Below are 226,861 nucleotides of genomic sequence, written 5' to 3'. Positions count from 1 at the left end.
CCTCGACCACGGCGACCTTCTTGGCCTGCACTGCTCGGAGCAGATTGTCGGGATTCCAGTGGTCGACGGTGCCGTACTCATCATTGAGGGTCTCGGACAGCCGTGCCAGCCAGTCAGAGGGGTCGAAAACGAGACTCTCACCCTCGCCGCCCAGCTTTTTCAGGGGTACGCCGGTCAGCACCTCCGCGGAGGAGAGACCGAAGAGCTCATGCCGCTCCTTCGTACGGTTGTTTCCACGAACGGCCATCCATCCCCAGTGTTCGACGGGATGCAGCGGCCGCCCGTGCTCATCCGCCAGCGGCGGCTCTTCGAGCTGGAACTGCTGGGCGATGAAGAGGCCGGGTTCCTGCTGACCGTTGAGTACGAGGTCCTGTTTCAGTACATACGGGCGGTGACCGACCCGTTTCTCCAGAGCCTCCGCCGCCTGGTGCACATTGGCGATCAGCTCCGCCCTGCTGGGCACATCACTGCGCAAGGCGGCGTACGCCTCTTCCTGCCCGTCGGCGTTCGCCGTCGTCCAGGGGTACACCCGGGCGAGCGCCCTCCGCTGGCCCGTCAGCCCCGACGGATCGGCAGGCGAATGCCAGGCCGAACTGATCCGCTCGTTGTTCTCCCAGACAACGCCCCCGGCCCCGTGCATCCGCACCGCGACAACCGTCGCCTCGCCAGCGTCCGTGGTGATGCGCCGCAGAGCACTCTCCAACAGGCGGCGGCGCCCCACAGGGTCCGGCAACCCCAGCAGACCGACCAGGTCCACGAGAAACGGTGCAATATTGGCGAGCGCCTCCCGAGGAACGTTGACTCCCGGCGTGTCCACCGCGGCCTGAATCCATTCCTCCTGCTGCTCCCTGGAAGCAGGAAGCGGAAAGGGACGCTCATTCTCGACCATCGGATCCCCCTTCTACGGAAAGGCTTTCATCCAGAGACTGACAGGAAAGCATCCAGGGGAGGACCGAACGGCACATTGAGTGCCACTTCCGATCGAAATCGACCGGAAGTGCACATCGCTATTTTACAAAGTTATCGATGACGGTCACGATCAGGGGCAGGAAAGGAAGCATCATGGTCAGGCGTCCCCGCCGCCTCTGCCGCCGCTCCATCTCCTCGACGCACCCGCGTATCCCCTCGGCACTGCGCTTCACCTCGACCACCTGCCGATTCAGCTCGACCAACTGCCGATTCAGCTCGGCCACCTGCTTACTCAAGGCGTCCGTTTGGCCAGGCGCGAACGAATCATCGTTCCCGGGTGCGGGCATGAAATTTCCTTAGATGTGCTCTCCGGCGCCGGGCACTCCGCCCGACACCAACCGAGTCTCCCCGGCAGCCAGCACACCGTCCATCACCCGCCCCGAATTGATTGCCTCTTTACGCAACTTCCCGGTTACGTCAGAGCTTGACCCGTTCGCATCACCAGAAATGAAAAGTGGTGGCCAACGCTTCGGATTGCCAAGCACCAAAGGCTCGATACGGCATTCCCTTTCCGAACGTGTGAGCCCCGAACGGAAAGAGAAAAGTAGCCACAGAAAAGAGTTGCGACAGCGGAGAAGAAGTGCTAGCCGCAGCGCGTCTGTTCGGTCAGCGCCCTCGGCAGGTCCCCGGTGTGCAGCACCCCCAGGCGCTGGGTCGCGCGGGTCAGGGCCACGTACAGGTCGCTGGTGCCGTAGCGGCCCGGTTCCACCACCAGGACCGAGTCGAATTCCAGTCCCTTGGCCTGGCGTGGGTCGAGGAGGACGACGGTCCGGGTCAGGTCGGGTTCGGCGCCGGCCGTGACGCCGTCCAGGCGGGTGGCGAGGGCGCGGTGCAGGTCGCGGGGGGCGATCACGGCCAGCCGGCCCTCCGCCGGGGTGAGTTCGGCGACGGCCTTCTCGACGGCGCCGGGGAGGTCGTCCGTGGCGCGCACCCAGGGCCGTACGCCCGTCGACCGGACCGAGCTCGGGGGTTCGAACCCCGGGTGCTCGGCGCGGACCACGGCCGCCGCGAGGTCCATGATCTCGGACGGGGTGCGGTAGTTGACGCCGAGGCGGGTGTGGTCCCAGCGGTCCTCCACATAGGGTTCGAGGATCTTCGACCAGGAGCCGACGCCCGCCGCCTCCGCGGTCTGGGCCGGGTCACCGACCAGGGTCATCGAGCGGGTCGGGCTGCGCCGCATCAGCAGCCGCCAGGCCATCGGCGACAGCTCCTGCGCCTCGTCGACGATGATGTGCCCGAACGCCCAGGTGCGGTCGGCCGCCGCCCGCTCGGCCGCGCTGCGGAAGTCCTCCTCCTCCTGGCGCTCGGCGAACCGCTCGGCGTCGATGATGTCGTGCGCGGAGAGCACCTCGGAGGCGTCGGGGTCGCCGTCCTCCTTGTCGTCGAACTCGTAGGTGCGGGAGGCGTAGGAGACGTCGAGGACGCCCTGGGCGTAGGCGATCTGGGTCTCGCGTTCGCGCTCGGCGCGGGCCCGGGCGATCCGCTCGTCGACGCCGAGCAGCTCGGCCGCCTCGTCCAGGAGGGGCACGTCCGAGACCGTCCAGGTCCGCGTCACCGGGCGGCGGACCGCGGCCGCGTCCTCGGCGCTCAGGTAGCCCTCGGGACCGGCGAGGAAGTCGGCGACCAGGCGCTGCGGGGTCAGCCGCGGCCACAGCTGGTCGATGGCGGACCACACCTCGGGGTTCTCGGCGAGTTCGTCGCGGATCTGGGTGACGTCGGAGGGGTCCAGCAGGCTGCTGCCGTCGAACGGGTCGGTGCCCACGCGTTCGGCGTACAGGTCGGTGAGGGTGTTGAGGATGTGGCCCTCGAAGTGCTCGCGGGCCACGTTGTGCGGGAGCCGGGCGGCGCGGGTGCGCTCGCGGGCCATGTTCACCAGGCCGTCGTCGAGCATCAGCACCTCACGGTCGTGCTCGACGGTGAGGACCGGGTCGGGCAGCGCCTGCCGGTCGCGTACGACGGCGGCGAGCACGTCGGCCATGTCCGCGCGGCCCTTCACGGCGGCGGCCTCGGGGGTGTCGGGCGCCGTCGCCCTGACGCCGGGGAACAGCTCGCCGACCGTCGCCAGCAGCACCCCCGTCTCGCCCAGCGAGGGCAGCACCTCGCCGATGTAGCCGAGGAAGGCGGGGTTGGGGCCGACGATCAGGACCGCCCGCTTGGCGAGCAGCTCCCGGTACTCGTAGAGAAGGAAGGCGGCGCGGTGCAGCGCGACCGCGGTCTTGCCCGTCCCCGGGCCGCCCTCGACCACCAGGACGCCCCGGTACGGCGCCCGGATGATCTCGTCCTGCTCGGCCTGGATGGTCTGCACGATGTCGGTCATCCGGCCGGTGCGGGCCGAGTTGAGCGCGGCGAGCAGCACCGCGTCGCCGGACGGGTCCTCGTGGCCGGTGCGTTCCCGGTCGCCGAGGTCGAGGATCTCGTCGTGCAGGGCGGAGACCCGGCGGCCGTCGGTGGCGATGTGCCGGCGGCGGCGCAGGCCCATTGGGGTGTGGCCGGTGGCGAGGTAGAAGGGGCGGGCGACCTCGGCCCGCCAGTCGACGAGGACGGGGGTGCGCTCGGCGTCGTCCAGGCGCAGCCCGATCCGGCCGATGTGGTGCTTCGCGCCGGACGTCAGGTCGATCCGGCCGAAGCACAGCGAACCGTCCACCGCGTTCAGCGCGGCGAGCAGCCCGGAGCGCTCGGCGACCAGGATGTCCCGCTCCAGGCGGGCCTGCATCGGCTTGTCGCCGAGGGCGAGGGCGTCCGCGACCGAGTCCTCCGTGTCGCCGCGCAGGGCGTCCACCCGTGCGTACAGTCCATCGATGAATTCCTGCTCGTCGCGCAATTCATCGTCTGGAAATTCGGTGTTTGACAATTCCGCTCCCGGCCGGATATACTGTGCCCACTGAACTTCTCCGTGACTCGACCCGAATTATTCTCGGCCTGAAGTCACGAACTGTTGAATATACGCAGAGAAATCCCCCGAGCGCAATTGCTCGGGGGATTCTTCGTATAACCGGCCGGTTCAGCCCAGCACGTCGGACAGCTCCTCGAGCAGCCGCCGCTTGGGCCGGGCGCCCACCATCGACCGCACCGGCTCACCGCCCTGGAACACCATGAACGTCGGCATCGACAGCACCTTGTAGGCGTTCGTCGTCTCCGGATTGGTGTCCACGTCCAGCTGCACCACCTTCAGCCGCTCGCCCTCCTCGGCCGCGAGGGCCGTGAGCACCGGCCCCATCTGCCGGCACGGCGGGCACCAGTCGGCGGTGAACTCCACCAGCACCGGCAGCTCCGCCCCGATCACCTCCGCCGCGAAGTCCGCGTCCGTCACCTCGGCCACACCCGCCGCCTTGATCATTGCCTGGGTCCTCCCAGTTCACAGGTCGGCTCCGGACCCCCCGGAACCAACGCCTCGGCGGCCAGCTCGTCCCGCGCCCGCACGGCCCGCGCCAGCTGGGCCCCGACCGTCGCCCGCACGGCCTGCAACTCGCCGATGAGCGAGTCCAGCTCCGCCAGCTTGCGCCGGTAGACCGCGAGCGACGCCGGGCAGGTGTCGCCCTCCGGGTGCCCGGCCCGCAGGCACTCCACGAACGGCCGGGTCTCCTCCAGCTCGAACCCGAAGTCCTGCAGCGTCCGGATCTGCGTGAGCAGCCTCAGATCGCTCTCGTCGTACGTCCGGTGGCCGTTCTGGGCCCGCCGCGCGGGCAGCAGCCCGCGCGCCTCGTAGTACCGCAGGGCGCGCGTGGTGGTTCCGGCCCGTGCGGCCAGCTCGCCGATTCGCATGCCTACGACCGTAAGACCTGACGCCGACGTCAAGACAAGGTCGGCTGGACCCCCGCCGATTCCTCGACCTCCAGCAGCGAGGCGCTCTGCCGCTCCTCGTCGAAGGCCCTGCGCCCGCCGCGCAGCCCGAACAGCCGCTTGGCCAGGGCGATGTAGAGCACCGCGAGGATGTTCAGCACCAGCGTCGCGATCTTCAGATAGCTGACCTTCTCGGTGAGCTCGTAGATCTCCAGCGGCAGGAAAGCAGCGGTGGCGACCACCGTCAGGTACTCCGCCCACCGCTTGGCGTACCAGAGCCCGACCGCCTCGACGAGTTCGATCAGCGCGTACGCCAGCAGCAGTACGGCCACCAGCAGCAGCGTGGAGTGCTTGTAGCCGAAGGCCTTCTGGATGGAGCCGACGACCGGTGAGTGGTCGAGGTCGTAGTGGAAGTGCCTGAAGACCGGCCGGAAGGTGTCCAGGTACTCGTTGAACAGCCGCCGTACCGCGTCCTGGCTGTTGCTGAACTTCCACACCGCGACCGCCACCAGCACGATGAACACCCCGCGCACGGCCCGCTCGATCGCCAGGAAGCGCAGGATGAACAGGTCCCGCAGCACCTTCCCGCGCGGCACCAGCGGGGCGTCGGCCGCCGGACCCGAGCCGTGCGGCTCGCCGAGCACGAAGTCGCCGCACCGCAGACACCGCCAGGCCTCCCCGACCGCGGTCTGGGTGTGCAGCCGCACCCGCAGCCGGGGATCGTCCGGGGCATAGGTCACATGCCCCTTGCGCGCGCAGTGCCGCCGGTCCCAGTCGATCGTCATCCCCCGTGCCTCCACATACCGACGTGCCGTTCCCGTTGGACAGGAACGGCACGTTAGTGGATACGGCCGAGCGGCGGGGCCGAGGGGTCGGCGCATCTGTGGAGACGGGGCGGACCGGGCGGCTGGGTCACGGGGGGAGTTCCCAGCCGCCCGGAGTACGGTGACCGGACGGCCGGCCCGGGTTCAGGCCGGGCCGGACGTCCGGCGGCTTTTTGGCTGCTGCGGAGCAGCGCCCCGTCAGGGGCGCGGGGCTGTGCCGATATGCGGCTCCGCCGGGTGGCGCGCCCAGCCCCCACCGGCCTGCGGCCGACCGCGACGGCGCACTACGCCTTCGCCAGTTCCTCGCGCTGCTCGGGAAGGTCGGGCGTAACCACCGGCTCCCCGTCATCGAGCAGCGTCTTCTCGTCGAACGGCAGCTCACCGGCGAGCACCTGCCGCACCCGCGCCTTGTCGATCTCCTTGGTCCAGGTGCCGATCAGGACGGTGGCGACCGCGTTGCCGGCGAAGTTGGTCAGCGCGCGGGCCTCGCTCATGAACCGGTCGATGCCGACGATCAGACCGACGCCGTCCACCAGCGCGGGCTTGTGCGACTGGAGGCCGCCGGCCAGCGTGGCGAGGCCGGCGCCGCTGACGCCCGCCGCGCCCTTCGAGGCCAGCAGCAGGAAGAGCAGCAGCGGGATCTGCTCACCGACCGACATCGGCGTACCGAGGGCGTCGGCGATGTACAGCGACGCCATGGTCATGTAGATCATGGTGCCGTCGAGGTTGAACGAGTACCCGGTCGGCACGGTGATGCCGACGACGGGCTTGCTGACACCCAGGTGCTCCATCTTCGCGATGAGCCGTGGCAGCGCGGACTCGGAGGAGGAGGTGGACAGGATCAGCAGGAACTCACGGGCGAGGTACTTGAACAGCGTGAAGATGTTGAGCCCGGAGACGATCCGCAGGACCGCGCCGAGCACCACGAAGACGAACAGCGCGCAGGTGATGTAGAAGCCGAGCATCAGGACGGCGAGGCTCTTGAGCGCGTCGAGCCCGGCGGACCCGACCACGGCGGCGATCGCACCGAACGCACCGATCGGCGCGGCCCACATGACCATGCCCAGGATGCGGAAGACGAGCCGCTGGATGTGCTCGACACCCCGCAGCACCGGCTGCCCGGCCGACCCCATGGCCTGCAGCGCGAACCCGGCGAGCAGCGCGATGAGCAGCGTCTGCAGCACCTGGCCCTCGGTGAAGGCGGAGACGAAGGTGGTCGGGATGATCGACAGCACGAAGTCGACGGGGCCGAGCGCCTCGGAGTCGACCTGGGCGTGTCCGGTGGCCTTGAGGGCGTTGGTGATGTGCAGCCCGTCACCGGGGTGCAGGATGTTGCCGACCACCAGACCGATGGTCAGCGCGACCAGGGACATCACCAGGAAGTAGCCGAGCGCGATACCGCCGACGGCGCCGACCTTGGCGGCCTTCCGTACGGATCCGATCCCGAGCACGATCGTGCAGAAGATGATCGGCGAGATCATCATCTTGATGAGATTGACGAAACCGGTACCGAGGGGCTTGAGCTCCACCCCGGCGTCGGGCCAGATGAGCCCCACGGCGATACCGAGGGCGACCGCAACGATCACCGCGATGTACAGGTAGTGGGTGCGGTCTTTCTTCACGGCGGGTGTTGCCGTAGGCGTCGTCGTCACGGCTCGCCTCCTTGACGTCTTCGTCGGTATGACCGGCGTGCGGCTCACGTCCGGGGGATGTGGGGGATGCCGTGACTATCTCCCGTTCTGTGAGGGCGGTCACCCTTCCGTTCATTTAGTTCGCGCCTGACCCAGGAGGCACACTGCTGACATGCGCTTCCCGCACGTCCCCCGCCCCCGCAGCCTGGCCGGCCAGCTCTTCGCGATGCAGGCCGTGCTGATAGCGGTGCTGGTCGCCGGGTACGCGCTCTTCACGTACGTCAGCGACCGCCACCAGGCGGAGGAGGCGGCGACCCAGCGGGCCACGACGGTGGCACGGTCGGTGGCGGACGCGCCGTCGGTCCCCGCGGCGATCCACACGACGAACCCCTCGGGGCTGCTGCAGCCCTATGCCCTCCAGGTCATGCGGGACACCAAGGTCGACTTCATCACGATCATGACCCCGGACGGCATCCGCTGGACCCATCCCGAGCAGAAGGAGATCGGCAGGCACTACCTGGGCCACATCGAGGCGGCCCAGCAGGGCCACACCTACAGCGAGACCTACAAGGGCACCCTCGGTGCGTCGGTGCGCACCGTGACGCCCGTGTGGGACGACGGCCGGGTGATCGGCCTGGTGAGCGCCGGCATCAAGGTGGAGGCGATCAGCCAGCGGGTCCAGGAGCAGGTGACGGCGCTGCTGGGGGTGGCGGCGGGCGCCCTGCTGCTGGGCGCGCTGGGCACGTACGTCATCAACGCGCGCCTGCGCCGCCACACCCACGGCATGAACGCCGCCGAGCTGAGCCACATGCACGACTACCACCAGGCGGCGCTGCACGCGGTGCGCGAGGGGCTGCTGATGCTGGACGGTCAGTACCGGGTGGCGCTGATCAACGACGGGGGCCGGGAGCTGCTGGGGGTGGGTCCGGAGGGGGAGGTCGTGGGCCGCTCGGTGGCGGACCTCGGGTTGCCCGCCCCACTGACCGGCGCGCTGCTGGCCTCCGAGCCCCGGGTGGACGAGGTGCACCTGACGGCGGACCGGGTGCTGGTGGTCAACACCTCCCCGGTGTCGGGCGGCGAGCGCCGCGGCACCGTGCTCACGCTCCGGGACGTCACCGAACTCCAGTCCCTGATGGGCGAGTTGGACTCCGAGCGGGGCTTCACGCAGGCGCTGCGCTCGCAGGCCCACGAGGCGGCGAACCGCCTGCACACGGTGGTGTCGCTGATCGAACTCGACCGGGCGTCGGAGGCGGTCGACTTCGCGACGGCGGAGCTGGAGCTGGCGCAGGCGCTGACCGACCAGGTGGTGGCGGCGGTCAGCGAACCCGTCCTCGCCGCCCTGCTGCTGGGCAAGACCGCCCAGGCGAACGAGCGGGGGGTGGAGCTGGTGGTCTCGGACGAGAGCCGGCTGGATGACGGTTTGCTACCGGAGAGCCTGTCGGCGCGCGATCTGGTCACCATCCTCGGCAACCTGATCGACAACGCGGTGGACGCGGCCCAGGGGACGGTACGGGCACGCGTGACGGTGACCGCGTACGCGGAGGACGCCGAGTTGGTGATACGGGTGACGGACACGGGTGCGGGGGTCGACCCCGCCCACGCCGAGCTGGTCTTCGAGCGCGGCTTCTCGACGAAGCCGGCCGGACCGGGCGGCCGGGGCCTGGGGCTGGCCCTGGTCCGCCAGGCGGTCGTCCGGCTGGACGGCACCCTGGCGGTGACGGAGGCGCCGGAGGGCGGCGCGGTGTTCGAGGTACGGCTGCCGTTGCGGGCGTCGGTGGCGGGGGGCGAGGTGCGATGACCGGGGAGCCGATCAGAGTCCTGGTCGTCGAGGACGACCCGGTGGCCGCGGACGCGCATGTCCTGTACGTGGGCCGGGTGCCGGGGTTCGCGGCGGTGGGCAAGGCGCACACCGGGGCGGAGGCGCGGCGGATCCTCGACCGGGTGCCGGTGGATCTGCTGCTGCTCGATCTGCACCTGCCGGACGTGCACGGTTTGCAGTTCGCGCGCTCGCTGCGGGCGGCCGGGCATCAGGCGGACGTCATAGCGGTGACGTCGGCGCGGGACCTGGCGGTGGTGCGGGAAGGGGTCTCGCTGGGTGTCGTCCAGTACGTCCTGAAGCCGTTCACCTTCGCGACGCTCCGCGACCGGCTGACCCGCTACGCGGAGTTCCGGGCGGCGGCGGGCGAGGCGAGCGGGCAGGACGAGGTGGACCGGGCCCTGGCCGCTCTGCGGGCGCCGTCGCCTGCGGCGCTTCCGAAAGGCCTGAGCGCGCCGACGCTGGAGCGCGTGACGCTCGCGTTGCGGGAGTCCCAGGAGGGGCTGACCGCGACGGCGCTGGCGGAGAGCGTGGGGATCTCACGGATCACGGCTCGGCGCTACCTGGAGCACCTGGTGGAGGCGGGACGGGCCGGGCGGAGTCCGTTGTACGGGCAGGTGGGGCGGCCGGAGTTGGTTTATCGGTGGGGGCGACGGTGAGCCTGTCGGCTCTGGCGCTGGCTTGGGTGGCTTCGGTGGGGGCGCCGGCTCGGGAGAAGGCGTCGGCGGCTTGACGCTCCCGCCCGGTGAACCCACCGGGCCGCGGCGGCAGGGAGGCCAACGCCTCCGGCGCCGCCGCGGCCTGCTGGATCACGACCTGGACCCCGACCACCTCACGCAGAAAGACCCCGCCACGGAAGTCGGAGTGATCGCCGTTGTACCAGGCGGCCGCACTCCCCGGCGCGTACCGCTCCATGGCAGCCGCGACGGCTCCGGCAACCCGCGGATCGCCGCCGAGCAGCTCCGCAACCCGGTCACCCCAGTCCCGTAACGCCTCCGGCCGCCGCCCCGGACCGTCCGCTGCCTCGGCCAGCGCCCGCCCGGCGTCCCCACCCGCGCCCTCTTCCAGGGCAGCCGGCAAAGCCGCAAAGCCGCTCTCATGCGCCGTCCCGTCCCCCGACGCCCCCTGCCGCGTGACCGTCAACGGTACGGCGGTACGGCGTCAGGCCGGGGTCCGTGCCGGGCTCGCCGGCCTCATGTACAGCAGGACCTGCGCTCCGAGCCCCACCACCGCGAGCGCCTCCAGCGCCGACAGGCCGACCAGCAGCACGCCGCCGTCCCCGCCCGCCCAGAACACCACCAGCGCGGCCAGCGGCACCGCGCAGAACGCCGTCAGATCGATCACGGCCTGGATGGTCTTACGGGTCCGCCGCCGGGCGTCGGTCCGGTGGTAGGCCTCCCAGCCGAAGGTGGGGAATTCCCCCTCAGCCGACGCCAGTCGGGCGAGCCGCGGCCCCAACTCGTCCCGCACGTAGTACCCGATCGCCGAGATCTTCTCGTCGTTGACCAGGTACGTCCACCCGAGGACGACACACACCGGAGGCAACGCCAGCAGCATCGACGCCTGCTTGGCCTGCGCGGCAGCCGCGATGACGGCGGCGACAACGCCAAGCGTGACGTACAGCAGATTGTCCCGGAACCCGATCCGTGCCTTCTGCTCGTCCTTGACCGTCTGGTACTCGGCGAGCAGCAGCTGCCCGACGGTGACGCCTTGCTCCGGCATACGGCTCTCCCCACCCCAAAGGCCGACTCGCGCCGGACGACCATATCGCCTCCGACCTGCCCGTTCTCTCTCTCGCTCGTTTTTTCCTACCACTGGTGTTACGTTTTGTGAGTGAGCAGTCATGCCGTCTCCCCCACGCCGGAGCGGGCCGGCAAACGGTCCGTGTCCCTCCCCCAGTCGTTGATAAAGGAAATCGAGGCCAGGACGGGCAGGACGGGTTTCTCAGCCGTCGTGTCCGAGGCCCTGGAACAGTGGCTGGCCATGGCCAAGCTGCGTGAGGTCATCGAGGCCGACGAGCAGGAGTTCGGCCCGGTCGGTGCCGACGCCCTGCGGCGTGCGGAGGACGAGTGGTAAGCAAGCGTCTCAAGGCCCAGGGCAAGGCTGGAGGAACGCTGGTCCTGGACGCGCAGGGGCTCTCCCTCCACGTTGACGGCGACGAGCAGATGCGCGCCCGGATCAAGGCGGCAGAGCTGAACGGCCGTCGAGTCGCCTTGTCCGCCCTCACTCCACTCGAAGTCCGGCGCGCAGGACAGGCAGGCCGTCGCCTGGCGTTCCTGCTGTCCCGCTTCGACGTCAAACCCGTCGACGAGGCCGTCCTGCGCGCCGCGGCCCTCCTCCTGGACACGACGGGCCTGGACACTCACGAATGTCTGGTCGACGCGGTGGTGGTCGCCACCGCGGCCCTCTGCGTGCCACCGGTACGGCTGGTGACGTCGGACGGCTCTCACATACCCAAGCTGTGCGCCGCCGCCCATGAGCTGCCGCAGCAGCCCTCGGTCGGCCTGATCACCGTCTGATCCTCCGCCTGAGCCGACGGGACCGCTTGACAGAGGAGTTGGCCCTATCTTGGACGGATGCCCGCGAACCAGCCCATCGCTGTCATCCTCACGGCGCTCCCCGTGGAATACGACGCCGTCCGCGCCCCTCTGACGGGCGGCATCAAGGAACTCGTCCATCACGACGGGACCCGCATGGAGGTGGGCTCGCTCGAAGGCACGTCCTGAGATCTGGCTGCGCCCGCAGGCCCTGTTCTTCGTCGGCGTCGCGGGCGGGCTCAAGGACGACATCGAGATCGGTGACGTCGTGGTCGGCACGAAGGTGTACGCAGTCCACGGCGGCAAGCAGACACCGGACGGCTTCCAGGCGCGTCCCGAGGTGTGGCACGGCTCGCACCGACTGCTGCAGGCGGCGCGCTCCGCGCTGCGGGACATGCCCGAGGTGCGAGGGCATCGCAAGCCGACCGCCGTCGGCGACGTCGTTCTGGCCGACGACAAGTCAGGCTTCGCCGCCCACATCCGCCACCACTGCAACGACGCCTGCGCGATCGAGATGGAGGGTTCGGGCGCCGCCCACGCGGCCCACCTGAACGGCCAGTTGGACGCCCTCGTGATCCGCGGCATCAGCGACCTCGCCAACGCCGACAAGCACACGGCCGACGCCGTCACCGGCAAGCGGACCGGACACCAACGGCAAGGGCACGGCCCACCGCCCGGCCACTCACTCGCCCCGCTCTCCCTCCAACACCCCGGGCCGGAACGGCTCCACCCCGACCACCCGTCGCACCTTCACCGGCTCGATCAGCAGCATCACCCGCCGCTCCCCCGGCAGCAGCCACGGGTACCGGTCCTCGCCGATGTACTTCCGGGTCAGCCGGTCCATGGAACGCTCCGCCTCCTCCCCCTCGACGAACCGCACCACCCGCCCCCGGATCTCCACCCGGTCGTAGGGGTTTTCCGGGTCGTGGTGCGAGAGCGAGACGGCGGGATTGCGTCGCAGGTTCTCCTCCTTCACGCGGCCGATCGCCGTGTTGACCACGACGTGGTCGCCGTCGAGATCCACCCACATGGGAGACACCTGCGGCGCGCCGTCGGACCCGACGGTCGCGAGATGCCAGAAGTTCGGCGCCAGCAGCCGTTCACGAACCTGCTCGTCCAACTGGCCTGTGCGGTCCACGGAATACATGGGGGCATCCTCACCTCTCCCCTGCCCCAGCAAACCCCCGCACGCTCATTGACCTGACTAGACCACTCCACTTACCTTCACAGCGCAAGAGAGCGAACCCCCAGGCCACAGCGCAGTGCGTCCCGAGGAGGTCGTGCCCGTGCGCCCCACCGCCGTCAGCATCGTTGCCCTCGCCCTCGTCACCACAGCCACCGCCGCTTCCCTCACCTCGTGCGGCAGCGGATCCGGAAGCAGTCCCGACACCGTGAAGGTGTCCTTCAAGCAGTCCATGGACAACTCCGTCAAGGTGACGGACACGTATCTCGCGGACATCAAGAAGCAGTTCGAGAAGGAGTACCCGGGGAAGAAGGTCGAGCTCGTCCCCATCAAGGCCTCGGACGCGGACTACTACACCAAGCTGCAGCAGATGCTGCGGTCCCCGCGAACCGCTCCCGACCTCGTCTACGAGGACACCTTCCTCATCAACTCCGACATCACCAGCGGGTACCTGAAACCCCTCGACTCCTATCTCGCCAAGTGGCGGGACTGGGGGCAGTTCATCGACACCGCGAAGTCGGCGGCGAGAGGGGAGGACGGGAAGACGTACGGCGTGCCGGACGGGACCGACACCCGCGGGCTCTGGTTCGACAAGCGGGTGTTCGAGAAGGCCGGGCTGCCCACCGACTGGCAGCCCAGGAGCTGGGACGACGTGCTCGCCGCCGCCCGGACGATAAAGAAGAAGGTCCCCGGCGTCACGCCTCTCAACGTCTACACCGGCAAGGCCGCCGGCGAGACCGCCAGCATGCAGGGGTTCGAGATGCTGCTGTACGGCACCAACGACGGGACCACCGACCCCCTGTACGACAGGACCAGCAAGAAGTGGATCGCCGGAAGCCAGGGGTTCAAGGACGCGCTGTCGTTCGTCCGGACCGTGTACCAGCAGAAGCTGGGGCCGGACGTCTCCGACGCGCTCGACCCCAACTACCGGAACACCGTCTGGGGAGAACTCATGCCCCAGGGCAAGCTGGGCATCAACCTCGACGGGTCCTGGCTTCCCCAGAACTGGGGCAAGGGGAGCGGGCACGAGTGGTCCGACTGGTCCACGCGACTCGGCCTCGCCTACATGCCGACCCAGCACGGTCAGGCCCCCGGCAAGGTGAGCATGTCCGGCGGCTGGACCTGGGCCATCCCCGCCAAGGCCGGCAACCCCGACCTCGCCTTCGACTTCATCAAGACCATGCAGACCAAGGCGAACGCGGAGAAGTGGTACATCGCCAACTCGGGGATCGCGGTGCGGAAGGACGTCGCGAGCGACCCGTCGTACACGTCCGCGCAGCCCGGCACCAGGTTCTTCACCGATCTCGTCGCCAGTACGCACTACCGGCCCGCCTACACGGCGTACCCGAAGGTCTCCACCGCCATCCAGGAGGCCATGGAGAGCGTGACCACCGGTGACGCGTCGGTCGACAAGGCGGCGAGCACCTACGACTCGACACTCAAGGACGTCACCGACAACCAAGTGGTCACACAGTGATCACCCGTCGCATCGCCCGCACTCTCCCGCTCACCCCCGCCCTGGTCCTGCTCCTTCTCTTCCTCGGCGGGCCCATCGTCTACTGCGCGTGGATCGCCTTCACCGACCTCCAGCTCACCGGCCAGGCGCACTCCTCCTTCGTCGGTTTCGCCAACTTCCGCAGGGCGTTCCGTGACGACGCCTTCCTGAACGCCGTCTGGCTGACCCTCGTCTTCACCGTGGTCTCCGCGCTCGTCGGGCAGAACACTCTGGGGCTGGCGCTCGCCGCGCTGATGCGGCGGGCGTCCAAGCCGGTGCGGACGCTCACCGGCGGGATCGTGATCACGGCATGGGTGCTGCCGGAGGTCGTCGCCGGGTTTCTGCTCTACGCCTTCTTCCGGCGGGAGGGCACGCTCAACGCCATCCTCGGCTTCCTCCGTCTCCCGTCCCAGAACTGGCTGTTCACCCTCCCCATCCTGGCCGTGTCGTTCGCCAACGTGTGGCGGGGCACCGCCTTCTCGATGCTCGTGTACTCCGCCGCGCTCGACGAGATACCGACCGAGATCGAGGAGTCGGCGGAGGTCGACGGGGCCGGCGGCTGGCGCCGGATGTGGCACATCACGCTGCCGATGATCAGGCGGTCCATCGGGACGAACCTGATGCTCAACACCCTCCAGACGCTCTCCGTCTTCGGGCTCATCTGGGTGATGACCCGCGGCGGGCCGGGCGACCGGAGCCAGACCCTGCCCCTCTTCATGTACGAACAGGCCTTCCAGAACAGCATGATCGGGTACGGGACGGCGGTCGCCCTGCTCCTTCTCCTGGTCGGCTCGCTCTTCTCCGTCGTCTACATGCGACTGCTGCGCACGGAGGTGTGAGCCGAAAGATGCCTCGCAATCGCCGCCGCTCGCGCCGTCTCGCCGCCGACCTCGGCCTTCTCGTGGCGGCCGCCGCCTTCGTGCTGCCGCTCGCCTGGGTGGTGCTCTCCGCCGTCGATCCGCACGCCGGTCTGCGGGTACGGATCCCGGACGGGTTCACCTTCGGGAACTTCGACGCGATCCTCACCCCCGACATCACCTTCACCCCGCTCCTCAACAGCCTGATCCTGTGCGGTGGCGCCACCGTGCTCACCGTCGTCTGCGCCGCCCTCGCCGCCTACCCGCTCTCCCGCTACCGCTCCCGGCTCAACCGGCCGTTCCTGCTCGCCATCCTCTTCGCGACGAGCCTGCCCATCACCGCGATCATGGTGCCGGTGTACGCGCTGTTCGTACGGATCAACCTCATCGACACCATGCAGGGCACGATCCTGTTCTTCGCCGCCTCCCAACTGCCCTTCGCCATCTGGCTGATGAAGAACTTCATGGACGGCGTGCCGAAGGAGCTTGAGGAGGCCGCGTGGACGGACGGCGCCAACTCCGCCCAGTCGCTGGTGCGGATCGTGCTGCCGCTGATGGGACCCGGTCTCGCCGTCGTCACCGTCTTCGCCTTCGTGATGATGTGGGGCAACTTCTTCGTCCCGTTCATGCTGCTGCTCTCGCCGGACCAGATGCCCGCCTCCGTCAGCATCAACGACTTCTTCGGCAACCGTGGCGCCGTCGCCTACGGCCAGCTCGCCGCCTTCTCCGTCATCTACTCGACGCCGGTGATCCTGCTGTACGTCCTGGTGGCGCGCCGGCTGGGCGGTGGGTTCGCACTGGGCGGCGCCGTCAAGGGATGAACAGGTCGCTCGTACGGTCGAATCCGTGCGTTCCCACAATCCGTGTTCCTGGCCGAACGGACCGTAGTCAGCACTCTCGGACACCTCTACCTTGTCGGCTGTGCGCCGACCCCCAGCTCTGCCGAACCAGCCAGGTCCCCCCTTCAACGCCCCCGCCGCCCGCAGACTCCGTGCCGCTCTCGGCATGGGGCCCGAGCACGTGGCTCACGACCTGCGGGCCTCGTACGGGCTGCCGTACGTCCTGCCGGATCTCGTGCGTGCCTGGGAACAGGGGGCCGTGGCCCCCACCAGCCCCGAACTCACGGCTCTCGCGGGCGTGTTGTGGTGCACCCCGGGCGACCTGATCGGCCGGCCGCGCACCCTGCGCGAGCACCGGATCTCCCGCGGGCTGGCCCCGGAGGACGTGGCGCTGACCATCGGCGTCGACCTCCTCGCCTACCTCGCGATGGAGGAGGACGAGGAGTGGCAGGGCACGGAGCGGCAGTCCGCGGTCCTGGCCGACCTGCTGCGGCTCTCCCTGCCGGACTTCATCACCGTCATGGGGAGGGAGGAAAAACTGGCGGAGCTGCTGCGCAGCGCGGTCACGACCCGGTGGCAGGCTTACGTCCGCCCGGTGAGCAAGGTGGTCCCACTGGACAAGCGGGAGGTCGAGAACGCGCTGCGCGAACTGCACGAGGACTATCAGGGCCAGATGACGGCAACGCTGTCATGGGGCAACTCCCCCAGTTCAGAGCAGGCGCAGCAGACGGGCGACCACTTCTTGGCCCGGATAGTCGACCACTTCTGGAACAAGGCCGAGGCCGAGCGCCCCTGAGGGGCGCGCGGCTGTGTTCGACATGCGGCTCCGCCGCGTGGGCGCGACCAGCCCCCACCGACCCGCGGCTCACCCGCAACCGAACCGCCCCTAAAAGACAGACTCCGCCTCGTCCATCCGGTCCTTCGGCACCCTCTTCAACTCGGTCACCGCCTCCGCGAGCGGCACCATCTCGATGTCCGTCCCCCGCAGCGCCGTCATCTTCCCGAAGTCGCCGCGGTGGGCCGCCTCCACCGCATGCCACCCGAACCGCGTCGCGAGGACGCGGTCGTAGGCCGTCGGCGTGCCGCCCCGCTGGACGTGCCCGAGGATGACCGGCTTGGCCTCCTTGCCGAGCCGCCGCTCCAGCTCGTACGCCAGTGCCGTGCCGATGCCCTGGAAGCGCTCGTGGCCGTACTGGTCGATCTCGCCCTTGTCGTAGTCCATCGTGCCCTCGGCGGGATGGGCGCCCTCCGCCACGCACACCACGGCGAACTTCTTGCCGCGGGCGAACCGCTCCTCGACCATCTTGACCAGGTCGGCGGGGTCGAAGGGCCGCTCGGGAAGGCAGATGCCATGAGCGCCGGCGGCCATCCCGGACTCCAGGGCGATCCAGCCGGCGTGCCGGCCCATGACCTCGACGACCATCACCCGCTGGTGGGACTCGGCGGTGGTCTTGAGGCGGTCCATCGCCTCCGTGGCGACACCGACCGCCGTGTCGAAACCGAAGGTGCGGTCCGTGGACGAGATGTCGTTGTCGATGGTCTTCGGGACGCCGACGACCGGCAGGCCCGCGTCGGACAGCATGCGGGCCGCGGTCAGCGTGCCCTCGCCGCCGATCGGGATCAGCGCGTCGATGCCGAACTCCTCGGCCATGTCGGTGGCCCGCTCGCACGCCTCGCGCAGCCGGTCCCGCTCCAGTCGCGACGAGCCGAGGATCGTGCCGCCGCGGGCCAGGATGCCGCCGACGGCGTCCAGGTCGAGGGGGACGTAGTGGCCGTCGAGCAGGCCCCGGAAGCCGTCCTCGAACCCGATGACCTCGTCGTCGTACTGTGCGACAGCCCGATGTACCACCGATCGGATGACGGCGTTCAGGCCGGGGCAGTCGCCGCCTGCGGTGAGAACTCCGATGCGCATGGTGGTGTGTCTCCTGCTCGCTGTCGTTACCGGTGAGCCGATCCGATTGTTTCATGCCGCACCGGGCACCTGCGATTCCGCGGTGGGCGCCATATCCAGGCCCAGGGGTATTGTCAAGAGGGTTCCGCTCACCCCGGTGGGCGATTTTTGTATCCGGCTTTTTTGTGACACGGCGAGGACGGAACGGAGTGCACACGTGACGCGCAGCGTGTACGTGACCGGGATCGACCGCGGCGACGGCCGCCAGGTCGTCGAACTGGGCGTGATGGAGCTGCTGACCCGGCAGGTCGACCGGGTCGGGGTCTTCCGGCCCCTCGTCCATGACGATCCCGACCGTCTGTTCGAGCTGCTGCGGGCGCGGTACCGCCTCTCGCAGGACCCCGCGACCGTCTACGGCATGGACTACCACGAGGCCTCCGCCCTCCAGGCCGAGCGCGGCGCAGACGAACTGGTCTCCACCCTCGTCGACCGCTTCCACCTGGTCGCCCGCGACTACGACGTGGTCCTCGTCCTCGGCACCGACTTCGCCGACACCCAGTTCCCGGACGAGCTGTCCCTCAACGCCCGGCTCGCCAACGAGTTCGGCGCCTCCGTGATCCCGGTGGTCGGCGGCCGCGACCAGAGTGCGGAGTCGGTGCTCTCGGAGACGTGGAACGCCTTCCGGGCGTACGACGGTCTCGGCTGTGACGTGCTGGCGATGGTCGCCAACCGGGTCGCCCGCGAGGACCGGGACGAGCTGGCCGAGCGGATGGACGGGCGGCTGCCGGTGCCGGTGTACGTGCTGCCGGACGAGCCCGCGCTGTCCGCGCCGACGGTCGCCCAGATCACCCACGCGCTCGGTGCGAAGGTGCTGCTCGGCGACGACTCGGGGCTCGCCCGGGACGCGCTGGACTTCGTGTTCGGCGGTGCGATGCTGCCGAACTTCCTGCCCGCCCTGACCCCAGGCTGCCTGGTGGTGACCCCGGGGGACCGCGCCGACCTGGTCGTCGGCTCGCTGGCCGCGCACAGCGCCGGCACCCCGCCGATAGCCGGTGTGCTGCTCACCCTGAACGAGCGGCCCAGCGACGAGATCCTCACCCTCGCCGCCCGGCTCGCCCCGGGCACGCCGGTCGTCTCGGTGCCCGGCAACAGCTTCCCGACCGCCGCCCAACTGTTCTCCCTGGAGGGCAGGCTGAACGCGGCCACCCCGCGCAAGGCGGAGACCGCGCTGGGCCTGTTCGAGCGGTACGTCGACACCGCCGGCCTCAACAAGCGGGTCTCGGCGCCGAGCACCGGCCGGCTCACCCCGATGATGTTCGAGCACAAGCTCCTGGAGCAGGCCCGTTCCGACAGGCGGAGGGTCGTCCTGCCGGAGGGGACCGAGGCGCGGGTGCTGCATGCGGCGGAGGTGCTGCTGCGCCGGGGGGTGTGTGACATCACCCTGCTCGGCCCCGTCGACCAGATCCGCAAGAAGGCCGCCGACCTCGGCATCGACCTCGGTGACGCCCAGCTGATCGACCCGGCCACCAGCGAACTGCGCGACAGCTTCGCCGAGCAGTACGCGCTGCTGCGCGCCCACAAGGGCGTGACGGTGGAGCTGGCGTACGACGTGGTCTCCGACGTCAACTACTTCGGCACCCTGATGGTGCAGGAGGGGCTCGCGGACGGCATGGTCTCCGGGTCCGTGCACTCCACGGCGGCGACCATCCGCCCGGCCTTCGAGATCATCAAGACCACGCCCGGGTCGTCGATCGTCTCGTCCGTCTTCTTCATGTGCCTCGCCGACAAGGTGCTGGTCTACGGCGACTGCGCGGTCAACCCGGACCCGAACGCCGAGCAGCTCGCCGACATCGCGGTGCAGTCGGCGGTCACCGCCGCCCGGTTCGGTGTGGAGCCGCGGATCGCGATGCTGTCGTACTCCACGGGCACGTCGGGCTCCGGGGCGGACGTGGACAAGGTGCGGGAGGCGACCGAGCTGGCCCGCTCCCGGCGCCCCGACCTGAAGATCGAGGGGCCGATCCAGTACGACGCGGCCGTGGAGCCGTCCGTGGCAGCCACCAAGCTGCCGGGCTCCGAGGTCGCCGGGCAGGCCAGCGTGCTGATCTTCCCGGACCTGAACACCGGCAACAACACCTACAAGGCCGTGCAGCGGTCGGCCGGCGCGATCGCGGTCGGGCCGGTGCTCCAGGGGCTGCGCAAGCCCGTCAACGACCTGTCCCGGGGCGCCCTCGTCCAGGACATCGTCAACACCGTCGCCATCACGGCGATCCAGGCCCAGCAGAACCCGGTCCAGCACCCGGCCGAGTCCCCGGCCGCGTCCCCGAGCGAGAAGGCAATCGCACAGTGAGCCCCAGTCCGACCCGTGTCCTCGTCCTCAACTCCGGCTCCTCGTCGGTGAAGTACCAGCTGCTGGACATGCGGGACAGCAGCCGGCTGGCGGTGGGGCTCGTCGAGCGCATCGGCGAGCAGACCTCCCGGCTCAGGCACACCTGCGTGACCAGCGGTGACACCCGCGAGCAGGACGGGCCGACCGCCGACCACGAGGCCGCCCTGAAGGCCGTGGCCCAGGAACTGGCGAAGGACGGGCTGGGGCTGGACTCGCCGCAGCTGGCCGCGATCGGGCACCGGGTGGTGCACGGCGGGATGTTCTTCACCGAGCCGACGGTGATCGACGACGCGGTGCTCGCCGAGATCGAGCGGCTGATCCCGGTGGCGCCGCTGCACAACCCGGCCAACCTGACGGGCATCCGCACGGCCCGGGCGCTGCGCCCGGACCTGCCGCAGGTCGCCGTCTTCGACACGGCGTTCCACACGACGATGCCGGAGTCGGCGGCGCGTTACGCGATCGACCCGAAGATCGCCGACCGGTACCGGATCCGCCGCTACGGCTTCCACGGCACCTCGCACGCGTACGTGTCCCGGGCGACCGCCCGTCTGCTGGGAAAGGCACCTGAAGACGTGAACGTCATCGTGCTGCATCTCGGCAACGGCGCCTCCGCGTCGGCCGTCGAGGGCGGCCGGTGTGTGGACACCTCGATGGGGCTGACGCCTTTGGAGGGGCTGGTGATGGGAACCCGTTCCGGCGATCTGGACCCGGCCGTCATTTTCCATTTGGTGCGAGTTGGCGGAATGTCCATGGACGAGATCGACACTCTTCTCAACAAGAGGAGTGGTTTGTTCGGTCTGTGCGGTGACAACGACATGCGGGAGATCCGGCGCCGGATCGACGAGGGCGACGAAGAGGCACGGCTGGCCTTCGGCATCTACGTTCACCGCCTGAAGAAGTACATCGGCGCGTACTGCGCGGTCCTCGGCCGGGTCGACGCGGTGGCCTTCACGGCGGGTGTCGGCGAGAACGCGGCCCTGGTGCGAGAGGCGGCCGTGGCGGGCCTGGAGGGGCTGGGCCTCGCCCTCGATCCGGAGCTGAACGCCGTACGGGCGGACGAGCCGCGGCTGATATCGCCGGCCGGCGCACGCGTCGCCGTCGCGGTGGTGCCGACGGACGAGGAACTGGAGATCGCCACCCAGACGTACGCGCTCGTCGGCACCGGATCGGCCCCCGTCGGAATTAACAGCTGAGCACATTAGCGCCCATTTGTATCTTCCACCAGACGGAATATTCCGTAGCGAAACAAACCGATAGGATCGCCCCATGCGCCGTTCGAAAATCGTCTGTACTCTCGGCCCCGCGGTCGACACCCACGAGATGCTCGTCGCCATGATCGAGGCGGGTATGAACGTGGCCCGGTTCAACTTCAGCCACGGCTCGCACGCCGAGCACCAGGGGCGGTACGACCGTGTCCGGGCCGCCGCCAAGGAGACCGGCCGTGCCATCGGCGTCCTCGCCGACCTGCAGGGCCCGAAGATCCGTCTGGAGACCTTCGCCGAGGGACCGGTGGAGCTGGAGCGCGGTGACGAGTTCGTCATCACGACCGAGGACGTCCCGGGCGACAAGACCATCTGCGGCACCACCTACAAGGGCCTGCCGGGCGACGTCTCGCGCGGCGACCAGATCCTCATCAACGACGGCAACGTCGAGCTGAAGGTCGTGGACGTCGAGGGCCCGCGGGTGCGGACGATCGTCATCGAGGGCGGTGTCGTCTCCGACCACAAGGGCATCAACCTGCCCGGCACGGCCGTCAACGTGCCCGCGCTGAGCGAGAAGGACATCGAGGACCTCCGGTTCGCGCTGCGGATGGGCTGCGACCTGGTCGCGCTGTCCTTCGTCCGGGACGCCAAGGACGTCAACGACGTCCACCGGATCATGGACGAGGAGGGCCGCCGGGTCCCCGTCATCGCCAAGGTGGAGAAGCCGCAGGCGGTGCAGAACATGGAGGACGTCGTGATGGCGTTCGACGGTGTGATGGTGGCCCGTGGCGACCTCGCCGTCGAGTACCCGCTGGAGCGGGTCCCCATGGTGCAGAAGCGCCTGATCGAGCTGTGCCGGCGCAACGCCAAGCCGGTGATCGTGGCGACCCAGATGATGGAGTCGATGATCACCAACTCCCGTCCGACCCGCGCCGAGGCCTCCGACGTGGCCAACGCGATCCTGGACGGCGCCGACGCGGTCATGCTGTCCGCCGAGTCCAGCGTGGGCGCGTACCCGGTGGAGACCGTCAAGACCATGTCGAAGATCGTCTCGGCGGCCGAGCACGAGCTGCTCAGCAAGGGCCTGCAGCCCCTCGTCCCGGGCAAGAAGCCGCGCACGCAGGGCGGTTCGGTGGCCCGTGCGGCCTGCGAGATCGCCGACTTCCTCGGCGGCCGGGGCCTGGTGGCCTTCACCCAGTCCGGTGACACGGCCCGTCGTCTCTCCCGCTACCGCGCCCAGCAGCCGATCATCGCCTTCACCACCGACGAGAACACCCGCAACCAGCTCACCCTCAGCTGGGGCGTGGAGTCGCACGTGGTGCCGTTCGTGAACACCACGGACGAGATGGTCGACATGGTCGACCAGGAGATCGCGAAGATCAGCCGCTTCAACCCGGGCGACACCGTCATCATCACGGCCGGCTCGCCCCCCGGCGTCTCCGGCACCACCAACATGCTCCGCGTCCACCACATCGGCGACACCGGCAAGTGACGCCCCCGTAGCGGACCTTGCACGGCACCGAGGGCGCCTCCTGTGACGGGGGGCGCCCTCGGTCATGTCACTGCGGCCGGCTCACGCCTCGGCGACCGCCTCTGCGATGCCCTGCGCCAGGGCGTCGAAGTTCTCCCGGTAGAAGGTCAGCTCACGGTGGAACGCCTCCTCCGAGAACATGCCCCGCTCCAGCAGCACGACGGCGTGCATGGCGAGCGCCTGGAAACGGGTGAGCCGCGCGGCAGCGTGCAGGATCCGCGAGCGCCTCGGCCTGGGCCGGGGTGACGCGCGCGACGAACACGTCGCCCTCGCGGGTGAGTGAAGGTGACGATGTCCGCACCGAACTCGGGGGCCCAGAAGTCCCGGCCGTTCGAGGAGTTCACCGAGCGGTACGGCTGGTTGCTGTCGTCCAGTTTCGTCTGGCGGTCCCGGAACGCCTTCAGGGCGGCGATTCCCGCGTCCTGGTCACGGACGGCGGCCTGGTCCCACTCGCCGCCCACCGCGTCCGGTGTCACGAACGCGCGCAGGTCGGCGTCCGTTCCGGTGAGCTTCGTCGCCGCGGCCGCCTTGAGGGACGCGGCGACCGCGACCACCAAGGCGGCCGACGAAGCGATCAGCCTCGGCTCCCCCTACCAGGAGTCGGACTCCTCCGCCGCGTTCGCGGTACTGGTCGGCCAGCCTCCGCGGTCTCCCGTTGCCGCTTCGCCTCGGCGGCACCGGTCCTGGCGTCCTGCTCCGCCTTCTCGGCCGTCGCGCGGGCGTTCTTCGCGGTGGTTCGCCATGGGATTCGGTTCGGGTGACCGGCTCCGGGCAGAGCTGTGCCCCGCCGAGTCGGTACTCGGCGGGGCACAGTTTCCTCGCGGCTCCCGAACGGGTCTGCGGTGGCGCTCAGCCGGTTCCGTCGGTGGTGTAGACGTGCATCCCGGGCACATGCAGGGTGCCGCCGAACTGGGCGGCCTGGACGACCTTCACGTTGGTGAAGTAGATCAGCGGGATGTTCAGCGGCGGCGGGTTGTTCACGTCGAACGTGATCGGGATCAGGCCGAAGAGGTTGCCGGAGATGGACTCCGTGTACATCGTCGTGGCACCGTCACGGATCGTGGACGTGGAACCGGACGCGGCCTGCACGTGGTAGGTCTTGCCGATGGTCGTGTCCTTGACCGTCTGGTGCAGGTCACCGATGTCGGTGCCGCCCGAGATGACGTACTTCAGCACCTTCTTCTTCACGCCGCTGGCCGTCTTCACCTCGACGATGCCCTGGTAGTCGGCGCTCTTCAGCGTCAGCGAGCTGGCGCTGAGGTACCAGGGGTCGTCCGCCACCGCCACCTTGTTGTCGACGCCGCTCTCGTCGTCGGTGGCGGCCTTGCAGTCGTCGGCCGACGTGCCGGAGCTCGCGGACGGGCTCGGCGAGGCGCTGGAGGTGGCGTCCTCGGCCGCCTTGGTGGCGTCGTCCGCCGCCTTGGTGGCCGTGTCGGTGGTGTCCTGCACGGTGTCCGTGACCTTCTTGACGGTCTTGGACACGGCGTCCGAGCCGGTGTCGTCGCTCGACGAGGAGGACGAGTCCGACTTCCCCGAGGAGGACGAGGACGAGTCCGCCGAGGCGGAAGCCGACGGCGACGGGCTCGCGGTGGAGTCCGACGAGGACGAACTCGTCGTGCTGCCGCCGCTGAGGATGCTGCCGATCGCGTTTCCGATGGAGTCCAGCAGACCGCCGCCGCTGCTGCTGCTCGCGGAGGCGGACGGCGACGGGGTCGCCGTACTGCCGGAGTCCGACGAGCCCGAGGACCCCGAATCGCCCGACGAGGAGGACGACTTGGACGCGGACGGCGTGGGCGTGGCCGCGTCGTCGGAACCTGAATCCGACGAGGAGGACTTGCCGGACGACGTCGAGTCCTTCGCGTCGGCCGAGGCCGTGGCGGACGGCGAGGCCGAGTCCGAGGCGTCGTCACTCGCACTCGCCGAAGCGGAGGGCGAGGCCGAGTCCAGGGCGGCGACACAGTCCTTGTAGTCCTCGGCGAGGCTCTTCGAGGACGCCGACGACGTGCCGGCGGTGTCGGCGATCGCCAGGGAAGACGTGAATCCGAAGCCCACGAGTACGGCCGTCGGCATCGCCACGGAGGCTATCGCCTTGCCCGCCGGCATGTGGAACCTGGTGAACAGCGGCTTCTTGGGTGCCGCGTGGCGGGGCCCGGTTCTCGCACGGGACTCGTCCACATCAGTCCCGTGGGTCACCTCGTCAGCCGGCACTGTGCCTCCCGTTCGCCCCGTTCGCAGGGCTCGTTCCTGACAGGTCATTCGCCTCGCCCACGGCGTCCGGACCCGCGAAGTGGGCGACCGCGTCCGGGGTGTCGTCCTCGGCCGGGGGGAGGTCGCCCTCCGGCTGCGGCTTCGGGGGCGCACCCGGCGACCAGGACACGGCCATCGCTCCGCCGATCAGAGCGAGCAGGAAGCCCATGACGAAGCCACCGAAGTTGGACACGGGGAGAGACACCAGCGCCAGCAGGATCGCGGCGATGCCCGCGAACGTGCGGATGTGCTTCTGGTACCAGACGCTGATGCCCAGGACGACGAGCAGCACGCCGATGATCAGGGACCCGGCACCCGCGGTGGTCGCCATCGCCACCGTGAGGTTGCCGATCTGGAGATGCGCGTACGGGAAGTACATGATCGGGAAACCGGCGAGCAGCATGTACAGGCCGGCCCAGAACGGCCGGGTGCCCCGCCAGGAGCGGAACTGCAGCCTCCGGCGGGTGAACGAGCCGGGTGCGGCAGAGGTCTCGGCGCTCATGGAAAACAGCTCCCTGGTGCGGCGTTGCTGTGGTGGTGTTTCTGTGGTCGGGCGGTGGTGTTGCGTTGTACCGCGTGTGAAGACCGCGTGCCGAAGATGGACGGGCGGGGGTGCCGTCGGCTCCCCCGCCCGTCACGGAGTGCTCAGTAGCACTCCGCTCCCGACGTCGAGATCGACATGTGCAGGCCGCTGAGCTTGAAGGTGCCGGCAGTGGTGGCCCACGCCGTCTGCTTCACGCCGGACAGCGAGGCGTGGTCCGCCTCCTGGGCGAACCCGTACGGGTTCGTCTGCTGCTTGGCGACCTCGTCCGACTTGATGCCGGGACCCTTGGTCGAGTCCTTGGCCGCGACACCGATGTTGATGTTGGTGAACGTCGCATCGGCGCTGAGGTCGTCAAGGTCGATGTACAGCTTGCTGGCCTCGACCGGCTTGCTGCTGTCGGCGCCCGCGTGCAGGATCAGGCTGACGTTCCCGAAGATCGGGACGTTCGGCGTGACCACGGACTGGCACAGGTTGGTGATCTTCGCCGTGTTGAACGCGGAGACCGCCACCGGGTGGATGGTGCTCTTACCCGCGAGGGTGTACCCCGAGTCGACAGCACCGTACTGAACGAAGCCGTCGCCTTCGAGCTGGTCGGCCGAGACCTTGAACTGCTGGCCGGACACGCTGAACGACGCGGCGAGAGCGCCCTGCGCGAGGGCGACACCTATGCACGCCGTGGCGGCCACGCTGGGCACCATGACCACAGCGAACCGCTTCCATCTGGTCCCGCCACGCACCTGGGACTCCATATTTCCTCCTTCTCGGACGTACATCTCCTGGCCTGGTATCGCCACCGACGGCGGCTCAGCCGGGCAGGGATGGGAGAAGTGCTACGTCCTCGGAAGGGGAGCGCCCGTACTCGGAGGCACGAACGCACCTCGATCACCGGCGATCACCCCCGAGCGACAACCACTGGTCGCGCCTGACACGCATCACGCACAACCTTGCTGGACAGGCTTCGCCACAGGGCGAAGACCCCCCTGCCCAAGAGCCGGCGTCACTGCCGCCGACTCTGCTCGGTGGGGACCCAGATGAACCCGCGGCCCGACCGGCTGTCGGGGTACGGGAATGGACCGAGCGTCGCCGATCGTGGTGCATTCTCGCCGCCCGCACAAGGGGCTTCGTTACTGGGTAGTAACGGGCGGATAACCGAAGGACGACCCGCCGGTCTCGGAAAGCGACTCTGGGTGGCATCCGGGGGCAGAGCAAAGCAGTTGATCCCTGGACAGAATCAGACAGACGAACGGCCCTGGTTTACTCCAAGTAACAGCGGCCGCCATTACCAAGATTTGGTAAAGAGCGGCCGCCGTGACCTCGCGTGGGCAAATCTTTCACTCGGGCATCACATGACGTGACGTTTAGCGACTGGTCAGGCCCGTGTTCAGATCGCGTCTAGAACAGCGCGCGCGCCAGCGCCCTGCGCGCTCCCACCACCCGGGGATCGTCGGTGCCCACGACCTCGAAGAGCTCAAGAAGCCGCCGCCGTACGGCATCCCGGCCGTCGCCGGCCGTCCGCTGCACGGTCTCGATCAGCCGCCCGAAGGCGTCCTCGACATGCCCGCCCACCAGATCCAGGTCGGCGGCCGCGATCTGCGCCTCGGCGTCGGCCGGCTTCTCGGCCGCGTCCTTGCGCACCGCCTGCGGGTCCATCCCCTGCACCCGCTGGAGCAACTCGGCCTGCGCCAGCCCCAGCTTGGCCTCACTGTTGGCCGGATCGTCGCTCAGCACGTTCTTGTACGCCTGGACCGCACCGCCGAAGTCGCCCGCGTCCAGCGCCTGCACGGCGGCTTCGAGAAGCGCGTCATAGGGGCCCGCCGGCACCGTCGCCGGCCCGGCCTGGGCGCCGGGCTCGGCGTCGGGGTCGACGACGAGTCCGGTCAGCCCGAACCGCTGCTCGGCCACCTGCACCAGCTGATCCAGCGTCTCGCGGATCTGTGCCTCGCCGGCCGCCCCCTGGAAGAGCGGCAGCGCCTGCCCGGCGACGACGGCGAACACCGCGGGGATCCCCTGGACCCCGAACTGCTGCATCAGCATCTGGTTGGCGTCGACGTCGATCTTCGCCAGTAGGAAGCGGCCGTTGTACTCGACGGCGAGACGCTCCAGGACCGGGCTCAGCTGCTTGCAGGGCTGACACCACTCGGCCCAGAAGTCGATGACGACAGGGACTTCGGCGGACCGCTGGAGGACATCGCGCTCGAAGCCGGCTTCGTCGACGTCGATGACCAGATCGGCCGGGGAGAGGGCTCCGGCCCCACCCTGGCGGGCCGCTTCGGCGCGCGCCTGCTCGGCCTTGGCCTTGGCCTCCTGGGCCGCCTTGACCGCGGCGAGGTCGACGACGCCGCTCATGGACATGTTCCGTGGCTGCATGCGTCTATCCTCCCCCGTTCCCGCGCGCAAGTGAAAAGCGTTGTGAAAGCCAGGTCTGCTGTGCGTTTTCTGCGGGCGCCGGGTCCCCACCCCACGCCGTGGTCGTCGCCCGTGCGGTCACCCACGAGCTTTCGCTACGACCCGTAGCGTAATGCCATCGGGGACCCGCGCGACACCACATTCCGGTGATCTCCCTCACGGCAACGCGGGAACCGCCGGTTATGGTCGTGGGATGCAGAGCCGCACCCCCGCCGGACGGACCGGCCGCCCGCGCAGCGCCGCCGCGGACGCCGCGATCCTGGAGGCGACGCGGCAGGCGCTGGTCGAACTGGGCTGGTCCAAGCTCACCCTGGGAGACGTCGCCACCCGGGCGGGGGTGGCGAAGACGACCCTCTACCGCCGCTGGGCGGGCAAGAACGAGCTCGTCGTGGACGCGGTGGCGGAGCTGTTCGACGAACTCGAACTCCCCGACCGCGGCAGCCTGGCGAACGACATCGAGGGCGTGGTGCTGCAGTTCGCGGCGATCCTGGACCGCCCGGAGGCCCGGAGCGGCCTGATGGCGGTGGTCGCGGAGTCGACCCGGGACGACGCGCTGCGGGAACGCATCCGCACCTCCATCGTGGACCGCCAGAAGCGGCTGGTCCTGGAGGGCCGGGCCCGGGCGCAGGGCCGGGGCGAACTCCCTCCGGAGCCGGACCCGCAGGAGGCCGCCCGCACGGTGGACCTGATCTTCGACATGGTGGCGGGTGCGGTGGTCCACCGCACCCTGATGAGCGGCAAGCCGGCCGACGAGGAGTGGGTACAGGACTTCACCCGCGTCCTGCTGCTGGGCCTCGCCACCGCCCCGGCCGGGGCGGCCACTTCTGGACCCGCCGAGCCGGCCGGGACGGCCACTCCTCGGCCGACCGAGTCGGGTGGTGGGTGGGCACAGGTCTCGGGGGTCCAGGGGGCGGAGCCCCCTGGTACGTGACTAGAACCCCGCCGGCTCCGTGTACACCCCCCACTCGTCCCGGAGCACCCCGCAGATCTCGCCCAGGGTCGCCTCGGCGCGTACGGCGTCGAGCATGGGCTCGATCATGTTGGCGCCGGACCGGGCGGCCCCGAGCATGGCGTCCAGGGCGGTACGCACCGCACCCTCGTCCCGGGCGGCTCGCCGGGCGCCGAGCACCCGGACCTGCTCCCGCTCCACCTCGTGCGAGACCCGGAGGATCTCCAGGTCCCCGGTGACGGACCCGGTGTGCACGTTCACACCCACGACCCGCTTGTCGCCCTTCTCCAGCGACTGCTGGTACTGGAAGGCGGACTCGGCGATCTCGCCGGTGAACCAGCCGTCCTCGATGCCGCGCAGGATGCCCGAGGTGACCGGCCCGATCGGGTGGAGCCCGTCCGGATGCGCCCGCAGCCCCCGCTCCTTGATCTGGTCGAAGATCTTCTCGGCGTCGGCCTCGATGCGGTCGGTGAGCTGCTCGACGTACCAGGAACCGCCCAGCGGATCCGCCACGTTGGCGACCCCGGTCTCCTCCATGAGGACCTGCTGCGTGCGCAGCGCGATCTCGGCGGCCTGCTGGCTCGGCAGCGCGAGGGTCTCGTCGAGGGCGTTGGTGTGCAGCGAGTTGGTCCCGCCGAGGACGGCCGCCAGCGCCTCCACCGCCGTCCGCACCACGTTGTTGTACGGCTGCTGGGCGGTCAGGGAGACCCCGGCGGTCTGCGTGTGGAAGCGCAGCCACTGCGCCTTGTCCGACCGGGATCCGTACACGTCCCGCATCCAGCGCGCCCAGATCCGGCGCGCGGCACGGAACTTGGCGATCTCCTCGAAGAAGTCGACGTGCGCGTCGAAGAAGAAGGAGAGGCCGGGGGCGAAGACGTCCACGTCCAGGCCGCGGGAGAGACCCAGTTCGACGTAGCCGAAGCCGTCCGCGAGCGTGTACGCGAGCTCCTGCGCGGCCGTCGCACCCGCCTCGCGGATGTGGTAGCCGGACACGGACAGCGGCTTGTACGCGGGGATGCCGGCCGCGCAGTACTCCATCAGGTCGCCGATCAGCCGCAGATGGGGTTCGGGCTGGAACAGCCACTCCTTCTGGGCGATGTACTCCTTGAAGATGTCGGTCTGGAGCGTGCCGTTGAGGACCGACGGATCGACGCCCTGCCGTTCGGCGGCGACCAGGTACATGCAGAAGACGGGCACGGCGGGCCCGCTGATCGTCATGGACGTCGTGACGTCGCCGAGCGGGATGCCCTTGAACAGGACCTCCATGTCGGCGGCGGAGTCGATGGCGACCCCGCAGTGCCCGACCTCGCCGAGCGACCGCGCGTCGTCCGAGTCCCGCCCCATGAGGGTCGGCATGTCGAAGGCCACGGAGAGACCGCCGCCGCCGTTGGCGAGGATCATCTTGTAGCGCTCGTTGGTCTGCTCGGCGTTGCCGAACCCGGCGAACTGGCGGATCGTCCAGGTCCGTCCCCGGTAGCCGGTCGGATACAGCCCGCGGGTGAAGGGGTACTCCCCCGGCCAGCCGATCCGCTCGAATCCCTCGTAGGTGTCCCCTGGTCGGGGCCCATACACCGGCTCCACGGGGTCCCCGGAGAGCGTGGTGAAGTCGGCGTCCCGCTTGCGGGCAGCGTCGTAACGGGCCTGCCAGCGTCGGCGGCCCTCCTCGATGGCGTCAGCGTCCATACCCTCGAATTTACTAGGACGTCCAAGTAAATGTCGATGGAGAACCGCCGCACGGGTGTCCGTACGGCGGTACGGCCCGGGTCCTACGACCTAGGCCCGGACCTTCGCGGCCACCGGAGAGCCCTCGGTGACCTTGGCGTCCAGCTCGCGGGTGACCTTGCGCTCCACGAAGAACGCGGCGGTCGGGATGGTGCCCGCCAGCAGCACCCACAGCTGCTTGCCGACCGGCCACTTCGCCTTGGAGCCCAGGTCGAAGGCGAAGACCAGGTAGACGACGTAGAGCCAGCCGTGCGCGATGGCGACGACGCGTGTGACGTCGGCCGCACCGTCGATGTCCAGCCCGTACTTGGCGATCATGCTCAGGCACAGCAGCACCAGCAGCACACCGGTGACATAGGCCAGGACGCGGTAGCGGGTCAGCACGCTCTTTTTCATGGGGACGAGCGTAACCACCCGTTCCGGGAGATCTTGCCCCGGGTCACCGCTCGGCGGACGGCGGGTTCACTCCTCGTCGAAGTCGTTCGCGGCGACCCGCAGCGGTCGCAGCAGCGCGAAGATCTCCCCGCACTCCTCGGCGTCGTACACCCCGAGCCCGAAGTCCATCGCCATCAGGTCGCGGGTGGCCGCCTCGACGACCTCGCGGCCCTTCTCGGTGATCGTGGCGAGCGTGCCGCGCCCGTCGTTGGGGTTGGGCCGCTTGTCGACCAGACCGGACTTCACCAGCCGGTCGACGGTGTTCGTCACCGAGGTCGGGTGCACCATCAGCCGTTCGCCGATCTTCGACATCGGCAGCTCGCCGGCCTTGGAGAAGGTGAGCAGCACCAGCGCCTCGTAGCGCGCGAACGTCAGCCCGTACGGCTTGACCACGGCGTCGACCTCGGCCAGCAGGATCTGCTGGGCCCGCATGATCGAGGTGATCGCGGCCATCGACGGGACGCTGCCCCAGCGCTGCTTCCAGAGATCGTCGGCACGGGCGATGGGGTCGAAGGGGAGACTGAGAGGCTTCGGCACGTCACCGACCCTACCGGCCGGTCATATAGCGGTCAGCCGTGTCTCGGCTTTCGGTCACCTCCGCCGCCGGGCCGACGCCGCCAGGCAGCTGCCGGGTGCCGCCGCGTTCCCGGGCCCGGACGCGGGCGGGTCGGTGCCGGGTGCCCAGCCGCAGCAGCGCGGCCGAGGCGAGGAAGGTGCCGACGGTGATCAGCAGGGCGTGCCGGTGGGCGAGGGCGGCAGGAGCAGGCCGCCGAGGCCGCAGCCGGCCACCACCTCCGCCCTCACCCACCGGCTGCGCCTCGCCCCGTCCTCGGTCTGCGCGCACCTGACGGTGGTGCGGGGCTGCTCACCTCCCACCGGTACGGCCACCAGGTGCTGTACGAGCGGACCCCGCTGGGTGTCGCACCGGCGGCAGGTGCTCCGGGCAGCTGAGCCGTGCCACGATGAGGCCCATGCCCGAAGCGCCTGACGCGGCCACCGCCTGGCAGTGGCTGCTCGAACGACGCCCGCACACCCGCAGCTGGACGGTCGACGAACTGGCGGAGATCGCGCACGCGGCCCACGCCGAACCGCTGCTGCGCGCCCTGTACCCCTTCCCGAGCCACGGCGGCCTGCACTTCCTGAACGGCCTGCCCGGAGAGGTGCGGCCGGCCGAACGCCTTCCGCACGTCCTCTACGGCCCGCCGCCCTACAAGGTCTACTCGTCCGACTTCACCGAACTGGGCGAGGTCGCGACGGCCGAGGAGGCCGTCGCCCTCCTGGCCCGGCAGCTGCCGCCCGAGCTGCGGCGGCCTCGGCAGCGGCCCTAACGGCGCCCGGCCCGGCGCAGCCGGTGCCGGACCGCGCGCTGGGCCACCGGACCGAGTTCGTCCAACGCGGCCGCCAGCGCGCCGAGTTGTTCGAGAGCGTCCAGCGCGGCGTGGGCGCCTGCGGTGTCGACGCCCTCGTACAGCTCGATGCCGACGAAGGACGCGGCGACCGCGCGGGCCAGCCCGGCCGGGTCGGCGAACTCACCGAGCGGGGTGGCCGCGAGGACCCTGACGAGCACCTTCTCGATCTCGGCGATCCACAGGTCGAGCCCGGCCGAGGTGGCGGGTCCGAGCGACTCATGGGTCTGGGCGCCGGCCAGCAGCTGACCGAGCAGGGCGACATGGCCGCCCGCGCGGGCCTCCTCGTGGATCTGCCTCCCCAAGGTGAGGAGTTCGGAGAGCGAGCCGACATCGGCGAGGCGGGGGCGGAAGCGGGCGACGGCCTGCTCGGCGCCGTACCGGCAGGCGGCGGCGAGGAGTTCGTCCACCGATCCGAAGTGGTAGAAGACCAGCGCCTGGTTGACCCCGGCCGCCGCCGCCACCGTACGGGCCGACGTCTTGGCGATCCCCTGCTCGGTGAGGGTGCGCAGCGCGCCCTCCAGCAGCTTGTTCTTGGTCTCCAGGGACTTGGCGGTCTCCGGGCTCACGCGCGTGACTCCTCACGGACCGGCCGCAGCCCCGGCCGCACCCCGCAGCCGCGGCTGTCGGTGTACGACGCCTCGAAGGAGCCCTGGTAGCCGAAGAGCGGCCCGAAGTACCGATTCACGACCCGCACCTGGATCCGGAACCGGCCGGCTCGGTCGTCGTAGGACTCGCGCACCTCGGCGGTGGCACCGACGAGTTCGGGGACCCGGACGTCCACCGGCCCCTCCCTGAACCGGTGTTCGCCGGAGCGGATCAGCAGGGAGCCGTCGGCCTCGGCGTGCAGGTGCAGCTCGCTGGCGAGGTGCTGATGGGTGCCGAGGTAGTCGAGGATGCGGTCGCCCCTGGGGCTGAGCACCATCTGGGCGTCGAAGCGGCGGGGGCGGCCGGGCAGGTCGAAGGTGCGCACGAAGGTCACCGTCTCACGGCCGTGGGAGTCCACGTAGGGCACATTCTCGATCTTGAAGGGCACGTTCCGGGCGGCCTTCGGGACCAGGATGTTGCGGGTGGCGCCCAGCGCCAGGAACGGCTTCACGAAGGCCCCGCCGTGCCAGATCCGCTCCATCACGCCGTGGCCGGTGCAGGCCTCGCCGCTCGCCAGGCCGACCGAGAAGCGCCGTCGGAGCTGCGGGTGCAGCCGGTCGAAGTCCGGGCCCATCACCCTGCGGAACATCGAGGTCACGACTGCTTCTCCAGGGTGTGCAGGACCCGGGGGGCGGTGACCCGGGCCGGTGGGGTGCGCAGGCAGCGGCGGGCAGCGGGGGTGGTCGGGAGCGGGGCCGCGACGAGGGCCGCCGAGAGGGCCACGACGAGAAGCAGCGGGACCAGGAAGGTGACGGTGGGCGGGAGCGCGCCCAGCCCCGGCCCCTGACTCAGGCCGGTGGCGCAGCCCGCGATCGTCAGCGTGCGGGCCGCCACCTCGGCGAGCCAGTTCCACCGCGCCCGTTCCGGGGTGATGCCGCGCTCCAGCCACAGCCGCAGCCGGTCGAAGGACCAGGCGGTCGCCCAGCCCATCAGCGGGCGGAGGACCAGCCGGTCGGCGAGCGCGCCGAAGGCGCCCCAGCGGGGCCGGTAGTCGTAGCCGGTGAGGAAGCGGACGCCGTCGGCGACCGGGACGTACCGCCAGTAGCCGCTGCCCTCGGCGAGCAGCGAGAGCGGGTGCGGGGAGGCGAACCGCAGGGCCGAGGTGCGGGTGCCGTCGGGGCGCTCCTTCTCCCCCGCCGAGACGCCGGTCCCGGCGATCGTCAGGAACGGGAGCACGCGCGTGGCGTAGCGGAACCGCTGCGGTTCGCCCGCCACGCGCGGCAGGTGGTCGATCTCGGTGAACCGCAGGTCCCAGCGCTGGTGCCGGGCCGGGTCCTGGGTGCGGTCCCACAGTTCGTCGAGATCGGCGCGGATGTGCGCCTCTATGTAGAGCCCCATCGGTGTCGTACCCCCGTCACCTGGTCTTCCGAGCAGCTTTTGAGCGATCGCTCAAACCCTCTGGAGATGACCGTACCGATTTTTGAGCGATCGCTCAATCTGTCGGCGGAAGAAAACCCCGGCCTCGTCGAGGGGCCGGGGCTCTTTTCGCTGTCGGCTACTGGGCGAGGTGCCGCTCGACCGTCGCCACCTTGCTGGTGAGCCCGTCGGTGACGCCGGGCCGGATGTCCGCCTTGAGGACCAGGGAGACGCGCGGGGCACGCTCCTCGACGGCGGCGACGGCGCGCCTGACGACGTCCATGACCTCGTCCCACTCACCCTCGATCGAGGTGAACATGGCGTCGGTGCGGTTGGGCAGCCCGGACTCGCGGACCACCCGGACGGCGCCGGCGACGTACTCCCCCACGTCCTCACCCACGCCCAGCGGCGTCACGGAGAAGGCGACGATCATGCGTTCACGGTCCCTTCCTGGCGGGCGCGGGACGCGATGACCGCGTCCTCGGCCTCGCGGCGCAGCTTGCGCTCGGCGAAGAAGCCGCCGGTCGGCAGGACGGAGAGGACGAAGTAGAAGGCGGCCGTCCTCGGGGACCACTTGGTGCGGTTCCAGGCGTCGGCCCAGAAGATCACGTAGAGGATGAACAGGACACCGTGGATCGCGCCCATCACGGGTACCGCGTTGAAGTCCGTGGTCCGCTTGAGCACCGAGCAGACGAGGAGGATCAGGAAGGAGACGGCCTCCGGGGCGGAGACCAGGCGGAGGCGGCGGATGGCGGTGGCGGTCTTGATGTCCACGGATCACCTTCGGTGGGAGAGACGTCCACTCTTTGTGAACGCGAGCACAAACGTTCAACCATTGTGGCAAAGGGCTGCACGGGCCCCGCGCGGGGGTCGGAGGCCGGCGACCGCTGCTGCGGGCCGGGCGGGCCGGGGTGCTGCCGTGGCGCAACGCGGGACGGCAGGGGCAGATCTCCGCGGCCGGCTTCGAGCAGCTGCACGCGGCGCTCTCCCCGGGCAAGCAGAACGAGCTCAAGGAGCGGCAGAGCTCCTTGGTGCCGCGCGACGACGAGGAGGACGGCGCGCCGCCGACGAGGTCCACGGTCGACCTGACGGCCGGGACGGCGGTGATACGCCTGCCCGGCGATCGGCGTCCGGTCCCCTAGGGGACGCATCCGGGGCGATGTCCACCTCCGGGACCTGTCGCCGCCGTCAGCCTGCGGCTACCTTCGCAGCGTGGCGATGTTCCGACTCCAGGGCAGCAAGGTCCTCGCCGTCGAGATGACCGGGGACGCCGTGAAGGCGAAGAACGGCTCGATGGTCGCGTACGACGGGCAGATGGCGTTCAAGAAGCTGAGCGGTGGCGGCGAGGGGCTGCGCGGGATGGTGACCCGGCGGCTCACCGGTGAGCAGATGACGGTGATGGAGGTGAAGGGGCACGGGATGTGCTGGTTCGCGGACCGCGCGTCCGAGATCAACCTGGTCGGCCTCCAGGGCGACAAGCTGTACGTCGAGTCGAGCAACCTGCTCGCGACCGACGCCGGCCTGCGCACCGGCACCACGTTCACCGGCCTGCGCGGCGCCTCCCAGGGCAACGGCCTGTTCACCACCACGGTCGAGGGCCACGGCCAGGCGGCGATCATGTCGGACGGCCCGGCGGTGGTGCTCAGAGTCAGCCCGCAGTACCCGCTGACCGTCGACCCGGGTGCCTACATCGCCCACCAGGGCAACCTCCGCCAGTCCTTCCAGTCGGGTGTGACCTTCCGCACGTTCTTCGGGGAGGGCGGCGGGGAGGCCTTCCAGATCCGGTTCGAGGGGGACGGCCTGGTGTACGTACAGCCGAGCGAGCGGAACACGATCGCGGGGGACCTCTGACATGGCCCTGCGCGAGGTGAACTCCAAGATGGTCGAGGCGACCGTCGTTCCCGGGCAGCGGCTGTTCAGCCAGCGCGGGGCGATGCTCGCCTACAAGGGCGAGGTGTCCTTCACCCCCAACATCCAGGGCGGCCAGGGCGGCCTGATGTCCATGCTCGGCCGCCGGGTCGCCGGCGAGGCCACCCCCCTCATGACCGTCGAGGGCAGCGGCACGGTCTTCTTCGGGCACGGCGGCCACCACGTCCAGGTCATCACCCTCACCGGGGACACCCTGTACGTCGAGGCGGACCGGCTGCTCGCCTTCGAGGGCACGCTGCAGCAGGGGACGATGTTCATGGGCTCCCAGGGCGGTGTGATGGGCATGGTGCGCGGCCAGGTCACCGGCCAGGGCCTGTTCACCACCACCCTCAAGGGCCACGGCGCGGTCGCCGTGATGGCCCACGGCGGGGTCTTCGAGATCCCGATCACCCCGCAGCGCCCGGTCCATGTCGACCCTCAGGCCTACGTCGCCCACCACGGCGACGTGCGCAACAAGCTGTCGTCCGCGCTCGGCTGGCGGGACATGGTGGGCCGCGGTTCCGGCGAGGCGTTCCAGCTGGAGCTCAGCGGCAACGGCATGGTGTACGTGCAGGCGTCGGAGGAGAAGCTTTGAGCACATACGGAGCCGCCGGCGCGGCCGGACCGGTCGTGTACGACCCCATGACCCTCCCGGCCGACGACAATGTCAACAAGTACACCTTCTGCGTGGAGCTCAAGAGCGGCCAGTGGTTCCTGCAGAAGGGGAAGATGATCGCCTACTACGGCTCGATCGACTTCAACGGCGTGGGGCACGGCCGGCTGGACCGCCTGGTGCGCACTTCCTTCCATTCGCCTCTGCACGCGAGCGACTGGGTGGTGGCGGAGGGCTCGGGCAAGATGCTCCTCGCCGACCGGGCGTTCGACGTGAACTCCTACGACCTGGACGACGGCAACCTGACCATTCACTCCGGCAACCTGCTCGCTTTTCAGCCAAGTCTCGCGCTGAAGCAATCAATCGTTCCCGGTTTTCTGACCCTTATAGGAACCGGAAAGTTTGTGGCCGCGTCCAACGGTCCGGTGGTGTTCATGGAACCCCCCATCCGGGTGGACCCGCAGGCACTGGTGGGGTGGGCCGACTGCCCGTCCCCGTGCCACCACTACGACCATGGGTACATGACCGGTGTGATGGGCGGTCTACGTGCACTGACGGGCCTCGGCGGGGCCTCCGGGGAGGAGCACCAGTTCGAGTTCGTCGGGGCCGGTACGGTCCTGCTCCAGTCCACCGAGACCCTGATGGCCGAGCAGGCCACGGGAGCGGTTCCGCACGAGCCCGGAGTGCCCACCGGGGGCGCCCCCGGCACAGGCCGTCCACAGCAACCAGGCGCACCGCGCCTTCCCGGACAGCTGGGGGACCTCCAGCGTCGCTTCGGGCTGTGAGCGGTAGTCTGCGGAGTGTGACATCGAACGCGTGCGCACAGTCACACCACCCTCACTAGTTCGCCTTTCAACATTTTAGGTAGACTTCATTCATGGAGACCGAGACGGCCACGCGCTGGCTGACCGATGCGGAGCAGTGCGCCTGGCGCACCCACCTGGAGGTCAACAGGCTGTTGACGTACCAGCTCGAAAAGGATCTGCAGCCGTTCGGCCTGACAATGAACGACTACGAGATCCTGGTGAACCTGTCCGAGTCGGAGGACTACCGGATGCGGATGAGCGACCTCGCCTCCGCCACCCTCCAGTCCAAGAGCCGGCTGTCCCACCAGATCACCCGCATGGAGAACGCGAACCTGGTCCGCCGCGAGAACTGCGAGTCGGACCGCCGCGGACTGTACGCGGTCCTCACCGAGCACGGCATGGAGACAATGAAGAAGGTGGCGCCACATCATGTCGCCTCCGTGCGACGGCACTTCATCGACCTGCTGTCGCCGGAGGCACTCATGGAGCTGGACAAGGGCCTGAAGCCGATCGCCGAGCACCTGCGGGGGCAGCGCGGGCGCCCGTAGCGGCGGCAACGGCCGGGCAGGGCGTCGCGTACGAGCGGTGTCACGACGGGAAGCACCGTGACACCGCTCCTCCGGCTCGGTCCCGGGGTGCCCGAAGCGTGCGGTCAGTACTCTGACGCGGTGACGACCGACACAGCCTTGTCGAGGGCCCTCAGCTGCGCCGGCGAACCCCCTCTGCTCCCCCTGCCGGGGCGAGTCGAGGAGCTTCTGACCGAGCTGGGGAGTCCGCCACGGCTGGCGGCCCACCTGCGAGCCGTCCACGATGTCGCGCACCAGCTGGTCGCCTGGGTGGAGAAGCGCTACCCGGCCGTGCTCTTCGACCGCGCGGCGGTGCTCTTCGGCGCCGCGACACACGACATCGGCAAGACCGTGCACGTCTCCGAGCTCTCCGGGCCCGGAGCGGCGCACGAGGAGGCCGGACAGGCACTTCTGCTCGACCGCGGCGTCCGCCCGGAGCTCGCCCGCTTCGCCGCGACCCACGCGTCGTGGACAGACCCGCGGGTCGGCCCGGAGGACCTCCTGGTGAGCCTCGCCGACAAGATCTGGAAGAACAAGCGCGTTCCGGATCTGGAGGACCTCGTCGTCGCCCGGCTGGCCGAAGCGACCGGCCGGGCGCCATGGGAGGAGTTCCTCGCGCTCGACGAAGTCCTCACCCGCATCGGCGACGGCGCCGAGGACCGCCTGGTGTTCCAGGCGTCCTTCCCGATCCACGGCTGACACGGCCCTGCCCGATCTCCGCACCCCACCCTGACCCGCTCCCACCGCTGTACAGCCGAACGGCCCCCACTCCCGCAGCGGAGACCAGGGCGACGCCTCCCGCCAGCACAAAGCACAGTGCGACCGGCATCGACCCCACCAGCACCCCCGCCACCACAGACCCCAAGGAGCTCCCCGCGTTCACGGCCGCGTTCACCCACGCCCCGGCCCGCGTCCGCTCCTCCCGCGCCGCCGTCTCGTCGGCCAGCAGGTACGCCGTCGTGAGCACGGGCGCCACGAACACCCCCGCTGCCGCCATGGCCCCCGCGAGCCCCCACACCCCCGGCACCAGCCCGGCCGCCGCCAGGACCGTCCCCAGCCCCACCGTCAGCCATGCCAGCCGCTCCACGGCCGGCCGGCGCCAGTCGACCACCCCGTTCAGCAGACCGCCCGCCGCGCTCCCCGCGGAGAGCGCGCCCAGCACCCAGGGGACGGCCTCCTCGCCGTACGACCGCTGCTTCGCGAACGCCATCACCAGCAGGTCCGCCGCGCTCAGCGCGAGCCCCAGGCCGGCGGCCGCGACGACCGGTGCCGCCGGGAAGCGGCCAGGCCTGCGGCCGACCTCCCGCTTCGGCGGCACCGCACCCCGCATCGCCGGCGACACCACGAACGCACACGTGCCCGTCACCATCAGCACCGCGCTCAGCAGCAGCCCCGCCGGCGGCGGGCCGAACCGCAGCACGAGGCCTACCAGCGCCGGACCAGCGACATACAGCAGTTCTTCGGCGACCCCGTCGAGGCTGTAGGCCCGGCGCAGCAGAGCGGGGTCGTCGACCATCCGGCCCCACACCGCCCGCATCGTGGGGCCCAGCGGCGGCGCCAAGCAGCCGCAGACCATGGCGGCCAGGGCGATCACCGTCGGCGGGACGCCAGGCCGCCAGGTCAGGGCCGCCAGCAGGCAGAGCACGACGCTGTACGCGGCGGCCATGGGCGGCAGGGCACGCCGCGGGCCGTAACGGTCGACCAGGGCCGCCCGGACCGGCATCAGCACCACCGCCGAGCCGCCGAACAAGGCCATCACCAGCCCGGACACGGCGTACGAGCCGGTCGCCCGGGTCACGGACAACAGGACCGGCAGTGAGACGGTGCCGTAGGCGAGGCGGGCCGTCAGGGCGGCCACAAAGGTGGGGCGCGCGTGCGGGACACGCAGGACGGCGGCGTAGGAATGCCGCTGGGCAGGTGAAAGGCGCGACGGAGTCAGCGCGGACATGGTGAGTTCCTCGGGCAGAGGCGGAAGAGGGGACACCTGGGCGCGTCACGGCACGGGGTGTTCACGTGCCGGTGACGGCGCCGGGTGCGCTCTTTACGCCAAGAAGAGGAACATGCCCGCCAAGATAGCAGCGGCGGACCGGCGTTCGGGTCGCGCTTTCGCAGGGGCGCGGGTGACCGCGCGGCCGGCCCCCACCGGTCCGCGGCCGGACGGCGACCCGCGCTCCACCCCAGGGCGCAGACCAGGGCCACGCCCCCGCCGGCACAGATTCAGCTCGCGCGCCCCCGGCGTCGGCCGGAGGGGAGTCAGCCTTCCGTCAGGCCCGCGACCAGTTCGTCCGCCGCGCGGTACGGGTCGAGTTCGCCCGCCGTGATGCGTTCCGCGAGGGCGTCGATGTGGCGGTCGCCGTGGAGGTCGCCGATGCGTTCGCGCAGGGCGGTGACCGCGATGGTCTCGACCTCGTGGGCGGCACGGGCGAGGCGGCGCTGGGTCAGGACGCCTCGTTCCTCCATCCAGGCACGGTGCTTTTCCAGGGCCTCCACGACCTCGTCGACGCCTTCGGCGCGGGCGGCGACCGTCTTGACGATGGGTGGGCGCCAGTCGCCGGGGCCGCGGGACTCGCCGAGGCCGAGCATGTGGTTCAGTTCGCGGGCGGTGGCGTCCGCCCCGTCCCGGTCGGCCTTGTTGACGACGTACACGTCGCCGATTTCCAGGATGCCGGCCTTCGCCGCCTGGATGCCGTCCCCCATGCCGGGGGCCAGCAGCACCACGCTGGTGTCGGCCTGGGAGGCGATCTCCACCTCCGACTGGCCCACGCCGACCGTCTCGACGAGGATCACGTCGCAGCCCGCCGCGTCCAGCACCCGGATGGCCTGGGGCGCCGCCCAGGCCAGGCCGCCGAGGTGGCCCCGGGTGGCCATCGAGCGGATGTAGACGCCGGGGTCGGAGGCGTGGTCGGACATCCGGACGCGGTCGCCGAGCAGGGCGCCCCCCGAGAAGGGCGAGGACGGGTCGACGGCCAGGACGCCGACCCGTTTGCCCTGTTTGCGATAGGCGGTCACGAGCGCCGAGGTGGAGGTCGACTTGCCGACTCCCGGGGAACCGGTCAGGCCCACCACATAGGCGTTGCCGGTCAGCGGGGCGAGCGCCGCCATGACCTCCCTGAGCTGCGGGGACGCCCCCTCCACCAGGGAGATCAGGCGGGCCACCGCACGCGGTCGGCCCTCCCTGGCCTGGGCCACCAGTGAGGAGACGTCCTGCATCACAGCTCCGTTCGCTCCGTTCGCTTCCGTTCGCTCAGCGAAACGTACTCAGGCCTTCGGCACCCGCACGATCAGCGCGTCGCCCTGACCGCCGCCACCGCACAGCGCGGCCGCGCCGACCCCGCCGCCCCGGCGCTTGAGCTCAAGGGCCAGGTGCAGCACCAGGCGCGCTCCGGACATGCCGATGGGGTGGCCCAGGGCGATCGCACCACCGTTGACGTTCACCGTTTCGGTGGACACGCCGAGGTCCTTCATTGACTGCACGGCGACGGCGGCGAAGGCCTCGTTGATCTCGATGAGGTCGAGGTCGGAGACGTCCAGGCCCTCCTTCTTCAGGGCGTGCCGGATGGCGTTGGACGGCTGGGACTGCAGGGAGTTGTCCGGTCCCGCCACGTTGCCGTGGGCGCCGATCTCAGCGAGCCACGTGAGGCCCAGTTCCTCGGCCTTGGCCTTGCTCATCACGACCACGGCCGCGGCGCCGTCCGAGATCTGCGAGGAGGAGCCGGCCGTGATCGTGCCGTCGCGGGTGAAGGCCGGGCGCAGCTTGCCCAGCGACTCGGCCGTGGTGTCGCCGCGAATGCCCTCGTCCTTGCTGAAGACGACCGGCTCGCCCTTGCGCTGCGGGATCTCCACCGGGGTGATCTCGGCCTCGAAGATCCCGTTCTTCTGGGCGGCGGCGGCACGCTGGTGGGACAGGGCGGCGACCTCGTCCTGCTCCTCGCGGCGGAGGCCGAGGCGGGTGTTGTGCTTCTCGGTCGACTCGCCCATCGGGATGTTCTCCCAGGCGTCGGTCAGGCCGTCGTGGGCCATCGCGTCGAGCATCTCGACGGCGCCGTACTTGAAGCCCTCACGGGACTTCGGGAGCAGGTGCGGGGCGTTGGTCATCGACTCCTGGCCGCCCGCGACCACGATGTCGAACTCGCCCGCGCGGATCAGCTGGTCCGCCAGGGCGATGGCGTCGAGGCCGGAGAGGCACACCTTGTTGATCGTGAGCGCCGGGACGTTCATCGGGATGCCGGCCTTCACGGCGGCCTGGCGGGCCGGGATCTGCCCGGCGCCGGCCTGGAGCACCTGCCCCATGATCACGTACTGCACCTGGTCGCCCCCGATCCCCGCACGGTCGAGGGCGGCCTTGATCGCGAAGCCGCCGAGGTCGGCTCCGGAGAAGGACTTCAGCGAGCCCAGCAGTCGTCCCATGGGCGTCCGCGCGCCCGCGACGATCACCGAGGTGGTTCCCGTGGTTCCAGAAGTCATGAGCTGCGAATCCCCTTACCGGCTGCACTGCCGAGGAGTGAACGAGTGGGGGGTCTGGGGGATCCCCCCAGATGAGGGTGTACTTCGAATGTATTGCGTGGCACTCCGTGCCGTCATCGGGCCGTCAGTGTGATCGCTGGCACGTTGCGTAACCACCGTCGTGGCGCTGCACTGAATCCATGCTGACGCGAATCGACCACATCGGGATCGCCTGCCACGACCTCGACGCCACCGTCGAGTTCTACCGGGCCACGTACGGCTTCGAGGTGTTCCACACCGAGGTCAACGAGGAACAGGGCGTGCGCGAGGCCATGCTCAAGATCAACGAGACGTCCGACGGCGGCGCCTCCTACCTGCAGCTCCTCGAACCGACCCGGGAGGACTCGGCGGTCGGCAAGTGGCTCGCGAAGAACGGCGAGGGCGTGCACCACATCGCCTTCGGTACGGCGGATGTGGACGGGGACGCGGCCGACATCCGCGCCAAGGGCGTACGCGTTCTGTACGAGGAGCCACGGATCGGCTCCATGGGGTCGCGGATCACCTTCCTGCACCCGAAGGATTGCCACGGCGTACTGACAGAACTGGTCACTTCGGCGGCTGTTGAGTCACCTGAGCACTGACCCTCGTACATATGGGCCGGTAGGGTTGGGGGCGGTCGTCCCTTCGCAGGTTCGCAGGGCCGGGGCGGCCGCATGCCGGGGTCCGGGTTTCGGGGGACGAGCGTCGGGGCAGCAGCCCGTGCTCCGCCGTTGATCTGACACCATTCCCCGGGGGCCCCGTTCGGCGGATGGACGGAGCTCGTTCGGAGAAGGTTGCGACCAGGGGACGGATGGGACCGCGCAGTGCGGGGCTACGAGAGCCAGGAGCGAGAGCCGGCGGCTGACGTCGACCACCTCTCTCGGTTCGAGGCCGAGATGAAACGGCTGAAGACCGAGCGGGAAAAGGCGATCCAGCATGCCGAGGACCTCGGCTACCAGGTCGAGGTGCTGCGCGCCAAGCTGCACGAGGCGCGGCGCACCATCATGTCCCGGCCCGCGTTCGACGGCGGTGACATCGGCTACCACGCCGAGCAGCTGCTGCGTAACGCCCAGGTGCAGGCCGACCAGATCCGCCAGGAGGCGGAGCGGGTGGCCGCGGAGGCCCGGGCGCAGACCCAGCGGATCCTCCAGGAGCACGCCGAACAGGCCGCGCGGCTCCAGGCCGAGCTGCACCAGGAGGCGGTGACCCGCCGCCAGCAGCTGGACCAGGAGCTGGCCGAGCGCCGGCAGACCGTCGAGTCGCACGTCAACGAGAACGTGTCGTGGGCCGAGCAGCTGCGGGCGCGCACCGAGTCGCAGGCCCGGCGGCTGCTCGACGAGTCCCGCGCCGAGGCCGAGCAGGCCATGGCCGCCGCCCGCGCCGAGGCCCAGCGGCTGACCGACGAGGCCCGGCAGCGGCTGACCAGCGACGCCGAGGCGGCCCGTACGGAGGCCGAGCAGATCCTGCTGCGCGCCCGCCGGGACGCCGAGCGGCTGCTGAACGCCGCGTCCACGCAGGCCCAGGAGGCCACCGACCACGCGGAGCAGCTCCGCAACTCCACCGCGACGGAGTCGGACACGGCCCGCCGGCAGGCGGGTGAGCTGAGCCGGGCCGCCGAGGAGCGGATGGCGGAGGCCGAGGAGGCGCTGCGCAAGGCGCAGTCCGAGGCCGAGAAGCTGGTCGCCGAGGCCGAGGCGAACGCCACGAAGGCCCTCTCCAGCGCCGAGGCCACCAACCAGCAGCGCACCCAGACGGCCAAGGAGCAGGTCGCCCGGCTGGTCAGCGAGGCCACCAAGGAGGCGGAGGCCACCAAGGCGGACGCCGAGCAGGCCGTCGCGGACGCCAGGGCCGAGGCCGAGAAGATCATCGCGGAGGCCTCCGAGAAGGCCCGCAGCCTCACCGCCGAGGAGAGCGCCTCCCAGCTGGCGAAGGCCGCCAAGACCGCCGAGGACGTCCTCAACAAGGCGTCCGAGGAGGCCAAGCAGACCACGCGGGCCGCCGCCGAGGAGGCCGAGCGGATCCGCACCGAGGCGGAGACCGAGGCGGACCGGCTGCGCGCCGAGGCGCACGACATCGCCGAGCAGCTCAAGGGCACGGCGAAGGACGACACCAAGGAGTACCGCGCCAAGACGGTCGAGCTGCAGGAGGAGGCCCGCCGGCTGCGCGGCGAGGCCGAGCAGCTGCGGTCCGACGCGGTCGCCGAGGGCGAGTCGATCCGCGCCGAGGCCCGGCGCGAGGCCGTGCAGCAGATCGAGGAGGCGGCCAGGTCCGCCGAGGAGCTGCTCGCCAAGGCCAAGGCCGACGCCGACGAGCTGCGGCAGACCGCGACCACGGACAGCGAGAAGGTCCGCACCGAGGCCATCGAGCGCGCGACCACGCTGCGCCGGCAGGCCGAGGAGACCCTGGAGCGCACCCGGCAGGAGGCCGACCGGCTCCGCGAGGAGGCCCAGGAGCAGTCGGAGGCGCTCAAGGCGGACGCCGAGCGGGCCGCGGCCGAGCTGCGTGAGGAGACCGAGCGGGGCGTCGAGGCCCGGCGCGCGGAGGCCGCCGAGGAGCTGACCCGGCTGCACACCGAGGCCGAGGACCGGCTGGCGAGCGCCGAGCGGTCGCTGACCGAGGCGCGCGAGGAGGCCGGCCGGATCCGCCGGGAGGCCGCCGAGGAGATCGAGCGGCTGCGCGGCGAGGCCGCGGAGCGGATCCGTACGCTCCAGCAGCAGGCCGAGACCGAGGCCGAGCGGCTGCGCGACGAGGCCGCCGCCGACGCGTCGGCGTCTCGCGCGGAGGGCGAGAGCATCGCCGTACGACTGCGGTCCGAGGCCGCGGCCGAGGCGGAGCGGCTCAAGCAGGAGGCCCAGGACTCCGCCGACCGGGTGCGTGCCGAGGCGCAGGCGGCCGCCGAGCGGCTGTCCACGGAGGCGTCCGAGACGCTGGCCGCCGCCCAGGAGGAGGCCGCCCGCCGCCGCCGGGAGGCCGAGGAGCTGCTCGGTTCGGCGCGTGAGGAGGCCGGCCAGGAGCGGGAGCGGGCCCGCGAGCAGAGCGAGGACCTGCTGGCCCAGGCGCGCAACCGGGTCGAGGAGGCGCAGGCCGAGGCGGTACGGCTGGTCGAGGAGGCGGACCGGCGGGCCACCGAGATGGTGTCGGCCGCCGAACTCCACGCCCAGCAGGTACGCGACTCGGTCGCCGGGCTGCACGAGCAGGCGCAGGAGGAGATCACCGGGCTGCGCTCGGCCGCCGAGCACGCCGCCGACCGTACCCGGCGGGAGGCCGAGGAGGAGGCGGACCGGGTCCGCGCCGACGCCTACGCCGAGCGGGAGCGGGCCAGCGAGGACGCGACCCGGATCCGGCGCGAGGCGGCCGAGGCCTCCGAGGCGGCGAAGGCGCTCGCCGAGCGGACCGTCGCCGACGCGATGACCGAGTCGGAGCGGCTGCGGTCCGAGGCGGCCGCGCACGCCCAGCGGGTGCGCACCGATGCCGCCGACACCATCGCCGAGGCGGACCAGGACGCCACGCGCACGCGTGCCGAGGCGCGTGAGGACGCCAACCGGATGCGTTCGGACGCGGCGACCCAGGCCGACACCCTCATCACCGAGGCGCGCAGCGAGGCCGAGCGGCTCCAGAACGAGACGATCGCCGAGGCCGACCGGGTCCGCGCGGACGCCATCGCCAAGGCGGAGAAGCTGATCGCGGACGCCACCGGCGACGCGGAGCGGCTGCGCGCCGAGGCCGCCGAGACGGTCGGCTCCGCCCAGCTGCACGCCGACCGGACCCGTGCCGACGCCGAGCGGCTCAAGGCGGACGCGGAGGCGGAGGCCGAGCGCATGCTGGGCGCGGCCCGCGAGGAGTCCGACCGCACCCTCGACGAGGCCCGCAGGGACGCCAACAAGCGGCGTCAGGACGTGGCCGAACAGGTCGACACGCTGATCAACGAGACCGCGGCCGAGGCCGACAAGCTGCTCACCGAGGCGCAGCAGCAGGCGATGAAGACCACCGCGGACGCCGAGTCGCAGGCCGACACCATGGTGGGCGCCGCCCGCAAGGAGGCCGACCGGCTGGTGTCCGAGGCCACGGTCGAGGGCAACTCGCGCGTGGAGAAGGCCCGTACGGACGCGGACGAGCTGCTGGTCGGCGCCCGCCGGGACGCCACCGCCATAAGGGAGCGGGCGGAGGAGCTGCGCGAGCGCATCACCGCCGAGATCGAGGAGCTGCACGAGCGGGCCCGCCGTGAGGCCGCCGAGACCATGAAGTCCACCGGCGACCGCTGCGACGCGCTGATCAAGGCGGCCGAGGAGCAGCTCGCCAAGGCCCAGGCCAAGGCCAAGGACCTGGTCTCGGAGGCCAACTCCGAGGCGGGCAAGGTCCGGATCGCCGCCGTCAAGAAGGCCGAGGGGCTACTCAAGGAGGCCGAGCAGAAGAAGGCCACGCTGGTCCGGGAGGCCGAGGAGCTCAAGGCCGAGGCGATCCGCGAGGCCCGCCGCACGGTCGAGGAGGGAAAGCGCGAGCTGGAGATCCTGGAGCGCCGGCGGGAGAACATCAACGGCGAGATCTCCCGTGTCCAGGACGTCCTGGAGGCGTTGGAGTCCTTCGAGGCCCCGTCGTCCGCCAAGGACGGCGGAGTCAAGGCGGGCAGCACGGTGGGAGCGCCTCGATCGGGTGGCAAGTCGTCAGAAGGCTAGAGACCGAGGTCCGTTCTGTAGTCTTCTGGGACTTTTGAGTGAACCTTTGGCAGAGGCTTTGGCAAGCGATCTCACAGCCGGCCACCCAAAAGTGGTGTCATTCTCCAGATCAAACACGCATCCGCTCGATGACACACCGCATCGGCCCCTAGGATTCCACCTATCACCTCACCGGTCTCACTCGACAGGAAACCCATGAGCGACACTTCCCCCTACGGCTTCGAGCTTGTGCGGCGTGGGTACGACCGCGCTCAGGTGGACGAACGGATCTCCAAGCTCGTCTCCGACCGTGACAGCGCTCTCGCCCGCATCACCGCTCTGGAAAAGCGCATCGAGGAGCTCCACCTCGAAACTCAGAACGCCCAGGCCGCCGTCAGCGACGCGGAGCCGTCCTACGCCGGTCTCGGCGCGCGTGTCGAGAAGATCCTCCGCCTCGCCGAGGAGGAGGCGAAGGACCTGCGCGAGGAGGCCCGGCGGGCGGCCGAGCAGCACCGCGAGCTCGCCGAGTCGGCGGCCCAGCAGGTGCGCAACGACGCAGAATCGTTCGCTGCGGAGCGCAAGTCCAAGGCCGAGGACGAGGGCGTCCGGATCGTCGAGAAGGCCAAGAGTGACGCCTCGCAGCTGCGCTCGGAGGCCCAGAAGGACGCGCAGTCCAAGCGCGAGGAGGCGGACGCCCTCTTCGAGGAGACCCGTGCGAAGGCCGCGCAGGCCGCCGCCGACTTCGAGACGAACCTCGCCAAGCGCCGCGAGCAGTCCGAGCGTGACCTCGCCTCGCGTCAGCAGAAGGCCGAGAAGCGCCTCGCGGAGATCGAGCACCGCGCGGAGCAGCTGCGCCTGGAGGCCGAGAAGCTGCGCACCGACGCCGAGCGCCGGGCCCGCCAGACGGTCGAGACGGCGCAGCGTCAGGCCGAGGACATCGTCGCGGACGCGAACGCCAAGGCCGACCGGATCCGTTCGGAATCCGAGCGTGAGCTCGCCGCGCTGACCAACCGCCGCGACAGCATCAACGCCCAGCTGACCAACGTCCGCGAGATGCTGGCCACGCTGACCGGCGCCGCGGTGGCCGCCGCCAGCTCCCCGGCGGAGGACGAGCCGATCTCCCGCGGGGTCCCGGCTCAGCAGTCCCGCTGACGCGCCGCGTCAAGACGACTTCCTCGTCGTTCGAGCGAAGGCCCGCAGTCCCTTCGGGGGTGCGGGCCTTCGTCGCAGAGGTGAGGGGTCTCGGGGTGTCTTCCCCGGGGCACCCCCGCCCCCGCGGCCGACGCCTCGCTCGCGGGCCCGGCCCGCGAGCTGGACCTCGCCCTGTACGGCCGTGTCCCGGTGGACTCCCTGAAGCTCGACGGCGACCGGCACGGTCTTCGACCGGCTCCTCGCCTGGGAACCGGAGGAGTAGCCCAGGTGGCAGCCACCGCAGACCGGTCTTAGCGTGGCCGCATGATCGAGCTGGTGGGCCTGACCAAGCGCTACGGCGACAAGACGGCGGTCGACGACCTCACGTTCACCGTCAGACCCGGCATCGTCACCGGGTTCCTCGGACCCAACGGCGCCGGGAAGTCCACCACCATGCGGATGATCCTCGGACTCGACCACCCCACGGCCGGCCGGGTGCGGATCGACGGCAAGCGGTACGAGCAGCTCAAGGACCCGCTGACGTACATCGGGGCGCTGCTCGACGCGAAGGCGGTGCACGGCGGGCGCAGCGCCTTCAACCATCTGCTGTGCCTCGCCCAGAGCAACGGGATTCCGCGGACGCGGGTGGCCGACGTGCTGGACACCGTCGGGCTGACGGCGGTGGCGCGGAAGAAGGCCAAGGGGTTCTCGCTCGGGATGGGGCAGCGGCTCGGGATCGCGGGGGCGCTGCTCGGCGATCCGCGGATCCTGATGTTCGACGAACCGGTGAACGGGCTCGACCCCGAGGGCATCCACTGGATCCGGAACCTGATGAAGACCCTGGCCGCCCAGGGCCGGACCGTGTTCGTCTCCTCCCACCTGATGAGCGAGATGGCGCTGACCGCCGACCACCTCGTCGTCATCGGGCAGGGCCGGCTGCTCGCCGACACCTCCATGGCGGACTTCATCCGCACCAACTCACGGTCGTACGTCCGGGTCCGCTCCCCGCAGCGCGAGCGGCTGCTCGACGTGCTGCACGGGGCCGGGATCACCGTCGTCGAGACGGGCGCCGGAGCCCTGGAGGCCGAAGGCGGAAAGGCCGAGCCGATCGGGGAGCTGGCCGCGCAGAACGGGATCGTGCTGCACGAGCTGAGCATCCAGCAGGCCTCTCTGGAGGAGGCGTTCATGCAGCTGACGGCGGAGTCCGTCGAGTACCACGCGCACGCCGACTCGCCCCCGGTGCCACAGGCCTGGGGCACCGACTGGGACAAGGGGGCATGACATGGCCGTCGTCACTCAGGTCGTACGGTCCGAGTGGACCAAGATCCGGTCCGTCGCCTCGACGGTGTGGACGCTGTCCCTGGCCGTGGTGGTCACCGTGGCCCTCGGGATGCTGCTCTCCGCCCTGGCGAACAGCCAGTTCTCCAACATGCCCGCGCGGGAACGGCTCTCCTTCGACCCGACGAACATCAGCTTCGCCGGGATGACCCTCGGTCAGCTGGCGATGATCGTCTTCGGGGTGCTCGTCGTCTCCAACGAGTACAGCACCGGGATGATCAGGGTCTCGCTGGCCGCCGTGCCGCAGCGGGCCACCTTCCTCTTCAGCAAGATCGCGGTGGCGGCGGCCCTGGTGCTGGGGGTCGGCATGGTCACCAGCTTCGCCGCCTTCTTCCTGGGGCAGGCCATGCTCGGCTCCCACCGGGCCCACCTCGGCGACCCCGGGGTGCTGCGCGCGGTCGTCGGCGGCGGGCTCTACATGACGCTCATCGCCATGTTCTCCATGGGCGTGGCCGCGATGCTGCGCTCACCGATGCTGTCCCTGGGCATCCTCATGCCGTTCTTCTTCCTGATCTCCAACATCCTCGGCAACGTCGACGCGACCAAGAAGATCGGCCGGTTCCTGCCGGACCAGGCGGGCAGCCACATCATGCAGGTGGTGCCGCGAGTCGGCGACGACGCGCCCTACGGGCCGTGGGGCGGGCTCGGGATCATGGGGCTGTGGGTGATCGCCGCGCTCGTCGGCGGGTACGTCCTGCTGAAGCGGCGCGACGCTCAGTGACCGGCGCTGCCGCGCCGATTCTTTGCACGCTCTTGGCCGGAACCGTCAGCGCCCCGATATCCTCCTAACCCTTACGGGGGGCGTCTGCCCCGCTGTCCTGATCCTTTCGATGGGTGCGGAGCATGATCGAGGCTGTAGGCCTGACCAAGCGCTACGGCGACAAGACCGCCGTGTACAACCTTTCCTTCCAGGTACGTCCCGGAGCCGTCACCGGCTTCCTCGGGCCGAACGGCTCGGGCAAGTCGACGACCATGCGGATGATCCTGGGGCTGGACAACCCGACCGCCGGCACGGTGACGATCGGCGGCTACCCGTACCGCAAGCTCCCGAACGCCGCCCGCCAGGTCGGCGCGCTGCTCGACGCCAAGGCCGTGCACGGCGGCCGGTCCGCCCGCAACCACCTGCTCTCCCTGGCCCAGCTCTCCGCCATCCCGGCCCGCCGGGTCGACGAGGTGCTCGGGGTGGTGGGCCTCCAGGACGTGGCCGGAAAGCGCTCCAAGGGCTTCTCCCTCGGTATGGGCCAGCGCCTCGGCATCGCCGCCGCGCTCCTCGGCGACCCCCAAGTGCTGCTCTTCGACGAGCCGGTCAACGGCCTCGACCCGGAGGGCATCCTCTGGGTGCGCAACCTGATGAAGTCCCTGGCCGCCGAGGGCCGTACGGTCTTCGTCTCCTCTCATCTGATGAGCGAGATGGCGCTGACCGCCGACCATCTCATCGTCATCGGCCGGGGCCAGCTGCTCGCCGACATGAGCGTGACGGACTTCATTTCGGCCAACTCCGCGGACTTCGCGCGCGTGCGCACCCCGGACACCGAGCCGCAGCTGCGCGAGAAGCTCAGCTCGGCGCTGACCGAGGCCGGCGGCCATGTCCTGCCGGAGCAGGACGGGGCGCTCAGAGTGACCGGGCTGCCGCTGCCCCGGATCAGCGACCTCGCGCACGAGGCGGACGTACGGCTGTGGGAGCTGTCCCCGCACCAGGCCTCGCTTGAGGAGGCCTACATGCGGATGACGCAGGGCGCCGTCGACTACCGGTCCAGCATCGACCAGAAGACCGGCTTCCAGCAGCCCCTGCCGCCCGGCGCCCAGCCGCCGATGCCGGTGCCCGGGCAGGGCCAGCCGGGCTGGTACGCCCCACCGCCACCCCAGCAGGGCGGCCGGCCGTTCGGAGGGCCGTACGGAGCGCCGGGGGCGCCCGTAGCACCGCCCGTGCCGCAAGGCGCACCGGCGGGCGGGTTCGGCGCGCCACAGGGCCCGTACGGGGCTCCCCAGACCGCTCCGAACCCCTACGTCCAGCCGGCGCCCGCGGCTGCGCCCACGCCGGTGCCCGCGGACGGAGCGGCGCAGCCCGCTCCCGCACCCGCCGCCGCCACTTCCGCCCCCGCCGACCTGACCAAGCCCGAGGACGCCCGATGAGCACCCACCAGCCTCCGCTGCCGCAGGCGGCGCCCGGCGGTTCGTACCCCGGTTACATCTCGCCGATCCCGGTGCTGCGCACCCACCTCGGGCACGCGATCGCGTCCGAGTGGACGAAGATCAGGTCGGTGCGTTCGACGATCTGGACGCTCGGCGTCTTCGTTCTCCTCGTGATCGGCATCGGCCTCCTGGCCGGCGCGGTGGTCAGCAACTCCTCCTCGTCCGACGACCTGACCGGCAGCAACGCGCTGTCGCTCGGCTTCTTCGGGCTGCTGCTCGGCAGCATGTGCATCATCACGCTCGGCGTGCTGACGACCGCCTCGGAGTACGGCACGGGCATGATCCGCACGACCATGGTGGCCTGCCCCTCCCGTGCGCGCGTGCTCGCGGCGAAGGCGATCGTCTTCTTCGCGGTCGCGTTCGTGATCACCCTGGCGGCCAGCGCGTTCGTGGCCATGACCCAGGTGTCGATGCTGAGCGACGTCGCCCGGACGCCGACCGGCGGGGAATGGCTGAAGGGAACCTTCGGCGTCAGCCTCTACATCGCGCTGCTCGGGCTGCTCTCGCTGATCATCGGATCGGTCATCCGGCACTCGGCGGGGGCCATCACCATCATGATCGGCGCGGTGCTCGCCCCGCTGGTGATCGCGCTGTTCATGTTCTCGTCGTCGCTGGAGAAGGTGCGCACGGCCCTGTTCGAGTACTCGATCCCGAACCAGCTGAGCGTCTTCTACTCCAACTCCCTCAGCGATTCCGGTCCTTCGGGCTGGGACCCGCTGTGGATCATCCTGGGCGTGACGGCCGTCGCGTTCGCTGGCGCGTACGCGCTGCTGGAGAAGCGGGACGTGTAGGACAGACAGCGCGCACAGGACGCAAGGCGCTCAGAACTTCGGCATGTTCCGGGACCGCTGCACCCGCGTGGTGCGGCGGTCCTTCGCGTTCCAGCAGGCCTTGTGCCAGTGCCGGCGCTCGTCCACGCCCGAGTGCTCCGGCCAGGCCACCACGTGCGGGACACCGGAGGGGATCACCTGGTCACAGCCGGGGCAGCGGTACGTCTTGCCGACCGCGCTGGCGCCCGCCACGTGCCGTACGCTCCACTCCTCGCCCTGCCAGCTCTCGGTGGACTGCCAGCCGCCGTAGCGGTCCGAACGGTCGGCCTCGGCGCTCCGGCCGGACGAGGCCGCGGAGTTCGGGCCCTTGGGTCGGTTGCGACGCGGGGACACGGGACACCTCTCGGGGCTATACAGGAAGCACGGGCTGTGTCCAGCCTACGACGCGCGCACGGGGGTACGCGTAGGGCGCCAACCCACACAAGTCCCCCTTCAGGGCGACCCATTCTCCAGACAATCCGCAAATCTTTCCGCCAGGCCGTGTCCTCGGCACGTGTCAGACGGTTATGCCCGGTGGGGGAGCTCCGGGTCGGAGCCAGGAAAGCAGGAAGAAACGATGCGCGTAGGTAGTTTTGTGCTGGCCGCCCAGTTCCCGGGCCAGGGGCAGGGGGAAGCCCTGCACCGGGCGGTACGCACGGCGGAGGTGGCCGAGGAGTCCGGTCTGGACGCGGTCTGGCTGGCCGAGCACCACTTCGTGCCGTACGGCACGTGCCCGTCCGCGGTCACCCTGGCCGCTTTACTGCTGGGCCGCACCCGGCGTCTGCGGGTCGGTACGGCGGTGAGCGTACTGCCCACCGTCCACCCGGTCGCCCTCGGCGAGCAGGCGGCACTGCTGCACGTGACGAGCGGCGGCCGCTTCACGCTCGGCGTGGGGCGGGGCGGGCCCTGGGTGGATCTGGAGGTCTTCGGATCCGGCCTGGAGGCGTACGAACAGGGCTTCCCCGAATCACTCGATCTGCTGACGCGCTGGCTGCGCGAACCGGCCGTGTCGGCCTCCGGGCCACGCTTCTCGTTCCGTGAAGTCCCCGTCGTACCGCGCCCGTCGGAGGCGCTGACGGAGGCGCCGGGGCCGGAGGTGGTGGTCGCCTGCACCTCCGCGGCGAGCATCCGGCTGGCCGCGGAGCGGGGGTTGCCGATGCTGCTCGGGATGCACGTCGGCGACGAGGAGAAGGCCGAGATGGTCGCGTTGTGGCGGCAGCACGCGCGGGCGGCCGGGCGGCCGGGCGACGAGATCGCCGGGGCGGCCCATGTCTCCGCCGGCGTCTGCCAGATCGCGGACCGCCGCGCCGACGCCGCGGAGACGCTGACGAAGGCGATGCCGGGCTGGCTGAAGCAGGGCCTGGAGGCCCATGTGACGGTGGACGGCCGGTTCCGGTCGATGCGGGACCCCCTCGCGTACACCGAACTGCTCTGCGGACTCCACCCGGTGGGTACCCCGCGACTGTGCGTCGACCGGCTCGCCGCCACCTCCGAGCGGACCGGCATCTCCCGTTTCGCCCTGCTGACCGAAGGCTCGGGGGATCTGGCGGCCACGGAGGAGAACGTACGACGACTGGGTGCCGAGGTGCTTCCGCACCTCCGGTGACCTCACCGCCGCGGGGAGCTTGCCGCCCCAGTGACTGATGCACCTCCCGCGTGTGGAGCGGCAAGCAAGCGGCTCACTGCGTCAGCAGTACCGGAGCACGGCGTCAGCAGTCCCGGAGTTCCGGGGACTGGTTCAACAGCTGATTGCGCACAGAGGTGAAGCGGGCCAGCGTCTCGTCGACCGAGGCGTCCAGCGGGAACACCGCCACACGGTGGCAGTTCTGGAAGGCCAGCCGCACACCGAAGTGCCGCTGCAGGGCGCCGCGTATGGCGTCACTCGCGAGCGCACGCAGCAGCTGACCGCGTGCCTGCTCGTCCGGCGGGGGCGTCTGGTTGTCGGCGAACTGGCCGCCGTCCACCTTCAGCTGGGCCACCAGGGAGCTGATCATCTCCCATGCGTAGGGCAGGGAGGTCCGGACGCAGTCGACGAAATCCGCTTCGTCGACCTCGCCTCGCTCGGCCTGTTCGAGTAGGGCCGGTGAGACGTCGAGCGACATGGGTACTCCTCTCGCACCCCCGAACAGCAGGGGTTGGCGGACAGGTAAGGGAGTTCGCGATACCGAACACGCTGAGTACACAATCCGCGACCTCCCGTTTACTACGGTAGGCAACCTGCGGTGACCCCACCAGGAGATTGCGTATATGCGACGGTCCCTTTAGGCACACAATCGGCCAGGTCTGAACAGGCGTGTGCAGGGGACCCTTCAGGACCGGTCGTGGAGGCCGGTCGAAGGGGGCCGGAGGCGGGCCGGGACCGGCTGAAGGGAGCTGCGGAGGGCTGGGCGAATCGCGTCGAGGGCGGCGCGTCGAGTAGCGTTGCCGACCATGCGTCTCGTCATCGCCCGGTGCTCCGTCGACTACGCCGGCCGGCTCACCGCCCACCTTCCCTCCGCTCCCCGCCTGATCCTGGTCAAGGCGGACGGCAGTGTCTCGATCCACGCGGACGACCGGGCCTACAAGCCCCTCAACTGGATGTCGCCGCCGTGCACGCTGAAGGAGGGGACCGGTGACGAGGAAGGCGTCTGGACCGTCATCAACAAGGCGGGCGAGAAGCTCATCATCACGATGGAGGAGGTCCTGCACGACTCCTCGCACGAGCTGGGCGTCGACCCGGGCCTGATCAAGGACGGCGTGGAAGCGCACCTGCAGGAGCTGCTGGCCGACCGCATCGAGACGCTCGGCGACGGCTACACGCTCATCCGGCGCGAGTACATGACGGCGATCGGTCCGGTGGACATCCTCTGCCGCGACGCCGAGGGCCGGACCGTGGCCATCGAGATCAAGCGCCGCGGCGAGATCGACGGCGTCGAACAGCTCACCCGCTACCTGGAACTCCTGAACCGCGACCCCCATCTCGCCCCCGTCCGCGGCATCTTCGCGGCCCAGGAGATCAAGCCCCAGGCAAAGGTCCTCGCCACCGATCGCGGCATCGGCTGCACGATCCTCGACTACGACGCCCTGCGCGGCATCGAGGACGACAAGCTCCGGCTGTTCTGACCGGACATGGTCGACGGGGCCGGGCATGCCGATCCTGATCGGGTCCGACAAGCCCGGTCCGGGGCGGACGCGTTCCGGCTCCCTCTGCTCCGCCGCCCACCCCTGATACCGCCGCGACGGCGCTCAGCCCTACGAAGCGAACCGGCGGTGCCGGACCGGCCTTGAGCCGAGTTCGGCACCGCCGGTTCGCGTCCGTCGCGGTGGCGCGCCGCCGCGGCGGTATCGAGGTGCGTGGACCGTGGGGCGGCCCGGGCCTCAGATCACCGTGCCGGTCGACGCTCCACCGCTGCTGCTCTCCGATGCGCTCGACGTCGTGACGCTCGGGGAGTCGGAGGCAGGGCCGCTCGCCGAGTTGGTTGTGGTCGGCGTGTCGGACGGGGACGGTGAGAGCGACGGCGATTCGCTCGCCGACGGCGACGACGACTTCGACGGGCTCGGCGACGCCGACTTCGAAGGTGATGCCGACTTCGAGGGAGATGCGGACGGCGAGTGCGTCGTACCGCCGCCGGACGTCCCCTTCGTCCCCGTAGCCGAAGCCGAAGGCGTCACCGTGTCCGTCGGCGGGGTCGGGTCGTCCGAGGTGCCCAGGGTGCCGTCCGGGCCCGGATCCGTCGGCTTGGCCGACGTCGTGCCGGTGTCGCCCGTGCCCGAACTCTGCTTCGGGTCGGCGCCCAGGCTCCCGCTACCCGTGTCCGCGCTCGCCGACGGGTCGACGCTCACGTTGTTGGACGGGTTGTCGGCGTTGTCGTGGGAGGTCATCCCGAGCCCCACCACCGTGCCGAGGACCGCGGTGAGCAGGGCGCCCGCGCCGACCGCCACCATGTTGCGGCGGGCCATGCGGACGAGGCCGCCCCCGCCGCCCTGGACCGGCGCCGGCTGCCCCGGGACCCTGTGGGTCACCACGGTGTCCGAGACCGGCGAGTGGACCGCCGGGAAGGGCGTCGTGACGCCGCCCGCCGGGGATATGGACTCCTCGTGGCGGGCGTCGGGAATCTCGTCGCCCGCCATCGCGGCGATGACCGGAAGGGCTTCCCCCGAGCGGTCGGCCACCAGGGCCAGGGCCCGGCGGCCGGCCGTCGTGCCCCGCTTGTCGGAGAGCGCCCCGCGCAGCCCGATCGAGGCCTCCAGCTCGGCCCGCGCCCGGTCCAGCTGGTCGCCGCAGAGCGCGAGTATGCCGAGTTCGTGGTGGAAGTAGGCCTGTTCGCCGACCTCACCGGCCAGCCGGGCGGCCTCCGCCCCGGCCCGCAGCGCCCGTTCCCAGGCGGTCCACCGCAGCCCCGCCGCGAACGCGGGCGCGGCCGTACGGGCCAGCCGTACCGGCGTGCTGTCCTCGTCCTCCGCCGGCGGGACCGTCTCGGGGACCACCACCGTCAGCGCGGCGAGGACCGCGTCGGCCTCCGCGCAGACCCGCTCCGGGGTGACCGAGGGGTGCCCGGCCCACCAGCTGTAGTGCTGGGCGGCGGTGAGGGCCCGGGCCGCCGCGTCGTCGGCGTATCCGGCGGCCTCCAGCTGCTGCAGGACGCCCGCGGCGAGCCGGTAGCGGGAGCCGACCGGGGAGACCAGTCCGCAGCCCGCCAGTTCGCCGAGGGCCGCGTCCGCGTGGGTGTCACCGACGAGGGCCGGCAGATGCGCCTGGTGCGGCACCTCGCCGCCGAGGGCGACCGCGAAGCGCAGGGTGGCCCGGGCGGAGGCGCTGAGCCGGGAGGCGAGCAGCGGGGCGGGCGCGGCGGCCTCGCCGAGGGACGGGAGCGGGGACGCCTCGGCGGCCTCGGGGTCGAAGGGCGCGTCGACCGGCACCTCGGACAGGTCCGACAGGTCGGACAGACCGGGCAGACCGGATGCGAAGACGCCGAACTCGTCGACGGCGCCGGTGCTGGCCCGCAACTGGTCGCGCTGGCGCAGCAGTGCGCCGGCCTGGACGAAGCGCAGGGGCAGGCCCTCGGACTCGAACCAGAGGTCGCCGGCCCAGTTGGCCTCCTCCTCGGTGAGCACCCGGCCGACCGCGCGCTCCAGGATGTCGACCCCGCCGGCCCGCTCCAGGCCGCTGAGGAACACCTCCTCGACGGCGGAGTCGGCGGAGGGCGCCGGCACGTCCGGGGTGGCGCCGATCAGGAAGGCGCACTCGGGGGTGGCGTCGATCAGCTCGTCGAGCCCGGCGCCGCCGAACTCGATGTCGTCGAGGACGACGACCGCGCCGATGTCCCGGATCAGTTCGAGGAGTTCGTCGTGGTCCGGGCGGTGCGCGGGCGCCTTGTAGACGGCGTGGAAGAGGTCGCGGAGCAGGTCCTCGGCCGTGCGGTGGAAGCCGTCGAGGCGGACCACGCCGTCGGGGGCGAGGTCGGAGCAGTCGTCGGCGACCAGGTCGAGGAGCGCGCTGCGGCCGGAGCCCGAGGGGCCGGTGAGGCGCACGGAGCGGCCGCGGGCGAGGAGCCGGACGAGCCGCTCACGGTCGTCCTGGCGTTCCAGGAGCGGCAGCTCGGGCCGGGCGGGACCGGGCGGCACCGGCGGCCGGACGGCGCGCTCGTACTCGGCGCGTTCGGCGGCGGTGCGCTTCTCCGGTCCGGCGGGGCGCTCGGTCGGCGGGCAGGGCTCTATCTCGCTGCCGTCGACAGGGTTGACGGTCAGCAGGAAGTCGCCGGTGACCAGTCGCGTGGTGCGGGCCGTCGCCGGCGCGCTCTGGCCGAAGTCGGTGGTGAGGGATTCCCTGGGCGGGCGCTGGCGCGGCGTGCTGCCGTCGCCGTCCTGGCCGTACCCCTCGGGTCCCGGGTTGATCGGGTCCATAGGTTCCTAGCCCCCCAAAAGCGTCGTGTGCCGTGGATACCGGCCCCTCCCGGCCTTTGCACACCGCGCTGTCGCTTCTGGTCCGGGCCCGCGCTCGAAGGGTGGCAAGGGCGGCGGGCGACCGAACCTTAAACCTTGGCACAGTATCTACGACAGTCCGGGGTACCGCGCCGTCCGAGACATCACAGTCTCGTGAGGATTGCGTCTGACGTGCGCTTGCGCGCCGTCCGACCGGGTCACCCCCGTCGCCCGGTTCACACCGGATCGCCGTGTCCCCCTGGTTCGGCGCCTCGCGGCGAACCAGGGATCCCCCAACGGATCGCCTTGTCCCGGTGGTTCGCGGCCGCACAGCCGGTCGCCGGGCCGAGGACCTGCCCGGGCCTCTGGTCACACCCGGGGCAGCGACTCCACCCCGATACCTCCCTCGATCGCCAGGATCCGGTGCAGCCGGGTGGCCACCAGCAGGCGCTGCATCTGCGGCGGTACGCCGCGCAGCACCAGGCGGCGGCCGCAGCGGCCGGCCCGCCGGTGGGCACCCATGATCACCCCGAGTCCGGTGGCGTCCCAGGAGTCCAGCTCGGACAGGTCCAGCACCAGATCGCCGACTCCGTCGTCGACGGCCGAGTGCAGGACCGTACGGGCGTCCGCCGCGCTGCGGACGTCGAGGCGGCCCCCGACGACCAGCTCGGCGTGGTCGCCCCTGATGTACATATGCGCTCCCCGAGAGTGCGTGTCCTACTCCGTGAAAGTGATGTCCGGTAATGCAACGTCTGACTGCGTTCGCCGGTCAGAGGTTGCCATCTGTAAGCGAACCGATACCGAATTCACCCCCGAGGGTGAAAGCCTCGGGGTTTGTGCGTTTTGAGGGGCGGTCAGAAGGTCTATGTACTGATGTTCAGTACGTGTAGAAGCCCTGCCCGCTCTTGCGTCCGATGTCACCGGCGTCAACCATCCGGCGCATCAGCTCCGGCGGGGCGAACTTCTCGTCCTGCGACTCGGTGTAGATGTTGCTGGTGGCGTGCAGCAGGATGTCGACGCCGGTGAGGTCGGCCGTGGCCAGCGGGCCCATGGCGTGACCGAAGCCCAGCTTGCAGGCGAGGTCGATGTCCTCGGCGGTGGCGACGCCCGACTCGTACAGCTTGGTGGCCTCGACGACGAGCGCGGAGATCAGCCGGGTCGTCACGAAGCCGGCCACGTCGCGGTTGACGACGATGCAGGTCTTGCCGGTGGACTCGGCGAACTCCCGTGCGGTGGCGAGGGTTTCGTCGCTGGTCTTGTAGCCGCGGACCAGCTCCACGAGCTGCATCATCGGCACCGGCGAGAAGAAGTGGACGCCGACGACGCGCTCGGGGTGCTCGGTGGCCGCCGCGATCTTGGTGATCGGGATGGCGGAGGTGTTGGAGGCGAGTACGGCGTCCGGGCGCACGATCTTGTCGAGAGCGCGGAAGATCTCGTGCTTGACTTCCAGCTTCTCGAAGACGGCCTCGACCACGATGTCCGCGTCGGCGACCGCGTCCAGGTCGGTGGTCGTGGTGATGCGGGCCAGGGCGGCGTCGGCGTCGTGCGCCTCCAGCCTGCCCTTGCTCACGAACTTGTCGTAGGAGGCCTGGATGCCGCCGACGGCACGGTCCAGCGCCTCGTCGGTGACGTCACGCAGGACCACGTCCCAGCCGGCCTGCGCGGCGACCTGGGCGATGCCGGAACCCATCAAGCCGGCACCGATGACGGCAAGCTTCCGTGCCACTCCGCTCCCCTTACACGCTGTTGAGGTATGCCTCTTGGGCGGGACCCTAGCGCTCGTCGGGGGCCGGGAAACCCGGTAAGTAACGCGTGTCACGGTCTCAGGACGTGAGACAACCGTCACGTCCCGTCAGCCGGCCCCGACGGCACCGTTCATTACGCGCCACCCACGGTGCGTCCACGCGGCACCTCTACGCTGGCCTCATGGTCAATCTGACGCGCATCTACACCAGGACCGGCGACAAGGGCACCACCGCCCTCGGGGACATGAGCCGGGTCGCCAAGACGGATCTGCGGATCTCGGCGTACGCGGACGCCAACGAGGCGAACGCGGTGATCGGGACGGCGATCGCGCTGGGCGGGCTGGAGGAGGAGGTCGTCAAGGTGCTCACCCGGGTGCAGAACGACCTCTTCGACGTCGGCGCGGACCTGTCGACCCCGGTGGTGGAGCACCCGCAGTTCCCGCCGCTGCGGGTCGAGCAGTTCTACATCGACAAGCTGGAGGCGGACTGCGACCGCTTCAACGAGCGGCTGGAGAAACTCCGCTCCTTCATCCTTCCGGGCGGCACCCCGGGCGCGGCCCTGCTCCACCAGGCCTGCACGGTCGTACGGCGCGCCGAACGCTCGACATGGGCCGCGCTGGAGGCCCACGGCGAGGCGATGAACCCGTTGACCGCGACCTACCTCAACAGACTGTCGGACCTCCTCTTCATCCTCGCCCGCACCGCCAACAAGGCCGTCGGCGACGTCCTGTGGGTCCCGGGCGGCGAACGCTGAGGCAGACCGGCCCCCGGCCGGGGGTCCGGGGGTTGCCCCCGGAAAGACACAGCATCCTCGCCCGCACCGCCAACAAGGCCGTCGGCGACGTCCTGTGGGTCCCGGGCGGCGAACGCTGAGGCAGACCGGCCCTGTGGGTGCCGGGCAGGGAGCGGTAAAAGCGGCTTTGGTACGGGAGTTGGGGAGTCGACGGCCGTATACAGAGTGGTCCAGACCTATTGACCGGTGGTCCAGACCTTTCTATTCTCGCGGCACCATGGGCATGAAGGCTCAGTCATGCCCACGTCATCCCCGATGAAGAGGGAGGCGCAGCATGCGCTTCAGACACAGAGCCGCGGCGGGGTTCGCGACCCTGTTGCTCCCCCTGGCCGGTCTGGTCGGCCTCGCGAGCCCGGCCCAGGCCGCGACGACGGCGACCGCGACCTACACCAAGACCCAGGACTGGGGCACCGGCTTCGGCGGCCAGTGGACCGTCAAGAACACCGGTACCACCACCATCAGTTCCTGGACCGTCGAGTGGGACTACCCCTCCGGCACCTCGGTCACCTCCGCGTGGGACGCGGACGTCACCTCCTCCGGCACCCACTGGACCGCCAAGAACAAGTCCTACAACGGCTCCCTCGCCCCCGGCGCCTCCGTCTCCTTCGGCTTCAACGGCGCCGGTTCGGGCTCGCCCAGCAACTGCCTCCTCAACGGGGCGAGTTGTGACGGCGGTACGACCGTCCCCGGGGACTCGGCGCCCTCCGCGCCCGGTACCCCGGCCGCGTCCGGCATCACGGACACCTCGGTCAAGCTCTCCTGGTCCGCCGCCACCGACGACAACGGCGTCAAGAACTACGACGTCCTGCGCGACGGCAAGGTGGTCTCCACGGTGACCACCACCTCGTACACGGACACGGGGCTCACGGCCGGCACCGACTACTCCTACACCGTCCAGGCCCGCGACACCGCGAACCAGACCGGGCCGGTCAGCGGCGCGGTCGCGGTGCACACCACCGGCGGTACGACCACTCCCCCGACCACCGGCTCCAAGGTCAAGCTCGGCTACTTCACCGAGTGGGGCATCTACGGCCGCAACTACCAGGTCAAGAACCTGGTGACCTCCGGCTCCGCGGCGAAGATCACGCACATCAACTACGCCTTCGGCAACGTCACCAACGGCCAGTGCGCGATCGGCGACGCCTACGCGGACTACCAGAAGACGTTCACCGCCGACCAGTCGGTCAGCGGTGTCGCCGACACCTGGGACCAGCCGCTGGCCGGCAACTTCAACCAGCTGCGCGAGCTGAAGGCCAAGTACCCGAACATCAAGATCCTGTGGTCCTTCGGCGGCTGGACCTGGTCCGGCGGTTTCGCGCAGGCGGCGGCCAACCCGACCGCGTTCGCGGACTCCTGCTACAACCTCGTCAAGGACCCGCGCTGGGCCGACGTCTTCGACGGCATCGACATCGACTGGGAGTACCCGAACGCCTGCGGGCTGAGCTGTGACACCAGCGGCTCGGCGGCCTTCAAGAACCTGATGGCCGCGCTGCGTGCCAAGTTCGGCTCCGGCAACCTGGTCACCGCCGCCACCACGGCGGACGGCTCCGCCGGCGGCAAGATCGACGCCACCGACTACGCGGGTGCCTCCCAGTACGTCGACTGGTACAACGTGATGTCGTACGACTTCTTCGGCGCCTGGGCGACCACCGGCCCGACGGCCCCGCACTCCCCGCTCACCTCGTACTCGGGCATCCCGACCGCCGGCTTCGACACGGCCGACGCGATGGCCAAGTTCAAGGCGCAGGGCGTACCGGCGAGCAAGCTGCTGATCGGGATCGGGTTCTACGGGCGCGGCTGGACCGGTGTGACGCAGGACGCGCCGGGCGGAACGGCCACCGGAGCGGCGACCGGAACGTACGAACAGGGCATCGAGGACTACAAGGTCCTCAAGACGTCCTGTCCGGTCACCGGCACCGTCGCGGGCACGGCGTACGCGCACTGCGGCACCAACTGGTGGTCGTACGACACCCCGTCGACGATCGCCGGGAAGATGAGCTGGGCCAAGTCCCAGGGGCTCGGCGGCGCGTTCTTCTGGGAGTTCAGCGGTGACACCAGTGACGGTGAGCTGGTGAGTGCCATCAACTCCGGGCTGAACTGACCCCGTAGCCCCCACCCACCCCCACCGCGTCGCGGGCGGCCTCCGAGCCGCCCGCGACAGCGCGTCTCAGGCGACATTGACCCTCCCCCAGACTTCGTCCGGGGGCACCCCCACCCAACGGGCAAGGAATCAGGCGACATTCACCCTCCCCCAGACTTCGTCCGGGGGCACCCCCACCCAACGGGCAAGGAATCAGGCGACATTCACCCGTTGTCCGGGCGGGGCCGCCTCCAGCCAGGCGAGGAAGCCGGTCAGGGCGTCCTCGCTCATGGCGAGTTCGAGGCGGGTGCCACGGTGGGTGCAGGCGAGGATGACGGCGTCGGAGAGCAGGGCCAGCTCCTCCTCGCCCTCGGGCAGGCGGCGGCCGGCCACCTCGATCCGGTCGCGTTCCAGGACCCGGCGGGGACGGTAGGCGTAGGAGAAGACGCGGTACCACTCGACGCTGTCGCCGTTGTAGCGGGCGACGCCGTAGCTCCAGCCCTTGCCGCTGGTGTCCGACTTCTCGGGGACCTCCCAGCGCAGGGAACAGTCGAAGGTGCCGCCGGAGCGCTGGATCAGTCTGCGGCGCAGACCGAAGAGGAAGAGTCCCACCACCACCAGTGCGACCACGATTCCGGCCACAGTCAGAGCGAGGACCATCGGCACCGACCTCCCCGTCTCCTAGGTAACGGAACGTAAAAACACCCAGATCTACCTCAGCCGCGGCTGGGTCCGGAATGACTCCGGCCCCAGCCGCGGCTGAGTTACGTCAACGCATACGCGCAGTGTGTCAGCGCGCGGTCGCCGCCCGCAGACGGACGTCGGCGCGCCGCTCGGCGCTGGCGTCGCCCTCCGCCTTCGCGCGCTCCAGCTCCCGCTCCTCGCGCTGGACGTCGATCTCGTCCGACAGCTCGGCGGTCTCGGCGAGCAGCGAGAGCTTGTTGTCCGCGAACGAGATGAAACCGCCGTGCACCGCGGCGACGACCGTTCCACCATCACTCGTACGGATGGTCACCGGGCCCGACTCCAGCACACCGAGCAGCGGCTGGTGACCGGGCATGACGCCGATGTCGCCGGACGTGGTGCGCGCGACGACCAGGGTGGCCTCGCCGGACCAGACCTGGCGGTCGGCGGCGACCAGCTCGACGTGCAGCTCAGCAGCCAAGGGTGGCTCCTCGGGTCACCACCCGGCAGGGGCGCCGGGTGTTGGGGTCAATTCTAGTAGGCGTGGGTGAGGGGGCGGGACGCGCCCGCCCCCTCACCCGAAGAACTCAGTGAGTTCGGAAGAACTCACGGTGTTCAGGAGACGCCCAGCTCCTTGGCGTTGGCCTTGAGGTCCTCGATGCCACCGCACAGGAAGAACGCCTGCTCCGGGAAGTGGTCGTACTCGCCGTCGATGATCGCGTTGAACGCGGCGATCGACTCGTCCAGCGGGACGTCCGACCCGTCGACGCCGGTGAACTGCTTGGCGACGTGGGTGTTCTGGGACAGGAAGCGCTCCACGCGACGGGCACGGTGGACGGTGAGCTTGTCCTCCTCGCCCAGCTCGTCGATACCGAGGATCGCGATGATGTCCTGGAGGTCCTTGTACTTCTGGAGGACCGTCTTCACGCGCATGGCGGTGGAGTAGTGGTCCGCCGCGATGTAGCGCGGGTCCAGGATCCGGGACGTGGAGTCCAACGGGTCCACGGCCGGGTAGATGCCCTTCTCCGAGATCGGACGGGAGAGCACCGTCGTCGCGTCGAGGTGGGCGAAGGTGGTGGCCGGGGCCGGGTCGGTCAGGTCGTCCGCGGGGACGTAGATCGCCTGCATCGAGGTGATCGAGTGACCGCGGGTCGAGGTGATGCGCTCCTGGAGGAGACCCATCTCGTCGGCCAGGTTCGGCTGGTAGCCCACCGCGGAGGGCATCCGGCCGAGCAGGGTCGACACCTCGGAACCGGCCTGCGTGAAGCGGAAGATGTTGTCGATGAAGAACAGCACGTCCTGCTTCTGCACATCGCGGAAGTACTCCGCCATGGTCAGACCCGCAAGGGCCACGCGCAGACGGGTGCCCGGGGGCTCGTCCATCTGACCGAAGACCAGGGCGGTCTTGTCGATGACGCCCGAGTCGGCCATCTCCTCGATGAGGTCGTTGCCCTCACGGGTGCGCTCACCGACACCGGCGAACACGGAGACACCGTCGTGGTTGTTGGCGACGCGGTAGATCATCTCCTGGATGAGCACCGTCTTGCCGACGCCGGCACCGCCGAACAGACCGATCTTGCCACCCTTGACGTACGGGGTGAGCAGGTCGATGACCTTGACGCCGGTCTCGAACATCTCGGTCTTCGACTCAAGCTCGTCGAAGTTCGGGGCCTTGCGGTGGATGGACCAGCGCTCGCCCTCGTACTGCTCGTCGACGTTCAGCACCTCACCGAGGGTGTTGAACACCTTGCCCTTGGTGAAGTCGCCCACCGGGACGGTGATGCCGTCGCCGGTGTCGGTGACCGGGGCCTGGCGGACCAGACCGTCGGTGGGCTGCATGGAGATCGTGCGGACCAGGCCGTCACCCAGGTGCTGGGCGACCTCCAGGGTCAGGATCTTCTTCTCGCCGGCGTTGGCCGGGTCGGCCACCTCGACGTGCAGCGCGTTGTAGATCTCCGGCATCGCGTCGACGGGGAACTCCACGTCGACGACCGGGCCGATGACCCGGGCGACGCGGCCCGTGGCCGTCGCGGTCTCAACAGTGGTGGTCATTAGCGGTCACTCCCCGCGGTCGCGTCGGCCAGGGCGCTGGCGCCACCGACGATCTCGCTGATTTCCTGGGTGATTTCGGCCTGGCGGGCCGCGTTGGCAAGCCGGGAGAGCGTGTTGATCAGCTCGCCCGCGTTGTCGGTGGCCGACTTCATCGCACGCCGCGTGGCAGCGTGCTTCGAAGCCGCCGACTGGAGCAGCGCGTTGTAGATGCGGCTCTCCACGTAGCGCGGCAGCAGGGCGTCGAGGACGTCCTCCGCCGAGGGCTCGAAGTCGTACAGCGGGAGGATCTCGTCGCCCTTGGCGGCGCCCTCCTCCGCGACCTCGTCGAGGCTGAGCGGCAGCAGTCGGTCACCGAGCGCCGTCTGCGTCATCATCGACACGAACTCGGTGTAGACGATGTGGAGTTCGTCCACCCCGCCGTCCGCCGTCTCCGTCTCGATGGCCTCGATCAGCGGCGCCGCGACCTTCTTGGCGTCCGCGTACGAGGGCTCGTCGGTGAAGCCCGACCACGACTCCACGACCTTGCGCTCGCGGAAGTTGTAGTGGGCCAGACCGCGGCGGCCGACGATGTACGTGTCGACCTCCTTGCCCTCCGCCTCAAGGCGCGCCGTCAGCTGCTCGGCGGCCTTGATGGCGTTGGAGTTGAAGGCGCCGGCCAGACCGCGGTCGCTCGTGAGGAGCAGCACCGCGGAACGGGTCGGCGTCTCCGCCTCGGTGGTCAGGGGGTGCTTGGTGTTCGACCCGGTACCGACCGCCGTGACCGCGCGGGTGAGCTCGGTCGCGTACGGAGCGGAGGCCCGCACCTTGCGCTGCGCCTTGACGACACGCGAGGCGGCGATCATCTCCATCGCCTTGGTGATCTTCTTGGTCGCGGTGACGGATCGGATGCGACGCTTGTAGACCCGGAGCTGGGCTCCCATGAGTCAGGTCCCTTCCTTACGTCACTTGGCCGCGGCCGGGGCGTCCTCGCCGAGAAGCTTGCCGTCCGAGGTCTCGAACTGCTTCTTGAACTCGGCGATCGCGTCGGCAACAGCGGTGAGGGTGTCGTCCGACATCTTGCCGCCCTCCTTGATGGAGGTCATGAGGCCCTGCTCCTTGCGGTGCAGGTACTCAAGGAGCTCCTTCTCGAAGCGGCGGATGTCGGCGACCGGGACGTCGTCCATCTTGCCGGTGGTACCGGCCCACACGGAGACGACCTGGTCCTCGGTCGGCATCGGCTGGTACTGAGCCTGCTTGAGCAGCTCGACCAGTCGCTGACCACGCTCCAGCTGCGACTTCGACGCGGCGTCCAGGTCGGAACCGAAGGCGGCGAACGCCTCCAGCTCGCGGTACTGGGCGAGGTCCAGACGCAGTCGGCCGGAGACCTGCTTCATCGCCTTGTGCTGCGCGGAACCACCGACTCGGGAGACGGAGATACCGACGTTCAGCGCGGGGCGCTGACCGGCGTTGAAGAGGTCCGACTCCAGGAAGCACTGGCCGTCGGTGATGGAGATGACGTTGGTCGGGATGAACGCCGAGACGTCGTTGGCCTTGGTCTCGACGATCGGCAGACCGGTCATCGAGCCGGCACCCATGTCGTCGGAGAGCTTGGCGCAGCGCTCCAGGAGACGGGAGTGCAGGTAGAAGACGTCACCCGGGTAGGCCTCACGGCCCGGCGGGCGGCGCAGCAGCAGCGACACGGCGCGGTAGGCGTCGGCCTGCTTCGAGAGGTCGTCGAAGATGATGAGGACGTGCTTGCCGTCGTACATCCAGTGCTGGCCGATGGCCGAGCCGGTGTACGGCGCCAGGTACTTGAAGCCGGCCGGGTCGGACGCCGGGGCGGCGACGATGGTCGTGTACTCCAGCGCGCCGGCCTCTTCCAGGGCGCCACGCACGGAGGCGATGGTCGAGCCCTTCTGGCCGATGGCGACGTAGACGCAGCGGACCTGCTTGTTCGGGTCGCCCGAGCGCCAGTTGTCGCGCTGGTTGATGATCGTGTCGACGGCCAGGGCGGTCTTGCCGGTCTGGCGGTCACCGATGATCAGCTGGCGCTGGCCGCGGCCGACCGGGGTCATCGCGTCGACGGCCTTGTAGCCGGTCTCCATCGGCTCGTGCACCGACTTGCGGGCCATGACGCCCGGAGCCTGCAGCTCCAGGGCGCGGCGGCCGGACGTCTCGATCTCGCCGAGGCCGTCGATCGGGTTGCCGAGCGGGTCGACGACGCGGCCGAGGTAGCCCTCGCCCACGGCGACGGAGAGGACCTCACCGGTGCGCTGCACCGGCTGCCCCTCCTCGATGCCGCTGAACTCACCGAGGACGATGGCGCCGATCTCGCGCTCTTCCAGGTTGAGCGCGAGGCCGAGGGTGCCGTCCTCGAACTTCAGCAGTTCGTTGGCCATGGCCGAGGGGAGGCCCTCGACCTTCGCGATGCCGTCGCCGGCAAGGGTGACCGTACCGACCTCCTCGCGCGAGGCCGCGTCCGGCTTGTACGACTGGACGAAGTTCTCCAGCGCGTCCCGGATCTCCTCCGGCCGGATCGTGAGCTCCGCCATCTGGGTTCCCTGCTCTCCTTGTTGGGCCCGAAGTTTCACTTGGGGGGTCTGGGGGCGACCCCCAGGATTCTTCTTGTACGGCCCAACCAGGGCCGTCGTGAGTACGTACTGCTCTTGAGTTGGGTCAGCTCGCCATGCGGCGGGCCGCGTCCTCAAGCCGGTCCGCGATCGAACCGTTGATGACCTCGTCGCCGACCTGCACCCGGATCCCGCCGACGACCTCGGGGTCGACGTCGAGGTTGAGGTGCATCGTGCGGCCGTAGAGCTTCGCGAGGGCGGCGCCCAGGCGCTGCTTCTGCGGCTCGCTCAGCGGCACCGCCGAGGTGACGACGGCGACGACACGGCTGCGACGGTCCGCGGCCAGCTTGGACAGGGCCTCCAGGCCCGCTTCCAGGCTACGTCCCCGCGGCACGGTCACAAGGCGTGTGACCAGACGCTCGGTGACCGGCTTGGCGCGGCCGCCGAGCAGCCGGTGCAGCAGCTCGGTCTTCGCGGCGCCGCCGGCCTTGCGGTCGGTGAGCGCGGCGCGCAGTTCGGTGCTGGAGGAGACGATCCGGCCGAACCGGAACAGCTCGTCCTCGGCGTCGTCCAGCGTGCCGGACTTCTCCGCGGCCGTGAGGTCGGCGGTGTTCGCCAGCTCCTCCACCGCGTCCACCAGGTCGCGGGACTGCGACCAGCGGGAGCGGACCAGGCCGGACACCAGGTCGGCGGTGGTCTCGGAGACCTGGCCGCCGATCAGACGCCGGACCAGCTCGGCCTTGGCCTCGCCGGACTGCGCCGGGTCGGTGAGGACCCGGCGCAGGCCTCCCTCGCGGTCGAGCAGCGCGGTGACGGCCGCCAGCTCGTCGGCGAGCCGCGTCGCGTCCACGGACGTGGAGTCCGTCAGCGCGTCGAGACGCTCACGTGCGGCTGCGAGTGCCTCGCGGCTCGCTCCGTTCATCGCGCCGCCTCGGCCTTCTCCTCGAGCTCGTCGAGGAAGCGGTCGATGACGCGGCTCTGCCGGGCGTGGTCCTCAAGGGACTCGCCGACGAGCTTGCCGGCCAGGTCGGTGGCCAGGTGGCCGACGTCCTGACGCAGCGCCTGCGCGGCGGACTTGCGGTCGGCCTCGATCTGGGCGTGACCGGCGGCGACGATCTCCTCACGCTGCCGCTGGCCTTCGGCGCGCATCTCGGCGATGAGCGTGGCGCCCTGCTCCTGAGCCTCCTGGCGCAGGCGCGCGGCCTCGTGCCGGGCCTCGGCCAGCTGCGCCTTGTACTGCTCAAGGACGCTCTGGGCCTCGGTCTGCGCGGCCTCGGCCTTCTCGATACCGCCCTCGATCGCCTCGCGGCGCTGTTCCAGAACCTTGTTGATGTTCGGAAGGAGCTTCTTGGCGAGGAAGCCGAAGACGATGACGAAGGCGATGAGGCCGATGACGAGCTCTGGACCCGGCGGGATGAGAGGGTTTTCGGGGTTCTCCGCCGCCAGCTGAACCAAGAGGCTCATATCAGTGCCTTTCGTCTAATGGTGCGCGACGGTCGGGTCAGGAGGTCGGGTAGACGAACGGCATGACCAGACCGATCAGGGCGAGCGCCTCACAGAAGGCGAAGCCGAGGATCTGGTTGGCGCGGATCAGGCCGGCCGCCTCGGGCTGGCGGGCGAGCGCCTGCGTGCCGTTACCGAAGATGATGCCGATGCCGACGCCCGGGCCGATCGCGGCGAGGCCGTAGCCGATCGAGCCGAGGTTGCCCTTGATCTGGGTGGCGGCGAGGGTGGCCTGCGCAAGAGCGGACATGCCGGTTCTTCCTTCTCTTTCAAGGACCGGTGGGGGTTGGCCACCGGATGACATGGGTGGTGGGTCAGGTTGGCGCTCAGTGGTGCTCGGCGAGCGCGCCCTGGATGTAGCTGCAGGTCAGCAGTACGAAGACATAGGCCTGGACAGCCTGGATGAAGAGTTCGAAGGCCGTCATCACGAGGACCATGACGAACGAGACACCGGAGTAGGCGATGCCGATGCCGTTCAGCATGTACCAGCTGGCGATCGTGAAGAGCAGCAGCAGGGTGTGACCGGCGAACATGTTCGCGAAGAGTCGCACGGCGTGGGTGAACGGCCGGACGATCAGGTTCGAGAAGAACTCGATCGTCATCGACAGCGGCAGCACCGGGCCGAGCGTCTTGTCGTAGCCGGTGACGTTCTTGAAGAAGCCGACGAAACCCTGGCGCTTGAAGGTCAGCACGACCCACGTGATGTAGACGATGCCGGCCAGGGCCGCGGGGTACGAGATGATCGCGGTGACCGGGAACTGGGCGACCGGGATGATCGACCAGAGGTTCATCATCCAGATGAAGAAGAACAGCGAGACGACGAACGGAACGTACTTCTCGCCTTCCTTCTTGCCGATGGTCTCGTAGACGACACCGCGCCGCACGAAGTCGTAGCCGGTCTCGGCGATCATCTGGAGCTTGCCCGGGACGACCTTCGGACGGGCGAAGGCGGCCCAGAAGAAGCCCACGATGATGATCGACCCGAGCAGCGCCAGCAGCATCGTCTTGTTGAAGTACAGGTTGCTGTCCGCGTCGCCGAAGAGCGGCTTGAACAGGAACGAGTGGAGGCCCGGTGCCGGGAAGCCACACCCGTCGAACAGGTGACAGCTCGTGTCGAAAGCGAGCGTCTGCGTCGGGTCAGCACTCACCGCGGGCTCCTTCATCGTGGCGCATGGGTACGGCAACCTCGTTGTGTCGGCGCGGCGCAGGGCCGCGGTTCGGCACGGGACTGGTGTTACGGATGTGGGGGCGGCTGGGGGGCATCTCGCCTCGCGATTGAGCAGGCGTCAGCTCAGATGCCCGCGCCCGCGATGCCGCAGTTGGCACCGGACGATAGCAGGATCTCTCGTACGCCTTTATCCCGGCCCTACCCCTCACGACGAATGCCCGGTCTTCTCGGCCTTGTCGGCCTTGTCCGGTTCGACGTAGAGGATCTTGGCCTTCATGTGGGCGCGGGTCTGCGCGGCGATCCACGTGAGCGTGGCGACCACGAGCGTGATGGCGAAGGCCCGGGGGTTGAACAGCGTCGTGTTCTTGAAGACGGCCATGAAGATGACCAGCAGCAGCAGCTGGGCCGCGTAGAGCATCAGGCCCATCATCTGGAACAGCTGGGGATACGACTTGGCGGTGCGCTGCAGGACGTAGAGACCGATCCCCATGAAGAGGATCACGATCACCGTCCCGACGAGCGCCCCGATCGCTCCCTTGCCGCCCGCGACCACCCCGCCGACGACGGCGGCGAGCACGCCGACGGCGGCCGTGGGTACGGCGGCCTGGGCCAGGATCCGGGCGTCATTGGACGGCATGGCGGCAACTCCGCTTTCACAGGGGGGCAGGTGTCGTCATGGACGAGCGTAGTCCCGGCCGGAGGGTCGAAGACCTCACGCTGACGGACCGTCGCAGTCGGGTCCTTCGACTCTGTCCGGGGTTCTCGTGAACCGTATCACAAACTATTTGATGAGGTCTTTACCTGGTAGGTGTGCTCGCTGTCACACATGAGAGTGAACCTGCGCGTCTGAGCGAAATCCGAGCCGTTATGTCTGGTATTGGGGGGCTTTGGTACCCCACGACTTGGCAATGCTCTAGTCAGATTCTTACCTTGGCGCGGTCAGCGGGAGGTCTCGGAGGTGCGCCGGTCCAGGAAGCGCGAACGGGCCCCGAGGGCGGTCGCGCCGTTGACCGAGGCCGTGGCCGCACCGTTCACCGTGGCCGCACCGTTCACCGGGGCCGCTCCGTTCGGGGCCGCTCCGTTCACGGAGGCCGCTCCGGCGGCCACCGGAGAGCGGTGTTCGTCGCACGGCTTCTCCGGCTCCTCCAGCTCGACGGAGGCCGCCGTGCGAGGAGTTGCCGCCGCCGGCTCGGCGGCGGCAGCGGTGTGCGCCCGGCGCCGGTAGCGGGGCGGCACGAAGGCCTGCGCCCACATCGGGGCCCGCGGCGTGAACCGCGGCAGCAGGAGCAGCCCCAGGCCGACCGCGCTGAGGAACACCGCACCGAGCACGATCCACATGGACGCCGAGTTCACCGAGTAGGCCAGCGCCCCGAAGCCGATCAGCGCCGACCAGAAGTACATGATCAGCACGGCCCGGCTGTGCGAGTGGCCGATCTCCAGGAGCCGGTGGTGCAGGTGCCCCCGGTCCGCCGCGAACGGCGACTGACCGCGCCAGGTGCGCCGCACGATCGCCAGCACCAGGTCGGCGGCCGGCACCGCGATGATGGTCAGCGGCAGCAGCAGCGGGATGTAGACCGGCACCATCTGGTGGACGGTGTTGCGCTCGGACCCGGCGAACAGGTTCATCACGTCCGGGTCGACCTGACCCGTCACCGAGATCGCACCGGCGGCCAGCACCAGGCCGATCAGCATCGACCCGGAGTCGCCCATGAAGATCCGCGCCGGGTGCATGTTGTGCGGCAGGAAGCCCAGGCACATGCCCATGAGGATCGCCGAGAACAGCGTCGCCGGTGCGGCCGCCTCGATGCCGTACGAGTACCAGATCCGGTAGGCGTACATGAAGAACGCCGCGGCCGCGATGCACACCATGCCGGAGGCCAGACCGTCCAGGCCGTCGACGAAGTTCACCGCGTTGATGGTGATGACCACCAGGGCCACCGTGAGCAGGGTGCCCTGCCACGGGGTCAGCGCCACCGTGCCGACGCCCGGGATGGGCAGCCAGAGGATCGTCAGACCCTGCATGACCATGACGCCCGCGGCGATCATCTGACCGCCCAGCTTGATCAGCGCGTCGATCTCGAACTTGTCGTCGAGCACACCGATCAGCCAGATCAGCGCAGCGCCGGAGAGCAGCGCCCGCGGCTCGTTCGACTTCGCGAAGACCTCGTTGAGGTTGGACATGTGGTCGGCGACCAGCAGCCCCGCGCACAGGCCGAAGAACATCGCGATCCCGCCGAGCCGCGGAGTGGGCTCCCGGTGCACGTCACGCGCCCGGATCTCCGGCATGGCCCCCGCCACGATCGCGAACTTCCGTACCGGCCCTGTCAGCAGATACGTCACCGCGGCCGTGATGCAGAGCGTCAGCAGGTATTCACGCACAGGCTTCCCCACATGTCTCGCTGGCCATCACAGCCCCACACCCTAGCGAGGGACGCATATGTATGGGGACTTCCGGGTAGCGACGATGGTTGCACGTGTGGCTGTGAGCCGGGCGTACAACGGGTGTACGACGCTGCGCCTACCCCGTCTCAGCCGGGATACGGCGGAAATCTACCGGTGAGCTCACGCACCTCCTCACGCGCCCTCCCCGCGTCCGTCGCCCCGCGCACCACGCCCGCCAGCAACGCCGCGATCCTGGTCATCTCCGCCTCCGCCATGCCCTGCGTGGTCACCGCGGCGGTGCCCAGCCGCAGGCCCCGGGCGTCGCCGTGCGGCAGGGCACAGCAGTCCAGCACCATCCCGGCGGCCGCGAGCCGCCCCCGGGCGACCCGGCCCTCGGCCCCGAGCGGCGCGGTGTCGACGGTGATCAGATGCGTGTCGGTGCCCCCGGTCGTGACGACCAGCCCCTCCCTCGCCAGCCGGGCCGCGAGGACCCTCGCGTTGGCGACCACCTGATGGGCGTACGCGGTGAACGCCGGTGTTGCCGCCTCCCCGAACGCGACCGCCTTCGCGGCGATGGCATGCATCTGCGCGCCGCCCTGGGTGAACGGGAACACCGCCCGGTCGAGCCGCTCGGCCAGCTCGGGCGCACCACACAGCAACATCCCGCCACGCGGCCCGCGCAGCACCTTGTGCGTGGTCGCGCACACGACGTCGGCGTACGGCACCGGGTTCGGCGCGGCGCCGCCGGCGACCAGCCCGATGGGATGGGCGGCGTCGGCGATCAGGTAGGCGCCCACCTCGTCGGCGACCTCACGGAAGAAGGCGTAGTCGATGTGCCGGGGATAGGCGATGGACCCGCACACGATCGCCTTGGGCCGACGGCTGCGGGCCAGCGCCCGCACCTGGTCGTGGTCGATGAGCCCGCTCTCGGCGTCCACGCCGTACCCGACGAAGTCGAACCAGCGGCCGGAGAAGTTGGCCGGCGAGCCGTGTGTGAGATGTCCGCCGTAGGGCAGCCCGAGGGCCAGCACGGTGTCGCCGGGCCGCAGGAGTGCCGCGTACGCGGCGAGTACCGCCGACGATCCCGAGTGCGACTGCACATTGGCGTGCGCCGCGCCGAACAGCGCCTTGGCCCGGTCGACGGCGAGCCGCTCGGCGACGTCCACGATCTCGCAGCCGCCGTGGTGCCGGGCGCCCGGATACCCCTCGGCGTACTTGTTGGCGAGCGGCGACCCCAGCGCGGCCAGCACAGCCGGAGAGCTGAAGTTCTCGGCGGCGCTCAGCTGCAGCGACGTCGACTGCCGCGTGAGTTCCCCCAGCAGGATCTCGGCCAGCTCCGGATCCTGCCGGCGCAACAGATCACCCTCGACGAGGGCAGAGGTGACCGGCATGAGGACTCCGGGCGGTCGACGGGGACGTATGTCCAATGTAGGCCCGGTATGGGGCGGACGCACGGTTTGTTCGTACGGGTGGGGGTGGTGGGGGGCTTCGCCGCCGGAGGGGTTGTTGCGGCAGGTCGCGCGGCTGCGGGTGCGTGGGGGTTGCTCGCGCAGTTCCCCGCGCCCCTGACGGGGCGCTTCGCCTCGCGCATCCGCCATCGCCACCACCCTGGACAGGCGTCTCTGCCACCGCAACCGCCGTGGGCAGGCGTTCCGCACGGCGATGGGGGTCCCCCGCGTGAGCGAAGCCGAGCGTGGGGGAGGGTGGGCACGGCCTGCAGGGCCGGGTGCCTATGTGAGCAACGTGGACTTACATCCGCGCGGGAACACCGGTGAGCGCCGTGACCACCGGGTCCAGCGCCTCGTGTATCTCGTCGCCGATCGACTGGAAGAACGGCAGCGGGGCGCCGTACGGGTCGTAGACCTCGTCCGCCTCCGCCGTCGGCGCCAGCAGCCACCCGCGTAGCGCCGCCGCCGCCCGCACCAGCGCACGCGCCCGGACGACCACGCCTTCCGAGGTCGGCGGCAGCGTGGCCGGGTCTATCGCGCGCACCAGCCGGGTGAACTCCTTCAGCGTGAAGGTACGCAGGCCCGCCGAGTGCCCCATGGAGATGACCTGGGCCCGGTGGTCACGGGTGGCCGTCAGAACGAGGTCCGCCCGGATCACGTGCTCGTCGAGCAGTTCGCGGCCCACGAAGCCGGAGGCGTCCGCACCGAAGTCGGCGAGAACGGCCTCCGCGTTGGCTTCCATGGGCGCGCCCTCATGGCCCCAGGTGCCCGCGCTCTCCACGACCAGCCCGCCGCCGAGGAAGGCGCCGAGCCGGTCCGTCACGAGATGGCGGGTCAGCCGCTCGGTGATCGGCGAGCGGCACACGTTGCCGGTGCTGACGTGGAGGATGCGGAAGCTGTCGCGAGGCAGCCCCACGAACGTCGTCGTGATCTCCGCCGCGCTCTCCCCGTTGCCTATGCCACGCCCCGCGTCAGGGGCTGTCAATTCGCCACCTCGAGGTCGGGTACGACCTTCCGCAGCTCCTCCGCCGAGATCGCGCCCGCGCGCAGCAGCAACGGAACTTCGCGGGTGACGTCGACGATCGACGAGGGCACGTTGCCGGGGGTCGGACCGCCGTCGAGGTACACGGAGACGGAGTCGCCGAGCATCTCCTGCGCGGCGTCACAGGTCTCCGGGGACGGGTGGCCGGTGAGGTTGGCGGAGGAGACGGCCATCGGGCCGACCTCGGTGAGCAGCTCGATGGCGACGGGGTGCAGGGGCATCCGGACGGCCACCGTGCCCCTGGTGTCCCCCAGGTCCCACTGCAGGGACGGCTGGTGCTTGGCGACCAGGGTGAGGGCGCCCGGCCAGAACGCGTCGACCAGCTCCCAGGCCAGCTCGGAGAAGTCGGTGACGAGACCGTGGAGCGTGTTCGGGGACCCGATCAGCACAGGGGTGGGCATGTTGCGGCCCCGGCCCTTGGCGTCGAGGAGGTCGGCGACCGCCTCCGAGGTGAACGCGTCGGCGCCGATGCCGTACACGGTGTCGGTCGGCAGCACCACCAGTTCGCCCCGGCGGACGGCGGACGCGGCCTCGCGCAGACCCGTCACGCGGTCGGTCGCGTCGTTGGTGTCGTATCGCCGTGCCATGTCTAGCGGGCCTCCTCGTACACGTAATTCTGGGCTTCGGAAAACACTGCCTGCGGGGTACACGCCGGCTGCGGGGTGCTCACGGCAGCGCCTTGCGGGCGGTCGCGAAGCGGGGGCGGTTGTTGAGGTCCGGGTGGTCGGCCGCGTCGGCCCAGCCCCGCTCCTCGGTGAAGATCCACGGCACCTGGCCGCCCTGGGTGTCGGCGTGCTCGATGACGACGACACCTCCGGGGCGCAGCAGCCGGTGCGCGGTGCGTTCGATGCCCCGGATCAGGTCGAGGCCGTCCTCGCCGGAGAACAGGGCGAGTTCGGGGTCGTAGTCGCGGGCCTCCGGGGCGACGTACTCCCACTCGGTGAGCGGGATGTACGGAGGGTTGGAGATGACCAGGTCGACATGGCCGTCGAGGTCGTGGAAGGCGTCCAGGGCGTCTCCCTGGCGCAGGTCGACCCTGGAGTCCGCCATGTTCTTGCGGGTCCACTGGAGCGCTTCCTCGGACAGCTCCACGGCGTGCACGCGCGAGCGCGGGACCTCCTGGGCGAGGGCGAGCGCGATGGCGCCGGAACCGGTGCACAGGTCGACGATGCGGGGCTCGACCACGTCCATGGCGCGCACGGCGTCTATGGCCCAGCCGACCACCGACTCGGTCTCCGGGCGCGGCACGAACACGCCGGGACCCACCTGGAGTTCGAGGTACCGGAAGTACGCCCGCCCGGTGATGTGCTGGAGCGGCTCACGCTGCTCCCGGCGGGCGATGACCTCCCAGTAGCGGGCGTCGAAGTCGGAGTCCTTGACGGAGTGCAGCGCGCCCCGCTTCACGCCGTGCACGAACGCGGCGAGCTCCTCCGCGTCGTTGCGCGGCGAGGGCACGCCGGCGTCGGCCAGCCGCTGGGTGGCCTGGGCCACCTCGGCGAGCAGCAGGTTCACGCTGGTCCTCCGTGTCGTAACTCGTCCGTTCCGTACGTGCGTACGTGCCTTACGCGGCCGCGAGCTTGGCGGCCGAGTCCGCGTCGACGCAGGCCTGGATCACCGCGTCGAGTTCGCCGTCCAGGACCTGGTCCAGGTTGTACGCCTTGAAGCCCACGCGGTGGTCCGAGAGACGATTCTCCGGGAAGTTGTACGTGCGGATCTTCTCGGAGCGGTCGACGGTGCGGACCTGGCTGCGGCGGGCGTCGGCGGCCTCCTTCTCCGCCTCCTCCTGCGCCGCGGCGAGCAGCCTGGAGCGCAGGATACGCATCGCCTGCTCCTTGTTCTGCAGCTGGCTCTTCTCGTTCTGGCAGGAGGCGACGACTCCGGTCGGGATGTGCGTGATGCGCACGGCGGAGTCGGTGGTGTTGACGGACTGTCCGCCGGGCCCGGAGGACCGGTAGACGTCGATCCGGAGGTCGTTCGGGTTGATCTCGACGTCGACCTCCTCGGCCTCCGGCGTGACGAGAACACCGGCCGCGGAGGTGTGGATACGGCCCTGGGACTCGGTCGCCGGCACGCGCTGCACGCGGTGCACACCGCCCTCGTACTTCAGCCGGGCCCAGACGCCCTGCCCGGGCTCGGTGGCGCCCTGGCCGCCCTTGGTCTTCACGGCGACCTGGACGTCCTTGTAGCCGCCCAGCTCGGACTCGGTGGCGTCGATGATCTCGGTCTTCCAGCCGACGCGCTCGGCGTACCGCAGGTACATGCGCAGCAGGTCACCGGCGAACAGCGCGGACTCGTCGCCGCCGGCGCCGGCCTTGATCTCCAGGATGACGTCCTTGTCGTCGGACGGGTCCCGGGGAACGAGCAGCAGGCGCAGCTTCTCGGTGAGCTCGTCGCGCTGCTTGTCCAGCTCCTTGGCCTCGGCGGCGAAGTCGGGGTCGTCGGCGGCCAGTTCACGCGCGGTCTCGATGTCGTCGCCGGTCTGCTTCCAGGAGCGGTACGTGGCGACGATCGGGGTGAGTTCGGCGTAGCGCTTGTTCAGCTTGCGCGCGTTGGCCTGGTCGGCGTGGACCGACGGATCGGCGAGCCTCTTCTCCAGGTCTGCGTGCTCGACGACGAGTTCCTCGACGGCCTCGAACATTTTTGGCTCCTGATACTGCTACGGCGTGGGGAAGGGAAGGCGGGCGACCAAAAACGCCGGTCCCGGGCACACCCCTCGCGGGGGCGTGGCCGTGGACCGGCGCTAGGGCCTGTCCGGCGGATCAGGTCGGAGGAAAGCCGCCGTACCTCTTCGATGCCGGTGAGCGGGGCCTGGTGCGTGCAGCTGCAAGGCGGAGGAGGCTGAGATAATCAGCCGCTGCCGCGGCGGGCGACGCGGAGCGTCGGCGACCGACGACAACGCCGCAGATGCGCGTGCCAGGCCCCGCGTCTCCGACAGGATCCGCCGGACAGGCCCTAGGGGGCTCGCTACTTCTTGGAGCCGGCGGCAGCCTTGCCGAAGCGGGCCTCGAAGCGGGCCACACGGCCACCGGTGTCGAGGATCTTCTGCTTGCCCGTGTAGAACGGGTGGCACTCGGAGCAGACCTCGGCACGGATGGTGCCGCTGGTGATCGTGCTACGCGTGGTGAACGACGCGCCACAGGTGCAGCTGACCTGCGTCTCGACGTACTCGGGGTGGATCTCGCGCTTCAAGGTGTCTCCTAGATATCGGGAGGGCACCGGGTCGCCTGCGCGGGCTTGCGGGGCGTGAACCGGGGCCGACGTATCAGTCTGCCAGGACTGACCGCATCCCCCAAAACCGGGGGGCTTCGATCTTTATTCCGGGGATGGGCGGAGGGTGCGCCTGAGGGGGGCCACGGTTTCGCCGTGCGCGACCGCGGGTCCGTCGCGGCCGTTCGCGCAGTTCCCCGCGCCCCTTTCAGGGGCGTCAGCCGTAGCGCCCCTTCAGGGGCGTGGGGAACCGCGCGACCAGCCCCCCACCGGGCCGCACCCTCACGACGCCGTCACGACCCCCTTGGCCTGCCCCGTCGCCGTCCCCTTCGTCGCGGACGCCGGGATCGGCCTGTCGTTCTTCAGCGCCGCCCACACCTGCTTCGCCTTCGCCTCGGCCACTATCACCCGGTTGGGATTCGACGGGTCGTACTCGACCGGCATGGTCACCATGCGCATGTTCTTGGAGCTGATGGACTTCAGGCCGTTCGCGAAGTCGACCAGGGAGTTCACCGAGCCGAGGTCGGAGTCGGTGGTGACCGTCTTCGTCGCGGTGTCGGCCAGGTCGTACAGCTTCTTGGGGCTGGTGAAGACGCCCACCTGCTTGATCTGGTTGATGAGGGCCTTGACGAACGCCTGCTGGAGCTGGATGCGGCCCAGGTCGGAGCCGTCGCCGACGCCGTGCCGGGTGCGGACCAGGCCGAGGGCCTGCTTGCCGTTCAGCGTGTGGGTGCCGGCCTTGAGGTCGAGGTGGCTCTCCCGGTCGTCGATCGCCTTCGTCGTGGTGACCTCGACCCCGCCGAGCTCGTCGATGAGCTTCTGGAAGCCGGAGAAGTCGACCTCCAGGTAGTGGTCCATCCGGATGCCGGTCATCGACTCGACGGTCTTGACCGCACAGGCCGCACCGCCCGTGGAGTACGCGGAGTTGAACATCACGCCGCTCGCCGCGGCGTGGGTGGTGCCCTGCGCGTCGGTGCAGGAGGGGCGGTCGATCAGGGTGTCCCGGGGGACGGAGACCACGGCGGCCTTCTTGTGGCCCTGGTACACGTGGACGATCATCGCCGTGTCGGAGCGGGCGCCGCCGTCGTCCGTACCGCCGCCGAGTTTCTTGTTGGCGCCGGAGCGCGAGTCCGAGCCGAGGACCAGGATGTTCTCGGAGCCGTTGTCGACCTTGGTGGGCCGGTCGCTGCCGAGCACCTGGTTGATGTCGACGGTCTTGAGGTTGCCGTTGAGCTTGAAGTACAGGTAGCCGACGCCGGTGCCGCCGAGGACGAGGATGCCGGCGGCCGTCCAGGCCGTGACGAGTAGCGCCCTGCGGCCGGTCCCTCGGGGCCTGCGGTGACTCGTGGCCTTCGTACCGGGCCCGGGTATGTGCGGGCCGGGCGTGCTCTCGGCGGACATGGGCTCCTCTGTTCTCGTACGACTGCTCGCTTACCCCCTGCTTTCAGGGTCAGGCCCGGCGTACCAGGATCATCGGCACGTACCGGACCATCGTCGCTCCGCCTGGTCAGACGGCGAAACTCGGGAAAGGGTTGCACAACGCGGTGTGCCCACCGCGTGAGGCGATGGGCACACAGTGTCACCGGACAAGCAGGGGCGAACCCCGCTCACCAGGTATTTCAGCCGAAGATGTCGTACTGCTGGAAACCGGTACCGAGCGACTTCCTTGTGCCGAAGATCTCAGAGGTCGCCTTGCCGGAGCCCGGGTAGAGGTACAGCGTGCCGCCGGTCGTCCGGGCCAGCAGGTCGGCCTTGCCGTCGCCGGTCAGGTCGCCGACCGCGACGAGGGTGTTGTAGCCGGTCCAGCCGGAGCGGACCTTCACGCGGGCCGAGAAGAGGCCGGTGCCGGACTTCCCGGTGCCCTTGTAGAGGTACAGGTCGCCGCCGCTGCTCTTGCGGGCCAGCAGGTCGGCCTTGCCGTCGCCGTTGAAGTCGCCGACGCCGCGCAGCTGGTTGTACTGGCTCCAGCCGCCACCGATCCGGACGCGGGCCGCGAACGTGCCGTCGCCCTTGCCCGGGTACAGCCACAGCACACCGCTGGAGTCCTCGGAGAGCACGTCCGGCAGGTAGTCGCCGGTGAGGTCACCGGGGATGACGACGGCCTTGCGGGTCTTCCAGTTGGTGAAGATCTTCTTCGTGACCCAGGAGCCGCTGGTCTGGGCGCTGTTGAGCGCGAAGTGGTCCCAGTAGACGTCACCGGTGGAGGCCACCCGGTAGACGAGGTCCTGGAAGCCGTCCCGGTTGAGGTCGGCCTGGAAGACGGCGTTGACGCCGCTCCAGTCGCCCCAGGAGGCGCGGGCGGCGAGCGAGGTGCCCTTGGAGTCCAGTTCGTAGCCGACCTTCGTCGACGACTTGCGGGCGAACAGGTCGGCCTTGCCGTCGTTGAGCTTGTTGAACAGGCTCAGGTTGGTGTCGGTGATCTGCGCGTAGGCGGCACCGACATAGGTGCTGACCTTCGAGAAGACGCTGTAGGCACCCTTGGCGACACAGTCCTCGACGCCCCAGGAGACCACGCCGACGATCCGGCCGCCGACGACGAGCGGGCCGCCGGAGTCGCCGTTGCAGGTGGTCGTCGTGCCGGTGTCGGAACCGGTGGCGGCCTTGCCGGCGCAGACCATGTGGCCCTTGACGTAGTCGCTGCCGTAGCCGCCCGTGCAGGTGGTGTCGGACTGGATGGGCAGCGTGGCCGTCTTCAGGGTTTCGGAGATGTCGTCCGAGGTGGAGCTGGTGCGGCCCCAGCCGTAGACCTTGGCGCTGGTGTTCGCCTTGTAGGAGGTCGTGTCGGTGTTGGTCGTCAGCCGGATCGGCGTGGCCTTGACCGGGGCGGCCAGGGTCAGCACGGCGACGTCGTTGTTGGGAACGCCCCTGGTCGACACGGTGTACGACGGGTGGTTCCACTGGCGCAGCACAGCGGTGGCGGTGCCGCCGTGCAGGTTGGCGGTGCCGTCGCTGTTGGTGGTGGGCAGCGAGGCGGTGCCGGTGACGACCGCGGAGTCGGTGGTGCTCCACTTGAAGCCCTTGACGCAGTGCGCGGCAGTGAGGATCTTCGTCGGTGAGATGACCGAGCCACCACAGAAGAAGCCGGTGTCGGTGCTCGTGTCGTAGTACCAGAGCTGCGCCATCCAGGGCGCCGACGAGATGGTGGTCGTACCGCCCCCGATGATCTTCGGCGAGACGGCCGAACCGCTCGCGGTGGTGGTCGGCTTCTTCGTGGTCGTCGTCCCGCTGTCGGCGGCGATCGCACGGGCGATCCGCTTGTTCAGGACGGCCTGCGACGGCGTGCTGACGGCCGGCTTGGCCGTGGGCGCCGGCTGGGTGGCCGCGTTGGCGGAGCTCGAGATCAGTGCGGCCGTGACCGCGGCGGCGATTCCGGCCGCGGCGACCGGCAGGGCGAAACGTGTACGACGTCTGTGGCGACCGCTCCCGGACGTGGGTGTACCCACCTAAGTCCCCCCTCGGGATCAGGAATTCGACGTTCGGTCAACTGACCGAAGGCGCGATCGTACACCGAGGAGGAAAACGCGAGGAGCCGCTCCCTGCACGTGCAGGGAGCGGCTCCTGGACGCGCCCCCAAAGGGGCGCGGGACTGCATGTGACGTGCGGCTGCCGCCGCGTGGGCGCGACCAGCCACGAACTACCCGCGGCCGGACGACAACGTCAGTCGCCGTTACCCGGGGTCGGCGTCGTCTTCTGAATCTGCATCAGGAACTCGGCGTTCGACTTCGTCTGCTTCATCTTGTCGAGGAGCAGTTCGACCGCCTGCTGCTGGTCGAGGGCGTGCAGCACCCGGCGCAGCTTCCAGACGATGGCGAGCTCGTCGGGGGCGAGCAGGATCTCTTCCTTACGGGTGCCGGACGCGTCGACGTCCACCGCGGGGAAGATGCGCTTGTCGGCGAGCTTCCGGTCGAGCTTGAGCTCGGCGTTGCCGGTGCCCTTGAACTCCTCGAAGATCACCTCGTCCATGCGGGACCCGGTGTCCACCAGGGCGGTGGCGAGGATGGTCAGCGAGCCGCCGTCCTCGATGTTGCGGGCCGCACCGAAGAAGCGCTTCGGCGGGTACAGGGCCGTCGAGTCGACACCACCGGACAGGATGCGGCCGGAGGCCGGCGCCGCGAGGTTGTACGCACGGCCCAGACGCGTGATCGAGTCGAGCAGCACGACGACGTCGTGGCCCAGCTCCACCAGACGCTTGGCACGCTCGATGGCGAGCTCGGCGACCGTGGTGTGGTCCTCGGCCGGGCGGTCGAAGGTCGAGGAGATGACCTCGCCCTTGACCGACCGCTGCATGTCGGTGACCTCTTCCGGACGCTCGTCGACGAGGACGACCATCAGGTGGCACTCGGGGTTGTTGTGCGTGATCGCGTTGGCGATCGCCTGCATGATCATGGTCTTGCCGGTCTTCGGCGGGGCCACGATCAGACCGCGCTGGCCCTTACCGATCGGCGACACGAGGTCGATGATGCGGGTGGTGAGGACGCCGGGGTCCGTCTCCAGGCGGAGGCGGTCCTGCGGGTAGAGCGGGGTCAGCTTGTTGAACTCCGGGCGGCCGCGGCCGTGTTCGGGCGCCATGCCGTTGACGGAGTCCAGGCGGACCAGCGCGTTGAACTTCTCGCGCCGCTCGCCCTCCTTGGGCTGGCGGACCGCGCCGGTGATGTGGTCGCCCTTGCGCAGGCCGTTCTTGCGGACCTGGGCGAGGGAGACGTACACGTCGTTCGGGCCGGGCAGGTAGCCGGAGGTCCGGATGAACGCGTAGTTGTCGAGGATGTCGAGGATGCCCGCGACGGGGATCAGGACGTCGTCGTCGGCGAGCTGCGGCTCGGCGCCGCCGATCTCGTCACGGCCACGGCGGCCACGGCGGTCCCGGTAGCGGCCCCGACGGCCACGGCGGCCGCCCTCGAAGTCGTCGTCGTCCTGCGGACCGGCGTTGCGGTCCGGACGGCCGCCACCCTGCTGCTGCGGCTGCTGCTGACGGTCCTGGCGGTCGGAACGGTCCTGCCGGTCCGAACGGTCCTGCCGACCGCCCTGGCCGCCCTGGCCGCCGCCCTGCTGCTCGTCGCCCTTGTTGCGCCGGTCACGGCCGCGGTCACGGCGGTCGCGGCGGCCACGGCCGTCGTCGCCGGCGTCGGCCCTGGCCTCGCCCTGCTGCTGGGGCTGCGCGGGCGTCTCGGCCTTCGGCTCGCTCTTCGCCTCGGCGGCGATGGTCTCGGCACCGGTGGCGGTGGGGCTGCCGGCGTCTGCGGTGGCACGGCGACGGCGACGCTCGGCGGGGGCGTCGTCCGCGCCGCGCTCGGTGTCGCCCGCGCGGGAGGTGCCGCCGGCCGGCTGGCCGGGGATCTCGATCTGCTGCTGGGCCGCGGCCTTGTCGGCGGGCGCCTCGGCGGGCTGCTCCGCCTTCTTCTCGGCGGCGTCCTCGCCCGTACGGGCCTTGGAGGTGGCCCGGCGCTTCGGCTTGGTCTCGGTGGCCGCCTCGGCCTTGGCGGGGGCGCCCCCGCCGGCCTGGGCCTCCTTGATGACCTCGATCAGCTGGCTCTTGCGCATGCGCGCGGTGCCCCTGATGCCGAGGCCGGATGCGACCTGCTGAAGCTCGGCCAGCACCATGCCCTCAAGGCCGGTACCGCGGCGCCGCCGGGAGCCTGCACCGGAGGCAGGCGCGGAGGCGTCCGTGGCGGGCGCGGCAGCGGTCTCCTCGACACGTGCGCCCATCAGATCGGTGGTGTCGCTCACGAAGGGTCCTTCCCTGGAGCGGACGTCGGCCTGTCTGGCTCGGCGACCGGTTGTGCTGTCCGGCTTTCGGTCCTTGCTTGTGTGGACCGTGCCGGGGCGGTGGTCCGCCAAAGCGGCGGAAGAGATTTCTGGTGACGGCGCTTCCGACGAGCCGTGGCACCCGGTGTCACGTGGCGTGGTCGCACCTGTTCCGGAGCGTGCCCAGCGGCCCTCTCAGTGCCCGGGTACGGCGTACTGCCCAGGTACGTCATACAGAACGCTGAGTGGCTTGGGAGACTCCCGGAAGAATGTCTGTCCCGGAGGGGGACACGAAGCACCTCGCCATGGGGAGGTCGGGTGCAGACTTGAGGTTAACACTACCGGATCCAACAAACATTCCCCCTCTCCAAATCCGGCAATCGTGCGCGTCACATGTCACTGGAAGTGTCATTGGCGGGCGCGAGCGGCAGCACGATCGCTCCCTGGGCATCGAGGTTCAGCCGGTTGGCGGCCCAGCCCACACCCGCCAGGGCCTGCACCTTCTCGGCGCTGCCGGCGTCGGCGAGCGCCATCACGGTCGGTCCGGCGCCGGAGATCACGGCCGGGACGCCGTCGGCGCGCAGCCGCTCCACCAGCGCGGCGCTCTCCGGCATGGCCGGGGCGCGGTACTCCTGGTGCAGACGGTCCTCGGTGGCGGGCAGCAGCAACTCGGGGCGCCGGGTGAGGGCCTCGACGAGCAGGGCGGCACGGCCCGCGTTGGCGGCGGCGTCGACGTGCGGCACGGTGCGCGGGAGCAGTCCGCGCGCGGTCTCGGTCAGGACCGGCTTTCCGGGCACGAAAACCACCGGAACGATGGAATCGGTGGGCTCCATCCTGATCGCCCGGGCGGCGCCGGACTCCATCCAGGAGAGGGTGAAGCCGCCGAGCAGGCAGGCCGCCACGTTGTCGGGGTGGCCCTCGATCTCGGTCGCGAGCTCCAGCAGGGCCGCGTCGTCGAGTCTGGCCTCGCCGCCTATGGTCACGGCACGCGCGGCGACGATGCCGGCGCAGATGGCGGCGGAGGAGGAGCCGAGGCCGCGGCCGTGCGGGATGCGGTTGGCGCACACGATCTCCAGGCCGCGGGGCTGGCCGCCCAGCAGGTCGAAGGCGGTGCGCAGGGAACGGACGAGAAGGTGGCTCTCGTCACGCGGCAGCGTCTCGCTGCCCTCCCCCGCGATGTCGATGTGCAGCCCTGAGTCGGCCACCCGGACGACGACGTCGTCGTAGAGCCCCAGCGCGAGGCCCAGGGCGTCGAAGCCCGGACCGAGGTTGGCGCTGGTGGCGGGGACGCGCACCCGGACGGCGGCGGCGCGGAACGCTGGACCGGCCATCGCTCGATGACTCTCCTTGAGCTGCGTGATGGTCGAATGACATTCGATAGGTACGTGAGGACCCTCGGGCCGTGGAGACGGCGCGGCACCGCGCCATATGCGGAGGCATATGCAGCGGGCGGGTTCGGTACAGCCTATCGAAGGAAGGTTCTGTGGCGACATAGGGCGCACAGGAGGCGCACGATGCGTGTCGTAAGCCCCCTGTGCCCCCTCCGTAGGGAGAGCCCTTGCTCCCCTCCCTGTCGAATACCCCTTGAGTACCTCTTGAGTACCTCTTGAGCCGTTCTCTAGGCGAGGCCGAGGCGCTCCGCCGCGGCGGCCGCGTCGACCGGCACGGTGACCGGCTGCGGGGCGCCGGCGACGGCCCAGTCGGGGTCCTTCAGGCCGTTGCCGGTGACCGTGCAGACGATGCGCTGCCCCGGGTCGACCTTGCCCTGCTCGGCGGCCTTCAGCAGACCGGCGACCGAGGCGGCGGAGGCGGGCTCCACGAAGACACCCTCCTGCGCGGCCAACAGCCGGTAGGCGCGCAGGATCTCACGGTCCGTCACCTCGTCGATGAGGCCCTCCGACTCGTCCCGGGCCGCGAGCGCGAACTGCCAGGAGGCGGGGTTGCCGATCCGGATCGCGGTGGCGATGGTCGAGGGGTCCTTGACGATCTCGCCGCGCACGATCGGGGCGCTGCCGGAGGCCTGGAAACCCCACATGCGGGGCGTCCGGGTGGAGATGCCGTCACCGGCGTACTCCTTGTAGCCCTTCCAGTACGCGGTGATGTTGCCCGCGTTGCCGACCGGCAGGACGTGGATGTCGGGCGCGTCCCCGAGCATGTCCACGATCTCGAAGGCGGCCGTCTTCTGCCCCTCGATACGCACCGGGTTGACCGAATTGACCAGCGCCACCGGGTAGTTCTCGCTCAGGTTGCGGGCGAGGGTGAGGCAGTCGTCGAAGTTGCCGTCGACCTGGAGGATCTTCGCGCCGTGCACGAGGGCCTGGCCCATCTTGCCGAGCGCGATCTTCCCCCGCGGCACGAGCACGGCCGAGACCATGCCCGCGCGCACGGCGTACGCGGCGGCGGACGCGGAGGTGTTGCCCGTGGAGGCGCAGATGACCGCCTGCGCGCCCTCCTCCTTGGCCTTGCTGATGGCCATGGTCATACCGCGGTCCTTGAAGGAGCCGGTCGGGTTGGCGCCCTCCACCTTCAGGTGGACCTCGCAGCCCGTGCGCTCGGAGAGCACCTGCGCGGGCACGAGGGGCGTGCCGCCCTCGCGGAGCGTCACGACCGGCGTGGTGTCGGAGACGGGCAGCCGGTCCCGGTACTCCTCGATGATTCCGCGCCACTGGTGGGTCATTGCTGGTTACTCTCCTTCAACCCGCATGATGCTGGCGACACCCCGCACGGTGTCGAGCTTGCGCAGCGCCTCGACGGTCCCGGACAGGGAGGCGTCGGAGGCCCGGTGGGTGACGACGACGAGAGAGGCCTCGCCGTCCTTGCCCTGCTGGCGAACCGTATCGATGGAAACGCCGTGCTCGGCGAACACGGTGGCGACCTGGGCGAGAACACCCGGTTTGTCGGCGACGTCGAGGCTGATGTGGTAGCGCGTGACGACATCGCCCATCGGGGACACGGGCAGGGCTGCGTACGCCGACTCGCCGGGCCCCGTTGCCCCGCTGAGCCGGTTGCGGCAGACGGCGACGAGGTCGCCGAGTACCGCGGAGGCCGTGGGCGCACCGCCGGCGCCGGGCCCGTAGAACATCAGCTGACCGGACGCGTCCGATTCCACGAAGACGGCGTTGTACGCGCCGCGTACGGAGGCGAGCGGATGGGTCAGCGGAATCATGGCGGGGTGCACGCGGGCCGTCACCGAGCCGCCGTCCTCGGCGCGCTCGCAGATGGCGAGCAGCTTGATGGTGCAGCCCATGTTCTTGGCGGAGGCGAAGTCGGAGGCGGTGACCTCGGTCATTCCCTCGCGGTAGACGTCGTCGAGCCGCACCCGCGAGTGGAAGGCGATGCCGGCGAGGATGGCGGCCTTGGCGGCGGCGTCGTAACCCTCGACGTCGGCGGTCGGGTCGGCCTCGGCGTACCCGAGCGCGGTGGCCTCGTCGAGGGCCTCCTGGTAGCCCGCTCCCGTGGAGTCCATCTTGTCGAGGATGAAGTTGGTGGTGCCGTTGACGATGCCGAGCACCCGGTTGACCTTGTCGCCGGCGAGGGACTCGCGCAGCGGCCGGATCAGCGGGATGGCGCCGGCGACGGCGGCCTCGTAGTAGAGGTCCCTGCCGTGCTGCTCGGCGATCCCGTGCAGGGCGGCGCCGTCCTGGGCGAGCAGGGCCTTGTTGGCCGAGACGACCGACGCGCCGTGTTCGAAGGCGGTGGTGATGAGGGTGCGGGCGGGCTCGATGCCGCCGATGACCTCGACGACGACGTCGATGTCGCCGCGTTTGACGAGGGCGGTGGCATCGGTGGTGACCAGGCCCGGGTCGATGCCCTCACGGACCTTGGAGGGCCGGCGTACGGCGACGCCGGCCAGCTCGACGGGAGCGCCGATCCGCTGTGCGAGGTCGTCGGCGTGCGTCGTCATGATGCGCGCCACCTCTGAGCCGACAACCCCACAGCCCAGCAGCGCCACCTTCAGCGGACGCGTACGCATCATCCGACCTCGTTTCCTCATACCGTCTACGGTTGGACCAGTCTCACTCACCGGACGGGAGTTTCTACCCTTCGTCCGGATCGTGAGACATCTATTTCATTGTGTGGCGATGACTGACAGGAGATCTTCCTCCTGCGTCACCCGACGTCGAGACGGAGCAGGTCCTCCTCCGTCTCCCGCCGGACGATCACCCGGGCCGCGCCGTCGCGCACCGCGACGACCGGCGGCCGGAGCACGTGGTTGTAGTTGCTGGCCATGGACCGGCAGTAGGCGCCGGTGGCCGGTACGGCGATGAGGTCACCGGGTGCCAGGTCGCCCGGCAGGAAGGCGTCCTTCACCACGATGTCCCCGCTCTCGCAGTGCTTGCCGACGACACGGGCGAGCATCGGCTCGGCGTCGCTGGTCCGCGACACCAGGGCGACGCTGTACTCGGCGTCGTACAACGCGGTCCGGATGTTGTCGGACATGCCGCCGTCGACCGACACATAGGTCCGCAGACCGTCGAGGGGCTTGATGGTGCCGACCTCGTACAGGGTGAAGGCGGTGGGACCGACGATGGCCCGCCCGGGCTCGACGGAGATCCTCGGAGTCCGCAGCCTCGCGCCCTCGCACTCCCTCGTCACGATCTCGGTGAGCGCCTTGGCGATCTCGTGCGGCTCGCGCGGGTCGTCGTCACTCGTGTACGCGATCCCGAGCCCGCCGCCCAGGTCGATCTCGGGCAGCTCGATGCCGTGCTCGTCCCGGATGTCCTTGAGCAGCCCCACGACCCGGTGCGCGGCGACCTCGAACCCCGACATGTCGAAGATCTGCGACCCGATGTGCGAGTGGATCCCGATGACCTCAAGCCCGTCGAGCTGCAGCGCCCGCCGCACGGCCTCCGCGGCCTGTCCGCCGGCCAGCGGGATCCCGAACTTCTGGTCCTCGTGGGCGGTGGCGATGAACTCGTGCGTATGCGCTTCGACACCCACGGTGACACGAATCTGCACGCGCTGCCGGCGGCCGAGCTCCCGCGCGATGTGCGCGACCCGCACGATCTCCTGGAAGGAGTCGAGCACGATCCGCCCCACACCGGCCTCGACGGCCCTGCGGATCTCCCCCTCCGACTTGTTGTTGCCGTGGAAGGCGATCCGGTCCGCGGGCATGCCCGCGGACAGCGCGGTGGCCAGCTCGCCGCCGGAGCACACGTCCAGGTTGAGCCCTTCCTCGTGCAGCCAGCGCACGACGGCCCGGGACAGGAACGCCTTGCCGGCGTAGAACACGTCGGCGTCCGGCCCGAAGGCGGAGCGCCAGGCGCGCGCCCGGGCGCGGAAGTCGTCCTCGTCGAGGACGTACGCGGGGGTGCCGAACTCCTCGGCGAGGGCCTTCACGTCGACACCGCCGACGGTGACGACCCCGTCGGCGTCCCGGGTGACGGTCTGGGCCCAGACCTTGGCGCCGAGGGCGTTGAGGTCGGTGGGCGGGGCGGCGTAATGACCCTCGGGCAGGACATCGGCGTGGCGGGGCCCGGCGGGGTGTGCGGAACGGCTCATTGCTCTTCTGGCGCTCTCTTCAGAGGTGATCGGGTGCGTCGATGCCGAGCAGGGACAGGCCGCCGGCCAGCACCGTCCCGGCGGCTTCGGCGAGGGCGAGCCGGGCACGGTGGGCGGCCGAGGGTTTCTCCTCGCCCTGGGGCAGCACGGTCGGCAGGAACGGCAGCGCGGCATCGGCGACGGTGACCAGGTGCCGGGCGAGCCGGTCGGGGGCGCGATGGACGGCCGCACCGGTGAGGATGCGGGGGTGGTCGGCGAGGGCGGCGACGAGGCCGGCCGGAGCGTCGAGGACGTCCCCCGGTACGGCACCGAACCCGAGCCGCCCGGCCCCCCGCCGCACGGCCCGCACCCGGGCGTGCGCGTACCGCACCCGGAACAGCGGATTGCTCTCCCGCTGCACCAGGTGGTCGGCAGTGATCCGGGGCCGGTCATGGGCGGCCGGATACAGCAGCGCCCACTGGGCGGCGTCGGGCCCGAGCGGAGCCGGGTCCTCCGGCGCCGGAACGGGCCGCAGGCTCACCGGCTCCCCGTGATCGACCTCACCGCGGCCGCCCTGCGTCGCGACGATCCTCACCACCGCGTCGGCGACGACCTCGGCCCGGACGTCGTACGGCACCCGCAGCGCGACGACCTGCCCGGCGAGGGCGTCGCCGTGGCCGTAGGCGGCCCCGAGCCGGCGGATCTCCGCGACCAGGGTCACTGTCGGCGAGGAGCCGGAGGCGAGGGAGATGTTGAGGAACCCGGGCCCGGTGACGACGACGTCCTCGACGCCGGCGCACTCCGTGAGACGCGGCACCAGGATCTCGGCGACCCGCAGCGGGGGCTGCCCGGCGGGCCGGGCGAGCTGCAACGCGATGTTGGTGGCGTAGTCCCCGCACCCACCCGGCCCCGGCGGCGTCACCACGACCCGCTCCGGCACGCTCACGCTCAGCTCCCCCTCGTCCACGGCACGGCGCACCGCGCGCAGCACGGTACGGGAGAGCTCGACGGGGGTCACGGGACAAGCGTAGGGGAGGAGGGGGGTGGGTAGGCGAGCCGGTTTGGCAGGGTTCCGGGATATGGACGGCGGTGCCTGTCCGAGCCCCCTACGGCGTCACCTCGGCCTCACGGATAAGCGGGGTTGCCACCGGCCCGCTCCCCGGCCCGCTCCCCTTCCTCACAGCCCCGCCGCCGCTCGATCAACTCCCGCACCATCTGCACGAGTTCGGCAGGCTCGAACGGCTTGGCGAGAAACGCATCGACGCCGACGTCCAGGCCGGCCTCGACCTCGTACTGCGTACAGGCACTGACGATGGCGAGCGGCAGATCGTGAGTCCGGGGATCGGCACGGAGCTGGGCGGCGGTCCGCAGCCCGTCGAGCCGGGGCATCACCACATCCAGGGTGATCACATCGGGCCGCACCCGATGAACGACATCCAGACACTCGGCACCGTCGGCCGCGGTCACGACCTCGATACCCTCCAGTTCGAGATTGACCCTGATCAGCTGCCGGATGACCTTGTTGTCGTCCACAACAAGCACCCGGCCCGACGCCCCTGGCACAACTCGAGAGTAGGTCCGGACCGGCCACCGCGTCCGGGTTTTCCCGACTTCCGCCCCGGCGAGGGAGCACCCCCGGGAAACCTGTTCCTGATCACCCCGACCGAGCTGGTAGTGTTCTACCCGTCGCCGCGAGCAACAGCTCAACGCCAGACGCCCCCGTAGCTCAGGGGATAGAGCAACGGCCTCCGGAGCCGTGTGCGCAGGTTCGAATCCTGCCGGGGGCACTCGCCAAGGATCAGCAAAAATCAGGCGCTGACCACGGCGGATGCCGACGCAAGAGGGCGGGAGTCAGTCTCACTGACTCCCGCCCTCTCTCGTTGTCTCTCACCGTTCTCGCACTATCTGCGATACACGCGGCACACCTCCGCCACACTCGTCAGCCGTACGACATGGCATAGGGCCTTGCCAACCGCGATGAGGACGATGCGATGAACGAGGGGTGGGCGGCCCTAGCCGCCGGTGGCTTTGGATTGATCGGCGCTTTGGCTGCCGCCGGCGCTGCCATGTGGGGTGCTCGGACGGGGGCAACAAAGGCTCTCGAAGCCACCTACGCCCAGGTGACGGGCCAAGAACTTGCCGAGCATCGCCATTGGGTCCGCGAGCAACGCATGCTGGCCTTGATGGAGACAGTTGATCTACTGACGGCTATAGATGCAGCCCTAAGCTTGGCTTGGGTGAAGCTCCTCATGGGGGAGACGCTTGCTGCTGAACGGCACGAGGAGTTCGACGTAGCCCATAGGGCCCTGATGCGTTGTGTTTTTCGCCTGGGGGTCTGGGGACCGGCCGAAGGCCGGGTCGTAGCCCAGGAGGTCCATCGCTTGGGCAGTCGCATCGCTGAAGCATGGATCCTGTGGGAGGCCGCTCTGGACTCCGGACATCCAACGGACGCACTGCAGGAAGACTTTCGGGTTCGCAGAGCAGCGCTCAACGCACCATGGGCCGAGTTCCTCAACTTGGCCGGACGGGCTCTCAGGAATCCTACGCAGGCCTCCTAAAAGTAAGGGACGCTGCGTCACCTACTCACACGCGACGGAAGCCGGCTCCCGCAGGCGCCGTCCAAGGGGGAGCTCCGGGCTGCCGGGCGCCTTTAAGTCGACTTCCCCTGCCGCTGAGCGTCTGGCCGAGGACCCGAGCCGCCAAGGAGGTCACGCAGGTCGTCGTACGCGGGTACGTTCAGACCGAGTGCGGTGGCCGCCTTGCGGTAGGGCGTCACCCCTACGCGCAATCACGTCCCTTCTCGTCCTTCAAAAGTCGTGCGTGAGGCAGAAAGTTCAACGACAGCAGCCCCGGGCCAACGCCTTCTGCTTCACGATGACGGGCATGGGCCTGCACCGTGACGGGACGCGTGATTTCGCGTACTACGCCGACGACTGGATCTGGCCGCGCTCGCGGGCCGCGTTGATGAAAAGCACGCTGCTGTTCTTCGATGGGCTCGCTCTCTCCCTGCCCCAGCACCTTGCCGACCGGCTGATCGAGGGCAGTCCGGAGCTTGCCCAGCCACTGGCCGAACGGGGGCTTCTGGTGAACCTGGAGCCCGATCGACACCTGCAGGCAGACACCGCGGCCCGGCTGGCCACAGATCTTTACGAGGTTATGGACCGCTTCCACTTCGCGTTGCGCTCGTCCTCAGGGTCGCCACGGGCAATCGGCAACTTCCACTGGGGCGGGGCCCGCGCCCGGCTGCAAGCGAACACCCTCTCACAGCTCATGCTGGCCAGGGGCATCGCTGAGCACTACCCCTCGAGGCTCGGCAACGAGGAGCGTCTCCTGCTGATAAGCCCTGCCGCTCGGCTGTTGATCCTCAACGCCTACTGCCAGGCTCTGCGCGACGAGCTGGCGAAGCAGTCGGACATCACTCTGATGCCGGTGGCTGACAGCGTCGGGACGATGGGGTTCTACAGCCCCGGGCAATGGGACCCCCGCGGGCGGTGGCGCAGCTCCCTGCACGAACTTAGGCGGGCTGCCGAGGCCCTGACACCCGGCGTGGGTTTCGCAGCAGCTGAGATCATGACATCTGACCTGCACACTTTGGGCGTTGACGTCTCCGCCGTTCCCCTCGAGGACATTATCGCTTTCCGGGCTGAGCACCGAGAAGAACTCCGTGCGTACACGGCGGGGGTACGCACGCTGCTGGAGATCACCACCGACCTGAGCCACCAGCAGTACCAGGCCGAGATGAGTGCCCGGCGAGAGCGCCTTCTGGATGAGGCTGCTGCCCTACAGTCCAGCACACGCAGGGACTTCGGACGGATGGGTGTCGTCACGACGCTGAGCGTCGCCGCCGCAACGTGGACTGGCACCCAAGGAGACCTGGTCGGCGCCCTGCTAGCTGGCCTGTCTGCAGCTGCCGCCGTCAGCCGGCCAACCCAACCCGTCACTTCCTACTCCTACGTTCTGGGATTCAGCCGGCGTTAAGTAATCACCAGGGTGGCTGACCTGGGTTGCTGAGCTAGGGCACAATGCAGACCGTGAACGCAGGTGACGTGGCAATAGTGGGTGCGGCGGCGTGCGGGCGGCAAGTTCGGTGGCGGCCCGGCTGTCGTAGTCGGCGGAGAAGCCACAGCGCGGGGCGGTGCAGGCGGCGGTGTGCTTCTCGCGGCCCCGGTCGTCGTAGGCAGTGCCGACCTGGACGGGGCCGATGCGGGTGACGTTGCGGAAGCGGCGGTTGGCGGTCACGGGTCCTGGTTCTCCTTTCAGAGCTGGGCGGCGATGGCTTCGGCCATGGGGGCCGGGACGCCGAGGCGGGCGCGGAGGGTCGGAGTGTCGATTGGCGTGCCGGTGCGGGTGTGGTGCTCGCTGGCGACCTTGCGGGCGTGTGCGACGAGAGCGGCCGGGACCGGGACAGTTGGGGGTACGGGTGGCTGTTTTTCGGCCTGCGTCTCGGGAGCCGGTTCGGGCTCTTGCTCCTGGTCGTCGTCGGTGGTCGCTACGACGACCGGCGCCTTTGGGAACGAGTGGGCGAGGAGGGTGCCGCCGAGGAAGGCGACGGCTGGCCATCCGGCGACGAGGATCCGGAGCCAGGCCGGGACGCTGCCGAGGTCGAGGAGACCGGCGGTGGCGACGTTCGCGCCGAGGGATGCGACGAGGGCGATGACGAACCAGCACCAAGCGGCGGCTTTCGTGGTGCCGGTACGGAGTCGGCGCCAGGCGGCGACGAGCAGCAGGTCGACGGAGACGGGGTAGGCCCAGGCTTTCCATCCGTCCTGGCCAGCGGCTGCGGCGACGTCGTGGAGGTGGGCGAAGGACAGTGCGGCGGCGATGAGCGCCTGAACGAGCACCGCGTCGACGCGGGCCAGCTGGGCGCGCATGATGCGGCTCCTTCCGGTTTCGGGCACGGAGGGGTAGGGACATGGCACAGCGATGCCGGGGGTGGGTCAGTCGGTGACGGGGTGCGGCTGCACGACCGGGCCCGCAGGCGTGGTGTGCGGTCGTACGGGGACGTCGGGCCGGAAGGGCTTGAGGGCGGGGATGTCAGGGACCAGGTCGGCCGAGTCCTGGCAGATGGCGGCCGCGTCGGCGAGGGAGAGGTGCGGGGTGCGGATGCGGGACCAGCCGCCGGAGGTGTCGCCCGCGACGGCGAGGCCGGGAGTCTCGGGGGCGATGGAGCAGGCGGCGTAGACGGCTTCGGGGGCGATGTCGCCGAGGGCCATCTTGGCGGAGGCTTCGTCGTTGACGCGGTGGCAGACGCGGCCGGTGAGCTGGGCGCGGAGCATGGTGGCGCCCTTGCCGAGTTCGGCGCCGAAGCGCTGCCCGCAGACTTCGAGGTAGATGCCGGCTGCGCGGCCGAGCTGGGCGAGGCGGATGAGCTGGGTGACCATCTCGTCGCGGCGTTCCTCGTCCTTGCGGGTGGCGGTCAGGAAGAGCTCGGCCACCTCGTCGACGAACAGCACGATGGGCACGGGGCGTTCACGCTCAGGCAGGCCCCAGATGTCAGAGGTGATCTCCTCGTCCGGGGTGCCGGGCGCGATGCCCTGCCTTTCCTTGATCAGGTCGTATCGGTCCTCCATTTCCTTGACCAGCACGGGCAGCAGCTCGGCGGCTTCGTCGGGGTCGGTGGCGAGGGCGGAAAGGCGGGCGGCGAAGGGCGCCAGTTCGACGCCCCGCTTGCAGTCGATGCCGACGAGCGCGACACCATCCTGACGAGCGAGTCCGGAGATGAGGTGACGCAGGTACATGGACTTGCCGGACAGGGTTGCGCCGAGGGTGAGTTGGTGGGGAACGGTGCGGTAGTCGCGGACGAAGGGCACGGCGTCCTCGCGCAGCGCCACCGGCACCTTCAGGAAGCCGCCACCGCTCTTGCGGGGCATCCGCACTCGCCGCAGGACGTCGTAGCCGACAAGCCGCAGTTCGACAACGCCCGGTTTGACGGTGGTGACGTAGACGGCGTGAACGCCCCAGGCGTGCCGCAGGCGTTCGGCCGATGCGGCGACGTCGGCGGGTTCCTGCCCGGGAGCCAGCCGGAGCCGAAGCCGTAACCCGGTCGAGGTGGGACGGAGAATTCCCCGGCGGGGCGGGACCGCCCGGACCTCCCGCCGGGTGGTGGCCTTGACGGCGAGGACCCGCAGCCGGGAGGGCGCCACGGTCAGGCCGCAGGCTTCCATGACGGAGCCGTACGAGCTGAGCAGGCGGACCGTGGACATCGGGCCACCAACCGCGGACCAGTAGACCGCCGGATGCTTGGCCCGGGTGTAGGCGGCCCCGCCGCCGAGTGCGGCGAGGGGTCCACCCACCTCCAGGAGTGTCGTCAGGTCGGACATCAGGCGGCAGCCCCGGCGCCGGCCGGGAAGGCGGCCGGGGTGACGGCGGCGGCCCGGTAGGCGACGCCGTGACGCTGCTGGCCGTTGAACACGGACTCCCACGGCCGGGCGATGAGCCCCGGCAGCGACACGGGCGAGCCGAGAACGAGCCCTTCGGAGACACCGCCCTCCGGCACGGTGACCTTGATCAGGGACGACTCCCCGTCCTCGATGTAGACGACGCCGATGGTCATCAGCGCCTCACCGCTCACCGCGTCCTTGGCGATCTCGCCGGTCTGACGGTCGCGGACCTTCGGCTCGGGGGCCTCGGTCAGCAGGATCGTGGCGGCGGTGGTCTCCACACGGATGGTGCGCACAGGACACTTCCTATCTACTCGTCTATACATGTAGCGATCCGTGGACCCGATCTCCCGGGCTCACGACGATCACCCTGCCACACAACTTGCCCACTCGTCTATACGAGCAAGCGTGTTGGGGTGTACGAGTTGAGGAAGCGTCCCTCGCGCACCACCGCAAACCATGACGATCAGGTCGCAGGAAGCTGGTACGACAGCACGTAGGCGTCCGCCGCCATGACCGTGTCGCAGACCTCCACGGCCCGTCCCTCGGTGTCGAAGGCGGTCCGGATCAGGTGGATCACGGGCACGCCAGCCGCGAGGTGGAGCGTCTTGACCTCGGAGGGCGAGGGCATCCGGGCGCGAATCTCCTCTTCGAAGTGGTCGAGGCGGTGGCCGAGCTCTTCGAGGCGGGCGTAGATGCCGCCGGGACCGGGGTTGGGTTCGGCGATCTGGGTACCGCGAGCGATGTCGAGAGGGAGGTAGGAGGTGGCGAACTCCACGGGCCGCCCGTCCAGCAGATACCGGCGGCGCCGGGCCAGCACGCGCCGGACGGAGCCGAGCCGGGTAGAGACGTCCTGGCTGGCCTTCTCTTCCTTGACCTCAAGACTGTCGACCTGTGGGTGACTGCCGGCCGCATCTGCCTCCACGATGAACGCGGACTTGCCCTGCTCGCGGTGGCGGCGGGCGAACCGGTCGGAGGCCAGGCGCCGCACGGGCGGCCGGGGCCGGACGAAGACGCCCTTGCCGTGCTCGGCGTGGACCAGGCCCTCGCCGGTCAGGATGGAGAAGGAGTTGCGGACGGTCATCCGGGAGACCCCGTAATGCTCGACCAGCTCCGCCTCGGAGGGCAGTTTCTCGCCCTCGCGGAATCGCCCACGGTCGATCGCCTCGCGCAGCTGGTCGGCGATCTGCCGAAAGACCGCACGATCGCTCGTGGGATCCAGGTCGCCGAGGAGGCCCGAAGAAAGAGGGCTCACTGTGTGTACTCCTTTAGGTATCTAGACGAGTGGGCGAGTGAAGTTGCTACGGTGGAGAGCCTAGCCATCCGGGAGGGCCGAGGAACGTGAGCACAGAACGCCCGCACTCCGTGAGCGTCGCCGGGGTCGTCGTCGACGCCCAGGGCCGTGCCCTCCTGATCCAGCGCCGTGACAACGGCAAGTGGGAGCCGCCGGGCGGTGTCCTCGAACGCGAGGAGACCATCCCCGAGGCCCTGCAACGCGAAGTCCTCGAAGAGACCGGCATCAAGATCGCCCTTCCGGCGACCCTGACCGGCGTCTACAAGAACATGACGGGCCTGATCGTCTCCCTGGTCTTCCGCTGCGAGGCCGCCGACGGCACGCCCACGACCGGCGACGAGACCCGCGCCCTGCGCTGGGCCACCCGCGAAGAAGTCACCGAGCTTGCCGACGAGGCGTATGCGATCCGCGTCCTGGACGCGCTCGACGCCATGACCCCGCCGGCTGTCCGCGCCCACGACGGCGTGAAACTCGTCTAGCCCGAACCCGCTGCACATGGCGGCCTACCAGCACGAAGGAACTTGTATGCACGAGTATACGAGTCGAGTCCGAGTCTGGGGACTGACTTGCCCAGGATTTCCGGAAGAGGTCAGCCGGGCCCGCCGCTGGACGAGAGACATCCTGCGCGGATCGCCCCTGGCGGACGACGCGGCCCTGATCGTCAGCGAGCTGAGCACGAACGCACTCCTCCACACGAGCAGCGGCGGGGAACACGGAAGCTTCCATCTGGCCTTGGCTGTGGCACCGCAGGTGATCGCACTGTCGGTGACGGACAACGGAGGAGGAGGCGCCCCGAAGGTCGAGCACCAGAACCAGGACGCCGAGCACGGCCGGGGCCTGGACATGGTCAGCGCCCTCGCACACAGGGTCGTCGTCCAGGGCACCAACGGCGGCTACACCGTCACCGCGGAACTCTTCGTCAACGCCCAGCGGGGAGGCTACCCGTGCTGATGGACAAGCCCCGTCGGGGCTTCTGGTGCGAGTGCTGGACCGAAGACCTCACCCACGGGATGCGGTGGCCGGCACTCCGGGCATCCTTCGACGCCTACTCCGCACCCCAGGCAGACAGATGGGTCGCCATCGCACTCCGCACCATCTCACCGGCACTCGACCCGGACGCCTCCGACGAGGTCTGGGCGTGGCTCCACGACGGCCGCGCCGAAACCCGACGAGCCCTGCTGCGCTTAGAACCCTGCACAGTGTCAGTCACCCAGGCCAGCACCCGCATCACGTGGACGATCCGGCCGGTCATCTTCCTGCCGCTGACTAATCGCCAAGCCGTCGAACTCCCAGCCTGTGCATACACCTTCAAGCCCCACACAGGGGGCGCCTAGGTTCACTCGGCTAAGGTCCGACCTCTCACCCTGGGGCTGGTCCTCGGGCATGCTCGCCTACATGTGCCTACAGCAGCGACCAGGACTTGAACGTCAGCGACGCCACCAGGAACGGCGTCGAGGTGGACGTGGCAACCAACCTGCTGAACGGCACCGTACGGCTGTCAGTGCTCTGGACGGATGAGATCTACCTACGCCCGGATGACGCCGAACGCGTCGCTCACGCCCTGCTACGAGCCGCCGAACACGCCCGACGCATCGCAGAACATCGAAGCTCAGGACCGGGCAGCAGTATCGCTGCCAGCCAGTGAGTTACAACTTTCTTTACTGGTTCAAGGCGGCTCGCTCCGCTCACCGCGCGCGGCACGGGCGCCGGCCGGGCCTGCGCTCCTGTCTCCGCCCCGCTCCAGCCCGGCCGGCGCCCGTGCCGCGGGGGGAGCCAGGCTTTCGAGGTAGAGCCGAGACGCAAAGGATCGCTCCAACCGACCCGCCCGCCCGCAAGCCGAGGTGAGGCGTGGGCCGTTGCTACTTCGCCTTGGAGCCCGGGAGGAGGCGAGGACCATCCGGTGCGAGCCCGCAAGAAAGATCCCGTCGCATCGCTCAATCTGATCCACCGAACAGCCCGGCACAGCTTCCAGGTGACATGTACTCTCACCCTATAGCGCCGATAGCCTTCCGCCGCCCTGACAAAATGGACCCAAAGAGGCAAAGTCAAAGAATGCATAGAGAAAATAATGCCGAAGGAGGCGATTCGACGCCTCTCGGAGGCGCGGAATCAGGCCTAAGGGAACGTTGGGTCCAGAAAAAGTCCAATCTATATTCTCACGCACTGGATTTTAGCCTCTCCAGTCTCGTTTCCCTCGTCCAAGGGCATGAGCTAGACCTGGATCCGGAGTATGCGCGTCGATACCGATGGGACGTCACTCGCAAATCGCGTCTGATTGAGTCCTTCCTGCTGGAAGTACCCATCCCCCCCATCTTTCTTGCCGAGAATACCGACGGTCGATATTCCATCATTGACGGAAAACAGCGGGTTTCTAGCATTATTGACTTCGTTTCAAACGGGTTCCCGCTGACCGATCTTGAGGTTTTGCCTGAGGCTAACGGATTGACTTTTGGCGAACTCGATCCCACAATGGCGCGTTCGCTGCTTTCCAGATCAACCCTTCGGGCGGTCATTATTGCCCAGCCCTCAGATCCAGACATGAAGTACGCAGTTTTTGCCAGACTGAACACGGGAGGCGTTCATCTAACAGCACAGGAAATGCGTAATGCCCTACACCCGGGCCCATTCAATCGAATGCTCGTTACACTTTCAGCCGGGCCAGCATTTCAGTCCGCGCTCCAGATCAGCTCCGCATCCCAAAGAGAAATGCGTGATGTTGAGCTAGTTCTACGGTATTTCGCGTTGCGAGACTTCGGAGGTGACCGCACTCCTCTCACTGCAGAGGCATTGACGCGGGCACTAATGCGGGGAAACCTGCTAAGCGAAGTGGAGATTCAGGCGGACCGCGACGAGTTCCTTTCCTCTCTCTCAAAATGCTCTACAGCATTCGGTCTCCTAGCGTTCCGCCAGTGGGATCCACGTCGAGGTGAGGCAACATCTCGCACGATCACCTCTCTATATGACGCAGAAATGGCCGCCGTTCGCAGTTTTCGAGAGGACGTCCTGGCTCGTCGATCTGTACAGATTCAGGAGGGTCTGAAAGATCTTCTGAGCCATCGCGAATTCCAGCGCTTGCAGCGATCCCCGGGGAGCCGCTTGGAGGAACTAACTAACGAAATCATCAATCTGTTGCACAGAGTTCTAGGTTAGCCATGCCCAGAGACAAGTTCAGGGCGCAGCTTGCAGAAGTACACACGCTGCTCAATCTTGCTGATTCGATCGACTTTCGCGACCCCGCCCTCACGTATCTCGCAGGTCCGCGCCCAAACTCCGGACCTTTGTTGGCAGGTGCGATTGTACTACTGTGCGCCCGTTTTGAAGAGTTCATTAAGGATGTGGTCACATACGCGTTAGAGCGCCACAATTACGCGAATCCGCCCGTTCTCCTTTGGGATCTACCTGAAGACGTACAGGTTCGCCTCGTCTCCCGAAACCTGACCGCAGCACTTGAAGTCAACCGCCACGGCAGATCGAGGGAACCTGCAGAGCGCATCAGTGACGGAGTGGGTGCGGCTCAAGCATTGACGGTCGGGAAGATCGAAGCTCAGTTCGCCATTAACACATCAGGCAATCCAGGCCCTGAAACCGTAAAGGATTTGATGCGACTCGCCGGGGTGGAAAGTCCCTGGAGGGCTATATCTCGCCATTTTGACTCAACGTATGTCATGCCGATAGTCTCCGGTTTGTCAAATCCCGTCGTCGGCGGCCTTGAGCAGCGGCTGCGGCAGATCCTCAAGGTCAGAAATATAATCGCCCATAGCGGCGCGACAATTCCGTCATCATCGGCGGAAATTCGATTCAACGTCGACTTCTTGAGTCAGCTATCAGACTCTATCTACGACGTGCTGAAGGAAACTATCGAGAACATTGCTCGCTCCACCGGAAGACAGCCCGCCTCTTGGAACCCCTAATTGCGGCACGCGTACGTGATCGAATCGACAGTCAGCATGCTAGGCACCGAAGCCTCGGGCCAGCGGACAATCCACCTGACTCTCTCCTGAAGCGGGACTCTGTGCTGTGCCCACGACCGGGCCGGTGAGTGCTGCTGCCGTCGACGGCACTGCACCGTTGCTGAGGTCCGTGGGGGTGCAGCGAGACATACGCGCGCCTGGTCGCTCGGCGCACCCGCCGTCGTGGCTGACTGTCGTCGGCTTAAAGAGCGTTTTGTCCCGGCGAGGTTGTTTGGTTCGAGGTTCAGGTGTCGCGCCAGTTCGGAGTGGATTCGCTGGTGAGTCGTCGGCTTATGAGGTCGATCATCGCGATGTGGATTATGGCTTCGGACCGGTGGGGGTGGGTCTCGTAGTCGCGCGTGAGCCGGCGGTGGTGCATGAGCCAGCCGAAGGTCCGCTCGACCACCCAGCGCCGGGGGATCACCTTGAACCCTTTGACGCCGGGGTCGCGTTGGACGATTTCGACGTCGATTCCGAGGCGGGCGCCGTGGTCGATGACTTTCGTACGGTAGCCGGTGTCGGCCCACGCCTTGGTCACGCGAGGGGCTGTGGCGGAGATCTGGGTGAGCAGGTGGATGCCGCCGGTGTTGTCGGAGACACTCGCTGCGGTCACCCAGACGGCCAGTAGCAGGCCGAGGGTGTCGACGCCGATATGGCGCTTGCGACCTGCGATTTTCTTGCCTGCGTCGATGCCCTGGCCGGTCGCTGGCACGTTGGCGGAGGTCTTGATGCTCTGCGCGTCCAGGACACATGCGCTCGGCTCGGCATCCCGGCCTTCGGCTTCGCGCGCCAGGCGCCGAAGCAGGCCGTTGAGCCGGTCGAAGACACCTTCCTTCTGCCAGGCGGCGAAGTAGCCGTAGACGGTTTCCCAGGGTGCGAAATCGTGCGGCAGATACCGCCAGGGGATGCCGGTGCGGTCGACGTACAGGATGGCGTCCATGATGCGGCGCAGGTCGTGCTCGGGTGGGCGGCCGATGTCCAGGCCCTTGCCTCTGCGCTCGGCCCGCCAGGCGGTGAGGGTGGGGCCGATCAACTCCCAGCGGGCGTCGGACAGGTCGCTGGGATACGGGCGCTGTCGCGTCATGTTTCGGTAGTACCGTCGGGCACGACGCATCCCCAGGGCGCAAACAGCGTCAACCGGGGGCGCTTCGGGATCAGACAGGAGCGACTCGACTCAAACGGTCAGACATATGGCGTCTCCTGTCGCACAGGCCGCATCGACCACTCTCGCCTCGGCAGTCGCAGACCTACTCGCCCTTCGAAGCGCCACCAAACAACCTCGCCGGGACAAAACGCTCTTTTAGACGTCGTTTCCTTTGGTCTGATCGTTCGTTGAGCGGTGCATGACGAGTCTGATTGAGCGGTTGGTGCCGGATGAGTTATGGACGCTGTTCCGGCGGGTGGTTCCGCCGACGGAGGCCATACGTCCGCAGGGGGGCGGCCGACGGCGGGCGGGCGACCGCGAGTGCCTGGCGGCGATCATCTTCGTAGCCACCTCGGGGTGTACCTGGCGGCAGTTGCCCCCGGTGTTCGGGCCGGCCTGGCCCACGGTCTACCGGCGTTTCGCCCTTTGGAGCCGGGACCGGGTCTGGGCCAGGCTCCACCGAGTCGCCCTCGACGAACTCGGCGCCCGCGGCAAGTTGGACTGGTCCCGGTGCGCGATCGACTCCGTCAGCCTCCGGGCCGCAAAAGGGGGCCACTGACCGGACCGAATCCGACCGACCGCGGCAAGAACGGATCGAAAGTACACCTGCTCACGGACCGGAACGGTCTGCCCCTGTCGTTGGGCATCTCCGGCGCCAACATGCACGACAGCCTCGGCCTGAAGCCACTGGTGCGCGGGATACCCCCGATCCGCTCCCGGCGCGGCCCGCGTCGCCGGCGACCGGCCAAGCTTCACGCCGACAAGGGATACGACTACGACCACCTGCGGCGATGGCTCCGCCAGCGGGGCATCCGCCATCGCATCGCCCGCAAGGGCATCGAATCCTCCCAGCGGCTGGGCCGACACCGCTGGGTCGTCGAGCGGACAGTGTCATGGCTGGCCGGCTGCCGTCGGCTTCACCGCCGCTACGAACGCAAGGCTGAGCACTTCCTGGGCTTCGTCGGCATAGCCGCAGCCCTCATCTGTTACCGGCGTCTGGCCAGGTCATAACAGCGACGACAGCGGTGATCCAGCTGGATACGCTCACCTGTCATGACCAGTCGGAAGGTGCCGCGTTGAGTCAGTACTTCGATATAGGCGACGAGACTGTGTGGAACCCGTCCAACGGAGCTTCCCGTCTGTTCCGACGCCAAGTGTCGGTCTTCGAGGCGGAGCTGGAGCTCTCATCAGGCATTGGACCGATGGAGAACGACGAGTGCCAGATCGACCCGGCCGTCTTCGAGATCTTCGTCAACGCCCTGCTGGTGCGGCACCGAAGAACAAGCCACGCCATAGTGCTTGCGCTCTCCGAGGGGTTCACCGCCACCGTGCTGGTTCTCGCGGAGCGCGCCGGGATCAGGGTGGACTGGGGGCAGTTCCGATCCGCCCCGGATGGCGCACTCGAAGATGCACAGATTTCCGCAGCCGCAGGGATGTCCGCTCCGGCCGAAGGGCATGCCTGGGATGCGGGACTGCGCGAGAAGGCACGGGAGCTCGGGCAGCGCATGCCTCGTTGACCGGAGCAACCGGGTCCGCTGATCGCTTGCCCACCCATGCCTACCACCAAGAGAAACGGCGTCTTAGGTTCAGACGGGCGCGCATCGAAGGCGCCGGCGTCAGCCGGGTGCGGCCAACCTGGGCCGTCCGAGGCCGCTCAACAGCAGCCAATGACGAACAACGACGACCACCAGGCGCACGAGCCCACTGACGCTGCCCAGCAAGTCACAGCTCACCAAGATCCTCGGCAAGACCCAGGGCAAGAAGACAGTCCTGGACGGGACATCGTCGGTGGCCTCTCGTGCTCGACTGTAGGGCCACTGACGGGGTGTTTCGACACAAGGCCATCACACAGGGAGACGCCTCCACCAGCCCCAGATCGGGTCAGTGCCAGGGGGCGGGCTAAGGTCGGTCTATGCCTCGCTTCGCCCCATACGACCGGCGGCTGGTGGGTCTCGGCTGTCGACCTCGTCGTGGACTTCGTTCTAGTGGATCCCGTCGGCCTCTTGATGGACGTGTGGGACTGTCGGGGTCGCCGCTGGAGTCGAGAAGTTCGGGTGGAGGAGTCTAATGTCTGCGGGGGTCGACCCGGTCGTCAGTGCGCGTATGTCCCGAATCCGAGGGCGCGACACCGCACCCGAGATGAAAGTGCGTCGGGAGTTGCATCGGCGCGGTCTTCGGTACCGGGTGAACTTCAAGCCCGTGCCCACGTTGCGACGGACGGTCGACATCGCCTTCACAAGGCAGCGGGTCGCCGTCCTGATCGACGGGTGCTTCTGGCATGGCTGTCCGGATCACTTTCGGCCGGCACAGGGGGATCGGAAGGAGTTTTGGGCGGCCAAGGTCGCGGAGAATCAACGCCGCGATCAGGACTCCACCAGGGCGTTCACATTGGCGGGTTGGGCCGTTCTTCGTTTTTGGGAGCACACTGACCCGGTCGAGGTAGCAGACAAGATCGAGAACGAAGTGATCAGACGCTCCGCAAGCCGGCGGTCGCCTTCCGAGAGACCGTGTAGGTGACCTGCTCGCATCGAGCTCTCAAGGTGGTGGCTAGCGAGAGGGCGAGGTGCCAATCGTCGTCGGGCAGCGGTGCGGTGTTGGGCTTGGTGACGGCGATGGTGATCAATTGCGACTCGGACTCCGCCCGGCGTAGGCAGGCGTGCCAGACCATACCCTGCAGGCCACTCATCGGACCCCAGGTGATGAAGGTCGACTCACCATCGGGTCCATCGGCGAGGCAACGCATCGGTTTCACGTCGAGTGTCTGCGCGCGAGGGGTCCATCCCGATCCCATGGCGAGCCGAACAACCGACTGCGGACCGGGGTACTCGCGTGCCGTCATCTGAGCCATCGGCCCGACACCTTCGAGCGCCCGACGGTACTGCTTCGCTGGTCCGTCCTTGATCCACGGGCGTATCTTCTCCGTGGGCATGAACCTAGCGAGTCGCCCGCCTATCTTGGGATCCTTGACGAACCGGTCATACATCTCCGTCGCTGCGGGCGCAGAGACCTCCTCCCACCGCAGGGCATCGAAATGGCGGGCTAGCTCCGCGAAGATCTCCAAGCGAATCGGTTCCGGAAGGGTCGCCATCAGCCCCCCTCGACGGGCGGGAACTCCAAACGGACGCTGTCGTCGGCTCCCCCAAGGTCACCCACGTCGGCCATCCATTGGTCCAGGAGTCCCTTTACCCTTAGGTCCTCGAACTCGAACTGGTTCCGTCCGACTGATACCTGCTCGATCTCGCCCTCAGACACCTGTTCTCGCATGTCGTATACCTCGGCCAACCGTCGGATGTCGCTGACGAAGTCCAGTACCTCCACGTGGGTCTTACCCTTGCGAAGACGGAGTCCGCGGCCAAGCTGCTGCACGAAGATACGTCGACTGTGGGTCACCCGGGCGAAGCAGAGAATGTTCACGTCGGGCACGTCGACACCCTCGTTGAGGATGTCCACGGCGACGAGGATGGGCACTTCTCCTGTACGGAAGTTGAGCAGTCGTGCCCGCCGCTCCCGTGTCTTCAGCCTGGCGTGCAACGTCTCGGCCCGCTCCCAGCCGGGCCGTCGGGCAAGCAGGTCGCGCATACGCTCGGCGTGCTCGATCGTCTGGCAGAAGACGATGGCCCGCGGGTTCGTGGTCTGGTCCCAGACCTTCTCGAGGTGTCCCCGAACCGACTCGTCCCGCTCGGGAATGAAGAGCCGCTTGTTGAGGTCCTTGATGGAGTAGCCGTGCTCGGAGGCGTGGCGGACGAAGTCCCAGTCAATGTTGTCGGCGAAGACGCGGTACTTCACATCAGCGAGGTAACCCAGCCTCATGCCCTCCGAGATGGACACCCGCTCAACTGGTTCGCCGAAGGTCCGCTCAATGTCGTACCGGTCGCCTCGCCAGGGCGTGGCCGTCACGCCCATCCGTTTAGCCTTGGGCAGCAGGCCCATCATCGTGGCGTAGTTCCCGGTCTCCCCCACGTGGTGCGCCTCGTCCACGATGACCAGCTCGGGGGCGTAGCCCGATTGGATGTAGTCACGTGCTGTGTTCGATACGCCGAAGGTGACGCCAGGCAAGGAATCCGGTTTCGAATCGCCGTGCAGCAGACGGGTCGGTACGTCCTTGGGAATGTCCCGCCACATCGCCCGTTCGAGTTGCTCCACAAGGTCGATCATGTGCGCAGTGACCAGCACCTTGGCTCCCGGATTGGCGAGAAGGAATCGTCGCAGCACCCTGCCAGCGACGACCGTCTTGCCGAGGCCCGTAGCGAGGTAGATGAGCGCCTCGTCGGCGTCCTCTAGGGCGGCCCAGGCCGCTTCCACAGCACGGTCCTGATAGGGGTGGAGGTCGAACGGCGTGACTCTCTCCGGAGCGCGATCGTAGATCGTCGCCAGCCGTCGGCCGTCCCAGAGGGTCACGTTGACTCCGACGTCCCTCAGCGCGTCCGCCCGCTCCTTGGCCTTCTGGGTGAAAAGTTGATTGGTGACCACTACCGCCCGGTGGATCGCGTAATGCCGCATCGCCGCGTGGGTTTCGTCCACGGCCTCGCGATCCACATTGCCCGACTTCTTCCATTTCGACTGGAAGATCCAGTCCTCACCGTTGAGTCGGCCAAGGAGGTCGGCACCTTTGTCCCCGGGACCATCGATGTTGACCAGATCCGTGAACGAGATCAGGCCAAGCAACCGCTCCAGCTGACGCGTGAAGCCCTTCGGGCCTTCCTCGACAAGGAAGGCCGGCTCTAGGAACGATCTGTTCATACCTGGACGATCTCCGCGTCCAGTAGGTCCGCTGTAAGGAGCAAGCGGGACAGTTCCAAGGTGTTCTGCAGGGGCGGGCCCACCACCATCCGCTTCAGGTCGGTGAGGAAGGCGCTAACACGGGCCACTTGGTCCGCCTGCGTCTCCTCTCCGAGCGCAGCGTAAGTAGTGCGGAACAACCCGCCGTCCAGTACCAGTTCGGGACCGCTCGTAACGAGGTCGAGGACGCCCTCGACTCCCAGATAGCGTGCGAACTCGCCGTTCTCCACCGCTGCCTTCCAATCGACGTCCGGTGCCACCGCGATGGCGTACGACTCGGCGGCCCGCTTCGACTGGCCGGACAGGGCGGACCAAAACGTGGCCGCGTCCTTCGAAGTGAGGTCGGCGAGCCGATCTCGCAAGCCCTCCAGCAGCATCTCCGCGCGACTACGCACCGAGCTGGAGTCCACCCGCCGGTCCGGGAACTGCTCAAGGATCGAGGCCACCAACCCGTAGATGGAGCCCGGTACGGAGTACACGTTCTTCAACTGCGGTGCCGCGCAGACGAGCGCGACGTTCAGCGGGGACCATCCGTACCGCGCGATCAGCGTGGTATCGGAGTCGACGTAGATCTCTACCTCGCCAGCTACGATCCGAACCACGGAAGGCTGCCGCTGGCCGTCCTTGAGCAGTTCGACTCCAGAGGTGACGTAGACGCGAAGGATCGCCTGAGCGGTACCAAGGCGAACTTCGCGGTCAGTGTCAGGAAGCAGCGTCGCATGCTCTCTGTACCTCGCGAAGCGTTGCTCTTCGGTCTCCGGCCGTGTCTCTGCGGCCGGCTCCGGCTGCTTCTGATCTGGGGACGGTGAGTGGCCGTCGGCCGCCCCCGTCCCCAGATGTCCAAGCCCCTCCCCCTTGAGCCAGTCATCCTCGTCGGAGGGCGGTGCTGGCTCCGGCGGTGGTCCGTGCTTGACCCGATCATGATCGGCCGCAGCCTCGTACCATTTCTCGTCGGACTGATACTCCGGGTCCCCGCTGCGGAACTTCTGTGCCCATCTCTTTGCGTCATTGTGGATGGCGGTGCTGCCGTTGCCCGGCATGAGGTACCGGAGACCCGGTTTGTTCTCCCGGAAGGCGTTGAAGAAGCGGCTCATCGGGGAGTCGTTCTCACGATTAAACAGGCGCTTGGCGAGCTGTGGACGCAAGGGCAGGTCGCCTCGCACCTTCTCGAGCATGTATCGCCACTCCGGCGACGACGTGTCGAAATTGGTCTTGCGGACATTGACCGGCGCGTGGTCGAGATGGATCTCACCAACGATGCGGCCCATACCGAGTTCGATCGGATACTCCAGCTCAGTGTCTCCGTCTGGCCCCTCCCAGTCGAACAGAGACCTGTCCCTGGTTGTAATCGCACGCCCGCTCCGGAGGAACGTCAGACCGAAGTCGGACTTATCGGCGAACCTCTGCACGCCCAGCCACCCCACGATCCGGCGCTCTCGCTCCTGGATGTCAGCGCTCTCACACTCGACGCACTGGTCGTGCCTCGAGGTGTACCAGCGCCCACAATTCATACAGGCGAAGGCGTTGGTGAGTGGCACGTGGATTACTTCGGCAGCAGGCGCTTCCGAAGCCTTGTACATAACCGACCGGGCCGGGTCCCAGATGCACGGCACGAGAGGGGACACCTGGCGAGCGTTGACGTACAGGCGCTGGTTCAAACCGCCCATAAGCTGCGCGCCGGAATGAGGGCCGTTGGGGTCACGCAGCATATAAGTGTAGATCCGGCCTAGGTTCTTGCTGACCTCCCGGATCGAGCTCGCCGACTTCAACTTGACGACCACGTCTTCGCGGAGGTTCGTCACCGAGACGAGAGTGCCGTGCTCGTCGGGAGCCTTCCGCTCGTAGCGAAGGGGCACCTCGTACGACGACAGCCGCTGCATCTCCCTAAGGTCGATAGTGGCGGTGATCCAATGGTCGTCGCCACGTCGTCCCGTACGGACCACCGTTATCGTGCCGAGACGGGCCGTTGCGATGTTGAAGCCCATGCCGAAAAGGCCGAGGCTGCCGAACCGTTGCTTACCCGACGTGCCGGCACTCAAGGCGTACTGCAACTCCTCGTGAGACATTCCCCGGCCGTTGTCGCTCACGACGACCTTGGCACCCCGGTTCACCTTGCTCGCCGTGGGCAGGATGACGTCTATTCGAGGTTCCAGCGTCTCATCGACACGGGTGGCCTCGACGAGTTCGTCGAGACAGTTGTCGATCAACTCGCACAGGCACTGGTGAAGTTGGAGGTCGACCTCCGCGATCATCTCCAAGATCCGGGGGGGAGGCATCAGGTTGAGGGTGCCGGGTCGCGTCTCCGTCTCCGTCATGCTTCGGATCCCTCCGCGCGCAGGGCGGCGTGGACGCTGTCGGCCACGACCCGCGCCAACTCGACTGGGACTGCGTTGCCAAGCTGGCGCATCGCCTTGCCCCAAGGCCCATGCAGCTCGTAGTCGTCCGGGAAGGTCTGCAAGCGGGCACTTTCCCTAACCGTGAAGTAGCGAATGGAACCGTCTGTCTCACGCAGCATGTTCTCGCCGCCGGGAACCCCGTGACGCCCTGCTTTCAGCGTCTTCGCGGGCCAGTCCACCGGACTACCGGTGTGACCAGGGTAGGAACGAGCTCCCGGTTGAAGGACGTGGTTGAGGACGCCCGCAGTACCTGTCAGCGTTGGCTCGGGAAGGCCAGCCAGCGCGTCGCGTATTGTGCGCCAGCGCGCTTGGGCCTCGTCCGGCCGCAGTTCCTCAGGTATAGGGACGTTAGGCCGTTCCGGGCGCTTCGCCTTGGGCACTTCATGTTCCTGCCAGTACTCACCAGTTGTCCACTGAGCATGCAGAAGCGCGCGTCTTGAGTGTGTGACATGCGGAAATTCCCAGGTCACGTCCAGGTCGTTTCGGAAACCGACCAGGAAGATGCGTTGGCGCTGCTGCGGCACGCCGTAGTCCGCCGCGTTAGCGAAGGCGGGTATGACCCGATAGGCCAACTCTTGGTTGCTGACGTCCTCGCCCGCCGCCCGGAGCCGCCGCAGGTGATCTCCCCACAGTTCGTCAGGCTTCGCGGCGAGGAGGGGCAGCGAAAGCCTGGCCTGGATGTACTGGAAGTAATCGGCGAACCTCGGGCGCGCCAGACCTCTCACGTTCTCGATGATGAACGCGCGGGGCCTCAGGTGGGCGATCGCCTCCGCCGTGGCCGGGAACATGTCACGTTCGTCGTCGTCCGCCTTACCCCGGCCGCCAATGGAGAACGGCTGGCACGGCGGGCCGCCAGCGACGAGATCTACCTCGTCGGTGATGCGGGACCAGTTGAAGTCCCGTACATCGCCCTCCTCGACGTGCCAGTTCGCGACGAGCTCGTTCCCCCGAGCCTGGTTCTGTCGCACCGTGTCGCAGGCCCACTTGTCCAGCTCAAGGGTCGCCAACGGGTCGAACCCAGCCTCCTGACAACCCAGTGCCAGTCCACCAGCGCCAGCGAACAACTCCACGCTCGCGAGGCGAGTGTGCGTGTTCCTCATCAACAGGAGGGAGGGGTGGCGAGCGGTAACGCTCGCGGGAACGAACGCAGTCTCAGACATGCACTTCTTTCCGACCATAGCCTTAGTCCGAATATCATGATGCCGCAAGGTCCGACGACCTCGCCAGGACCTGTGGGTTTCCTGATCACGTTTCGGACTACGCTTGCTGGCACCATGGTTGAGGCGACGTCACTCAAGCCGCTGGCAACTGGATACGCACGACCGTCTCCACGCCGCCTTGGACCTTCACCAACCTGGCCGACGTCTGCCGCGCCTGGTACGAGCATGTCGACAACCTCGGCAGCATGTTGCACCGGCTCCCGAGGGACTCCCGAAGGCTGTTCTGGAGCAACTCACGGTCTTCGGCTTCGGAAACGTCCACGAGGGCGGTGCCGACAGCCCCATCCACTACGAGGGTTACCACATCGAGTGAGGTGGCCGGGCCAAGGCCCTGTCGATGTCCGAGAACCAGCGGCTGAACGGCTTGGCCGCGGCGGCTGGGGAGGAAGTACCGAAGCGGCTGATCGTGATTGCCAGCGGCGAGATCAGCCGGCCGGCGGCAGACTTTGCGGACAGAGCCTAGGCGTTCATCTACCACCTCGGCCCTGCGACGGGCAGGCTCTCTCCTCTGAACTCACGCGCCGACGAACTACTGCCATCCGACACGGAACCGGACAGGTATTACCAGGAGCCGTTGTAGCCCAGTCAGCAGGCCCTCATCGGCACCGCTGATGGTCAAGCCTGACTTGGTGCATGTGTGGCTCAGCAGGTCCCCAGCCCGCTAAATTTGGACGCGGATCTGCTCAGGGTCATGTGCGGCATGGAGCGGTGGGGCGAGGGGGAACCTGTGACACGTGCGTGGACTGTACGCGGCGGCCGGTTCGGGCAGCGCGAGGAGACCGCGCTCAACGAGGACCTGGTGATCGCTGGCTGGGAAGAAGTCACAGGTGATTTGTCCGACTACCAGACGGCGGAAGAATTCCGCGAGGCACTCCGCAGCTTCTATCCGTCTGAAGGAGTTCACACCGTTAACAACTGGGCCCACCAGCTCTGGCGGTTCTGCAAGATCATGGAAGCCGGGGACTTGGTGGTGATGCCCAGGAAGTATCAGAGCGTCATCGCGATCGGGCGCATCCTAGACGCCTATGAGTACCGCAGCGATTCACCGCCCGGCTACCGTCACGTGCGCCCGGTGAAGTGGCTCGATGTCGATGTCGCTCGCGCAGCTGTCGCCGGGGACCTGCGTGACAGCATGGGTTCGTTGCTGACCATCAGCGAGCTAAGCCGCCGCAATGCCGTGGAACGTGTCGAAGCCCTAGCGGCAACCGGTAGCGACCCAGGCTATGCCGGATACATCCAGCCACCTGCCGATCCAGCCACTCTCAAACAGGAAGTCGACGAAGCCGGTACGCGTCAGCTGACGGCACGTGACCTCATAGGCCTATGGGGATGGTCCCGAAGGACGACCGACGCGATCGAAGACGTCGAGCACGCCCTGCGCACCCTGGGCTTGTCTGTAGATCCCCATTTCACCGCAGGGCACCTGAGCAGTCTCGTGACCGTCTCCACTCTCGACACCGCTGAGCCCGCCCAAGGCGTGGCAGGTCCAAGAGCGCAGGAGAAAAGCGGCACGCCAGCTGCTTCAGCCGAGGACGAATCACCAGCGAAAGACTTCACCTGGCGAATTGGCAATCTTCCCTTGGCTACGGACGTGGTGTCCGTCACTCTGGAAGAGTCCCTTGGGCGTGCGGTCATGCACATGGTGGAGAACGACTTCTCCCAGCTGCCGATCGTCGATCGGCACCGTCGCCTAGTCGGGGTGGTGACGTGGGAGAGCATCGCTCGCGCCAAGCTCGGCCGCAGACAGGACACCATCGCCGACGCACGAGCCCTGCAGTATCCGCCAACCGCACGGGAAGAAGAGGAGCTCTTCGCTCGGATCCGTGACATACAGCGCCACGGTTTCGTCATTGTGGTCGATGCGGAGAATGTTGTGACTGGCATCCTCACGGCAGTGGACCTCGCTGGCGAGCTCCAAGCTCGTATCCAACCTTTTACCGTGCTGGAGGAGGTGGAACGGCGCCTGCGCCGCGCAGTCGGCTGTCTGTCTGTCGATGATCTGCGTTCATGCTTCAAGGACAATTCTAAAGCGCAAAGAATCCACTCCGCCAAGGACTTGACTCTCGGCAATTACCGTTTCCTGGTGAATGACGAGCAACGCTGGACCAAACTCGCCTGGCCTTATGATCGCGCTGACATTGTTGAGCGCCTCCAAGCCGTCGCCAGGTATCGAAACCAACTGGCCCACTGGGACGTCGACGCCCCGGAGCAAGACTCGAAACAGCTCGAACAAGCGAAGCAGCTGCTCAAGCTACTCAAGATAGTGGACCGTGACCCTACGGAGTAAGCCGCGGACTATACGCGGACGGCGATCTCGACAGAAAGCCCTGACTCCCTGACCAGCCGGGATACATAAATCACAAGGGCCTCGGAGAGGTGGTCGAAGGCCGACCAGGGGCCGCGGACGACTAGGCTGCCCGACTGACACCCCATCAGTCGACAGGTGTAGAGTCGACTCTTGGGTTAGCGACCTAAGCAAGACACAACGCAGCATCACAAAGGGGATAGAGACCTCGCAATGCGGCAAGAAAACATGGCAGATCCCGTGACTTCAAGCGAAGGCCGACGACTCATCCTGAGAGCCTTCGAAGCGGCGAAGCAAAGCGGCCGAAGCAATTGGTCTGAGATGACTACCGCCGTTCTAAAAAACCGACTACTGAACTTGACTGAGCGGGCATTCAAGGAGGAAGACTACGGGGCCCTTAATTTCACGGCTTTCGTTCGGCAATACCCTGACCTCATCGCCTTGGATGAGTCGTCAACGCCTCCTAAGGTAATTCTTGTCGGCGATGTTTCAAGCACCGTCGTCAGCGAGGCCACCGTCGCGGGGAGGCGAATCCGTCCAGACCTGTGGGCCGCTGCAGTGGACTATCAGTCCGGGAATTCATATCACTGGAACGGATCCGAAGTAGTTACAGGCGATGCCATTGAAAATGATGCGGAGAATCTTCCCCAGATCCCTACCATCTCACGAGACGAGATGAGGGGTTGGCGAGGGGACTTCGCAACTAATTTTATCGCGAGGCTGCAAGATGACGACGAGGAGGTCATGCAGATCAGGCGCTGGCATTCGGATTTCCTCCCAACAATGGAGCTGCCGGCCGCAGCTCGTGCCGCCTGGAACGATGAGCTCAAGCATCATGTCATCACTAGGCTTGCGGGCTGGTTCCGAGACCAAGGGCTGCCACTCCCCATTGATCTGGTACAACAACGTCCGCAGCCACGCCGTGTGGTGTCCTCCGAAGCGGCACAGCTTCGCGAGCTGATCCTGCGATGTGTTCGCGCGATGACCGAGGAGGAGTTGCGGAGTCTTAAGCTCCCGCCTACCGCAGTATTGCGCGCCGTCGGACACTGAACATTTGGGCTTCGAACCAGGCGACGCTGGTTCGGGAGGGGGAAGAGTGGCCCAGCATTCCGCAGGAAGTCATGGGGACGTCTTCGAAGTCAGGATATTTGTCCCGAGTAAGGAAAACACTGACCAACGGAACATTCGAAGAATCATCGAGGAGAAGGCCAGTAGTCAGTCGATCAAGTCCTACGTTCGCCGCCTAGAGCCTGTGAAGGTTGCCGGAGGCGATACGGCTGGAAGGCCTTTCGAGTTGTTGAGGCTTGAAGACGCAAAAGAACTCTACGAAAAGCTTCATAGAAGTAACGTAATCGTCGCAGCTACCTCCGGTGCTTTCGTGCGCCGAGATCCCAGTAGCCTTCCGGTGAGACGGAGACAGCTTCTTAGCCTCGAGGCATTCGTCAGATATAAGGCGCCTTTTCAGCTCTTCAGAACTCCAGCAGACGCCTCCCATTTTGCCACTCCTTTCAAGGATCTATTTTCATCGATCGAGAGCTTTGACGTCGCCGACCCACGCATACTCCCACTTCACGTTTTTGACCATGCTAACGAGTGGGATTCACTGGAAACTCCAAGCAGCCAGAAGATGTTTCGGGATACGCATGGGGGAAATACTTGCCGATTGGACTCGGGACGACGTGAATGGTCACGCGCCAAAGCTCTGCATGGTGGAGACACTCTCGTAATCGCTGGGCAAGTACTCCCGAAGGGATTTCACTGGGACGTATGCAGGAAGAAGGGGGAGAAGCACCTAATGACGACGCATGAGGTTTGGGAGTTCAAAAATGCGTCATGCTACTGCAACGTATACCCTGACGGATATGTTCGGGCCGGCCAGGGAAATTCATCAGCCCGCAAGGTCTGGCCAAGGAAGTCAGGGAAATAAAAAAAATGCCTCGCTAAGCTGCGAGGCATTTTTGAGTATTTTTTTGTATCGAGCTCTTACACTTGCGTAGGTTCAAAAGCAGTGGCACCGATGGACCGCTACCAAAGGATTTCCCTTCGGGGCTCGATCGCTATAATTGCGCCATCTAGACACTGCCAGCACCTTACGAAGCTGGGTTGAGTCAGTGCGCACCGATTCAACCCCTCCGGTGGGTGTCAACCCCGCGGATCGATGCCTACGATACAGGTCGATCCAGCGTCTGTCATCGCAGCGGGACGTGAGGCCCGTCTCGGTGCGGGTCCAAGCAAGAACCCTGTCCGCCACCGACGGTTGGAACGACAGCCACGAACCTCGCGAAGGCAAGGGGACAGACGAGGGGCAATCGGGCCCACAGCTGCATCCGTAGGCTGCCCGTGGACCATCTGCGGACCAGATGCGCACGGCTAGCTCGCCGAAGCGCCCTGACCTGCGCATTCTATCCGGGCTGAAAGGGCCTCCGGAGCCGTGTGCGCAGGTTCGAATCCTGCCGGGGGCACTCCGGATTAAACTCCTGACCTGCAGAAATACAGGTCGGGAGTTTTCTCGTTCATGCCAAAACGCACACGGTCTTTTGACCGCTGCTCTTTTCGACGCACGCACAGCTCCACACCCTGTGGATAACCTCTCGTTCCATCACATCTGCGCAGGTCAAAGCCTCGCGGCTGGAGGCTCGACGGTCTCGTTCACCAATAAATACCGACCGTGTTGCGTTATGGGAGCCCTAATGCCGATACCCCAGGCATACCGTGTGTGACCTGCTGCGATGTGACTGACGACACACAGATGTGCAAGCGGTCTCGGGGGTCGTTGCTCCTTGGTCTCAACACTTGGCCAGCACTTCACAGGACGCAACCGTTCGCCTCGGCGGAACGACCGCTCCGACTCGCCGGGCTATGGCTGACTGACGCGCCATCGAGGTAGGCACGTTGGCCGAAGAGAGGCGTTCCGAAGGCAGACCGAGTGATCCACAGCGGCTTCGGCGTAAGGGACGGGCAAGATGGCCGACTGCAGCTCGCCGGCGGTCCAGTTGCTGGCGACTTGGCTCAGTAACGCCAGCCGGTAGGACAGCGGGTTGTAGCGGCTGCCACCCTGCGGGTGTAGCGTCGAGATCCAGCAGTCGTGGTTCCGAAGTCCCGTTCGCCCGTGATCGCCATCACGGGCGTTCTTGCGTTTCAACGCCTCTCCGGACCAGGGCGATCACCTCCTGGGCACGCAGGGCGCGGGCCCGGTTTCCCTCGAAGGAGACGGTCATGGCCAAGGGCACTGTCAAGTGGTTCAACAGCGAGAAGGGCTTCGGCTTCATCGAGCAGGAGGGCGGCGGCCCCGACGTCTTCGCCCACTACTCCAACATCGCCGCCCAGGGCTTCCGCGAGCTGCAGGAAGGCCAGAAGGTCGAGTTCGACGTCACCCAGGGCCAGAAGGGCCCGCAGGCGGAGAACATCCGCCCCGCCTGATCCCGCCGCTGCGACACGGCCCGGCGTACCGACTTGAGGACGGCGGGCCTTGCCGCCCGCCGAATCCGGACAACAGACCAGTACCCTCGGCCCGAGCCTGGGCCCTCGCCGAGTGCGGCTCAGGCAGGCTGAAACTGCAGATGCGAGCACCACACCTGGTACCCGCACCAGTGGGAACGCCCCCTGAGCCGCCGGCCTGATCAAGCTGCGGGGTGATGCCCCAGGCGGTGACAGCTCCGCTCCCTCGCGCCTACGGTGCGCCCATGCTCGATGACGCGACCGTTCAGCGGGCCACGGCCGATCTGCTCTCCGCACCCCAACCCCTCGGCCGCGCCGCTGGCGCCCTGCCCACGACCGCAGGGGTGTACGCCTGGTGGGCGCCGCCCGAGATCCTGGCCCCCTTCCCCGGACCGATCAATACCGGCGATGCCGGACGGCGGCTGCTTTACCTGGGCAAGGCCGGCCGCCTGCGGTCCCGCATCGTCTCGAACCATCTGAGGGAATCCGGACGGTCCACCCTGCGCCGGACCCTGGCCGGTCTCCTCATGCCCTGATGACGCTCTTTGAAATTGGCTCTGTCCGCAGTTCCGTGAATCCCAAGGTCAGCGGCCAGAACGCGGGATCGTTTCGGCAGCGCACTTCCTGCCGTGGCGAGCAAGACGGTTGAGGATGTGCTGTTTCCTGGGATCGATGTGCGAGTGGAGGGGGTGAGCGACTCCTCCGGCGTCCTGGTGGTGGAGGCGGTGTCGACGGCCCTGCCAGGCCGGTGCCCGATCTGCCGTAAACAGGCCCGCCGCGTACATAGCACGTATCAACGCGCCCTGGACGAACACCCATTGGGATCGCGTGGGGTCATCATCCGGCCCGTCGAACTGGTCGGCCGGTTGCGCTCGGACCGGGTCATGCTCCGGGATGCCGGACCGCGTCGCTCCACCCCTCGCGGCGGGCAGCCCCGCAAGCACGGCGGCGTCCTCACCTTCTCCAAGCCGGAGTCCTGGCACACCCCCGACCAGGCCACCACCTGCGACACCACCCGCTACGGCACGGCCGAAGCCCTCGCCTGGGACCGGATGCACCCGCGATTGCAGGCCCGTGGCTCCTGGCTCGACCACTGCGGTGAACTCCCTTTGATCCACGGCACGTTGATCCGGCTGAAGGTCGAGCACCTGCCCGGCGACCGCGACCCGAAACCGGTGTGGCTGTGGTCCTCGCGCACCGGAATGACCGGCGCAGAGGTCGATCTGCGCTGGCAGGCGTTCCTCCGCAGATTCGATCTTGAACCAATACCGTTAGTTTAAGGTGCTCTTGGCTCCGAAGTGACAGTTCATCAGGAGCAAGGAGTGTGCGGTGTTGGGGGCTCGTGATGCGATGAGTGTGGGACTGCTTGCGCGGGTGTATCCGGTGGCAGAGGTGGACCAGGCGATCGCTGGATGCGGGCGTCCGTACGTCCGGTCAGCTGTCGACGGGTGTTTGAGGACTCGCATCGACCTGTTGCCGGCCTTGCCCGGAGCCGCCGTGCTCATGAGCAGGCCAGCCTTTCCGGCGCCACCCCCAGCCAGCGGGCGATGTTGCGTTTGCCCTCGTTTCCGACCACCAGGATCCGGCTGTCGCGTTCTTGGGTCACCCATTCCCTGGCCAGGAACGCGGACAGGATGGCCGCTCCGACGCGGCCTGCGAGGTGGTGCTTGTCGCTCGTCCAGTCGATGCAGTGGCGTACCACGGCCGGCGATCCGTCGATGTCGTTGACCTTGATGGCACCGAGCATGTCCCGGCCGGCCGAGGTGATCCGGTACGCCGTGGGCCCCTTGCCCGTCCGGGTGATCGCCCCCCGGTCCAGCAACCCCTGCATGACCGTGACGCCCAGGTCTCCCGCTGCGTGGTCGTAGCACGTGCGGGCGGCCTTCAAGGAACATGAACGGCGGTACGAACGAAGCGAGTTCGGCTGGAAGGGCGGTGACAGCCGGGCCAGGCACTCCAGGGCGCTGGCCACGTCGGCGGAGGCGAGGCTGTAGAAGCGATGCCGTCCTTCGCTGCGGACGGTGAGCAGATCCCCGTCGACGAGCCGGGCCAGGTGAGCACTCATCGTGGACTGGGCGACCCCTGCCTCCGCCGCCAGCTCGGACATCGCCAATGACTGCCGGTCCAGGAGGGACAACAGGATCCGGGCTCTGGTCGGGTCACCCATCAAGGCGGCCGGATCCACGAAGTTGGCCTCACCGGCTAAATCTCGCACGGCTCGACTCCTTGGTTCTCCCGTGAACGGAGGGCGGAAACCGCCCGGAAACCGTTCGCACATCCAGGTGTTACTTACTCCGTCTGGAGGCGCCTACCGCACTCGGTGGGATGTACACCTACCGGCCGACGGGGTTTCCGATTGTTGGGGAGGACTTGGGCCGGCATTTGCGGTCCATCGCTCCTTCGGTCCGCACCGAACCTTCCTGCCCGCGGGCGGCGCTCCCCCGTGAACAGGGAGCACCCCGACGCCGTCCCGGCGGTACGAGGGCGCGGGAGCGGCGGAGCAGAGCGGCGTCGGGGGCGTGGGCGCCGCCGGGTCAGTGGGCCGAGGTGTCCTCCACTCCCTGCCTGGGGACGGTCAGAACAGTCAGCAGTGCGGCTGCCGCCCACAGCAGGGCGCAGAGCAGCCCCACATGGTGGAGTCCTGTGAGGAAGTCTGCGTGCGCGGCCGGGTCGCCGACCAACGAGCCGAGCACCGCGATCCCCAGTGCACCGGCGGCTTGCCGGGCGGTGTTGTTGACCCCGGAGGACAGGCCCGGCCGGTCGGCGGGACCGGCCCGCAGCGCCGCTGCCACGACCGCGGCGGTGAGCAGCCCCATGCCGGCGCCCAGGCCGACGAGGACCGGAACCAGGACCAGGTAGCCGCTGTCCGGGGCCACCGCGAGCAGGGAAAGCGCGCCCGCCACGCCCAGCAGCAGCCCGGCGAGCATCGGTGGGCGCGGCCCGAAGCGGGCGACCAGGCGTCCGGTGAGGGGCGCGCCGGCCGCAAGCGGTACGAAAAGCGGCAACATCATGAGGCCGGCCTGGAAGGCACCACGGTGCTGCACCCCTTGGAGGTACAGGGTCACCACGAACACCGCGCCGATGCCGGTAAAGTTCATCGCGGCGGCCACCGCGTTGGCACCGGAGAACGCCCGGCGACGGAACAGCTCCAGCGGCACCATCGGCGCCGCCGCGACCCGTTCCCGCCAGATGAACCCGGCCAGCAGCGCCACCGCGAGCAACGCCTCCACGGCGACGGTCATGGTCGAGGTGTCGCCTCCCGCCGCCACCGCGCAGTACACGATGCCTCCGAGGGCCGCCGCGGCGAGCGCGGCTCCGGGCAGGTCCATCCGGTGCTCCGTCGTGCCGTCGCCGCCCGGCACGAGCCGCACAGTGACCAGGGCCGCAACCACCACCAGCGGGACGTTCAGCCAGAAGACGGCGCGCCAGCCGGTGGAGGCCACCAGGAACCCGCCGAGCAACGGCCCGGCCGGCAGCGCCAGGGCCGACACCCCGGCCCAGATGCCGAGGGCGCGGGCCTGTTCGGCTCGGTCGGGGAAGGTGCGTTGGACGACCGCGAGGGTGCCGGGCAGCAGCAGCGCCGCGCCGACGCCCTGGAGCGCACGAGCGCCGATGAGAACGTCGGCGGCGGGAGCCGACGCGCACAGCAAGGACGCCAGCCCGAACAGCCCGAGCCCTACGACGACCACACTCCGGTGTCCCCACCGGTCCCCCAGGGCGCCGCCGGTCAACAGGAACGCGGCCAGCGTCACGCTGTAGGCGTCGACCACCCATTGGAGTCCCGACAGACCGCCGCCCAGGTCGCGGCCGATGCTCGGGAGGGCCACGTTGACGACGGTCACGTCGAGCTGCACGAGAAACATGCCGACGCACATCACGAGCAGCACGATGGTGCGCCGCGAGCCGGCCGTCGCCGAGGCACGACCCCGATGGCCCTGGTCGGTTGCGGAGGGCGTTGTCTTCATGGTTTCCATAGTCACCCCGGAATGTTTCGTTGCGGAGCGAAGTGTCCCCGCGCGTCGAGGCGGACGAGCACCCTGTCGGTCAGTGCGGGAGCCAGTCCGGTGCCGCGTGCCGCGTCGGACAGCAGGTCCAGTTCCCCGGGGGTCAGTACCGTCGCGGCCTCCTCGTCGTCGGCCGCCGCAGCCGCGAGCGTGAGGCCGCGGACCTGGGCGTCGGCGGCGACCCGTGTGCCGCAGCGTTGCGCGGCGGTCCTGCCGAGGGTGGCGGTCAGGTGCGCGGTGAGACGTTCGGCCAGCACTCGGCCGTGGGTGAGATCCAGGTTGCCTGCCATCCGCTCCGGATCGGGCCGCAGTCCCTCGGCGAGTTCCGCAGCGGTTGCGGCGCCGCCGGTCAGCCGGAGCAGTTCCCGCAGGGGCTGCCACTCGGCGTGCCAGGCACCGCCGGGCCGCTCGTCCGCGGCGAGCATGCACTGCCCGAGCACCGCCGCCTGCTGGGGCGCCTGGAGGGCGGCGGACACCAGTAACGAGCCGAGTACCGGGTTGTTTTCCTGTGGCGTCGCCGAGGAGGCGCCGCGCCCGGCCGGTCCCGGTTCGGCGGGCAGGGTCACCTCGGTGGCGGCCATGTTGCGGCAGTCGAGGCCGAACTTCCCGAGTACGCCTGTCACTTCGGTCAGCGCCGCACCGAGGCGTACCAGGGGGCCACGCGCCGTGTGCCAGGGCAGTGCTGGAGCGGCGAGTCCCAGGCGGTCGGCGAACGCGGCGCCGAGCCGGAACACGGTGGCCGGGTCGTCGCCGTCCCGGGCCAGGCCCTCCAGGACGGCGAAGTCCTGGTAACCGGCGAGGGTGCCGGCCGCACCGCCGAACTGGACGGGAAGCGTGGCCCGCACCCGGGCCACTTCTTCGGTCGCCTCGTGCACCGCCCATGCCCAGCCGGCCGCCTTCAGCCCGAACGTGGTGGGTACCGCGTGCTGAGCAAGGGTTCGGGCAGCCATCGGGGTGCCGCGGTGCCGACGGGCGAGCACCGCGAGGGCGTCCACCACACGGTCCAGGTCACGCACGAGCAGATCGAGGGCGCGGGCGGTGACCAGCATCGCGGCCGAGTCGAGGATGTCCTGACCGGTACTGCCTCGGTGCACGTGGTCGGCGGCGACCGGATCGGTTTCGGCCACCCGGTCGATCAGCTCGGCCACCAGCGCCACCACCGGGTCGGCTGTCTCTCGGGCCCGGTGCGCGAGCGCCACCGGGTCGAAGCCGCCGTCCCGGGCCACAGCCGCGATCGTCCGCGCCGCGTCCTTCGGTATCAGCCCGGTCTCCGCCTGGGCGTGGGCGAGTGCGGCCTCCACGTCGAGCAGCGCGCGCAACCATGCCTCGTCGCTGACGGCCGACTCGACGGCGCTCCCGGCACGGACCGTGCCCAGCAGGCCGACGTCACCGCCGGGGCCACGGGTCACGGAGAGGAACGGCTCGTCCGAGAATGGCTCGAACAGGTTGGACTGGGCGGGGGTGGTCATGGATTCGTCCCTTCAGGTCGGGCGGAAACGGCCGTGATCAGGCGGAATCGGGCAGGCACGGTGGGTCGTCGGGTGCGGCGCGGTTCATCGGAGGGGGACGGCGGGTGATCCGGTCGCGGCGGTCGGAGACGCGGCGGCCCCGGCTGTGGGATCACATGGCGGAGGACCTGATCGCTGCCCCGGACGCAACGACGGCGGGCCAGAGAGAGGACGGCCGTGCGGCGGCCGCCCACAGCGCTGCCCGCGCGATGGCAGCGGAGTGTTTCAAGGTGACCGAGTTGACGTCGGTCGGGCCCGGGCGGCGTGCGGCCTCAGGTGTCCACCACATGGCACGGCGGCCCGGGTGTCCAGGGCCATGCGGGTGGATCCCCATGGGAGAAGGAGCGGCGTTCGGTGCGTGCTCTGGGGTCCCCCTGCTCGCACAGCCGGTGCGTCGGCGGCTCGGCGGACATCGCCGTCCGGCGGGCGTGTCTCGGTCGGGGCATCGGTCTGCCGCGGCTTCCCTCTCAGTGTGGAGCGCGCGCGAACCGGCCGACGTCCGGATCGGCGGTGACACTGGCGCCGTATCCATTGACCGCAGCAGCCCCGGCCAGGGGCGGTAGTGCTACGGGAGGGAGGCGGCTCGGGATGCGGAGCGGGTCCGCGTCCCGAGCCGCTCGGTGACGCCTCAGGCCAACTCGGACAGCAGGGCGGCGCGCAGCGTCACACCCCGGCCGACTCCCTCGAAGTAGTGCGTGTTGGCCAACTCATCTGTTTCCGGAGGCAGTTCGGGCCCACGCGGACCTGTATGGGTGACCGGTACACCCGCCCCTACGGTGCGCAGTAACCGGGGACTGAGGACGAACCGCTCGTCGAGTGCCTCGCCGCGGCCGTGGTCGCGTACCGCGCCTTGATGGAAGTCGGACAGCTCGAACGGGATCGCGCACACCGCGTCGGAGACCCGCAACAGTTCCTCGCTGGTCTCCACGTGACGCCGGGACAGGCCGCTCTCGTCGATGAGGTCCGCCACGTCCTCCGGCAGCGTCGCGCCATCGGGTGCGAGGAAGACCAGCCCCGCGGCGCCGAAGGCGCTCAGCGCGTACACCAGGGAGCGGGCGACACGGCAGCCCGGATCACCGAGGTAGCCGACGGCCGCGCCGCGGAGTGTGCCCAACTGCTGCCGGATGGTCCACAGATCCAGCATCACCTGCGTGGGGTGCTCCCGGTCGCCCGTGCCGGCACTGATCACCGGCACCGGACTGACCTGGGCCGCTTGTTGGGCGGCGTCGTCGTCGGTGTGCCGCAGGACCAGCACGTCGACGTAGGAGCCGAGCACCCGTACGGTGTCGTCGAGGGTCTCCCGGTAGAAATCTCCGGCCCGGGTGGTCGTGACATCGGCGAAGCCGATGGCGGAGCCGCCGATCCGATGCGCGGCGGCCTCGAAACTGAGCCGGGTGCGGGTGCTGTTCTGGTAGAACGCGGTGCCCACCAGCAGTCCGGGCGCCATCCGTGAGACGACGTCCCGGGGCTGTGACTCCAGCCATGCCGCACGGTCGAACAGGGCCTCGTAGTCGGCCTCCGTCCACTCGGCCAGACTTGCCGCGTGACGCGGGCCGGAGGCCAGTGTCTTCACCACCACTCGCCCTCCACCGTCTTCATGGTCCACTTCTGCGTGTCGATCATGGAGTAGCCCGGGGCGACGGGCAGTGGTACAGCGCCCGGCAACCGGTCCAGGCCGGTGATCGCCTGGCCGAGCCGGGAGGCGAGCATGCCCTGGGCCAGTGGCGGTGTGCCGGCGAAGATCGGGCATTCCTGACGGTGGACGAACCACTCGTCGAGTGTCTCCCGGCTCGGGTAGTCGGGCATCTCCGGTATGAAGCGGCTGATGAGCTGACGTGCGTTCTTCTCGTTCATCGGCTCGTGCTGCGGTACACCGAACTAGTCCTCGGCGGTCATCGAGTCCTTCGTCCACTTGAAGAAGAACGTGCGATGCCCGAAGACCGGCGTCAGCATCATGAACCGGCACTGCTCGGAACGCCGGAATGCCTGGTGGAGGGTGTAGCGGGCGTCGATCTCGTACAGCTCGATCTTGTCGAGTACGTAGTCGCACCCCTCGAAGAACTCGTCGACGGTCTCCTCGCAGATGCCCTCGGGGAAGACGTCGATGTTCACGTCGCGTGTGGTGTCGTAGACGAGCTCGGCGACGGCCTCGGCCTTGTTGCGGCCGACGTTGCCGATCGTCGCCCCGAACTGCCTGTTGATGTTGGACACTTCGAAGGTGTCCGGGTCCGCCACCTTCAGGTTCTGCACGCCCATGCGGACGAGCCGTTCGGCGGTGGCACCTCCGATGCCACCCACGCCAGCCACACCGATCGTCGCTTCGCGAAGCTTGAGCTGCCGCTCGCGCTGCTCCTCCTCGGTGTCGCCGAGCCAGCCGAGGTTCCGCTTGACCCGCTCCCAGTAGTAGTTCTCGTCAGTCCGTTCGGCGACCAGGCGTTGGCGGTCTGCCATGGCATCCCTCCGGTTCTCTCAGGGCGTCGAGGGGGGCACCTCACGGCGGAGGTGCCGCGCTCCCCGGAACGTTCTTCATGCTAGGAGCCGGCGGCTTCGACGCGGCCCGAAGTGTCACGAGAGAACTGCCGCCTTCACCCTTCACCCGGCTGGGCCGCCACCGCTGGACGATCGAGCGCACGATGTGCGCCACGAGGCGCTCTGTTTGTATCCCCGGTTCAGCCGGGAGGAACTCGGAGGGAGGTTCTTGGGCCTGATGGCTTACCTGGATCCGAAAGGTGAAGGGGACAACAGCATGTCAGGAAACCAGTGACCGGGGCTCAGTTGTCGGAGACGGTGTGCTGGGAGGCCCGCTCGATATGGCGAAGACTGGATTGTTTGAAGCCCTATCTCCAGCAGATGCAAGTTCTCATCCGCCGGAAAGACATCTGAAATCGGCGCCGCACCCTGCACGGGGTTCGATCGTGCCCCCGTGCACCTCCGGGGTGCGGAGCGATGCCCAGCGAGGGCATTCAAGGAGATGAGTGGGACGCCTAACTCGCGCTAGAACGTACAGACAGAGACGAACGTGGGATCGCCTACGGGACGCGAGTCCTATGGCGACGGAGGCCCCGTAGTAGTCGCCGGAGTCACGACCGGCCGGGGAGGACGGGAAAGCCGTCCGCATCGGGCGAAGGGGGCCAGGTGACTCGAACACACCAGACCCGGGAGGTATGCGAAATGCAGGAAACCGTCACGTCCGGTTCGGCGGGAGGCCGCGCGGAAAAGGACCTGCCACGGCAGACCCCTCACCGCGCGGCCGACCCAACGTCCTGGCTGGGCGGCTGCCGCCGTTTGCACCGCCGCTACGAACGCAAGGCCGAGCACTTCCTGGCCTTCACCGCCATCGCCTGCAGCCTCATCTGCTACCGCAGACACGCCAAATGAGACGATGTCCAAAGCGGACCGCGGCACCGTAGCGGTCGACCTCCAAACGGGTTCGGCCGGCGCGTCCTGAGAGCGTGCGACCTACGGGCTGGGGCGACGGCTGTCGGTCTCTGCATCCTTGCGCACCGTCATGGCCCTGAGCATCCTGCCCATCCGTAAACGACGCACGCTCTGAACCAACGAGCCCACAAGATCATGATTCTCCTGCGCTCGCCGCTTCGGGTAGCGCAACATAGGCCGGGATGGCCGGTTGGCCAAACCGGCGGTTGTCCGCATCATTGACAGTCCACCGCCACGTCCTGGAGCGTGTTTGCTGAGTGCGGGGTCTTGTTGTTGTGCAGGCGGATGCCGCCGGAAGCAGCGGTTTGCCAGTGATCACGTTGTAATGGCGTGTTGATCTTGATGGCTTCGCAGCAGGTCACCGCAGGATTCGAGCGCATCGCCAGAGGATGGCCTCTCCGGCGCTCTAGAGACTCAGGGCAGCGACGAAGGCGCCCACCTCCGCGCCGGCGACGTCGAGGAGGTCTTGCCGGGTGGCACTTGACGCGCTGGACCTGGGCGAGCAGCTCAAATCGGCGCGATGCGTCAGCTATCCTGCGGAGTTCCGTCAGAACCTCGCGGTGGCCAGCAGCAGCGCCGATGTGCAGGCGTTTACCGAGCAAGCCACGGAACACAAGCTATGGGTGGCGGCAGCCCCGACATCGGCAGTCCAATTCTCACCCAGATCGCCCACCACGGAGAGAGGATCTATTCATGGGTGACCTGCTGACTCCCATCATCGCAGCTGCTTCAGCTCTGCTGGGCGTCGATCTGACCGGCGCCATTAATGCTCGTTCCGATAAACGCAAAGACGAAGCTCTTGAGCGGCAGCAATTGCATCAGGAGTCCGTTCAGGAGCGAAATCACCTACGTGAGCTTGATGCCGACCGTAAATCTGCCGGCTCAGCCTTCCCAGGTTCGAACCCTGGCGCCGCCACACGGGATACCAAGGGCCCGTGACCTGCCTTTTGAGCAGGTCACGGGCCCTTGCACCTGAACCTCCGGCTCCCGGAAACTGATGCGGCGAGGTCGTCCCCAGTCCGCGCACAAAGGCCCACCAAGCTCGATCGCGCGTAGGAAGGCACGCGCTTCGGGCTTATCGGCGGTCATCCGTCCCGGTGTCGTCCACCTGCTCGCCTTCCGCTTGGGACGGCTCAGTCCTGGGGACATCTGGGTGCATGGCCGCCCCTTCGGCAGGATCGTCCCGCTCGCCCTCAGCCTGGGAGGGCGTGTGAGAGTACAGCCACGGTTCGTAGTCCGTGTCCGAGGCGCCGGTTTTCATGGCAGGCCTCCTTCGTCGCTTGCCTTCCATGCTCCTCCTCGGACCGCTGTAGAGCTAGGGCGGTAGCCGGCTCTGGAGGGGACGGGGACGGGAAGCCAGCGTTTTGAACGCTGGACGCACATCCTTGCTGGGGATGGGGTGCGAGCGCGAGATCTTGGGGGCTGTAGATCCGCTGACGGAGCGACTCGTGGTGATGCTTCCACGCCTGACTGCCGTCGTGACCGTTGCCTGCTCCGTGGGCCAGCGGGGCGTGCGGAGCACGATCAGACGGTCGCGAACCCAGCACCAGCGGCACCGCGGCTACGAACATGATGACGGCCGGGATACCGACTCCCTTCGTGTCGCCTCCGCGGACGTGCGTGATCACGGCGCCCAGGAAGTACAGGACGACACCGATCGCCGCCGCGATGCCGGGCGTGCGCGGAAGCTGACCGCCCGCCCCTGGCTTGACCTCATCGCCCTGGCCTGAGCGGCCCTACAGGGGCTGGGGCAGCACAGCAGGGAAGAGCATTTGCATGAGAGTGCCGCTACTGCCACTCATGCAGGAGCGGTGTAACAGTGGGACACCTCCTGATCAGGGTTTTTTCCCTGGTTTAAGGGCACTCGGCCAGTGAGTGCGGAGGCACCGAGATGAGTAGCGGAGAGAAAGTCAAAGCAAAGGCCGAACAGGTTGCAGGAAAGACCGTGCGAAAGGTGGCCCATGCCATGCATAAGGACACCCTCGCAGCAAAGGGAGCCGCCCTCGAAGCCCGAGGCAAGATGCGGGGCACGAAAGAGAGGGCCAAGGACCCCTTCAAGCGCTGACACCGCTGTGACATTGAGTCACCGTGATCGCGTGGCCATGAAACCCATTGGTAGGGCAGTAGCCATCCTGCCAGGGAGCGCAGCAGGGGCAGTGCGCGTCCTCGTGCGGTGGGCGCTCGACACACCTCCGACACAGTCTGCGCCGCTGACACCCTCTGGCGGACTCCGCCGCAGGGTCAGAGAGCCGTGCGAGGTGATCGGCGCAATCACTCCGGAGCCGTGTGCGCAGGTTCGAATCCTGCCGGGGGCACTTCGCATGAGGTGCCTAAAGACCCCGCCGCCAGCGCGTTTGCTGGGTGCGGGGTCTTGTTTGTTTGTGCAGGGGGGATGCGGTCGGAAGCAGCCGTTTGCCAGTGATCACGTTGTAATAGCGTGTTGATCTTGGAGTGAATTCTTCCGGCATCCCCCCACGCCAGCGCCCTCCCTGACTCTGTCTACCCTGCCCGTTGCCGCCCCTCTGGCCGTCAGCTCCCGCCGGCCGGATCACCCCAGTACTCCGGTGCCTGCGGTGGAATCCAAAGATCGGCCTCGGGCCGCTCAAGGACGGGTGGGTCTACATGGCTGGGCAACGGAGCCCCGTCGATGACGGCCTCAAGCGAGGACTGCACGAAACGCAGGTAGCCCCGCACGTCTGTCACGAGCCGCTCGGGATGTTCACGACCCTTGCCACGCCACCCAGCGTCATAGACCAGCTTCACGAGCGCCCTGTATCGGGATCGCACCTCTGTGTCACTTATCGCGAAGAGGTCGGTCATCATGCCCCGGCGCAGAGCTTGCAGAGCGGCACGGCACTCTTCCCGGGCGTGCACGCTCAGCCTGGGTATCTCCTCCGACACATCTGGCAAGGAGGGTAGCCATGCGTACAGGGTGGCCAGTCTCTCCAGCAGCTGGATTGCCGCAACTGTCGCGCGCTCACGCTCTCTTTCAGAGCGTGCCAGTCGGGAAGTGGCAGCTTCCTGAGCGAGAGCCAAGTCCGTCTGAGCGGTGATCGTCCTCTCTGTCTGCCAACGCGCGACCAGGACCGTAATCGCACCACCGACCAGGGTGCCCACCAGGGCGCTCACAGCCTGACTCACAAGATCGCTCCACCCCGCCACTCCCATATCGTCGAGCAGCCAGCTGAGCCACGCAAGAAGCGCGCGGAACCGCGCTCCCTTGGTGGCTGTCAACCGTACGAACAACGGGAGCCTCGGACCCATACAGGCCAGAGGCTCCCCTTCGCTGGTCATGCAGTTGCGTCAGTCCGTGATGTCGTCCCCTCCCCCAGACCCTGCATGATCCGGTCGTTCATCTCCTCCTGGCCGTCGATGCACTTGGCGTAGAACTTCAGAAGGACGTCCACCGAATGGCCAGCACGAGCAGCGACCTCAGGCGCCGGCACTCCGGAATTGAGCCACTGGGACACACCCGCGTGCCGGAGGTCGTACGGCCGGAAGGCCAACACCGAGGAGACCTGACCGGGGACGAGCGCCAGTTCCCGAGCCTGCTTCCACGCGCGGGAGTACGACGAGGCGGCGATCACGTTTCCCCGCTCGCTGGAGGACAGGCGGCCGTCCTTCGCCGTACCGAACTCCTTCAGGTGATCCCGAAGCAGCCGGACCAGCGGAGGCGGAATCGGAACGATGCGCACCTCACCGTGAGCCCGTTGCTTGAGCCCTCGCCGATCGTGCGCCTCCCCGGAGTCCGTCCACGCCTTGCCCGCTGTCGGACGAGTCTCCGTCAGCTCGATGCGGCTCCACCCGGATGCCGGAAGCGTGCAGTCGGAGCGGCGAAGGCCCAGCGCCTCCCCCGGTCGCATGGCCGCGTAGTACAGGCACCCGAAAAGGCGCTGTCGTTCGGGGCTTTCGACATCCTCCCGGTGCGCCGCGCCTCGTGGGGTGATGGCCGGCTCAGCGCTGGAGCAGGCGCAGTTGGAGCCACACCGCGAGTCGGTCGTCGGGCTGTTCCAGGGACAGGCCGAAGAGTTCGGCGGTGCGTCGCAGGCGGTAGCGGAGGGTGTTTGTGTGCACGCCCAGGCGTGCCGCGGCTTCGGCGACGTTGCCCACGGCTTCCAGCCAGGCCAGGACCGAGACGACGAAATCCGTTCCGTTCTCGGTGTCGTGAGCGGCCATCGCGGCGACGCCGGGGTGTCTCAGGCGTGGTTCGTGGCCGAGTTCGTCGCCGACGCGGGCCAGCAGGAGCCGTGCGCGCACGTCGCCGAGGGTGGCGACGGGCGGTGCGTCCGGGTGGGCGGTGGTCACCCTGAGAATGTCGTCTGTCTCGCGGCGCATCGCGGGCAGACGTGCCGGATCCGTGTCAGTAGGGGCGATGGCCGCGCGGACGAAGTCGCCGAAGGAGCCGCGGACCGAGGTGAGCGCGCCTTTGGCGAGGCGGGTCGCGGCCGCGGAGCCGCCGCCGGGTAGCAGGACGTAGATGGCGCGGGATGTCGTGGCGATGCTTGCGTCGGGGCGGACGGGCACGACGTAGCGGGTCAGGGCGTGCCCCAGGTGGGCTGTCAGGGCGAGGAGACCCCTCGCGTCGGCGGAGGCCGCGAATCCGATAAGGCCGAGTTCGGCTCCTGGCGGGATGGACAGACGGAAGCTGGTCTCGTGGGTGGGCCACAGGCCCTCCAACGCGCCCAGTAGCGCGCTCTCGCGCTTCTGGAGTTCGAGTTCGCTCGCGTTGCGGTTGCGGAGAATGTGCAGTGCGGCCAGTCGTGCGCAGTCGATCAGAGCTCGTTCTCCGTCGGCGCCGATGCCGTCGGGGCTTTCGATCGCCCAGATCGTGCCGAGGGGCTGGGTGCCGGCCCTGATGGTGATGGCTGCTCGGGGCAGGGCGCCGAGCGCCTCGGGGAAGCGGACCACGCCTTCGGAGCCGAGCAGGATGCGATAGCGCTCCAGGTTGTGGTCGATCTCCGGGACCCGGCGGCTGAGAATTCCTTCGCGGCGCAGGGAGTCGATGCGCTGATCGGGAGATGACGAATAGGCCATCACCCGTCGGTCCAGGTCCTCGATCGCGACGGACCCGCCGATGACGGCGCTGACGGCGTTCGCCAGAGCGAAGAGGCCGTCTCCGATGTCTGCCGCCGACCCGCCGCCGACGCCTTGCGAGCCCAGGGCGGAGAGGAGCAACGCGTCGAGGTGACGCCAGGAGACCTCGTCCGCCGCCGCCAGCAGGGTGAGGCCGCTGCCCTCCGCCTCGGCGACCAGTTCGGTGCCGTTCACCCCCCTGAGCTTGACGACCATGGCGCTGTACCCGAGTCGAGCAGCTTCCCCTACGAGTTCGGCTGCCGCCGGCTGGTCGGCCAGCAGCCCCGGCATCAGCAGTACCTGGTCACGCCCGGGGGGCAGCGGGTCGGCGGGGTCGTGGAGAACGGTGCCCCGCACCGGATGTTCCAGCGCGTCCTGCGCGGTCAGTGCCTTGAGGATCGGCGCTCCGATGCTCTCGACAAGGTGACGGACAGTGAAAGCCCTGCTACTTGGCCGATCCGACAACGACATGGCCAGATCCTAAAACAATCGGACTAGGACTCCTGGTGCGGGCGAAATACACAATCGCCGCAACACCCAGCACGGACTGCACGTCCGACCGAACGGAGACGCAGATGGCCAGAACTCGTCTCGTCGCTGCTGTTGCTGCGACGACCATGGCAACGCTCCTCACCGCCTGTACCGGTAACGGCGCAACCGACACCTCCGCGGCGAGCGGAGGCAAGGCGGCCACCGCGTCGGTCGCCGCCGACCCGGCGGTCGCGAAGCTGCTGCCCGCACGCTTCAAAAACGGGATCAACGTGGCCAGCGGCGTCTACGCGCCGATGGAAATGCTCGACTCCCAGCAGAAGTTCACCGGATTCGACTACGACCTGGGGCAGGCGCTCGGAGCCAAGCTCGACGTCCCGTTCACCTTCACCAATCAGGCGTTCGACAGCATCATCCCGTCACTCCAGTCCGGCAAGCACGAGATCATCATGTACGGGATGAACGACACCCCGGCACGGCAGAAGAGCCTGTACTTCGTCGACTACTTCCACGCCGGCATGGACATCATCGTGAAGAAGGGCAACCCCGAGAAGGTCCGCAGCGTGCTGGACCTGTGCGGCAAGTCCGTCACGGTCGCCAAGGCCACCACGCAGGCCGACCTCATGAGGGCGCAGGCCCCGAGCTGCAGGGCCGCCGGCAAGAAGCCGATCACCGTGGTCGAGCTGCCCACCGAGGGCGACTCCCTGGTCGCCGTCCGCGCCGGCAAGGGCACCGCCGACGTCCTCGACGCGGCGGTCGCCGAGTACACCGCCCGGACGGCCGGCAACGGCAAGCAGTTCGAGGTCGTCCACGACGCCGCGCACCCCACCGGCTACGCGCCGGTCTTCACCGGCATCGGGGTGCTCCGCAAGGACCACGACCTCGTCCTGGCCCTCCAGGCGGCGCTGACCTCGGTCATCAAGGACGGCACGTACGGCAAGATCCTGACGAAGTACGGTCTGTCGTCGTACGGCGTCACCGCTGCGAAGATCAACGCCGGATGAGCGCCACGGACATGACTGTGAAGTCCACCGCCGGGACACACGACGTGGCCGCCGCGCCCCGGAGCCACCCGGGGCGCTGGATCGCCGCAGCCGCACTGGCCGTCCTGTGCGTGGGGTGGGTGGTCTCCCTCTGGAGCAACCAGAACATCGACCACGCCACCATCGCCGACTTCCTCTTCGACGGGCGGATCCTCCAAGGCGTCCTGCTCACGGTGGGCCTCACCGCCTGCTCGATGCTGCTGGCGACAGCCCTCGCCGTCGCGCTCGCCGTGATGCGGCTCTCCGCGAATCCGGTGTTGCGCGTGGTCTCCTGGGGCTACACGTGGTTCTTCAGGGGCACCCCGCTGCTCGTCCAGATCGTCTTCTGGGGCTATCTCGGCCTGCTGTACGAGAAGATCAGCCTCGGTGTTCCGTTCACCTCCATCCACTTCTTCTCCGCGAACACCAACACGATCGTCACCCCGTTCGTCGCCGGACTGCTGGCGCTCGGGATGAACGAAGCCGCCTACGCCTCCGAGATCGTCCGCGCCGGTCTGCTCTCCGTCGACCACGGCCAGGTCGAAGCGGCTCACTCGCTGGGCATGTCACCCGCGTACACCCTGCGACGCGTCATCGTGCCCCAGGCGATGCGGGTGATCATCCCGCCGATGGGCAACGAGACGATCTCGATGCTCAAGAACACCGCCCTCCTCCAGCTGATCGCGGTGCCGGAGCTTTACACGCGCGCGAGCTGGATCTCCGCGCAGAACCTCAGCCAGGTCGAACTGCTGATCGTCGCGAGCGCCTGGTACCTGGTCCTCACCTCGGTGCTGTCCGTACCGCAGTACTACCTCGAACGCCGTTACGGCCGCGGCGCGGGCCGCAGCCTGCCCGCCACACCGTGGCAGCAGGCCCGACAGACGGTCACGCGGATCCGGACCCGCGTCGCACAGGTCGCTCACACCCATCCCCGGAACGCCAGGACGGAGGCGGACTCATGACCCCGAGCCCGTTGGTCGAGGCCAGGAACGTACGGAAGCACTTCGGCGCCCACCACGTACTCAAGGGCATAGACCTCGAAGTCCGGCGGGGGGAGGTGATGTGCCTGCTCGGGCCGTCCGGTTCGGGCAAGTCGACCTTCCTGCGCTGCATCAACCACCTGGAAAAGGTCGACGGCGGCCGTATCTATGTCGACGGCGAGTTGATGGGCTACGAGGAACACGCCTCCCGCAAGGGCCATGCCAGGGAGATGAAGCCGAAGCAGATCGCGGCTCAGCGCCGCAGCATCGGCATGGTCTTCCAGCGGTTCAATCTGTTCCCCCACCTCACGGCCCTGGAGAACATCACCGAGGCCCCGATCGGAGTGGCTCGCCAGAGCCGGCCGGAAGCCCGGTCGCGCGGCATGGAACTGCTGCGGCGGGTCGGCCTCACCGACCACGCCGGCGCCTATCCGGCCCGTCTGTCAGGAGGTCAGCAGCAAAGGGTCGCCATCGCACGCGCGCTCGCCATGGAACCGAAGCTGATGCTCTTCGACGAGCCGACCTCCGCGCTGGACCCCGAACTCGTCGGTGACGTGCTGAGCGTGATGCGCGACCTCGCGAGGAGCGGAATGACGATGATCGTGGTCACCCATGAAATCGGCTTCGCCCGCGAGGTGGCGGACCAGGTCGTCTTCATGGACGACGGCATCGTCGTCGAGTCCGGCGCACCGTCCCGTGTCATCGACGATCCGCGGCACGAGCGCACGAGGGCATTCCTCGACAGCGTCCTGTAGATCGATCAGGTGTGCCGCCCCTACGCCCCTACGCCCCTACGCCCCTACGCCCCTACGCCCCTACGAGAGGCGACAACTCCGTGTCTGACAATGTCCACCGGCCCCTGATCGCGGTGACGGTCGGCCGGGACCTGCCCGACCGCCCATCCGTCCTGAGACTGGCGGAGACCTCCGTACGGGTGCTGACCAATACGGGCGCCATACCCATCGTCATCGTGCCCGGAATCGACACCGCCGCCGTCCAGTACGTGATGGAACGCGTCGACGGCCTGCTGCTGCCCGGCGGAATCGGGGCGCCCGACCCCCACCCCCGACATTTCGGCGAGGACCCGCGGCCCGAGACAGTCATCGACGCGGACCTCGACGCACTGGAAATCGCCGCCATTCACGGTGCGGTCCGCCTGGGAATGCCCGTACTCGGCATCTGCCGCGGTTGCCAGATCCTCAACGTCGCCCTGGGCGGCAGTCTGATCCAGCACCTGGAGCCGGGCGACGTGTCCCATCTACCGGGACTTCCGCTGGACTCCGAAGCGCATGACCTTCTGATCGAGGACGACTCTCGCCTCGCCAGACTGTCCGGAGCACGGTTGCTCCGGGTCAACAGCCTGCACCATCAGGCCATTGCCAGGCCCGCACCGCCCCTACGAGTGGTCGGCAGGGCCGAGGACGGCATCGTGGAAGCCGTCGAATCGACCGACCCCGACCGGTGGATCATCGGCGTCCAGTACCACCCGGAGGAGCTGACCGGCCAACCTGCCCACCGCCGGCTCTTCGAGGATTTCATCTCGTGCTCTGCCCGGTACGCGGCTGCTCGCGACCAGGAAAGGACCGTTTCCGCATGACGAACTCCCCAGCAGGCGAGCGGCGCGAACGCATCCTGCGTGCGGCCGTACGGGATCGGCTCGTCGAACCCGACAGCGCCGTCCTGGCCGCCTTCGTCGACCTCGACGGGGTCGCGGCGAGTGTCGCGGCGCTGCAGAAGGCGTTTCCCGACTCGGTGAACGTCCTGCACACCTTCGCGGCGAAGGCGAACTGTCTGGTGCCGGTGCTGGCGGAGTTGCGCGACCTCGGTATGGGCTGCGAAGTGGCCAGTCCGGGAGAGCTCGCGCAGGCGCTGGCCGCCGGCTTCGCGCCGGAACAGATCGTCTACGACTCTCCGGCGAAGACCCGCTCCGACCTTCGCCAGGCTCTCGAACTGGGCGTCGCGGTCAACGCGGACAACTTCGAGGAACTCGCCCGCATCGACGAGATCCTCGCGGCCCGTGCCTCCGAGTCCGCCCCCGCCTCCCGCATAGGTGTCCGCCTCAATCCCCAGGTCGGTGGCGGCGGAATCGCAGAGATGAGCACGGCCACCGCGACCTCGAAGTTCGGCATCGCCCTGGAAGACGACGGAAATCGGCAGCGGCTCCTTGCCGCCTACCGTGACCGGCCATGGCTGACATGGGTCCACGCGCACGTCGGATCACAGGGCTGCCCGCTCGAACTGATCGCCCAGGGCGTCGCGAAGGCCGTGGCCTTCGCCGACGAGGTCAACGTAACCTGTGGCCGAGGCCAGGTGACCGGCATCGACATCGGCGGCGGGCTCCCCGTCAACTTCGCCGACGACGAGACGACGCCCGGCTTCGACGACTACGTCGCCACTCTCCAGGCTCATGCCCCGGCCCTGTTCACCGGCGAATACCGGATCGTCACCGAGTTCGGACGATCCCTGCTGGCCAAGAACGGCTTCACCGCCGCCTGCGTGGAATACACCAAGATCTCCGGCGGACGCCCGATCGCGATCACCCATGCCGGGGCTCAGGTCGCCACCCGGACCGTGTTCATGCCGGCTGCCTGGCCCCTGCGCCTCACCGCCCACGGACCCGACGGGACGCTCAAGCAAGGCGAACCCGTGCCCCAGGACATCGCGGGCCCCTGCTGCTTCGCGGGCGACCTGCTCGCCGAGGCCCGCCCGCTGCCCCTGCTCACCCCAGGCGACATCGTCGCCCTCCTGGACACCGGCGCGTACTACTCCTCCACCCCCTTCCACTACAACAGCCTGCCCGACCCCGCCGTCCACGGAGTGCGCGTCGATCCCGACGGCCACGTCCACTTCAGGCCCCTCCGGCGGGCTGAGACCATCGACGACGTCCTCTCACGATCTGGCCACTGACACCGCCCGGAACGACAAAAAGGGCCGGCACCACGAACGCGCTCTCCGCGCTTCGGCCCGATCCTCGGAACACCGAGAGGGCGTACCGCGGAGTGAGCCGCCACACCACTGCGCCGGTCACGGCCGGGACCGGCGCGAGGACGAGTCGAGCCCGGCGTCGTTCTTCAGGGCCAGCGCAGTGCCCAACGACCGGCCGAGCCGGCCGAAAGCACCATCGCCACATCGAGCCTCGCAGGCTGCCCGCTTCTAGGGAGTGATCAGGTCTTCTGCCCCGAGGTGCGGGTGGCCCGCTGCGGGCGGGTCTGCCCCGCCGCCCGGCAGCGAAGAAAAGCGAGGGCGTGGATCAGCTCGGGGTTGTGGCGCCGGCGCTCCGCTGCCGCTGGATCTCCGCGGCGGGGAACGGCGTCTGCTTGCTCTCGGTGAGCAGACGGCGGAAGAAGGAGTCCACGACGACGGTGGGGCGGGCGTGCCGGTCGATGATGGCCGTGATCTCGGGCGGGATGTCGCCAGGTCGCCGGCCCGCGATCCAGTCGCGCAGGAAGACTTCGCGTTCCGTGTCGCCGCGCACGCCGTCGAGCAAGTGGTATCGGAGCAGGTGGCTGGCGGTGTAGCAGCGGTCGTACGCGAGGTGGTCCGCGAGGAAGGTGGACTCGTCCGCCGTGAGCTCGAAGCGGGAGCTCAGGGCAAGTCCGAAGTCAGCGAAGTAGAGCTGGCGGCCGTCGGTCAGGACGTTGGCGAAGTGAGCATCGAAGTGGACAAGTCCGCGAGAACTCATGAAGGCAGCTCCGTCCATCAGAGCTTCTTCCACCCAGGGGAAGGGTGAGCCGTCCTCGCCTTCCGGCACAGCGGTTCTGCTGTGGTCGGCCAGCCATCCGGCGAGTGTGTGCGGCACGTGCTCCAGGAAGACCACCAGGCTGCACGAGGACTGGCCGATGGCCACCAGCCGGTCACGAACGGCGGGTGACCCCTCCCAGTGAGCGACGGCCCCCTCCAGGCCCCCGAACCCGTCCGTGAATCCTTCGGGAGGGGAGTCAGGCAGAACCCGCCAGTGGTACATCAGGGGAAATCCCGCATACTCGCCGCCGAGAACCCAGTTCGTGGTCATGGTGTGCACGGCAAGCTCCCGCCAGGCGCCGAACCCGGCCGAGCCCGCCCCGTACTGGTAGAACACCGGAAGTTCGAAGACGTTCGCCGTCGACCGCACGTTCTCCGGGCGGAGTTCAAGGTCCGTCAAAGGGATCCGCTTGACGAAGACGCGCGTTCCGTTGACGTCCAGCTCTGCCGACCTGCCGCCGATGCCCGACCCGAGCGGGCCGGCGGCTGCCACCAACTTCCCGAGTCGGTGGTCGCTCAGCAAGGAGAGGTGAGTGCTCACGTTCCCGTAAGCAGCCAGGCGCGCGGCGCGCGGCAGACCCTGGTCCAGCATCGACGGCTCCTCGGTGCCCCACCAGGGCTTCGGCAACCCCACGTACGGCAGCGACCCTACGCTGAAATGGTCAGCCACTCTCATGAACGGCCCTTCGCCCTGAGAGCATCGGGAAATGATCTACGGACCGCTCACCGACCTGCCGTCCACTGGCTGTCACCCGGCGAGGGTGAGGTCGTGCAGTCGTGCTGCCCGGTGAACGGGGCTGCTGTCCCGTACGGCTCCTACGCCGTGATTACGGTACGGGGGCCTGTTGCTTGTGCGGGTGGATGCGGCTCGCCGCTCCCGACGCACATGTCCTGGGACCTCATGCACTGGTGCCCCGAAGCCTCGGCTGCCGCCCTGGACGAATCCCCCGTCGCGGTGATCTGGCACTTCCAACTCGGAGCCGCCGACGCGGAGTGAGCGTCACACCCGCCCGCCACCGGGGTTCCCGTGCGCGGTGATCAGCAGTGGATGTGTGCGGACGAATAAGGGAGATTCCCCATGTCCGAGATATGTGGTATGTGGCAGTATGGCGTGTGTGGCTGTTGACGCTGCAGACAGGCGAGAGGGGTACGTCATGATCGCCAAGCTGCTCGGCAAGCTGTTCTTCACCCGGCACTACGGTGCGTACGGTGTCCACGAATGGGACGCGTACGCCGGCGACGACTAGGGAGTGACAGCACTGGCGGCGGGCGTCCAGGGGCGCCCGTCCGCGCCCGGCCGCGCTGTCGGCGATATCGACGATATCGGCCTGGACAGGTGCGACAGCCAGGGACGATCTCATGGGCCGAGGGGATGAGCCGCCGCGGCTGCCCGGAGGCAGCTTCGCGGTCTGGAGCCGCGACCGGCTGGCAGCGGCGCGTCGTGGGGCTGAAGAGTGTGGGGACGTCTGGCAGCTGGAGCCGGGTGTCTACGTAGCCGCTGCGGCCGGGCCGTGTGAAGCGGTCCTGCGCCGCGCGCAGGACTTCCCGAAGGCACCCTCGCCGCTCTTCCCGCCGTTGAAGCGGTCGAGCGGAGCACCGACACCCGAGGAGCGTGCGCGCGCTCACGCCGCTCGCATGCGCGGACTGCGCGCGCAGGCGGTCGCAGCCCGGATCGGTGAGATCGCGCCCCGGACCGCTCGGTTTGCCGACCAGTGGCCCCCAGGCCAGGACGTCGAGATTCTGCCCCCCGTCCGGCACGCTCTGGCGGAGGTCGGCGTGAACTACCTCTTCTCCGAGGACGCTCCCACCCTGCTGCCCTGTGCCGCACAGCTCTTCCTGGCCCGGGAGGTGCTCGTCCGCCCCTCGCGCTGGGTATGGCCGCGCTGGATCCCCACGCCGGCACGGCGGTTCCGCACACGGCAGCAAGTCGCCTTCACAGACGCCCTGCGGCCCATCGTCCGCCGGCGTCGCTCATCGGGACGGCTCGGTGACGACATGCTGGGACAGATGCTCCGGCCCTCCCCCCACTACGGCCTGCTGCCGGAAGAGGCCATCCTCGACACTCTCCCCGGAATCACCGTCGCCACCTTCGAGACCCCCTCCCGGGCAGCCGGATGGATCCTGCTCCACCTGGCCCGGCACCCCCGGGCAGCGGACCGTGTCGCGGCCGAAGCCGCCTCGCTGCCCGCGGACCCGGCCGCGACGACCAGCGCCCACCTCGGCGGCCTGCGATACACCCAGGCACTGGTGAGTGAAGTGCTCCGGCTGTACCCCCCGAGCTGGCTACTGACCCGGCGCGCCCCGCGACAGACCCGGCTCGCCGACTACACCATCGACGCCGGTTCCACCGTTCTCGTCTGCCCTTACACCGCCCACCGCGACGCACGGGAATTTTCCGAGCCGGACCAGTTCCAGCCCGAGCGGTGGCTCGATGATGCGGGATCACCGCCGATACCCCGGGTCTTCCTCTCTTTCGGCACCGGGCCGCATGGCTGCGAGGGAGCCGCTCTGGCCATGGCGATGCTGACGCTCCTGACGGCGCAGACCGCCCGCCGCTACCACGTGAGCGAGCCGCCGGGACCGGAACCCAGCTACCAGGTCACCACCCTCGAAGGCCTCGCGACTGTCGGCTTGCGCCTGCGCGCCACCATGCGCGACTGAGGGCAGCAGTCCCGACACGGTTCGAGGGCCGTGCAACGCCTGTGCCGCGACTCATGGTCGGCTCATCGTGTGTCGCTGGTCGAACTCATCCGCGAGCAGGCCCAGCATGACGAGGTCGTGGTGCCCACCGGCGAAGAAAACGTGTTCCCGCAAGCGCCCCTCCTCGGTGAAGCCGAGCCGGCGAAAGAGTGCCAGCGATGCCTCGTTGTGGGCGAAGATCGCCGCCAGGCATTTGTGATAGCGCCGCTCGGCGAACATGAAGCGCAGCAGCAGCGCTACGGCTTCTGCCGCGTAGCCCTTGCGCCTGTGGTCAGCACCGATCATGACATCACACTCGAACCAGCCTGAGCGACGACCGGTGCGATGCGAGCCGACAGTGCCGACCAGCTCTCCCGTGACCGTCGCTTCGACTGCCAACCGGAAGCGGTCGTCATCGCCCCGGGCAACGGCTTGCTCCTTCGCCCAGGCACGGTAGCTCTCGGCGGACCGCGGCAGATCCAGTCGGCTCCCTGGCCGCCCGTCATCGTCGGCGAAGCGCATGAACGCCGTCCAGTCGTCGGGCTCGACAGCGCGTAGGCGGACCCGATCACCGGTCCAGGACGATGCCATGCCCCATTTGATCACGCTGGTGTGCGCGCGAGGCCGAGAGGCGCACCGCGGCAGGGCGCAAGTCCGACTGTTCCGACTGTGTCGGAGGCGTGTCGCGCGCACCGAGCGCCGATGAGAGACGATGAGAGAGGGCGACGGCAGCGCGACCGAGCGCCTCTGACCTGCGGTCATCTCATCGATCAACGCTGGAATTGCCGGTGCCCGGGCCGTTGTTAGGCTGATTCTCCGACAGTGTTCCGGCGCACCGTGCCACACGGTTTCCGTCGAAACGGCGATCCCGCAGAGAGCCGCTCACATCCCGAAGAGCGCCGCTCACGTAACCAAAACGCAGCCGCAACCAGGGATACGTCCCTGGTCAGGTGCTGATCGAACCATCGGCCTGGTCGCGATGATCAATTCTTTCCATGGACCAGATCCTCCCTCGTCGAGCGGAGTGGCGTCGGCTGCGGAGGCGTTCCGGATGCACGCGGAGGAAGCGCTGATGTACGACCCGGGTCCCGATGACGCCCTGCGCGAGCGGGTGCTGCGCGCGGCGGCGGCCTGCCCGGTCCAGGCGATTCTCGTCGACCGGCTGGAGGGCCGGCGGACACCTGTGGAGGCGGCGAGGTCATGACCAGTGCCGACAACCTGCGGGCGTTCCGACGTGACGGCCGCATCGTGATCGTCGGGGCTTCGCTGGCGGGTCTGCGGGCCGCGGAGTCGCTGCGCGAGGAGGGTTTCACCGGTTCGCTGACGATGATCGGCGACGAGCTGGGCGAGCCCTACGACCGTCCTCCCCTGTCCAAGCAGGTCCTGACCGGGTGGGTGCCCGCGGACGGCACCACGCTGCCGCGCCGGCGTGACATCGACGCGGAGTGGCTGCTGGGCACGCCCGCGAGCGGGCTGGACCTGGCCACCGACCACGTGCGGCTCGCCGACGGACGCGAGGTGCCCTTCGACCGGGTGCTGATCGCCACCGGGGTACGGGCCCGGCCCTGGTTCGTGGCGGACGAGGCGGAGCTGGACGGCGTGTTCGTCGTACGTACCCGCGAGCACGCCGAAGGCCTGCAGCGGGCCCTCGCCGCCGGGCCCTCCCGGGTGCTGGTGATCGGCGCGGGGTTCACCGGCTCCGAGATCGCCTCCATCTGCCGGGAGCGGGACATCGCGGTGACGGTCGCCGAACTGGCGCCGTATCCGCTGGTCGGGGCGCTCGGCGCCATGGTCGGCGAGGTGGCGGCGGACATGCAGCGCGCCCACGGTGTCGACCTGCGGTGCGGGGTCAAGGTCACCCGGCTGGAGGGCGACGCCCAGGGGCGGCTGCGCCGGGCCCACTTCGACGACGGCAGCACCCTCGACACCGACGTGGCCGTGGTCGCGCTCGGGAGCATCCGCAACACCGAATGGCTGCGGGAGTCGGGACTGGCGGCGGGCGTCTGGGGAGTCACCTGTGACGCGGGATGCCGCGCCCTCGACATCAATGGCCGGGTGGCCGACGGCGTCTTCGCCGCGGGAGACGTGGCGCGTTGCCCGAACCCCGTCTATGAATACCGGCTCATCGCAATGGAGCACTGGGCCAACGCGGTGGAGCAGGCCGAGGTCGCGGCCCACAACATGGTCAGCGCCCAGGCGGACCGCCGGCCTCATCTGTCCATCCCGCGGTTCTGGTCGATCCAGTTCGGCGTGAACATCAGGTCAGTCGGCGTGCCGACCTTCGCCGACGAAGTGGCGGTCACCCAGGGATCGGTGGACGACCGCCGGTTCGTCACCGCGTACGGCTATCGGGGCCGCGTCACGGCTGCCGTGAGCTTCAACAACGGTAAGTGGCTGGAACACTACCGACGGTTGATCGAGACGGGCGCGCCTTTCCCGCCGTCCTGCCCCACCCCCGACCAGCCGGCGGACGTGAAACCGGTGCCCGTCGACTTCCCCGGCCCCACCCTGCTCGCCCAGGGCGCCACGGTGGTCGTCACAGGCCATGATCCGGGTGAGCCCCGAGTCACGGCCGAGCAGCGGCACCCTCGTCGGCATGGGCAACCGCATCGGCCGAAGGAAGGCCGGACGGCCACGACCGGGACGCCCGGCAGGCTTGCCACGGCTGGCACGACCGGCACGACCGGCACGACCGGCACGCTACAACGGATCTTCGACTACTCCGCCCGGGCCGACCCCTACCCCCTCTATGCCGAGCTGCGCAGGACGCCGGTGGCCCGGCAGGACGACGGCAGCTACGTCATCAGTACCTATCGTGAGATCACGGACGTACTGAATGACCCGCATCTGAGTTCCGACGTACGCAATCTGTCGCGTCCGGTGCCCTCGGGCGAGGGCGGGGCCGTGTCGTCGTTCATCCACATGGACTCGCCCGAGCACGACCGCCTGCGGCGGATGGCGCTGCGACACTTCGGCCCCCCACACACCCCCGGACTGGTGACCGGACTCGAAGGCTTCCTGACCGCCACCGTAAACGGACTGATCGACGGTTTGGCAGGCAAGGAGCGGATCGACGTCGTCGACGATTTCGCCTTCCCGCTCCCCGTGACCGTGATCTGTCACTTGCTCGGCGTGCCACGCGAGGACGAGCCGAGGTTCCACCTGTGGGTCAACGACATCATGAACTCGGTCGACTACGACCCCGAGACCGACCCGAAGGAGAAACTGGACAAGGGCGTACGGGCCCGCAACGACCTGCGCCGGCGTCTCGGCGAGTTGGTGGAACAGCGCCACGGCCGGCCGGCAGACGACTTGCTGTCGCGGCTGGCCAACGACGACGGGCCTGACGGGCGGATGACCGATGCCGACATCGTCGCCACCGCCAAAGTGTTCCTCGTCGCCGGCCATGAGACCGTCGTCAACCTCGTCGCCAACGGCATGCTGACGCTGCTGCGCCACCCGGATGTGCTGCGACGCCTGCGCGACGAACCGGATCTGATCGTGCCGCTGGTCGAGGAACTGCTGCGCTACGAGCCCCCCGTGCAGATCATTCCCTGTAGGGCGGCGTACAGCGACATCACCGTCGCGGACACCGTCATCCCCAAGGGCTCGCAGATCATGCTGATGCTGGCCTCGGGCAGCCGCGATCCGGAGCGGTTCCACGACCCCGACCGCTTCGACCCGGACCGGCGGGACAACCAGCACCTCGGCTTCGGCAGCGGCATCCACCTGTGCTTCGGCGGCCCGCTGGCCCGACGGGAGGCCCAGATCGCGCTCGGCGAGCTGGCCCGCCGCCTCGACCGGCCCCGACTCGTCGTCGACCCGCCCCCGTACCGGCCCAGCCCCGTGCTACGGGGTCCGATCCATCTGGACGTCGAGCAGGGTGACGGCTGACGCGGCAGCCGAGGGTCGTCGCCCTCACCGCCTAGTACTCCAGCCGTAGATCGTGATCTTCATGGCTGCAGGGTGGTCTGGCGGCGGTAGTGGCTGTGGCGGGCGCGGGCTTGATGGCGTCGGCGCCAGGTCGACCAGCGCAGTCGGTGGGCGGTGTCGCGGACAGGCCGGACAGCCAGGGAGGTGAACAGGCGCTGGATCTCGTTGCAGGTGAGGGGAATCAGCCCGCCTGGGCTGGTCCCGTCGTCTGTCGGGACCTGGTCGCGGCGTTCGAGGGCGGCGGTGATGGCGAGGAAGGCGTGCGCGAGCAGGGCCAGCGTGACCCACCGGTGCCAGGAGTCCCAGCGGTGCACTTGGTGCTCGTCCAGCCCCGCCAGACCCTTCGAGCTCTGAAACGTCTCCTCCACGGTCCAGCGACTTCCCGCGACCTTGACCAGCGTGGAGAGCGGCACCGGTCGGGGCGAGTAACAGCGGTAGTAGGCCAGTTCGCCGGTGGTGCGGTTGCGGCGGATCATCAGGTGCTGATGGCCCGCCGGATCACCTGCGGTGATGGCGACCAGCGCCCAGTCGTACCAGCGGTGTCCCTTCGCGCCGCGTCCGGCGGACAGCTTCTGCCAGGCCCGGCGCGGGACGCGTTTGGCCAGGTGGTCGGCGCGCTGGGGACCGGCCGGGGTGAGGACACGGTGGGTGCACGAGACCGCGAGCACGTAGCCGAGCCCGCGCTTTTCCACTGCGGCGCGCAGTTTGGGGTTGTCGCCGTAGACCTCGTCGCCGGCGGCCCAGGCGGCCGGGGTTCCGGCGTCCAGGGCACGTTCGATCATCTGCTGGGCCAGCTGCGGCTTGGTCGCGAAGCCGACCTCGTCCGGAACGGCAGCCTGCTCGCAACGGTCCCGGTCGCCGGTCCAGGACTTCGGAAGGTACAGGGCGCGGTCGATGCCCGCGGGACCGTGCCGGGAGGTGTAGGTGAGGTAGACGGCGACCTGGGAGTTCTCGATCCTGCCCGCGGTGCCGGTGTACTGGCGCTGGACGCCCACGGTGTGCGTGCCCTTCTTCAGATCACCGGTCTCGTCGACCACCAGCACAGCCTCGTCGTCGGCCAGGTGCTCCAGCACGAACCCGCGCAGGTCGTCACGGACCAGATCGGCGTCCCACTTCGCCCGCCCCAGCAGGTGCTGCAGCCCGTCCGGAGTGGCGTCCCCGACGTGCTCGGCGATCGTCCAGCAGTTCTTGCGCGGCAGGTCTGCAAGCAGCCCCAGTACCAACTGCCGTGCCCGGAAACGGGGTTCGACCCGGGCGAACCGGCCCGCGATCCGACCCATCAGGCCCTCAAACACATCCCGCCAGCCCGCGGGGACTACGCTGTAACCTGCGGCCACCGCATGATCTTCTGTCTTCACACACCGATGATCAGCGGTGGCCGCAGCCATCTTCTCACCGGCTCTGACCAGCCAACCTCACGATCTGTGGCTGGAGTAGGCGGCGGCCGAAAGGGCGATGCAGGCGCGCCGTCCGTGACAGGAGGACATATGCGACGTGGCGAAGTCTGGTGGGCAGATTTCGACGAGCGGAGGGCAGTCGTACTGCTCTCCGGGGAAGAGGGGTCCGGTTTCCTGGCGATGCAGGTCGTCGCTCCCGCGGGCACCGATCTCAGTGGCGTGGCCGTTGAGGTGACAGTAGGCGCCCCCGAAGGACTGCCTCTCGAAGGCGTCCTCAGAGTCGCACTTCCACGTCCCGGCCTCATCCCTTGCACTTGGCTGGTCACCCTGACCAGGGAAGACCTGATCGGGCGGGCGGGCGTGCTGCCATCCGCGAAGCTAGGCGAGATCGAGGATGCCCTTCGCCTCGGTGGACTTGAGTAGGCGAAGAACGGCGGATGTCACCGATGGCGCGGCCGATCTCGTCCAGATGGTCAACGGTGGCCGCGCCCATATCAGCGGCGTCCCCCACCCGCAAGATCACGATCTACGGCTGGAGTACTAGCCAAGTCGCGCGGCAACCAATCGCGCACCCGGCCTTATACCGACTTCGTGAATGGGCCTGGAATCGACGAGCCCAATCCTGTTGCGTTGAGCCCAAATGGTGCCCATGTCTCTGTATTGATGCTTGGTTTCCGCGTCGAAGAGCACCCAGTCCCGCCCGTAACTGTGCGCGGGCACCACTCCTTGAGCCGACCAGATCTCGTCCAGCACTTGCTGCACAGGGGTGTCGGCATTCACCGGCAACACGAGATCAGAAAGCGTTACGTCAAGCGCAAGGTACGAAACATGGATGGTGCGCAGCAGGAAGTCGGTCTGTGCGGCTCGAACCGCGTTCGCCACGATCTCCTCTTGATCGCGTTGGCCGAATTTTTCGTCAATAATTTTCGGTATGACTCCCTCTATGGCCTGACGGATCGAGGCTTCCATGTTTTCGATGCCGCGACTCCGGGACGAGTTCAACGCTTCCACGAAATCATTGACACTTGGGTTGCTGGAATAATCCTTCGGCGCATAGAGCACATAAGGCTTCATTATCAAGATGGCGAAGAACGTTGCAGCGACGCCGGTCGGAAAGACCGCCGAGTAGATGACGAGCAGCGCTTGCAGCCAGCCCTGCGTCTGCGTTGCCGCAGCGCCGACAGCCACCTCTGACACGGTCAGGAAGAGAGAAATTATCCAGAGTGGATTCAATACCTTGGGCTGTCCTGCTGCACCCGTCTGCGACACCACCATGCCCTCCCCTGGCCCGGCTACCGCCGCACCCTAGCCCACAGCACGGCCCCATTACACGATTCTCACCTCGCTCCGAGTCGGGGCGTGGGTCTGGTGGCCGAAGAGGGTCGGTGATCGCGATGTCGCGACCTCGCACGGAGAGACGACGTGGAAGGAGCCGTCGGGCCGGCGGGCGTGTGTGCGGTGTTCGCGTTGCGGCCATCGCAGGAAGCGACGGCCCAGACGCGGGGCCGGGGCGAGGGCGGGGCCGGGGCGAGGGCGGTCGTGATCTTCCTCAGTCCGCGCACGCCCTCATGCGGAGCGTCTGCGTGACGAAGCCGTCTTCTTGGCCGGCGTCTTCCTGGCGGGCGTCTTCTTCGCGGTCGACTTCTTGGCCGTGGACTTCTCCGCCGTGGACTTCTCCGCCGACGCCTTGGCCGTCGTCGCCGTCTTCTTCGCCGTCGTCTTCTTCGCGGCCGGTGACTTCTTGGCCGCCGCCGTCTTCTTCGTGGCCCCTGTCGCCTTCTTGCTCGGCAGCGGTGTGACCTCCGCCTCCTCGCCCCTCGACTCCTTCGCCGCCCGGACGCTCTTCTCCAGGGCCGCCATCAGATCGAGGACCTTGCCGCCCTTCGCCGGTTCGGGGGCCTCGGGCGGGGTCTCGCCGGCCGCCTTCGCGGCGATGACCTCCTCCAGGGCCTCCCGGTACTCGTCGTGCAGGTCCTTGAGGTCGACCTCGCCGAGGGTGTCCATCAGGGCGTCGGCCAGGTCGAGTTCCTTGTCGCGGACGGAGACGTCGACGTCGGGTGCGACGCCCTCGGGTGCGCGGACCTCGTCCGGCCAGAGCAGGCCGTGCATGGCGATGGCGTCGCCGACCACCCGGAGCATGCCGAGGCGTTCCCGACCCCGCAGGGCGTACTTGGCGATGGCCACCTTGTTGCTGCGCTTCAGGGCCTCGCGCAGGAGGGTGTACGGCTTCGCCGCGGGGGCGCCGGAGGCCGCCAGGTAGTACGCCGCGTCCATCTGGAGCGGGTCGATCCGGTCGGCCGGGACGAACGCGACGATCTCGATCGTGCGGGCGGTGGGGATGGGCAGGTGGGACAGGTCGTCGTCGGTGACCGGGACGATCGTGCCGTCGGCGTCCTCGTACCCCTTGCCGATCTCCGACTGGGTGACCTCACGGTCCTCCAGCTCGCAGAACTTGCGGTAGCGGATGCGGCCGTTGTCCTCGGTGTGGACCTGGCGGAAGGAGATCGAGTGGCTCTCGGTGGCGTTCACCAGCTTGATCGGGATGCTGACGAGGCCGAAGGAGATCGCGCCGTTCCAGATGGATCGCACTTGCGGCTGCCCTCCGTCCGGTTCAGGTGGCCTTATGTGAGATTGTCATCTTATGACGCCGATCACAGAGGTGGACGGGCGGAGGGTCGCGCTCAGCAATCTGGAGAAGGTGCTGTATCCGGCGACCGGGTTCACCAAGGGCGAGCTGCTGCACTACTACGCGACGACGGCCGGGGTTCTGCTGCCGCATCTGCGGGACCGGCCGGTGTCGTTCCTCCGGTACCCGGACGGGCCTGACGGCCAGGTGTTCTTCGCCAAGAACGTGCCACCGGGTACGCCCGAGTGGGTCACGACGGCCGAGGTGCGCCGGTCGGAGGGGGCGGCCCGGATGGTGCTGGTGCAGGACCTGGCGAGTCTGATGTGGGCGGCGAACCTGGTCACCGAGTTCCACACGCACCAGTGGCGGGTGCGCACGCCGGAGGAGGCGGACCGGATCGTCTTCGACCTGGACCCCGGCGCGCCTGCGACGGTGGTGCAGTGCTGTCAGGTCGCGCTGTGGCTGCGGGAGCGGCTGGCGGCGGACGGGATCGAGGCGTACGCCAAGACGGCCGGGTCGAAGGGGCTGCATCTGCTGGCGGCGGTGCGGGGGGCGTCCAGCGAGCGGGTGAGCGAGTACGCGAAGGGGCTGGCGGTGGAGGCGGAGCGGGCGATGCCGCGGCTGGTGGTGCACCGGATGACGCGGAGCCTGCGGCCCGGGAAGGTGTTCGTGGACTGGAGCCAGAACGCGGGGCGGAAGACGACGGCCACGCCGTACACGGTGCGGGCGCGGCGGGAGCCGACGGTGTCGGCGCCGGTGACGTGGGAGGAGGTCACGGAGTGCCGGACTGCCGGACAGCTGGTGTTCCGGGCCGGGGACATCGCGCCGCGCGTCCAGGACCACGGGGATCTGCTGGCTCCGCTGCTGGACGCGGGACGCGCGACAGCCCTGCCATGAACGCCGTCACTGCCGCCACCGCCGCCGCCATCAACACCGATAACGCCGTGAGTGGCTCTACACCCTCCCCCACGTGTTGCGGTCCCGCGCAATCGCGTGCAGGGCCTCCACGTCCGCCGGCTTGAGGACGCCGCCCAGTCGGGAGAGGGAGTCCAGGTCCCGGTCGCGGAGGATGTGGACCTCCCGCGGCGGGGCGATCAGCGCGACGTCCGCCGGTTCGGTCAGGGCCAGCACCGGGCGGACCTCCGCCGTGAGGGCGTACGAGGCCCGGTCGGCGTCCGCCCGCAGGCGGCGCAGGAGGGGCTGGGGGTCCCGGCGGCCCAGTGTGACCATCGGGTCGGCGACCAGGACCTTCTGCTTGCGGGCGTAGAGGGAGTACACGCAGAACAGGCCGCCCGGCCCGATCAGCAGGTGGTGCAGACGGTCGCCGCCGGGCAGCGGGACGGAGTGCAGAACATGCCAGCCGGCGCCGTCCAGGCGGTCCAGGGCGTCGCCGACGGTCTGTTCCGCGGTCAGGGCGCGGCGGCGCGGGTCGGGGCGCAGGCGGTGGGCCGGACCGGGGTCCCGGTCGAGAGCGACCAGCAGTGCCTCGCCGGGGCGGTTGGGCGCCAGGTCGTCGTCGGGATGCAGGGTCAGCCGGGCCAGTTCGGCGGGGGTGGGCACGGGTGGGGGGCCGATCGTGACCGAGCCGGTCAGAAACGGCCTCAGGGTCTCCAGGACGTCGTCCCGCCGCTCCTCGCTGAGCAGGTTGACCCGGCCCGCCTCACGGTCGTACCAGGCGATGTTCCTGCCGTCCGTGAGGCATACGTACAGTCGCTCCTGACCGTGCCGCCAGGTCGGCACGACGCGCAGTCCGCTCATTGCGTCATCACCCCTCGACCATGGGAACAGGCGGGGTGCTCCAGGGGCAAGAACCCCGCTACCTTTGACAGGGGTTGGCGCGCGCAGCGGGGAGGCGCCGGGTGCGGATACCTGGGGAACAGTATGACGTGCCGGCTCCGGACAGTCCCTGGAGCGAGGTGCTGCCCGGTCTGTGGATGGGCGGCCATGAGTTCCGGGGGCGTTCGGGTCGGCTGGAGCACGCCGTGGTGCGGGACGAGTTCGATCTGGTGCAGAGCCTGCTCCGGCTGCCGGGGCACGGGCCCGACCAGGATGTCGAGCACCATGTGTGGCCGATACCGGACGGGCCGCTGGACGGCACCCAGCTGGCGGGCGTGATGCGGCTGGCCCGGGCGGCCAGCGAGGCCCTGGACGCGGGGCGGTCGGTGCTGGTGCGCTGCTACAGCGGGTACAACCGGTCCGGGCTCGTGGTCGCGCAGGCGCTGGTGCACCAGGGGCGTACGGCCGAGGAGGCGATCCGGCTGGTGCGCGCCCGGCGCTCGCCCTGGGCGCTGCACAACGAGCTGTTCGTGGCCTATCTGCGGGCCGGTCTGTCCACCGCCCGTCTGCTGGAGGAACTCGCCGAGTAGCCTCTCCCCTGCATCGGCCCCGCGCCGGCGACCTCAGGCGCAAAAAGGACTTCCCTCCGAATCCGCGAACAAGGTGTACGGGGCCGCCGTAGCCCACCGACCCGCCGAGCCAGGAGCAGCGTGCCAGCCCGTCGTCCCGTCCGTACCGCCGCGACCGTGGCCGCCGTCGCCCTGCTGGCGGTGACCGCGGCCGGCTGCGGCGACTCCGGCGGGCTGCGCGGGGCCGGGGCGACGCCGACCGCGATCAGTCCCGCGAAGCTCTGGCCCGACCTGCGCCCGGCGGCCAGCCCGGCCTGGCCCTACGACGAGGGCAGCTCGGAGACGGTCAAGGGGATCACGGTGTCCGGCGACGACATACGCGGAGTGGATCCGGTGACCGTCGTACGGGCGGAGATCGCCTCGGACCCGGCGGACTACGGCTCCAAGGGGGCGTACCACGACACCGCGACCCGGATGAAGGAGTGCGGAGCCTCGGGTGGTGGCGGGGCCGGGTGTCCGCTGCTGAAGCCGTACTACCGGGACCTGACCGGGGACGGGCGGGACGAGCTGACGCTCGGCTTCCGGCTGTATCCGACGAACCAGACCGCGCTGCGCGTGTACACCGTCGACAAGCACCGGCTGGTGCAGGTGCTCGACGACAACGACGCGATCATCGGTGTCGAGCTGGCCGGGCGGACGGTGATCGTGCGGTCGCCGGCCGGGATCAGCGGGTACGAGTACCGGACGACCTGGGCGTGGGATCCGCAGCGGAAGACGATGGTGTTCTCCCGGGACGAGTTCCTGCGCACCGGCAAGGGGCACCACACCCGCAGACCGCTGCTTTCCGCCTCCGACTCCGCCTCCCCCTCCGCATCGGCATCGGCATCGGCGGGGGCGTGATGAGGCTCCCCCGCTGGGCCGGGACGCTCGCGGCGAAGTCGGCCGCGTTCATCGCGGTGATGTGCTGTGCGCTGGCCGCGCTGCTCGGCGTCCTGGTGCATGTGTCGGTCACCGACCAGACCGTCGCGCAGGCCCGCGACCAGGCGCTGGCCCGGCTCGCGGAGGCGACGACCGCGTACCAGGCGGGGGACGCGCTGCCGCGGGACGCCCGTCTCGATCCGCGGGGGCTGCCCGCGCCGCTGCGGGCGCTGGCGCTGGCCGGGGACCGCGGCACGATGGTCGCCAAGGACGACGGTCGCCCCAGGATGTGGGCGGCGGGCCCGGCCGACCGGCACCGGACGCTGGCGGTGGCCGTCGACTACTCCCAGCAGGCCCGCACCATCGCCGGCCTGGACCACTCCATCCTCTGGTCGTCGGCGCTGGCGATCGGGGCGACGCTGCTGGTCGGCGCGTTCGCGGTGACCCGGGTGACCCGGCGGCTGCACGGCACCGCGCAGGTGGCCCGGCGGATCAGCGCCGGGGACCTGGACGCCCGGGTGGACGACCCCCGCACCAAGGATCCGACCCGCCCGCAGGACGAGGTGGCGGCGGTCGCCGCGGCGCTGGACGGCATGGCCGCGTCGCTGCAGACCAAGCTGCTGAGCGAGCAGCGGTTCACGGCCGACGTGGCGCACGAGCTGCGGACGCCGCTGACGGGGCTGCACGCGGCGGCGGAACTGCTCCCTCCGGGGCGGCCGACGGAGCTGGTGCGGGACCGGGTGGCGGCGTTGCGCACGCTCACCGAGGACCTGCTGGAGATCTCCCGCCTCGACGCGGGCCGGGAGCGGCTGGAGACGGACGCGGAGGCGCTGGGCACGCTGGCCGGGCGGGTGGTGCGGGCGTCCGGGACGGAGACCGAGGTGAAGGTCGTACGGGACGTGTGGGTCGAGACCGACCGGCGGCGGCTGGAACGGGTGCTGGGGAACCTGGTCGCCAACGCGCACCGGCACGGGCGGGGGCCCGTGGTGCTGACGGTGGAGGGGAAGGAGGTCACCGTGCGGGATCACGGGGACGGCTATCCGGAGTACCTGGTGGCCCACGGACCGCAGCGGTTCCGGACGGAGGGCGGGGCCAGGGGGCACGGGCTGGGGCTGACGATCGCGGTGGGGCAGGCGGAGGTGCTGGGGGCGCGGCTGTCGTTCGCCAACGCGGTGGGCGGCGGGGCCGTGGCGACCTTGACGCTCCCGTAGGGGGTGTGCGGTGAGTTGCGCGGCTGCGGGTGGTGCGTGGCTGTTCGCGCAGTTCCCCGCGCCCCTGTAGGGGGGCACGGACGGACGCCACGCTGGTGCCGGCCAACAAGACCCGCAACTCGCACCATTTAGGTAAGTTCCGGACATGACCAAGGCCGGAACCACCCTGGCGGCGACCGCGACCCCCACCTCCGCCGTACGCCTCCCCCGGCGGCGTGGCATCGAGCTCTCCCTGATCGTGCTGGCCGTCCTGCTCTGCGTGTACGGCTACTGCGCGGTCGGCCTGGCCAGGACCGGCACCGTCCCGCCCGGCGCCGCCGGTTACGGCGCCGGCCTCGGGGTCCTCGCGCTCGTCGCCCATCTCGCCGTACGCCTGCGCGCCCCGTATGCCGACCCGCTGCCGCTGCCGATCGGCGTGCTGCTCAACGGACTCGGCCTGGTCCTGATCTACCGGCTGGACCTGCAGACCCCCGGCGACCGCGCGGCCCCCGCCCAACTCGTCTGGTCCACTCTGGGCGTCGCTCTGTTCATCCTGGTCGTGCTGATGCTCCGCGACCACCGCGTGCTCCAGCGCTACGCCTACGTCTGCGTCGCCGCCGCGCTCGTCCTGCTGCTCCTGCCGATCCTCTTCCCGGCCGTCAACGGGGCCAGGATCTGGGTCCGGATCGCCGGATTCTCCATCCAGCCCAGCGAGTTCGCGAAGGTGCTGCTCGCGGTGTTCTTCGCCGCGTACCTCGCCGCCAACCGCAACGCGCTGGCGTACGCCGGCCGCCGGCTGTGGTTCATGCAGTTCCCGACGGGCCGGGTGCTCGGCCCGATCGTCACCATCTGGCTGGTGAGCGTCGGCGTCCTGGTCCTCGAACGCGACCTCGGCACCTCGCTGCTCTTCTTCGGCCTCTTCGTCGTGATGCTGTACGTCGCCACCGGGCGCACCGGCTGGATCGCCGTCGGCCTGCTGCTCGCCGTGTTCGGCGCGATGGCCGTCGGCCGCCTCGAACCGCATGTGCACGGCCGTATCGAGGACTGGCTGCATCCGTTCGCCTCGATCGACGCGGGGCAGGGGCCGAACCAACTCGCCCAGTCCCTCTTCGCGTTCGCGGCCGGCGGCACCCTCGGCACCGGTCTCGGCCTCGGCCACTCGATCCTCATCGGCTTCGCCGCCAAGTCGGACTTCATCCTGGCCACCGCGGGCGAGGAACTCGGACTCACCGGACTCTCGGCGATCTTCCTCCTCTACGGCCTGCTCGTCGAGCGCGGCTACCGGGCCGGCCTCGCCCTGCGCGACCCCTTCGGCCGGCTCCTCGCGGTCGGGCTCGCCTCGATCGTCGCCCTCCAGGTCTTCGTGATCGCGGGCGGGGTGACCGGGCTGATCCCGCTGACCGGCATGGCGATGCCGTTCCTCGCCCAGGGCGGCTCCTCGGTCGTGACCAACTGGGCGATCGTGGCCCTGCTGATCCGGGTGAGCGACTCGGCCCGCCGCCACTACGACGGACGGGTGGCCCCATGAACACCGGGTACGGCCGCCGGCGGGGCGGCATGGCCGGCTACGTGCGGCGGGCCCGCGCCCTGTGCGCCCTGCTGCTGTTCGCCCTCCTCGGCAACGCCGCCCGCGTCCAGGTCGTCAAGGCCCGGGAGTACGACGGCAACCCGGCCAACCGCCGTTCCTCGATCGCCCGTTACGGTCTCCCCCGCGGCGACATCCTGGTCGGCGGCGCGAAGATCACCGGCTCCCGGGACAGCGGGGAGCAGTTGCGCTACGAACGCACCTATCCACAGGGCCCGTTGTACGCCCCGGTCACCGGCTTCGCCTCCCAGCTGTACGGCACGACGTTCCTGGAGCACGCCGAGGACGCGGTGCTCTCCGGGACCGACCCGATGCTGGCGCCGTTCCCGCTGTGGAACGACACCCGACGTTCGCAGAACCCGGGCGGGAACGTCGTCACGACCCTGAACCGGTACGCCCAGGAGGCCGCCTACCGGGGGCTCGGCTCCCGCAAGGGCGCGGTGGCCGCGATCGAACCGGCGACCGGCCGGATCCTCGCCCTGGTCTCCACCCCGTCGTACGACCCCTCCGAACTGTCCGGCAACAGCGAGGCGGTGACCTCGGCCTGGGCGCGGCTGAACGGCGACCCGGAGAAGCCGATGCTCAACCGGGCGGTACGGCAGACGTATCCGCCGGGCTCCACCTTCAAGGTCGTGACGGCGGCCGCCGCCCTTGACGCGGGTGTGGTCACCGACCTGGACGCGCCGACCGACTCCCCCGACCCCTACCGGCTGCCGGGCACCACGACCCGGCTGACCAACGAGGGCGACGGATGCGCGGACGCCTCGCTGCGCGCGGCCTTCGAGTGGTCCTGCAACACCGTCTTCGCCAAGCTGGGCGTGGACGTGGGGGCGGCGGACATGACGGCGACGGCGCAGGCGTTCGGCTTCAACGACACCCGGCTGCGCATCCCGTTCACCGCCGCGCCGAGCACCTTCGACACGAGCGTGGACAGGGCGCAGCTGGCCCTGTCGTCGATCGGGCAGTACAACACCCGGGCCACGCCGCTGCAGATGGCGATGGTCGCGGCGGCGGTCGCGGACGGGGGGCTCGCGCGGCCGCCGTACCTGGTGGAGCGGACCGTGCGGCAGACCGGCGAGACGGTCACCACGGGCGGTGCGGGGCCGGTACGGCAGGTGATGAGCCCCGCGACGGCCGTGCGGATGAAGGAGCTCATGGTCGACGTGGTCCGGGAGGGCACCGGCACCAGCGCGGCGATCCGCGGCGCCACGGTCGGCGGCAAGACCGGCACCGCGCAGCACGGCATCGGCAACTCCGGGGTGCCGTACGCCTGGTTCGTGTCCTGGGCGCAGGCGGACGACGACCTGGAACCGAAGGTCGCGGTGGCGGTGGTGGTCGAGGACGCGGCGGCCGACCGCGGGGACATCAGCGGCGGCGGGGACGCGGCGCCGATCGCCCGCGCGGTGATGCGGGCGGTGCTCGGGTTCTGAGACGCGGAGTAAACAAGTCGCACGCGAGGGATTGACCGGCTTGCTGACAAGCGGTCTCATAAGAGCGGACGACGATGTACCCCCGGGTAACGAGGTGAGGGAGCCATGACGACCCTGACGGAAGCCGACGCGGTCGACGGACTGCGGGACGCGCTCGGCCTGCTCAAGGACCGCGAGCAGGTGGCCGAACGGCTGCTCGTCTCCTCCGCGAAGCACTCCTTCGACCCGGACAAGGAGCTGGACTGGGACGCGCCCTTCGAGGACGGCAAGTGGTTCTGGCCGCCGGAGCTGGTGTCGCTCTACGACACGCCCCTGTGGAGGCGGATGGGCGAGGAGCAGCGGATCCTGCTGTCGCAGCACGAGGCCGCGGCGCTGGCCTCGCTGGGCATCTGGTTCGAGCTGATCCTGATGCAGCTGCTGGTCCGGCACATCTACGACAAGGCGGCGACGAGTGCGCATGTGCGCTACGCGCTGACCGAGATCGAGGACGAGTGCCGGCACTCGAAGATGTTCGCGCGGCTGATAGCGCGCGGGGACGCGCCCTGGTACCCGGTGAGCCGGGCCCACCAGAATCTGGGCCGCCTCTTCAAGACGATCTCCACGACCCCCGGGTCCTTCACGGCCACCCTGCTGGGCGAGGAGGTGCTGGACTGGATGCAGCGGCTGACCTTCCCGGACGAGCGGGTCCAGCCGCTGGTCCGGGGGGTCACCCGGATCCATGTGGTCGAGGAGGCCCGGCATGTGCGGTACGCCCGCGAGGAGCTGCGCCGGCAGATGGTGACGGCGCCTCGGTGGTCGCAGGAGTTCACGCGGGTCACCTCCGGTGAGTTCGCGCGGGTGTTCTCGGTGGCGTTCGTGAATCCGGAGGTCTACACGAACGTGGGGCTGGACCGGCGGGAGGCCGTGGCGCAGGTACGGGCGAGCGGGCATCGGCGGGAGGTCATGCAGACCGGCGCGAAGCGGTTGACCGACTTCCTGGATGACATCGGTGTTCTTCGGGGGGCCGGGCGACGGTTGTGGAAGAGCTCGGGGCTGCTGGCTTGAGTTTCGGGTGCGGGTTGCGTTGTGGCTGGTCACGCCCACGCGGCTGAGCCGCATATCGAATACGGCCCCGCGCCCCTTGGGTGGGTGTCCGCGCCGCATGTCGACACGGCCCCGCACCTCTCCTAGGCAGGAGTCGGCACGGTCGGCGGCAACGTCCCGAAACTCTCGTCCGGGCCCTCTGTCGCCGTCCTCGGGATCGTCGGGGGCGTGTAGCGGGGCAACGAGTCGGCCGTCGGGTCCGGGCGGACGGCGCCCAGGATCGGGTTGGCCGCGATCGGGGAGACCTTGATCTTCGCGCCGGGGCGGGGGGCCTGGACCACCTTGCCGTCGCCCAGGTAGAGGGCCACGTGGGTGGCCTCGGGGAAGTAGACGACCAGGTCGCCGGGGCGCAGGCGGTTCAGGGGGACGTGGGGCAGGTCGGCCCACTGCTCCTGGCTGGTGCGCGGGATGGGGGTGCCGGCGTGGCCCCAGGCCTGGGAGGTCAGGCCCGAGCAGTCGTACGACGTCGGGCCCGCCGCGCCCCACTGGTACGGCTTGCCCAGCTGCTGTACCGCGTAGCGCACCGCGCGGTCGCCTTCCGGGGAGGGGGGTGGCGTGGTGCTGCTCAGGGCGCCGGACGTGGTGAGTTTCCGCTGGGCGTCGGCCGTGTCGTCCTTCTCCAGACCGGCGAGCGCCGTGAGCTGGTCCGCGGTGAGGGACGCGAGCATGCGCTCCACGTCGGAGAGACGGGTGCGGACCTCGTCGCGCTGTCTCTTCTGCCGGTCGGCGAGGGCGAGTTGGGTGTCGAGGGCCGTGCGGGCGCGGCGGGCGAGGTCGGCCTGCCTCCGCTCGTCGTCCGCCAGGCGGCCCACCGTCTTCGCCCGCTCGCGCGCCAGCTCGCCGATGACATGGCCCTCGTCGAGCGCGTGCTGCGGATCACGGGCGAGCAGCAGCCGTACGTACGGGGAGATCCCGCCGGCGTTCTGGTACTGCGCCCGGGCCAGCCGGCCGGCCTCGGTCCTGCTGGTGTGCAGGGAGTGCCGGGCGCTGGTCAGCTCGCCGTCCAGACGGGTCACCTCGGCACGCTGGCGCTGCAGCCGTTCCGCCGTCGCGTTGTAGGTCTCGGTGGCCTGTTCGGCCTGCCGGTACGCCTGCCGAAGTTCCGTCAGCAGCTCGGCGACCGGCCGCTCGGCGCCGGGGGCGGCGAGTGCGGGCAGCGGCGTGAGGACGGCCTGGGCCGCCGCCACCGCGGCCGTGCAGGCCAGCCGTAGAAACCTTCCTGACATGTCATCACCTCCGATGCGGGACGGTCTCTCCGTTCCACATCGCGATGATCACGTGATAATCAGATCTGTAGGCATGGTCCGCGCGGCGAAGTGCGCGATGCGGCGTAATCACGTCACCCGTTGGTGTCGCCGGACTTCGTCCACGGCCACTTCGGTCCGCCACCCTCCCCCTGGCCCGTCGGGTCGTACACGTACTTCCACCCCTGGGACAGGCCGAGCCGCTTGCTCTGCCCCCGGGAGACGCGGCGGTAGACCAGGACGGTGGGCGGTCCGCCGGCCGGGTCCGGGACCGGGATGCGGTACGTCTTCGGGGGGTGGCCGGTCATGCCGAGCAGCACGGGAAGCACCCGCCCGTCCATGGGGCCGCCCTCGAAGGGGGTCTCCTGACTCTTCACGGCACCAGTTTCAGCCATCCGCCGCGAGGGCGTCGACGAGGGCGGCGGTCTGCGGGTCGCGGCGCGCGGTCACGCTGAGCACGGCGCCGAACTGGTCCACCAGCCAGTCCCGCAGCTCGTCGAGGGGCGGCTGCTTGTCCTCGTCGAGCCAGATCAGGGAGGCCGCCTCGACGGCGGTGATCCACATCCGGACGGTCATCCGCAGCCGGGGACCCGGGTCGGCGACGTCCAGGTGGCTGAGAATGTGCTGCGCGGCGGCCCGTCGTACGCCGTCCACGATCGCCGTCGTCCGCGAGGTCTCCACCACGCTGCCGCCCTGGAGCAGGGCGCTGAAGCCGGCGTCGTGCTGGTCGACGAAGGCGAGGTAGCGGTCGAGGGCCCGGGAGAGGCGAGGGAGCAGGGGGCCCTCGCGGGGCTCGTCGAAGCAGTGCTCCAGCTCCTCGGCGGCGGACCTGAGCGCGGCCTCGTAGAGCTGCTGCTTGCCGCCGGGGAAGTAGCGGTACACCAGAGGACGGGAGACCCCGGCCGCCTCCGCCACGTCGTCGAGCGAGACGTCCTCGGGCGCGCGGTGCGCGAACAACGAGAGAGCCGCGTCGAGCAGCTGACTGCGCCGCTCCTCGACGGACAGCCTGCGGTAGGCGGGGGTGGCGGCGGGCGGGGTCATGAGAGCAGCGTAGTCGCCCGGCCGTGGGCGCGTTGTGGCTGGTCGGAACCAGGGGAAGCGGCGCCGTGCCTACGCGGGCGGGGCGTACGGGCCGCCGGTCGACGCCGGTGGGCCGCCCCGCAGCATCCACGGCGGCGGGACCGGAGTCCAGTCCGGGCCGCGGTGGTCCAGCCACCACCTGCCGATGGTGTGGAACTTCTCCTCGAAGCCGCGGTCCCAGCTGAGGAAGCCGGTGCTCGGCGCCCGCAGGCGGGTACTGCGGCCGCCCGCTTCGTAGATCACGACGGTCCGGCTGCCGAGGAGAGACTCGATCTGGATGGCCTGGACGTCCGACCACTGGATGGGCCGGCGGCGGAAGTTGTGCACGACGGCCGCCGCCGGCGTGAGCGTGACCCCGAACGAGCGCGAGGTGATCAGCAACAGCGGCAGCAGGACACCCCACACGACCAGCCCGGTGCCGAGCACGCGGCCGAACGATCCCCCCTCCCACCAGAACGAGGCCTGGAGGGCCAGGGCGACGAGGGCGGGAAGCATGGGCAACACACGCTGGAGGCGCGTCAACCGGTAACGGACGCGTTCCGGCGGCACAGCCGCACCCCGCGATTCCTCCACCGGTCCCCGCCCCTCGCACGACGCGGCCGGCCCTGGCCCGTCACCGCCACGACAGCATGGCGGACCAGGGGCACGCTGTCCATGCGCCCGGGGCAGAGGCCCGTCAGGCCCCCGCCACCGAGGCCAGGTAGGCCTCCGTCTTCTCCGGCTCGTAGAAGAAGTTCTCGAAGTCGGCGGGGTCGTTGAAGGCGTTGGCGAAGCGGTCGGCGACCGGCTGGAGCTGGCCCGCCGCGCCGATCAGGTTGAGGATGTGCTCCGGCGGGGGCGCCAGCATGGCGTTCGTCCACTTGGTGACGTGCTGGGCCGTGTTCCAGTAGCGGTCGAACGTCTCCTGCATCCAGGCCTCGTCGAACTCCTTCTCGCCGTGTTCCAGGATCGAGTCGAGGTACGCGGCGGCGCACTTGGCCGCGGAGTTGGAGCCCTGGCCGGTGATCGGGTCGTTGGCCACGACGACGTCCGCGACGCCGAGGACCAGGCCGCCGCCGGGCAGGTGGCCGATCGGGTTGCGGACGGTGGGGGCATAGCGGCCGGCGAGGGTGCCGCCGGCGTCGGTCAGTTCGACCTTGGTGGCCCGCGCGTACTCCCAGGGCGTGTACCGCTCCATGAGTTCCAGGGTCAGGGAGAGGTGCTCCGAGGGGTCCTTGACGCCGTTGAAGACGTCCAGCGGGCCGCCGGGTATGCCCTCCCAGAACAGGATGTCGGCGGGTCCCGAGGTGGTCAGGGTCGGCATCACGAAGAGCTCGCCGACGCCGGGGACCAGGTTGCAGCGGACCGCGTAGTAGTCCGGGTGCTCGGGGCGGGGACCGAGGCCGTGGACGTAGGCGACGGCGAGCGCGCGCTGCGGCTCGCCGTACGGCGAGCGGGAGGCGTCGCGGCCGAACATCTGGACCAGTTCGCCCTTGCCGGCCGAGACCAGCACCAGGTCGTAGGTGCGGGCGAAGTAGTCCAGGTCGCCGACGGCCGCGCCGTGGATGACCAGCTGGCCGCCGCGCTGTGCGAAGGTCTCCATCCAGCCGGCCATCTTCACCCGCTGGTCGACCGACTGCGCGTACCCGTCGAGTTTGCCCACCCAGTCGATGGCGCGGGCCGCGGGGCCCTCGCCCCAGGAGCCCGGGGCCGCGACCGAGACGCCGAGTCCTTCGATCTTCGGGGCCTGGGACTCCCAGAAGTTCAGCTGGAGATCGCGCTCGTGCTGCAGTGCCGTGTGGAACATGCACTGCGTCGACATGACCCGGCCGGAGCGGATCTCGTCGGCGGTCCGGTTCGACATCAGGGTGACCTCGTAGCCGTGCGACTGGAGGCCGAGGGCGAGCTGGAGACCGGACTGGCCGGCCCCCACGACGAGTATCTTCCGCATGCGGTGGTGGCTCCTAAGGGTTCAGAAGATCTACTCGGGTGTTTCGTCCAGCGCGTGGGCGACCAGGGACAGCAGCGTCTCGATGGCCGAGATCCGGCGGCGGGCGTCCATGATCATTACAGGTATGTGCGGAGGGATCGTCAATGCCTCGCGCACGTCCTCGGGTTCGAAACGCTCGCTGCCGTCGAAGTGGTTGACCGCGACGACGTACGGCAGCCCGCAGCTCTCGAAGTAGTCGAGCGCCGGGAAGCAGTCCTTCAGCCGCCGGGTGTCCGCGAGGACGACGGCGCCGATCGCGCCGCGCACCAGGTCGTCCCACATGAACCAGAACCGCTGCTGGCCCGGCGTGCCGAACAGGTAGAGCACCAGGTCGTCGTCGAGCGTGATGCGGCCGAAGTCCATGGCCACGGTCGTGGTGAGCTTGCCGGGGGTGGCGGTGAGGTCGTCGGTCTCCTCGCTCGCCTCGGTCATCAGCGCCTCGGTCTGCAGGGGCGTGATCTCCGAGACTGCGGTGACCAGCGTGGTCTTGCCGACGCCGAAGCCGCCGGCCACGACTATCTTCGTGGCGATGGGGGCCCGGGTGCGGTCCGTCTGCCAGGACCGCGGCTGCTCCTCCCCGTCGAGGAGCGGGTTGACGCCGGTGGCGTCAGAGACGGCGTAGTCCACTCAGCACCCTTTCCAGCAGAGCGCGGTCCGGGCGGCCCACGCCGTGACCGGTACCGGTTCCGTACACACGGATCTTTCCCTGGTCCGCGAGGTCGCTGAGCAGGACCCGGACCACACCGAGCGGCATCTTCAGCAGCGCGGCGATCTCGGCCACCGTGCGCATACGGCGGCACAGTTCGACGATGGCCCGCATCTCCGGCATCACCCGGGTGCTGAGGGAACCATTCGTCAGTTCCTTGCGCTCCTCGGGGGCTTCGAGTGCCGCGACGAACGTCTCCACGAGGAGGACGTGGCCGAAGCGGGTACGGCCGCCGGTGAGCGAGTAGGGGCGGACGCGGGCGGGTTTGCGGTCGCCGCCGCGTACCGGGAGGTTCTGCCTGCGGTTCTTCGGCGCGCTGGTCATCGGCCGCTCCTCGTGGCGTCGCCCTCCAGGGACTTGCGTAGCTCGGTGCGGAGTTCGGGGGTCAGGACGTGGCCGGCCCGGCCGACGAACAGTGCCATGTGGTAGGCCACCACGCTCATGTCGCACTCCGCGCTGCCGTGCACACCCAGCAGCGACCCGTCACTGATCGACATCACGAAGAGGCTGCCCTCGTCCATCGCGACCATCGTGTGCTTGACCCCGCCGAAGTCCATCAGCTTGGCGGCGCCGACGGTGAGGCTGCCGATGCCGGAGACGATGGTGGCGAGGTCGGCGGCGGAGCCGCGCGGGCCCGTCCGTTTCTCGCTCCTGGCCTCGCGGGCCTCCTCGATACGGCCGGGGTCCGAGGAGAGCAGGAGCAGTCCGTCGGAGGAGACCACCGCGACGGACTGGATTCCGGGCACCTCCTCGATGAGGTTGCTCAGCAGCCAGTGCAGGTTGCGGGCCTCACTGCTCAGTCCGAAGGTACTGGGCGCGGTCAACTGCTTGCCTCCTCGACTGTGCCCCCCGTGGCTTCTTCGGATACAGCTGTTGCGGGTACGGCTCGTACGGTGCTCGGCACCTTGTTCTGGCCCGTCTGCTCGGCGATCTCCGCCTCGACGTCACGCCGTCCGGCGTCGGCGCCCCGGCGGAAGCCGCCGAGCCTGCGGCGGAGGGCATCCGCGTCGACGCCGGTGCTTCGCTGGCGGGGCGGTGGGGCGGGGGCGGTGATCTTGGGGGTGCGCTTGGGGAGGCCCTTGCTGGTGACCGGGTCCTCGGCTTCGCTGTCGGCGGTTTCGTTCCCACCCGCACCACCCGTGCGGCTTTCGTGGTCGGGTGCGGGTGGCCCCAGCGGGGCGTACTCGCCGCCGGCGGCCGCGGGCTGCGGGCGCGAGTGAGCATCGGCGCCGACGGACTGCGGGCGCGAACGGTCCTCGGTGCCGGCCGACTGCGGGTGTGAGCGGTCCTCGACGCCGGCCAGCTGCGGGTGTGAGCGGTCCTCGACGCCGGCCAGCTGCGGGTGTGAGCGGTCCTCGACGCCAGCCGACTGCGGGTGTGAACGGTCCTCGACGCCAGCCGACTGCGGGTGTGAACGGTCCTCGGTGCCGGCCGACTGCGGGCGCGAACGGTCCTCGGCACCGGCCGACTGCGGGCGCGAACGGTCCTCGACGCCAGCCGACTGCGGGCGCGAACGGTCCTCGACGCCAGCCGACTGCGGGCGCGAACGGTCCTCGACGCCAGCCGACTGCGGGCGCGAACGGTCCTCGACGCCAGCCGACTGCGGGCGCGAACGGTCCTCGACGCCAGCCGACTGCGGGCGGGTCCAGATGTCGGCGTCGGCGGGGTGTTCCCGTTCCTCGGCCGGTCCCGGGCCCGCCTCCGGGTCCGTCGGGACCAGCAGTTCCATCGTCGTCTCGGCGAACGTCTCCGCGGGTGCCTTCTGTCGGGCCACCGGCTCGGGGTGCGCGGGCTTCGGCGAAGCCGCCTGCTCGTGTACGGCGTCCTCGTCGGCCCACCCCTCGTCGGCCCCCGGCACGGCCGCACCGTGCCCGTCGGACTCCCGTACCGCCCGCTCCGCCAGCGTCACCAGGGGATCGCCGGACGTGGAGCGGCCGTACAGGACGTTGGAGTTGACCTCCGCGTCCGCGCCGGGGAGGGAGTAGGCGTGGGCGGCGGGGGTCGCGGACTGCGGGACCGCCGCCTTGGGGGCCGCGGCCAGCAGGGGCTGGGGCAGGACCACGACCGCGGCCACCCCGCCCTGCTTCTGCTCGCGGAGCTGGACGCGGACGCCGTGCCGGTGGGCCAGCCGGGCCACCACGTAGAGGCCGAGGCCCAGACCGTCCTCGCCCTCCTGGTCGTACGGCGACTCGGCGTCGAACTCGGCGAGGCGGGTGTTGAGGCGGACCATGCGGTCGGCGGTCATGCCGATGCCCTCGTCCTGGACGGAGAGCATGACCTCGCCGCTCTCCAGCAGCCAGCCGGAGACCTCGACGGGGACGTCGGGCGGGGAGGACGCGGTGGCGTTCTCCATGAGTTCCGCGAGGAGATGGGAGAGGTCGTCGGCCGCGAATCCCGCCACGTGCGCGTGCGGGGGCAGGGAGGCGATCCGGACCCGGTCGTAGCGCTCGATCTCGCTGACCGCCGCCCGGACGACGTCCACCAGCGGGATCGGGCCCGCGTGCTGCTGGACGTGTTCGGTGCCGGCGAGGACCAGGAGGTTCTCGCTGTGGCGGCGCATGACCGTGGCGAAGTGGTCGAGCTTGAAGAGGGTCGACAGGCGGTCGGGGTCCTGTTCGCGCTCCTCCAGCGTCTCGATGACGGCCAGCTGGCGCTCCACCAGGCCGAGTGTGCGCAGCGCGAGGTTGACGAAGGTGGAGCCGATGCTGGTGCGCAGCCGCCCCAGCTGGGCCGCGGCGTCGGCGACCTCGGCGCGCAGCTCCTCGCGGGCGTCGGCCATCTTCTGCCGCTGGCCGACCAGGTGCTTGCGGTCGGTCTCCAGGGTGGCGATCCGGTCGTAGAGCTCCACGGCGTGCGCGTGCAGGGCGTTGACGGAGCGGACGACCTGGGCGAACTCGTCGTTGCGGCCGGTGAAGGTGATCGGTTCCTCGGTGCGCGGGTCCTCGGCCCCGGCGAGACGCGCCGAGCCCCGGCGGAGCACGGAGAGGGGCCGGGTGAGGGTGCGCGCCATGGCGGTGGCGATGCCCACGGCGACCAGCATCAGGGCGCCGAGCACCGCGACCCGGATCTCCAGCGCGGTGACGTCGTCGTCGCGGAGCTGGGCGAGGTCCTTGGTGCGGTGGTCGTAGAGGGCCGACTCCACGCCCCGCATCAGGTCGACCCGGGCGGACAGCGCCGCGTCCAGCTTCTTGACGCTGGTGCCGAGGTCGTCGTCCGAGAGGGTCGGCTGGTCGGTGAGGGCGGCCAGGTACTTGTCCGCGTCGTTGACGTCGCCGCCGTTGACCGTGGAGTCGTACGACTCGACCGCGTTCTTGGGCGCGGTGTCGTGGAAGTCGGCCAGGGCCGCGTCGGCGCGCAGCCGGGCCTGCTGGGCGGCGGCCGTGAGGGCGTCGCGCTGCTTCCTGTCGGCCTCGGAGGTGGTGGTGCTGGTGACCGGCAGCCCGGTGATCGGGCTGATCGTGGTCTGGGTGCTGCTCGGGATGTTCAGGGCGGCCAGGAGCAGACCGCGGGCGGCGGCGGACTGCTGGACCGCGGAGTCCAGTTCTGCGAGCGCGTAGGCGCCCGAGCCGGCCCGGGCCGGCATCTGCTCGGCCAGTTCCTCGGCGAGCCGGTGCAGTTCGGTGATCGTCTGCGAGTACGCCTCGTGCGCCTGGAGAGCGGTGCTCTTGCCGGTGAGCGCGGCGCGCCGGACGGCGGCGATGCCGTCGAGGTCGGTGCGCAGCCAGCCGGGGGCGTCGGTGTCCGCGCGCAGGTCCTCGACCTGGCGGTCTACGCGGGCGCTGCGGTCCTCCGAGGGCGCCTTGGACTTGGGGCGGCCCGCCGCGATGTAGGAGGTGACCTCGTCACGCTCGTCGGCGAGCGAGTTGGCCAGCGCCAGCGCGTCCTGGGTGCGGCCGGCGAGCGTCACCAGGTCCTGGGAGTCGCTCAGCTGCCCGGAGGCGGTCAGCAGGGCGGGCGCGCCGGCTCCCGCGATCGCGGCGGCGACCACCGCGACGGCCACGATCAGCCGGGTGCGGACGTGCTTGGGACGGCCGGTGCCTACGGGGGCCGCGGCGCCCGTTTCGGAGGCCGTCTTCTTGGCTGTGCGCCGAGGCCGCGTCTTCTGCACCGGTGCTCGCATTCCTGAACTCGTGTACCCGAGGGGCTGGGTGGCACCCCGTCATGATCCCCGGCATTTGGTGCCAAGTGGTGCGCGCACCCGATTCGTACGGTCCCCGACCCTCCCAGCGCCGGTGGGCAGTGGTCTCACATCGACTCACCCGCCACCCGAAGGAGTGAACATCGGAGGGGAGTTGGCGGGCAAGTTCCGGCGGACCATGCGGGGTCCTTTTCCGGCTGGCCGGTTGGACGCGGACGGCAGGCTTTGGCAGGATTCGCCACCGCACCTTCCCGGAGTGCGTCATTCCACCCCAAAACAGGCGACTGACCTGCGGGACCGTGGCAATTCCGAGGGTGTTGCCAGCCTTTGGCGAAGCCTGTGAAGGGGTCGTGCAGACTGGCCGAATGCGTACTGAAGTCGTTTCGGAACCCGGCGCCCCCGACCGCCCCAACGAGGACTTCGCCGGTGTCGGACTTCCGGCCTCGGGACAGGGGGGTTGTGTGATCGTCCTGGACGGGGTCACCCCGCCGCGGGGCGCCACCGGGTGTCTGCATTCCGTCCCCTGGTTCACCGCGCGGCTGGGCGGCGCGCTGACCGAACTGACCGTTTCGCGCGGAGATCTGACGCTGCGGGAGATCCTCGAACGGGCGATCGACCGCACAGCTGTCGCACACGCCGACACCTGTGACCTTTCTCACCCGCGCACGCCCCAGGCGACGGTCGTGCTGAGCCGCTGGTCCGAGAAGACCGTGGAGTACCTGGTCCTGTCCGACTCCGCGCTGCTCCTGAGGTCCCCCCGCGGCACGGTCACCCCGGTCCTGGACGACCGGCTCGACCGCGTGCCCCGCGCCTCGCTGGTCTCGGACGCGATCGCCGACGCGACGGTGCGCAACAAGGAGGGCGGCTTCTTCACCGCCGCCGCCGACCCGTCGGTGGCGGCCCGCGCGGTCACCGGGACCGTGCCGCGCGCCGAGGTCGGCGCCCTGGCCGCCCTCACGGACGGGGCGACCCGCTGGACGGAGAAGTTCCGCGAGGGCGACTGGACGGCCCTCCTCGACGTCATACGCAAGGAGGGGGCGCGGGCGCTGGTCGACCGGGTGCGGGAGCTGGAGGCGGCCGACCGTGCGGAGCGGGTGTTCCTGCGGCGGAGCAAGACGCACGACGACGCGACGGTGGTGTACGTCGAACTGTGAAGCCCCGGTGACGGCTACTTCTCCATGACGCCGTTCAACTGGTGGAGCAGCCGGGCCAGTTCGGCGACCTCGGGGCGCTCCCAGTGGGCGAGCTGGCGGACGTAACGGCCCCGGCGGGCCTCGCGGACCGTGCCGACCCGGCGCCGGCCCTCGTCGGTGAGGGCGACCAGCCAGGCCCGTCCGTCGGCCGGGTCTGGCTCCCGGGCGATCAGGCCGAGCTCCTCCAGGGCGCGCAGCTGGCGGGACATGGTGGCCTTGCCGACGCCGATGTAGCCGGCCAGTTCGGTGGCGCGCTGGCCGCCGCACTCGTCGAGCCGCACGAGCAGCCCGTAGGCGGCGGACTCCAGGTCGGGATGGACCTCGCGGGCCATCTCGCCCTGGCTGGCCCGGGCGCGGCGCAGCAGCACCGTCAACTCACGTTCCAGGGCGAGGAACTCCTGGTCCGCACCGGTCGGCGTCAGCCCGGTGGCGGCACGCTGTCCGTCGCCCTTGTCGTCCTCGTGCACGTCAGCACCCCTGATCGGTTTCGCAGTCCTGAAAGTTTCCGTCAATCGCCGTCATCACCGCAGCTCGCCAAGTATTCCGCAGGCTCAGACCACCGGCAGCCTCCGGACCCCCTTCCCCGGAGTCCGCCCCGCGCGCAGCGCCCGGATCCGGGGAATCGATGGCATGCCCACGCCAGCCGAGCGCGTCGCGCCGTGTGACACCGCGTCGTGTCGCAGCGCGTAGCGCGACCACCTCTGGCATATCTGGGAGCCCCACCTCACCCCACGGAGGCACGTCATGCCCGTGCACAGACCCGCCCCCACCCGCGTCACCGCCCTGCTGGCGCTGCTGCTCGCGGCGCTCGCCGCGGCCCCCGCCCACGCCGACCCGTCCGGCCCGGCCGTCCCGGTCCGCGGCTCCGCGTACATGGGCATGGGCGTCCCGGCCCACGACGGCCAGATCGGCACGCCCAAGACCGGCCTCGCCACCCAGGCCGAGGGTGTCGACGTCGCCAGCTACCAGGGCGATGCCTCCTGGCCGGCCCTGCTGAGCAGCGGGGTCCGATGGGCGTACTCCAAAGCGACGGAAGGCACGTACTACACGAACCCCTACTTCACCCAGCAGTACAACGGCTCCTACGACGCCGGCATGATCCGCGGCGCCTACCACTTCGCGACGCCGGACACCACGGGCGGCGCCGCCCAGGCCGACTACTTCGTCGACCACGGCGGCGGCTGGTCCAAGGACGGCCGGACGCTGCCCGGCGTCCTCGACATCGAGTGGAACCCGTACGGCGCAGCGTGCTACGGGAAATCCGCGAGCGGGATGGTCACCTGGATCAAGGACTTCCTGACCAGGTACAAGGAGCGGACCGGCCGCGCCGCCGTCATCTACACGGCGACCAGCTGGTGGACCGACTGCACCGGCAACTACAGCGGTTTCGCCGCCACCAACCCGCTGTGGATCGCCCGTTACGCCTCCGACGTGGGCACCCTGCCGGCCGGCTGGTCGGCCTACACCATGTGGCAGTACACGTCGACCGGCCCGACGGTCGGGGACCACGACAAGTTCAACGGCGCCGTGGACAAGGTGGCCACGTTCGCCAACGGCTGAGCAGGTCGGGTGAAGTTCTGCGGCGCCCCGAAGGGGCGCGGGGCTGTGTCGATCTGCGGCTCCGCCGCGTGGGCGCGACCAGCCACGACGGCTCCGCGGACGAATGACGGCGCGCAGGGCGAAGGCCCGGGCTCCTCGCGGGACCCGGGCCTTCTTCATCCGGCAGCGTCCGTCACGCCGCTACCGGAACCTCCGGCGCCGCGCCGTTCGTGGCGGGCGCGAGCGCCAGCTCCAGGACCTGGCGGACGTCGGTCACGGCGTGGACGTCGAGCTTGTCCAGCACCTCGGCCGGGACGTCGTCCAGGTCGGCCTCGTTGCGCTTCGGGATGACGACGGTCGTCACCCCCGCGCGGTGGGCGGCGAGCAGCTTCTGCTTCACGCCGCCGATGGGCAGCACCCGGCCGGTCAGCGAGACCTCGCCGGTCATGGCGACGTCCGTGCGGACCAGGCGGCCGGAGAGCAGGGACGCCAGGGCCGTGGTCATCGTGACGCCCGCGCTCGGGCCGTCCTTCGGGACCGCGCCCGCCGGGAAGTGGATGTGCACACCCCGGTCCTTCAGGTCGCCGACCGGCAGTTCCAGCTCGGCACCGTGCGAGCGGAGGAAGGACAGAGCGATCTGCGCCGACTCCTTCATCACGTCACCCAGCTGACCGGTGAGGGTCAGCCCCGCGGCGCCCGTCTCCGGGTCGGCCAGGGACGCCTCGACGAAGAGCACGTCGCCGCCGGCGCCGGTGACCGCGAGGCCCGTCGCCACGCCCGGGACGGCCGTGCGGCGCTCCGCCGGGTCCTGGGCGGACTCGGGCACGTGGTGCGGCCGGCCGATCAGGGCCCGCAGGTCCTCGTCCCTGATCGTGAACGGCAGCTCCCGCTCGCCCAGTTCGTGCTGGGCCGCCACCTTGCGCAGCAGCCGCGCGAGCGACCGCTCCAGGGTGCGCACGCCCGCCTCACGGGTGTACTCGCCGGCGAGCTTGCGCAGCGCGCTCTCGTCCAGGGTCACCTCGTCCTTGGCGAGCCCCGCCCGCTCCAGCTGGCGCGGGAGCAGGTGGTCACGGGCGATGACGACCTTCTCGTCCTCGGTGTAGCCGTCCAGGCGGACCAGCTCCATACGGTCGAGCAGGGCCTCCGGGATCGCCTCCAGCACGTTGGCGGTGGCGAGGAAGACGACGTCGGACAGGTCGAGTTCGACTTCCAGGTAGTGGTCGCGGAAGGTGTGGTTCTGCGCCGGGTCCAGGACCTCCAGGAGGGCGGCCGCGGGGTCGCCGCGGAAGTCGGAGCCCACCTTGTCGATCTCGTCGAGGAGGACGACCGGGTTCATCGAACCGGCCTCCTTGACCGCCCGCACGATCCGGCCGGGCAGCGCGCCGACGTAGGTGCGGCGGTGACCGCGGATCTCGGCCTCGTCGCGGACGCCGCCGAGGGCGACCCGGACGAACTTGCGGCCCATCGCGTGCGCGACCGACTCACCGAGCGAGGTCTTGCCGACCCCGGGCGGGCCGACGAGGGCGAGGACGGCACCGCCACGGCGGCCGCCGATGACCCCGAGCCCCCGGTCGCTGCGGCGCTTGCGCACCGCCAGGTACTCGGTGATCCGCTCCTTCACGTCCTCCAGACCGGCGTGCTCGGCGTCCAGGACGGCCTTGGCGCCCTGGATGTCGTAGGCGTCCTCGGTCCGCTCGTTCCACGGCAGTTCGAGGACGGTGTCCAGCCAGGTGCGGATCCACGAGCCCTCGGGCGACTGGTCGCTGGACCGCTCCAGCTTGTCGACCTCCTTGAGGGCGGCCTCGCGGACCTTCTCGGGCAGGTCGGCGGCCTCGACGCGGGCGCGGTAGTCGTCGGACTCCTCGCCGTCCTTGGCGGCGTCGCCGTTCAGCTCGCGCAGCTCCTTGCGGACCGCCTCCAGCTGACGGCGGAGCAGGAACTCGCGCTGCTGCTTGTCGACGCCTTCCTGGACGTCCTTGGCGATGGTCTCGGCCACGTCCTGCTCGGCGAGGTGGTCGCGGAGCTGCTGGGTGGCGAGCTTGAGACGGGCGACCGGGTCGGTGGTCTCAAGGAGCTCGATCTTCTGCTCGGTGGTCAGGAAGGGCGAGTAACCGGAGTTGTCGGCGAGCTGGGACACGTCCTCGATGGCCTGCACCCGGTCCACGACCTGCCAGGCGCCGCGCTTGCGCAGCCAGGCGGTGGCGAGGGCCTTGTACTCCTTGACCAGTTCGGTGACATGACCGGGCGCCGGGTCCGGGACGTTCTCGTCGATACGGGTGCCCTCCACCCACAGGGCGGCACCCGGGCCGGTGGTACCGGCACCGATGCGCACCCGGTAGCGGCCGCGGATCAGCGCGCCCGGGTCACCGTCGGCGAGCCGGCCGACCTGCTCCACGGTGCCGAGCACACCGGTGCTCGGGTAGGTGCCGTCGATCCTCGGGACCAGAAGCACCTTGGGCTTTCCGGGCTCGGTACGGGCGGCAGCCTGCGCGGCCTCCACGGCGGCGCGTACATCGGGGTCCTTCAGGTCCAGCGGGACCACCATCCCGGGCAGCACGACCTCGCCGTCGAGAGGCAGCACAGGGAGGGTGAGTGATGCGGACGTCGAAGCCATGATCTCCCCTTCGGCAGTCAACTTGAGTTATGCCGACTCAATGCATGTGAGCCACCGAATGTTCCCAGGGGTGTGTTCGCTGTGAGCGATCGGCTGCCGACCTGGACGTACCGGCCGTACGGCCGAGGCCCGCACCGGCAAAAACAGTTGATCGGCCCGGGCTCATTCCCCGTACGGTCGGCCGGTGACCGACACCGACAGCACCGCGGCCCTGCTGGCCGCCTACGACGCCCAGATGCGCGCCGTCCAGCCCCTCCCCGCGCCCGGGATCACCTACGAGCACGACGGCCCCGCCCTCAGGGTCGTGGGCCAGCACCGCGGTTTCGTGACCGGGCCGCGCGACTGGGGCGGTGTGCGCGGCCCCGAACTGGACGCGCTGATCGCCCGGCAGCGGGACTTCTTCGCGGCGCGCGGGGAGGCCGTGGAGTGGAAGACGCGCGGGCACGACGACCCGGCGGACCTCCCCGACCGGCTGCGCGCGGCGGGCTTCGTGCCCGAGGACCGGGAGACGGTGGTGATCGCCGAGGTCGCGCACCTGGCCGTGGCCGTGCCCGGGCCGCCGCCCGGCGTGACCCTCCGCCGGGTCACCGCCGACGCGGACCTGGACCGCATCGCGGCGCTGGAGACGGCGGTGTGGGGCACGGACATGGCGTGGATCGCCGGCTACCTGAGGGGCCGGCTCGCGGTCGCCCCCGACGACAACGAGGTGTACGTGGCCGAGGCGGCCGGAAAGGTCGTCTCGGCGGCCTGGGTGGCCTTCCGGCCCGGCGCGGACTTCGCCATGTTGCTGGGCGGCTCCACACTGGCCGAATGGCGCGGCAAGGGCATCTACCGCGCCCTGGTCGCCCTACGCGCAACCCGAGCAGCGGCCCGGAAAGCCCCCTACCTCCTCGTGGAGGCCTCGGCCGACAGCGCCCCGATCCTGAGGCGACTGGGCTTCACAGCGGTGACGACGACGACCCCGTACGTCTGGACCCCGGCCCACTGAAACGCGCCCGCAGGGGCGCGGGGCTGTGTCGACGTGCGGCTCCGCCGCATGGGCGCGACCAGCCACGACGACGCCGCACCCGGCAATCGACCGGCACCCCTACGGCGAGTGGCACCCGCAGCTCCGGCACCGCCGGACAACCGCCGTCCGCGGGAAAGAAGAAGGGCATCCCCGCTGCGACTGCCACGACTCCGCAAGGCCATCGCCACACCACCGCAACGAAACTCACAGGAAAAACGGCGAAACTGCCAGCGGATTCACAGCGAACGACGACGGCGGCACGTAACGGGGCCCGGGGGGACACATGGACGAGAAGCGGCCCACGCCCGGCCGGCCAGGCCGTCGTGCCGTGCTCACCGGCGCCGCCGTCGTCGCGGCCGGCGCCGCCGTCCCGTCGGCCCTGCGCGCCGTCGACGCCGACGGCGACGCCGCACCCGCGCCCGGCCGCACCGCCCCCGCCGCCCCCGTCGCGAGCCGTCCCCCGGCGTCGCCCCTCCCCCGCACCGACCCGCGCCCGAACATCCTCCTCGTGCTCACCGACGACCAGCCGAAGGAGACGGACTGGGCGATCCGGCGTACCGCCGACTGGCTGGGCGGCCAGGGCGTGACCTTCGGGCGGGCGCATGCCAACACCCCGCTGTGCGCGCCCTCCCGGGCCTCGATCATGTCGGGGCGGTACGCGCACCACCACGGCGTCCTGGACACCCGCCACCCGTACCACCTCGACCAGCACACCACCGTGCAGCGCCAGTTGCACGAGGCGGGCTACCGCACCGGCCTGTTCGGGAAGTACCTCAACTACTGGCACACCGGCGACAACCCGCCGCACTTCGACGAGTGGCTCCTGCAGGAACCGGTGGCGTACTTCAACGGCCACTACAACGACAACGGCACGGTCCGGAACATCCCCGGCTACAACACCACCGTCATCAGGGACCGCGCTCTCGCCTTCATCGACGCGTCCCGGACCGACACCCGCCCCTGGTTCGCGTACGTCGCCACCCGCAGCGCGCACGAACTCAACATCCCGGAGCGGAAGTACGCGCACGCGCGCGTGCCGGAGTGGCCCGGCCGGCCCTCCGTGTACGAGGGCGACAAGAGCGACAAACCGCCGTTCCTGCAGAAGGCGGAGCACACGTACGAGCAGGGAAAGGCGCTGCGCAGGCGCCAGTTGCGCACCCTGCTGTCGGTGGACGACGCGATGCGGGACTTCCAGGACGAGCTGCGCGCGCTGGGTCAGCTGGAGAACACGCTCGTGCTGTACACCAGCGACCACGGGCTGTGCTGGGCGGACCACGGCTGGCTGCGCAAGTCGGTACCGTACCGGCCGAGTCTGGAGGTGCCGTTCTGGCTGTCGTGGCCCGCGCGCGGCCTGGGCAAGGGCACCGTCGACGACCGGCTCACCGGCCATGTCGACATCGCGCCGACCCTCCTGGACGCGGCCGGCATCACCCCGGACACCCCGCACGACGGCCACTCGCTCCTCGACACCCGCAACGACCGCGACCGGCTCCTCGCGGAGTGGTGGTGGAACCGGCAGGACCAGGAACCGATCCACACCTGGGCCACGCACGTCGGCAAGTCCTCGCAGTACACGGAGTACTACCGCACCCGTCTCGACGGGCAGGGCCGGCCCACGCAGGGCGACGGCGCGGTCCTCTTCCGCGAGTTGTACGACCTGGCCGCCGACCCCTACCAGCTCACCAACCGCCTGCACGGCGCGACGGCCGAGCAGGAAGCGGCCCTCGGCGTCCCGGAGTTGGCGAAGGGCCTGGCGGCGGCGCGGGGCGCCTGAGCTCAGGAGGCGAACGCGCCTGCGCCGGCCGGGGCCTGGGCCCGGGCCCGCTCCCGGTGCCAGCCTCGTACCACCGGCCAGAGCCCGGTGCCGATGGCCAGCGAGATCAGGTGGCCCCAGTTGGTCATCGGGTCCTCGAAGGCGATGAGGTCCGTGAGGAGGCTGTAGCCGACCAGCGCGAGCAGCGGCCAGCGCAGCCAGGGGGTGAGGAGACCGGAGAGCGCTCCGATACTGGCGGCCACGCCGAAGCTGATGCCGTAGTCGAGGCGGTGCAGGGAGGTGTCGGGGAGGTGGCCGACCAGCACCGCGAGGCCGACCGGGACCTCGGTGGCGAGGGTGGCCAGGACATGGCCCGTCAGGAAGACGACGATCGCGCGGGCGCCCCCTATCCGCCGTTCCAGCGCGGTCAGCACGAGCACGAAGGCGAGGGCGTACGGCGACAGGAGTCCGCCCGCGATCCACAGGGCGCTGGCCAGCAGGACGAAGACCGGGGTGCGCAGCAGGTGGGCGACGTCGGTGCTGGAGTCCTGGTAGAGCGTGCGCAGCAGGCCGGGGCCGGCCTGGCTCGCGAAGAGCGAGGTGAGGGCCAGGATCGCGGTGTAGGCGAAGGTGACCGGGGTGCCGGTGGGGCTGGGCAGCAGCCGCCAGGGGCGCGGGACCGAGGGATGCGGACGCCAGGTGAGCAGGTGGCCGGGGCTCAGCCGCAGGGCGGGGTGCGTCGTCTCCGCGGCGGCGACCGGTCCGCGCTGGCGGGGCACGCCGTCGAGCAGTGCGGCGACGTCCCCGGCGGGAAGGGGCTCGGGCGTGGGCGTCGATGCGGCCCTCGCGGTCCGTTCCACGGTGAGGCGCTCCTTCCGTTTCACCCCACCCTTCGCCGTCCCGCGAGCCGCTGTCTGTGACCGGGGCCACGCGGGGGACGATTCACAGGATTTTCTGAAGAACCAAGAGGGGTCAGGAGGAACCATACGAGCCGCATCCGGTCACCCGCGGGCGCGGAGCGCCGGGCGGCCCCTCGAACGGGTGACACCCGTGCGGCTGCCCGGCACCGGTAATTCGCGTGGTCGCAAAGCCCTGTTGAGGCAGGATGGTGGGCATGACTACCGCGGCCAGCGTGTTCGACAGTCGTCCCGTGGTCCTGGACCGGCGCCACGGGCCGTACGGCGAAGTGGTCCTGCGCCGGCACGGCGAGCTGCTGCAGATCATCGCCAACGGCTGCTTCCTGATGGACACCTCCGACGGGCGCTCGGAGCGGTTGCTCGTGGACGCCGCGCGCGAGGCTCTGGACGGGCGGGCGCAGCCGGCGGTGCTGATCGGCGGGCTCGGCGTCGGCTTCTCGCTCGCCCATGCCGCGAAGGACCCCCGGTGGGGGCGGATCACGGTCGTGGAGCGGGAACCGGCCGTCGTCGCGTGGCATCGGGAGGGGCCGCTGTCCGCGCTCTCCGCCGCCGCGTTCGCCGATCCGCGCACGACGATCGTCGAGAGCGATCTCGTCGCGTACGTCAATGAGACTTCCGACACGTTCGACGCGCTGTGCCTGGACATCGACAACGGCCCCGGCTGGACCGTCGACAAGGGCAACGAGGGGCTCTACTCACCGGCCGGACTCGCAGGCTGCGCAAGGGTGTTGAGGCCGGGCGGGGTACTGGCCGTCTGGTCGGCGCAGCCCTCTGCGGAATTCGAGGGATCCTTGTGGAATGCCGGGTTCCAACGGGTGCGTACCGAAGAGATCCCGGTTGCCCGGGGCGTTCCGGACGTCGTTCACCTTGCCGTCCGCCCTGGATAGCGAGTGCGCCTCCTGTCCCCGTAATGTGCATCCCTGACGCGGATCATTCAAGCGTCAATCGCAGTCATGGGATCACCCCACTGGTTCCGGAAAGCACACAGGGGCGGGCGATGGAGCAGACACACACCTCCCAAAACGGCACGGCGACGGCCACTCCGGGCGCCCAGCGCCGGGTTCTGGTCGTCGAGGACGACCCCACGATCGTCGACGCCATCGCGGTTCGCCTGCGCGCCGAGGGGTTCCTCGTGCAAACAGCGGGCGACGGTCCGGCGGCCGTCGACACCGCCGAGGCCTGGCAGCCCGACCTGCTGATCCTCGACATCATGCTGCCCGGCTTCGACGGTCTGGAGGTCTGCCGGCGCGTGCAGGCGGCCCGGCCGGTGCCGGTGCTGATGCTCACCGCGCGGGACGACGAGACCGACATGCTGGTCGGCCTCGGGGTCGGCGCCGACGACTACATGACCAAGCCGTTCTCCATGCGGGAGCTGGCGGCACGCGTGCACGTGCTGCTGCGGCGGGTGGAGCGGGCGGCCATCGCGGCCTCCACGCCCCGCTCCGGCATCCTGCGCCTGGGCGAGCTGGAGATCGACCACGCGCAGCGCCGGGTCCGGGTGCGCAGCGAGGACGTCCACCTCACCCCGACCGAGTTCGACCTCCTGGTGTGCCTGGCGAACACCCCGCGCGCGGTTCTCTCCCGTGAGCAGCTGCTCGCCGAGGTGTGGGACTGGGCGGACGCCTCCGGCACCCGCACGGTCGACAGCCACATCAAGGCGCTGCGCCGGAAGATCGGTGCCGAGCGGATCCGCACCGTGCACGGTGTGGGCTACGCGCTGGAGACCCCGACGCCATGAGCGGCGGGCCGGCCGGACCGAGAGGAGGCCCCGGGGAGGACCCCTGGGGCGCCGTACGCCCGTTCTCGATCAAGACCAAGCTCGGCGCGCTGGTCGTCGTCTCGGTGCTGATCACCACGGGTCTGTCGATCGTCGCGGTGCACACCAAGACGGAGCTGCGCTTCATCACGGTCTTCTCGATGATCGCCACACTGCTCATAACGCAGTTCGTGGCGCACTCGCTCACCGCGCCGCTGGACGACATGAACGCGGTGGCCCGGTCGATATCGCAGGGCGACTACACGCGCCGGGTGCGCGAGAACCGCCGGGACGAGCTGGGCGACCTGGCCGAGACGATCAATGTCATGGCCGACGAGCTGGAGGCCCAGGACCGCCAGCGCAAGGAGCTGGTGGCGAACGTCTCGCACGAGCTGCGCACGCCCATCGCGGGGCTGCGGGCCGTCCTGGAGAACGTCGTCGACGGGTTCGCCGAGCCGGACACCGAGACGATGCGCACCGCGCTGAAGCAGACCGAGCGCCTCGGACGCCTGGTGGAGACCCTCCTCGACCTGTCCCGGCTCGACAACGGCGTGGTCCCCCTGCGCCAGCGCCGTTTCGAGGTGTGGCCGTACCTCTCGGGCGTGCTCAAGGAGGCCAACATGGTCGTCGGAGCGCGCGCGAGCATGACCTCGGGCTCCGGGAACCACACCCGTACCGACGTCCATCTGCATCTGGACGTCTCCCCGCCCGAGCTGACCGCGCACGCCGACCCGGAGCGCATCCACCAGGTGGTGGCGAACCTCATCGACAACGCGGTCAAGCACAGCCCGGCGCACGGCCGGGTGACCGTGAAGGCACGGCGCGGGCCGCAGCCGGAGTCGCTGGAGCTGGAGGTCCTGGACGAGGGGCCCGGCATTCCGCGCTCGGAGTGGCACCGCGTCTTCGAGCGCTTCAACCGCGGGGCCGTACGGCGGCCGCACGGTCCGGGCAGCGACGGCGGTACGGGACTGGGCCTGGCGATCGCCCGATGGGCGGTGGATCTGCACGGCGGCCGGATCGGTGTGGCCGAATCCGACCGTGGCTGCAGGATTATCGTCACTCTCCCGGGGCTTTCATCCGTGCCAAGTTGACGTAAAGTTCGATCCGGAGCCTCAAGATCCACCTGTGGTGGCACAGCCGTCCGCGCAGCCGGACACGTGTGATCAGGTGCGGCCCCCGCGCATGTCGCGCCGGGCGCCGGAGCGAGGTGATCTCCGGCACGGCGGAGCCATGCCCGGTCCAGTCCTCTCGCAGCGCAACCACGCTTGTTTCCCGCCATATCAAGCCCTGAAACCCAGTTTTTGATGTGACTTACGCGACGATGGACCGGCCCGACCTGACCTTCGCGGTCTTGGAGGCGTAGCCTTTGTTTCCGCTGTCCATCACCTTGTGAAGCGGAAGAGGGCGGTTGCCGCCGTGTCGCCACAGTCCCCCAGTAATTCGAGTATCTCGACCGACGCAGACCAAGCGGGCAAGAACCCCGCGGCCGCGTTCGGACCGAACGAGTGGCTCGTCGACGAGATCTATCAGCAGTACCTCCAGGACCCGAATTCGGTAGACCGTGCCTGGTGGGACTTCTTCGCCGACTACAAGCCGGGAGCGCCCGCCGCCTCGGCTCCGGCGGGTACCGCGGCCGCGGGGGCCGCGGGCACCACCTCCACGGCACCCGCGCCGGCCCAGCCGGCGGCTCCGGCGCCCGCCGCGGCCGCTCCCGCCGCCCCGGCACCCGCCGCGTCGGCTCCGGCCGCCCCGGCCGCGCCCGCCGCTCCCAAGGCCGCAGCGCCCGCACCTGCGCCCGCGAAGCCCGCCGCCGCTCCGGCCCCGGCCGCCGCGAAGCCGGCCGCCGCGGCCGCCAAGGCCGCGCCCGCCGCCGCGGGCCCGGAGGGTCCCGAGCTGGTCACCCTGCGTGGCCCCGCCGCGGCCGTCGCGAAGAACATGAACGCCTCGCTGGAACTGCCGACGGCCACCTCGGTCCGCGCGGTCCCGGTGAAGCTGCTCTTCGACAACCGGATCGTCATCAACAACCACCTGAAGCGCGCCCGGGGCGGGAAGATCTCCTTCACGCACCTGATCGGCTTCGCGATGGTGCAGGCCATCAAGGCCATGCCGTCGATGAACCACTCGTTCGGCGAGAAGGACGGCAAGCCGACCCTGGTCAAGCCGGCCCACGTCAACCTGGGCCTCGCCATCGACCTGGTCAAGCCCAACGGCGACCGCCAGCTCGTCGTCGCGGCCATCAAGAAGGCCGAGACGCTGAACTTCTTCGAGTTCTGGCAGGCCTACGAGGACATCGTCCGTCGCGCCCGCGACAACAAGCTGACGATGGACGACTTCACCGGCGTCACGGTCTCCCTGACCAACCCCGGCGGCCTCGGCACGGTCCACTCGGTCCCCCGCCTGATGCCCGGCCAGTCGGTCATCCTGGGCGTCGGCTCCATGGACTACCCCGCGGAGTTCCAGGGCACCAGCCAGGACACCCTGAACAAGCTCGGCATCTCGAAGGTCATGACGCTCACGTCGACCTACGACCACCGGGTGATCCAGGGCGCCGCCTCCGGCGAGTTCCTGCGCAGTGTCGCGAACCTGCTGCTCGGCGAGAACGGCTTCTACGACGACATCTTCGAGGCCCTGCGCATCCCCTACGAGCCGGTCCGCTGGCTCCGGGACATCGACGCCTCGCACGACGACGACGTCACCAAGGCCGCCCGCGTCTTCGAGCTGATCCACTCCTACCGGGTCCGCGGCCACGTCATGGCCGACACCGACCCGCTGGAGTACAAGCAGCGCAAGCACCCCGACCTGGACATCACCGAGCACGGCCTCACCCTGTGGGACCTGGAGCGCGACTTCGCCGTCGGCGGCTTCGCCGGCAAGTCGATGATGAAGCTGCGCGACATCCTCGGGGTGCTGCGCGACTCGTACTGCCGCACCACCGGCATCGAGTTCATGCACATCCAGGACCCGAAGCAGCGCAAGTGGATCCAGGACCGCGTGGAGCGCCCGCACTCCAAGATGGAGCGCGAGGAGCAGCTGCGGATCCTGCGCCGCCTGAACGCGGCGGAGGCCTTCGAGACCTTCCTGCAGACGAAGTACGTCGGCCAGAAGCGCTTCTCCCTGGAGGGCGGCGAGTCCGTCATCCCGCTGCTCGACGCGGTCCTGGACTCGGCCGCCGAGTCCCGCCTCGACGAGGTCGTCATCGGCATGGCCCACCGCGGCCGCCTCAACGTCCTCGCCAACATCGTCGGCAAGTCGTACGCGCAGATCTTCCGCGAGTTCGAGGGCAACCTCGACCCGAAGTCGATGCACGGCTCCGGCGACGTGAAGTACCACCTGGGCGCCCAGGGCACCTTCACCGGCCTGGACGGCGAGCAGATCACGGTCTCGCTGGCCGCGAACCCGTCCCACCTGGAGACGGTCGACCCGATCATCGAGGGCATCAGCCGCGCCAAGCAGGACATCATCAACAAGGGCGGCACGGACTTCACCGTCCTGCCGGTCGCCCTGCACGGTGACGCGGCCTTCGCGGGCCAGGGCGTGGTGGCCGAGACCCTGAACATGTCGCAGCTGCGCGGCTACCGCACCGGCGGCACGGTCCACATCGTCATCAACAACCAGGTCGGCTTCACGGCGGCCCCCGAGTCGTCGCGCTCCTCCATGTACGCGACCGACGTGGCCCGCATGATCGAGGCCCCGATCTTCCACGTGAACGGCGACGACCCGGAGGCCGTGGTCCGTGTGGCCCGCCTGGCCTTCGAGTTCCGTCAGGCGTTCAACAAGGACGTGGTGATCGACCTCATCTGCTACCGCCGCCGCGGTCACAACGAGTCGGACAACCCGGCCTTCACCCAGCCGCTGATGTACGACCTGATCGACAAGAAGCGCTCGGTGCGCAAGCTCTACACCGAGTCCCTGATCGGTCGCGGCGACATCACCCTGGAAGAGGCCGAGCAGGCCCTGCAGGACTACCAGGGCCAGCTGGAGAAGGTCTTCACCGAGGTCCGCGAGGCCACCGCGCAGCCGGCCGCCGCTCCCGCCCACGAGCCGCAGGACGGCTTCCCGGTGGCGGTCCCGACGGCCATCTCCACGGAGGCCGTCAAGCGCATCGCCGAGTCCCAGGTCAACATCCCGGACTACTTCACCGTCCACCCGCGTCTGCTGCCGCAGCTGCAGCGCCGGGCGGCGATGATCGAGGACGGCACGATCGACTGGGGCATGGGCGAGACCCTGGCCATCGGCTCGCTGCTGATGGAGGGCACTCCGGTGCGCCTGTCCGGCCAGGACTCCCAGCGCGGCACCTTCGGCCAGCGCCACGCGGTCCTGATCGACCGGGAGACCGGCGCGGACTACACCCCGCTCCTCTACCTGTCCGAGGACCAGGCCCGCTACAACGTCTACAACTCGCTGCTCTCCGAGTACGCGGTGATGGGCTTCGAGTACGGCTACTCGCTGGCCCGTCCGGACGCGCTGGTGATGTGGGAGGCGCAGTTCGGTGACTTCACCAACGGCGCCCAGTCGGTCATCGACGAGTACATCTCGGCGGCCGAGCAGAAGTGGGGCCAGACGTCCGGCGTCACGCTGCTCCTCCCGCACGGCTACGAGGGCCAGGGCCCGGACCACTCCTCGGCCCGCATCGAGCGCTTCCTCCAGCTCTGCGCCCAGAACAACATGACGGTGGCCATGCCCACCCTCCCGTCGAACTACTTCCACCTCCTGCGGTGGCAGGTGCACAACCCGCACCACAAGCCGCTGGTCGTCTTCACCCCGAAGTCGATGCTGCGCCTCAAGGCGGCGGCCTCGAAGGCGGAGGAGTTCACGAGCGGGCAGTTCCGCCCCGTCATCGGCGACGCGTCGGTGGACCCGGCCGCGGTCCGCAAGGTCGTCTTCTGCACCGGCAAGGTCTACTACGACCTGGAGGCCGAGCGGCAGAAGCGCGGCGTCACGGACACCGCGATCATCCGCCTTGAGCGCCTGTACCCGCTGCCGGGTGCGGAGCTCCAGGCCGAGGTCAACAAGTACCCGAACGCCGAGAAGTACCTGTGGACCCAGGAGGAGCCGGCGAACCAGGGTGCCTGGCCGTTCATCGCGCTCAACCTGATCGACCACCTGGACCTGGCGGTCGGCGCGGACGTCCCGGCCGGCGAGCGCCTGCGCCGCATCTCCCGCCCGCACTCCTCGTCCCCGGCGGTGGGTTCGGCCAAGCGCCACCAGGCCGAGCAGGAGCAGCTGGTGCGCGAGGTCTTCGAGGCCTGAGCCTGAGGCCCTTGCCGAAGGGCCCGGTCCCCGTCACGGGGCCGGGCCCTTCGGCGTTCGCTCCGGACCCCGGTCTCGGGGCGCGGCCCCTGTTGTTCAGTACGTCGGGCGTCCGCGAGCCCTGCCCGCCGAGGGGTCACGGGGTCGGCGCTCCGTCCAGCGTGCGCGCACCGTCTCGACGTACGCCTGCGCGCGCGCCGTGTGGTCCCGGGGAGCAGGGTGCTCGGCAAGGCGTTCGTGGGCGGCGGCCATCTCGTCGACGAACCGCCTGCCCGCCGCCGTCAGGTCGGACGAGCCGGCCAGCGCCGGCAGGGCAGCCCCGACCTGGGCCTGACATCGCGCGTACTGCGCCCACGCGGCCCCGCTCCGTGCCGGGTCGGCGGTGAGCGCCCGGCGCTGGAAGAAACCGGCCAGCGCGAGGTGCGCGTACGTGCCCTGGAGCAGACCCTCGTACGGCCGTGGGTCCGCGCGCCAGGGCGCGAAGTACCGGGCCACCGGTCCCGCCCGATGCAGCTCCACCATCTCGCTCAGCGCCGCCAGCTTGGTGTGCTGGAGCTCGTGGACGAGCGTCGCGGCGCAGGCCACCGGGGTCAGCGGGACGCTGCAGAGCAGGGCTCCGAACGCCTCGCGCACGGTCCCGCTGCAGCCGGCCCGGCGTCCCGCCCCCGGCGGCAGCTCCATCGGCACCACGCACCGCAGCAACGCCCCCGCTTCCGCGAGCCGGCCCGCCCCGCCCGTGCGGAGTACCGCTGCCGTGCCCGACCAGGTCCGCAGCCACCGCTTCCGCTCGGCGTCGTCCAGGTCCGCCGGGCCGCTGAGCGCGTACGGGCCGGGTTCGCGGGGCGGGACGCGGTAGGGGTCGAGGTCGTCCAGGGGCATGGGGGCGGCGCCCGGAACCAGTCCCGGGAGCGTGTACGCCGAGGTCCAGGCAGGCGAGCCGGACAAGGCACCGCTGCCGACCTCCAGGAGGACGGTCGTCCGGACGGCCGCCTGCCGGAGTGTCATCCGCCCTTGCGCGTACGTCGCTTGGACGCGTTCGCCCTCCGTGTGCAGCGCCCCCAGCGACGGAAGCACGAGGACCCCGTCCCGAGCCGTCAGTTCCGTGGTGAACGGGATTCCGGCACGGGCCGCCGCCACCGCCGCCACGGCGCCGAAGTGGGCCAGGTCGAGCGCGAGTTCGCGGCGCTGTGCGTCGGTGGGCGGGCCGGTGCGCGGGTCCAGGGCGGTCAGGCAACGGCGGGCCCAGGGGCCGAGCAGCGGATGACCGAGTGCGGTCCGGGCCGGCGAGCCGGAAGCCGTGGCCCGGTCCGCGGCCGTGAGCAGCGCCCAGTCCTCCCGCAGCCGTGCCTTCGCCGTCGGCGGGCAGAGCGCGGGATCCGCGGCCTGCGCCGCGTCCAGCACCGCGCGCAGCAGGAGCAGCCGCCGGGTGTCCTGGTCCCGGACCAGCAGGGCGAGCGTGTCGGCACCGCCCTCCGTGCGCCCGAGTTCGGCGAGGGCCGTTTCCGGGACCGCCGGAAAGATCACGGGGTGCCCCCTTCGCGCGCGGCCAGGGCGGGTTTCGTGTCCGCGGCGAGCCGACCGGCCACATGCCGGATGAAACGCTCCAGGTCGGCGCAGTACACCGAGGGATTGCGGAAGCCGTGTCCGGCCCGGTACCGGTGGGCGTAGTGGCCGCCGCCGCACACGGTCAGCAGCGGGCAGGCCCGGCACGCGTCGGCGAGGGCGGACCGGCCCGCCTGCCGGGCCGCGACCCCCGGGTGCCGCAGCGCCTCGTCGAAGGCGTGCCGGAAGACGTCCAGTCCGGTGCGGGCGGCGCCCTCGTACGCCGACTTCAGCGAGTCGACCTGTTCGATGGACCCGTCCGTCTCCACCACCAGCGCGTCGAAGGGCGCCAGGCCGAGGGATTCACCGGCCGCCGGCAGGCCCAGCAGCAGGGCCAGGCACTCCTCGAAGAGCCGTATCCGGGTCTCCCGGCGCCCGGCCGACCACCAGCGGTCGAAGACGGCACACAGCCAGTCGCCGTGGCGGGTGCCCTCCAGGTGCGGCGGCGGGACGGACCAGTTGCCGTGCGGGAGGAGCAGGTCCAGCGCCGGCGGACGGAGTTCGAGGAGGCTGTCGTACGTCTCCACCGGATCCAGTGTCGGGTCCACGACGGTCAGGATGCCGGCGTACGACGTGGGGAAGCGGTCGGCGACCAGGCGCGCTCCGCGGGCCGCGGCGGGCCAGGACGGGCGGCCGGCGTGGTCGACACGGCGTGCGTTGTGCCGGGCGCGGCCGCCGTCGAGGCTGATGCCGATCCGGATGCCGTGCCGGGCCAGGACGGTCAGGCGTTCCTCGGTGAGGAGCGTGGCGTTGGTCTGGACGGTGGGCCGGACCGTGCAGTCGGCGGGCACCCGCGAACGTACGGCGTCGGTGAAGCGGGCGAGGGTAGCGGCGCCCGCCAGCAGGGGTTCTCCGCCGTGCAGGACCAGGGCGATGGTGGTGAGGCCGTGGCTGCGGGCGTGTTCGGCGATGCGGTCGGCGGTGCGGTCCAGGACGGCGGGCGGGGCGGCGGCCGGGCGGCCGCGCCAGCTGTGGTCGGGGCCCTCGTAGAGGTAGCAGTAGGTGCAGGCCAGGTTGCAGCGGCCGTGCACCTTCACGATGAACTGCCGGAAGGGGCGACCGGTCGCAGACACTCCAGCACCCCCATGCCGTACGCCTTCATCCGTGGTACCGCCTGTGTCCGGCCGCATTCCCGGCCGGGGACCGGACGCAAACCCGATGAGCCCGAAGCCGTCTCTTTCCGCTCCCGTGCGACCGGACGAAACCGGCTTTCACGGCGCCCGGTGGCTCACAAGGCGCCCGTCCGGTGGCTCACAGCGCGTTGTTGAAGCCCCAGAGCATCTCGCTCGGCCGTTCCGCCCGTTCGCGCAGCCCTTCCAGCACGTCGCGCAGGACCGGGTGCTGAACGGTCCTCAGCTCCTCCAGGTCCAGGCCCAGCAGGTCCGGCAAGGGCTCACCGGCCGAGGGCCCGTCCGCCACCGGTGCCGCCTCGTCCCGTGCGTTCATGGCCGCGTCCATCTCCCCGCCCATCTCCCGGTTCCTCTCCCTCGACCGCTCCGGTGGGTGCCGCCCACCCGGGCGGCGCCGGCCGCATTGCCGTGTCGGCGGCCGTCGGCACCCCCGTGCCCAGCATGCCCTCCGGCAGCCGCGACCACTCCGTGCGGGCGGCTCACGCCGTGCCGTCCGCGGTGTCCCCTCCACAGGGAAGGAGTCCTTCCCCCGCCGGACGAGCCCTACCCTTCACCGGCACACCTTTGCCGTCCGCCTAGGCTGGTAGACGCCCACCACCGGGCACCCACACTTGCACGCAGCAGGAGAGCGACCCATGTATTTCACCGACCGAGGCATCGAGGAACTGGAGAAGCGGCGCGGCGAGGAAGAGATCACCTTCGAGTGGCTCGCGGAACAGCTCCGCACGTTCGTCGACCTGAACCCCGACTTCGAGGTCCCGGTGGAGCGCCTGGCGACATGGCTGGCCCGGCTGGACGACGAGGACGAGGAGTAGGGAAGAAGAGCACCGCCCCGTACCGGTCCCGTCCCCGGGGTCGGCCCGCCGGTCAGTCGCGGGGCAGCACCGTCTCGTACGACAGCTCCAGCGCCCCGTGCACCATGAGCACCGCCCCCACCGCCGCCCATCCCGCGCTGCGCCGCCGCACGCCCCACGCGGCGGCCGGCACCCCCACCGCCATCTCGGCCAGGGCCAGCCGGTGGGCTCTCGTCATGCCTTCACCGCCCGGCCGTGTGCGCGTACCGGCCCCCGGACGCCGGGAGACGGCCCTGTAAGCATCCGTCGACATGGACATACGGTAAGCAATTCCTCCACTTACCGCGCTGTTTGATGGCTTGTACGGGCTCCCGAACCCCTTCCAGCCCCTTCCCGGGTCAACCTCGGCCCCAATCGCCCACCCGAAAGGGTGTCTTGACTTACAACGCCCACGATATATCGTGTTTCACGGAAGACGCGATATGGCGCGAGCCGTGCGATCGCGTCCGCGTCCAGCCGCCACGCCGGCTGTCGTGTCCGGTACGAGGAGGTCCGCACCATGTCCAAGTCCGAGTGGTCCGTCGCCGAGCCCAGCAAGCTCGACTTCGACACCCCCGTGAGCGACCTGCACGTCCGCGTCGTCAACGGAACAGTGAACGTCGTGGGCACCGACGAGGGTTCCACTCGTCTGGAAGTCTCCGAGATCGAGGGCCCGCCCCTGATCGTCACGCACGAGGGCGGCACCCTCACGGTGGCCTACGAGGACCTGCCCTGGAAGGGCTTCCTCAAGTGGCTCGACCGCAAGGGCTGGCGGCGCAGCGCGGTGGTCTCGCTCGCCGTCCCGGCGGACACCCGCGTGGAGGTGGGCGTGGTCGGCGCGGCCGCCGTCGTCTCCGGGATCAGCGGCACCTCGGTGGTCAAGGGCGTCACCGGCGACACCACCCTGGTCGGCCTCTCCGGCGAGGTCCGCGCGGACACGGTGTCCGGAAACCTGGAGGCCCAGGCCGTCACCGGCAACCTGCGGTTCAACTCCGTCTCCGGGGACCTGACCGTCGTCGAGGGCTCGGGCCCCGCCGTGCGCGCCGACTCGGTCAGCGGCTCCATGATCATCGACCTGGATCCGGACGGCCCGACCGACGTCCGGCTGACCAGCGTCTCCGGGGAGATCGCCATCCGTCTGCCGCACCCGGCCGACGCCGAGGTCGAGGCCAACACCGCGAGCGGCACGATCTCCAACGCGTTCGACGGACTGCGCGTGCACGGCCAGTGGGGCGCCCACAAGATCACCGGCCGCCTCGGCGCGGGCACCGGCAAGCTCCGCGCCACCACGGTCTCCGGCTCCATCGCCCTGCTGCGCCGCCCGCCCAAGGAGGACGGCGACGAACGGACGGCCTGGGCGGCCGAGCCACCCACGGGACCGAAACAGCCGGCCGCCCCCACGGCACCCACCACCGGCTCCGGCCCCGCGACCCCGGCCGACAGCACGACCGGTGGCGCATCCGGCGGCATGACCGGCGGCACGACCGACAAGAAGGTGCTCTGACATGCCTCCCGTCTTCGCCCACGGCCGCCTCCGCCTCTACCTCCTCAAGCTGCTGGACGAGGCGCCCCGCCACGGCTACGAGGTGATCCGCCTGCTGGAAGAGCGCTTCCAGGGCCTGTACGCCCCGTCGGCGGGCACCGTCTACCCCCGCCTCGCCAAGCTGGAGGCCGAGGGCCTGGTCACGCACACCACCGAGGGCGGCCGCAAGGTCTACGCCATCACGGACACCGGCCGCGCCGAACTCGCCGACCGCAGCGGCGAGCTGGCCGACCTGGAGCTGGAGATCCGCGAATCGGTCGCCGAACTCGCCGCCGAGATAAGGGCCGACGTGCGCGGCGCGGCCGGTGATCTGCGCCGCGAGGTCCGCGCCGCCGCCTCCGAGGCCCGGCACGGCGCCGGGGCGGCCACCGGGGAGTACGGCGACCCCGGTGACAAGGAGTCGTGGCGGGCCGCCAAGGAGGAGATGCGCCGGGTCAAGCAGGAGTGGAAGGAGCAGGCCCGCCGCGCCAAGGACGAGAGCCGCCGGGCCCGTGACGAGGCCCAGCGGGCCCGCCGGCAGGCCCAGGAGGCCCAGGCCCGGGCGCGTGCCCAGGCTCAGGAGGAGATGCAGCGCATCGCCCGCCGGGTGCAGGAGCACGTCCAGGACCACTTCTCGCGCGGCGACTGGCCGACGGGGGTCCGCGAGGGCCTCACCGAACTCGCCAAGGAGTTCGGCGAGTTCGGAAGGGACTATGGAAAGGAGTTCGGCAAGGAGTTCGGCAAGGACTTCGGCTCCGGCGCCCGCACCGAGCCGGATCCCCGAACCGGCCCGGACCTGCGCAAGCCGGCACCCGCACCGACACCGGCCGCCGAGTACTCGCAGACCCAGGATGACTTCCCGGCGCAGTACGTCCCCGCGTGGGCGCACGGCGAGGAGACCGACACCGGCGACCCCGCCCGCGACCTGGACCGGCTCCTGGACCGTTTCCGCGACGACGTCCGCGACACGGCCCGCGACCACGGAGTCACCGCGGACCAGCTCCGCGAGGCCCGCCACCACCTGTCGGCGGCGGCGGCCCGGATCGGAGCGCTGCTGCGCACCCCGAAACCCTGATGAACGGCCGTACGGGTACGGGCGGCACGAGCCCCGCCCCGCCCGGCCGGCCCGCTCAGGAGCTGGTCAGCACGATCTTCCCGAACTGGTCGCCGGACTCCAGCCGTTCGAAGCCCTCGCGGGCGCGGTCGAGCGGGAGCATTGCGTCGATGACCGGGCGTACGCCGGTGGCGGCACAGAAGGCGAGCAGGTCCTCCAGCTCGTCCTTGGTGCCCATGGTCGAGCCCACGACCTTCAGCTCAAGGAAGAAGATCCGGGTCAGCTCGGCGTGCGAGGGGCGGTCGCCGCTGGTGGCACCGGAGATGACGATGGTGCCGCCGGGCCGCAGCGACTTCACCGAGTGGGACCAGGTGGCGGCGCCGACGGTCTCGATGACGGCGTCCACGCGCTGTGGCAGCCGGGCTCCCGGCTCCACGGCTTCCACGGCACCCAGTTCCAGGGCCCGCTTCCGCTTCGCCTCGTCGCGGCTGGTGGCGAAGACCCGCAGCCCGGCGGCCTTGCCGAGCACGATCGCGGCCGTGGCGACACCGCCACCCGCGCCCTGCACGAGGACCGAGTCGCCGGGACGTACGCCGGCGTTGGTGAAGAGCATCCGGTAGGCCGTCAGCCAGGCGGTGGGCAGACAGGCGGCCTCGGCGAACGACAGTTCCCTGGGCTTGGGCAGGATGTTCCAGGTCGGCACGGCGACCCGCTCGGCGAAGGTGCCCTGGTAGCGCTCGGTGAGGATGGACCGGGGCTCGTCCGGCCCGACCCCGTGGCCGCTCTGCCCGATCACGGAGTGCAGGACGACCTCGTTGCCGTCCTCGTCGACACCGGCGGCGTCGCACCCGAGGATCATCGGCAGCCGGTCCTCGGGGAGACCGACGCCGCGCAGGGACCAGAGGTCGTGATGGTTGAGGGAGGCGGCCCGCACATCGACGGTGCTCCAGCCGGGCCGGGCCGAGGGGGCAGGGCGCTCCCCCAACTCAAGGCCGGAGAGCGGCTGGTCGCGGTCGATTCGGGCGGCGTAGACGGCGAACATAGGGCCGACGATAGGTTCCCGGCGCCGGGCGCGAAACCGGGGGCCGCTGTGACACATCCCCTCTTGCGCTCCGTAAGGGGCGCGGGGCTGTGACATTTGCGGCTCCGCCGCGTGGGCGCGAGAAGCCCCCACCCACCGGCTCCCGCCCACGACGCCCACCGCCCCCGGTGCGGGGGCCTGGGGGCGGCAGCCCTCTGCACAACGGTCACGTCGTAGGCACCCGATCGGGTGGGCGGGTGGGCAATGAATGGGCGGGTGGGCAATGAAATGGCCCCGCCCAAAAAGAGCGAGGCCATTCGAGTCACCGCCGGGCAACCCCTTCGGCCCGCGCCGCCGCAGCCACCGCCGCGGTCACCGCAGGCGCAACCCGCTCGTCGAACGGAGACGGAATGACATAGTCGGCGGCAAGATCGTCGCCGACGACCGCCGCCAGCGCCTCCGCCGCCGCGATCTTCATCCCCTCGGTGATCCGGGAGGCCCGCACCTGGAGCGCGCCCGCGAAGATCCCGGGGAACGCCAGCACGTTGTTGATCTGGTTCGGGAAGTCCGACCGCCCGGTAGCCACGACCGCCGCGTACTTGTGGGCGACATCGGGGTGCACCTCGGGGTTCGGGTTGGCCATGGCGAACACGAACGCGCCCTCGGCCATCGAGGCGACGGCCTCCTCCGGGACCGTGCCGCCGGAGACGCCGATGAAGACGTCGGCGCCGGCCAGCGCGTCCTCCAGGGTGCCCTTGATCCCGGCCTTGTTGGTGAACCCGGCGACCTCGCGCTTGACCGGGGTGAGGTCGTCGCGGTCGGCCGAGATGACACCCTTGCGGTCGGCGAGGGCGACGTCGCCGATGCCGGCCTCGACCAGCATCTTCGCGATGGCGACCCCGGCCGCGCCGGCGCCCGAGATCACCGCCCGCAGCTGCCCGATCTCCCGTCGGCTGAGCCGCGCGGCGTTCCGCAGCGCCGCCAGCGTCACGACGGCCGTACCGTGCTGGTCGTCGTGGAAGACGGGGATGTCGACCCGCTCCTGGAGCTTGCGCTCGATCTCGAAGCACCGCGGTGCCGAGATGTCCTCCAGGTTGATCCCGCCGAAGGACGGGGCGAGCCGGACGACGGTCTCCACGATCTCGTCCACGTCGGTGCAGGCCAGGGCGATGGGGACCGCGTCCACGCCGCCGAACTGCTTGAAGAGGATCGCCTTGCCCTCCATCACGGGGAGGGAGGCCTCGGGACCGATGTCCCCGAGGCCGAGCACGGCCGTGCCGTCGGTGACGACGGCCACGACGGACGACTTCCATGTGTAGTCGTTGACCAGCTCGGGCTGTTCCGCGATCGCGGTGCACACGCGCGCGACTCCGGGCGTGTACGCGAGGGAAAGGTCGTCCTTGTCACGGAGCGGCACGGTGGCCTGCACGGCCATCTTGCCGCCGCGGTGCAGCGCGAACACCGGATCGAAGGAATCGAGGGGCTCGGCCCCGCCGTCCTGGTCCGTGGTGCCCGACGCGCTGTCGCTGCGAGGATTGACGATCTCCGCTGCCACTTGTCTTACCCCTTAGGTATGCATGGTTTGAGGGTCGGCCGCTCCCGGTGAGGGAGCGGGCGGGCACCGCGCAGGGCCCGATCACTGTTACGTACGAGTGGCACGTACGAGCACCTGCGCGACGGGCGCGCCGCACACGCGCCCTGAGCCCCGGATGAGGGGTGTAAAGAACCTTCTTACCGGACGGACAGCGCTCCCGACGAGTCGAATAGGCGCAAGGTCACATCACGGATGTCGTAGGTAACCGACAGATGAGCGGCTGGGTGACCGGCAGACGGCCACCGGGCGGGGCCTGGGATGAACCGGCGGTGAACCGAAGATCTTCCGGCCAGAAGGTCGGATTTCCGCAGATGTGCGGGGTGGCGGGTCGAGGAAGGACCGGCCTGACGCGTCTCGGGGGTCACCCGTTATCCGATTTTGACATGGTGGCAGGTCTGCTTGGAGCAATCCCAATGGCAGGATGCCGTAAACCCACGAGGTCGCGACACCCGAAGGTGTGTGTTTCCGTCGACCCATCGGCGTATCGACATATCGGACACATCGGTATATCGGCTTGTCCTACCCACTGCCGGAGGAACCCACCATGACCGCAAGCTCCACCCGTCGTACCACCGTCGCGCGCAACAAGACCGCAGCGTTCGGTGCGATCGCGGTCGCAGGCGCCCTGATTCTCACCGGCTGCGGGGACCAGACGGACAAGGGCAGCGACAGCGGCTCCTCCTCGTCGTCCTCGGCTCCGCTGGCGAGCAAGCTGCCCGCCGACATCCGCAAGGCCGGTGTGATCAAGGTGGGCTCGGACATCGCCTACCCGCCGGTCGAGTACATGCAGAGCGGCAAGGCCGTCGGTGTCGACCCGGACATCGCGGACGCGCTCGGCAAGCAGCTGGGCGTGAAGTTCGACTTCCAGAACGGCAAGTTCGACCAGCTCATCGTGGGCCTGCAGGCCAACCGCTTCAACGTGATCATGTCGGCGATGAACGACACCAAGGACCGCCAGAGCGGCATCGACTCCGACACCGGCAAGAAGGTCGGCACCGGCGTCGACTTCGTCGACTACTTCACCGCCGGTACCTCGATCCTGGTCCAGAAGGGCAACCCGAAGGGCATCAAGTCCCTGGACGACCTGTGCGGCAAGGTCGTGGCCCTGCAGAAGGGCACCACGTCCGAGGGCATCGCCAAGGCGCAGAGCGAGAAGTGCACGAAGGACGGCAACAAGGCCATCAACCTCCAGACCTTCGACACCGACCCCGAGGCGCTGCTCCGTCTGAAGCAGGGCGCCTCCGTCGCCGACCTGAACGACTTCCCGGTGGCCGCCTACAACGCCAAGACCTCCGGCGGCGGCAAGGACTTCGAGGTCGTCGGCGAGCAGATCGAGGCCGGTCCGTACGGCATCGCGGTCGGCAAGGAGAACACCCAGCTGCGCGACGCGATCCAGGCCGCCGTGGCCGCCATCATCAAGAACGGCGACTACCAGAAGATCCTGGAGAAGTGGAACGTCACGCAGGGCGCGGTGACCGAGGCGAAGATCAACGGCGGCTCCTGAGCACTCGGGCACGACTGAAGGGCCGTCACTGTGACTGACACGGTCGACAAGACTCCGGCGCCGTCCGTGCCGCCGGAGCAGATCAAGGCCATCCCGGTGCGCCACTACGGCCGCTGGGTGTCCGGCGTCGTGGTCGTCGCCATCCTGGTGCTGATCGGGATCGCCTTCTCCAACGCGAAGATCAACTACAGCGTCATCCCCGACTACGTCTTCGACCCGAGCATCGTGGCCGGCGCCTGGACCACGCTCTACATCTCCGTGCTGTCCATGGTGCTCGGCGTCACCCTCGGCGTGATCCTGGCGGTGATGCGGCTGTCGTCGAACCCGGTCACCAGCACGGTGTCCTGGTTCTACATCTGGATCTTCCGCGGCACCCCGGTCCTGGTCCAGCTGCTGCTCTGGTACAACATCTCGCTCGTCTTCCCCATCCTGAACCTGGGGTTCTACAAGGACGAGATGAACCAGGTGATGACGCCGGTCCTCACGGCACTGCTGGGGCTCGGCCTGAACGAGGCCGCGTACATGTCGGAGATCGTCCGCGCCGGCATCCAGTCGGTCGACGAGGGCCAGACGGAGGCCTCGCACGCGCTGGGCATGACCCAGGGCCAGACACTGCGCCGGGTGATCCTTCCGCAGGCCATGCGGGTCATCATCCCGCCGACCGGCAACGAGTTCATCAACATGCTGAAGACCTCGTCGCTGGCCTACTCGGTCCAGCTCCCCGAGCTGATCAAGAAGGCCAACGACGTCTCCAGCGCCTCGCTGGCGGTCGTCGAGATGTACTTCGTCGCCTGCATCTGGTACCTGTTCCTGACCACGGTGTTCAGCATCGTCCAGTACTACATCGAGCGCCGTTACGCCCGCGGCTCCTCACGCAACCTCCCGCCGACCCCGTGGCAGCGACTGCGGAAGAATCTGGCCCAGTGGGGTTCGTTCCGTCGCCCGGAGGTGGCCCGATGAGCTCTCTCGCCAAGGACATCACCCCGCCGAGCAGCGGCGCCCCGATGGTCAAGGCCGAGGGCGTGCACAAGTCGTTCGGTCTCGCGCACATCCTCAAGGGCATCGACCTTGAGGTGCTGCCGCGCGAGGTGTTCTGCCTGATCGGCCCGTCCGGTTCCGGCAAGTCCACGTTCCTGCGGTGCATCAACCACCTGGAGAAGATCAGCGCCGGCCGGCTGTACGTCGACGGCGGTCTGGTCGGCTACCGCCAGCACGGCGACAAGCTCTACGAGCTGAAGGAGAAGGAGGTCGCGGCGCAGCGGCGGGACATCGGCATGGTGTTCCAGCGCTTCAACCTCTTCCCGCACATGACCGCCCTGGAGAACGTCATGGAGGCGCCGCTCCAGGTCAAGCGGGAGTCCAAGGCGGTGGCCCGTGAGCGGGCCGAGCGCCTGCTGGACCGGGTCGGCCTCGGTGACCGTACCGGGCACTACCCGGCGCAGCTCTCCGGCGGCCAGCAGCAGCGCGTCGCGATCGCCCGCGCGCTGGCCATGCAGCCGAAGCTGATGCTCTTCGACGAGCCGACCTCCGCGCTCGACCCCGAGCTGGTCGGTGAGGTCCTGGACGTGATGCGGGACCTGGCCGAGGACGGCATGACGATGATCGTCGTCACGCACGAGATGGGCTTCGCCCGCGAGGTCGGCGACAGCCTGGTCTTCATGGACGACGGCGTGGTGGTCGAGTCCGGCCACCCGCGCGACGTCCTGACCAACCCCCAGCACGACCGGACGAAGTCGTTCCTGTCGAAGGTGCTGTAGCCGTAGGACATGGAAGGGGCGGTACGAGGTGCTCGTACCGCCCCTTCCGGCTGTCTGCCTGCCCGGCTACTTGAGGGCGAGCAGCAGCGTGTCCGAAGGCGAGCACCACACCGCCCGCGCCTCCCCGAACCCCTTGTCGCGCAGCACGCGCGCGTGCCAGGCGGCCGAGGGCATGTCGCCGTCGGCGTGCTCGCCGTAGATCTCGAAACGGCGGGCCGTCGGCCCGGCGAGCACCGGGTCCTGGGCCGCCAGCTGCCACCACTCGGCCCAGTCCAGGGCCCCCGCCGCCTTGGCCTGATCCATCCGGCGATGCCGCTGCGCCCGTTCCGCGGCGTTGATCCGGGGCGTGCTGTCGTCGATCATGTGGTCCGCGTTCATGAAGACACCGCCGTCGCGGACGAGTCCCGCGACCTGACCGTAGAGGGCCGCGAGGGGTTCGCTGTGCAGCCAGTGCAGGGCCGTGGCGGTCAGGACCGCGTCGTACGAGTCGTACGGCAGCCGCGCGGTCCACTCCGGGTCCGTGAGGTCGGCGGTGACGAACGTGACCCGGCCGTCGCCCGCGAAGGTGCCCTCGGCGATGGCGAGGAGAGCCGGGTCGAGGTCGACCCCGGTGCTCACCGCGTCCGGGAGGCGGGCGAGCAGGCGGGCGGTGATGGTGCCGGTGCCGCACGCGAGGTCGAGGACCCGGGGTGCCGTACCGACGAGTGCCTCCACCATGTCGAGCATGATCCGGAACCGCTCCTCGCGGTCCGGCATGTACCACTCCTGCTGCCGGTCCCAGCTCTCCTGCCAGGCGCCCCAGTCGGCCCCGGTCGTGGTCGTCGGCGCGTCCGTCATGGCAACCCTCCACCGCACAAGTCCCGTAATACCCTGGAAGGACGACCGGCTGTTACCCGACCGCACGACCGACCATAGAGTGCCCGCGTAAGGACTACAAGTGGAACTGGCCTATTACTCGGATTACGCCGTCCGGCTCGTCAACAGCGAGGAACCGGGCCGGGGCAAGGACTCCCTGACCTCGGTGGAGGCCGTCCGCGATCTCTTCGGCGGCAACCAGCAGGCCGCCCGGCGCGCCACCGACGCCGACCTCACCCGCTTCCGCTCGGTCCGGGCCCGGCTGCGCGCGGTCTTCGAGGCGGCCGACAAGGGCGAGGAGACCCTCGCGGTGGACCTGCTGAACTCGCTTCTCCTGGAGTTCCCGGTGAGCCCGCAGATCTCCGGGCACGACTTCCGGGACGAGGACGGGCGCCCGCTGTGGCACATGCACCTGGCCGACCACCCCTCCAACGCCACCGCCGGCTACACGGCGATCGCGGCGATGGGCCTGGCCTTCCACCTCACCGAGTACGGCGTCGACCGCCTCGGCCTGTGCGAGGCGGCGCCGTGCCGCAACGCCTACCTCGACACCTCGACCAACCGCTCCCGGCGCTACTGCTCGGACCGCTGCGCGACCCGCGCCAACGTGGCCGCCTACCGGGCCCGCAAACGCCTGGAGGCGGAACGCCCCGACCGGCCCGAACGATCGGCCAGCACCGGCCTGGCGGCCGAGAGTGCCCAGCGCGCCAGCGCCAGCGGCGAACGCTGATCCGCCCTGCGCGGCCGCCAGCGGAACAGGGCCCGGCCGAGGATGAGCTCCTCCGGCACGGTCCCGTAGTCCGTGCTGTCGCCGCCCGCGTAGGCGTTGTCCCCGAGCACCCACCAGCCGCCCTCGCGCGGCTCCACGGCCCGCTTGACGACCAGCAGGTCCTGCTGGAACGGATGGCGCAGGACGACGACGTCACCGGCCCGCACCCTGGCCCCGTACCGCACCAGGAGCTGATCCCCCTGGTACAGCGTGGGCACCATGGACGGGCCGGTCACCTCGGCCAGCCCGAAGAGCACGGCGCCCCTCCCCCGCTCGGTCTCCTGCGACAGCTCCGGCATCCCCGGCACCTCCCCGGTCCGTTCCTCCACCAGTCCCAGTCTGACCCTGGACTTTTGTCCTAAGCCCATGGGGGCACTCGCGAAAACACGCTTCCCAGGGAGTAATGTCCCACCTGAGAAGACGATCACGAGGAAGGAATGCTCCATGCTTTCCCGCCTGTTTGCCCCCAAGGTCAAGGTCAGCGCGCACTGCGACCTGCCCTGCGGTGTGTACGACCCGGCCCAGGCCCGCATCGAGGCGGAGTCGGTGAAGGCCGTGCAGGAGAAGATGGCCGCCAACGACGACCCGCACTACCAGGCACGCGCCACCGTCATCAAGGAGCAGCGTGCCGAGCTCGCGAAGCACCACGTCTCGGTGCTCTGGAGCGACTACTTCAAGCCCCCGCACTTCGAGAAGTACCCCCAGCTGCACCAGCTGGTCAACGACACCCTGAAGGCCCTGTCCGCCGCCAAGGCGTCCACGGACCCGAAGACCGGCGAGAAGGCCCTGGAGCTCATCGCCGAGATCGACAAGATCTTCTGGGAGACCAAGAAGGCCTGATCTTTATTCACACCTTCTGACCTGCGATTACTTTCGTTGCAGAGTCTCCGAGTCCGCACCCGGCCCGCAGGCCGCCGAGAACGGCGTCCACGACGGTCCGGGTGCGGTCTTTTTCGCCCGGCCACAGACGGACGGGGATCCACGGCGCCGGCTCAGCGGGCAGACCGTGCGGCACCGATCCGCTCCGTCGCCCCATGAGGCTCCGTCAGCGGCGAAGGCCGGCTGGGACTTCGCCGCCCGCAACAGCCCCGGCCATCCCCGGGTGGCCCGCGCCGCAGGCCCGGTGAGGACGACCAGCCCGTGTCGGCCACGCAGCCTGCTGCTACGCCTGTCCAGTGAGCGTTCCGGAGTTCCGGCCGCCACCCGGGCCGGCGTCCCTTCGTGCCCGGCTGCCTCGCCCGACCACGCCACCCTCGCCTTCCTGACGAAATGACAGAAAACCCTATTGCCGCCTCTTCCGATATGTCATGGTGGGACGAGATTCTTCGGGGGGAGACGGGGATGGAGTACTTTGTCGCGCTCGTCGCGAAAGCGATCATCGGCGGCATCGCCAAGAGCGCGACAGATCTGGCCATCAAACAGGTGCGTGCACGGTGGCGAGATTCCACGCAGAGGCCTCTGCCGGGCACACTGAGCCGGGAGCGACGGCAGACGCCGGGCGTCCCAGCGGGCCCGGCGCACGCAGTGCACAGTTCCCACGCCCCCGTGTCCGTCGGCAGCAAGCCGTCGAAAGTGCTGGTGTATCCCACGGTTCGGACCGAGACCGGGATCGGATCGAAGGCTCCCGGGCTGGTTCACGATGCGCTGACCGAAGTCCCCGACCTCGTCGAATACGCCGTGATCTCCACCGCCATGGGCGGCGTCGAGGTCTCGTCGGCCCGGCTCGGGGATCGCCCTGCGATCGTCGTACGGTTCGAGGCCCACGCGGGACACCTCGACGCATTCGCCTACCTGCACGCGCTGGTTCCGACCACCGACAACGCACCCGGTTTCGAGGTGAGGATCGCCCGTTTCGGCTGGCGCCCCGAGGCCAGCCGCCCGAACCAGGGGTCGTTTGCCACCTGGCAATACGTCAATCTCGGCGAACTTGACTATCCGGACGACCAGATCGTCGCAGCGGTCGTCGCCTGGTTCGTCGTGAACTGCGTGGAGCTGTACTGGCAGATCAACGGCGAACACGTGGACCTGCTCTCGCAATTCGGACCGGCAAGCAGGACCGGTATCGAGTCGGCACAGCCGCAGCTGAACACCGGGCCCACGCTGGATCGCCACAGCCGCATCGAATCGGAGCTCGCGGAGCTCGAACGCCATGGCTTCGACGTGAAAAAGTGGGAAAGCGAGTTCCTCAGTGTGCAACTGGTCGCCACTCGTGGCGATCTCGAACTCGGTTTCATGCTTGACCGGGACTACCCCGCCAAGGCTCCGATGGTGGTATATGGAAGCCGGGGTGAATGGACACATCTGACGATCGACGCGGCAAGCTGGTCCGCCGACTGCCGCCTCCTCCAGATCGCGGAAGGGTTGGCATGACGGACAACCGCCTGGTCCGGATCTACGAATCCGAACTCGACGTGATCTTCGACGAGACACAGAGCCATTCCGACATCGAAACCGGTGGAAGCCTCTTCGGCCTGTTCAGCCACGGTGGCGATCCCACGGTGCAGTTGGCCACCCGGCCGACCGAGCGAGCGGTGCGAAACCTCCACTCCCTGGAGCTCGATCCTCAGGTGACCTTCGAGATGGAGACCCTCCTCTGGGAACGCTTCGGAACACAGTGTGTGGGAATGTGGCACTCACATCACTCGATTGGGCTGTACGAGCCCAGTTCGGGCGACCGCGAGAGGACGCGCCGATACGGGCTGAAGTTCCAGCGCCCACAGTACGTAGAGGTCATCGCGAACTTAACCGGAGAAGGACGCACCAAGGTCCTGCGCAAGCCTGCTCCCAAAGTCCTGCTCACTCCGTTCTTCTACCTGGACAGCAGGATCCTGTCCCGCTCGAACACCGAATTCCAAGTACTCCCCGGTGAAAGTCCACTACGGCAGGCGCTCAAGGACATCACCCGGAACGCGGACCTGCACGAGACGCTGCGCCCCGCCCCACAGACACCACGCGGCGTGTGCCGGCTGGGCAGCTCCGCCGCGTCGGAAACGGGGCGGCGGCGACCGTCGGAAGCGTCCGGCCGGCCCTCCGACGAGAGCGCACTCGCCTCCGGCCAGTACCTGCCGATCCCCGACCTCGTCGAGTACTTCAACGGATGTGTCCAACCACTGCTCAGTGGACTGCCACAGGACTATGACATCGAGGCCACACCCCTCGCCGAGGAGCGCGGGTTCGAGGTTGCCATCAGTCGACGCCGACACAACGCCAGGATCTCGCTGCTGCTGGCCTGGGACGGCACCTCGCCAGTCGCATTCTCGTGCACGGTCCATCCGCAGTCCGGGCGGGGCCAGGAAATACGGTGGGTCCCGAGGACACCGGATGAGAAATACATGTTGCGAGTACCGCTGAACTGGGGAATCAAGCAGATCGATCGACTTCCATAAAGAAGCGGAAACCGCAATCGAGCCTGCGACGGAAGGCAGGGCAGCGATGACTTGGGAGCCGTACCAGATGTACGGACTGGCGCAGGATCGAGCCCTCCTGCGCAGCGAGTACAGGTCCTTTGATTTCTATGACACGGCAGCGCGTGGGCGGACCTACGTCCACGGGTCCTGGATCAGCAACATGAACAGAACGTACACGCTGCGAGTGTATTTTCCGTCCGGATACCCGGATGAATGTCCGAGCACCTACATCACGTCACCGAGCCCTCTCTTCGGTTGGCTCGGACAACGACGAATCGAGTCGTACGGCACAAATTCCGCCATGCACGTCTGGCAGACCGACCGCCCGGGCTGGACGAAGGTATGCACGTTTCGACCCGATTCCTGGAACGCCAGTATATCGGTCAACAAAGTAATCCGGAAAGGGACGCTGTGGATCGCCGCCTATGAGTGCCACCTTGAGGACGGCAGCCCTATCAGCAGCTTCCTCGTAGAAGCCTGATGCACCGATTTCGAGCACGGGAGGAATCCATGGCCAGCGACAAGCACAGCGACATTCGCGCTTTTCTGGAACAGGCGGCCTCAGGGCGCATGCCGCCGGGCAAGAAGATGGTGATGAACGCCGTGACGGGCAAGTGGGAAGTGCGCAGCGGAAACGAGCGACCCGGCGACCGGGTGGCGCAGGTGGACGCCGAAGACATGAAAGCCTTCTCGTGAACGGCCTGTCCTCGCTTCCCCGCCACCTGGTGCTGGGAGCGGCGGCGTACGGCTCCCTCGCGGCTGCCGCGTCCACGGCACGGCTGCGGCTCGGCATGCGCATCATCGATCAGGGTGACGTCGGCTACGTGGACGGCGCCGTCGGCACCGACGTGCTGGTGTTACCCGAACCTCCGGCCCCCGACTGGGTTCTCGACGAGCCCGGACCGGCAGTGGTGTGCTGGGCCGAGCAGGACGGCGTCCGCGCGCACAGATCGACGCGGCTGGCCGAAGGGCTGGGCGAACGACTCGGTACCAGCGTCATCCCGTCTGGTTCCGTCACATCCGAGCGGATCGGCGCCATCATCGGCGCTGACGCGCTTCAGGACACGTGCGTCGCTGTGCTCGGCCTGGGCTCCGGGGGAAGCTTCATCGTTCGTGAGCTGGCGCGGGCCGGAGTGGGCCGGTTCGTACTGCTCGATGACGATCGTCTTGAGGTCGGCAATGTCTCGCGGCACGAATGCGGTCTCAACGACGTCGGCCGTCTGAAGGTCAACGCCATGCGCGATGTGGTCCATCGCCACCACCCGGGCGCTCGGGTGGTGACCAGCACCACGCGTATCTCCGGGGACACCCGGAGCGAGGTGCGGAGTCTGCTGCGCGGCGAGCGGGTGGACCTGGTCATCTGCGCGACGGACGCCAGAGAGAGCCGGCTGCTGGTGAACCGGCTCTGTCTGCAGGGCGAGTACCCGATGATCATTGGCGGCGTCTACCGACGGGCCTACGGCGGCATTGTGCAGCGGGTGATCCCGGGGCTCACCCCGTGTTACCAGTGCTTCGTCCAGGCACTCCCCCGGGAAGCCGCAGACAACGAGATCAGCAGCCTCCGGGACGCCTCACGCAGCTCCTACACCGACCGCGAGGTGACACCCCAGCCCGGCCTGTCCAGCGACATCGTGCCGATCGCCCTGCTCATGGTCAAACTCGCCCTGCTGGAACTGCTGGACGGCCGATCAGACGCGTTCCGGACACTGAGCGCCGACCTCGTCGCACCGATCTACCAGTGGATCAACCGCCGAGAACTGGCCCACACCTCATGGCAACCGATGGGGGTGAACGTGGACAGCCAAAGCGTACTGCGCTGGTACGGCCTCCTTCTTGAGCGCAACCGCGAGTGCGCCCACTGCGGCTCAGGAACAAGCGCCTAGCCGACAGTCGGGCCCCCGACCCCTACGCGTTCGACGACGATGGCCTATGAGGCGGCGGCCAGTTCCTTGAGCGGGGCTCCCGTCAGGCGGCAGATGCGCCACTCGTCGAGGAACTCCGCACCGAGCGACCGGTAGAAGCCGACCGCCGGCTCGTTCCAGGCCAGCACCCACCATTCGAAGCGCTCGAAGCCGCTGCGCAGGCAGAGCCCGGCGAGGGCGGCGAGCAGGGCCCGGCCGTGGCCGCCGCCGCGGGCGTGCGGGCGTACGTAGAGGTCCTCCAGGTGCATGCCACGGGTTCCGGTCCAGGTCGAGAAACGCGGGAACCACAGGGCGTAGCCCACGAGTTCGCCGGTGGTCGCGTCCTCGGCGACCAGCGCGTAGGCCGCGGGGTGGGCGCCGAACAGCGCCTCGCGCAGTTGTTCCTCGGTGGCCCGGGCCTGCTCCACAGCCCGTTCGTACGCGGCGAGTTCGCGGATCATGGCGCGGATCTCGGGGACGTCGTGCTCGGTGGCGGCGCGGATCATGCAACGGATCATGGGTCACCGGTCCGTCCGTGTCCAGGGCCGTCCGGCCGCACCCGGTCCGGGCACAGGAGCAGTCGGCCGGGCCGAAGACGGCCACCACCGTGACAGCGAACGCGGCCGGGCCGCCGGCGCGGCCGCGTGGACACGTGCGGCGGCTGCGCCGCCTGGCGATGGCCGAGGGCGCCCCCCGACCGCTCACGCCGGCGTCTCTCCCCCACCGTGACGCGATACATGCGGTCCACGCGGTTCTCCGTGCGGCCGTTCACGAGCGCAATCCCGATCACCAAGTCCGTCATCGGCGAGCCGGGTGGTGGAGTCGGGTCGGTCTTCCGTCGGGTGTGGCCACGGGAAGGGCCGGCCGGATGTCCGGCCGGCCCTTCCCGGGTGCGGGCCCTACCGCTCGCCGTGGTCGTCCTCGCCGGCCTCCAGCAGGCCGGCCGCCGCACCCACGATCCGCGGGTCCGGGCTGCCGACGACCTCCTCGTCCTTGTCTGCGTATTCGAAGCGGGCCAGCACGCTGCGCATGGCCTCGACCCGGGCCCGCTTCTTGTCGTTGCTCTTCACCACGGTCCACGGCGCGTACTCCGTGTCCGTCTCGCGGAACATCGCGACCTTCGCGGCCGTGTAGTCGTCCCAGCGGTCCAGCGAGGCCAGGTCCATCGGGCTCAGCTTCCACTGCCGTACCGGGTCGACCTGGCGGATGGTGAAGCGGGTCCGCTGCTCGCTCTGCGAGACCGAGAACCAGAACTTCACCAGGTCCACCCCGTCGTCCACCAGCATCCGCTCGAACAGCGGGGCCTGGCGCATGAAGCGCCGGTACTGGTCGTCCGAGCAGAAGCCCATGACCCGCTCGACCCCCGCCCGGTTGTACCAGGAGCGGTCGAACATCACGATCTCACCAGCGGTCGGCAGGTGTTCGACGTAGCGCTGGAAGTACCACTGACCGCTCTCGCGCTCCGTGGGCTTCTCCAGGGCCACCACCCGCGCGCCACGGGGGTTCAGGTGCTCCGTGAAGCGCTTGATGGTGCCGCCCTTGCCTGCCGCGTCCCGGCCCTCGAAGACGATGACGATCCGGCGTCCCGTCTCCTTGATCCAGGTCTGCAGCTTCAGCAGTTCGATCTGCTGGAGCCGCTTGTGCCACTCGTACTCCTTGCGCTCCATGCGGGACGCGTACGGGTAGTTCTCCCGCCAGGTGTCTATCGGGGATCCGTCCGGGCGGATGAGCACGGGGTCGTCGGGGTCGCTGTAGTCGACCTTCAGATGGGCCACGTCGGCCAGGTCGGACAGCAGGTCCGGCGTCGTCATCCAGTCCTCCTCAGCGGGTCAGCGGGTCAGTGGGTGAGTGGGTGAGTCGGTCAGTGGAACTGCGGCACGATCAGGTAGATGCCGTACGCCACCACCGCCACGCAGGCGACGAGGCACAGCCCTGCCTGGGCGGCCCCGACGGCGCTGGTGCCGCCCTGCTCCTTGGCCCCCTCGTAACGGGCGAGCCCGAGGACGCCGAGGGCGAAGACGACCACCACTGCGAATGTAACTCCGATGCTCACCGCGGTGACCTGGCCGAGTGCGGTCCAGTCGATGTTCATGGGAACTCCCTCACTCAGGCGCTCAGGCGGCGGTGCCGACGTGGGACGGGGGCGTGGTGCGGATGGCGACCTCGTGGCCGTCGTTGACGTTCTCCGCGCCGATCGGGTTGCGGCGCGACAGCATGACGATGCCCGCCGCGAGCGCGGCGCCGACCAGCGCGACCACGATCGTGCCGAAGTTGCCGCCGTGCTTGACCGTGTACGCGGAGATGCCGCCGACCAGCGCCGCACAGGGCAGCGTGATCACCCAGGCGGCCACCATGCGTCCGGCGACACCCCAGCGGACCTCCGCGAGCCGCCGGCCGACGCCCGCGCCGAGGATGGAACCGGAGGCGACCTGCGTGGTGGACAGCGCGAAGCCCATGTGGGCGGAGGTCAGGATGACGGCCGTGGAAGCGGTCTCGGCCGCGAAGCCCTGCGGGGACTGGATCTCGGTCAGGCCCTTGCCCATGGTCCGGATGATCCGCCAGCCCCCGATGTAGGTGCCGAGGGCGATGGCGAGACCGGCGGTGAAGATCACCCACACCGGCGGACCGGCGTCGCCCGGGAGCGCGCCGACGGAGATCAGGGTCAGGGTGATGATGCCCATGGTCTTCTGGGCGTCGTTGGTGCCGTGCGCGAGCGAGACCAGCGAGGCCGAGCCGATCTGCCCGAGCCGGAAGCCCTTGCCCACGGAGTCCGCGCGGCCGCGGGCGGTGAGCTTGTAGGCGCAGTACGTCGCGATCAGCGCGGCGACGCCCGCCACCACCGGCGAGGCGAACGCCGGGATGATGATCTTCTCGACAACCTTGTCGAAGTTGACCGCGCCGGAGCCCGCACCGACCCACACGGCTCCGATCAGCCCGCCGAACAGGGCGTGCGAGGAGCTGGACGGCAGCCCGACCAGCCAGGTCATCAGATTCCACAGGATCGCCCCCACGAGGCCCGCGAAGATCATCGCCGGGGTCACCTTGGCGTCGTTCACGATGCCGCCGGAGATCGTCTTGGCGACCTCCGTGGAGAGAAAGGCTCCGACCAGGTTCAGTACGCCGCTGATCAGGACCGCTGTCTTCGGTTTGAGCGCGCCGGTCGCGATGGACGTGGCCATCGCGTTCGCCGTGTCGTGGAACCCGTTGGTGAAGTCGAACGCGAGCGCAGTGACGATCACGACCGCCACGAGGAACGTGATGTGGTCCATTCCTTTATGCAAACAAGCATGGGCCAATACCGCGAGAACTGGAAGAAAACTGACGTCCAAAAACAAACCCCCGGCGGGTGTGCGATGTGCATGCCATGCTGGACTGGTGACCCCCCTGGAGGACCTGAGGCGGCTGCGCCGGGCTCGCGACCGCATGGACCGCGAGTACGCCGAACCGCTCGACGTGGCCGAGCTGGCCCGTACCGCCCTCATGTCCCCCGGGCACTTCCAGCGCAGCTTCCGCAAGGCCTTCGGGGAGACGCCGTACAGCTATCTGATGACAAGGCGGGTCGAGCGGGCCAAGGCGCTGCTGCGGCGCGGCGACCTCACGGTGACGGAGGTGTGCATGGCGGTCGGCTGTACGTCGCTGGGGTCCTTCAGCTCACGCTTCACCGAGCTGGTCGGGGAGACGCCGAGCGCGTACCGGGCGCGGGACCACGAGGAGAGCACGGTGATCCCGTCCTGTGTGACCCGCACGTTCACCCGCCCACGCCGCAGGCGGTACTGACCGCCGGCATCGGGGCACGGGGCCTCCTCCGGGCACGGCAGGACGTTTCCTCCTAGCCTGACCCCATGGACGTAAAACTCGCGCAGTGTTTCATCGCCGTCGACGATCACGACAAGGCGCTGGCCTTCTACCGTGACGTTCTCGGCCTGGAGGTCCACAACGACGTCTCGTTCGAGGGGATGCGATGGGTGACCGTCGGATCGCCGCAGCAGCCGGGGGTGGAGATCGTGCTGGAGCCGCCGGGCGCCAATCCGGACGCCTCCCCCGCCGACCGGCAGGCCATGGCCGAACTGCTCGCCAAGGGCATGCTGCGCGGGGTGATCTTCTCCACCACCGACTGCGACGCGCTGTACGAGCGGGTGCGGGAGTACGGCGGTGATGTGATCCAGGAGCCGATGGACCAGCACTGGGGCGTGCGGGACTGCGCGTTCCGGGATCCGGCGGGGAACCTGTTGCGTTTCACCGAGCGCCGGCCGGCCGCGTAGCACGCTTACGATCACCGCATGGCCATCCGCTGGACGTACGCCTTCGCCGACCGCCCCGCCGCGCATGTCGCCGCCGCCCAGGCGTTCTGGACGGCCGTCACCGGCACCTTCCTCTCCGCGCCCCGCGGCGAGGACGACGAGTTCGTGACGCTGCTGCCCGCGTCGGGCGTCGACGCCTGCGTCAAGCTTCAGGGCGTCGAGGCGGGGCCCGGCGGAGCTCACCTGGACCTCTGCGTCGAGGACGTGCCCGGCCTGGTGAAGCGGGCCCGGGCACTCGGCGCCGAGCCGGTCGCCGAGCACGACGGGTGGGCGGTCCTGCGCTCACCCGCCGGGCAGGCGTGGTGCGCCGTGACGTGGCACGGGGAGTCGGTGCGGCCGCCGGCCGTGGCGGGCAGCCGGCTCGACCAGGTCAGCCTCGACATCCCGCCGTCCGCGTACGAGACGGAGACCGCGTTCTGGGCGGAGCTGACCGGCTGGGAGCTGCTCACCGGCTCGCTGCCGGAGTTCCGGGTGCTGCGGCCACCGGCCGGCCTGCCCGTGCGGATCCTGCTGCAGCGGCTGGACGACGAACAGCCGGCCTCCGCCCACCTCGACCTGGCCTGCGCGGACATCCCGGCGACCCGCGCCCGGCACGAGGAACTCGGCGCCGCGCACGTGGCCGACGGCCGCCACTGGACGGTGATGCGCGACCCGGCGGGCGGCGTCTACTGCCTCACCGGCCGCGACCCTGAGACCGGCGGCCTCCCGAGCCGGGGCCGGTAGCCCGGGGCGACGGGCGGGATGCCGAGAGCCGAGTGCCCAGAGCCAGGCGGCAGGCGGCAGGCGGCTAGCCGGCCGGGTGCTGGGCCCAGGGTTCCACGTCCACCACGGCCGTGACCGGAATCGGTCCGTACACGTGCGGGAACTCCTCGCCGCCCGGCTTCGGCGCCTCCCACTTCACGGGGGCGCCGACCCGGGCCGGGTCCACGACCAGCACCACCAGCTCGTCCGGCCCGTCGTAGGAGCCGTACAGGAAGGCCGCCACGCGCGGGAGTTGGTCGCGGGTGGAGCAGTGGATGAAGCCCTCCTCCTGGAGGGTGCGGCCGCGGGTGGACATCTCGTAGCCGCCGCGCGCGCGGGCCTCTTCCCACAGGGAGCGTTCGGTGATGTGCAGGATGTTCGGGAGTGCCGTCATGCGGACACGCTACGACGTGGGCCGGCTCCCGGCGGATTCGGGCGGCGGGGACCGGGGCGGTGCCGCCTCCTGCGGGCGCTGCGGGCCGGGGTGCTCGGCGCAGTCGGGGTTGCGGCAGGGACCGGGACCCCAGACCGGAACCCAGGCACCCAGCGTCTTGTGCCGCCCCACCACACGCGCGACGGGCTGTCCGCAGACCCGACAGACCTGGTCCTGGCCGTCCATGCCACCAGCGTAGGCCGGGCCCGGCCTACGCGCCCGCCGCCGGTGGGCACCCCGGGCGCCCGGCAGGAGGCGTCCCGGCGGGAATCGGCGAGCCCCGCACACCGTGGGGATGTGCGGGACCCGTCGGACCGGAGCCCCCGGTCAACCGTGCGGGGTCAGGAGCCGCGCGGTCCCGGGGGCTCCGGGGTCTTCGCCTGTCTTCACCTGCTGCGCCGGGTCACGAACTCGGCGAGCGCGAGCAGCCCGCCGGCCGCTTCCGGGTCGGGCACGGCGCGGGCGAGTTCCTGCATCGCCCGTGCCATCCGGTCGGCCGCCTCGGCCTGCGCCCAGTCCCGGCCGCCCGCCCGCTCCACGGCCAGTGCGGCCCGCGCGATCTCGTCGGCGTCGGCCCGCACATGCGGCTTGGCGTACAGCTCGGCGAGGTCGGCGGCGGCCGGGGTGCCGGAGGTGAGGGCCGCGACGACCGGCAGCGACTTCTTGCGGGCGGCCAGGTCCGCGCCCGCCGGTTTGCCGGTGCGCCGGGGATCACCCCATATCCCGATGACGTCGTCGATCAGCTGGAAGGCCAGCCCGGCCTGGCGGCCGAAGCCGTCGAGCGCCGCCACCTCCGCCGCTCCCGCCCCCGCGTACAGCGCGCCCAGGGCGCAGGCGCAGCCCAGCAGCGCCCCGGTCTTGGCCTCGGCCATGGCGAGCACCTCGTCGAGGGTGACCTCGTGGGGCGCCCGGTCCTCCATGGCCGTGTCCGCGTGTTGTCCCGCGCACAGTTCGAGGACGCAGTCCGCGAGCCGGGCGGCCGCCGCCGCGGACGCCGGGTGCGGGTCCTCGGCGAGCAGCCGGAGGGCCAGCGCCTGGAGGGCGTCCCCGGCGAGGATCGCGTCGGCGTCGCCGAACACGGTCCACGCGGTGGGCCGGTGCCTGCGGGAGGTGTCCCGGTCCATGACGTCGTCGTGCAGCAGGGTGAAGTTGTGCACCAGCTCCACGGCGGCCGCGGCCCGTACGGCGGCCGCGCGGGCCGCCGGTCCGCCGAGCGCGTCGGCGGCGGCGAGGACCAGCGCCGGCCTGATGGCCTTGCCCGCGTCGCCGTCCGCCGGGGTGCCGTCCGCGCGCTCCCAGCCGAAGTGGTAACGCGCGATGTGCCGCATCGAACCGGGCAACGACCCTACGGCGGTGCGCAGTTCGGGGTCGACGGACGCCCGGACCCGCTCCAGTATCACCGCCGCCTCGGACCCGTCGAGCGACTCCGACCTCCCCGGCGGCGGCTGCGTGGCACGCTGCTGCCGCTCCGTCACGAACTCGGCCATGGCCTCCCCCTCGCGGAGTGCGCGTACGGTGGCGTCTCCGCCACGGCTCGGCACGTACCCCGAGGGTGTACCCGCCCCGGAGGGCGGGGACACGGCCACCAAGTGCGGAAGCGTCACCTCCAGCGGCCGATCTCGACGTTCTCCAGCACTCCGAGGGCGTCCGGGACCAGAACGGCGGCCGAGTAGTAGGCCGTGACCAGGTAACTGATGATGGCCTGCTCGTTGATGCCCATGAAGCGGACCGAGAGGCTCGGCTCGATCTCGTCGGGGATTCCGGACTGCCGCAGTCCGATGACGCCCTGGTTGTCCTCGCCGGTACGCATGGCGATGATCGAGGTGGTCCGGGCCTCGGTGACCGGGATCTTGTTGCAGGGGTAGATCGGGACTCCGCGCCAGGTCGGGATGCGGTTGCCGCCGATCTCGACGGTCTCCGGGACCAGTCCGCGCTTGTTGAGCTCACGCCCGAAGGCGGCGATCGCGCGCGGGTGGGCGAGGAAGAGCTTGGTGCCGCGCCGGCGGCTGAGCAGCTCGTCCATGTCGTCGGGGCTGGGCACGCCGTCGTGCGGCTGCAGCCGCTGGTCGTACTGGCAGTTGCTGAGCAGGCCGAACTCCCGGTTGTTGATGAGCTCGTGCTCCTGGCGCTCCTTCAACGCCTCGACGGTGAGCCGCAACTGGTGCTCGGTCTGGTTCATCGGCTGGTTGTAGAGGTCGGCCACGCGGGTGTGGATGCGCAGCACGGTCTGGGCGATGCTCAGCTCGTACTCACGCGGCCGCGCCTCGTAGTCGACGAAGGTGTGCGGGATGTCGGGCTCGCCGCTGTGACCGGCCGCGAGGGCGACCTCCTTCTCGCCGTACTTGTTGGTGCGCTGCTCGGGGATCGCGCGCAACTGGTGAAGGTGCTCGCGCAGTGAGTCGGCGCGCTCGGCGACCTGCTCGAAGTCCTGCCGGGACAGGGTCAGCACGGTGCAGGCCGTGTCGGCGCGGGCGGTGTACTCCCAGATGGCGTCCGGGTCGATCAGGCCCTGCTCGCCGAAGTAGGCGCCGTCGGCGAGGACGCCGAGCACCGCGTCGTCGCCGTAGGGGCCGGTGCCGATCTTCTCGACGCGGCCGTGGGCCAGCAGGTGGACCTCGTCCGTCCCGTTGCCGAACGAGGCGATGACCTCGCCCGGGGCGAAGTCGCGCTGCCGGCAGCGCTGGGCCAGTTCGGCCAGCACCTCCTCGTCCTCGTAGGACCGCAGGATGGGCAGCTCGCCCAGCTCCGCGGGGATGACCTCGACGCGGTCGCCGGTCTTCAGGAAGGTGATACGGCCGTCGCCGACCGTGTAGGTGAGCCGTCGGTTCACCCGGTACGTGCCGCCCTGGACGTCGACCCAGGGCAGTGTCCGCAGCAGCCAGCGGGAGCTGATCTCCTGCATCTGTGGCGCGGACTTGGTCGTGGTGGCCAGGTTCCGCGCTGCCGCCGTGTCCAGAGACTGCTGCGGCTTGCCCTGATCCGTGCGGACCTCTTCGCCTACCGACATAAGGAAATGCCCTCCCATACCTGCGGGGGCGCCGAACTGCCCACGCATCGGTCTCACGGGCCACCCTGTCATCACGGAGCGTGCCGACACCATTACCCGAAAGAGCGGGAATAGATCATCGCACTACTGGGCATGCCGACAAATCACCCCATCCGCCCTCTGCGACATACCGACTTGTCCAGATTGACTCGCACAAGATCCGAACACGTTCGAACAAGGCTGGCCCAGTAAGCCCGACTTCTGTAGAAAGTCCAGAAGATCTGGAAGATCCAGATAGTCGAGATGGTTCAGTTCGGATGCGAAGGAGGCGGTCATGGCCCCACCCATGTCCGCGGGTGCTTTCCTCGACGCGTTGCGGGCCGAGGGCGTCACGGTCGTCGAGGTCGGCGACTGGCGGGAGCACAACCGGAACCACAAGGGCCCCTGGGGGCCCGTCCACGGCGTGATGATCCACCACACGGTGACCCGCGGCGCCGGAGTCACGGTCCGGATCTGCCGCGACGGCCGACCGGACCTCCCCGGCCCGCTGTGCCACGGCGTCGTCACCAAGGACGGCACGGTGCACCTCGTCGGCTACGGCCGCGCCAATCACGCGGGCCCGGGCGACGACGACGTGCTGCGCGCGGTGATCGCCGAGAAGGCCCTGCCCCCGGACAACGAGGCGAACACCGACGGCAACCGGCACTTCTACGGCTTCGAGTGCGAGAACCTGGGCGACGGCGAGGACCCCTGGCCCGAGGCCCAGCTGGAGGCGGTCGAGAAGGTGGCCGCGGCGGTGTGCCGGCAGCACGGCTGGTCGGAGCGGTCGGTGATCGGGCACCTGGAGTGGCAGCCGGGCAAGGTGGACCCGCGCGGCTTCTCGATGGCCTGGCTGCGCGAGCGCGTCAGGGACCGGCTGAAGTGAGCCCGCGCGGCCGCTCCGGGCGACAATGACGACGTGACCAGCGCCGACATACTCGCCCCCCGGCTCCCCTCGCCGCTCCAGGAAGTGACCGACGACCGTTTCGACCGCCACGGCGTCCGTCTGCTCCTCAAGCGGGACGACCTGATCCATCCGGAGCTGATCGGCAACAAGTGGCGCAAGCTGGTCCCCAACATCGAGGCGGCGGCCGGCCGGCCGGTCCTCACCTTCGGCGGCGCGTACTCCAACCACCTGCGCGCCACAGCCGCCGCGGGCCGTCTCCTCGGCTTTCCGACGGTGGGGGTGGTGCGGGGCGAGGAACTGGCCGGACGGCCGCTGAACCCCTCGCTGGCGCGCTGCGCGGCCGACGGGATGCGGCTGCGCTTCGTCGACAGGCCGACGTACCGGCGCAAGGCCGAGCCTGAGGTGCTGGCCGGTCTGCTGCGGGCGGCGGGGGCCGAGGGCGCGTACGTGGTGCCGGAGGGCGGCAGCAACGCGGCCGCGGTACGCGGCTGCCGCGCCCTCGGTGCGGAGCTGCGGGGGCGGGCCGACATGGTGGCGGTCGCCTGTGGGACCGGGGGCACACTGGCCGGGCTGGCGGCCGGACTGGACGCGGAGCAGAGGGCGTTGGGGGTGCCGGTGCTGAGGGGCGGGTTCCTGGCGGGGGAGATACGGCGGTTGCAGGAGGAGGCGTTCGGGGGGCGGCGCGGGCGGTGGTCGCTCGACGAGCGGTTCCACTTCGGCGGGTACGGGCGTACGTCACCGGAACTCGACGCCTTCGCCGAGGACTTCGAGGAGCGGCACGGGGTGCGGGTGGAACGGCTGTATGTCGCGAAGTTGCTGTACGGGCTCGTCGAGCTGGCGCGGGAGGGCGGCCTGGGCCGGGACATGACCGTGGCGGCGGTGCTGACGGCCTGACCGGTGCCGGCTCATCCGGCCTCCCGGTACGCGGCCGCCTCCTCCAGGTCCAGCCGGCGCAGCAGGGTCCGCAGCATCTCGTCGTCGATGTAGCGGTGGTCGCGAAGCCGGACGAAGACCGTGCGTTCGGCGCTGATCATCTCGCGGGAGAGGCGGCGGTAGGTTTCGTCGACGGACTCGCCGGTGATCGGGTTGGTCTGGCCGAGGCGTTCCCAGACGGCGTTGCGGCGGCGCTCCAGGACCGAGCGGAGACGGTCGGCGAGCGGGGGCGGGAGTTCGTTGCGGTCGTCCGAGAGGAGCGCGTCGAGACGGGCCTCGGCCGCGCGGGAGGCCTGGGCCTGGGCGTTCGCCTCGGCGAGGGTCTCGGCCTGGATGTCCCGGGCCGGGAACCTCATCAGCCGGATCAGCGGGGCCAGGCTGAGGCCCTGCACCACGAGGGTGCCGATGACCGTCGTGAAGGTCAGGAACAGGATCAGGTTGCGCTGTGGGAAGGGGCCGCCGCCGTGCACGGTGAGCGGGATCGAGAAGGCGATGGCCAGCGAGACCACGCCCCGCATGGCCGCCCAGCCGGCCACGGCCGGGCTTCTCCAGGTGGGGTTGTCCTCCCGCTCCCGGATCCGCCGGGACAGCAGGCGCGGCAGGAAGGCCGCCGGGTAGATCCACGCGAACCGGGCCACCACCACGACCAGGAAGAGAGCGAACGCGTACCAGGCGGCGTCGATGCCCTCGTACGCGCCGAGGCCCTTGAGGACCACCGGCAGCTGCAGTCCGATCAGGGCGAAGACCGCCGACTCCAGCACGAACGCCACCATGCGCCACACGGCCTCCTCCTGGAGGCGGGTGGCGAAGTCGACCTCCCAGCCACGGTGGCCGAGATAGAGGGCGACCACCACGACCGCCAGCACGCCGGAGGCGTGGAACTGCTCGGCGACGCTGTAGGCGACGAACGGGATCAGCAGCGACAGCGTGTTCTGGAGCAGGGGCTCCTTCAGGTGCGTGCGCAGCCAGTGGATCGGCACCATCAGCACCCCGCCGACGATCACACCGCCGAACGCGGCCAGGAAGAACTCCCCGATGCCGTGGGCCCAGGAGGCGCCCTCGCCGACGGCGGCCGCGACGGCCACGCGGTAGGCGGTGATCGCCGTGGCGTCGTTCAGCAGGGACTCGCCCTGCAGGATCGTGGTGAGCCGGGACGGCAGCCCCACCCGGCGGGCGATCGCGGCGGCCGCGACCGCGTCCGTGGGCGCCACGACCGCGCCGAGCGCGAGCGCCGCGGGCAGCGGCAGCCCGGGCACGATGGCGTAGGCGGCCCAGCCGACGACGAACGTCGCGAAGAGCACGTACCCCACCGACAGCAGCGCCACCGGCCGCATGTTGGCCCGCAGGTCGAGATAGGAACTCTCGGTGCCCTCCTTGTACAGCAGCGGCGGCAGCACCAGCGGCAGCACGATCTCGGGGTCGAGGGTGTAGTCGGGGACCCCGGGAACGTACGACACCATCAGGCCGGCCGCGACCAGCAGCAGGGGCGCCGGCACCGGAGTGCGCCGGGCCGCACCCGCGATCGCGGCGCTCCCCGCCACCAGCAACAGCAGTGGCATCACGTCCATGATCCTCGCCCGCCCTCTTTTTTCGCGCGGCCACCCGCACACCCGTCGTAATCTGGCAATCATGAAACAGTGCACGCACCGCGACGCGCTGCCGCTCCCGGAACCCGAGCCACTGAACGAGACCTGCCCGGAGTGTCTCGCCAAGGGCTGGCACCCGGTACAGCTGCGGCTCTGTCTGACCTGTGGCCACGTCGCCTGCTGTGATTCGTCGCCGGGAAGACATGCGACGGGCCACCACGAGACGTCGGGTCACCCCGTGATGCGGACGTTCGAGCCCGGCGAGGACTGGCGCTGGTGCTTCGTCGACCACGTCCTCGTGTGACACTGCACTACGGCTGCTGAACACGACAGCACCGACGGTTCGACGGTTCGACGCCGGGGTACGTCAACCCGGCGCGCGCTCTTCCCAATTGGGCAAGGCAGACCTCTAGACACGGAGCGTATCCACAGGTTTACTGTGAGTGACGTCAGGGGGTCGGGGTCCGGGGGACAGAAAAGTTCGGAGCGCGGTAGCGTCACCGCTGAACCACGTAGTGCGTTACCCCCGGGGGGCGACCCTCGGCCCCGAAAAGCTTGTACCACCATGGAGGTGAGGGTGTCCCAGATCGCAGGCGAGCCCGCGACCCAGGACTTCGTGGAAGTCCGGCTGCCGGCTGCGGGTGCCTACCTGTCGGTGCTGCGCACGGCCACGGCCGGCCTCGCCGCCCGCTTGGACTTCACCCTGGACGAGATCGAGGATCTGCGCATCGCGGTCGACGAGGCCTGCGCGATCCTGCTCCAGCAGGCCGTTCCCGGCTCGGTGCTCAGCTGTGTCTTCCGCCTCGTCGACGACTCGCTGGAGGTCACGGTCTCCGCCCCGACCACCGACGGCCACGCCCCGTCGCGCGACACATTCGCCTGGACCGTGCTATCGGCCCTGGCGGGCAAGGTCTCGTCGGCCGTCGACGAGGACAAGACCGTGTCGATCAGCCTCTACAAACAGCGCGGCGCGGGACCCGGGCCGGCGTGAGGAACGAGGACGGGCCGGTGCGGGACGAAGAGCGCGGCACACGGGAGCTGCCGGCCGGGGGCGAAGGCCCCGGGGCCGGCTCCCGCCGCATGGCTGACGGCATCGACGGCATCCCGGAACAGGCCAGGCCGCACCCGGAGGACCCCTCCGCGCCGGTCGGTCTGGAGGGTGCCGTGCAGAGCGCGCCCCCGGAAGGGCGGAACGGGGTCGCGACCCCGAACCGCGCCGGGGCGAAAGCTCGTGGAAGGGCGACGGGCGGGACGATGAGCGAGCACGAGCGAAACGCCGACGACGAGGCGCTGGCCGCGGAGGTAGTGCACGCGCCCCAGCACGAACCTCAGGACCGCAGCGGCGCGCGCGCCCTGTTCGTCGAGCTGCGCGGACTGAAGGACGGCAGCGCCGAGTACGCGGAGCTGCGCAACCGGCTGGTCCGGATGCACCTGCCACTCGTGGAGCACCTGGCACGCCGGTTCCGCAACCGCGGCGAGCCGCTGGACGACCTCACCCAGGTCGCGACCATCGGCCTGATCAAGTCGGTCGACCGGTTCGACCCGGACCGGGGCGTGGAGTTCTCCACGTACGCCACCCCGACCGTGGTCGGCGAGATCAAGCGGCACTTCCGCGACAAGGGCTGGGCGGTCCGCGTCCCGCGCCGCCTCCAGGAGCTGCGCCTCGCGCTCACCACCGCCACGGCGGAGCTGTCCCAGCAGCACGGCCGCTCCCCCACGGTCCACGAGCTGGCCGAGAAGCTCGCCATCTCGGAGGAGGAGGTCCTGGAGGGCCTGGAGTCGGCCAACGCGTACTCCACGCTGTCCCTGGACGTCCCCGACACCGACGACGAGTCCCCGGCGGTGGCCGACACCCTCGGCGCGGAGGACGAGGCCCTGGAGGGCGTCGAATACCGCGAGTCCCTCAAGCCCCTGCTCGAAGACCTCCCGCCCCGAGAGAAGCGGATCCTTCTTCTCCGCTTCTTCGGCAACATGACCCAGTCCCAGATCGCCCAGGAGGTCGGCATCAGCCAGATGCACGTCTCCCGGCTGCTGGCCCGGACACTGGCTCAGTTGCGGGAGAAGCTGCTGGTGGAGGAGTAAATCGCCATGACGCCCCGCACTGGAGCGCCCCTTTGGGGGCGCGGGGCTGTATCAATGTGCGGCTCCGCCGCGTGGGCGACCAGGCCCCCACCGGCCCCGTAGATCAGCTACTGCGCCCGGGCCCCTTGATCCCAAGGGCCTGGGTAGTAGCGGAGTTCACCAGCAACACCAGAGAAGCCACCGCCACCACGGCGAGAGCGATCCCCACCGGAACCGCCACGCTGTCGGCCTGCAGCAGGTTGTACGCCACCGGCAACGCCATGATCTGCGTGATCACCGCCGGCCCCCGGCTCCAGCTCTTCCGCAGCAGCAGCCCGCGCGCGGCGAGCAAGGGCAGCAGCGCCAGCACGATCACGGTGACACCCCCGGTGACCGCCTGCCCCCGGTCGTCCGGATCCCCGGTCAGCCCGAGCGCGAGCATCCACACCCCGCCGGCCACCAGCGCGAGCCCTTCCAGCCCGGCCAGCGCAGCGGCGTACGTCAGCCGCCGCGGACGGGGGCCTTCGGTTCCGTCGGCCTTCACAGCCGTAGACGCATCGCTCACCCCAGAAGGGTAGCCCTCGGCTGACACCCGTAAGTGTTCAGGCTCACGCCCCTGTCTCTTACCGGATCCCTAACTCGGTCTGGGCCCGGTACTTTCCAGTAGGTACGCTGCAATCCATGCGTGCACTTCTCGTGGTCAATCCGGCGGCAACCACCACAAGCGCACGTAGGCGCGACGTCCTCATCCACGCGCTCGCGAGCGAAGTGAAGCTGGAGGCGGTCACCACCGAGTACCGCGGCCACGCCCGCGACCTGGCGCGGCTCGCGGCGGAGAGCGACGACATCGACCTCGTCGTGGCCCTCGGCGGCGACGGCACGGTCAACGAGGTGGTCAACGGCCTCCTTCACAACGGCCCCGACCCGGACCGGCTGCCCGGCCTCGCCGTGGTCCCCGGCGGCTCCACCAACGTCTTCGCCCGCGCCCTCGGACTGCCCAACGACCCGGTCGAGGCCACCGGCGACCTGCTGGACGCGCTGCGCGAGCAACGTCAGCGCCTCGTCGGCCTCGGACTGACCGCCGGCACGCCCGGCACCGAGGACGAGGCGGTCCCGGCCCGCTGGTTCACCTTCAACGCGGGGCTCGGCTTCGACGCCGGCGTGGTCGGCCGGGTCGAGCAGCAGCGTGAGCGCGGTAAGAAATCCACACACGCGCTCTACGTTCGCCAGGTCGTCCGGCAGTTCCTGGGTGAGCAGCACCGCCGGCACGGCACGATCACTCTTGAGCGGCCCGGCGCCGACCCGATAGACGATCTCGTCGTGGCGATAGTCTCGAACACCTCGCCCTGGACGTATCTCGGCAATCGCCCGATGTACACGTCGCCTAAGGCCTCGTTCGATAAAGGCATCGACGTGCTCGGTCTCAGCCGCCTGTCGACCGCCGCGGCTGCCCGTTATGGCACACAGTTGCTCACTTCGTCCCCCGAGCGCGGACCCCAGGGCAGGCATGCGGTGTCGCTGCACGATCTGGACCGGTTCACCTTGCATTCGAAGGTCCCCCTCCCCCTTCAGATGGACGGCGACCACCTAGGACTGCGCACGAGCGTGACGTTCACAGGCGTACGCAGTGCACTGCGTGTGATTGTGTGAGCGGAACGGGCTAAAGTCCTTTCACTCGAACGTTTAGGCCAGGATCCACCCCATGGAAGTACGGCTGTGACCCAGTCGACACCGAGGAATCAAAAAAAACTTTCCGGAAGGGGTTGTATCCGTCGCTGAGGTTTGCGAGGCTCTACGTGGCGATCGGGACGGCCCGCAAGACCGGCCTCCACTGATCACCGGAATCCCCCTTCAACTCACAGGACCCCTGCCAGGGAACCTGGCGGTCGGCCCTTCACTTGTTGAGGGATTCGTGAAAGCGTTCACATTCACAAGCAACGTGCATGTAATACCAAGGAGAGGTAGCAGCCATGGACTGGCGTCACAACGCCGTTTGCCGCGAGGAAGACCCCGAGCTCTTCTTCCCCATCGGCAACACCGGTCCTGCGCTGCTGCAGATCGAGGAAGCCAAGGCCGTCTGCCGTCGCTGCCCCGTTATGGATCAGTGTCTGCAGTGGGCGCTTGAGTCCGGTCAGGACTCCGGCGTCTGGGGTGGTCTCAGCGAGGACGAGCGTCGCGCGATGAAGCGCCGTGCCGCCCGCAACCGGGCCCGTCAGGCCACCGCCTGACAGTCCCACCCCTGGTGACAGCCTGAGCTTGGCGGCGCGTACAGCGAGTACGCATCTCCCGCCCCCGAGCCGCAGCGCGCAGTACCCCCGATGCGCTTAGACAAGAGCAGCAACGAGCGAGCAGCCCCGGACCCACCAGGTCCGGGGCTCTTTGCTGTGCCCGGCGCCCCGACCGGAGTCACTTCTGCGGCCGCACCGGCACGTCGAGGATCACCCGGGTCCCCCGCTCCGGCGCCGGCACCATGTCGAACGTGCCGCCCAACTCGCCCTCCACCAGCGTCCGTACGATCTGCAGGCCGAGGTTGCCGGAGCGCTGCGGGTCGAAGCCCTCGGGCAGACCGACGCCGTCGTCCTGGACGGTGACGAGCAACCGGGCCTCCTTGGTGGTTCCGCCGCGGACCGCCGTGACCTCGACGGTGCCGGTGTCGCCCTCGCGGAAGCCGTGTTCGAGGGCGTTCTGCAGGATCTCGGTGAGCACCATCGACAGCGGGGTGGCGACCTCGGCGTCGAGTATCCCGAAGCGGCCGGTGCGCCGGCCGGTGACCTTCCCGGGCGAGATCTCGGCGACCATGGCGAGCACCCGGTCCGCGATCTCGTCGAACTCCACCCGCTCGTCCAGGTTCTGAGACAGCGTCTCATGCACGATGGCGATGGAGCCGACCCGTCGGACGGCCTCCTCCAGGGCCTCCCGGCCGCGTTCCGACTCGATGCGCCGGGCCTGGAGCCGCAGCAGCGCGGCGACCGTCTGGAGGTTGTTCTTCACCCGGTGGTGGATCTCCCGGATGGTCGCGTCCTTGGTGATCAACTCCCGCTCGCGGCGCCGCAGTTCGGTGACGTCCCGGAGCAGCACCAGGGAACCGATGCGGGTCCCCTTGGGCTTGAGCGGGATGGCCCGGAACTGGATGACGCCGTCGTCCGACTCGATCTCGAACTCGCGCGGGGCCCAGCCGCTGGCGAGCTTGGCGAGCGCCTCGTCCACCGGCCCCTTGCTCGGGGCGAGTTCGGCGGTGGTCTGGCCCAGGTGGTGGCCGAGCAGGTCGGCGGCGAGACCGAGCCGGTGGTACGCGGAGAGGGCGTTCGGGGAGGCGTACTGGACGATACCGTCGCCGTCCACCCGGATCAGGCCGTCGCCGACCCGCGGTGAGGCGTCCATGTCGACCTGCTGGTTCGGGAACGGAAACGATCCGGCAGCGATCATCTGCGCCAGGTCGGAGGCGCTCTGCAGGTAGGTGAGCTCAAGGCGGCTCGGGGTGCGCACGGTCAGCAGGTTGGTGTTCCGGGCGATGACCCCGAGGATCCGGCCCTCGCGCCGCACCGGGATGGACTCGACCCGTACGGGGACCTCTTCGCGCCACTCCGGGTCGCCCTCACGGACGATCCGGCCCTCGTCCAGGGCGATGTCCAGCATGGGCCGGCGGCCGCGCGGGACCAGGTGGCCGACCATGTCGTCCTGGTAGGAGGTGGGGCCGGTGTTGGGGCGCATCTGCGCCACCGAGATGTACCGGGTGCCGTCCCGGGTGGGGACCCACAGGACCAGGTCGGCGAAGGAGAGGTCGGAGAGCAGCTGCCACTCCGAGACCAGCAGATGGAGCCACTCCAGGTCGGAGTCGCCGAGGGCGGTGTGCTGGCGGACCAGCTCGTTCATGGAGGGCACGTCTGTGAGCGTACCTGCGGTATGTGGATGGCCGAAAAACAGCGGACCACCAAGCGGGCCGGGGAAGAACGGCGGGCCCGGAAACACCCGCGGGCCGCGGCGCCTGAGAGGGACCCTCAACCCTCCCGGCACCGCAGCCCGGAGCAGCAACGGCCGTGGGGTGTGCGGTCCCGGTCGGCCGAAGGTGAGGAGCCGGGGCAGTCAGGGCAGAGAGCTCCGGTTCCTCGGTCCGCCTTCCTGTGCGGGGAAGACGGAAGAGTGTGACTGTGCGGTACGACTGGTGCCGTACTCATTCAGCACTCGTACGCAATTGTGGACTAGACCACGGGGTGTGTCCATGCGTTGGAGACTGTTCACAGTTGATCCGATCGCAGCGTAGCCCGCCGGAGGCGGCCGTGGGGCCCGATGTCCGGGGCAATTTCCCGCGACCCGGGGAGGGGGCTGCGGCGGGCCGTGGAAGTTTTCCCTGATTCACCCCATCCGACGCATTCACGTAACCTCGCACTTGTCCTCTTTCTCTGCGCCCGACCTGCGGGGACAGGGGTGGGTTCTGTTAGATTGGTCCCATCAGATTGGTCTAAACCACATAGACCTTCCAGACCCCCCAGCCCTCTTGAGAACGGCAGGCCCAGCGTGGAAGTTGTCATCGTTCCGGACGCCGCCGCGGGTGGCGAGCTGATCGCCGAGGCCATGGCGCAGCTGATCGGGCACAAGCCGGACGCGCTGCTCGGGGTGGCCACCGGCTCGACCCCGCTGCCCATCTACCAGGCGCTCACCGCCAAGGTCCGCGCCGGTTCCGTGGACACCTCGCGGGTGCGCATAGCCCAGCTCGACGAGTACGTGGGGCTGCCGGCCGAGCATCCGGAGTCCTACCGGTCGGTGCTGCGGCGCGAGGTGCTGGAGCCGCTCGGGATCGGGATGGACGCGTTCCTCGGCCCGGACGGTGCGGCCGAGGACGTGCGGGCCGCCTGCGAGGCCTACGACGCGGAGCTGGCGCGGGCGGGCGGCGTGGATCTGCAGTTGCTCGGGATCGGGACCGACGGGCACATCGGGTTCAACGAGCCGTGTTCCTCGCTGGCCTCGCGGACCCGGATCAAGACGCTGACCGAGCAGACGCGGGTCGACAACGCACGGTTCTTCGACGGGGACATCGCGCAGGTGCCGCACCACGTCATCACCCAGGGGATCGGGACGATCCTGGAGGCGCGCCATCTGGTGCTGCTGGCCACGGGTGAGGGCAAGGCCGACGCGGTCGCGGCCACGGTGGAGGGGCCGGTCGCCGCCGTGTGCCCGGCGTCGGCGCTGCAGCTGCATCCGCATGCCACGGTGGTCGTCGACGAGGGTGCCGCGTCGAAGCTGAAGTTCGCCGACTACTTCCGGTACACCTTTGCCAACAAGCCGGCGTGGCAGGGGATTTGAGGCCGGCCGGACCTGCCGGGTTCGGTTTCGTCACGGACTGACCGTAGTGGTGGGTTGCTCGCGCCCACGCGGCGGAGCCGCACATCGGTACAGCCCCGCGCCCCTTCGGGGGCGCGGGGAACGAGGGGGTAGGTTGCCCGTCATGACTGTCTTGGGAAGCGACGTCTGGCCGCCTCACCCGATCAAGACCGAGCGGCTCGTGCTGCGTGAGTGCGAGGCGCGGGACCGCGCGGGGGTCATCGAATTGAACACCTCGCCGGAGGTCGGCACCTATCTCGGTGGCCCCCGCCCGCGTGCCGAACTCGAACGCACGGTGCCCGAGGTGCCCGGGCGGCGCCCCGGATTCTTCGTGGTCGAGCTCGACGGAGCGATGATCGGCACGATCGAGCTCAACCCACAGGACCCGGAGGCTCCGGCCAACCGCCGGGAGGCCGCGGAGCTTCACCTCGGCTACCTGTTCCTGCCGGGTGCGTGGGGACACGGATACGCCACCGAGGCCTGCGCGGCGGCGCTCGACTGGTTCTCCGGCGTGCTTCCCGGTGAGCCGGTGGCGCTCTACACCCAGACCGCCAACATCCGCTCGATGCGCCTCGCGGCGAAGCTCGGCTTCACCGAGCTGGAGCGATTCCGGGCGTGGGACGCCGAGCAGTGGTTCGGCGTGTGGTCCCCGGCCCGGTGACCGTGCCGGGGCCGAGGACCACCCGAGTGGGACGCGCTACGCGCCGACGCCCGCGATGACCTCGGCCGCCGCCACCCCGCACACCCGTGCCGCACCGTGTGTCGCGATGTACAGGGGACCCCGGGGCGCGGCCTGCGGCAGGCCCATCTCCACCACGATCGTGTCGGGGCGGGCCTTGAGCAGGGTGTCCAGGGCCCTGGTCATCCAGGGGTGCCGGTGTTCGTCGCGTACCACCGCGACGACCCGGCGCTCCCCCGCCGCCACGATCGCCGCCCGGCCCGCGTCCTCGCCCGTGAAACTGCCGGTCTCGGTGCCGGGCACGAGGCGGGTAAGTTCGGCGGACACGCCCCAGGGCGTCTCCGCACCCACGGCGATGTTGGTCTCGGGGGTGAGGGAGGCGACGAAGAGGGGCTCGGCCGGTGGCGTGCAAGGGTCGACGCGCGTCACATGAAGCGCGCGCCGGGCGGCGACGAGGCCGATGTCCGTGAGAGCCGGGTCCGGATGGGCCGCCGGCGCCGTGGCCGTCCAGCTCGCCAGTGCCCGTACCCGCCGCGCCGCATCCGCCAGGCGCTCCTCGGGGAGTTCACCGGAGCGGACCGCCGCGACCAGGGCGTCGCGCAGCCGGCGTACCGTCTCGTCGTCCGAGAGTCCGCCGCCCACACAGATCGCGTCGGCTCCGGCGGCGATCGCCAGGACGGTGCCGTGTTCGATGCCGTAGGCCCCGGCGATGGCCTGCATCTCGATGCCGTCGGTGACGATCAGGCCGTCGTAGCCGAGTTCGCCGCGCAGGAGGTCGGTGAGGACGCGGTGGGACAGCGTCCCGGGCCGGGACGGGTCCAGGGCGGGGACCAGGATGTGCGCGCTCATCACCGCACGGGTGCCGGCCGCGATGGCGGCGCGGAAGGGGACCAGCTCGCGGACGTGCAGGATGTCGGCGCTCGCGTCGATGCGGGGCACGGCGAGGTGGGAGTCGACGGCCGTGTCGCCGTGGCCCGGGAAGTGCTTGGTGCAGGCCGCCACTCCGGCCGCCTGGAGGCCGGTGACGTAGGCGGCCGTGTGGCGGGCGACCAGGTCCTGGTCTGCGCCGAAGGAGCGGACGCCGATGACCGGGTTGGCGGAGTTCGAGTTCACGTCGGCGGACGGGGCCCAGTTGAGGTTCACCCCGCAGGCCGCGAGACGGCGGCCCAGTTCGAGGGCGACCTGCCGGGTCAGCTCCGGGTCGTCGACGGCGCCGAGGGCGTGGTTGCCGGGGAAGGAGGAGCCGGTGCGCACCTCAAGGCGGGTGACGTCACCGCCCTCCTCGTCGATCGCCACCAGGACGTCGTCCCGCTCGGCACGCAACTGGGCGGTGAGAGCGGCGAGTTGCTCGGACGAGACGATGTTGCGGCCGAACACGCCCACGGAGGCGAGGCCTTCGCCGAGCCGGCGCAGCAGCCAGTCGGGGGCGGTGGTGCCGGTGAAGCCCGGCTGGAGGACGGTCAGCGCGTCGCGCGTGATTCGGTCTTTCGAATTGAACGCAGCCGTACCGCTGGCGAATGTCGTCATCGGATGGGGTTATCCCTTCACGGCGCCCGCGGTGAGGCCCGCGGCCATCTTGCGCTGGACGAGGAGGAAGAGGACGACGATCGGCACGGCCATCATCGTGGCGCCGGCCATCATCGGGGCGTATTCGGTGCCGTGCTTCGTGGAGAAGTTGGCGAGCCAGACGGTCGCGGTCTGGTGCTCCTGGCTGAGCAGCATCAGGGCGTAGAGGTACTCGTTCCAGGCCTGGATGAAGGCGTAGACCGAGGTGGCGACCATGCCGGGGGCGAGCAGCGGGAAGACCACGCGGATGAAGGCGCCGGTGCGGGAGCAGCCGTCGACCATGGCGGCCTCCTCCAGCTCCTTCGGGATGTTGACGATGAAGCCGCGCAGGGTCCACACCGTGAACGGCAGGATGAAGGTGAGGTAGGTGATGATCAGGCCACTGAGCTTGTCGTACTGGTCCAGGTCGTTGAGGAGCAGGAAGACCGGGATGATCATGGCGACCAGCGGGATCATCTGGACGGCGAGGATGCCGACGATCACGACCTTCCGGCCGCGGAACGCGAACCGGGAGATGGCGAGGGCGGCCAGCAGGCCGATGACCATGCCGATCACGACGACCGAGAGGGAGACGATCAGGCTGCGGCCGACCGGGCCCCAGAAGTCGGCGATGTCCAGCGCGCGGCGGAAGTTGGACAGGGTGATGCCGGTGGGCAGCAGGCTCGGGTCCGGGTCGATGGCGTCCTTCGCCGGCTTGAACGCCGTGTTGACCATCCAGTAGACGGGGAAGCCGGCGACGACGAAGACGAGGAGGCCGAGGAGGTTCCAGCCGGCCTTCGACTTCTTGCGGCCGGAGGTGGTGCGGCCGGGGGTGGCGACGGTGCTCATTCGACCTCTCCGATCTTCAGCATCTGGCGCATGTACACGGCGACGACACCGAGCAGGAGGAGCACGGTGAGCAGGGCGATCGCGGAGCCCTGTCCGTAGTCGTTGACCACGAAGGCGCGGTCGTAGGAGTAGGTGGTCAGCAGCTGGAACTCGGGCTCGGGGTGGCCGCCGCGCATCACGAAGACCTGCGGGAAGACGCCCATGTCCCAGATGACCGACAGCGTCGTGAGCATCACGATGATGGGCTTGAGGATGGGGAGCGTGACGTAGCGGAACACGCCCCAGGCGCCCGCCCCGTCGAGCCGCGCCGCCTCCTCCAGTTCCTTGGGGACCTGGGTCAGACCGGCGCTCAGCGTGATGACCACGAAGGGCACGGCCCCCCACACCACCAGGAGCATGATCACGGCCAGCCCCTGCGGTCCGCTGGCGAACCAGTTGTGGCCGATCATGTCGATGCCGGGGACCTTGCTGAGCAGGGCGTTGAGGATGCCGTAGTCGGAGTCGAAGAGCCACTTGAAGAGCGTGGTGGCGACGACGACGGGCATGCCCCAGCTCGCCACCAGCACGATGTTGACCAGCGTCTTCACCCAGCCGGAGACGCGCTGCAGCAGCAGGGCGATGAGCATGCCGACCACCATGGTGAAGACCACGCAGCCGACGGCGAAGATGATCGTGCGCAGCACGACCTGCCAGAACTCGCTGTCGTCCAGCACTTTGGAGAAGTTCCCGAAACCGACCCACTCGGCCGGCTTGAACCCCCACAGCTGGGACTGCCCGAACTCCTGGAAGGAGAGGGTGACCAGCCGGTAGAGGGGATAGCCGAGGACGAGCCCGAGGATCGCGAGACAGGGCGCGAGCAGCAGCCAGGGCACGGCGGGGCCGCCGGAACGCCGGTTCGCGCGTGGTCTTTGCGGGGAGTCCGGTGGCGGTGCCGGCACCTTGGCGGGTGTGGTCGTATCAACGGCACTCATCGTGCGCTCCTCAAGCAGATCGAGAGAGGCCGACAGCCGCGCGCCCCTCAGGGGCGCGGGGAACTGCGCGACCAGCCGCAACGGACCGGGACCAGCCCACCGGCCCGACGCGGCACTTTCCGAAATCACCCACCGGCCGGACCTGACCCCCCCGTCGGCCAGGCCCGGCCGCAGGCCACTAGTTGGTGCTGTTGATGACCTTGTCGATGGCCGCGTCGGCCTCCTTGGCCGCCGCCTGGACCGTCTCCTTGCCGGTGCCGATGTTCTGCAGCATGTTCTGCAGCACCTGCGCCTTCTCGACCTGGCCCCAGCCCGGCGCCATCGGCACGAACCAGTTGGACGCGGCCGCCTCGGCCGGCACCGCGGTCGCCGGGTCGCTCTTCAGCGTCGCGAGGTCGGTCTTGTTGTTGGGCAGGTTGCCCTTGGCCATCAGGCCCTTCTGGCCGGAGGGGCCGGTGAACGCGTTGATCCACTCGGCGGCGACGGCCTGCGCCTTGGACTTCACCGGGATGGCCAGGTCGGAGCCGCCCAGGAAGACCGGCATGTTCTTGCCGGACGGGCCGGGCATCACGAAGTTGACGAGGTTGTTCTTCAGCTTGCCGCCGGTCTTGTCGTTCTTCGGGTCGGCCGCGGTCGCGCCCTCCCAGGCGGCACCGAAGATCATGGCCGACTTGCCCTGGCCGTAGACGATGTAGCGGTCGGACTCGTCCTTGGTCTTGTCACCGTGCATGTACTTGTCGATGACGTTCTTGAACTCGGTGAGGCCCTTGATGGACTCGGCCGAGGAGAGGTTGCCCTGCCACTTGCCGCCGTTCTCCACGGCGATGGAGCCGCCGGCGTCGTAGACGAAGGACATGGCCGCGTACCAGTCACGGGTGGGCTGGTACCAGGCGCTGAACTTGTCGCCTTCCTTCTTCTGGATCTTGCCCAGGTCGGCGGTCAGTTCGGTGTAGGTCTTCGGCGTGGTCTTGATGCCGGCCGAGGCGGCGATGTCCTTGCGCCAGTTGGCGACGCGGCCACCGGCGTAGTACGGCACGCCGTAGGTCTTGCCCTGGTAGGTGACGGAGGCCTTGAGGCCGTCGAGCCACTGGTCGGAGTTGGTGAACTGGGATGCGTCGACGGGGGCGAAGGCGCCCTTGACCATGTAGCTGAGCATCTCGGTGTTGCCCATCTCGACCACGTCGGGGGCCTTGTCCGTGGCGAGGACGGCGTCCAGCTTGGCGTTCTTGTCCGGCCAGCCGTAGTACTCGTGGTTGATCTTGATGCCGGGGTGCTTCTTCTGCACGGCGGCGTCGGCGGCCTTCACCAGTTCGGGCCAGTTGTTCTGCGCGTCCACCGTGAGCCAGACGGTCAGCTCCTTGGCGTCCGAGCCCTGGGACTTGTTGTCGTCCTTGTTGTCGCTGCCACACGCCGCGATGGAGAAGACCATGCCCGCGATACCAATCGCGGCTATCAGCTTGCGCTTCACGCCACCCTCCTCAGGGATGCCACAAACCCCCCTGCCTCCCCGCACGAGCGTTGGGCCGGGACCTGGACCAATGGTGTAGACCAGTGCGGGAAGCTTGACCGAGACCAGCAGGCCTGTCAAGGGTGGTCGAAACCCCTCCGACCAGCCGTTATGCGACCTACATATGCAGGAACCTTTAAGTAAGAACCCCTCGAAAACCCAGGGCGCGGACGAGACAATTCCGGTAGACCACTCCGGCGGTGGACTAGACCAGAACAGCGCGCGACGGTATACAGAGGGGATCACGCAGCGTGCAGGGCGAATCCCGGTACGCTGCCGTGCCACGAGGCGAGCAGCACCGGAGCCGGGAAGGCGGAGCATGAGCACCGACGTCAGCAGTGCGGAGAACGAGAGCGGGACAGCCGTCCGTACCGCGCGCGTGCCCAAGTACTACCGCCTGAAGAAGCACCTGCTCGAAATGACCGAGACACAGACCCCCGGCACCCCGGTCCCGCCCGAGCGCACTCTGGCCGCCGAGTTCGACACCTCCCGCACCACCGTCCGCCAGGCCCTCCAGGAGCTGGTCGTCGAGGGCCGTCTTGAGCGCATCCAGGGCAAGGGCACCTTCGTCGCCAAGCCCAAGGTCTCCCAGGCGCTCCAGCTCACCTCGT

212 protein-coding genes, 1 tRNA gene and 8 pseudogenes (2 of these 221 cut by a window edge) are annotated in these 226,861 nt (G+C 69.4%); 101 read left to right on the top strand and 120 right to left on the bottom strand.

All coding sequences use genetic code 11. The annotated features are described in order from the left end of the window. The 7 genes from OHB00_RS34775 to OHB00_RS34745 all read right to left on the bottom strand — a co-directional run. A protein-coding gene (locus OHB00_RS34775; protein WP_406440730.1) for a hypothetical protein crosses the window boundary here: on the bottom strand, positions 1-889 show its beginning. The gene continues 1,370 nt to the left of window position 1, outside the view; 889 of the gene's 2,259 nt are visible here — the first part of the coding sequence; the start codon lies at positions 887-889; its stop codon lies beyond the left edge, outside the window. Positions 890-1,007: 118 nt separating this feature from the next. Next, positions 1,008-1,256, bottom strand: coding sequence for a hypothetical protein (locus tag OHB00_RS34770; protein ID WP_406440728.1), 249 nt, complete (start codon positions 1,254-1,256; stop codon positions 1,008-1,010). A gap of 296 nt (positions 1,257-1,552) precedes the next feature. Then, the gene (locus OHB00_RS34765) at positions 1,553-3,790 is read right to left on the bottom strand and encodes a HelD family protein (RefSeq protein WP_406440727.1); all 2,238 of its coding nucleotides are present in this window, start codon (positions 3,788-3,790) and stop codon (positions 1,553-1,555) included. A 180-nt stretch (positions 3,791-3,970) separates the two neighbouring features. Then, a complete protein-coding gene (locus OHB00_RS34760; RefSeq protein ID WP_406446124.1) occupies positions 3,971-4,288 on the bottom strand; it encodes a thioredoxin family protein in 318 nt (105 codons plus the stop codon). Between the two features lie 14 nt (positions 4,289-4,302). After that, complete coding sequence (locus tag OHB00_RS34755; RefSeq protein WP_406440725.1) at positions 4,303-4,731, bottom strand: MerR family transcriptional regulator; 429 nt, start codon at positions 4,729-4,731, stop codon at positions 4,303-4,305. Positions 4,732-4,760: 29 nt separating this feature from the next. Continuing rightward, positions 4,761-5,534, bottom strand: coding sequence for a DUF2127 domain-containing protein (locus OHB00_RS34750; protein WP_406440723.1), 774 nt, complete (start codon positions 5,532-5,534; stop codon positions 4,761-4,763). Between the two features lie 323 nt (positions 5,535-5,857). After that, positions 5,858-7,225, bottom strand: a complete 1,368-nt coding sequence (locus OHB00_RS34745) for a cation:dicarboxylate symporter family transporter (RefSeq protein WP_406440721.1) — start codon at positions 7,223-7,225, stop codon at positions 5,858-5,860. Between the two features lie 151 nt (positions 7,226-7,376). Here OHB00_RS34745 and OHB00_RS34740 point away from each other — a divergent pair, with 151 nt between their 5' ends. Further along, on the top strand, positions 7,377-9,002 hold the full coding sequence (locus OHB00_RS34740; RefSeq protein WP_406440720.1) for an ATP-binding protein: 1,626 nt from the start codon (positions 7,377-7,379) through the stop codon (positions 9,000-9,002). Continuing rightward, positions 8,999-9,679, top strand: coding sequence for a response regulator (locus tag OHB00_RS34735; protein ID WP_406440718.1), 681 nt, complete (start codon positions 8,999-9,001; stop codon positions 9,677-9,679). Before OHB00_RS34740 ends, OHB00_RS34735 begins: the two co-directional genes overlap by 4 nt. Before the next feature lie 502 nt (positions 9,680-10,181). On the opposite strand, the gene OHB00_RS34730 is transcribed toward OHB00_RS34735, so the two are convergent. Continuing rightward, a complete protein-coding gene (locus tag OHB00_RS34730; protein ID WP_406440716.1) occupies positions 10,182-10,742 on the bottom strand; it encodes a hypothetical protein in 561 nt (186 codons plus the stop codon). Positions 10,743-10,853: 111 nt separating this feature from the next. Here OHB00_RS34730 and OHB00_RS34725 point away from each other — a divergent pair, with 111 nt between their 5' ends. The 3 genes and pseudogenes from OHB00_RS34725 to OHB00_RS34715 form a co-directional block, all read left to right on the top strand. Continuing rightward, positions 10,854-11,096, top strand: a complete 243-nt coding sequence (locus OHB00_RS34725) for a hypothetical protein (RefSeq protein ID WP_361290396.1) — start codon at positions 10,854-10,856, stop codon at positions 11,094-11,096. After that, positions 11,090-11,539 carry a DNA-binding protein gene (locus OHB00_RS34720; RefSeq protein ID WP_406440714.1) on the top strand — a complete coding sequence of 150 codons (450 nt, stop codon included), beginning with the start codon at positions 11,090-11,092 and terminating at the stop codon, positions 11,537-11,539. The genes OHB00_RS34725 and OHB00_RS34720 overlap by 7 nt, the downstream gene beginning before the upstream one ends. A gap of 57 nt (positions 11,540-11,596) precedes the next feature. Further along, positions 11,597-12,182, top strand: a pseudogene (locus OHB00_RS34715) (5'-methylthioadenosine/S-adenosylhomocysteine nucleosidase); the annotation flags it as partial. A gap of 57 nt (positions 12,183-12,239) precedes the next feature. On the opposite strand, the gene OHB00_RS34710 reads toward OHB00_RS34715, so the two are convergent. Continuing rightward, the gene (locus OHB00_RS34710) at positions 12,240-12,695 is read right to left on the bottom strand and encodes a PPOX class F420-dependent oxidoreductase (protein WP_406446123.1); all 456 of its coding nucleotides are present in this window, start codon (positions 12,693-12,695) and stop codon (positions 12,240-12,242) included. A 148-nt stretch (positions 12,696-12,843) separates the two neighbouring features. Here OHB00_RS34710 and OHB00_RS34705 point away from each other — a divergent pair, with 148 nt between their 5' ends. From OHB00_RS34705 to OHB00_RS34690, 4 genes are all read left to right on the top strand, one after another. Then, complete coding sequence (locus OHB00_RS34705; RefSeq protein ID WP_406440712.1) at positions 12,844-14,217, top strand: extracellular solute-binding protein; 1,374 nt, start codon at positions 12,844-12,846, stop codon at positions 14,215-14,217. After that, entirely contained in the window at positions 14,214-15,074 is an 861-nt protein-coding gene (locus OHB00_RS34700; RefSeq protein ID WP_406440710.1) for a carbohydrate ABC transporter permease, read from the top strand. Before OHB00_RS34705 ends, OHB00_RS34700 begins: the two co-directional genes overlap by 4 nt. A gap of 8 nt (positions 15,075-15,082) precedes the next feature. Further along, complete coding sequence (locus OHB00_RS34695; RefSeq protein ID WP_406440708.1) at positions 15,083-15,913, top strand: carbohydrate ABC transporter permease; 831 nt, start codon at positions 15,083-15,085, stop codon at positions 15,911-15,913. Between the two features lie 100 nt (positions 15,914-16,013). Continuing rightward, positions 16,014-16,727 carry an XRE family transcriptional regulator gene (locus OHB00_RS34690; protein WP_406440706.1) on the top strand — a complete coding sequence of 238 codons (714 nt, stop codon included), beginning with the start codon at positions 16,014-16,016 and terminating at the stop codon, positions 16,725-16,727. Between the two features lie 90 nt (positions 16,728-16,817). On the opposite strand, the gene OHB00_RS34685 is transcribed toward OHB00_RS34690, so the two are convergent. Then, positions 16,818-17,843 carry an ATP-dependent 6-phosphofructokinase gene (locus OHB00_RS34685; RefSeq protein ID WP_406440704.1) on the bottom strand — a complete coding sequence of 342 codons (1,026 nt, stop codon included), beginning with the start codon at positions 17,841-17,843 and terminating at the stop codon, positions 16,818-16,820. 196 nt (positions 17,844-18,039) lie between these two features. Here OHB00_RS34685 and pta point away from each other — a divergent pair, with 196 nt between their 5' ends. The 3 genes from pta (at position 18,040) to pyk (ending at position 22,902) form a co-directional block, all read left to right on the top strand. Continuing rightward, positions 18,040-20,169, top strand: a complete 2,130-nt coding sequence (gene pta, locus OHB00_RS34680) for a phosphate acetyltransferase (protein ID WP_406440702.1) — start codon at positions 18,040-18,042, stop codon at positions 20,167-20,169. Beyond that, on the top strand, positions 20,166-21,401 hold the full coding sequence (locus tag OHB00_RS34675; RefSeq protein ID WP_406440700.1) for an acetate kinase: 1,236 nt from the start codon (positions 20,166-20,168) through the stop codon (positions 21,399-21,401). Before pta ends, OHB00_RS34675 begins: the two co-directional genes overlap by 4 nt. 73 nt (positions 21,402-21,474) lie before the next feature. Beyond that, the gene (gene pyk, locus OHB00_RS34670) at positions 21,475-22,902 is read left to right on the top strand and encodes a pyruvate kinase (RefSeq protein WP_406440699.1); all 1,428 of its coding nucleotides are present in this window, start codon (positions 21,475-21,477) and stop codon (positions 22,900-22,902) included. Positions 22,903-22,983: 81 nt separating this feature from the next. On the opposite strand, the gene OHB00_RS34665 is transcribed toward pyk, so the two are convergent. From OHB00_RS34665 to OHB00_RS34645, 5 genes are all read right to left on the bottom strand, one after another. Next, positions 22,984-23,112, bottom strand: a complete 129-nt coding sequence (locus OHB00_RS34665) for a hypothetical protein (RefSeq protein WP_406440697.1) — start codon at positions 23,110-23,112, stop codon at positions 22,984-22,986. Between the two features lie 678 nt (positions 23,113-23,790). Then, positions 23,791-25,149 carry a hypothetical protein gene (locus OHB00_RS34660; RefSeq protein WP_406440695.1) on the bottom strand — a complete coding sequence of 453 codons (1,359 nt, stop codon included), beginning with the start codon at positions 25,147-25,149 and terminating at the stop codon, positions 23,791-23,793. Further along, the gene (locus OHB00_RS34655; protein ID WP_406440693.1) at positions 25,139-25,690 is read right to left on the bottom strand and encodes a DUF6114 domain-containing protein; all 552 of its coding nucleotides are present in this window, start codon (positions 25,688-25,690) and stop codon (positions 25,139-25,141) included. Before OHB00_RS34655 ends, OHB00_RS34660 begins: the two co-directional genes overlap by 11 nt. A gap of 143 nt (positions 25,691-25,833) precedes the next feature. Next, the gene (locus OHB00_RS34650) at positions 25,834-26,481 is read right to left on the bottom strand and encodes a DUF6230 family protein (protein WP_406440691.1); all 648 of its coding nucleotides are present in this window, start codon (positions 26,479-26,481) and stop codon (positions 25,834-25,836) included. Between the two features lie 643 nt (positions 26,482-27,124). Further along, positions 27,125-28,099 (bottom strand): tetratricopeptide repeat protein, encoded by a 975-nt coding sequence (locus tag OHB00_RS34645; protein WP_406440689.1) that lies wholly within the window; start codon positions 28,097-28,099, stop codon positions 27,125-27,127. Between the two features lie 232 nt (positions 28,100-28,331). Here OHB00_RS34645 and OHB00_RS34640 point away from each other — a divergent pair, with 232 nt between their 5' ends. Further along, positions 28,332-29,069, top strand: a complete 738-nt coding sequence (locus OHB00_RS34640) for a TetR/AcrR family transcriptional regulator (protein ID WP_406440687.1) — start codon at positions 28,332-28,334, stop codon at positions 29,067-29,069. On the opposite strand, the gene OHB00_RS34635 is transcribed toward OHB00_RS34640, so the two are convergent. The 4 genes from OHB00_RS34635 to OHB00_RS34620 all read right to left on the bottom strand — a co-directional run bounded on the left by OHB00_RS34635 (position 29,070) and on the right by OHB00_RS34620 (position 32,088). Continuing rightward, positions 29,070-30,770, bottom strand: coding sequence for a methylmalonyl-CoA mutase (locus tag OHB00_RS34635; RefSeq protein WP_406440685.1), 1,701 nt, complete (start codon positions 30,768-30,770; stop codon positions 29,070-29,072). 90 nt (positions 30,771-30,860) lie between these two features. Then, positions 30,861-31,205, bottom strand: coding sequence for a DUF3817 domain-containing protein (locus OHB00_RS34630; protein ID WP_388926835.1), 345 nt, complete (start codon positions 31,203-31,205; stop codon positions 30,861-30,863). Between the two features lie 66 nt (positions 31,206-31,271). After that, a complete protein-coding gene (locus tag OHB00_RS34625; RefSeq protein WP_406440683.1) occupies positions 31,272-31,781 on the bottom strand; it encodes a MarR family winged helix-turn-helix transcriptional regulator in 510 nt (169 codons plus the stop codon). A gap of 10 nt (positions 31,782-31,791) precedes the next feature. Then, positions 31,792-32,088, bottom strand: coding sequence for a hypothetical protein (locus OHB00_RS34620; protein ID WP_406446384.1), 297 nt, complete (start codon positions 32,086-32,088; stop codon positions 31,792-31,794). Here OHB00_RS34620 and OHB00_RS34615 point away from each other — a divergent pair. Together OHB00_RS34615 and OHB00_RS34610 are read left to right on the top strand one after the other, a co-directional pair. Then, positions 32,023-32,195 (top strand): annotated as a pseudogene (locus tag OHB00_RS34615) (transcriptional regulator); the annotation flags it as partial. The gene OHB00_RS34620 and the pseudogene OHB00_RS34615 sit on opposite strands and share 66 nt — an antisense overlap. Positions 32,196-32,215: 20 nt before the next feature. After that, the gene (locus tag OHB00_RS34610; RefSeq protein ID WP_406440681.1) at positions 32,216-32,572 is read left to right on the top strand and encodes a DUF6193 family natural product biosynthesis protein; all 357 of its coding nucleotides are present in this window, start codon (positions 32,216-32,218) and stop codon (positions 32,570-32,572) included. Here the strand turns inward: OHB00_RS34610 and OHB00_RS34605 are convergent. The 5 genes from OHB00_RS34605 to OHB00_RS34585 all read right to left on the bottom strand — a co-directional run bounded on the left by OHB00_RS34605 (position 32,569) and on the right by OHB00_RS34585 (position 35,428). Further along, positions 32,569-33,219 carry a TetR/AcrR family transcriptional regulator gene (locus OHB00_RS34605; RefSeq protein WP_406440680.1) on the bottom strand — a complete coding sequence of 217 codons (651 nt, stop codon included), beginning with the start codon at positions 33,217-33,219 and terminating at the stop codon, positions 32,569-32,571. The genes OHB00_RS34610 and OHB00_RS34605 overlap by 4 nt on opposite strands. After that, positions 33,216-33,896: a DUF4166 domain-containing protein gene (locus tag OHB00_RS34600; protein ID WP_406440678.1), complete on the bottom strand. Its 681-nt coding sequence runs from the start codon at positions 33,894-33,896 to the stop codon at positions 33,216-33,218. The genes OHB00_RS34605 and OHB00_RS34600 overlap by 4 nt, the downstream gene beginning before the upstream one ends. Then, positions 33,893-34,636: a hypothetical protein gene (locus OHB00_RS34595; protein WP_406440676.1), complete on the bottom strand. Its 744-nt coding sequence runs from the start codon at positions 34,634-34,636 to the stop codon at positions 33,893-33,895. The genes OHB00_RS34600 and OHB00_RS34595 overlap by 4 nt, the downstream gene beginning before the upstream one ends. 157 nt (positions 34,637-34,793) lie before the next feature. Next, the gene (locus OHB00_RS34590; protein WP_406440674.1) at positions 34,794-35,087 is read right to left on the bottom strand and encodes an MTH1187 family thiamine-binding protein; all 294 of its coding nucleotides are present in this window, start codon (positions 35,085-35,087) and stop codon (positions 34,794-34,796) included. Beyond that, positions 35,084-35,428: a DUF3817 domain-containing protein gene (locus tag OHB00_RS34585; protein ID WP_406440673.1), complete on the bottom strand. Its 345-nt coding sequence runs from the start codon at positions 35,426-35,428 to the stop codon at positions 35,084-35,086. The genes OHB00_RS34590 and OHB00_RS34585 overlap by 4 nt, the downstream gene beginning before the upstream one ends. Positions 35,429-35,541: 113 nt before the next feature. Between OHB00_RS34585 and OHB00_RS34580 the strand changes: the two genes are divergently transcribed. From OHB00_RS34580 to OHB00_RS34555, 6 genes are all read left to right on the top strand, one after another. Continuing rightward, positions 35,542-35,796 (top strand): DUF6191 domain-containing protein, encoded by a 255-nt coding sequence (locus tag OHB00_RS34580; protein WP_406446122.1) that lies wholly within the window; start codon positions 35,542-35,544, stop codon positions 35,794-35,796. Between the two features lie 76 nt (positions 35,797-35,872). Further along, on the top strand, positions 35,873-36,505 hold the full coding sequence (locus OHB00_RS34575) for an AIM24 family protein (protein WP_406446120.1): 633 nt from the start codon (positions 35,873-35,875) through the stop codon (positions 36,503-36,505). 1 nt (position 36,506) lies between these two features. Continuing rightward, the gene (locus OHB00_RS34570; protein WP_406440671.1) at positions 36,507-37,157 is read left to right on the top strand and encodes an AIM24 family protein; all 651 of its coding nucleotides are present in this window, start codon (positions 36,507-36,509) and stop codon (positions 37,155-37,157) included. A gap of 47 nt (positions 37,158-37,204) precedes the next feature. Then, on the top strand, positions 37,205-37,960 hold the full coding sequence (locus OHB00_RS34565; protein WP_406446119.1) for an AIM24 family protein: 756 nt from the start codon (positions 37,205-37,207) through the stop codon (positions 37,958-37,960). Positions 37,961-38,052: 92 nt separating this feature from the next. Then, positions 38,053-38,529 carry a MarR family transcriptional regulator gene (locus tag OHB00_RS34560; RefSeq protein ID WP_360567338.1) on the top strand — a complete coding sequence of 159 codons (477 nt, stop codon included), beginning with the start codon at positions 38,053-38,055 and terminating at the stop codon, positions 38,527-38,529. 120 nt (positions 38,530-38,649) lie between these two features. Continuing rightward, a complete protein-coding gene (locus tag OHB00_RS34555) occupies positions 38,650-39,246 on the top strand; it encodes an HD domain-containing protein (protein WP_406440669.1) in 597 nt (198 codons plus the stop codon). On the opposite strand, the gene OHB00_RS34550 is transcribed toward OHB00_RS34555, so the two are convergent. The 3 genes from OHB00_RS34550 to OHB00_RS34540 all read right to left on the bottom strand — a co-directional run bounded on the left by OHB00_RS34550 (position 39,179) and on the right by OHB00_RS34540 (position 43,011). Further along, positions 39,179-40,495, bottom strand: a complete 1,317-nt coding sequence (locus OHB00_RS34550; RefSeq protein ID WP_406440667.1) for an MFS transporter — start codon at positions 40,493-40,495, stop codon at positions 39,179-39,181. The two genes, OHB00_RS34555 and OHB00_RS34550, sit on opposite strands and share 68 nt — an antisense overlap. A 305-nt stretch (positions 40,496-40,800) precedes the next feature. After that, a complete protein-coding gene (meaB, locus tag OHB00_RS34545; protein ID WP_406440665.1) occupies positions 40,801-41,757 on the bottom strand; it encodes a methylmalonyl Co-A mutase-associated GTPase MeaB in 957 nt (318 codons plus the stop codon). 48 nt (positions 41,758-41,805) lie between these two features. Next, positions 41,806-43,011 carry an acetyl-CoA C-acetyltransferase gene (locus OHB00_RS34540; protein ID WP_406440663.1) on the bottom strand — a complete coding sequence of 402 codons (1,206 nt, stop codon included), beginning with the start codon at positions 43,009-43,011 and terminating at the stop codon, positions 41,806-41,808. Positions 43,012-43,190: 179 nt separating this feature from the next. Here OHB00_RS34540 and mce point away from each other — a divergent pair, with 179 nt between their 5' ends. The 7 genes from mce (at position 43,191) to OHB00_RS34505 (ending at position 53,134) form a co-directional block, all read left to right on the top strand. Continuing rightward, positions 43,191-43,631 (top strand): methylmalonyl-CoA epimerase, encoded by a 441-nt coding sequence (mce, locus tag OHB00_RS34535; RefSeq protein ID WP_089098737.1) that lies wholly within the window; start codon positions 43,191-43,193, stop codon positions 43,629-43,631. A gap of 222 nt (positions 43,632-43,853) precedes the next feature. Next, a complete protein-coding gene (scy, locus tag OHB00_RS34530; protein ID WP_406440661.1) occupies positions 43,854-47,702 on the top strand; it encodes a polarized growth protein Scy in 3,849 nt (1,282 codons plus the stop codon). Between the two features lie 195 nt (positions 47,703-47,897). Further along, positions 47,898-48,833: a cellulose-binding protein gene (locus OHB00_RS34525; protein WP_406440659.1), complete on the top strand. Its 936-nt coding sequence runs from the start codon at positions 47,898-47,900 to the stop codon at positions 48,831-48,833. Positions 48,834-49,136: 303 nt separating this feature from the next. After that, complete coding sequence (locus tag OHB00_RS34520; protein ID WP_406440657.1) at positions 49,137-50,093, top strand: ABC transporter ATP-binding protein; 957 nt, start codon at positions 49,137-49,139, stop codon at positions 50,091-50,093. A 1-nt stretch (position 50,094) separates the two neighbouring features. Then, positions 50,095-50,871, top strand: coding sequence for an ABC transporter permease subunit (locus OHB00_RS34515; protein WP_406440655.1), 777 nt, complete (start codon positions 50,095-50,097; stop codon positions 50,869-50,871). A 122-nt stretch (positions 50,872-50,993) separates the two neighbouring features. Then, on the top strand, positions 50,994-52,283 hold the full coding sequence (locus tag OHB00_RS34510) for an ABC transporter ATP-binding protein (protein ID WP_406440653.1): 1,290 nt from the start codon (positions 50,994-50,996) through the stop codon (positions 52,281-52,283). Next, positions 52,280-53,134 carry an ABC transporter permease subunit gene (locus OHB00_RS34505; RefSeq protein ID WP_406440651.1) on the top strand — a complete coding sequence of 285 codons (855 nt, stop codon included), beginning with the start codon at positions 52,280-52,282 and terminating at the stop codon, positions 53,132-53,134. The genes OHB00_RS34510 and OHB00_RS34505 overlap by 4 nt, the downstream gene beginning before the upstream one ends. A 30-nt stretch (positions 53,135-53,164) precedes the next feature. Here the strand turns inward: OHB00_RS34505 and OHB00_RS34500 are convergent, their stop codons facing one another. Continuing rightward, a complete protein-coding gene (locus OHB00_RS34500; protein WP_406440649.1) occupies positions 53,165-53,506 on the bottom strand; it encodes an ATP/GTP-binding protein in 342 nt (113 codons plus the stop codon). Between the two features lie 223 nt (positions 53,507-53,729). Between OHB00_RS34500 and OHB00_RS34495 the strand changes: the two genes are divergently transcribed. Beyond that, complete coding sequence (locus tag OHB00_RS34495) at positions 53,730-54,758, top strand: LLM class flavin-dependent oxidoreductase (protein ID WP_406440647.1); 1,029 nt, start codon at positions 53,730-53,732, stop codon at positions 54,756-54,758. Between the two features lie 103 nt (positions 54,759-54,861). Here OHB00_RS34495 and OHB00_RS34490 read toward each other — a convergent pair whose 3' ends face one another. Next, positions 54,862-55,254, bottom strand: coding sequence for an SCO5389 family protein (locus tag OHB00_RS34490; RefSeq protein ID WP_181807263.1), 393 nt, complete (start codon positions 55,252-55,254; stop codon positions 54,862-54,864). Between the two features lie 328 nt (positions 55,255-55,582). Between OHB00_RS34490 and nucS the strand changes: the two genes are divergently transcribed. After that, on the top strand, positions 55,583-56,254 hold the full coding sequence (nucS, locus tag OHB00_RS34485; protein WP_406440644.1) for an endonuclease NucS: 672 nt from the start codon (positions 55,583-55,585) through the stop codon (positions 56,252-56,254). 255 nt (positions 56,255-56,509) lie between these two features. On the opposite strand, the gene OHB00_RS34480 is transcribed toward nucS, so the two are convergent. From OHB00_RS34480 to OHB00_RS34470, 3 genes are all read right to left on the bottom strand, one after another. Further along, positions 56,510-59,035 (bottom strand): ATP-binding protein, encoded by a 2,526-nt coding sequence (locus OHB00_RS34480; protein ID WP_406440642.1) that lies wholly within the window; start codon positions 59,033-59,035, stop codon positions 56,510-56,512. A 387-nt stretch (positions 59,036-59,422) separates the two neighbouring features. After that, positions 59,423-59,746, bottom strand: a complete 324-nt coding sequence (locus OHB00_RS34475) for an STAS domain-containing protein (protein WP_030672301.1) — start codon at positions 59,744-59,746, stop codon at positions 59,423-59,425. Positions 59,747-59,930: 184 nt separating this feature from the next. Continuing rightward, a complete protein-coding gene (locus tag OHB00_RS34470) occupies positions 59,931-60,779 on the bottom strand; it encodes a 3-hydroxyacyl-CoA dehydrogenase family protein (protein WP_089098749.1) in 849 nt (282 codons plus the stop codon). 200 nt (positions 60,780-60,979) lie between these two features. Between OHB00_RS34470 and OHB00_RS34465 the strand changes: the two genes are divergently transcribed. Beyond that, entirely contained in the window at positions 60,980-61,552 is a 573-nt protein-coding gene (locus OHB00_RS34465; RefSeq protein WP_406440640.1) for a cob(I)yrinic acid a,c-diamide adenosyltransferase, read from the top strand. 313 nt (positions 61,553-61,865) lie between these two features. Beyond that, positions 61,866-63,692 carry a glycosyl hydrolase family 18 protein gene (locus tag OHB00_RS34460; RefSeq protein WP_406440638.1) on the top strand — a complete coding sequence of 609 codons (1,827 nt, stop codon included), beginning with the start codon at positions 61,866-61,868 and terminating at the stop codon, positions 63,690-63,692. 192 nt (positions 63,693-63,884) lie between these two features. Here OHB00_RS34460 and OHB00_RS34455 read toward each other — a convergent pair whose 3' ends face one another. From OHB00_RS34455 to OHB00_RS34330, 26 genes are all read right to left on the bottom strand, one after another. Further along, on the bottom strand, positions 63,885-64,331 hold the full coding sequence (locus OHB00_RS34455) for a DUF2550 domain-containing protein (protein ID WP_406440636.1): 447 nt from the start codon (positions 64,329-64,331) through the stop codon (positions 63,885-63,887). A 130-nt stretch (positions 64,332-64,461) separates the two neighbouring features. Continuing rightward, positions 64,462-64,836, bottom strand: a complete 375-nt coding sequence (locus tag OHB00_RS34450; protein WP_406440634.1) for a F0F1 ATP synthase subunit epsilon — start codon at positions 64,834-64,836, stop codon at positions 64,462-64,464. Between the two features lie 134 nt (positions 64,837-64,970). Beyond that, positions 64,971-66,407, bottom strand: a complete 1,437-nt coding sequence (gene atpD, locus OHB00_RS34445; protein WP_406440632.1) for a F0F1 ATP synthase subunit beta — start codon at positions 66,405-66,407, stop codon at positions 64,971-64,973. After that, a complete protein-coding gene (locus OHB00_RS34440) occupies positions 66,407-67,327 on the bottom strand; it encodes a F0F1 ATP synthase subunit gamma (protein WP_365693159.1) in 921 nt (306 codons plus the stop codon). Before OHB00_RS34440 ends, atpD begins: the two co-directional genes overlap by 1 nt. Positions 67,328-67,348: 21 nt before the next feature. Beyond that, complete coding sequence (gene atpA, locus OHB00_RS34435) at positions 67,349-68,938, bottom strand: F0F1 ATP synthase subunit alpha (RefSeq protein WP_234542242.1); 1,590 nt, start codon at positions 68,936-68,938, stop codon at positions 67,349-67,351. A 124-nt stretch (positions 68,939-69,062) separates the two neighbouring features. Next, a complete protein-coding gene (locus tag OHB00_RS34430) occupies positions 69,063-69,878 on the bottom strand; it encodes a F0F1 ATP synthase subunit delta (protein ID WP_406440630.1) in 816 nt (271 codons plus the stop codon). After that, complete coding sequence (locus tag OHB00_RS34425) at positions 69,875-70,420, bottom strand: F0F1 ATP synthase subunit B (RefSeq protein ID WP_406440628.1); 546 nt, start codon at positions 70,418-70,420, stop codon at positions 69,875-69,877. The genes OHB00_RS34430 and OHB00_RS34425 overlap by 4 nt, the downstream gene beginning before the upstream one ends. Positions 70,421-70,457: 37 nt before the next feature. Further along, entirely contained in the window at positions 70,458-70,709 is a 252-nt protein-coding gene (gene atpE, locus OHB00_RS34420; RefSeq protein WP_093499060.1) for an ATP synthase F0 subunit C, read from the bottom strand. Between the two features lie 76 nt (positions 70,710-70,785). Next, positions 70,786-71,622: a F0F1 ATP synthase subunit A gene (gene atpB, locus OHB00_RS34415; RefSeq protein ID WP_406440626.1), complete on the bottom strand. Its 837-nt coding sequence runs from the start codon at positions 71,620-71,622 to the stop codon at positions 70,786-70,788. 210 nt (positions 71,623-71,832) lie between these two features. Continuing rightward, complete coding sequence (locus OHB00_RS34410) at positions 71,833-72,264, bottom strand: hypothetical protein (RefSeq protein ID WP_406440624.1); 432 nt, start codon at positions 72,262-72,264, stop codon at positions 71,833-71,835. A gap of 302 nt (positions 72,265-72,566) precedes the next feature. Then, positions 72,567-74,006 carry an MraY family glycosyltransferase gene (locus OHB00_RS34405; RefSeq protein ID WP_406440622.1) on the bottom strand — a complete coding sequence of 480 codons (1,440 nt, stop codon included), beginning with the start codon at positions 74,004-74,006 and terminating at the stop codon, positions 72,567-72,569. A gap of 149 nt (positions 74,007-74,155) precedes the next feature. After that, a complete protein-coding gene (gene glyA, locus OHB00_RS34400) occupies positions 74,156-75,400 on the bottom strand; it encodes a serine hydroxymethyltransferase (RefSeq protein WP_406440620.1) in 1,245 nt (414 codons plus the stop codon). A 358-nt stretch (positions 75,401-75,758) separates the two neighbouring features. Then, a complete protein-coding gene (locus tag OHB00_RS34395) occupies positions 75,759-76,442 on the bottom strand; it encodes a protein-tyrosine-phosphatase (RefSeq protein ID WP_093499065.1) in 684 nt (227 codons plus the stop codon). Further along, positions 76,439-77,086 (bottom strand): L-threonylcarbamoyladenylate synthase, encoded by a 648-nt coding sequence (locus OHB00_RS34390; RefSeq protein ID WP_350777730.1) that lies wholly within the window; start codon positions 77,084-77,086, stop codon positions 76,439-76,441. Before OHB00_RS34390 ends, OHB00_RS34395 begins: the two co-directional genes overlap by 4 nt. 79 nt (positions 77,087-77,165) lie before the next feature. Beyond that, a complete protein-coding gene (gene prmC / locus OHB00_RS34385) occupies positions 77,166-78,011 on the bottom strand; it encodes a peptide chain release factor N(5)-glutamine methyltransferase (RefSeq protein WP_406440618.1) in 846 nt (281 codons plus the stop codon). Positions 78,012-78,060: 49 nt separating this feature from the next. Then, a complete protein-coding gene (gene prfA, locus OHB00_RS34380) occupies positions 78,061-79,137 on the bottom strand; it encodes a peptide chain release factor 1 (RefSeq protein ID WP_406440616.1) in 1,077 nt (358 codons plus the stop codon). 326 nt (positions 79,138-79,463) lie between these two features. Next, positions 79,464-79,688, bottom strand: coding sequence for a 50S ribosomal protein L31 (rpmE, locus tag OHB00_RS34375; protein ID WP_030049623.1), 225 nt, complete (start codon positions 79,686-79,688; stop codon positions 79,464-79,466). Between the two features lie 300 nt (positions 79,689-79,988). Beyond that, positions 79,989-81,107: an LCP family protein gene (locus OHB00_RS34370; RefSeq protein WP_406440614.1), complete on the bottom strand. Its 1,119-nt coding sequence runs from the start codon at positions 81,105-81,107 to the stop codon at positions 79,989-79,991. Positions 81,108-81,325: 218 nt separating this feature from the next. Next, positions 81,326-83,149, bottom strand: coding sequence for a trypsin-like serine protease (locus tag OHB00_RS34365; RefSeq protein WP_406440612.1), 1,824 nt, complete (start codon positions 83,147-83,149; stop codon positions 81,326-81,328). A gap of 214 nt (positions 83,150-83,363) precedes the next feature. Continuing rightward, a complete protein-coding gene (gene rho, locus OHB00_RS34360; protein WP_406440610.1) occupies positions 83,364-85,430 on the bottom strand; it encodes a transcription termination factor Rho in 2,067 nt (688 codons plus the stop codon). Positions 85,431-85,837: 407 nt separating this feature from the next. Further along, positions 85,838-86,779, bottom strand: coding sequence for a homoserine kinase (gene thrB / locus OHB00_RS34355; protein WP_406440608.1), 942 nt, complete (start codon positions 86,777-86,779; stop codon positions 85,838-85,840). Positions 86,780-87,066: 287 nt separating this feature from the next. Then, positions 87,067-88,125, bottom strand: a complete 1,059-nt coding sequence (gene thrC / locus OHB00_RS34350; protein WP_406440606.1) for a threonine synthase — start codon at positions 88,123-88,125, stop codon at positions 87,067-87,069. A gap of 6 nt (positions 88,126-88,131) precedes the next feature. Next, positions 88,132-89,424 (bottom strand): homoserine dehydrogenase, encoded by a 1,293-nt coding sequence (locus OHB00_RS34345; RefSeq protein WP_406440604.1) that lies wholly within the window; start codon positions 89,422-89,424, stop codon positions 88,132-88,134. 134 nt (positions 89,425-89,558) lie between these two features. Next, a complete protein-coding gene (gene lysA, locus OHB00_RS34340) occupies positions 89,559-90,950 on the bottom strand; it encodes a diaminopimelate decarboxylase (protein WP_406440602.1) in 1,392 nt (463 codons plus the stop codon). 19 nt (positions 90,951-90,969) lie between these two features. Continuing rightward, positions 90,970-91,947 (bottom strand): ArgS-related anticodon-binding protein NrtL, encoded by a 978-nt coding sequence (nrtL, locus tag OHB00_RS34335; RefSeq protein WP_406440600.1) that lies wholly within the window; start codon positions 91,945-91,947, stop codon positions 90,970-90,972. Positions 91,948-92,054: 107 nt separating this feature from the next. Then, a complete protein-coding gene (locus tag OHB00_RS34330; protein ID WP_406440598.1) occupies positions 92,055-92,492 on the bottom strand; it encodes a response regulator in 438 nt (145 codons plus the stop codon). A gap of 152 nt (positions 92,493-92,644) precedes the next feature. Here OHB00_RS34330 and OHB00_RS34325 point away from each other — a divergent pair. Continuing rightward, a tRNA-Arg gene (locus OHB00_RS34325) sits at positions 92,645-92,716 on the top strand. Between the two features lie 1,096 nt (positions 92,717-93,812). Beyond that, on the top strand, positions 93,813-94,907 hold the full coding sequence (locus OHB00_RS34320; RefSeq protein WP_406440596.1) for a hypothetical protein: 1,095 nt from the start codon (positions 93,813-93,815) through the stop codon (positions 94,905-94,907). A 75-nt stretch (positions 94,908-94,982) separates the two neighbouring features. Here the strand turns inward: OHB00_RS34320 and OHB00_RS34315 are convergent. The 5 genes and pseudogenes from OHB00_RS34315 to OHB00_RS34295 all read right to left on the bottom strand — a co-directional run. Continuing rightward, positions 94,983-95,168, bottom strand: a pseudogene (locus OHB00_RS34315) (mobile element transfer protein); the annotation flags it as partial. Between the two features lie 17 nt (positions 95,169-95,185). Then, positions 95,186-95,800, bottom strand: coding sequence for a DUF2637 domain-containing protein (locus tag OHB00_RS34310; protein WP_406440594.1), 615 nt, complete (start codon positions 95,798-95,800; stop codon positions 95,186-95,188). 66 nt (positions 95,801-95,866) lie between these two features. Next, entirely contained in the window at positions 95,867-97,249 is a 1,383-nt protein-coding gene (locus tag OHB00_RS34305) for an FtsK/SpoIIIE domain-containing protein (protein WP_406440592.1), read from the bottom strand. Next, a complete protein-coding gene (locus tag OHB00_RS34300) occupies positions 97,249-97,605 on the bottom strand; it encodes a hypothetical protein (protein WP_406440590.1) in 357 nt (118 codons plus the stop codon). Before OHB00_RS34300 ends, OHB00_RS34305 begins: the two co-directional genes overlap by 1 nt. A gap of 170 nt (positions 97,606-97,775) precedes the next feature. After that, on the bottom strand, positions 97,776-98,564 hold the full coding sequence (locus tag OHB00_RS34295; RefSeq protein WP_093500510.1) for a GntR family transcriptional regulator: 789 nt from the start codon (positions 98,562-98,564) through the stop codon (positions 97,776-97,778). A 110-nt stretch (positions 98,565-98,674) separates the two neighbouring features. Between OHB00_RS34295 and OHB00_RS34290 the strand changes: the two genes are divergently transcribed. The 6 genes from OHB00_RS34290 (at position 98,675) to OHB00_RS34265 (ending at position 102,514) form a co-directional block, all read left to right on the top strand. Beyond that, complete coding sequence (locus OHB00_RS34290) at positions 98,675-99,082, top strand: NUDIX hydrolase (protein ID WP_406446117.1); 408 nt, start codon at positions 98,675-98,677, stop codon at positions 99,080-99,082. Positions 99,083-99,128: 46 nt separating this feature from the next. Further along, the gene (locus OHB00_RS34285) at positions 99,129-99,554 is read left to right on the top strand and encodes an ATP-binding protein (protein ID WP_406440588.1); all 426 of its coding nucleotides are present in this window, start codon (positions 99,129-99,131) and stop codon (positions 99,552-99,554) included. Next, on the top strand, positions 99,554-99,937 hold the full coding sequence (locus OHB00_RS34280; RefSeq protein ID WP_406440586.1) for a hypothetical protein: 384 nt from the start codon (positions 99,554-99,556) through the stop codon (positions 99,935-99,937). The genes OHB00_RS34285 and OHB00_RS34280 overlap by 1 nt, the downstream gene beginning before the upstream one ends. Before the next feature lie 86 nt (positions 99,938-100,023). Then, entirely contained in the window at positions 100,024-100,248 is a 225-nt protein-coding gene (locus OHB00_RS34275; RefSeq protein WP_406440584.1) for a hypothetical protein, read from the top strand. A 407-nt stretch (positions 100,249-100,655) separates the two neighbouring features. Next, positions 100,656-101,753, top strand: coding sequence for a DUF262 domain-containing protein (locus OHB00_RS34270; RefSeq protein WP_406440583.1), 1,098 nt, complete (start codon positions 100,656-100,658; stop codon positions 101,751-101,753). A 2-nt stretch (positions 101,754-101,755) separates the two neighbouring features. Then, complete coding sequence (locus tag OHB00_RS34265) at positions 101,756-102,514, top strand: HEPN domain-containing protein (RefSeq protein WP_406440581.1); 759 nt, start codon at positions 101,756-101,758, stop codon at positions 102,512-102,514. A 283-nt stretch (positions 102,515-102,797) separates the two neighbouring features. On the opposite strand, the gene OHB00_RS34260 is transcribed toward OHB00_RS34265, so the two are convergent. Beyond that, positions 102,798-103,637 carry an IS5 family transposase gene (locus tag OHB00_RS34260; protein WP_406440579.1) on the bottom strand — a complete coding sequence of 280 codons (840 nt, stop codon included), beginning with the start codon at positions 103,635-103,637 and terminating at the stop codon, positions 102,798-102,800. A 259-nt stretch (positions 103,638-103,896) separates the two neighbouring features. On the opposite strand from OHB00_RS34260, the gene OHB00_RS34255 reads away from it, so the two are divergent. From OHB00_RS34255 to OHB00_RS34245, 3 genes are all read left to right on the top strand, one after another. Beyond that, a protein-coding gene (locus OHB00_RS34255) for an IS5 family transposase (protein WP_406430049.1) occupies positions 103,897-104,708 on the top strand; the annotation gives its coding sequence in 2 pieces (ribosomal slippage) (positions 103,897-104,254 and positions 104,254-104,708; 813 coding nt in all). A gap of 14 nt (positions 104,709-104,722) precedes the next feature. Next, positions 104,723-105,214: a DUF6086 family protein gene (locus tag OHB00_RS34250; protein WP_406430047.1), complete on the top strand. Its 492-nt coding sequence runs from the start codon at positions 104,723-104,725 to the stop codon at positions 105,212-105,214. A gap of 550 nt (positions 105,215-105,764) precedes the next feature. Beyond that, the gene (locus tag OHB00_RS34245) at positions 105,765-106,214 is read left to right on the top strand and encodes a very short patch repair endonuclease (RefSeq protein ID WP_406440577.1); all 450 of its coding nucleotides are present in this window, start codon (positions 105,765-105,767) and stop codon (positions 106,212-106,214) included. Here the strand turns inward: OHB00_RS34245 and OHB00_RS34240 are convergent. The 4 genes from OHB00_RS34240 to OHB00_RS34225 are packed head-to-tail and all read right to left on the bottom strand — an operon-like array spanning position 106,165 to position 111,942. Further along, positions 106,165-106,785 (bottom strand): hypothetical protein, encoded by a 621-nt coding sequence (locus OHB00_RS34240; RefSeq protein WP_406440576.1) that lies wholly within the window; start codon positions 106,783-106,785, stop codon positions 106,165-106,167. The two genes, OHB00_RS34245 and OHB00_RS34240, sit on opposite strands and share 50 nt — an antisense overlap. After that, on the bottom strand, positions 106,785-108,437 hold the full coding sequence (locus tag OHB00_RS34235) for a helicase-related protein (protein ID WP_406440574.1): 1,653 nt from the start codon (positions 108,435-108,437) through the stop codon (positions 106,785-106,787). The genes OHB00_RS34240 and OHB00_RS34235 overlap by 1 nt, the downstream gene beginning before the upstream one ends. Further along, positions 108,434-110,791, bottom strand: coding sequence for an ATP-binding protein (locus OHB00_RS34230; protein ID WP_406440572.1), 2,358 nt, complete (start codon positions 110,789-110,791; stop codon positions 108,434-108,436). The genes OHB00_RS34235 and OHB00_RS34230 overlap by 4 nt, the downstream gene beginning before the upstream one ends. Then, positions 110,788-111,942 (bottom strand): DNA cytosine methyltransferase, encoded by a 1,155-nt coding sequence (locus OHB00_RS34225; RefSeq protein ID WP_406440570.1) that lies wholly within the window; start codon positions 111,940-111,942, stop codon positions 110,788-110,790. The genes OHB00_RS34230 and OHB00_RS34225 overlap by 4 nt, the downstream gene beginning before the upstream one ends. 487 nt (positions 111,943-112,429) lie before the next feature. Between OHB00_RS34225 and OHB00_RS34220 the strand changes: the two genes are divergently transcribed. The 6 genes and pseudogenes from OHB00_RS34220 to OHB00_RS34195 all read left to right on the top strand — a co-directional run. After that, positions 112,430-112,555, top strand: coding sequence for a hypothetical protein (locus OHB00_RS34220; RefSeq protein WP_406440568.1), 126 nt, complete (start codon positions 112,430-112,432; stop codon positions 112,553-112,555). A 174-nt stretch (positions 112,556-112,729) separates the two neighbouring features. Beyond that, positions 112,730-114,379: a CBS domain-containing protein gene (locus OHB00_RS34215; RefSeq protein WP_406440566.1), complete on the top strand. Its 1,650-nt coding sequence runs from the start codon at positions 112,730-112,732 to the stop codon at positions 114,377-114,379. Between the two features lie 246 nt (positions 114,380-114,625). Then, a complete protein-coding gene (locus tag OHB00_RS34210; RefSeq protein ID WP_406440565.1) occupies positions 114,626-115,447 on the top strand; it encodes a hypothetical protein in 822 nt (273 codons plus the stop codon). Positions 115,448-117,613: 2,166 nt separating this feature from the next. After that, complete coding sequence (locus OHB00_RS34205) at positions 117,614-117,817, top strand: cold-shock protein (RefSeq protein WP_007379522.1); 204 nt, start codon at positions 117,614-117,616, stop codon at positions 117,815-117,817. Positions 117,818-118,080: 263 nt separating this feature from the next. After that, positions 118,081-118,371 (top strand): GIY-YIG nuclease family protein, encoded by a 291-nt coding sequence (locus tag OHB00_RS34200; RefSeq protein ID WP_406440563.1) that lies wholly within the window; start codon positions 118,081-118,083, stop codon positions 118,369-118,371. A 309-nt stretch (positions 118,372-118,680) separates the two neighbouring features. Beyond that, positions 118,681-119,097: pseudogene (locus OHB00_RS34195) on the top strand (transposase); the annotation flags it as partial. Between the two features lie 239 nt (positions 119,098-119,336). Here OHB00_RS34195 and OHB00_RS34190 read toward each other — a convergent pair. The 6 genes from OHB00_RS34190 to OHB00_RS34165 form a co-directional block, all read right to left on the bottom strand. Then, positions 119,337-120,050, bottom strand: a complete 714-nt coding sequence (locus tag OHB00_RS34190) for an ArsR/SmtB family transcription factor (RefSeq protein ID WP_406440561.1) — start codon at positions 120,048-120,050, stop codon at positions 119,337-119,339. A gap of 319 nt (positions 120,051-120,369) precedes the next feature. Then, positions 120,370-121,800 carry an MFS transporter gene (locus OHB00_RS34185; protein WP_406440559.1) on the bottom strand — a complete coding sequence of 477 codons (1,431 nt, stop codon included), beginning with the start codon at positions 121,798-121,800 and terminating at the stop codon, positions 120,370-120,372. Positions 121,801-121,811: 11 nt separating this feature from the next. Then, positions 121,812-123,308, bottom strand: coding sequence for a lyase family protein (locus tag OHB00_RS34180; protein WP_406440557.1), 1,497 nt, complete (start codon positions 123,306-123,308; stop codon positions 121,812-121,814). Between the two features lie 667 nt (positions 123,309-123,975). Continuing rightward, positions 123,976-124,923, bottom strand: coding sequence for a hypothetical protein (locus OHB00_RS34175; RefSeq protein ID WP_406440556.1), 948 nt, complete (start codon positions 124,921-124,923; stop codon positions 123,976-123,978). After that, positions 124,917-125,201 (bottom strand): hypothetical protein, encoded by a 285-nt coding sequence (locus tag OHB00_RS34170; protein WP_406440554.1) that lies wholly within the window; start codon positions 125,199-125,201, stop codon positions 124,917-124,919. The genes OHB00_RS34175 and OHB00_RS34170 overlap by 7 nt, the downstream gene beginning before the upstream one ends. A 24-nt stretch (positions 125,202-125,225) precedes the next feature. Next, positions 125,226-125,798 (bottom strand): ThiF family adenylyltransferase, encoded by a 573-nt coding sequence (locus tag OHB00_RS34165; RefSeq protein ID WP_406440552.1) that lies wholly within the window; start codon positions 125,796-125,798, stop codon positions 125,226-125,228. A gap of 810 nt (positions 125,799-126,608) precedes the next feature. Between OHB00_RS34165 and OHB00_RS34160 the strand changes: the two are divergent. Then, positions 126,609-126,725: pseudogene (locus OHB00_RS34160) on the top strand (IS5/IS1182 family transposase); the annotation flags it as partial. A 275-nt stretch (positions 126,726-127,000) separates the two neighbouring features. Here OHB00_RS34160 and OHB00_RS34155 read toward each other — a convergent pair. Beyond that, on the bottom strand, positions 127,001-127,165 hold the full coding sequence (locus tag OHB00_RS34155) for a hypothetical protein (protein WP_406440550.1): 165 nt from the start codon (positions 127,163-127,165) through the stop codon (positions 127,001-127,003). A gap of 53 nt (positions 127,166-127,218) precedes the next feature. Between OHB00_RS34155 and OHB00_RS34150 the strand changes: the two are divergent. Next, positions 127,219-127,486 (top strand): annotated as a pseudogene (locus tag OHB00_RS34150) (hypothetical protein); the annotation flags it as partial. After that, positions 127,479-127,724, top strand: a complete 246-nt coding sequence (locus tag OHB00_RS34145; RefSeq protein WP_406440548.1) for a hypothetical protein — start codon at positions 127,479-127,481, stop codon at positions 127,722-127,724. The pseudogene OHB00_RS34150 and the gene OHB00_RS34145, both read left to right, overlap by 8 nt. A 136-nt stretch (positions 127,725-127,860) precedes the next feature. On the opposite strand, the gene OHB00_RS34140 is transcribed toward OHB00_RS34145, so the two are convergent. The 5 genes and pseudogenes from OHB00_RS34140 to OHB00_RS34120 all read right to left on the bottom strand — a co-directional run bounded on the left by OHB00_RS34140 (position 127,861) and on the right by OHB00_RS34120 (position 132,329). Further along, entirely contained in the window at positions 127,861-128,046 is a 186-nt protein-coding gene (locus OHB00_RS34140; protein WP_406440546.1) for a hypothetical protein, read from the bottom strand. Beyond that, on the bottom strand, positions 127,979-128,455 hold the full coding sequence (locus tag OHB00_RS34135; protein WP_406446115.1) for a DoxX family protein: 477 nt from the start codon (positions 128,453-128,455) through the stop codon (positions 127,979-127,981). The genes OHB00_RS34140 and OHB00_RS34135 overlap by 68 nt, the downstream gene beginning before the upstream one ends. Positions 128,456-129,314: 859 nt before the next feature. Next, a complete protein-coding gene (locus OHB00_RS34130; RefSeq protein ID WP_406440544.1) occupies positions 129,315-130,079 on the bottom strand; it encodes a hypothetical protein in 765 nt (254 codons plus the stop codon). Continuing rightward, positions 130,076-130,672: pseudogene (locus OHB00_RS34125) on the bottom strand (tyrosine-type recombinase/integrase); the annotation flags it as partial. The pseudogene OHB00_RS34125 and the gene OHB00_RS34130, both read right to left, overlap by 4 nt. A 67-nt stretch (positions 130,673-130,739) precedes the next feature. Continuing rightward, complete coding sequence (locus tag OHB00_RS34120; RefSeq protein WP_406440542.1) at positions 130,740-132,329, bottom strand: PucR family transcriptional regulator; 1,590 nt, start codon at positions 132,327-132,329, stop codon at positions 130,740-130,742. Between the two features lie 104 nt (positions 132,330-132,433). Between OHB00_RS34120 and OHB00_RS34115 the strand changes: the two genes are divergently transcribed. The 5 genes from OHB00_RS34115 (at position 132,434) to OHB00_RS34095 (ending at position 137,256) form a co-directional block, all read left to right on the top strand. Continuing rightward, positions 132,434-133,351 (top strand): ABC transporter substrate-binding protein, encoded by a 918-nt coding sequence (locus OHB00_RS34115; protein ID WP_406440540.1) that lies wholly within the window; start codon positions 132,434-132,436, stop codon positions 133,349-133,351. An 11-nt stretch (positions 133,352-133,362) separates the two neighbouring features. Beyond that, positions 133,363-134,331 (top strand): amino acid ABC transporter permease, encoded by a 969-nt coding sequence (locus tag OHB00_RS34110; protein WP_406440539.1) that lies wholly within the window; start codon positions 133,363-133,365, stop codon positions 134,329-134,331. Then, the gene (locus tag OHB00_RS34105; protein ID WP_406440537.1) at positions 134,328-135,104 is read left to right on the top strand and encodes an amino acid ABC transporter ATP-binding protein; all 777 of its coding nucleotides are present in this window, start codon (positions 134,328-134,330) and stop codon (positions 135,102-135,104) included. The genes OHB00_RS34110 and OHB00_RS34105 overlap by 4 nt, the downstream gene beginning before the upstream one ends. A gap of 179 nt (positions 135,105-135,283) precedes the next feature. Continuing rightward, entirely contained in the window at positions 135,284-135,946 is a 663-nt protein-coding gene (locus tag OHB00_RS34100) for a gamma-glutamyl-gamma-aminobutyrate hydrolase family protein (RefSeq protein WP_406440536.1), read from the top strand. Beyond that, positions 135,943-137,256, top strand: a complete 1,314-nt coding sequence (locus tag OHB00_RS34095) for a diaminopimelate decarboxylase (protein WP_406440534.1) — start codon at positions 135,943-135,945, stop codon at positions 137,254-137,256. Before OHB00_RS34100 ends, OHB00_RS34095 begins: the two co-directional genes overlap by 4 nt. Positions 137,257-137,599: 343 nt before the next feature. Here OHB00_RS34095 and OHB00_RS34090 read toward each other — a convergent pair whose 3' ends face one another. Continuing rightward, positions 137,600-138,682 (bottom strand): protein kinase family protein, encoded by a 1,083-nt coding sequence (locus tag OHB00_RS34090; protein WP_406440532.1) that lies wholly within the window; start codon positions 138,680-138,682, stop codon positions 137,600-137,602. 1,043 nt (positions 138,683-139,725) lie between these two features. On the opposite strand from OHB00_RS34090, the gene OHB00_RS34085 reads away from it, so the two are divergent. Then, complete coding sequence (locus OHB00_RS34085; protein ID WP_406440530.1) at positions 139,726-140,751, top strand: cytochrome P450; 1,026 nt, start codon at positions 139,726-139,728, stop codon at positions 140,749-140,751. 51 nt (positions 140,752-140,802) lie between these two features. Here OHB00_RS34085 and OHB00_RS34080 read toward each other — a convergent pair whose 3' ends face one another. After that, positions 140,803-141,360 carry a GNAT family N-acetyltransferase gene (locus OHB00_RS34080; protein ID WP_406440528.1) on the bottom strand — a complete coding sequence of 186 codons (558 nt, stop codon included), beginning with the start codon at positions 141,358-141,360 and terminating at the stop codon, positions 140,803-140,805. 460 nt (positions 141,361-141,820) lie between these two features. On the opposite strand from OHB00_RS34080, the gene OHB00_RS34075 reads away from it, so the two are divergent. From OHB00_RS34075 to OHB00_RS34065, 3 genes and pseudogenes are all read left to right on the top strand, one after another. Continuing rightward, entirely contained in the window at positions 141,821-141,973 is a 153-nt protein-coding gene (locus OHB00_RS34075; protein ID WP_406440526.1) for a ferredoxin, read from the top strand. After that, a pseudogene (locus tag OHB00_RS34070) lies at positions 141,970-143,340 on the top strand (NAD(P)/FAD-dependent oxidoreductase); the annotation flags it as partial. The gene OHB00_RS34075 and the pseudogene OHB00_RS34070, both read left to right, overlap by 4 nt. Before the next feature lie 351 nt (positions 143,341-143,691). Then, positions 143,692-144,663 carry a cytochrome P450 gene (locus OHB00_RS34065; protein WP_406446113.1) on the top strand — a complete coding sequence of 324 codons (972 nt, stop codon included), beginning with the start codon at positions 143,692-143,694 and terminating at the stop codon, positions 144,661-144,663. Positions 144,664-144,722: 59 nt separating this feature from the next. Here the strand turns inward: OHB00_RS34065 and OHB00_RS34060 are convergent, their stop codons facing one another. The 3 genes from OHB00_RS34060 to OHB00_RS34050 form a co-directional block, all read right to left on the bottom strand. Beyond that, positions 144,723-145,982 (bottom strand): IS701 family transposase, encoded by a 1,260-nt coding sequence (locus tag OHB00_RS34060; RefSeq protein WP_406440525.1) that lies wholly within the window; start codon positions 145,980-145,982, stop codon positions 144,723-144,725. 657 nt (positions 145,983-146,639) lie between these two features. Then, positions 146,640-147,374: a hypothetical protein gene (locus OHB00_RS34055; RefSeq protein ID WP_406440523.1), complete on the bottom strand. Its 735-nt coding sequence runs from the start codon at positions 147,372-147,374 to the stop codon at positions 146,640-146,642. 291 nt (positions 147,375-147,665) lie between these two features. Next, on the bottom strand, positions 147,666-148,688 hold the full coding sequence (locus OHB00_RS34050) for a Ku protein (RefSeq protein ID WP_406440522.1): 1,023 nt from the start codon (positions 148,686-148,688) through the stop codon (positions 147,666-147,668). Positions 148,689-148,740: 52 nt separating this feature from the next. On the opposite strand from OHB00_RS34050, the gene ligD reads away from it, so the two are divergent. Next, positions 148,741-149,622 (top strand): non-homologous end-joining DNA ligase, encoded by an 882-nt coding sequence (ligD, locus tag OHB00_RS34045; RefSeq protein WP_406440520.1) that lies wholly within the window; start codon positions 148,741-148,743, stop codon positions 149,620-149,622. A gap of 57 nt (positions 149,623-149,679) precedes the next feature. Here ligD and OHB00_RS34040 read toward each other — a convergent pair whose 3' ends face one another. Then, positions 149,680-150,483 (bottom strand): nuclease-related domain-containing protein, encoded by an 804-nt coding sequence (locus OHB00_RS34040; protein ID WP_406440518.1) that lies wholly within the window; start codon positions 150,481-150,483, stop codon positions 149,680-149,682. Between the two features lie 128 nt (positions 150,484-150,611). Here OHB00_RS34040 and OHB00_RS34035 point away from each other — a divergent pair, with 128 nt between their 5' ends. The 6 genes from OHB00_RS34035 (at position 150,612) to OHB00_RS34010 (ending at position 157,237) form a co-directional block, all read left to right on the top strand. Then, positions 150,612-151,091 carry a protein phosphatase gene (locus OHB00_RS34035; RefSeq protein WP_406440516.1) on the top strand — a complete coding sequence of 160 codons (480 nt, stop codon included), beginning with the start codon at positions 150,612-150,614 and terminating at the stop codon, positions 151,089-151,091. Positions 151,092-151,211: 120 nt separating this feature from the next. Further along, positions 151,212-151,970, top strand: a complete 759-nt coding sequence (locus OHB00_RS34030; RefSeq protein ID WP_406440514.1) for a hypothetical protein — start codon at positions 151,212-151,214, stop codon at positions 151,968-151,970. Then, a complete protein-coding gene (locus OHB00_RS34025; protein WP_406440512.1) occupies positions 151,970-153,199 on the top strand; it encodes an ATP-binding protein in 1,230 nt (409 codons plus the stop codon). Before OHB00_RS34030 ends, OHB00_RS34025 begins: the two co-directional genes overlap by 1 nt. A 145-nt stretch (positions 153,200-153,344) precedes the next feature. Next, positions 153,345-154,706, top strand: coding sequence for an FtsW/RodA/SpoVE family cell cycle protein (locus OHB00_RS34020; RefSeq protein ID WP_406440510.1), 1,362 nt, complete (start codon positions 153,345-153,347; stop codon positions 154,704-154,706). Continuing rightward, a complete protein-coding gene (locus OHB00_RS34015) occupies positions 154,703-156,193 on the top strand; it encodes a penicillin-binding transpeptidase domain-containing protein (RefSeq protein ID WP_406440509.1) in 1,491 nt (496 codons plus the stop codon). Before OHB00_RS34020 ends, OHB00_RS34015 begins: the two co-directional genes overlap by 4 nt. A gap of 105 nt (positions 156,194-156,298) precedes the next feature. Beyond that, positions 156,299-157,237 (top strand): diiron oxygenase, encoded by a 939-nt coding sequence (locus tag OHB00_RS34010; RefSeq protein ID WP_406440508.1) that lies wholly within the window; start codon positions 156,299-156,301, stop codon positions 157,235-157,237. A 122-nt stretch (positions 157,238-157,359) separates the two neighbouring features. Here the strand turns inward: OHB00_RS34010 and OHB00_RS34005 are convergent, their stop codons facing one another. From OHB00_RS34005 to OHB00_RS33965, 9 genes are all read right to left on the bottom strand, one after another. After that, the gene (locus OHB00_RS34005; protein ID WP_406440506.1) at positions 157,360-158,502 is read right to left on the bottom strand and encodes an NlpC/P60 family protein; all 1,143 of its coding nucleotides are present in this window, start codon (positions 158,500-158,502) and stop codon (positions 157,360-157,362) included. Between the two features lie 113 nt (positions 158,503-158,615). Then, the gene (locus OHB00_RS34000; RefSeq protein ID WP_406440504.1) at positions 158,616-158,915 is read right to left on the bottom strand and encodes a hypothetical protein; all 300 of its coding nucleotides are present in this window, start codon (positions 158,913-158,915) and stop codon (positions 158,616-158,618) included. Next, positions 158,908-159,561, bottom strand: a complete 654-nt coding sequence (locus OHB00_RS33995; RefSeq protein WP_406440502.1) for a TetR/AcrR family transcriptional regulator — start codon at positions 159,559-159,561, stop codon at positions 158,908-158,910. The genes OHB00_RS34000 and OHB00_RS33995 overlap by 8 nt, the downstream gene beginning before the upstream one ends. A gap of 69 nt (positions 159,562-159,630) precedes the next feature. Beyond that, a complete protein-coding gene (locus OHB00_RS33990; RefSeq protein ID WP_406440500.1) occupies positions 159,631-160,095 on the bottom strand; it encodes a hypothetical protein in 465 nt (154 codons plus the stop codon). Between the two features lie 181 nt (positions 160,096-160,276). Further along, the gene (locus OHB00_RS33985) at positions 160,277-161,530 is read right to left on the bottom strand and encodes a styrene monooxygenase/indole monooxygenase family protein (protein ID WP_406440498.1); all 1,254 of its coding nucleotides are present in this window, start codon (positions 161,528-161,530) and stop codon (positions 160,277-160,279) included. Positions 161,531-161,560: 30 nt separating this feature from the next. Further along, complete coding sequence (locus tag OHB00_RS33980; protein ID WP_406440497.1) at positions 161,561-162,196, bottom strand: GTP-binding protein; 636 nt, start codon at positions 162,194-162,196, stop codon at positions 161,561-161,563. Then, entirely contained in the window at positions 162,177-162,599 is a 423-nt protein-coding gene (locus OHB00_RS33975) for a DUF742 domain-containing protein (protein ID WP_406440495.1), read from the bottom strand. The genes OHB00_RS33980 and OHB00_RS33975 overlap by 20 nt, the downstream gene beginning before the upstream one ends. Continuing rightward, entirely contained in the window at positions 162,596-163,099 is a 504-nt protein-coding gene (locus tag OHB00_RS33970) for a roadblock/LC7 domain-containing protein (RefSeq protein ID WP_406440493.1), read from the bottom strand. Before OHB00_RS33970 ends, OHB00_RS33975 begins: the two co-directional genes overlap by 4 nt. Continuing rightward, positions 163,096-166,383, bottom strand: coding sequence for a nitrate- and nitrite sensing domain-containing protein (locus tag OHB00_RS33965; protein ID WP_406440491.1), 3,288 nt, complete (start codon positions 166,381-166,383; stop codon positions 163,096-163,098). The genes OHB00_RS33970 and OHB00_RS33965 overlap by 4 nt, the downstream gene beginning before the upstream one ends. Before the next feature lie 395 nt (positions 166,384-166,778). On the opposite strand from OHB00_RS33965, the gene OHB00_RS33960 reads away from it, so the two are divergent. Beyond that, on the top strand, positions 166,779-167,567 hold the full coding sequence (locus tag OHB00_RS33960; protein WP_406440489.1) for a hypothetical protein: 789 nt from the start codon (positions 166,779-166,781) through the stop codon (positions 167,565-167,567). Positions 167,568-167,581: 14 nt separating this feature from the next. Here the strand turns inward: OHB00_RS33960 and OHB00_RS33955 are convergent, their stop codons facing one another. Continuing rightward, positions 167,582-168,073 carry a MarR family winged helix-turn-helix transcriptional regulator gene (locus OHB00_RS33955; protein ID WP_406440487.1) on the bottom strand — a complete coding sequence of 164 codons (492 nt, stop codon included), beginning with the start codon at positions 168,071-168,073 and terminating at the stop codon, positions 167,582-167,584. A gap of 277 nt (positions 168,074-168,350) precedes the next feature. Between OHB00_RS33955 and OHB00_RS33950 the strand changes: the two genes are divergently transcribed. Further along, positions 168,351-169,166, top strand: coding sequence for a lysozyme (locus OHB00_RS33950; RefSeq protein ID WP_406440485.1), 816 nt, complete (start codon positions 168,351-168,353; stop codon positions 169,164-169,166). A gap of 172 nt (positions 169,167-169,338) precedes the next feature. Here OHB00_RS33950 and lon read toward each other — a convergent pair whose 3' ends face one another. After that, positions 169,339-171,759, bottom strand: a complete 2,421-nt coding sequence (gene lon, locus OHB00_RS33945; RefSeq protein WP_406440483.1) for an endopeptidase La — start codon at positions 171,757-171,759, stop codon at positions 169,339-169,341. Positions 171,760-171,994: 235 nt separating this feature from the next. Here lon and OHB00_RS33940 point away from each other — a divergent pair, with 235 nt between their 5' ends. Beyond that, positions 171,995-172,747, top strand: a complete 753-nt coding sequence (locus OHB00_RS33940; protein WP_406446112.1) for a GNAT family N-acetyltransferase — start codon at positions 171,995-171,997, stop codon at positions 172,745-172,747. Positions 172,748-173,051: 304 nt separating this feature from the next. Further along, complete coding sequence (locus OHB00_RS33935) at positions 173,052-174,542, top strand: sulfatase (protein ID WP_406440481.1); 1,491 nt, start codon at positions 173,052-173,054, stop codon at positions 174,540-174,542. 2 nt (positions 174,543-174,544) lie between these two features. Here OHB00_RS33935 and OHB00_RS33930 read toward each other — a convergent pair whose 3' ends face one another. Continuing rightward, positions 174,545-175,381, bottom strand: coding sequence for a rhomboid-like protein (locus OHB00_RS33930; protein ID WP_406440479.1), 837 nt, complete (start codon positions 175,379-175,381; stop codon positions 174,545-174,547). Positions 175,382-175,635: 254 nt separating this feature from the next. Between OHB00_RS33930 and OHB00_RS33925 the strand changes: the two genes are divergently transcribed. The 4 genes from OHB00_RS33925 (at position 175,636) to OHB00_RS33910 (ending at position 182,444) form a co-directional block, all read left to right on the top strand. After that, positions 175,636-176,325, top strand: coding sequence for a spermidine synthase (locus OHB00_RS33925; RefSeq protein ID WP_406440477.1), 690 nt, complete (start codon positions 175,636-175,638; stop codon positions 176,323-176,325). A gap of 110 nt (positions 176,326-176,435) precedes the next feature. Further along, positions 176,436-177,176, top strand: coding sequence for a response regulator transcription factor (locus tag OHB00_RS33920; protein ID WP_406440476.1), 741 nt, complete (start codon positions 176,436-176,438; stop codon positions 177,174-177,176). Next, positions 177,173-178,285, top strand: a complete 1,113-nt coding sequence (locus OHB00_RS33915; RefSeq protein ID WP_406440474.1) for an ATP-binding protein — start codon at positions 177,173-177,175, stop codon at positions 178,283-178,285. Before OHB00_RS33920 ends, OHB00_RS33915 begins: the two co-directional genes overlap by 4 nt. A gap of 325 nt (positions 178,286-178,610) precedes the next feature. Next, a complete protein-coding gene (locus tag OHB00_RS33910; RefSeq protein WP_406440472.1) occupies positions 178,611-182,444 on the top strand; it encodes a multifunctional oxoglutarate decarboxylase/oxoglutarate dehydrogenase thiamine pyrophosphate-binding subunit/dihydrolipoyllysine-residue succinyltransferase subunit in 3,834 nt (1,277 codons plus the stop codon). 96 nt (positions 182,445-182,540) lie between these two features. On the opposite strand, the gene OHB00_RS33905 is transcribed toward OHB00_RS33910, so the two are convergent. The 3 genes from OHB00_RS33905 to fxsA form a co-directional block, all read right to left on the bottom strand. Beyond that, positions 182,541-183,965: an aKG-HExxH-type peptide beta-hydroxylase gene (locus OHB00_RS33905; RefSeq protein ID WP_406446110.1), complete on the bottom strand. Its 1,425-nt coding sequence runs from the start codon at positions 183,963-183,965 to the stop codon at positions 182,541-182,543. Further along, complete coding sequence (locus tag OHB00_RS33900; RefSeq protein ID WP_406440470.1) at positions 183,965-185,176, bottom strand: FxsB family cyclophane-forming radical SAM/SPASM peptide maturase; 1,212 nt, start codon at positions 185,174-185,176, stop codon at positions 183,965-183,967. Before OHB00_RS33900 ends, OHB00_RS33905 begins: the two co-directional genes overlap by 1 nt. 121 nt (positions 185,177-185,297) lie before the next feature. Further along, positions 185,298-185,516: an FxSxx-COOH cyclophane-containing RiPP peptide gene (gene fxsA / locus OHB00_RS33895; RefSeq protein ID WP_406440468.1), complete on the bottom strand. Its 219-nt coding sequence runs from the start codon at positions 185,514-185,516 to the stop codon at positions 185,298-185,300. A gap of 295 nt (positions 185,517-185,811) precedes the next feature. Between fxsA and OHB00_RS33890 the strand changes: the two genes are divergently transcribed. Then, positions 185,812-185,991: a DUF6104 family protein gene (locus OHB00_RS33890; protein ID WP_152776632.1), complete on the top strand. Its 180-nt coding sequence runs from the start codon at positions 185,812-185,814 to the stop codon at positions 185,989-185,991. 52 nt (positions 185,992-186,043) lie between these two features. Here OHB00_RS33890 and OHB00_RS33885 read toward each other — a convergent pair whose 3' ends face one another. Beyond that, the gene (locus tag OHB00_RS33885) at positions 186,044-186,208 is read right to left on the bottom strand and encodes a hypothetical protein (protein ID WP_406440466.1); all 165 of its coding nucleotides are present in this window, start codon (positions 186,206-186,208) and stop codon (positions 186,044-186,046) included. Positions 186,209-186,529: 321 nt separating this feature from the next. On the opposite strand from OHB00_RS33885, the gene OHB00_RS33880 reads away from it, so the two are divergent. Together OHB00_RS33880 and OHB00_RS33875 are read left to right on the top strand one after the other, a co-directional pair. After that, complete coding sequence (locus OHB00_RS33880; RefSeq protein WP_406440464.1) at positions 186,530-187,513, top strand: DUF4097 family beta strand repeat-containing protein; 984 nt, start codon at positions 186,530-186,532, stop codon at positions 187,511-187,513. A 1-nt stretch (position 187,514) separates the two neighbouring features. After that, positions 187,515-188,606: a PadR family transcriptional regulator gene (locus OHB00_RS33875; protein ID WP_406440462.1), complete on the top strand. Its 1,092-nt coding sequence runs from the start codon at positions 187,515-187,517 to the stop codon at positions 188,604-188,606. Between the two features lie 55 nt (positions 188,607-188,661). On the opposite strand, the gene OHB00_RS33870 is transcribed toward OHB00_RS33875, so the two are convergent. Next, complete coding sequence (locus OHB00_RS33870; RefSeq protein ID WP_406440460.1) at positions 188,662-189,627, bottom strand: zinc-binding dehydrogenase; 966 nt, start codon at positions 189,625-189,627, stop codon at positions 188,662-188,664. A gap of 301 nt (positions 189,628-189,928) precedes the next feature. Further along, positions 189,929-191,161, bottom strand: a complete 1,233-nt coding sequence (locus OHB00_RS33865) for an NADP-dependent malic enzyme (protein WP_406440459.1) — start codon at positions 191,159-191,161, stop codon at positions 189,929-189,931. A 583-nt stretch (positions 191,162-191,744) separates the two neighbouring features. Here OHB00_RS33865 and OHB00_RS33860 point away from each other — a divergent pair. From OHB00_RS33860 to OHB00_RS33850, 3 genes are read left to right on the top strand one after another with little or no spacing between them, the layout of a single operon-like run. Beyond that, positions 191,745-192,704, top strand: a complete 960-nt coding sequence (locus OHB00_RS33860; protein WP_406440457.1) for an ABC transporter substrate-binding protein — start codon at positions 191,745-191,747, stop codon at positions 192,702-192,704. A 30-nt stretch (positions 192,705-192,734) separates the two neighbouring features. Then, on the top strand, positions 192,735-193,664 hold the full coding sequence (locus tag OHB00_RS33855) for an amino acid ABC transporter permease (RefSeq protein ID WP_406440455.1): 930 nt from the start codon (positions 192,735-192,737) through the stop codon (positions 193,662-193,664). Further along, entirely contained in the window at positions 193,661-194,461 is an 801-nt protein-coding gene (locus tag OHB00_RS33850) for an amino acid ABC transporter ATP-binding protein (protein ID WP_406440453.1), read from the top strand. Before OHB00_RS33855 ends, OHB00_RS33850 begins: the two co-directional genes overlap by 4 nt. A 66-nt stretch (positions 194,462-194,527) precedes the next feature. On the opposite strand, the gene OHB00_RS33845 is transcribed toward OHB00_RS33850, so the two are convergent. Further along, positions 194,528-195,298, bottom strand: a complete 771-nt coding sequence (locus OHB00_RS33845; RefSeq protein WP_406440451.1) for a class I SAM-dependent methyltransferase — start codon at positions 195,296-195,298, stop codon at positions 194,528-194,530. 100 nt (positions 195,299-195,398) lie between these two features. Between OHB00_RS33845 and OHB00_RS33840 the strand changes: the two genes are divergently transcribed. After that, a complete protein-coding gene (locus OHB00_RS33840; protein WP_406440449.1) occupies positions 195,399-196,046 on the top strand; it encodes a CGNR zinc finger domain-containing protein in 648 nt (215 codons plus the stop codon). On the opposite strand, the gene sodX is transcribed toward OHB00_RS33840, so the two are convergent. Then, complete coding sequence (sodX, locus tag OHB00_RS33835) at positions 195,932-196,384, bottom strand: nickel-type superoxide dismutase maturation protease (RefSeq protein ID WP_406446109.1); 453 nt, start codon at positions 196,382-196,384, stop codon at positions 195,932-195,934. The genes OHB00_RS33840 and sodX overlap by 115 nt on opposite strands. 145 nt (positions 196,385-196,529) lie before the next feature. On the opposite strand from sodX, the gene sodN reads away from it, so the two are divergent. The 5 genes from sodN (at position 196,530) to OHB00_RS33810 (ending at position 201,375) form a co-directional block, all read left to right on the top strand. Continuing rightward, positions 196,530-196,925: a superoxide dismutase, Ni gene (gene sodN, locus OHB00_RS33830; protein WP_406440447.1), complete on the top strand. Its 396-nt coding sequence runs from the start codon at positions 196,530-196,532 to the stop codon at positions 196,923-196,925. A gap of 501 nt (positions 196,926-197,426) precedes the next feature. Next, the gene (locus OHB00_RS33825; RefSeq protein WP_406440445.1) at positions 197,427-198,455 is read left to right on the top strand and encodes a hypothetical protein; all 1,029 of its coding nucleotides are present in this window, start codon (positions 197,427-197,429) and stop codon (positions 198,453-198,455) included. Beyond that, positions 198,452-199,471: a hypothetical protein gene (locus OHB00_RS33820; protein ID WP_406440443.1), complete on the top strand. Its 1,020-nt coding sequence runs from the start codon at positions 198,452-198,454 to the stop codon at positions 199,469-199,471. Before OHB00_RS33825 ends, OHB00_RS33820 begins: the two co-directional genes overlap by 4 nt. Positions 199,472-200,002: 531 nt before the next feature. Next, entirely contained in the window at positions 200,003-200,188 is a 186-nt protein-coding gene (locus tag OHB00_RS33815; RefSeq protein WP_406440441.1) for a hypothetical protein, read from the top strand. Beyond that, complete coding sequence (locus tag OHB00_RS33810; RefSeq protein WP_406440439.1) at positions 200,185-201,375, top strand: HesA/MoeB/ThiF family protein; 1,191 nt, start codon at positions 200,185-200,187, stop codon at positions 201,373-201,375. The genes OHB00_RS33815 and OHB00_RS33810 overlap by 4 nt, the downstream gene beginning before the upstream one ends. A gap of 44 nt (positions 201,376-201,419) precedes the next feature. On the opposite strand, the gene OHB00_RS33805 is transcribed toward OHB00_RS33810, so the two are convergent. From OHB00_RS33805 to OHB00_RS33790, 4 genes are all read right to left on the bottom strand, one after another. Further along, positions 201,420-201,899, bottom strand: a complete 480-nt coding sequence (locus tag OHB00_RS33805) for a GNAT family N-acetyltransferase (protein ID WP_406440438.1) — start codon at positions 201,897-201,899, stop codon at positions 201,420-201,422. 393 nt (positions 201,900-202,292) lie between these two features. Beyond that, a complete protein-coding gene (gene ppk2 / locus OHB00_RS33800) occupies positions 202,293-203,204 on the bottom strand; it encodes a polyphosphate kinase 2 (protein ID WP_406440436.1) in 912 nt (303 codons plus the stop codon). A 50-nt stretch (positions 203,205-203,254) separates the two neighbouring features. Further along, the gene (locus tag OHB00_RS33795; RefSeq protein WP_406440434.1) at positions 203,255-203,485 is read right to left on the bottom strand and encodes a hypothetical protein; all 231 of its coding nucleotides are present in this window, start codon (positions 203,483-203,485) and stop codon (positions 203,255-203,257) included. 22 nt (positions 203,486-203,507) lie between these two features. Further along, on the bottom strand, positions 203,508-204,662 hold the full coding sequence (locus OHB00_RS33790) for an anion permease (protein WP_406440433.1): 1,155 nt from the start codon (positions 204,660-204,662) through the stop codon (positions 203,508-203,510). A 154-nt stretch (positions 204,663-204,816) separates the two neighbouring features. Between OHB00_RS33790 and OHB00_RS33785 the strand changes: the two genes are divergently transcribed. From OHB00_RS33785 to OHB00_RS33775, 3 genes are all read left to right on the top strand, one after another. Beyond that, positions 204,817-205,170, top strand: coding sequence for a helix-turn-helix transcriptional regulator (locus OHB00_RS33785; RefSeq protein WP_406446108.1), 354 nt, complete (start codon positions 204,817-204,819; stop codon positions 205,168-205,170). Positions 205,171-205,235: 65 nt separating this feature from the next. Further along, positions 205,236-205,655, top strand: a complete 420-nt coding sequence (locus OHB00_RS33780) for a VOC family protein (RefSeq protein ID WP_406440431.1) — start codon at positions 205,236-205,238, stop codon at positions 205,653-205,655. Between the two features lie 18 nt (positions 205,656-205,673). Then, positions 205,674-206,417 carry a VOC family protein gene (locus OHB00_RS33775; RefSeq protein WP_406440429.1) on the top strand — a complete coding sequence of 248 codons (744 nt, stop codon included), beginning with the start codon at positions 205,674-205,676 and terminating at the stop codon, positions 206,415-206,417. Positions 206,418-206,481: 64 nt separating this feature from the next. Here OHB00_RS33775 and OHB00_RS33770 read toward each other — a convergent pair whose 3' ends face one another. From OHB00_RS33770 to OHB00_RS33760, 3 genes are all read right to left on the bottom strand, one after another. Further along, positions 206,482-206,829 (bottom strand): DUF952 domain-containing protein, encoded by a 348-nt coding sequence (locus OHB00_RS33770; RefSeq protein WP_406440427.1) that lies wholly within the window; start codon positions 206,827-206,829, stop codon positions 206,482-206,484. Positions 206,830-207,254: 425 nt separating this feature from the next. After that, on the bottom strand, positions 207,255-208,355 hold the full coding sequence (locus tag OHB00_RS33765) for a family 2 encapsulin nanocompartment cargo protein polyprenyl transferase (protein ID WP_406440425.1): 1,101 nt from the start codon (positions 208,353-208,355) through the stop codon (positions 207,255-207,257). Between the two features lie 113 nt (positions 208,356-208,468). Beyond that, on the bottom strand, positions 208,469-209,875 hold the full coding sequence (locus OHB00_RS33760; RefSeq protein WP_406440423.1) for a family 2B encapsulin nanocompartment shell protein: 1,407 nt from the start codon (positions 209,873-209,875) through the stop codon (positions 208,469-208,471). A 313-nt stretch (positions 209,876-210,188) separates the two neighbouring features. On the opposite strand from OHB00_RS33760, the gene OHB00_RS33755 reads away from it, so the two are divergent. Beyond that, entirely contained in the window at positions 210,189-210,779 is a 591-nt protein-coding gene (locus OHB00_RS33755) for an N-acetylmuramoyl-L-alanine amidase (protein ID WP_406440421.1), read from the top strand. Between the two features lie 33 nt (positions 210,780-210,812). Then, positions 210,813-211,694, top strand: a complete 882-nt coding sequence (locus OHB00_RS33750; RefSeq protein WP_406440419.1) for a 1-aminocyclopropane-1-carboxylate deaminase/D-cysteine desulfhydrase — start codon at positions 210,813-210,815, stop codon at positions 211,692-211,694. 11 nt (positions 211,695-211,705) lie between these two features. Here OHB00_RS33750 and OHB00_RS33745 read toward each other — a convergent pair whose 3' ends face one another. Further along, entirely contained in the window at positions 211,706-213,301 is a 1,596-nt protein-coding gene (locus OHB00_RS33745; protein WP_406440417.1) for a Na+/H+ antiporter, read from the bottom strand. 61 nt (positions 213,302-213,362) lie between these two features. On the opposite strand from OHB00_RS33745, the gene OHB00_RS33740 reads away from it, so the two are divergent. The 3 genes from OHB00_RS33740 to OHB00_RS33730 all read left to right on the top strand — a co-directional run bounded on the left by OHB00_RS33740 (position 213,363) and on the right by OHB00_RS33730 (position 215,401). After that, on the top strand, positions 213,363-213,623 hold the full coding sequence (locus OHB00_RS33740) for a UBP-type zinc finger domain-containing protein (RefSeq protein WP_181805639.1): 261 nt from the start codon (positions 213,363-213,365) through the stop codon (positions 213,621-213,623). A gap of 273 nt (positions 213,624-213,896) precedes the next feature. Beyond that, entirely contained in the window at positions 213,897-214,310 is a 414-nt protein-coding gene (locus tag OHB00_RS33735; protein WP_004925829.1) for an anti-sigma regulatory factor, read from the top strand. Continuing rightward, a complete protein-coding gene (locus OHB00_RS33730) occupies positions 214,307-215,401 on the top strand; it encodes an RNA polymerase sigma factor SigF (protein ID WP_406440415.1) in 1,095 nt (364 codons plus the stop codon). The genes OHB00_RS33735 and OHB00_RS33730 overlap by 4 nt, the downstream gene beginning before the upstream one ends. A 103-nt stretch (positions 215,402-215,504) precedes the next feature. On the opposite strand, the gene OHB00_RS33725 is transcribed toward OHB00_RS33730, so the two are convergent. Continuing rightward, on the bottom strand, positions 215,505-215,945 hold the full coding sequence (locus OHB00_RS33725; protein ID WP_406440413.1) for a hypothetical protein: 441 nt from the start codon (positions 215,943-215,945) through the stop codon (positions 215,505-215,507). 116 nt (positions 215,946-216,061) lie between these two features. Here OHB00_RS33725 and OHB00_RS33720 point away from each other — a divergent pair, with 116 nt between their 5' ends. After that, entirely contained in the window at positions 216,062-217,030 is a 969-nt protein-coding gene (locus OHB00_RS33720; RefSeq protein ID WP_406440411.1) for a diacylglycerol/lipid kinase family protein, read from the top strand. A 320-nt stretch (positions 217,031-217,350) separates the two neighbouring features. Next, positions 217,351-217,608: a WhiB family transcriptional regulator gene (locus OHB00_RS33715; RefSeq protein ID WP_010353616.1), complete on the top strand. Its 258-nt coding sequence runs from the start codon at positions 217,351-217,353 to the stop codon at positions 217,606-217,608. Between the two features lie 178 nt (positions 217,609-217,786). Here the strand turns inward: OHB00_RS33715 and OHB00_RS33710 are convergent, their stop codons facing one another. Next, the gene (locus tag OHB00_RS33710; RefSeq protein ID WP_406446107.1) at positions 217,787-219,253 is read right to left on the bottom strand and encodes a sensor histidine kinase; all 1,467 of its coding nucleotides are present in this window, start codon (positions 219,251-219,253) and stop codon (positions 217,787-217,789) included. A gap of 642 nt (positions 219,254-219,895) precedes the next feature. Between OHB00_RS33710 and nagB the strand changes: the two genes are divergently transcribed. After that, on the top strand, positions 219,896-220,681 hold the full coding sequence (gene nagB / locus OHB00_RS33705) for a glucosamine-6-phosphate deaminase (protein ID WP_406440409.1): 786 nt from the start codon (positions 219,896-219,898) through the stop codon (positions 220,679-220,681). 142 nt (positions 220,682-220,823) lie between these two features. Beyond that, a complete protein-coding gene (locus tag OHB00_RS33700) occupies positions 220,824-221,360 on the top strand; it encodes a GNAT family N-acetyltransferase (protein WP_406440407.1) in 537 nt (178 codons plus the stop codon). Between the two features lie 36 nt (positions 221,361-221,396). On the opposite strand, the gene OHB00_RS33695 is transcribed toward OHB00_RS33700, so the two are convergent. From OHB00_RS33695 to OHB00_RS33680, 4 genes are all read right to left on the bottom strand, one after another. Beyond that, on the bottom strand, positions 221,397-222,905 hold the full coding sequence (locus OHB00_RS33695) for a glycoside hydrolase family 3 protein (protein WP_406440405.1): 1,509 nt from the start codon (positions 222,903-222,905) through the stop codon (positions 221,397-221,399). A gap of 9 nt (positions 222,906-222,914) precedes the next feature. Continuing rightward, positions 222,915-223,772, bottom strand: coding sequence for a carbohydrate ABC transporter permease (locus OHB00_RS33690; protein WP_406440403.1), 858 nt, complete (start codon positions 223,770-223,772; stop codon positions 222,915-222,917). Then, positions 223,769-224,743 carry a carbohydrate ABC transporter permease gene (locus OHB00_RS33685; RefSeq protein ID WP_406440402.1) on the bottom strand — a complete coding sequence of 325 codons (975 nt, stop codon included), beginning with the start codon at positions 224,741-224,743 and terminating at the stop codon, positions 223,769-223,771. Before OHB00_RS33685 ends, OHB00_RS33690 begins: the two co-directional genes overlap by 4 nt. Before the next feature lie 178 nt (positions 224,744-224,921). Then, the gene (locus OHB00_RS33680) at positions 224,922-226,211 is read right to left on the bottom strand and encodes an extracellular solute-binding protein (protein WP_406440400.1); all 1,290 of its coding nucleotides are present in this window, start codon (positions 226,209-226,211) and stop codon (positions 224,922-224,924) included. Positions 226,212-226,569: 358 nt separating this feature from the next. On the opposite strand from OHB00_RS33680, the gene OHB00_RS33675 reads away from it, so the two are divergent. Beyond that, on the top strand, positions 226,570-226,861 hold the start of the coding sequence (locus OHB00_RS33675) for a GntR family transcriptional regulator (RefSeq protein WP_406440398.1). The gene runs 473 nt beyond the window's last position; 292 of the gene's 765 nt are visible here — the first part of the coding sequence; its start codon is at positions 226,570-226,572; the stop codon falls past the right edge of the window.

It is taken from the genome of Streptomyces sp. NBC_00631, assembly GCF_045206895.1.
In the GTDB taxonomy this organism is placed as follows: Bacteria; Actinomycetota; Actinomycetes; order Streptomycetales; family Streptomycetaceae; genus Streptomyces.
Note: the sequence above shows the minus strand (reverse complement) of the source record. Positions and strands in the feature narration are given on the sequence as shown.

Excerpts from the sequence above, each read along its gene's own strand:
- OHB00_RS33880 (WP_406440464.1), top strand. The coding sequence starts at position 186,530 with ATGTCCAAGTCCGAGTGGTCCGTCGCCGAGCCCAGCAAGCTCGACTTC.
- prfA (WP_406440616.1), bottom strand. The coding sequence starts at position 79,137 with ATGTTCGAGGCCGTCGAGGAACTCGTCGTCGAGCACGCAGACCTGGAG.
- OHB00_RS34155 (WP_406440550.1), bottom strand. The coding sequence starts at position 127,165 with ATGCGCTCGAATCCTGCGGTGACCTGCTGCGAAGCCATCAAGATCAAC.
- OHB00_RS33690 (WP_406440403.1), bottom strand. The coding sequence starts at position 223,772 with ATGAGCACCGTCGCCACCCCCGGCCGCACCACCTCCGGCCGCAAGAAG.
- OHB00_RS34510 (WP_406440653.1), top strand. The coding sequence starts at position 50,994 with ATGATCGAGGCTGTAGGCCTGACCAAGCGCTACGGCGACAAGACCGCC.
- ligD (WP_406440520.1), top strand. The coding sequence starts at position 148,741 with ATGACGCCGATCACAGAGGTGGACGGGCGGAGGGTCGCGCTCAGCAAT.
- OHB00_RS34055 (WP_406440523.1), bottom strand. The coding sequence starts at position 147,374 with ATGGTGGTGTCGCAGACGGGTGCAGCAGGACAGCCCAAGGTATTGAAT.
- OHB00_RS34020 (WP_406440510.1), top strand. The coding sequence starts at position 153,345 with ATGACCAAGGCCGGAACCACCCTGGCGGCGACCGCGACCCCCACCTCC.
- OHB00_RS34205 (WP_007379522.1), top strand. The coding sequence starts at position 117,614 with ATGGCCAAGGGCACTGTCAAGTGGTTCAACAGCGAGAAGGGCTTCGGC.
- OHB00_RS34085 (WP_406440530.1), top strand. The coding sequence starts at position 139,726 with ATGCGCGGACTGCGCGCGCAGGCGGTCGCAGCCCGGATCGGTGAGATC.
- OHB00_RS34480 (WP_406440642.1), bottom strand. The coding sequence starts at position 59,035 with ATGGACCCGATCAACCCGGGACCCGAGGGGTACGGCCAGGACGGCGAC.
- OHB00_RS34410 (WP_406440624.1), bottom strand. The coding sequence starts at position 72,264 with ATGCCGTCCAATGACGCCCGGATCCTGGCCCAGGCCGCCGTACCCACG.
- OHB00_RS33685 (WP_406440402.1), bottom strand. The coding sequence starts at position 224,743 with ATGAGTGCCGTTGATACGACCACACCCGCCAAGGTGCCGGCACCGCCA.
- sodX (WP_406446109.1), bottom strand. The coding sequence starts at position 196,384 with ATGCCGGAGCTGTCGCAGGAGACCGAGCGGGGGAGGGGCGCCGTGCTC.
- OHB00_RS34130 (WP_406440544.1), bottom strand. The coding sequence starts at position 130,079 with ATGACCAGCGAAGGGGAGCCTCTGGCCTGTATGGGTCCGAGGCTCCCG.
- OHB00_RS33975 (WP_406440495.1), bottom strand. The coding sequence starts at position 162,599 with ATGACCAGCGCGCCGAAGAACCGCAGGCAGAACCTCCCGGTACGCGGC.
- OHB00_RS33805 (WP_406440438.1), bottom strand. The coding sequence starts at position 201,899 with ATGATCCGCGCCGCCACCGAGCACGACGTCCCCGAGATCCGCGCCATG.
- OHB00_RS33915 (WP_406440474.1), top strand. The coding sequence starts at position 177,173 with ATGAGCGGCGGGCCGGCCGGACCGAGAGGAGGCCCCGGGGAGGACCCC.
- OHB00_RS34260 (WP_406440579.1), bottom strand. The coding sequence starts at position 103,637 with ATGACGCGACAGCGCCCGTATCCCAGCGACCTGTCCGACGCCCGCTGG.
- OHB00_RS34370 (WP_406440614.1), bottom strand. The coding sequence starts at position 81,107 with ATGTCCGCCGAGAGCACGCCCGGCCCGCACATACCCGGGCCCGGTACG.
- OHB00_RS34645 (WP_406440689.1), bottom strand. The coding sequence starts at position 28,099 with ATGCAGCCACGGAACATGTCCATGAGCGGCGTCGTCGACCTCGCCGCG.
- OHB00_RS33815 (WP_406440441.1), top strand. The coding sequence starts at position 200,003 with ATGGCCAGCGACAAGCACAGCGACATTCGCGCTTTTCTGGAACAGGCG.
- OHB00_RS33925 (WP_406440477.1), top strand. The coding sequence starts at position 175,636 with ATGACTACCGCGGCCAGCGTGTTCGACAGTCGTCCCGTGGTCCTGGAC.
- nucS (WP_406440644.1), top strand. The coding sequence starts at position 55,583 with ATGCGTCTCGTCATCGCCCGGTGCTCCGTCGACTACGCCGGCCGGCTC.
- OHB00_RS34115 (WP_406440540.1), top strand. The coding sequence starts at position 132,434 with ATGGCCAGAACTCGTCTCGTCGCTGCTGTTGCTGCGACGACCATGGCA.
- OHB00_RS34735 (WP_406440718.1), top strand. The coding sequence starts at position 8,999 with ATGACCGGGGAGCCGATCAGAGTCCTGGTCGTCGAGGACGACCCGGTG.
- OHB00_RS33770 (WP_406440427.1), bottom strand. The coding sequence starts at position 206,829 with ATGACGGCACTCCCGAACATCCTGCACATCACCGAACGCTCCCTGTGG.
- OHB00_RS34575 (WP_406446120.1), top strand. The coding sequence starts at position 35,873 with ATGTTCCGACTCCAGGGCAGCAAGGTCCTCGCCGTCGAGATGACCGGG.
- OHB00_RS33715 (WP_010353616.1), top strand. The coding sequence starts at position 217,351 with ATGGACTGGCGTCACAACGCCGTTTGCCGCGAGGAAGACCCCGAGCTC.
- OHB00_RS34540 (WP_406440663.1), bottom strand. The coding sequence starts at position 43,011 with ATGACTTCTGGAACCACGGGAACCACCTCGGTGATCGTCGCGGGCGCG.
- OHB00_RS34390 (WP_350777730.1), bottom strand. The coding sequence starts at position 77,086 with ATGGCACGGCGATACGACACCAACGACGCGACCGACCGCGTGACGGGT.
- OHB00_RS34565 (WP_406446119.1), top strand. The coding sequence starts at position 37,205 with ATGACCCTCCCGGCCGACGACAATGTCAACAAGTACACCTTCTGCGTG.
- meaB (WP_406440665.1), bottom strand. The coding sequence starts at position 41,757 with ATGCAGGACGTCTCCTCACTGGTGGCCCAGGCCAGGGAGGGCCGACCG.
- sodN (WP_406440447.1), top strand. The coding sequence starts at position 196,530 with ATGCTTTCCCGCCTGTTTGCCCCCAAGGTCAAGGTCAGCGCGCACTGC.
- OHB00_RS34060 (WP_406440525.1), bottom strand. The coding sequence starts at position 145,982 with ATGGGTCGGATCGCGGGCCGGTTCGCCCGGGTCGAACCCCGTTTCCGG.
- OHB00_RS33875 (WP_406440462.1), top strand. The coding sequence starts at position 187,515 with ATGCCTCCCGTCTTCGCCCACGGCCGCCTCCGCCTCTACCTCCTCAAG.
- atpD (WP_406440632.1), bottom strand. The coding sequence starts at position 66,407 with ATGACCACCACTGTTGAGACCGCGACGGCCACGGGCCGCGTCGCCCGG.
- OHB00_RS34025 (WP_406440512.1), top strand. The coding sequence starts at position 151,970 with ATGAGGCTCCCCCGCTGGGCCGGGACGCTCGCGGCGAAGTCGGCCGCG.
- OHB00_RS33845 (WP_406440451.1), bottom strand. The coding sequence starts at position 195,298 with ATGACGGACGCGCCGACGACCACGACCGGGGCCGACTGGGGCGCCTGG.
- OHB00_RS34105 (WP_406440537.1), top strand. The coding sequence starts at position 134,328 with ATGACCCCGAGCCCGTTGGTCGAGGCCAGGAACGTACGGAAGCACTTC.
- OHB00_RS33820 (WP_406440443.1), top strand. The coding sequence starts at position 198,452 with ATGACGGACAACCGCCTGGTCCGGATCTACGAATCCGAACTCGACGTG.
- OHB00_RS33890 (WP_152776632.1), top strand. The coding sequence starts at position 185,812 with ATGTATTTCACCGACCGAGGCATCGAGGAACTGGAGAAGCGGCGCGGC.
- OHB00_RS34610 (WP_406440681.1), top strand. The coding sequence starts at position 32,216 with ATGCCCGAAGCGCCTGACGCGGCCACCGCCTGGCAGTGGCTGCTCGAA.
- OHB00_RS34285 (WP_406440588.1), top strand. The coding sequence starts at position 99,129 with ATGCACGAGTATACGAGTCGAGTCCGAGTCTGGGGACTGACTTGCCCA.
- OHB00_RS34430 (WP_406440630.1), bottom strand. The coding sequence starts at position 69,878 with ATGAACGGAGCGAGCCGCGAGGCACTCGCAGCCGCACGTGAGCGTCTC.
- OHB00_RS34740 (WP_406440720.1), top strand. The coding sequence starts at position 7,377 with ATGCGCTTCCCGCACGTCCCCCGCCCCCGCAGCCTGGCCGGCCAGCTC.
- OHB00_RS33740 (WP_181805639.1), top strand. The coding sequence starts at position 213,363 with ATGAAACAGTGCACGCACCGCGACGCGCTGCCGCTCCCGGAACCCGAG.
- OHB00_RS34180 (WP_406440557.1), bottom strand. The coding sequence starts at position 123,308 with ATGACCACCCCCGCCCAGTCCAACCTGTTCGAGCCATTCTCGGACGAG.
- pyk (WP_406440699.1), top strand. The coding sequence starts at position 21,475 with ATGCGCCGTTCGAAAATCGTCTGTACTCTCGGCCCCGCGGTCGACACC.
- OHB00_RS34185 (WP_406440559.1), bottom strand. The coding sequence starts at position 121,800 with ATGAAGACAACGCCCTCCGCAACCGACCAGGGCCATCGGGGTCGTGCC.
- OHB00_RS34270 (WP_406440583.1), top strand. The coding sequence starts at position 100,656 with ATGCATAGAGAAAATAATGCCGAAGGAGGCGATTCGACGCCTCTCGGA.
- OHB00_RS33775 (WP_406440429.1), top strand. The coding sequence starts at position 205,674 with ATGGCCATCCGCTGGACGTACGCCTTCGCCGACCGCCCCGCCGCGCAT.
- OHB00_RS34235 (WP_406440574.1), bottom strand. The coding sequence starts at position 108,437 with ATGAACAGATCGTTCCTAGAGCCGGCCTTCCTTGTCGAGGAAGGCCCG.
- OHB00_RS33935 (WP_406440481.1), top strand. The coding sequence starts at position 173,052 with ATGGACGAGAAGCGGCCCACGCCCGGCCGGCCAGGCCGTCGTGCCGTG.
- OHB00_RS34095 (WP_406440534.1), top strand. The coding sequence starts at position 135,943 with ATGACGAACTCCCCAGCAGGCGAGCGGCGCGAACGCATCCTGCGTGCG.
- OHB00_RS34475 (WP_030672301.1), bottom strand. The coding sequence starts at position 59,746 with ATGTACATCAGGGGCGACCACGCCGAGCTGGTCGTCGGGGGCCGCCTC.
- OHB00_RS34650 (WP_406440691.1), bottom strand. The coding sequence starts at position 26,481 with ATGGAGTCCCAGGTGCGTGGCGGGACCAGATGGAAGCGGTTCGCTGTG.
- OHB00_RS34635 (WP_406440685.1), bottom strand. The coding sequence starts at position 30,770 with ATGGACGCTGACGCCATCGAGGAGGGCCGCCGACGCTGGCAGGCCCGT.
- OHB00_RS34245 (WP_406440577.1), top strand. The coding sequence starts at position 105,765 with ATGTCTGCGGGGGTCGACCCGGTCGTCAGTGCGCGTATGTCCCGAATC.
- OHB00_RS33795 (WP_406440434.1), bottom strand. The coding sequence starts at position 203,485 with ATGAACATCGACTGGACCGCACTCGGCCAGGTCACCGCGGTGAGCATC.
- OHB00_RS34590 (WP_406440674.1), bottom strand. The coding sequence starts at position 35,087 with ATGATCGTCGCCTTCTCCGTGACGCCGCTGGGCGTGGGTGAGGACGTG.
- OHB00_RS34465 (WP_406440640.1), top strand. The coding sequence starts at position 60,980 with ATGGTCAATCTGACGCGCATCTACACCAGGACCGGCGACAAGGGCACC.
- OHB00_RS33780 (WP_406440431.1), top strand. The coding sequence starts at position 205,236 with ATGGACGTAAAACTCGCGCAGTGTTTCATCGCCGTCGACGATCACGAC.
- OHB00_RS33695 (WP_406440405.1), bottom strand. The coding sequence starts at position 222,905 with ATGACGACATTCGCCAGCGGTACGGCTGCGTTCAATTCGAAAGACCGA.
- lysA (WP_406440602.1), bottom strand. The coding sequence starts at position 90,950 with ATGAGCCGTTCCGCACACCCCGCCGGGCCCCGCCACGCCGATGTCCTG.
- thrC (WP_406440606.1), bottom strand. The coding sequence starts at position 88,125 with ATGACCCACCAGTGGCGCGGAATCATCGAGGAGTACCGGGACCGGCTG.
- OHB00_RS34525 (WP_406440659.1), top strand. The coding sequence starts at position 47,898 with ATGAGCGACACTTCCCCCTACGGCTTCGAGCTTGTGCGGCGTGGGTAC.
- OHB00_RS34000 (WP_406440504.1), bottom strand. The coding sequence starts at position 158,915 with ATGGCTGAAACTGGTGCCGTGAAGAGTCAGGAGACCCCCTTCGAGGGC.
- OHB00_RS33920 (WP_406440476.1), top strand. The coding sequence starts at position 176,436 with ATGGAGCAGACACACACCTCCCAAAACGGCACGGCGACGGCCACTCCG.
- OHB00_RS33790 (WP_406440433.1), bottom strand. The coding sequence starts at position 204,662 with ATGGACCACATCACGTTCCTCGTGGCGGTCGTGATCGTCACTGCGCTC.
- OHB00_RS34770 (WP_406440728.1), bottom strand. The coding sequence starts at position 1,256 with ATGCCCGCACCCGGGAACGATGATTCGTTCGCGCCTGGCCAAACGGAC.
- OHB00_RS34695 (WP_406440708.1), top strand. The coding sequence starts at position 15,083 with ATGCCTCGCAATCGCCGCCGCTCGCGCCGTCTCGCCGCCGACCTCGGC.
- OHB00_RS33755 (WP_406440421.1), top strand. The coding sequence starts at position 210,189 with ATGGCCCCACCCATGTCCGCGGGTGCTTTCCTCGACGCGTTGCGGGCC.
- OHB00_RS33995 (WP_406440502.1), bottom strand. The coding sequence starts at position 159,561 with ATGACCCCGCCCGCCGCCACCCCCGCCTACCGCAGGCTGTCCGTCGAG.
- OHB00_RS34495 (WP_406440647.1), top strand. The coding sequence starts at position 53,730 with ATGCGCGTAGGTAGTTTTGTGCTGGCCGCCCAGTTCCCGGGCCAGGGG.
- OHB00_RS34010 (WP_406440508.1), top strand. The coding sequence starts at position 156,299 with ATGACGACCCTGACGGAAGCCGACGCGGTCGACGGACTGCGGGACGCG.
- OHB00_RS34140 (WP_406440546.1), bottom strand. The coding sequence starts at position 128,046 with ATGAAAACCGGCGCCTCGGACACGGACTACGAACCGTGGCTGTACTCT.
- OHB00_RS34425 (WP_406440628.1), bottom strand. The coding sequence starts at position 70,420 with ATGAGCCTCTTGGTTCAGCTGGCGGCGGAGAACCCCGAAAACCCTCTC.
- OHB00_RS34145 (WP_406440548.1), top strand. The coding sequence starts at position 127,479 with ATGGGTGACCTGCTGACTCCCATCATCGCAGCTGCTTCAGCTCTGCTG.
- OHB00_RS34520 (WP_406440657.1), top strand. The coding sequence starts at position 49,137 with ATGATCGAGCTGGTGGGCCTGACCAAGCGCTACGGCGACAAGACGGCG.
- OHB00_RS33720 (WP_406440411.1), top strand. The coding sequence starts at position 216,062 with ATGCGTGCACTTCTCGTGGTCAATCCGGCGGCAACCACCACAAGCGCA.
- OHB00_RS34560 (WP_360567338.1), top strand. The coding sequence starts at position 38,053 with ATGGAGACCGAGACGGCCACGCGCTGGCTGACCGATGCGGAGCAGTGC.
- atpE (WP_093499060.1), bottom strand. The coding sequence starts at position 70,709 with ATGTCCGCTCTTGCGCAGGCCACCCTCGCCGCCACCCAGATCAAGGGC.
- OHB00_RS34515 (WP_406440655.1), top strand. The coding sequence starts at position 50,095 with ATGGCCGTCGTCACTCAGGTCGTACGGTCCGAGTGGACCAAGATCCGG.
- OHB00_RS34280 (WP_406440586.1), top strand. The coding sequence starts at position 99,554 with ATGGACAAGCCCCGTCGGGGCTTCTGGTGCGAGTGCTGGACCGAAGAC.
- atpA (WP_234542242.1), bottom strand. The coding sequence starts at position 68,938 with ATGGCGGAGCTCACGATCCGGCCGGAGGAGATCCGGGACGCGCTGGAG.
- OHB00_RS33765 (WP_406440425.1), bottom strand. The coding sequence starts at position 208,355 with ATGGCCGAGTTCGTGACGGAGCGGCAGCAGCGTGCCACGCAGCCGCCG.
- OHB00_RS33870 (WP_406440460.1), bottom strand. The coding sequence starts at position 189,627 with ATGTTCGCCGTCTACGCCGCCCGAATCGACCGCGACCAGCCGCTCTCC.
- OHB00_RS34320 (WP_406440596.1), top strand. The coding sequence starts at position 93,813 with ATGGGCCTGCACCGTGACGGGACGCGTGATTTCGCGTACTACGCCGAC.
- OHB00_RS34490 (WP_181807263.1), bottom strand. The coding sequence starts at position 55,254 with ATGTCGCTCGACGTCTCACCGGCCCTACTCGAACAGGCCGAGCGAGGC.
- OHB00_RS34265 (WP_406440581.1), top strand. The coding sequence starts at position 101,756 with ATGCCCAGAGACAAGTTCAGGGCGCAGCTTGCAGAAGTACACACGCTG.
- OHB00_RS34120 (WP_406440542.1), bottom strand. The coding sequence starts at position 132,329 with ATGTCGTTGTCGGATCGGCCAAGTAGCAGGGCTTTCACTGTCCGTCAC.
- OHB00_RS34220 (WP_406440568.1), top strand. The coding sequence starts at position 112,430 with ATGTCCGAGAACCAGCGGCTGAACGGCTTGGCCGCGGCGGCTGGGGAG.
- OHB00_RS33900 (WP_406440470.1), bottom strand. The coding sequence starts at position 185,176 with ATGCGGCCGGACACAGGCGGTACCACGGATGAAGGCGTACGGCATGGG.
- OHB00_RS33960 (WP_406440489.1), top strand. The coding sequence starts at position 166,779 with ATGCGTACTGAAGTCGTTTCGGAACCCGGCGCCCCCGACCGCCCCAAC.
- OHB00_RS34750 (WP_406440723.1), bottom strand. The coding sequence starts at position 5,534 with ATGACGATCGACTGGGACCGGCGGCACTGCGCGCGCAAGGGGCATGTG.
- OHB00_RS34240 (WP_406440576.1), bottom strand. The coding sequence starts at position 106,785 with ATGGCGACCCTTCCGGAACCGATTCGCTTGGAGATCTTCGCGGAGCTA.
- OHB00_RS34440 (WP_365693159.1), bottom strand. The coding sequence starts at position 67,327 with ATGGGAGCCCAGCTCCGGGTCTACAAGCGTCGCATCCGATCCGTCACC.
- OHB00_RS34040 (WP_406440518.1), bottom strand. The coding sequence starts at position 150,483 with ATGAGCGGACTGCGCGTCGTGCCGACCTGGCGGCACGGTCAGGAGCGA.
- OHB00_RS34455 (WP_406440636.1), bottom strand. The coding sequence starts at position 64,331 with ATGGTCCTCGCTCTGACTGTGGCCGGAATCGTGGTCGCACTGGTGGTG.
- OHB00_RS34505 (WP_406440651.1), top strand. The coding sequence starts at position 52,280 with ATGAGCACCCACCAGCCTCCGCTGCCGCAGGCGGCGCCCGGCGGTTCG.
- OHB00_RS33885 (WP_406440466.1), bottom strand. The coding sequence starts at position 186,208 with ATGACGAGAGCCCACCGGCTGGCCCTGGCCGAGATGGCGGTGGGGGTG.
- OHB00_RS33760 (WP_406440423.1), bottom strand. The coding sequence starts at position 209,875 with ATGTCGGTAGGCGAAGAGGTCCGCACGGATCAGGGCAAGCCGCAGCAG.
- OHB00_RS33745 (WP_406440417.1), bottom strand. The coding sequence starts at position 213,301 with ATGGACGTGATGCCACTGCTGTTGCTGGTGGCGGGGAGCGCCGCGATC.
- OHB00_RS34305 (WP_406440592.1), bottom strand. The coding sequence starts at position 97,249 with ATGTCCGACCTGACGACACTCCTGGAGGTGGGTGGACCCCTCGCCGCA.
- OHB00_RS34460 (WP_406440638.1), top strand. The coding sequence starts at position 61,866 with ATGCGCTTCAGACACAGAGCCGCGGCGGGGTTCGCGACCCTGTTGCTC.
- OHB00_RS34090 (WP_406440532.1), bottom strand. The coding sequence starts at position 138,682 with ATGCTGGACCAGGGTCTGCCGCGCGCCGCGCGCCTGGCTGCTTACGGG.
- OHB00_RS34345 (WP_406440604.1), bottom strand. The coding sequence starts at position 89,424 with ATGATGCGTACGCGTCCGCTGAAGGTGGCGCTGCTGGGCTGTGGGGTT.
- atpB (WP_406440626.1), bottom strand. The coding sequence starts at position 71,622 with ATGAAGGAGCCCGCGGTGAGTGCTGACCCGACGCAGACGCTCGCTTTC.
- OHB00_RS34200 (WP_406440563.1), top strand. The coding sequence starts at position 118,081 with ATGCTCGATGACGCGACCGTTCAGCGGGCCACGGCCGATCTGCTCTCC.
- OHB00_RS34310 (WP_406440594.1), bottom strand. The coding sequence starts at position 95,800 with ATGCGCGCCCAGCTGGCCCGCGTCGACGCGGTGCTCGTTCAGGCGCTC.
- OHB00_RS34065 (WP_406446113.1), top strand. The coding sequence starts at position 143,692 with ATGGACTCGCCCGAGCACGACCGCCTGCGGCGGATGGCGCTGCGACAC.
- OHB00_RS34685 (WP_406440704.1), bottom strand. The coding sequence starts at position 17,843 with ATGCGCATCGGAGTTCTCACCGCAGGCGGCGACTGCCCCGGCCTGAAC.
- lon (WP_406440483.1), bottom strand. The coding sequence starts at position 171,759 with ATGGCTTCGACGTCCGCATCACTCACCCTCCCTGTGCTGCCTCTCGAC.
- OHB00_RS34595 (WP_406440676.1), bottom strand. The coding sequence starts at position 34,636 with ATGGGGCTCTACATAGAGGCGCACATCCGCGCCGATCTCGACGAACTG.
- OHB00_RS34665 (WP_406440697.1), bottom strand. The coding sequence starts at position 23,112 with ATGCACGCCGTCGTGCTGCTGGAGCGGGGCATGTTCTCGGAGGAGGCG.
- OHB00_RS34015 (WP_406440509.1), top strand. The coding sequence starts at position 154,703 with ATGAACACCGGGTACGGCCGCCGGCGGGGCGGCATGGCCGGCTACGTG.
- OHB00_RS33700 (WP_406440407.1), top strand. The coding sequence starts at position 220,824 with ATGACTGTCTTGGGAAGCGACGTCTGGCCGCCTCACCCGATCAAGACC.
- OHB00_RS34210 (WP_406440565.1), top strand. The coding sequence starts at position 114,626 with ATGGCAGATCCCGTGACTTCAAGCGAAGGCCGACGACTCATCCTGAGA.
- OHB00_RS34655 (WP_406440693.1), bottom strand. The coding sequence starts at position 25,690 with ATGAGCGCCGAGACCTCTGCCGCACCCGGCTCGTTCACCCGCCGGAGG.
- OHB00_RS34730 (WP_406440716.1), bottom strand. The coding sequence starts at position 10,742 with ATGCCGGAGCAAGGCGTCACCGTCGGGCAGCTGCTGCTCGCCGAGTAC.
- ppk2 (WP_406440436.1), bottom strand. The coding sequence starts at position 203,204 with ATGACGACGCCGGACCTGCTGTCCGACCTGGCCGACGTGGCCCATCTG.
- OHB00_RS34080 (WP_406440528.1), bottom strand. The coding sequence starts at position 141,360 with ATGGCATCGTCCTGGACCGGTGATCGGGTCCGCCTACGCGCTGTCGAG.
- OHB00_RS34165 (WP_406440552.1), bottom strand. The coding sequence starts at position 125,798 with ATGGCAGACCGCCAACGCCTGGTCGCCGAACGGACTGACGAGAACTAC.
- OHB00_RS34110 (WP_406440539.1), top strand. The coding sequence starts at position 133,363 with ATGACTGTGAAGTCCACCGCCGGGACACACGACGTGGCCGCCGCGCCC.
- OHB00_RS33985 (WP_406440498.1), bottom strand. The coding sequence starts at position 161,530 with ATGCGGAAGATACTCGTCGTGGGGGCCGGCCAGTCCGGTCTCCAGCTC.
- OHB00_RS34005 (WP_406440506.1), bottom strand. The coding sequence starts at position 158,502 with ATGTCAGGAAGGTTTCTACGGCTGGCCTGCACGGCCGCGGTGGCGGCG.
- OHB00_RS34630 (WP_388926835.1), bottom strand. The coding sequence starts at position 31,205 with ATGAAAAAGAGCGTGCTGACCCGCTACCGCGTCCTGGCCTATGTCACC.
- OHB00_RS33860 (WP_406440457.1), top strand. The coding sequence starts at position 191,745 with ATGACCGCAAGCTCCACCCGTCGTACCACCGTCGCGCGCAACAAGACC.
- OHB00_RS34550 (WP_406440667.1), bottom strand. The coding sequence starts at position 40,495 with ATGTCCGCGCTGACTCCGTCGCGCCTTTCACCTGCCCAGCGGCATTCC.
- OHB00_RS34755 (WP_406440725.1), bottom strand. The coding sequence starts at position 4,731 with ATGCGAATCGGCGAGCTGGCCGCACGGGCCGGAACCACCACGCGCGCC.
- OHB00_RS34230 (WP_406440572.1), bottom strand. The coding sequence starts at position 110,791 with ATGACGGAGACGGAGACGCGACCCGGCACCCTCAACCTGATGCCTCCC.
- OHB00_RS33785 (WP_406446108.1), top strand. The coding sequence starts at position 204,817 with ATGGACCGCGAGTACGCCGAACCGCTCGACGTGGCCGAGCTGGCCCGT.
- fxsA (WP_406440468.1), bottom strand. The coding sequence starts at position 185,516 with ATGGGCGGGGAGATGGACGCGGCCATGAACGCACGGGACGAGGCGGCA.
- mce (WP_089098737.1), top strand. The coding sequence starts at position 43,191 with ATGCTGACGCGAATCGACCACATCGGGATCGCCTGCCACGACCTCGAC.
- OHB00_RS33710 (WP_406446107.1), bottom strand. The coding sequence starts at position 219,253 with ATGAACGAGCTGGTCCGCCAGCACACCGCCCTCGGCGACTCCGACCTG.
- OHB00_RS34075 (WP_406440526.1), top strand. The coding sequence starts at position 141,821 with ATGCACGCGGAGGAAGCGCTGATGTACGACCCGGGTCCCGATGACGCC.
- OHB00_RS33850 (WP_406440453.1), top strand. The coding sequence starts at position 193,661 with ATGAGCTCTCTCGCCAAGGACATCACCCCGCCGAGCAGCGGCGCCCCG.
- OHB00_RS33990 (WP_406440500.1), bottom strand. The coding sequence starts at position 160,095 with ATGCTTCCCGCCCTCGTCGCCCTGGCCCTCCAGGCCTCGTTCTGGTGG.
- OHB00_RS34570 (WP_406440671.1), top strand. The coding sequence starts at position 36,507 with ATGGCCCTGCGCGAGGTGAACTCCAAGATGGTCGAGGCGACCGTCGTT.
- OHB00_RS34640 (WP_406440687.1), top strand. The coding sequence starts at position 28,332 with ATGCAGAGCCGCACCCCCGCCGGACGGACCGGCCGCCCGCGCAGCGCC.
- thrB (WP_406440608.1), bottom strand. The coding sequence starts at position 86,779 with ATGGCCGGTCCAGCGTTCCGCGCCGCCGCCGTCCGGGTGCGCGTCCCC.
- OHB00_RS33940 (WP_406446112.1), top strand. The coding sequence starts at position 171,995 with ATGCGCGCCGTCCAGCCCCTCCCCGCGCCCGGGATCACCTACGAGCAC.
- OHB00_RS34170 (WP_406440554.1), bottom strand. The coding sequence starts at position 125,201 with ATGAACGAGAAGAACGCACGTCAGCTCATCAGCCGCTTCATACCGGAG.
- OHB00_RS33825 (WP_406440445.1), top strand. The coding sequence starts at position 197,427 with ATGGAGTACTTTGTCGCGCTCGTCGCGAAAGCGATCATCGGCGGCATC.
- OHB00_RS33950 (WP_406440485.1), top strand. The coding sequence starts at position 168,351 with ATGCCCGTGCACAGACCCGCCCCCACCCGCGTCACCGCCCTGCTGGCG.
- glyA (WP_406440620.1), bottom strand. The coding sequence starts at position 75,400 with ATGCCGGTCACCTCTGCCCTCGTCGAGGGTGATCTGTTGCGCCGGCAG.